This window comes from Acuticoccus kandeliae (assembly GCF_003073115.1).
This window is the reverse complement of the sequence record NZ_QBBV01000003.1, coordinates 115343-343821: the sequence shown is the minus strand read 5'-3', so window position 1 is coordinate 343821 and position 228479 is coordinate 115343. Positions and strand designations below refer to the sequence as shown.

The 228479-nt window shown below is 69.1% G+C and carries 209 protein-coding genes, 1 tRNA gene and 1 pseudogene (2 of these 211 running past the window's edge); 98 read left to right on the top strand and 113 right to left on the bottom strand.

The window, feature by feature from the left end; genetic code table 11:
* Positions 1–1131, top strand: the 3' portion of a protein-coding gene (locus DBV35_RS20805) for a glycerophosphodiester phosphodiesterase family protein (protein ID WP_108662300.1). Its footprint begins 87 nt before the window's first position; the window shows 1131 of its 1218 coding nt (coding positions 88–1218); the start codon falls outside the window, past its left edge; the stop codon is at positions 1129–1131.
* A gap of 113 nt (positions 1132–1244) precedes the next feature.
* Here DBV35_RS20805 and DBV35_RS20800 read toward each other — a convergent pair whose 3' ends face one another.
* The 4 genes from DBV35_RS20800 to DBV35_RS20790 all read right to left on the bottom strand — a co-directional run bounded on the left by DBV35_RS20800 (position 1245) and on the right by DBV35_RS20790 (position 3247).
* Positions 1245–1424, bottom strand: a complete 180-nt coding sequence (locus DBV35_RS20800) for a DUF1328 domain-containing protein (protein ID WP_108662299.1) — start codon at positions 1422–1424, stop codon at positions 1245–1247.
* 100 nt (positions 1425–1524) lie between these two features.
* Complete coding sequence (locus tag DBV35_RS30560) at positions 1525–1689, bottom strand: hypothetical protein (RefSeq protein WP_170135002.1); 165 nt, start codon at positions 1687–1689, stop codon at positions 1525–1527.
* Between the two features lie 19 nt (positions 1690–1708).
* Positions 1709–2332 (bottom strand): lysophospholipid acyltransferase family protein, encoded by a 624-nt coding sequence (locus DBV35_RS20795; RefSeq protein ID WP_108662298.1) that lies wholly within the window; start codon positions 2330–2332, stop codon positions 1709–1711.
* Positions 2333–2335: 3 nt separating this feature from the next.
* Positions 2336–3247 (bottom strand): phosphatidate cytidylyltransferase, encoded by a 912-nt coding sequence (locus tag DBV35_RS20790; protein ID WP_205648782.1) that lies wholly within the window; start codon positions 3245–3247, stop codon positions 2336–2338.
* 138 nt (positions 3248–3385) lie between these two features.
* Between DBV35_RS20790 and DBV35_RS20785 the strand changes: the two genes are divergently transcribed.
* Positions 3386–4057 (top strand): CDP-alcohol phosphatidyltransferase family protein, encoded by a 672-nt coding sequence (locus DBV35_RS20785; RefSeq protein WP_108662296.1) that lies wholly within the window; start codon positions 3386–3388, stop codon positions 4055–4057.
* An 8-nt stretch (positions 4058–4065) separates the two neighbouring features.
* Here DBV35_RS20785 and DBV35_RS20780 read toward each other — a convergent pair whose 3' ends face one another.
* The gene (locus DBV35_RS20780; protein WP_108662295.1) at positions 4066–4554 is read right to left on the bottom strand and encodes a YtoQ family protein; all 489 of its coding nucleotides are present in this window, start codon (positions 4552–4554) and stop codon (positions 4066–4068) included.
* A gap of 298 nt (positions 4555–4852) precedes the next feature.
* On the opposite strand from DBV35_RS20780, the gene DBV35_RS20775 reads away from it, so the two are divergent.
* A complete protein-coding gene (locus DBV35_RS20775) occupies positions 4853–5194 on the top strand; it encodes a hypothetical protein (RefSeq protein ID WP_157961884.1) in 342 nt (113 codons plus the stop codon).
* Between the two features lie 29 nt (positions 5195–5223).
* Here DBV35_RS20775 and DBV35_RS20770 read toward each other — a convergent pair whose 3' ends face one another.
* Together DBV35_RS20770 and ahcY are read right to left on the bottom strand one after the other, a co-directional pair.
* Entirely contained in the window at positions 5224–6348 is a 1125-nt protein-coding gene (locus DBV35_RS20770; RefSeq protein WP_108662293.1) for a pyridoxal phosphate-dependent aminotransferase, read from the bottom strand.
* On the bottom strand, positions 6348–7754 hold the full coding sequence (gene ahcY, locus DBV35_RS20765; protein WP_108662292.1) for an adenosylhomocysteinase: 1407 nt from the start codon (positions 7752–7754) through the stop codon (positions 6348–6350). The genes DBV35_RS20770 and ahcY overlap by 1 nt, the downstream gene beginning before the upstream one ends.
* Positions 7755–7963: 209 nt before the next feature.
* On the opposite strand from ahcY, the gene DBV35_RS20760 reads away from it, so the two are divergent.
* Complete coding sequence (locus DBV35_RS20760; protein WP_108662291.1) at positions 7964–9628, top strand: B12-binding domain-containing radical SAM protein; 1665 nt, start codon at positions 7964–7966, stop codon at positions 9626–9628.
* Between the two features lie 82 nt (positions 9629–9710).
* Here the strand turns inward: DBV35_RS20760 and DBV35_RS20755 are convergent, their stop codons facing one another.
* The 10 genes from DBV35_RS20755 to DBV35_RS20710 all read right to left on the bottom strand — a co-directional run bounded on the left by DBV35_RS20755 (position 9711) and on the right by DBV35_RS20710 (position 19904).
* Positions 9711–10037: a hypothetical protein gene (locus DBV35_RS20755; protein WP_108662290.1), complete on the bottom strand. Its 327-nt coding sequence runs from the start codon at positions 10035–10037 to the stop codon at positions 9711–9713.
* Positions 10038–10316: 279 nt separating this feature from the next.
* Complete coding sequence (atpC, locus tag DBV35_RS20750) at positions 10317–10715, bottom strand: ATP synthase F1 subunit epsilon (RefSeq protein ID WP_108662289.1); 399 nt, start codon at positions 10713–10715, stop codon at positions 10317–10319.
* 112 nt (positions 10716–10827) lie between these two features.
* Positions 10828–12249, bottom strand: coding sequence for a F0F1 ATP synthase subunit beta (gene atpD, locus DBV35_RS20745; RefSeq protein ID WP_108662288.1), 1422 nt, complete (start codon positions 12247–12249; stop codon positions 10828–10830).
* Positions 12250–12452: 203 nt separating this feature from the next.
* Positions 12453–13349: a F0F1 ATP synthase subunit gamma gene (locus DBV35_RS20740; protein WP_108662287.1), complete on the bottom strand. Its 897-nt coding sequence runs from the start codon at positions 13347–13349 to the stop codon at positions 12453–12455.
* Between the two features lie 24 nt (positions 13350–13373).
* The gene (gene atpA, locus DBV35_RS20735; protein WP_108662286.1) at positions 13374–14927 is read right to left on the bottom strand and encodes a F0F1 ATP synthase subunit alpha; all 1554 of its coding nucleotides are present in this window, start codon (positions 14925–14927) and stop codon (positions 13374–13376) included.
* 1 nt (position 14928) lies between these two features.
* Positions 14929–15483, bottom strand: a complete 555-nt coding sequence (locus DBV35_RS20730) for a F0F1 ATP synthase subunit delta (protein ID WP_108662285.1) — start codon at positions 15481–15483, stop codon at positions 14929–14931.
* Between the two features lie 339 nt (positions 15484–15822).
* Positions 15823–17523 carry a methyl-accepting chemotaxis protein gene (locus tag DBV35_RS20725; RefSeq protein ID WP_108662284.1) on the bottom strand — a complete coding sequence of 567 codons (1701 nt, stop codon included), beginning with the start codon at positions 17521–17523 and terminating at the stop codon, positions 15823–15825.
* Positions 17520–18143: a hypothetical protein gene (locus tag DBV35_RS20720; protein WP_245944016.1), complete on the bottom strand. Its 624-nt coding sequence runs from the start codon at positions 18141–18143 to the stop codon at positions 17520–17522. The genes DBV35_RS20725 and DBV35_RS20720 overlap by 4 nt, the downstream gene beginning before the upstream one ends.
* Before the next feature lie 104 nt (positions 18144–18247).
* Complete coding sequence (locus DBV35_RS20715; RefSeq protein WP_108662282.1) at positions 18248–19030, bottom strand: alpha/beta fold hydrolase; 783 nt, start codon at positions 19028–19030, stop codon at positions 18248–18250.
* A gap of 61 nt (positions 19031–19091) precedes the next feature.
* On the bottom strand, positions 19092–19904 hold the full coding sequence (locus DBV35_RS20710) for an ion transporter (protein ID WP_245944015.1): 813 nt from the start codon (positions 19902–19904) through the stop codon (positions 19092–19094).
* Positions 19905–20122: 218 nt separating this feature from the next.
* Between DBV35_RS20710 and DBV35_RS20705 the strand changes: the two genes are divergently transcribed.
* Together DBV35_RS20705 and DBV35_RS20700 are read left to right on the top strand one after the other, a co-directional pair.
* Positions 20123–20197, top strand: a tRNA-Gly gene (locus DBV35_RS20705).
* A 134-nt stretch (positions 20198–20331) separates the two neighbouring features.
* Positions 20332–21468 (top strand): esterase-like activity of phytase family protein, encoded by a 1137-nt coding sequence (locus DBV35_RS20700; protein WP_108662280.1) that lies wholly within the window; start codon positions 20332–20334, stop codon positions 21466–21468.
* Between the two features lie 196 nt (positions 21469–21664).
* Here the strand turns inward: DBV35_RS20700 and DBV35_RS20695 are convergent, their stop codons facing one another.
* The 8 genes from DBV35_RS20695 to DBV35_RS20660 all read right to left on the bottom strand — a co-directional run bounded on the left by DBV35_RS20695 (position 21665) and on the right by DBV35_RS20660 (position 29623).
* Positions 21665–22462 carry an FAD binding domain-containing protein gene (locus DBV35_RS20695; RefSeq protein WP_108662279.1) on the bottom strand — a complete coding sequence of 266 codons (798 nt, stop codon included), beginning with the start codon at positions 22460–22462 and terminating at the stop codon, positions 21665–21667.
* Between the two features lie 24 nt (positions 22463–22486).
* Positions 22487–22972 carry a (2Fe-2S)-binding protein gene (locus DBV35_RS20690; RefSeq protein WP_108662278.1) on the bottom strand — a complete coding sequence of 162 codons (486 nt, stop codon included), beginning with the start codon at positions 22970–22972 and terminating at the stop codon, positions 22487–22489.
* A 292-nt stretch (positions 22973–23264) separates the two neighbouring features.
* On the bottom strand, positions 23265–23414 hold the full coding sequence (locus DBV35_RS20685; protein ID WP_108662277.1) for a DUF3096 domain-containing protein: 150 nt from the start codon (positions 23412–23414) through the stop codon (positions 23265–23267).
* A 111-nt stretch (positions 23415–23525) separates the two neighbouring features.
* Positions 23526–24101, bottom strand: a complete 576-nt coding sequence (locus DBV35_RS20680; RefSeq protein ID WP_108662276.1) for a CarD family transcriptional regulator — start codon at positions 24099–24101, stop codon at positions 23526–23528.
* A gap of 318 nt (positions 24102–24419) precedes the next feature.
* On the bottom strand, positions 24420–24758 hold the full coding sequence (gene fdxA, locus DBV35_RS20675) for a ferredoxin FdxA (protein ID WP_108662275.1): 339 nt from the start codon (positions 24756–24758) through the stop codon (positions 24420–24422).
* A gap of 59 nt (positions 24759–24817) precedes the next feature.
* Positions 24818–25111 carry an RNA-binding S4 domain-containing protein gene (locus tag DBV35_RS20670; RefSeq protein WP_245944014.1) on the bottom strand — a complete coding sequence of 98 codons (294 nt, stop codon included), beginning with the start codon at positions 25109–25111 and terminating at the stop codon, positions 24818–24820.
* Complete coding sequence (locus tag DBV35_RS20665; protein WP_425428495.1) at positions 25095–28613, bottom strand: helicase-related protein; 3519 nt, start codon at positions 28611–28613, stop codon at positions 25095–25097. The genes DBV35_RS20670 and DBV35_RS20665 overlap by 17 nt, the downstream gene beginning before the upstream one ends.
* A gap of 188 nt (positions 28614–28801) precedes the next feature.
* On the bottom strand, positions 28802–29623 hold the full coding sequence (locus tag DBV35_RS20660; protein ID WP_157961883.1) for a DUF3108 domain-containing protein: 822 nt from the start codon (positions 29621–29623) through the stop codon (positions 28802–28804).
* Positions 29624–29863: 240 nt separating this feature from the next.
* On the opposite strand from DBV35_RS20660, the gene rpmB reads away from it, so the two are divergent.
* Together rpmB and DBV35_RS20650 are read left to right on the top strand one after the other, a co-directional pair.
* Complete coding sequence (gene rpmB / locus DBV35_RS20655; protein ID WP_108662273.1) at positions 29864–30160, top strand: 50S ribosomal protein L28; 297 nt, start codon at positions 29864–29866, stop codon at positions 30158–30160.
* 24 nt (positions 30161–30184) lie between these two features.
* Positions 30185–30817, top strand: coding sequence for a queuosine precursor transporter (locus DBV35_RS20650; protein ID WP_211100017.1), 633 nt, complete (start codon positions 30185–30187; stop codon positions 30815–30817).
* A 34-nt stretch (positions 30818–30851) separates the two neighbouring features.
* On the opposite strand, the gene DBV35_RS20645 is transcribed toward DBV35_RS20650, so the two are convergent.
* The 5 genes from DBV35_RS20645 to DBV35_RS20625 all read right to left on the bottom strand — a co-directional run bounded on the left by DBV35_RS20645 (position 30852) and on the right by DBV35_RS20625 (position 36524).
* On the bottom strand, positions 30852–31904 hold the full coding sequence (locus tag DBV35_RS20645; RefSeq protein WP_108662271.1) for an esterase-like activity of phytase family protein: 1053 nt from the start codon (positions 31902–31904) through the stop codon (positions 30852–30854).
* A 19-nt stretch (positions 31905–31923) separates the two neighbouring features.
* The gene (gene cobT, locus DBV35_RS20640) at positions 31924–33831 is read right to left on the bottom strand and encodes a cobaltochelatase subunit CobT (RefSeq protein WP_108662270.1); all 1908 of its coding nucleotides are present in this window, start codon (positions 33829–33831) and stop codon (positions 31924–31926) included.
* A gap of 267 nt (positions 33832–34098) precedes the next feature.
* Positions 34099–35082, bottom strand: a complete 984-nt coding sequence (gene cobS / locus DBV35_RS20635; RefSeq protein WP_108662269.1) for a cobaltochelatase subunit CobS — start codon at positions 35080–35082, stop codon at positions 34099–34101.
* A 71-nt stretch (positions 35083–35153) separates the two neighbouring features.
* Positions 35154–35786, bottom strand: a complete 633-nt coding sequence (locus tag DBV35_RS20630; protein ID WP_108662268.1) for a J domain-containing protein — start codon at positions 35784–35786, stop codon at positions 35154–35156.
* Between the two features lie 126 nt (positions 35787–35912).
* On the bottom strand, positions 35913–36524 hold the full coding sequence (locus DBV35_RS20625; protein WP_108662267.1) for a pyridoxamine 5'-phosphate oxidase family protein: 612 nt from the start codon (positions 36522–36524) through the stop codon (positions 35913–35915).
* Between the two features lie 155 nt (positions 36525–36679).
* Here DBV35_RS20625 and DBV35_RS20620 point away from each other — a divergent pair, with 155 nt between their 5' ends.
* Positions 36680–37582, top strand: coding sequence for a class I SAM-dependent methyltransferase (locus DBV35_RS20620; RefSeq protein ID WP_108662266.1), 903 nt, complete (start codon positions 36680–36682; stop codon positions 37580–37582).
* A 132-nt stretch (positions 37583–37714) separates the two neighbouring features.
* On the opposite strand, the gene mbfA is transcribed toward DBV35_RS20620, so the two are convergent.
* Entirely contained in the window at positions 37715–38692 is a 978-nt protein-coding gene (gene mbfA / locus DBV35_RS20615; RefSeq protein WP_108662265.1) for an iron exporter MbfA, read from the bottom strand.
* Positions 38693–38754: 62 nt separating this feature from the next.
* Positions 38755–39513, bottom strand: coding sequence for an SDR family oxidoreductase (locus DBV35_RS20610; protein WP_108662264.1), 759 nt, complete (start codon positions 39511–39513; stop codon positions 38755–38757).
* A gap of 152 nt (positions 39514–39665) precedes the next feature.
* Between DBV35_RS20610 and DBV35_RS20605 the strand changes: the two genes are divergently transcribed.
* Positions 39666–40880 (top strand): argininosuccinate synthase, encoded by a 1215-nt coding sequence (locus tag DBV35_RS20605; RefSeq protein ID WP_108662263.1) that lies wholly within the window; start codon positions 39666–39668, stop codon positions 40878–40880.
* 37 nt (positions 40881–40917) lie between these two features.
* Here DBV35_RS20605 and DBV35_RS20600 read toward each other — a convergent pair whose 3' ends face one another.
* The 9 genes from DBV35_RS20600 to DBV35_RS20560 all read right to left on the bottom strand — a co-directional run bounded on the left by DBV35_RS20600 (position 40918) and on the right by DBV35_RS20560 (position 48631).
* Positions 40918–41520: a histidine phosphatase family protein gene (locus DBV35_RS20600; protein WP_108662262.1), complete on the bottom strand. Its 603-nt coding sequence runs from the start codon at positions 41518–41520 to the stop codon at positions 40918–40920.
* Entirely contained in the window at positions 41517–43013 is a 1497-nt protein-coding gene (locus DBV35_RS20595; RefSeq protein ID WP_245944012.1) for a M48 family metalloprotease, read from the bottom strand. Before DBV35_RS20595 ends, DBV35_RS20600 begins: the two co-directional genes overlap by 4 nt.
* Positions 42944–43759, bottom strand: coding sequence for a thermonuclease family protein (locus DBV35_RS20590; protein ID WP_108662261.1), 816 nt, complete (start codon positions 43757–43759; stop codon positions 42944–42946). The genes DBV35_RS20595 and DBV35_RS20590 overlap by 70 nt, the downstream gene beginning before the upstream one ends.
* Positions 43760–43771: 12 nt before the next feature.
* Positions 43772–44650 (bottom strand): 3-hydroxybutyryl-CoA dehydrogenase, encoded by an 879-nt coding sequence (locus tag DBV35_RS20585; protein WP_108662772.1) that lies wholly within the window; start codon positions 44648–44650, stop codon positions 43772–43774.
* Positions 44651–44763: 113 nt separating this feature from the next.
* Positions 44764–45708 carry an electron transfer flavoprotein subunit alpha/FixB family protein gene (locus DBV35_RS20580; protein WP_108662260.1) on the bottom strand — a complete coding sequence of 315 codons (945 nt, stop codon included), beginning with the start codon at positions 45706–45708 and terminating at the stop codon, positions 44764–44766.
* 16 nt (positions 45709–45724) lie between these two features.
* Positions 45725–46474 carry an electron transfer flavoprotein subunit beta/FixA family protein gene (locus tag DBV35_RS20575; RefSeq protein ID WP_108662259.1) on the bottom strand — a complete coding sequence of 250 codons (750 nt, stop codon included), beginning with the start codon at positions 46472–46474 and terminating at the stop codon, positions 45725–45727.
* Positions 46475–46554: 80 nt separating this feature from the next.
* Positions 46555–47127, bottom strand: coding sequence for a cob(I)yrinic acid a,c-diamide adenosyltransferase (locus tag DBV35_RS20570; RefSeq protein ID WP_108662258.1), 573 nt, complete (start codon positions 47125–47127; stop codon positions 46555–46557).
* A gap of 15 nt (positions 47128–47142) precedes the next feature.
* Positions 47143–47334, bottom strand: coding sequence for a twin transmembrane helix small protein (locus tag DBV35_RS20565; RefSeq protein WP_108662257.1), 192 nt, complete (start codon positions 47332–47334; stop codon positions 47143–47145).
* A gap of 106 nt (positions 47335–47440) precedes the next feature.
* Complete coding sequence (locus DBV35_RS20560; protein ID WP_108662256.1) at positions 47441–48631, bottom strand: FAD-dependent monooxygenase; 1191 nt, start codon at positions 48629–48631, stop codon at positions 47441–47443.
* A 93-nt stretch (positions 48632–48724) separates the two neighbouring features.
* On the opposite strand from DBV35_RS20560, the gene tesB reads away from it, so the two are divergent.
* Both tesB and DBV35_RS20550 read left to right on the top strand, forming a co-directional pair.
* Positions 48725–49591: an acyl-CoA thioesterase II gene (gene tesB / locus DBV35_RS20555; protein WP_108662255.1), complete on the top strand. Its 867-nt coding sequence runs from the start codon at positions 48725–48727 to the stop codon at positions 49589–49591.
* A gap of 329 nt (positions 49592–49920) precedes the next feature.
* Positions 49921–51171 (top strand): GGDEF domain-containing protein, encoded by a 1251-nt coding sequence (locus DBV35_RS20550; protein WP_108662254.1) that lies wholly within the window; start codon positions 49921–49923, stop codon positions 51169–51171.
* Positions 51172–51196: 25 nt separating this feature from the next.
* Here DBV35_RS20550 and tsaD read toward each other — a convergent pair whose 3' ends face one another.
* Positions 51197–52315 (bottom strand): tRNA (adenosine(37)-N6)-threonylcarbamoyltransferase complex transferase subunit TsaD, encoded by a 1119-nt coding sequence (gene tsaD, locus DBV35_RS20545; protein WP_245944011.1) that lies wholly within the window; start codon positions 52313–52315, stop codon positions 51197–51199.
* A 20-nt stretch (positions 52316–52335) separates the two neighbouring features.
* Here tsaD and hemC point away from each other — a divergent pair, with 20 nt between their 5' ends.
* From hemC to DBV35_RS20530, 3 genes are all read left to right on the top strand, one after another.
* Positions 52336–53253, top strand: a complete 918-nt coding sequence (gene hemC / locus DBV35_RS20540) for a hydroxymethylbilane synthase (RefSeq protein ID WP_108662253.1) — start codon at positions 52336–52338, stop codon at positions 53251–53253.
* Between the two features lie 3 nt (positions 53254–53256).
* A complete protein-coding gene (locus DBV35_RS20535; RefSeq protein ID WP_108662252.1) occupies positions 53257–53937 on the top strand; it encodes a uroporphyrinogen-III synthase in 681 nt (226 codons plus the stop codon).
* A 63-nt stretch (positions 53938–54000) separates the two neighbouring features.
* Positions 54001–55401 carry a heme biosynthesis protein HemY gene (locus DBV35_RS20530; RefSeq protein ID WP_108662251.1) on the top strand — a complete coding sequence of 467 codons (1401 nt, stop codon included), beginning with the start codon at positions 54001–54003 and terminating at the stop codon, positions 55399–55401.
* 15 nt (positions 55402–55416) lie between these two features.
* Here DBV35_RS20530 and DBV35_RS20525 read toward each other — a convergent pair whose 3' ends face one another.
* The 4 genes from DBV35_RS20525 to DBV35_RS20510 all read right to left on the bottom strand — a co-directional run bounded on the left by DBV35_RS20525 (position 55417) and on the right by DBV35_RS20510 (position 59128).
* A complete protein-coding gene (locus tag DBV35_RS20525) occupies positions 55417–56157 on the bottom strand; it encodes an SDR family NAD(P)-dependent oxidoreductase (RefSeq protein ID WP_108662250.1) in 741 nt (246 codons plus the stop codon).
* 101 nt (positions 56158–56258) lie between these two features.
* The gene (locus tag DBV35_RS20520; RefSeq protein WP_108662249.1) at positions 56259–57422 is read right to left on the bottom strand and encodes a hypothetical protein; all 1164 of its coding nucleotides are present in this window, start codon (positions 57420–57422) and stop codon (positions 56259–56261) included.
* Positions 57423–57664: 242 nt separating this feature from the next.
* Positions 57665–58480, bottom strand: coding sequence for a DUF2182 domain-containing protein (locus DBV35_RS20515; RefSeq protein WP_211100016.1), 816 nt, complete (start codon positions 58478–58480; stop codon positions 57665–57667).
* Between the two features lie 33 nt (positions 58481–58513).
* A complete protein-coding gene (locus DBV35_RS20510) occupies positions 58514–59128 on the bottom strand; it encodes a DUF1326 domain-containing protein (protein ID WP_108662248.1) in 615 nt (204 codons plus the stop codon).
* Positions 59129–59490: 362 nt separating this feature from the next.
* Between DBV35_RS20510 and DBV35_RS20505 the strand changes: the two genes are divergently transcribed.
* Positions 59491–61473, top strand: a complete 1983-nt coding sequence (locus DBV35_RS20505) for a mechanosensitive ion channel family protein (RefSeq protein WP_157961882.1) — start codon at positions 59491–59493, stop codon at positions 61471–61473.
* Between the two features lie 15 nt (positions 61474–61488).
* Here the strand turns inward: DBV35_RS20505 and DBV35_RS20500 are convergent, their stop codons facing one another.
* Positions 61489–62457 carry a helix-turn-helix transcriptional regulator gene (locus DBV35_RS20500; protein WP_205648781.1) on the bottom strand — a complete coding sequence of 323 codons (969 nt, stop codon included), beginning with the start codon at positions 62455–62457 and terminating at the stop codon, positions 61489–61491.
* A gap of 246 nt (positions 62458–62703) precedes the next feature.
* On the opposite strand from DBV35_RS20500, the gene DBV35_RS20495 reads away from it, so the two are divergent.
* From DBV35_RS20495 to DBV35_RS20490, 3 genes are all read left to right on the top strand, one after another.
* Positions 62704–64359 carry an arylsulfatase gene (locus tag DBV35_RS20495; protein WP_245944010.1) on the top strand — a complete coding sequence of 552 codons (1656 nt, stop codon included), beginning with the start codon at positions 62704–62706 and terminating at the stop codon, positions 64357–64359.
* Between the two features lie 236 nt (positions 64360–64595).
* Complete coding sequence (locus DBV35_RS30320; protein WP_157961881.1) at positions 64596–64757, top strand: hypothetical protein; 162 nt, start codon at positions 64596–64598, stop codon at positions 64755–64757.
* A 210-nt stretch (positions 64758–64967) separates the two neighbouring features.
* Positions 64968–65948, top strand: a complete 981-nt coding sequence (locus DBV35_RS20490) for a LacI family DNA-binding transcriptional regulator (RefSeq protein ID WP_170135001.1) — start codon at positions 64968–64970, stop codon at positions 65946–65948.
* Between the two features lie 14 nt (positions 65949–65962).
* Here DBV35_RS20490 and DBV35_RS20485 read toward each other — a convergent pair whose 3' ends face one another.
* Positions 65963–67069, bottom strand: a complete 1107-nt coding sequence (locus DBV35_RS20485) for an isocitrate/isopropylmalate dehydrogenase family protein (RefSeq protein ID WP_245944009.1) — start codon at positions 67067–67069, stop codon at positions 65963–65965.
* Between the two features lie 159 nt (positions 67070–67228).
* Here DBV35_RS20485 and DBV35_RS20480 point away from each other — a divergent pair, with 159 nt between their 5' ends.
* The 6 genes from DBV35_RS20480 to DBV35_RS20455 all read left to right on the top strand — a co-directional run bounded on the left by DBV35_RS20480 (position 67229) and on the right by DBV35_RS20455 (position 72158).
* A complete protein-coding gene (locus DBV35_RS20480) occupies positions 67229–68212 on the top strand; it encodes a TRAP transporter substrate-binding protein (protein WP_157961880.1) in 984 nt (327 codons plus the stop codon).
* A 75-nt stretch (positions 68213–68287) separates the two neighbouring features.
* Positions 68288–68752 carry a TRAP transporter small permease gene (locus DBV35_RS20475; protein ID WP_157961879.1) on the top strand — a complete coding sequence of 155 codons (465 nt, stop codon included), beginning with the start codon at positions 68288–68290 and terminating at the stop codon, positions 68750–68752.
* Entirely contained in the window at positions 68752–70029 is a 1278-nt protein-coding gene (locus tag DBV35_RS20470; protein WP_108662240.1) for a TRAP transporter large permease, read from the top strand. The genes DBV35_RS20475 and DBV35_RS20470 overlap by 1 nt, the downstream gene beginning before the upstream one ends.
* Before the next feature lie 13 nt (positions 70030–70042).
* Positions 70043–71155, top strand: a complete 1113-nt coding sequence (locus tag DBV35_RS20465) for an Ldh family oxidoreductase (RefSeq protein ID WP_108662239.1) — start codon at positions 70043–70045, stop codon at positions 71153–71155.
* A complete protein-coding gene (locus tag DBV35_RS20460) occupies positions 71155–71847 on the top strand; it encodes an RraA family protein (RefSeq protein WP_108662238.1) in 693 nt (230 codons plus the stop codon). The genes DBV35_RS20465 and DBV35_RS20460 overlap by 1 nt, the downstream gene beginning before the upstream one ends.
* Positions 71844–72158: a putative quinol monooxygenase gene (locus DBV35_RS20455; protein WP_108662237.1), complete on the top strand. Its 315-nt coding sequence runs from the start codon at positions 71844–71846 to the stop codon at positions 72156–72158. The genes DBV35_RS20460 and DBV35_RS20455 overlap by 4 nt, the downstream gene beginning before the upstream one ends.
* Positions 72159–72205: 47 nt before the next feature.
* Here the strand turns inward: DBV35_RS20455 and DBV35_RS20450 are convergent, their stop codons facing one another.
* Entirely contained in the window at positions 72206–73591 is a 1386-nt protein-coding gene (locus tag DBV35_RS20450; protein ID WP_108662236.1) for a M20 family metallopeptidase, read from the bottom strand.
* Positions 73592–73634: 43 nt separating this feature from the next.
* Complete coding sequence (locus DBV35_RS20445) at positions 73635–74339, bottom strand: helix-turn-helix transcriptional regulator (protein WP_157961878.1); 705 nt, start codon at positions 74337–74339, stop codon at positions 73635–73637.
* Between the two features lie 356 nt (positions 74340–74695).
* Here DBV35_RS20445 and DBV35_RS20440 point away from each other — a divergent pair, with 356 nt between their 5' ends.
* The 10 genes from DBV35_RS20440 (at position 74696) to DBV35_RS20395 (ending at position 88986) form a co-directional block, all read left to right on the top strand.
* Positions 74696–76798 carry a hydantoinase/oxoprolinase family protein gene (locus DBV35_RS20440; RefSeq protein WP_108662234.1) on the top strand — a complete coding sequence of 701 codons (2103 nt, stop codon included), beginning with the start codon at positions 74696–74698 and terminating at the stop codon, positions 76796–76798.
* A 1-nt stretch (position 76799) separates the two neighbouring features.
* Entirely contained in the window at positions 76800–78416 is a 1617-nt protein-coding gene (locus DBV35_RS20435; protein WP_108662233.1) for a hydantoinase B/oxoprolinase family protein, read from the top strand.
* Between the two features lie 49 nt (positions 78417–78465).
* On the top strand, positions 78466–79572 hold the full coding sequence (locus DBV35_RS20430; protein ID WP_211100015.1) for an ABC transporter ATP-binding protein: 1107 nt from the start codon (positions 78466–78468) through the stop codon (positions 79570–79572).
* Positions 79569–80468: an ABC transporter permease gene (locus DBV35_RS20425; protein ID WP_205648780.1), complete on the top strand. Its 900-nt coding sequence runs from the start codon at positions 79569–79571 to the stop codon at positions 80466–80468. The genes DBV35_RS20430 and DBV35_RS20425 overlap by 4 nt, the downstream gene beginning before the upstream one ends.
* 5 nt (positions 80469–80473) lie before the next feature.
* Positions 80474–81277 carry an ABC transporter permease gene (locus DBV35_RS20420; protein WP_108662231.1) on the top strand — a complete coding sequence of 268 codons (804 nt, stop codon included), beginning with the start codon at positions 80474–80476 and terminating at the stop codon, positions 81275–81277.
* Positions 81278–81378: 101 nt separating this feature from the next.
* A complete protein-coding gene (locus DBV35_RS20415) occupies positions 81379–82410 on the top strand; it encodes an extracellular solute-binding protein (RefSeq protein ID WP_205648779.1) in 1032 nt (343 codons plus the stop codon).
* Between the two features lie 93 nt (positions 82411–82503).
* Positions 82504–83616 (top strand): DUF917 domain-containing protein, encoded by a 1113-nt coding sequence (locus DBV35_RS20410; RefSeq protein WP_108662229.1) that lies wholly within the window; start codon positions 82504–82506, stop codon positions 83614–83616.
* Positions 83613–85151, top strand: coding sequence for a hydantoinase/oxoprolinase N-terminal domain-containing protein (locus DBV35_RS20405; protein ID WP_108662228.1), 1539 nt, complete (start codon positions 83613–83615; stop codon positions 85149–85151). The genes DBV35_RS20410 and DBV35_RS20405 overlap by 4 nt, the downstream gene beginning before the upstream one ends.
* 17 nt (positions 85152–85168) lie before the next feature.
* Positions 85169–87250 carry a hydantoinase/oxoprolinase family protein gene (locus tag DBV35_RS20400; protein ID WP_108662227.1) on the top strand — a complete coding sequence of 694 codons (2082 nt, stop codon included), beginning with the start codon at positions 85169–85171 and terminating at the stop codon, positions 87248–87250.
* Complete coding sequence (locus DBV35_RS20395; RefSeq protein ID WP_108662226.1) at positions 87247–88986, top strand: hydantoinase B/oxoprolinase family protein; 1740 nt, start codon at positions 87247–87249, stop codon at positions 88984–88986. The genes DBV35_RS20400 and DBV35_RS20395 overlap by 4 nt, the downstream gene beginning before the upstream one ends.
* 28 nt (positions 88987–89014) lie before the next feature.
* Here DBV35_RS20395 and DBV35_RS20390 read toward each other — a convergent pair whose 3' ends face one another.
* Complete coding sequence (locus DBV35_RS20390) at positions 89015–89896, bottom strand: LysR family transcriptional regulator (protein ID WP_108662225.1); 882 nt, start codon at positions 89894–89896, stop codon at positions 89015–89017.
* A gap of 172 nt (positions 89897–90068) precedes the next feature.
* Between DBV35_RS20390 and bla the strand changes: the two genes are divergently transcribed.
* The gene (gene bla / locus DBV35_RS20385; RefSeq protein ID WP_108662224.1) at positions 90069–90953 is read left to right on the top strand and encodes a class A beta-lactamase; all 885 of its coding nucleotides are present in this window, start codon (positions 90069–90071) and stop codon (positions 90951–90953) included.
* Between the two features lie 19 nt (positions 90954–90972).
* Here the strand turns inward: bla and DBV35_RS20380 are convergent, their stop codons facing one another.
* The 4 genes from DBV35_RS20380 to DBV35_RS20365 all read right to left on the bottom strand — a co-directional run bounded on the left by DBV35_RS20380 (position 90973) and on the right by DBV35_RS20365 (position 93788).
* On the bottom strand, positions 90973–91743 hold the full coding sequence (locus DBV35_RS20380) for a methyltransferase domain-containing protein (RefSeq protein WP_157961877.1): 771 nt from the start codon (positions 91741–91743) through the stop codon (positions 90973–90975).
* A gap of 192 nt (positions 91744–91935) precedes the next feature.
* The gene (locus DBV35_RS20375) at positions 91936–92145 is read right to left on the bottom strand and encodes a tautomerase family protein (RefSeq protein ID WP_108662222.1); all 210 of its coding nucleotides are present in this window, start codon (positions 92143–92145) and stop codon (positions 91936–91938) included.
* A gap of 15 nt (positions 92146–92160) precedes the next feature.
* Positions 92161–93048 carry an SDR family NAD(P)-dependent oxidoreductase gene (locus DBV35_RS20370; protein WP_108662221.1) on the bottom strand — a complete coding sequence of 296 codons (888 nt, stop codon included), beginning with the start codon at positions 93046–93048 and terminating at the stop codon, positions 92161–92163.
* The gene (locus DBV35_RS20365) at positions 93048–93788 is read right to left on the bottom strand and encodes an SDR family oxidoreductase (RefSeq protein ID WP_108662220.1); all 741 of its coding nucleotides are present in this window, start codon (positions 93786–93788) and stop codon (positions 93048–93050) included. Before DBV35_RS20365 ends, DBV35_RS20370 begins: the two co-directional genes overlap by 1 nt.
* Before the next feature lie 99 nt (positions 93789–93887).
* On the opposite strand from DBV35_RS20365, the gene DBV35_RS20360 reads away from it, so the two are divergent.
* Together DBV35_RS20360 and DBV35_RS20355 are read left to right on the top strand one after the other, a co-directional pair.
* The gene (locus tag DBV35_RS20360) at positions 93888–94778 is read left to right on the top strand and encodes a LysR family transcriptional regulator (protein ID WP_108662219.1); all 891 of its coding nucleotides are present in this window, start codon (positions 93888–93890) and stop codon (positions 94776–94778) included.
* Positions 94779–94954: 176 nt separating this feature from the next.
* The gene (locus tag DBV35_RS20355) at positions 94955–96571 is read left to right on the top strand and encodes a GMC family oxidoreductase (RefSeq protein ID WP_108662768.1); all 1617 of its coding nucleotides are present in this window, start codon (positions 94955–94957) and stop codon (positions 96569–96571) included.
* Here the strand turns inward: DBV35_RS20355 and pdxR are convergent.
* Complete coding sequence (gene pdxR, locus DBV35_RS20350; protein WP_157961876.1) at positions 96568–98046, bottom strand: MocR-like pyridoxine biosynthesis transcription factor PdxR; 1479 nt, start codon at positions 98044–98046, stop codon at positions 96568–96570. The genes DBV35_RS20355 and pdxR overlap by 4 nt on opposite strands.
* A gap of 103 nt (positions 98047–98149) precedes the next feature.
* On the opposite strand from pdxR, the gene DBV35_RS20345 reads away from it, so the two are divergent.
* The 8 genes from DBV35_RS20345 to DBV35_RS20310 all read left to right on the top strand — a co-directional run bounded on the left by DBV35_RS20345 (position 98150) and on the right by DBV35_RS20310 (position 106453).
* Positions 98150–99259 carry a mandelate racemase/muconate lactonizing enzyme family protein gene (locus DBV35_RS20345; protein ID WP_108662217.1) on the top strand — a complete coding sequence of 370 codons (1110 nt, stop codon included), beginning with the start codon at positions 98150–98152 and terminating at the stop codon, positions 99257–99259.
* Positions 99256–100743 carry an aldehyde dehydrogenase family protein gene (locus tag DBV35_RS20340; protein WP_108662216.1) on the top strand — a complete coding sequence of 496 codons (1488 nt, stop codon included), beginning with the start codon at positions 99256–99258 and terminating at the stop codon, positions 100741–100743. The genes DBV35_RS20345 and DBV35_RS20340 overlap by 4 nt, the downstream gene beginning before the upstream one ends.
* Positions 100743–102008, top strand: coding sequence for an NAD(P)/FAD-dependent oxidoreductase (locus tag DBV35_RS20335; protein WP_108662215.1), 1266 nt, complete (start codon positions 100743–100745; stop codon positions 102006–102008). Before DBV35_RS20340 ends, DBV35_RS20335 begins: the two co-directional genes overlap by 1 nt.
* A gap of 112 nt (positions 102009–102120) precedes the next feature.
* Complete coding sequence (locus DBV35_RS20330) at positions 102121–103194, top strand: extracellular solute-binding protein (protein WP_108662214.1); 1074 nt, start codon at positions 102121–102123, stop codon at positions 103192–103194.
* Between the two features lie 61 nt (positions 103195–103255).
* The gene (locus DBV35_RS20325; RefSeq protein ID WP_108662213.1) at positions 103256–104326 is read left to right on the top strand and encodes an ABC transporter ATP-binding protein; all 1071 of its coding nucleotides are present in this window, start codon (positions 103256–103258) and stop codon (positions 104324–104326) included.
* Positions 104326–105192: an ABC transporter permease gene (locus DBV35_RS20320; protein WP_108662212.1), complete on the top strand. Its 867-nt coding sequence runs from the start codon at positions 104326–104328 to the stop codon at positions 105190–105192. Before DBV35_RS20325 ends, DBV35_RS20320 begins: the two co-directional genes overlap by 1 nt.
* Before the next feature lie 3 nt (positions 105193–105195).
* Entirely contained in the window at positions 105196–106044 is an 849-nt protein-coding gene (locus DBV35_RS20315; RefSeq protein WP_108662211.1) for an ABC transporter permease, read from the top strand.
* A 43-nt stretch (positions 106045–106087) separates the two neighbouring features.
* Positions 106088–106453 carry a hypothetical protein gene (locus DBV35_RS20310; protein WP_108662210.1) on the top strand — a complete coding sequence of 122 codons (366 nt, stop codon included), beginning with the start codon at positions 106088–106090 and terminating at the stop codon, positions 106451–106453.
* Positions 106454–106729: 276 nt separating this feature from the next.
* Here DBV35_RS20310 and DBV35_RS20305 read toward each other — a convergent pair whose 3' ends face one another.
* The 3 genes from DBV35_RS20305 to DBV35_RS20295 form a co-directional block, all read right to left on the bottom strand.
* The gene (locus DBV35_RS20305) at positions 106730–107929 is read right to left on the bottom strand and encodes a mandelate racemase/muconate lactonizing enzyme family protein (RefSeq protein WP_108662209.1); all 1200 of its coding nucleotides are present in this window, start codon (positions 107927–107929) and stop codon (positions 106730–106732) included.
* 156 nt (positions 107930–108085) lie between these two features.
* On the bottom strand, positions 108086–108619 hold the full coding sequence (uraD, locus tag DBV35_RS20300; RefSeq protein WP_108662208.1) for a 2-oxo-4-hydroxy-4-carboxy-5-ureidoimidazoline decarboxylase: 534 nt from the start codon (positions 108617–108619) through the stop codon (positions 108086–108088).
* Between the two features lie 118 nt (positions 108620–108737).
* Positions 108738–109679, bottom strand: a complete 942-nt coding sequence (locus DBV35_RS20295) for a LysR family transcriptional regulator (RefSeq protein ID WP_108662207.1) — start codon at positions 109677–109679, stop codon at positions 108738–108740.
* Positions 109680–109836: 157 nt separating this feature from the next.
* On the opposite strand from DBV35_RS20295, the gene DBV35_RS20290 reads away from it, so the two are divergent.
* The 4 genes from DBV35_RS20290 to DBV35_RS20275 all read left to right on the top strand — a co-directional run bounded on the left by DBV35_RS20290 (position 109837) and on the right by DBV35_RS20275 (position 113799).
* Complete coding sequence (locus DBV35_RS20290; protein WP_108662206.1) at positions 109837–110820, top strand: TRAP transporter substrate-binding protein; 984 nt, start codon at positions 109837–109839, stop codon at positions 110818–110820.
* A gap of 15 nt (positions 110821–110835) precedes the next feature.
* Positions 110836–111357 carry a TRAP transporter small permease gene (locus DBV35_RS20285; RefSeq protein WP_157961875.1) on the top strand — a complete coding sequence of 174 codons (522 nt, stop codon included), beginning with the start codon at positions 110836–110838 and terminating at the stop codon, positions 111355–111357.
* Positions 111354–112634 carry a TRAP transporter large permease gene (locus tag DBV35_RS20280; RefSeq protein WP_108662204.1) on the top strand — a complete coding sequence of 427 codons (1281 nt, stop codon included), beginning with the start codon at positions 111354–111356 and terminating at the stop codon, positions 112632–112634. Before DBV35_RS20285 ends, DBV35_RS20280 begins: the two co-directional genes overlap by 4 nt.
* Before the next feature lie 88 nt (positions 112635–112722).
* Entirely contained in the window at positions 112723–113799 is a 1077-nt protein-coding gene (locus DBV35_RS20275; RefSeq protein ID WP_108662203.1) for an NAD(P)-dependent alcohol dehydrogenase, read from the top strand.
* A gap of 12 nt (positions 113800–113811) precedes the next feature.
* Here DBV35_RS20275 and DBV35_RS20270 read toward each other — a convergent pair whose 3' ends face one another.
* The gene (locus DBV35_RS20270) at positions 113812–114795 is read right to left on the bottom strand and encodes a zinc-dependent alcohol dehydrogenase family protein (protein ID WP_108662767.1); all 984 of its coding nucleotides are present in this window, start codon (positions 114793–114795) and stop codon (positions 113812–113814) included.
* 202 nt (positions 114796–114997) lie between these two features.
* Between DBV35_RS20270 and ppsA the strand changes: the two genes are divergently transcribed.
* Together ppsA and DBV35_RS20260 are read left to right on the top strand one after the other, a co-directional pair.
* Positions 114998–117385: a phosphoenolpyruvate synthase gene (ppsA, locus tag DBV35_RS20265; protein WP_108662766.1), complete on the top strand. Its 2388-nt coding sequence runs from the start codon at positions 114998–115000 to the stop codon at positions 117383–117385.
* An 88-nt stretch (positions 117386–117473) separates the two neighbouring features.
* Positions 117474–118835 (top strand): peptidoglycan-binding protein, encoded by a 1362-nt coding sequence (locus tag DBV35_RS20260; protein ID WP_108662202.1) that lies wholly within the window; start codon positions 117474–117476, stop codon positions 118833–118835.
* A 3-nt stretch (positions 118836–118838) separates the two neighbouring features.
* On the opposite strand, the gene DBV35_RS20255 is transcribed toward DBV35_RS20260, so the two are convergent.
* The 7 genes from DBV35_RS20255 to phnA all read right to left on the bottom strand — a co-directional run bounded on the left by DBV35_RS20255 (position 118839) and on the right by phnA (position 127410).
* On the bottom strand, positions 118839–119804 hold the full coding sequence (locus DBV35_RS20255; RefSeq protein ID WP_108662201.1) for an aldo/keto reductase: 966 nt from the start codon (positions 119802–119804) through the stop codon (positions 118839–118841).
* Positions 119805–119906: 102 nt separating this feature from the next.
* A complete protein-coding gene (gene nikE / locus DBV35_RS20250; protein WP_108662200.1) occupies positions 119907–121517 on the bottom strand; it encodes a nickel ABC transporter ATP-binding protein NikE in 1611 nt (536 codons plus the stop codon).
* On the bottom strand, positions 121514–122425 hold the full coding sequence (locus DBV35_RS20245) for an ABC transporter permease (RefSeq protein ID WP_108662199.1): 912 nt from the start codon (positions 122423–122425) through the stop codon (positions 121514–121516). The genes nikE and DBV35_RS20245 overlap by 4 nt, the downstream gene beginning before the upstream one ends.
* Positions 122425–123297 (bottom strand): ABC transporter permease, encoded by an 873-nt coding sequence (locus tag DBV35_RS20240; RefSeq protein ID WP_211100014.1) that lies wholly within the window; start codon positions 123295–123297, stop codon positions 122425–122427. The genes DBV35_RS20245 and DBV35_RS20240 overlap by 1 nt, the downstream gene beginning before the upstream one ends.
* 5 nt (positions 123298–123302) lie before the next feature.
* Positions 123303–124853 (bottom strand): ABC transporter substrate-binding protein, encoded by a 1551-nt coding sequence (locus tag DBV35_RS20235; RefSeq protein ID WP_108662198.1) that lies wholly within the window; start codon positions 124851–124853, stop codon positions 123303–123305.
* Positions 124850–126136 carry an alkaline phosphatase family protein gene (locus DBV35_RS20230; protein WP_108662197.1) on the bottom strand — a complete coding sequence of 429 codons (1287 nt, stop codon included), beginning with the start codon at positions 126134–126136 and terminating at the stop codon, positions 124850–124852. Before DBV35_RS20230 ends, DBV35_RS20235 begins: the two co-directional genes overlap by 4 nt.
* Before the next feature lie 2 nt (positions 126137–126138).
* Positions 126139–127410 (bottom strand): phosphonoacetate hydrolase, encoded by a 1272-nt coding sequence (gene phnA, locus DBV35_RS20225; protein WP_108662196.1) that lies wholly within the window; start codon positions 127408–127410, stop codon positions 126139–126141.
* Positions 127411–127574: 164 nt separating this feature from the next.
* On the opposite strand from phnA, the gene DBV35_RS20220 reads away from it, so the two are divergent.
* On the top strand, positions 127575–128480 hold the full coding sequence (locus DBV35_RS20220) for a LysR substrate-binding domain-containing protein (RefSeq protein ID WP_108662195.1): 906 nt from the start codon (positions 127575–127577) through the stop codon (positions 128478–128480).
* Here the strand turns inward: DBV35_RS20220 and DBV35_RS31155 are convergent.
* Complete coding sequence (locus DBV35_RS31155; protein ID WP_108662194.1) at positions 128477–132082, bottom strand: cadherin domain-containing protein; 3606 nt, start codon at positions 132080–132082, stop codon at positions 128477–128479. The two genes, DBV35_RS20220 and DBV35_RS31155, sit on opposite strands and share 4 nt — an antisense overlap.
* Positions 132083–132753: 671 nt before the next feature.
* On the opposite strand from DBV35_RS31155, the gene DBV35_RS20210 reads away from it, so the two are divergent.
* Positions 132754–133224 carry a DUF992 domain-containing protein gene (locus DBV35_RS20210; RefSeq protein WP_108662193.1) on the top strand — a complete coding sequence of 157 codons (471 nt, stop codon included), beginning with the start codon at positions 132754–132756 and terminating at the stop codon, positions 133222–133224.
* Between the two features lie 108 nt (positions 133225–133332).
* On the opposite strand, the gene DBV35_RS20205 is transcribed toward DBV35_RS20210, so the two are convergent.
* The gene (locus DBV35_RS20205) at positions 133333–133920 is read right to left on the bottom strand and encodes a cupin domain-containing protein (RefSeq protein ID WP_170134999.1); all 588 of its coding nucleotides are present in this window, start codon (positions 133918–133920) and stop codon (positions 133333–133335) included.
* A gap of 234 nt (positions 133921–134154) precedes the next feature.
* Here DBV35_RS20205 and DBV35_RS20200 point away from each other — a divergent pair, with 234 nt between their 5' ends.
* The 8 genes from DBV35_RS20200 (at position 134155) to DBV35_RS20165 (ending at position 144413) form a co-directional block, all read left to right on the top strand.
* Positions 134155–135351, top strand: a complete 1197-nt coding sequence (locus DBV35_RS20200; protein ID WP_157961874.1) for an NAD(P)/FAD-dependent oxidoreductase — start codon at positions 134155–134157, stop codon at positions 135349–135351.
* Positions 135352–135366: 15 nt separating this feature from the next.
* Entirely contained in the window at positions 135367–137415 is a 2049-nt protein-coding gene (locus tag DBV35_RS20195; RefSeq protein WP_170134998.1) for a hydantoinase/oxoprolinase family protein, read from the top strand.
* On the top strand, positions 137412–139094 hold the full coding sequence (locus DBV35_RS20190; protein ID WP_108662189.1) for a hydantoinase B/oxoprolinase family protein: 1683 nt from the start codon (positions 137412–137414) through the stop codon (positions 139092–139094). Before DBV35_RS20195 ends, DBV35_RS20190 begins: the two co-directional genes overlap by 4 nt.
* 47 nt (positions 139095–139141) lie before the next feature.
* Positions 139142–140185 carry a TRAP transporter substrate-binding protein DctP gene (gene dctP / locus DBV35_RS20185; RefSeq protein WP_108662188.1) on the top strand — a complete coding sequence of 348 codons (1044 nt, stop codon included), beginning with the start codon at positions 139142–139144 and terminating at the stop codon, positions 140183–140185.
* A 75-nt stretch (positions 140186–140260) separates the two neighbouring features.
* Positions 140261–140773, top strand: a complete 513-nt coding sequence (locus tag DBV35_RS20180) for a TRAP transporter small permease (protein ID WP_108662187.1) — start codon at positions 140261–140263, stop codon at positions 140771–140773.
* Between the two features lie 3 nt (positions 140774–140776).
* Positions 140777–142069, top strand: a complete 1293-nt coding sequence (locus DBV35_RS20175) for a TRAP transporter large permease (RefSeq protein ID WP_108662186.1) — start codon at positions 140777–140779, stop codon at positions 142067–142069.
* Position 142070: 1 nt separating this feature from the next.
* Positions 142071–143315 (top strand): MFS transporter, encoded by a 1245-nt coding sequence (locus DBV35_RS20170; RefSeq protein WP_157961872.1) that lies wholly within the window; start codon positions 142071–142073, stop codon positions 143313–143315.
* A gap of 81 nt (positions 143316–143396) precedes the next feature.
* Positions 143397–144413 (top strand): formylglycine-generating enzyme family protein, encoded by a 1017-nt coding sequence (locus DBV35_RS20165; RefSeq protein ID WP_108662184.1) that lies wholly within the window; start codon positions 143397–143399, stop codon positions 144411–144413.
* Here DBV35_RS20165 and DBV35_RS20160 read toward each other — a convergent pair.
* Positions 144403–145401 carry a hypothetical protein gene (locus DBV35_RS20160; protein ID WP_108662183.1) on the bottom strand — a complete coding sequence of 333 codons (999 nt, stop codon included), beginning with the start codon at positions 145399–145401 and terminating at the stop codon, positions 144403–144405. The genes DBV35_RS20165 and DBV35_RS20160 overlap by 11 nt on opposite strands.
* 141 nt (positions 145402–145542) lie before the next feature.
* Here DBV35_RS20160 and DBV35_RS20155 point away from each other — a divergent pair, with 141 nt between their 5' ends.
* On the top strand, positions 145543–146298 hold the full coding sequence (locus DBV35_RS20155; RefSeq protein WP_108662182.1) for a TetR/AcrR family transcriptional regulator: 756 nt from the start codon (positions 145543–145545) through the stop codon (positions 146296–146298).
* A gap of 399 nt (positions 146299–146697) precedes the next feature.
* Positions 146698–149331, top strand: a complete 2634-nt coding sequence (locus DBV35_RS20150) for a calcium-binding protein (protein ID WP_170134997.1) — start codon at positions 146698–146700, stop codon at positions 149329–149331.
* Between the two features lie 65 nt (positions 149332–149396).
* On the opposite strand, the gene DBV35_RS20145 is transcribed toward DBV35_RS20150, so the two are convergent.
* Positions 149397–149840 (bottom strand): MarR family winged helix-turn-helix transcriptional regulator, encoded by a 444-nt coding sequence (locus DBV35_RS20145; RefSeq protein ID WP_108662180.1) that lies wholly within the window; start codon positions 149838–149840, stop codon positions 149397–149399.
* A 67-nt stretch (positions 149841–149907) separates the two neighbouring features.
* Here DBV35_RS20145 and DBV35_RS20140 point away from each other — a divergent pair, with 67 nt between their 5' ends.
* Both DBV35_RS20140 and DBV35_RS20135 read left to right on the top strand, forming a co-directional pair.
* On the top strand, positions 149908–150558 hold the full coding sequence (locus DBV35_RS20140; protein WP_108662179.1) for a glutathione S-transferase family protein: 651 nt from the start codon (positions 149908–149910) through the stop codon (positions 150556–150558).
* Between the two features lie 120 nt (positions 150559–150678).
* The gene (locus tag DBV35_RS20135) at positions 150679–152286 is read left to right on the top strand and encodes an APC family permease (protein ID WP_211100013.1); all 1608 of its coding nucleotides are present in this window, start codon (positions 150679–150681) and stop codon (positions 152284–152286) included.
* 9 nt (positions 152287–152295) lie between these two features.
* Here the strand turns inward: DBV35_RS20135 and DBV35_RS20130 are convergent, their stop codons facing one another.
* Positions 152296–153003, bottom strand: coding sequence for a GntR family transcriptional regulator (locus DBV35_RS20130; protein ID WP_108662177.1), 708 nt, complete (start codon positions 153001–153003; stop codon positions 152296–152298).
* Positions 153004–153154: 151 nt separating this feature from the next.
* Between DBV35_RS20130 and DBV35_RS20125 the strand changes: the two genes are divergently transcribed.
* The gene (locus tag DBV35_RS20125) at positions 153155–154564 is read left to right on the top strand and encodes an NAD(P)H-dependent oxidoreductase (RefSeq protein WP_108662176.1); all 1410 of its coding nucleotides are present in this window, start codon (positions 153155–153157) and stop codon (positions 154562–154564) included.
* A 7-nt stretch (positions 154565–154571) separates the two neighbouring features.
* On the opposite strand, the gene DBV35_RS20120 is transcribed toward DBV35_RS20125, so the two are convergent.
* The 4 genes from DBV35_RS20120 to DBV35_RS20105 form a co-directional block, all read right to left on the bottom strand.
* Positions 154572–155348 (bottom strand): SDR family NAD(P)-dependent oxidoreductase, encoded by a 777-nt coding sequence (locus DBV35_RS20120; protein ID WP_108662175.1) that lies wholly within the window; start codon positions 155346–155348, stop codon positions 154572–154574.
* 39 nt (positions 155349–155387) lie between these two features.
* Complete coding sequence (locus DBV35_RS20115) at positions 155388–155897, bottom strand: TRAP transporter small permease (RefSeq protein ID WP_108662174.1); 510 nt, start codon at positions 155895–155897, stop codon at positions 155388–155390.
* Complete coding sequence (locus DBV35_RS20110) at positions 155894–157192, bottom strand: TRAP transporter large permease (RefSeq protein WP_108662173.1); 1299 nt, start codon at positions 157190–157192, stop codon at positions 155894–155896. Before DBV35_RS20110 ends, DBV35_RS20115 begins: the two co-directional genes overlap by 4 nt.
* A 93-nt stretch (positions 157193–157285) precedes the next feature.
* Complete coding sequence (locus DBV35_RS20105) at positions 157286–158305, bottom strand: TRAP transporter substrate-binding protein (RefSeq protein WP_157961871.1); 1020 nt, start codon at positions 158303–158305, stop codon at positions 157286–157288.
* Between the two features lie 438 nt (positions 158306–158743).
* On the opposite strand from DBV35_RS20105, the gene aac(3) reads away from it, so the two are divergent.
* The 4 genes and pseudogenes from aac(3) to DBV35_RS20085 form a co-directional block, all read left to right on the top strand.
* Positions 158744–159598: an aminoglycoside 3-N-acetyltransferase gene (gene aac(3) / locus DBV35_RS20100; RefSeq protein WP_108662171.1), complete on the top strand. Its 855-nt coding sequence runs from the start codon at positions 158744–158746 to the stop codon at positions 159596–159598.
* A complete protein-coding gene (locus tag DBV35_RS20095; RefSeq protein ID WP_108662170.1) occupies positions 159595–160194 on the top strand; it encodes a GNAT family N-acetyltransferase in 600 nt (199 codons plus the stop codon). The genes aac(3) and DBV35_RS20095 overlap by 4 nt, the downstream gene beginning before the upstream one ends.
* A gap of 147 nt (positions 160195–160341) precedes the next feature.
* The gene (locus DBV35_RS30315; RefSeq protein ID WP_157961870.1) at positions 160342–160827 is read left to right on the top strand and encodes a hypothetical protein; all 486 of its coding nucleotides are present in this window, start codon (positions 160342–160344) and stop codon (positions 160825–160827) included.
* 82 nt (positions 160828–160909) lie between these two features.
* Positions 160910–161350, top strand: a pseudogene (locus tag DBV35_RS20085) (SAM-dependent methyltransferase); the annotation flags it as partial.
* 71 nt (positions 161351–161421) lie between these two features.
* On the opposite strand, the gene DBV35_RS20080 reads toward DBV35_RS20085, so the two are convergent.
* From DBV35_RS20080 to DBV35_RS20070, 3 genes are read right to left on the bottom strand one after another with little or no spacing between them, the layout of a single operon-like run.
* Positions 161422–162702: an alpha-hydroxy acid oxidase gene (locus DBV35_RS20080; RefSeq protein WP_108662167.1), complete on the bottom strand. Its 1281-nt coding sequence runs from the start codon at positions 162700–162702 to the stop codon at positions 161422–161424.
* Entirely contained in the window at positions 162699–163379 is a 681-nt protein-coding gene (locus DBV35_RS20075; RefSeq protein ID WP_108662166.1) for an RraA family protein, read from the bottom strand. The genes DBV35_RS20080 and DBV35_RS20075 overlap by 4 nt, the downstream gene beginning before the upstream one ends.
* Positions 163376–164332, bottom strand: coding sequence for a hydroxyacid dehydrogenase (locus DBV35_RS20070; protein ID WP_157961869.1), 957 nt, complete (start codon positions 164330–164332; stop codon positions 163376–163378). Before DBV35_RS20070 ends, DBV35_RS20075 begins: the two co-directional genes overlap by 4 nt.
* Before the next feature lie 356 nt (positions 164333–164688).
* Between DBV35_RS20070 and DBV35_RS20065 the strand changes: the two genes are divergently transcribed.
* The 4 genes from DBV35_RS20065 (at position 164689) to DBV35_RS20050 (ending at position 168597) form a co-directional block, all read left to right on the top strand.
* Positions 164689–165651, top strand: a complete 963-nt coding sequence (locus DBV35_RS20065) for a tripartite tricarboxylate transporter substrate binding protein (protein WP_108662164.1) — start codon at positions 164689–164691, stop codon at positions 165649–165651.
* Positions 165652–165721: 70 nt separating this feature from the next.
* Positions 165722–166180 (top strand): tripartite tricarboxylate transporter TctB family protein, encoded by a 459-nt coding sequence (locus tag DBV35_RS20060; protein WP_108662163.1) that lies wholly within the window; start codon positions 165722–165724, stop codon positions 166178–166180.
* 2 nt (positions 166181–166182) lie between these two features.
* The gene (locus tag DBV35_RS20055) at positions 166183–167709 is read left to right on the top strand and encodes a tripartite tricarboxylate transporter permease (protein ID WP_108662162.1); all 1527 of its coding nucleotides are present in this window, start codon (positions 166183–166185) and stop codon (positions 167707–167709) included.
* Positions 167710–167883: 174 nt separating this feature from the next.
* Entirely contained in the window at positions 167884–168597 is a 714-nt protein-coding gene (locus tag DBV35_RS20050) for a GntR family transcriptional regulator (protein WP_108662161.1), read from the top strand.
* Positions 168598–168600: 3 nt separating this feature from the next.
* Here the strand turns inward: DBV35_RS20050 and DBV35_RS20045 are convergent, their stop codons facing one another.
* Positions 168601–170331, bottom strand: coding sequence for an IlvD/Edd family dehydratase (locus DBV35_RS20045; RefSeq protein ID WP_108662160.1), 1731 nt, complete (start codon positions 170329–170331; stop codon positions 168601–168603).
* A 145-nt stretch (positions 170332–170476) separates the two neighbouring features.
* Here DBV35_RS20045 and DBV35_RS20040 point away from each other — a divergent pair, with 145 nt between their 5' ends.
* From DBV35_RS20040 to DBV35_RS20025, 4 genes are all read left to right on the top strand, one after another.
* Positions 170477–171454, top strand: coding sequence for a tripartite tricarboxylate transporter substrate binding protein (locus DBV35_RS20040; protein WP_108662159.1), 978 nt, complete (start codon positions 170477–170479; stop codon positions 171452–171454).
* Between the two features lie 69 nt (positions 171455–171523).
* Positions 171524–171970 carry a tripartite tricarboxylate transporter TctB family protein gene (locus DBV35_RS20035; protein ID WP_108662158.1) on the top strand — a complete coding sequence of 149 codons (447 nt, stop codon included), beginning with the start codon at positions 171524–171526 and terminating at the stop codon, positions 171968–171970.
* 10 nt (positions 171971–171980) lie between these two features.
* Complete coding sequence (locus tag DBV35_RS20030) at positions 171981–173516, top strand: tripartite tricarboxylate transporter permease (RefSeq protein ID WP_108662157.1); 1536 nt, start codon at positions 171981–171983, stop codon at positions 173514–173516.
* A 15-nt stretch (positions 173517–173531) separates the two neighbouring features.
* Complete coding sequence (locus DBV35_RS20025; RefSeq protein ID WP_108662156.1) at positions 173532–174233, top strand: GntR family transcriptional regulator; 702 nt, start codon at positions 173532–173534, stop codon at positions 174231–174233.
* Here the strand turns inward: DBV35_RS20025 and DBV35_RS20020 are convergent.
* Positions 174224–175105: a LysR substrate-binding domain-containing protein gene (locus DBV35_RS20020; protein WP_108662155.1), complete on the bottom strand. Its 882-nt coding sequence runs from the start codon at positions 175103–175105 to the stop codon at positions 174224–174226. The two genes, DBV35_RS20025 and DBV35_RS20020, sit on opposite strands and share 10 nt — an antisense overlap.
* 102 nt (positions 175106–175207) lie before the next feature.
* Here DBV35_RS20020 and DBV35_RS20015 point away from each other — a divergent pair, with 102 nt between their 5' ends.
* Genes DBV35_RS20015 through DBV35_RS20005 form a run of 3 tightly spaced genes read left to right on the top strand, consistent with a single transcriptional unit; the run spans position 175208 to position 177639 of the window.
* On the top strand, positions 175208–175993 hold the full coding sequence (locus DBV35_RS20015) for an SDR family oxidoreductase (protein WP_108662154.1): 786 nt from the start codon (positions 175208–175210) through the stop codon (positions 175991–175993).
* A gap of 15 nt (positions 175994–176008) precedes the next feature.
* Positions 176009–176716 carry a ribonuclease activity regulator RraA gene (locus tag DBV35_RS20010; protein WP_108662153.1) on the top strand — a complete coding sequence of 236 codons (708 nt, stop codon included), beginning with the start codon at positions 176009–176011 and terminating at the stop codon, positions 176714–176716.
* Complete coding sequence (locus DBV35_RS20005) at positions 176716–177639, top strand: dihydrodipicolinate synthase family protein (RefSeq protein WP_108662152.1); 924 nt, start codon at positions 176716–176718, stop codon at positions 177637–177639. Before DBV35_RS20010 ends, DBV35_RS20005 begins: the two co-directional genes overlap by 1 nt.
* A gap of 117 nt (positions 177640–177756) precedes the next feature.
* On the opposite strand, the gene DBV35_RS20000 is transcribed toward DBV35_RS20005, so the two are convergent.
* From DBV35_RS20000 to DBV35_RS19935, 14 genes are all read right to left on the bottom strand, one after another.
* Positions 177757–178257: a hypothetical protein gene (locus tag DBV35_RS20000; RefSeq protein ID WP_108662151.1), complete on the bottom strand. Its 501-nt coding sequence runs from the start codon at positions 178255–178257 to the stop codon at positions 177757–177759.
* Positions 178258–178635: 378 nt separating this feature from the next.
* On the bottom strand, positions 178636–179019 hold the full coding sequence (gene hpxZ / locus DBV35_RS19995; RefSeq protein WP_108662150.1) for an oxalurate catabolism protein HpxZ: 384 nt from the start codon (positions 179017–179019) through the stop codon (positions 178636–178638).
* An 88-nt stretch (positions 179020–179107) separates the two neighbouring features.
* Positions 179108–180007 carry an HpcH/HpaI aldolase/citrate lyase family protein gene (locus DBV35_RS19990; protein WP_108662149.1) on the bottom strand — a complete coding sequence of 300 codons (900 nt, stop codon included), beginning with the start codon at positions 180005–180007 and terminating at the stop codon, positions 179108–179110.
* The gene (locus DBV35_RS19985; RefSeq protein ID WP_205648778.1) at positions 180007–181233 is read right to left on the bottom strand and encodes a CaiB/BaiF CoA transferase family protein; all 1227 of its coding nucleotides are present in this window, start codon (positions 181231–181233) and stop codon (positions 180007–180009) included. The genes DBV35_RS19990 and DBV35_RS19985 overlap by 1 nt, the downstream gene beginning before the upstream one ends.
* A 50-nt stretch (positions 181234–181283) precedes the next feature.
* Positions 181284–182366, bottom strand: coding sequence for an ABC transporter ATP-binding protein (locus DBV35_RS19980; protein ID WP_108662147.1), 1083 nt, complete (start codon positions 182364–182366; stop codon positions 181284–181286).
* Positions 182359–184074: an ABC transporter permease gene (locus DBV35_RS19975; RefSeq protein WP_108662146.1), complete on the bottom strand. Its 1716-nt coding sequence runs from the start codon at positions 184072–184074 to the stop codon at positions 182359–182361. The genes DBV35_RS19980 and DBV35_RS19975 overlap by 8 nt, the downstream gene beginning before the upstream one ends.
* 59 nt (positions 184075–184133) lie before the next feature.
* Positions 184134–185243 (bottom strand): ABC transporter substrate-binding protein, encoded by a 1110-nt coding sequence (locus DBV35_RS19970; protein WP_108662145.1) that lies wholly within the window; start codon positions 185241–185243, stop codon positions 184134–184136.
* 2 nt (positions 185244–185245) lie between these two features.
* Complete coding sequence (locus tag DBV35_RS19965) at positions 185246–186004, bottom strand: IclR family transcriptional regulator (RefSeq protein WP_108662144.1); 759 nt, start codon at positions 186002–186004, stop codon at positions 185246–185248.
* A 271-nt stretch (positions 186005–186275) separates the two neighbouring features.
* Positions 186276–188885, bottom strand: a complete 2610-nt coding sequence (locus DBV35_RS31320) for an SH3 domain-containing protein (protein WP_108662143.1) — start codon at positions 188883–188885, stop codon at positions 186276–186278.
* Positions 188886–189045: 160 nt separating this feature from the next.
* Positions 189046–190080, bottom strand: coding sequence for an urea transporter (locus DBV35_RS19955; protein ID WP_108662142.1), 1035 nt, complete (start codon positions 190078–190080; stop codon positions 189046–189048).
* Positions 190081–190152: 72 nt separating this feature from the next.
* Positions 190153–191859 (bottom strand): urease subunit alpha, encoded by a 1707-nt coding sequence (gene ureC / locus DBV35_RS19950; protein ID WP_281262241.1) that lies wholly within the window; start codon positions 191857–191859, stop codon positions 190153–190155.
* Positions 191856–192161 (bottom strand): urease subunit beta, encoded by a 306-nt coding sequence (locus tag DBV35_RS19945; RefSeq protein WP_108662764.1) that lies wholly within the window; start codon positions 192159–192161, stop codon positions 191856–191858. Before DBV35_RS19945 ends, ureC begins: the two co-directional genes overlap by 4 nt.
* Before the next feature lie 8 nt (positions 192162–192169).
* Entirely contained in the window at positions 192170–192472 is a 303-nt protein-coding gene (gene ureA / locus DBV35_RS19940) for an urease subunit gamma (RefSeq protein WP_108662140.1), read from the bottom strand.
* A gap of 84 nt (positions 192473–192556) precedes the next feature.
* Complete coding sequence (locus tag DBV35_RS19935) at positions 192557–193435, bottom strand: urease accessory protein UreD (RefSeq protein ID WP_205648777.1); 879 nt, start codon at positions 193433–193435, stop codon at positions 192557–192559.
* A gap of 205 nt (positions 193436–193640) precedes the next feature.
* Here DBV35_RS19935 and DBV35_RS30695 point away from each other — a divergent pair, with 205 nt between their 5' ends.
* Genes DBV35_RS30695 through nikR form a run of 3 tightly spaced genes read left to right on the top strand, consistent with a single transcriptional unit; the run spans position 193641 to position 195361 of the window.
* The gene (locus tag DBV35_RS30695) at positions 193641–194192 is read left to right on the top strand and encodes an urease accessory protein UreE (RefSeq protein ID WP_205648776.1); all 552 of its coding nucleotides are present in this window, start codon (positions 193641–193643) and stop codon (positions 194190–194192) included.
* A 49-nt stretch (positions 194193–194241) separates the two neighbouring features.
* Complete coding sequence (gene ureG, locus DBV35_RS19925) at positions 194242–194883, top strand: urease accessory protein UreG (protein WP_108662138.1); 642 nt, start codon at positions 194242–194244, stop codon at positions 194881–194883.
* A gap of 13 nt (positions 194884–194896) precedes the next feature.
* Complete coding sequence (gene nikR / locus DBV35_RS19920) at positions 194897–195361, top strand: nickel-responsive transcriptional regulator NikR (RefSeq protein WP_108662762.1); 465 nt, start codon at positions 194897–194899, stop codon at positions 195359–195361.
* 12 nt (positions 195362–195373) lie between these two features.
* Here nikR and DBV35_RS19915 read toward each other — a convergent pair whose 3' ends face one another.
* The 6 genes from DBV35_RS19915 to DBV35_RS19890 are packed head-to-tail and all read right to left on the bottom strand — an operon-like array spanning position 195374 to position 200211.
* Positions 195374–196666 (bottom strand): DUF1576 domain-containing protein, encoded by a 1293-nt coding sequence (locus DBV35_RS19915; RefSeq protein WP_108662137.1) that lies wholly within the window; start codon positions 196664–196666, stop codon positions 195374–195376.
* Between the two features lie 59 nt (positions 196667–196725).
* Positions 196726–197502, bottom strand: coding sequence for an energy-coupling factor ABC transporter ATP-binding protein (locus tag DBV35_RS19910; RefSeq protein WP_108662136.1), 777 nt, complete (start codon positions 197500–197502; stop codon positions 196726–196728).
* Entirely contained in the window at positions 197499–198266 is a 768-nt protein-coding gene (gene cbiQ, locus DBV35_RS19905; RefSeq protein ID WP_108662135.1) for a cobalt ECF transporter T component CbiQ, read from the bottom strand. Before cbiQ ends, DBV35_RS19910 begins: the two co-directional genes overlap by 4 nt.
* A complete protein-coding gene (locus tag DBV35_RS19900) occupies positions 198263–198805 on the bottom strand; it encodes a hypothetical protein (RefSeq protein WP_157961867.1) in 543 nt (180 codons plus the stop codon). The genes cbiQ and DBV35_RS19900 overlap by 4 nt, the downstream gene beginning before the upstream one ends.
* The gene (cbiM, locus tag DBV35_RS19895; RefSeq protein WP_108662133.1) at positions 198792–199430 is read right to left on the bottom strand and encodes a cobalt transporter CbiM; all 639 of its coding nucleotides are present in this window, start codon (positions 199428–199430) and stop codon (positions 198792–198794) included. The genes DBV35_RS19900 and cbiM overlap by 14 nt, the downstream gene beginning before the upstream one ends.
* Before the next feature lie 10 nt (positions 199431–199440).
* Positions 199441–200211, bottom strand: coding sequence for a DUF4198 domain-containing protein (locus DBV35_RS19890; RefSeq protein ID WP_245944007.1), 771 nt, complete (start codon positions 200209–200211; stop codon positions 199441–199443).
* A 174-nt stretch (positions 200212–200385) separates the two neighbouring features.
* On the opposite strand from DBV35_RS19890, the gene DBV35_RS19885 reads away from it, so the two are divergent.
* Entirely contained in the window at positions 200386–201234 is an 849-nt protein-coding gene (locus tag DBV35_RS19885) for a hypothetical protein (protein WP_157961866.1), read from the top strand.
* A 1530-nt stretch (positions 201235–202764) separates the two neighbouring features.
* Here the strand turns inward: DBV35_RS19885 and DBV35_RS19875 are convergent.
* Both DBV35_RS19875 and DBV35_RS19870 read right to left on the bottom strand, forming a co-directional pair.
* Positions 202765–204312 (bottom strand): oligosaccharide flippase family protein, encoded by a 1548-nt coding sequence (locus DBV35_RS19875; protein WP_108662130.1) that lies wholly within the window; start codon positions 204310–204312, stop codon positions 202765–202767.
* Positions 204313–204315: 3 nt separating this feature from the next.
* A complete protein-coding gene (locus tag DBV35_RS19870) occupies positions 204316–205935 on the bottom strand; it encodes a hypothetical protein (RefSeq protein ID WP_108662129.1) in 1620 nt (539 codons plus the stop codon).
* Positions 205936–206115: 180 nt separating this feature from the next.
* Here DBV35_RS19870 and DBV35_RS19865 point away from each other — a divergent pair, with 180 nt between their 5' ends.
* Genes DBV35_RS19865 through DBV35_RS19855 form a run of 3 tightly spaced genes read left to right on the top strand, consistent with a single transcriptional unit; the run spans position 206116 to position 210085 of the window.
* On the top strand, positions 206116–207471 hold the full coding sequence (locus tag DBV35_RS19865; RefSeq protein ID WP_108662128.1) for a glycosyltransferase family 4 protein: 1356 nt from the start codon (positions 206116–206118) through the stop codon (positions 207469–207471).
* Positions 207468–208853, top strand: coding sequence for a hypothetical protein (locus tag DBV35_RS19860; RefSeq protein WP_108662127.1), 1386 nt, complete (start codon positions 207468–207470; stop codon positions 208851–208853). The genes DBV35_RS19865 and DBV35_RS19860 overlap by 4 nt, the downstream gene beginning before the upstream one ends.
* Positions 208850–210085, top strand: a complete 1236-nt coding sequence (locus DBV35_RS19855) for a glycosyltransferase (protein WP_108662126.1) — start codon at positions 208850–208852, stop codon at positions 210083–210085. Before DBV35_RS19860 ends, DBV35_RS19855 begins: the two co-directional genes overlap by 4 nt.
* Before the next feature lie 19 nt (positions 210086–210104).
* Here DBV35_RS19855 and DBV35_RS19850 read toward each other — a convergent pair whose 3' ends face one another.
* On the bottom strand, positions 210105–212249 hold the full coding sequence (locus tag DBV35_RS19850; protein ID WP_108662125.1) for a malate synthase G: 2145 nt from the start codon (positions 212247–212249) through the stop codon (positions 210105–210107).
* Positions 212250–212400: 151 nt separating this feature from the next.
* Between DBV35_RS19850 and DBV35_RS19845 the strand changes: the two genes are divergently transcribed.
* The 9 genes from DBV35_RS19845 (at position 212401) to DBV35_RS19805 (ending at position 219520) form a co-directional block, all read left to right on the top strand.
* On the top strand, positions 212401–213207 hold the full coding sequence (locus DBV35_RS19845; protein ID WP_108662124.1) for an IclR family transcriptional regulator: 807 nt from the start codon (positions 212401–212403) through the stop codon (positions 213205–213207).
* A gap of 103 nt (positions 213208–213310) precedes the next feature.
* Complete coding sequence (locus DBV35_RS19840) at positions 213311–213871, top strand: Na+/H+ antiporter subunit E (RefSeq protein ID WP_205648775.1); 561 nt, start codon at positions 213311–213313, stop codon at positions 213869–213871.
* Positions 213864–214124, top strand: a complete 261-nt coding sequence (locus tag DBV35_RS19835; RefSeq protein ID WP_108662122.1) for a monovalent cation/H+ antiporter complex subunit F — start codon at positions 213864–213866, stop codon at positions 214122–214124. Before DBV35_RS19840 ends, DBV35_RS19835 begins: the two co-directional genes overlap by 8 nt.
* A gap of 1 nt (position 214125) precedes the next feature.
* Positions 214126–214374, top strand: coding sequence for a hydrogenase subunit MbhD domain-containing protein (locus DBV35_RS19830; RefSeq protein ID WP_108662121.1), 249 nt, complete (start codon positions 214126–214128; stop codon positions 214372–214374).
* On the top strand, positions 214374–214706 hold the full coding sequence (gene mnhG, locus DBV35_RS19825) for a monovalent cation/H(+) antiporter subunit G (RefSeq protein ID WP_245944049.1): 333 nt from the start codon (positions 214374–214376) through the stop codon (positions 214704–214706). The genes DBV35_RS19830 and mnhG overlap by 1 nt, the downstream gene beginning before the upstream one ends.
* Positions 214703–215410 carry a hydrogen gas-evolving membrane-bound hydrogenase subunit E gene (gene mbhE / locus DBV35_RS19820; RefSeq protein WP_108662119.1) on the top strand — a complete coding sequence of 236 codons (708 nt, stop codon included), beginning with the start codon at positions 214703–214705 and terminating at the stop codon, positions 215408–215410. Before mnhG ends, mbhE begins: the two co-directional genes overlap by 4 nt.
* Positions 215407–215778, top strand: coding sequence for a sodium:proton antiporter (locus tag DBV35_RS19815; RefSeq protein WP_108662118.1), 372 nt, complete (start codon positions 215407–215409; stop codon positions 215776–215778). Before mbhE ends, DBV35_RS19815 begins: the two co-directional genes overlap by 4 nt.
* Positions 215772–218855: a complex I subunit 5 family protein gene (locus tag DBV35_RS19810; protein WP_108662117.1), complete on the top strand. Its 3084-nt coding sequence runs from the start codon at positions 215772–215774 to the stop codon at positions 218853–218855. Before DBV35_RS19815 ends, DBV35_RS19810 begins: the two co-directional genes overlap by 7 nt.
* 2 nt (positions 218856–218857) lie before the next feature.
* On the top strand, positions 218858–219520 hold the full coding sequence (locus DBV35_RS19805) for an urease accessory protein UreF (RefSeq protein ID WP_108662116.1): 663 nt from the start codon (positions 218858–218860) through the stop codon (positions 219518–219520).
* Between the two features lie 54 nt (positions 219521–219574).
* On the opposite strand, the gene DBV35_RS19800 is transcribed toward DBV35_RS19805, so the two are convergent.
* From DBV35_RS19800 to DBV35_RS19760, 9 genes are all read right to left on the bottom strand, one after another.
* Positions 219575–219838: a GlsB/YeaQ/YmgE family stress response membrane protein gene (locus DBV35_RS19800; RefSeq protein ID WP_108662115.1), complete on the bottom strand. Its 264-nt coding sequence runs from the start codon at positions 219836–219838 to the stop codon at positions 219575–219577.
* A gap of 212 nt (positions 219839–220050) precedes the next feature.
* Positions 220051–222471, bottom strand: coding sequence for a calcium-binding protein (locus DBV35_RS19795; RefSeq protein ID WP_108662114.1), 2421 nt, complete (start codon positions 222469–222471; stop codon positions 220051–220053).
* A gap of 258 nt (positions 222472–222729) precedes the next feature.
* Positions 222730–223959 carry a hydantoinase/carbamoylase family amidase gene (locus DBV35_RS19790; RefSeq protein ID WP_108662113.1) on the bottom strand — a complete coding sequence of 410 codons (1230 nt, stop codon included), beginning with the start codon at positions 223957–223959 and terminating at the stop codon, positions 222730–222732.
* Between the two features lie 33 nt (positions 223960–223992).
* Positions 223993–224745: a 2-amino-5-chloromuconate deaminase CnbZ gene (cnbZ, locus tag DBV35_RS19785; protein ID WP_108662112.1), complete on the bottom strand. Its 753-nt coding sequence runs from the start codon at positions 224743–224745 to the stop codon at positions 223993–223995.
* Positions 224746–224780: 35 nt separating this feature from the next.
* Positions 224781–225503, bottom strand: a complete 723-nt coding sequence (locus DBV35_RS19780) for an ABC transporter ATP-binding protein (protein WP_108662111.1) — start codon at positions 225501–225503, stop codon at positions 224781–224783.
* Positions 225496–226260 carry an ABC transporter ATP-binding protein gene (locus tag DBV35_RS19775; protein WP_108662110.1) on the bottom strand — a complete coding sequence of 255 codons (765 nt, stop codon included), beginning with the start codon at positions 226258–226260 and terminating at the stop codon, positions 225496–225498. Before DBV35_RS19775 ends, DBV35_RS19780 begins: the two co-directional genes overlap by 8 nt.
* Entirely contained in the window at positions 226257–227210 is a 954-nt protein-coding gene (locus tag DBV35_RS19770) for a branched-chain amino acid ABC transporter permease (protein WP_108662109.1), read from the bottom strand. Before DBV35_RS19770 ends, DBV35_RS19775 begins: the two co-directional genes overlap by 4 nt.
* Positions 227207–228073 carry a branched-chain amino acid ABC transporter permease gene (locus DBV35_RS19765; RefSeq protein ID WP_108662108.1) on the bottom strand — a complete coding sequence of 289 codons (867 nt, stop codon included), beginning with the start codon at positions 228071–228073 and terminating at the stop codon, positions 227207–227209. Before DBV35_RS19765 ends, DBV35_RS19770 begins: the two co-directional genes overlap by 4 nt.
* A gap of 55 nt (positions 228074–228128) precedes the next feature.
* Positions 228129–228479, bottom strand: partial view of an amino acid ABC transporter substrate-binding protein gene (locus tag DBV35_RS19760; protein ID WP_108662107.1) — the 3' portion only. The gene runs 861 nt beyond the window's last position; 351 of the gene's 1212 nt are visible here — the last part of the coding sequence; its start codon lies beyond the right edge, outside the window; the stop codon is at positions 228129–228131.

Genomic DNA, 228479 nt, shown 5'->3' with positions numbered 1-228479 from the left:
TCCTATGGCGAGCGCCCCTTCTACCTGATCGACCGCCTCGAGGACGGCGACCTCAAGGAGAAGCTCCTCTCCTGCGCCGCCCAGACCCCGGCGAAGTCCGAGTTCTCCATCGGCCATCGCGGCGCCCCGCTCCAGTTCCCCGAGCACACCGTCCAGTCGAACCTCGCCGCCGCGCGCCAGGGCGCCGGCATCCTCGAATGCGACGTCGCCTTCACGAAGGACAAGGAACTCGTCTGCCGCCACGCGCAGAACGACCTCCACACCACCACCAACATCGCCGCGACCGATCTCGGCGCGAAGTGCACGACTCCCTTCACCCCGGCCGCCGGCGACACCGCCGCCGCCGCCGAGTGCCGCACTTCCGACCTCACGCTGGCCGAATTCCAGACGCTGACGCCGAAGATGGACGCGTCCGACAAGACCGCGACCACGGCCGAAGCCTATCTCGGCGGCGTCCCCGCCTTCCGCACCACCCTCTTCGCCGAGGGCGCGGAGCTGATGACCCACGCCCAGTCCATCGCCCTCTTCAAGGCGCTCGGCACGAAGTTCACGCCGGAGCTGAAGGACCCGTCCGTCACGATGCCCTTCGACGGCTTCTCGATGGACGACTACGCGACGAAGATGATCGACGAGTACCGCGCCGCGGGCATCCCGGCCGGCGACGTCTTCCCCCAGTCCTTCAATCTCGACGTGATCCGCCACTGGATCGCGACGGAGCCGGAGTTCGGCCAGCAGGCCGTCTTCCTCGTCGAGCCGGCGGACGATTGGGACGCGGCGGACGAGAGCACCTGGACCAACACCCCGGCTGAACTCGCCGGGATGGGCGTCCGCTACCTCGCCCCCTCCATCAACATGCTCGTCGACCTCGACGGGTCGGGCGCCATCGTCCCCTCCGCCTACGCGCTGGCGGCGAAGGAGGCGGGCCTCAACCTCATCACCTGGTCGCTGGAGCGCTCCGGTCCGCTCGCCAATGGCGGCGGCTGGTACTTCAACTCCGTGACGGACGCCATCAAGTCGGACGCGGCCTACTACACCGTCCTCGATGTCCTCGCCCAGGACGTCGGCGTCGTCGGCGTCTTCTCCGACTGGCCGGCCACCGTCACCTACTACGCCAACTGCTTCGGCCTCTAGAAACGACAATCCCCGCGTCCACTCCCCGTGATAGAAACGGGAAGTGGATCGCGGGGCGTGGTCTCGATCTTGGTGGGGTCGCCAGCGGTCTTCCGCGATGGCCCCACCTTTCGTCAGGTGACGGCGGCGCCGCCCACCAGCAACAGGATGACGAAAATCGCGGCAATCACGAGGAAGATAAAGAACAGAATTCGGGCGATCGTCGCAGCACCAGCCGCCACGCCGCTAAAACCGAAGAAACCAGCAATGATCGCGACAACCGCGAAAATGATTGCCCAAGTGAGAAAGTCCATATCGAGCGCTCCGTTCTGCTTCGTTGAACAAAATCGAAAAGCACCCGGTAAGGTTCCATGCCGCGCCGGATTGAAATTGAAATCTTTTGTTTCGTAGCCCTCAACCGCCTTCCGGACGGACGAGCACCACCAGCGCGATCAGCGCGAACGCCCCCACCGCGAGCTTCCAAACATCGCCGCGCTTCGTGAGCCCCGGAAGGCCGAGAGGCCGGATGAGATGGGCCGCCATCGCAAGGATGACGATCGCGGAAACAATCTTGGTCATGCCCCGACCCTAGCGCCCATCACACCCAATGCAACGGCGGCGCCTCGCCCTTCAACCGCGCAAAGCTCCCCTTCAGCGCCTGCATCGTCTCCGCCCGGTCCCGGCCCGCCGGCAGCGCCTCCCCCACGAGCATCGTGCACGAGAACGGCACCGGCAGCCGCGCCCCCCGCGGCAGGATCCGCCCCGCTCCCTGGAGATAGACCGGCACCACCGGCGCCCCCGTCTCCCGCACGAGCTTGGTCAGCCCGGACTTCAGCGCCCCCATCTCCTCCGGCAATCCCCGCGTCCCCTCCGGGAAGATGATCAGGATCCGCCCCGCCCGCAGCGCCTCCCGCGCCCCGTCGAGCGGGTCGGCCGTCCCCCGTCCCACCCGCCTCTCGATCGGCAGCACCCCGATGACCCGGAGCGCGAGGAAGCGCAGCAGCGGCGTCCGCATGAAATAATCCGCGGCTCCGATAGGGCTGACATAATCGATGGCACGACGGTCGAAGGCGGAAAGGAGGAAGATGATGTCCATGTGGCTGTTGTGGTTCGCCGCGACGATCGCCGGCCCCTTGCGCGGCAGATTCTCCCGGCCGCCGACGCTGAGGCCGAAGAGGAGCCACAGCACTGGGCGCAGCGCGACGAAGAGGAGGCTCCGCATCCCTCAGAACCGGGCGCTCGAGAAGAACGCGAAGACGTGGAAGGTGAGCGGCGCGGTGAAGGTCAGGCTGTCGAGCCGGTCGAGCGCGCCGCCATGCCCCGGCAGGAGCTTCGAGGCGTCCTTCACGCCGAGATCGCGCTTCACCGCGCTCATCGTCACGTCCCCGGCAAAGCCCGCGACCGGGAGGAGGATCGCGAGGATGACGAGCGCGCGCCACGGCAGCGGCGTGAAGATCGGGCCGATCAGGAGCACCACCACCGCGCTCGCCACAACGCCGCCGATGAAGCCCGCCCAGGTCTTGTTCGGGCTCACCGTCGGCAGGATCTTCGGCCCGCCGATCATCCGCCCGGCGATGTACTGGAAGACGTCGTTGAGGCCGGTGACGACGAGGAGGAAGAACAGGAGCCCCGCCCCGCCCACCGGCGCCTCGTGCGGCGGCGTGTTCATGAAGAGCGCGGCGTAGCCGATATTGTAGATCGTGATCACGATCCCCCAATGGAGGATGCCCGTCGCCGCGAGATAGCCTGTGGTCCTTCCATTGAGGACGAGGATCGCCGGCATCAGGAGGAACACGTAGACCGGCACGAAGACGAGATAGATCCCGTACCAGTCGAGCGCGACGATGAGGTAGCTCGCCGGCACCAGCGCGTAGGCGACGAGGAGGGCCGGCCGGTCCTCCCGCCGCGTCGGAACGAGCGAGAGATATTCCCGGAGGGCGACGAAGGAGATGAAGGCGAACACCACGATCACCGCCATGCGCCCGAGAAGGAGCGCACCGCCGATCAGGGCGGCGATGATCCACCAGGTTTTGACGCGGGCGCGGATCGCGGTGAGCCAGATGCTCGCGATCGTCCCGGCCGCGAGGATGACGAGGATGGCGGCAAAGCCGATCGTCAGGGGAGACGCTGTGATCATGCTGGGTCCCATGAGGCTGGACGCGACGTCACGAGGGGAATGGATGGACGAGACGACGTTTGATCACACGCTCCGGGTTCCGCCGTCGCGCACCGGGCGTTGCACCCGCGCGCACCGCGACGCTACAGGGGCCGCGCGATGACCGCCAGCACCGACAACCGAAGGCCGATCCCCTCGCGCACCTCGCGCTGGGCGGTCGCCCTCGCGAAGGCCGTCGCGGGGCTCGGGATCAGCGCCAACGCCGTCTCGGTGTCGAGCCTCGTCTTCGCCGCGCTCGCCGCCGCCGCGCTCCTCGCAGCGCCCGAGAGGCCCGCCCTCTACCTCGCCGCGGCGCTCCTGTGCCCGCTCCGCCTCCTCGCCAATCTCATCGACGGGATGGTCGCGGTGGAGCACGGGCGCGCGACGCCCACCGGCCCGCTCTACAACGAGATCCCGGACCGGCTCGCCGATGTCGCGATCCTCGCCGCGGCCGGGGCCTCGGCGGCTGCGGCGGCGGGGACGGGGTTCGTCGCGGACTGGGGGACGCTCGTGGGATGGCTCGCCGCCGTCGCCGCGCTGATGACGGCCTATGTGCGCGAGCTCGGCCGCGCGCTCGGCCGGCCGGCCGATTTCGGCGGCCCCTTCGCCAAGCAGCAGCGGATGGTCGCCGTCACGATCGGCTCGCTCGGCGCGGCCGTCGAGGGGCTGTGGGGCGGCCACGGCGAGATCCTCTTCGCCGCGGTCCTGATCGTCGCGATCGGCACGATGGCGACGGCGTGGCGCCGCCTCGCGCGCCTCGCCGCCTTCCTGCGCGCCGGCGCGCCCGAGTGAGTGTCCGCTCAGCGCACGATCGAGAGGGAGGGGCTCGGCCGCATCAGCTCGCCGCGCGTCACGTAGCGCAGGATCGCGACCACCTGCTCCGGCGTCTCGCACACCGCGAAGGCCTCGGCGTCGACCTCCTTGAGGGCGTGGGCGTGCTCCTTGGAGTGGACGACGATGTAGGGCGTCCCCTGCGCCGCGGCATAGCCGGCATCGAAGGCGGCGTTCCACTGCTTGTACTTGTCGCCGAAGCGGATGACGACGAGGTCCGCCTCGCCGATCAGCGTGCGGGTGCGGATCGCGTTCAGCTTGGCGCCCTTGTGGTCCTTCCAGAAGGCGCTGTCTTCGTGACCGAGGATGGTGACGCCGCAATCGTCCGACGCGTCATGGTCCGTCACGGGCCCGGTGAGCACGACGGGCAGGTCGAGCTCGTCCACCCCGTCGGCGATCTGCTCGCGCCAGTCGGTGTGGATCTCTCCGGAGAGATAGACGGTCAGTTCGACTTCCATGGCGCTGTCCTATGGCCTCCCTCGTTCGCGTCCCTGCCTTTCGCCGACCGGCGGTCCGGATCGGATCCGGCCCTCCCGGCGAAGCGGCAGAACAATTCGGTCACTCGACCGGATCGCGCTCTAGCACAGCAACGCCTCTCGCGAACTAGGGCAGAGGGCGTTTGGGGCGAGGCGTCGGGTGAGGCGGCGCTAAGGGGATGGAAAGCCGCCGCCCCTAGTCTCGGCGAATCAGCCGGCCGCACCGGGCCTCGGGAACAGAGCCGCCGGCCGCCCGTTCGGTCAGTGGGAGATATTCTTGATGACGATCTGTATGCGTACCGCCGCCCTCGCCGCCCTGACGCTCGCCCTCGCGCTCGCACAGAGCGGCACCGCGTCGGCCCAGAGCGGGTATGGCGACACCCAGCTCTCCTACTCGAACGGCGTGGTCTACGACGACGACATGGTCCCCGGCCGCGGCATGAACCAGCCCTTCCTCGTCGGCGAGCAGAACACGGTCACCTATGGCGGCCCGACCGTCTACGGCACGGGTCGTCCGAACTCGGCCAACCTCATCGGGTCGGACGGCCGGGTCGACCAGAGCCTGCGCGACAGCGCGAACCGGACCGAGCAGCGCTACAGCCGCCAGCGCATCCAGCCCTGACACCGGCGCCGGAGACCGTTGACCGCCGCTCAGGCGGCGGTCGCGGGTCCTGCGGCGGCGATCGCCTCCTGGAGGGCGGCGCCGAGCTCGTCCTCGAACACGTCGAGCAGCTCGTCGGGCGCGGCCGTCACGCGGATGCAGCGGTCCTGCGGGGCGACGAACGGCATCCGCACGAACACCCCGCGCTTTGCGAGCGCGGCGACGAGCGCGCGGGCGACCGCCCCGTCATAGCCGACATCGAGCGTGACGAAGTTCGTCGCGCTCGGCAGCGCCACGAGGCCGTGATTGGCGGCGATGCCGGCGATCCGCTCCTTCGCCGCGGCGACCTCCACCTTGATCAGCTTCAGATGCTGATCGTCCGCGAGGGCGGCGATGGCGCCGGACTGGGCGACGCGGTTCACGCCGAAATGGTTGCGCACCTTGTTGAAGGCGGTGGCAAGCTCCGGCGTGGTGATCGCGTAGCCGATGCGCGCCCCGGCGAGCCCGTAGGCCTTCGAGAAGGTGCGCAGGCGGATGAGGCCCGGATGCTCGATTCCGATCGGCGGCGCGGCGCCCTCGGAGAACTCCACATAGGCCTCGTCGAGGCACAGGATGGCGTTCTCGGGCATCGCCTCGATCATCTCGACGACGGTCGCCGCCGGATGCCAGGTGCCCATCGGATTGTCGGGATTGGCGAAATAGGCGAGCGGCGACGCCTCCCGCTTCACCGCGTCGACGATGGCGGCCGGATCCTCGCGGTCGTCCCGGTAGGGGACGGTGACGAGGCGGCCGCCGAAGCCGTGGACGTGATAGTTGAACGTGGGATAGGCGCCGGCCGAGGTCACGACCGGCGTGCCCGCCTCCACGAACATGCGCACGATCAGGCCGAGGAGACCGTCGATCCCCTCGCCGATCGCGACGCGATTCTCCGCGACACCGTGGTGCGCCGCGATGGCGGCCCGGAGATCGAAATTCTCCGGATCGCCGTATTTCCAGCTCTCCGCGGCTGCCTCCGCCATGGCGGCGACGGCTTTGGGAGAGGGGCCGAACGCGTTCTCGTTCGCCCCGAGGCGAGCGCGAAACTGGCTGCCCATCGCGCGCTCCTGCGCCTCAGGGCCAACAAACGGCACGCTCGCGGGGAGCGCCGCCACCAAGGAGGTGAACGGCGCGCTCATCAGTAGCGGTACGCTTCGGTCTTGAAGGGGCCGGCCTCTTCGACGCCGATATAGGCGGCCTGTTCCTTCGAGAGCTTGGTGAGCGTCGCGCCGAGCTTGGCGAGATGCAGTTCGGCGACCTTCTCGTCGAGATGCTTCGGCAGCACGTAGACCTTGTTCTCGTACGTGCCGGCATTCTGCCAGAGCTCGATCTGGGCGAGCGTCTGGTTCGAGAAGGAGGCGGACATGACGAACGAGGGGTGGCCCGTCGCGTTGCCGAGGTTCACGAGGCGGCCTTCGGACAGGAGGATCATCCGCTTGCCGTCGGGGAACTCGATGAGGTCCACCTGCGGCTTCACGTTCTTCCACTTCATGTTGCGAAGGGAGGCGACCTGAATCTCGTTGTCGAAGTGACCGATATTGCAGACGATCGCCATGTCCTTGAGCTTGCGCATATGCTCGAGGGTGACAACGTCCTTGTTCCCGGTCGCGGTGACGACGATGTCGGCGCGCGGCGCGGCCTCCTCGAGGGTGACGACCTCGAACCCGTCCATCGCCGCCTGGAGGGCGCAGATCGGGTCGATCTCGGTGACGAGGACGCGGGCGCCGGCACCGGAGAGCGATGCGGCCGAACCCTTGCCGACGTCGCCATAGCCGCAGACGATCGCGACCTTGCCGGCCATCATCACGTCGGTGCCGCGGCGGATCGCGTCGACGAGCGATTCACGGCAGCCATACTTGTTGTCGAACTTCGACTTCGTGACCGAGTCGTTGACGTTGATCGCCGGGAAGACCAGCTCCCCGCGCTTCTCCATCTGGTAGAGGCGCAGAACGCCCGTGGTCGTCTCCTCGGAGACGCCACGGATGGCCTTCTTGCAGCGCGAGTAGAAGGTCGGGTCGCGGGCGATGCGGCGCTTGATGGTCGCGAAGAGCGCCTCTTCTTCCTCGTTGCCGGGGTTGGTGAGGACGGACGGATCCGTCTCCGCCTTCGAGCCGAGCATGACGAGGAGCGTCGCGTCGCCGCCATCGTCGAGGATCATGTTGCAGGTTTCGCCATTGCCCCAGTCGAGGATCTGGTCGGCATACTCCCAGTATTCCTGGAGGGTCTCGCCCTTCACGGCGAAGACGGGGATGCCGGCCTCGGCGATGGCGGCGGCGGCGTGGTCCTGGGTGGAGAAGACGTTGCAGGACGCCCAGCGCACTTCGGCGCCGAGCGCGACCAGCGTCTCGATGAGGACGGCGGTCTGAATGGTCATGTGCAGCGAGCCGGCGATGCGCGCGCCCTTCAGGGGCTGCGCGGCGGCATTCTCCTCGCGCACGGCCATCAGGCCGGGCATCTCGACCTCGGCGATGCCGATCTCGGTGCGCCCGTAGTCCGCAAGCTCGATGTCTCTGACGACGTATTTCACGTCCGCAAGGGTGGTCATGGAACAGTCCTTCAATTCGTTGGGCGCTGTATAGGGCCCCACGGCCTCTCATGCAACGATATAAAGATATCGTTATGCGAACATTCCCGCCGGGGCTGCGGCCGGGCTGGGAAAGGCGACGACAATCCGCGACACGTCCGAAACACGGTTCCGATGGCCAGCTTGGCGAAAATCGTCTACTGCTGCGGGCGAATAGAAGGGTTGAGCGTATGACATCACCCGCCGTCGAGGCCCTCGCCTCACCGCCCGTCACCGGCGCGCCGCGCCTTGCGCCGCCGCGGGTGCTGATGATCCACCCGCGCTTCATGGCCGGCTCGTTCTGGTCGATGGAGAAGACCTGCCAGATGTACGGCGCGGAATATCCGATGCCGCCGCTCGGCCTCATCACCGTCGCCGCGATGCTCCCGCCGGACTGGGACGTCCGCGTGATGGACCGCAACGTCGAGACGGTGACGGACGAGGACATCCTCGCCGCCGACCTCATCATGACGGGCGGGATGCTGCCCCAGCGCGGCGACTTCCTGCACGTGATCGACTGGGCGCACCGGCTCGGCCGCAAGGTCGCGATCGGCGGGCCGGACGTGATGTCGAGCCCGCACGTCTACGAGCATGCCGACTTCATCGTCACCGGTGAGGCGGAGAGCGTGATCGATCAGCTCATCGAGGCCTGGCGCAGCGGGGCCGAGGGCGGGCGATTTGATCCCGAGAAGTTCAAGGCGGATGTCGAGAAATCGCCGATCCCGCGCTTCGAGCTCCTGAACCGGCCGAAATATCTGCAGATGACCGTGCAATTCTCGCGCGGCTGCCCGTTCACCTGCGAATTCTGCGACATCATCGAACTGTTCGGCCGCCGGCCGCGCACGAAGACGACGGCGCAGATGCTGACCGAGCTCGATGCGATCCACGCGCTCGGCTATCGCGGCCACGTCAACTTCGTCGACGACAATCTGATCGGCAACAAGAAGGCGGTGAAGGCCTTCCTGCCGGAGCTCATCCGCTGGCAGGAAGAGCACAATTATCCGTTCGACTTCTCGACGGAGGCCTCGCTCAACATCGCCGACGACACCGAGCTGATGGGGATGCTGTCGAAGGCGGGCTTCATCGGCGTCTTCATCGGCATCGAGAGCCCGGATCCGGCCGTCCTCACCGCGACGAAGAAGAAGCAGAACACCAAGCGCGACATCGCCGAGAGCGTCCACCGGGTCTATGCGAGCGGGCTTTCGGTGCTCGCGGGCTTCATCGTCGGCTTCGACGAGGAGAAGGGGCCGATCGGCGATGCCGTCGCCGACCTCATCGAGGACGCGGCGATCCCGGTCGCGATGGTCGGCCTCCTCTACGCCCTCCCCGGCACCGAGCTGACCCGGCGCCTCGAGCGCGAGGGGCGGATGCACGACGAGGTGACGGTCGAGTCGATCGCCGAATCGGGCACCGCCGACCAGTGCACGCTCGGCCTCAACTTCGAGACGTTGCGGCCCCGGCGCGAGATCCTCCAGGATTTCCGCACCGTCATCGCGCGCACCTACAGCCTGGAGAGCTACCACAAGCGGGTGCGGCGCCTCGCCGATCTCCTGCGCTTCGACCACGCGAACATCGACGTGCTGCGCTCCGGCTTCTTCAAGAACGCGGCCTTCGTCGTGCGCCTCAGCTGGCACCTCGGCATCATCGCGAAGGACGGCAAGCGCCTCTATTGGGGCACGATCTACCACGCCGCGCGCCGCGACTCGCGCTCGCTGGAATCGGTGTTCCTGTGCCTCGCGGCCTACCTCCACACCGGCGCCTTCTCGAAGAAGGTGCTGGAATCGATCGACAAGAAGATCGCCGAGGTCGACGCCGCGATGGCGTCCGCCCCCGCCCCGGCCTTCGCCGCGGAATAACAGAACGCCGCCGGGCACCCCCGGCGGCGTTTTCTCTCCTCTTCGACCGGCGCCGGCGCGGACCGGCCTCGCGCACCCGGTCCTAGCGGACCGGCAGGCGGTCGACGTTCGATTCCTGCATCGCCTTCAGCGTGCCGCCGGCCTCGTCGCCATCCTCGATCCCGTCGCCGTCTCCGCGCGTCGGACGCGGGCTGTGCGTCGCAAAGGATTTCAGCGTCGGCGTCTTCACGCCCGGCATCGGCTTCGGTGTGGCGGTGTTCTGCGCGGTCGGCAGGCGGTCGACATTCGACTCCTGCATCGCCTCGCGGGTGCTCTGCCCGCCTTCGCCGCCTGCGTCGATGGTGTTTTGCGCCATGGCCGCGAACGGCAGCAGAGAAAGCGTGGCGATCGCGAGAATTCGCTTGTACATTTTGAATACGCCTCCGGATTTATCAATTGATCCGAAGAACGCGGCATTTCTCTTTTCCGTTCCGCCACTCGAATACTTGGAATGAAAGCGCCGGAGCGCGGCCGATTTCGTGCACCCTTCGGGAAGAAATGAAAATCTCGTGGGATGGAAATGGCGCCGTGCGGCGCGGGCGCTCGACGTGTGGGGAGCTGGCACACGCCGGGCACGAAAAAGGCCGGCGCTGGGCCGGCCTCGAGCGGATCACGTGATGAGCCGGCGGTCTGCCGGAGGCGGGTCGCCTCAGAGAGCGGCCTTCACCGTGCGCAGGGTCGCGATGCGGCGCTCGGCCTCGTCGCGGTCGGCCGGGACATTCATCGCGGCGGCCGCGGACTCCGCGTCCTGGATCAGCGCGTCGATCGTCCCGCCGGACATGTCCTCGACGGAGGTCGCCGATTCGGCCAGCACGGTGCAGGTGGTGCCGTTCATGTCGCAGAAGCCGCCGTCGATGAAGACGCGCTTGCTGCCGCCGGAGCCACCGATCACTTCCATGATCCCCGGCCCCAGGAGGGCGAGTAGCGGCGCGTGGCCGGCCATCACCTGGAACTCTCCCTCCGCCCCGGGGAGGCGGACGGCCTCGACGTCGCCGGAGAAGATGAGCTTTTCCGGAGAGACCAGCTCAAAGGGAAAGGTTGCCGCCATGTCGTAGGGTCCTCAGAGGTGTCGTCGCACGCCGCGCAGGCGGCCCGTCGGGTTCAGCCCGCCGCACGGCGGTGAGGGATCCGGCGCGGTTTGCGCGCCGGATCGGATCGGATTACGCCGCTTCGGCGAGTTCCTTGGCCTTGTCGATCGCTTCGTCGATCGTGCCGACCATGTAGAAGGCCGCCTCGGGCAGGTCGTCATACTGGCCGTCGACGAGACCGCGGAAGCCCTTGATCGTGTCGGCGAGCTCGACGAAGACGCCCGGCTTGCCGGTGAAGACTTCGGCGACGTGGAACGGCTGGCTGAAGAAGCGCTCGATCTTGCGGGCGCGGGCGACGGTGAGCTTGTCCTCTTCGGAGAGCTCGTCCATGCCGAGAATGGCGATGATGTCCTGCAGCGACTTGTAGCGCTGGAGGATCGCCTGCACGTCACGGGCGGTCTTGTAGTGCTCCTCGCCGATGATCTGCGCGGAGAGCATGCGCGAGGTGGAGTCGAGCGGATCCACGGCCGGGTAGATGCCCTTTTCGGCGATCGAGCGGTTCAGCGTCGTCGTCGCGTCGAGGTGGGCGAAGGAGGTGGCCGGGGCCGGGTCGGTCAGGTCGTCGGCGGGCACGTAGATGGCCTGCACCGAGGTGATCGAGCCCTTGGTGGTGGTGGTGATGCGCTCCTGCAGCGCGCCCATGTCGGTCGCGAGGGTCGGCTGATAGCCCACCGCCGAAGGAATACGGCCGAGAAGCGCCGACACTTCGGAGCCCGCCTGCGTGAAGCGGAAGATGTTGTCGACGAAGAAGAGCACGTCCTGGCCCTGGTCGCGGAAATATTCGGCGACGGTGAGGCCGGAGAGCGCGACGCGGGCACGGGCGCCCGGCGGCTCGTTCATCTGACCGTAGACGAGGGCGCACTTGGAGCCTTCGCCGCCGCCGGCCTTGTTCACGCCGGACTCGATCATCTCGTGATAGAGGTCGTTGCCCTCGCGGGTGCGCTCGCCGACGCCGGCGAACACCGAGAAGCCACCGTGCGCCTTGGCGACGTTGTTGATGAGTTCCTGGATCAGCACGGTCTTGCCGACGCCCGCGCCGCCGAACAGGCCGATCTTACCACCACGCGCATACGGGGCGAGGAGGTCGACGACCTTGATGCCGGTGACGAGGATTTCCGCCTCGGTCGACTGCTCGATGTAGGACGGGGCCGGGGCGTGGATCGGGCGGGTCGTGTCGTGCTTGATCGGACCAGCTTCGTCGATCGGCTCGCCGATGACGTTCATGATGCGGCCGAGGGTCCCGTCACCGACAGGCATTTCGATCGGGTTGCCGGTGTCCGTGACGGTCTGTCCGCGCACCAGACCCTCGGTGGCGTCCATGGCGATGGTGCGAACGGTGTTCTCACCAAGATGCTGGGCCACTTCCAACACGAGCGGCTGCCCGTTGTTGTCGGTCTCGAGTGCGTTCAGAATGGCGGGGAGGTGATCGGTGAACTTCACGTCCACGACGGCGCCGATCACCTGGGTCACTTCTCCGGTCGTCTTGTCAGCCATGGGGCAGGGTCCTCGGGATCTCAACACGTAATTGTTGCTTTGAACGGCTTGGTGCGCGGGTGCAAGGTCAACTTTGCCCCCTGCGTCCCCACGGCCGTGAATTCGGAGCTCCGGAGCCGCTGTCGCGGTCCGGAGCGGGGCAGTCATGCGCTTTCGCGGTGCCGGTCGCCCGGCGCGGTCTCAGTCCGGGCGCGAGCGCCGCATCAGAGCGCCTCGGCGCCCGAGATGATCTCGATGAGCTCCTTGGTGATCTGCGCCTGACGGGTGCGGTTGTACTGCATCGTCAGACGGTTGATCATCTCGCCCGCGTTGCGCGTGGCGCTGTCCATCGCGCTCATGCGGGCGCCCTGCTCGGACGCCGCATTCTCGAGGAGCGCGCGGAAGATCTGCACGCGGATATTCCGCGGCACGAGCGCGTCGAGGATCTCGGTGGCGTCCGGCTCGTATTCGTAGACGGCGTTGCCGGCCGTGGCGATCTGGCCCGCGTCGCTCGCCTCGCCAGCCGCCGCGGCGGCCGGGATGAGCCGGAGGCCGGTCGGCACCTGGCTGATCACCGAGCGGAACTCGGAATAATACAGCGTCGCGATGTCGAACTCGCCCGCCTCGTACATCGTGACGACGCGGTCACCGACCGTGTGCGCCTCGGTGAAGGAGATGCGGCGAACCGTCTTGAACTCGATGAGGCCGACGATCTGGTCCCGGAACAGGCGGCGCAGGATGTCGTATCCCTTCCGCCCGACGCACAGGAACTTCACGGTCTTGCCGGCGGCCATCAGGTTGCGCGCGTCGCTCACCGCCTTGCGGACGATGGCGGAGTTGAACGCGCCGCACAGGCCACGGTCGGCCGTGCAGACGACCAGCAGGTGAGTGTCGTCCTTGCCGGTCCCGGTCATGAGGACGGGGGCGTCAGGGTCGCCCGCCGTCATCTGCGCGAGGTTCGCGAGAACCGCCGCCATGCGTTCCGCGTACGGTCGTGATGCTTCGGCCGCTTCTTGAGCACGACGCAGCTTCGCCGCGGCGACCATCTGCATCGCCTTGGTGATCTTCTGCGTCGCCTTCACGGAGGCGATGCGATTGCGGAGGTCCTTGAGAGAGGCCATGTGTGCTGATCCCGCTCCGGAGGCTTACGCCGCCTTCGCAGGCGCCTGCGCCACGAAGGTCTTGGTGTAGGATTCCACCGCAGCCTTCAGCTTGGCGCCCAGCTCGTCCGTGATCTGCTTCTCGGCCCAGATCCCGTCCAGAATGTCGCGATATTGGCCGCGCATCAGGGCGAGGAGCCCTTCCTCGTAGCGCTGGATCGCACCGACCGGGATGTTGTCGAGATAGCCGTTCACGCCGGCATAGATCACGGCGACCTGCTCGGGCGTCGTGAGCGGCGAGAATTGCGGCTGCTTCAGGAGCTCGGTGAGGCGGGCGCCGCGCGCCAGGAGGCGCTGCGTCGTCGCGTCGAGGTCCGAACCGAACTGCGCGAACGCGGCCATCTCGCGATACTGGGCGAGCTCGCCCTTAATCTTGCCGGCGACCTGCTTCATCGCCTTGATCTGGGCGGAGGAGCCGACGCGCGACACCGAGAGGCCGACATTCACCGCCGGACGGATGCCCTGATAGAACAGGTCCGTCTCGAGGAAGATCTGGCCGTCGGTGATGGAGATGACGTTCGTCGGAATGAACGCCGACACGTCGTTGCCCTGCGTCTCGATGACCGGGAGCGCGGTCAGCGAACCGGCGCCGTGATCGTCGGACATCTTCGCCGCGCGCTCGAGGAGGCGGGAGTGGAGATAGAACACGTCGCCCGGATAGGCTTCGCGGCCCGGCGGACGGCGCAGGAGCAGCGACATCTGGCGATAGGCGACGGCCTGCTTGGACAGGTCGTCATAGCCGATCACGGCGTGCATGGCGTTGTCGCGGAAGAACTCGCCCATCGCGCAGCCGGTGAACGGGGCGAGGAACTGCATCGGCGCCGGGTCGGAGGCGGTGGCGGCGATGACGATCGAGTAGGGCAGCGCGCCGGACTCTTCGAGCACCTTCACGAACTGCGCGACGGTGGAGCGCTTCTGACCCACGGCGACGTAGATGCAGTAGAGCTTGTTCGCGTCGTCGTTGGCGTCGTGGATCGGCTTCTGGTTCAGGAAGGTGTCCAGAATGATCGCGGTCTTGCCTGTCTGACGGTCGCCGATGATCAGCTCGCGCTGGCCGCGGCCGACCGGGATGAGCGCGTCGATCGCCTTGAGGCCGGTCGACATCGGCTCGTGCACCGACTTGCGCGGAATGATGCCGGGCGCCTTCACGTCGACGCGGCGGCGCTCGGTGTACTCGATCGGGCCCTTGCCATCGATCGGGTTGCCGAGCGCGTCGACCACGCGGCCGAGGAGGCCCATGCCCACCGGGGCGTCCACGATGGCGCCGGTGCGCTTCACGGTGTCGCCTTCACGGATCTGACGGTCGTCGCCGAACACCACGACGCCGACATTGTCGACTTCGAGGTTCAGCGCCATGCCGCGCACGCCGCCCGGGAACTCGACGAGCTCGCCGGCCTGCACCTTGTCGAGGCCGTAGACGCGAGCGATGCCGTCACCGATGGACAGCACCTGGCCCACTTCGGAGACTTCCACCTCCTGGCCGAAATTCCTGATCTGGTCCTTGAGGATGGCCGAAATCTCGGCGGCGCGGACGTCCATCTTATGCGGCTTCCTTCATGGCAGTGCGCAAACCCGCGAGGCGCGTGCGAACGCTGGTGTCGATCATTTGGCTTCCGAGACGCACGATCAGACCGCCGATCAGCGACGGGTCGACATGCGTTTCGAGTTTTACAGTGCCCCCGGCCTTTTCGGCGAGAACATTGCGCAGCGCTTCGGCCTGCGCGTCGGACAGAGGTTCCGCGCTCGTGACGACGGCGATCGTCTCCCCGCGGTGCTTCGCGAGAAGGTGGTTGAACACCTTGAGCATGTCGGGCGTGGCGAAGAGGCGACGGTTCTTCGCGGCGAGCTTCATGAAGTTCGCGACGAGGCCCGTGACCCCGGCCTTCTCCATCACGGCGGAGAGGGCGCGCGCCTGCTCTTCGGCGGAAAAGATCGGGCTTGCGACAAGACGGCGCAGGTCGGCGCTCTCGTCCAACATCGCGAGCAGGGTGTTCACCCCAGCTTCGACGCTGTCGAGCGCGTTCTCTTCGATCGCCAAGTCGAACAGCGCCGAAGCGTAACGGTGCGCAACGCCTGATGTTTGGATATCGGCCAAGACGCGTGCTCTTTCGTCATCAATCGCGGCCCACCCCCTGGACCGCTGTCATTCGCGGGCCGATAGCATAGGGTTTTAAGGGGAGCAACGGCGGCAATGTGCGCGAAAGTCGGTCGATCGTCACATTCCCCCCGAATTGGGGACGAACATCGCTGGACGATCGCGCCGCCGAAGACGAGATGACCTGCCGCTTTTCAAGGCACTACGGCATCGCGGCGGTGTTCCCGCCGCGCCATTCAACGAAATTGTCGCGATTTCCATCCGCGGCCGAACAACGCCCCGCCGGGGCGAAGTCTCGCGCCCACGAGCGACGGCGACGCCCTGCGCCCGTCCCGGCGCCTAGGCGCGCGCCGGCGCGACCGAGCGGGACGAGACCGCGCCGATGAAGGACTCGATGGTGGTCCCGAGGCGGTTGGAGCTCTCCTTCAGGGAGGTGGAAAGCTCGTTCACCTCGCCCGCCACCTTCGAGGTCTCGCCGACCTTCTCCTCAACGCCCTTCACGTTCTCGGCGACGTTGCCGGTCTGGGTCGTCACCACGGTCACGTTGCGCGAGATCTCGTCGAGCGCGGCGCTCTGCTCCTCCACGGCCGCGGCGACGCCCGCCGTGTTGGTGTTCACCTCGCCGATCGCATGGTCGATGATCTGGATCGCCTGGACGACCTCGTTCACCTCCCCGCTCACCTGGCCGATGACGCGGCTGATGTCCTCCGTCGCCTTCGCGGTCTGATCGGCGAGCTGCTTCACCTGCTGGGCGACGACGGCGAAGCCCTTGCCCGCCTCGCCCGCCCGCGCCGACTCGATGGTCGCGTTGAGGGCGAGGAGGTTGATCTGCCCGGCGATGCTCGTGATGAGGTCCACCACCTCGTGGATCTTGTCCGACCGCGCCTTGAGGCCCGTGACCTTCTGCCCCGCCTGGGCGGACGCCTGTGTCGTGCGCTCGGTGAGGTGGGTGACGTTCTGGAGCTGTTGCGAGATGTCGCGGATCGACATCGACATCTCCTCGATCGCCGCCGCGACATTCTGCACGCTCGCCTCGGTCGCCTCCGCCGCGTGCGAGCAGCTCACCGTGTAGTCGTGGCTGTGGCCCGCGACGCTCTGCAGCGAGGTCGCCGCCGAGCCGAGGGTGTGGCCCGCGTGGCCGAGCTGGCCGAGGAGGGTGCCGGAGCTGTCGCGGAACGCGTCGATCGCGCGGCGCACGGCCTCCGCGTTGCGCGCCTTCGTCTCCGCGTCGCGGGCCTGCTCGCGCTCGATCTCCTCGTTGCGCTTGCCATTGTCGCGGAAGACCTCGAGCGCACGGGACATCTCGCCGATCTCGTCGCCACGCTCGGTCCCGCCGATGGTGACCTCCCAATCCTTGTCGCGCAGCCGCTCCGTGACGCCGGCGAGGCGGCGCAGGGGCGCTACGACCGATCCGCGCACGACGAACGACATGAGGAGACAGATCGCCATCAGAAGCGCGCTCGACCCGATCGAGACGGCCTGAAGGAGGCCAAGCTCGTGGTCCTGCGCGTCGCGCGCGGTCGTCTGCTCCGCCTTCAGCGCCTCGATGATGGTGGCCAGCCGGTCATCGATCTCGCGCCACAGCGTCGCGTTCTCGACGGAGGCTTCGCGCAGGCGCGCCATGTCGACCGTATAGGGGTCGCGCATGTCGACGATCTGATACTCGACGATCTCCGTCTGCCAGCGCCGCAGGAGCTGGATCAGCGCGTCGATGGCCTGGGCGCCGCCCCCACCCTCCCCGCCGCGCGTGCGCAGGTCGGTCTCGCGCCGCCCCATATCCTCCAGCGCCTTTTCGATCGCGGCGAGGTGGCTGATGTCGCTCGAATTGACGAGGCGCAGGACCGAGCTGTGCGCCGCCTCGACGACGTCGCGATAATCGAGCAGCGCGTCGAGCGCCTCGGAGTTCTGCGCATTCCGCTCGACATGATGCAGGAGGGCGCTGGTCTGATAGATGATGAAGCCCGCCGCGAGGATCGTGACGAGCATGATCCCGCCGAACGCGATCATCATCTTCCGGGTAATCGAGAGGTTCGCCATCATTGGGCCCGCTCCCGGCGCTGCAATTCGGTGAGGTTGATCTCGAAGGTCGCCGCGCCGATCACGCCCTCGCCAGGCGACTCGATGGTGAGGTTCACCTGGGCGCGCCACGTCTTCGACTCGTCGTTCCACTCCGCGTCGTCGATGAAGACGGTGCCGGGGCCGACGCTGTAGGTGCGCTGCCACTTCGCCTCGTCGCCCTGCCAATAGTCGGACGTGATGTTGCTCTGCGCGACGTTGAGCCCGTACGCGTCCATCACGATGATCTCGCAATAGAGGCCCAGCGAGTGGGCCTGGAGGCGGGTCAGATAGTTGGAGAGCGGGTTCGCGAGCGTCGCCGCGATGAGGGGCTTTGCCGGGCTCTTCAGCTCGGCGCGCCATTGGGTGTCGAGCCGCTCGACCTCGGCGGGGCTGATGCCGGAGCGCGCCCGGTTCTGGTTCGCGACCGAGCGCAGCACGATCTCCGTGTCGAGATGGGCGCGGATGTCGGCGACGATCGCGTCGGTCACGAGGGCGCCGCTGAGGCCTTGCGGCAGGGCCGGCCCGGTGCCGAGCCAGAGCCACGCCATCGCGGCGCAGACCGCGCCTGCGCGCCCTCCCGGCCCCTGACTTCCAATTCGCATGACGCTTCACCCCTCCCGACGCGGCGATCGTCGACACGCCACGGGCGCGCGGACCGCAAAGGAGATAGGCGTCGTTGATTGCGCCGGGCTGGCGCGACCGCCGGTCAGGCGGTGGCGAGGGTCCTGACGGCCGTCGCGCAGCGCTCTGGCATCACCTCGTGGATGAAGTGCCCCTCGTCGGTGACCTGGTCGACCGTGACGTTGGGCTCAGCCGCGATCCGCGCGACGTCCTCCGGGGTGATCGCGCTGCCGAGATCGCGCGATCCGGCGATGTAGATGACGGGGATTGCGACACGGCGCAGGAGCGCGATCGCGTCGTATCCGTCGGCGATGTGGCCGTCCATCAGCGCGTCGAGGACGCGGGGGTCGAAGGCCGCGAGCTGTCCGGCGCGCAGGCGAATGCCGGGCTCCCCGAACGCGTCCGTCATCGTCTGGCCGCGATGGCCGGAGGGCCAGTTGGCGACCTCACGCTCCCAGTCGGCGCGCGTGTAGCCCGCCGCGCGCCCGGTCATCAGCCGCTTCAGCCCCTGGAAGCCGCGATAGAAATTCGTCTCGGCGAGGCGCGGCATCATCGCCTCGAAGAGCGGCGCGTCCTCCAGCACCAGCGCGCGCACGCGCCCCGGAAGGCGCGCGGCGGTCGCCAGCGCGACGAGGCCGCCCAGCGAATGGCCGTAGAGGAGCGGCCGGTCGTCGCCCACGAGGGGCGCGATCTCGTCCGCCATCGCCTCGACCGAATAGTCCGGGATGCGCGGTGCGTCGCCGTGGCCGAGGAGGTCGCGGCAATCGAAGGCGAAGCCCGGCAGCGCGTCGATGAGCCCCGCGAAATCGTGCCGGTCGCGGGTCGCGGCGTGAAGGGCGATGACCCTCGTCGCTGGCGCAGTCGTCATCGCGCGGCCTTTCCTGTCGTGCAATTCGGGTGGCCTGTCGTGCGCATCGGGTGGCGGCCGGTCACGCCGGGCGGCCCTCGGCGAGGCGCTCGATGGCGAGGGTCAGCGTGCGGACATCCTCGCGCAGCGCCTTGATGTCGTTCGCCATGACGGCCTGCTCGTCGTGGAGGGCCTGGCGGCTCGCGTTCGCCTCCTCCTCGACCTCCTGCTGCATCCCCGACACGATGATACCGATGAAGAGGTTCAGGACCGCGAAGGCGGTGACCATGATGAAGGGGACGAAGAAAACCCAGGCGTGCGGGTACACCTCCATCACCGGCCGCACGATGCCCATCGACCACGATTCCAGCGTCATGATCTGGAAGAGCGAATAGGCCGACGCGCCGATGGAGCCGAACCAGTCCGGGAAGCTCGCCCCGAAGAGCGAGGTCGCCATCACCGAGAAGACGTAGAAGATGATGGCCATCAGGAACACGATGGAGCCCATCCCCGGCAGCGCCGCGATGAGGCCGCCGACGACGCGCCGCAGCGAGGGCACCACCGAGACGAGGCGCAGCACCCGCAGGATGCGCAGCGCCCGCAGCACCGAGAAGCCCCGGCTCGCCGGCATCAGCGCGATCGCGACGACGAAGAAGTCGAAGAGGCTCCACCCGTCCTTGAAGAAGCGGAGGCGGTAGACGGCAATCCGCATCGCGATCTCGATGACGAAGACGGCGAGGATCAGCCCGTCGAGGAGGTTGAGGAGCGGGCCGACCGCGCCCATCACCTGCGAGGAGGTCATCAGGCCGAGAATCACGGCGTTGATGAGGATCAGCGCCACGATGAAATATTCCCACTGGCGCGATTCCACCAGTCGGCGAACAGGCTCGAGCACGGACACCTCCAAGGACGCGGAGCGCGCGCCGCCCGGCTTCGGGCGCACGCAAAAAGGGGCGGGACGGATGGCGGGCGCCGCGGCGCGCGTGGTCCCGCGGCCTCGTTTGCGGCGGGCCAGCCTGTCCGTCAAGCGCATTGGGCGGGTTCGCGACGGGCTGTGCGTCGCACGTCCTCTCCCTTGACACCGCGACCGGTTCAGCGTGTTGTGGCGGCGAGGCGGGTGTAGTTCAGTGGTAGAACGCAAGCTTCCCAAGCTTGATGTCGTGGGTTCGATCCCCATCGCCCGCTCCAGCCCCTCCCCCCACACCGCAACGGACCGAACCGCGAAGCGCCGGCGCGTGCGCGCTGCGTGGGGGCGACATCAAACCCCTGTCATGTTGGATCTTTAGGACCGCGGCCAACCTTCACCACAGCGTGGAACGAACATGGCTCGCTTCCTTCTCGCCGCCGCGACGCTCGCGCTCGCGGCCCCGGCGCACGCCGACTCGATCGGCTCGCTGGACCTCCTCGGCACGGCGACGATCCCCTACGCGCAGGATTTCGAGGGCGGTCCCGTCGTCGGCATCTCCGGCCTCACCCATGCCGGCGCGGACAACCTCTTTTACGGCATCTCCGACGTCACCGACGCGGCGCCCTTCTATCTCATCGAGATCGTGGTGGGTGCGGACGGCACCGCGCCGACCATCCGCTGGGTCGAGCGCCGGCAGTTCCAGAACCCCGACGCCGAGGGCGGCGCCTGGGTGGACGGCAGCCTCGACCCCGAGGCGATCGCCTACGATGCGCGCAAGGACGAGCTCCTCTGGGCCTCCGAGAGCCGCGGCGGGACGAACACGCCGGTCTTCATGCACGTCGCGAAGCCGGACGGCAGCTTCCTTCGCAGGGTCGCGATCGACGGCAAGTACGACCACACCCGGAACCAGGCCGCGGACGGGACGCTGACGCAGGGCATCTTCGCCTCGGCCGGCTTCGAATCGCTGACCTTCACGCCGGATTTCTCCGCCCTCTTCGCCGCGCCCGAGGACACGCTCGTCCAGGACGGGCCGTCCGCGAAGTCGGGCAACGGGGCAAGCGGCCTCGCCCGCATCATCCGCTATGAGGAGCGGGACGGCGCCTGGGTGCCGGCCGCGGAATTCGCCTACGAAGTGTCGCCGCGCGAGGACACGCTGTCCGGCGAAGGCGCCAACTCGCTCGTCGACCTCCTTGCGATCGACGGCACGACCCTCCTGGCGCTGGAGCGGGAATGGCCGGACACGCCGGGGTCCAACCCGCCGAGCCGCAACATCAAGATCTTCGAGATCGACCTGTCAGGCGCGAGCGACGTGATGGCGCTCGACACGCTCGCCGGTGCGGATGTCACGCCGGTGGCGAAGCGCCTTGTCCTCGACCTCGACGATCTCCTCGCGGGCGAGACCGGCGTCGCGGGCGTCCTTTCCTACGAGGCGCTGATCTTCGGGCCGGACCTTGCCGACGGGCGCCGCTCGCTGATCATGCTGAACGACAATGACGGCGCGCGCGACAACCAGCTTCTGGTGTTCGCGGTGAACCCTGCCCCGGCCGACTGAGCCCTCGGACCGCCCCGTTCGAAAAAACGCATTTTTTCGCGGAAGGGACGGAACCAACCGGGCGGCGGGGCGTTTACCTGTTGGCTGAGACCGGCCGTCCCCCGTCCGGACACAGCACATCCACCTTCGACAACCTGCCTGGCCACCCATTTTTGGGTGGCCACTTTTTTTGCCTCCAGCCCGCCTTCGCAGGTCTTCAGCCCGCCTTCGCGACGGCGCGGGCGGCGAGGACCGGGATGAGGTGCGCGCGATATTCGGCCGAGCCGTGGATGTCGGCGAGCATCGTCTCGGGGTCGATCTTCACCCCGCGTACCGCGTCCGGCGACCAGTTCGAGGCGAGCGCGGCTTCCATCTCCGGCACGCGGAAGACGCCCTCGTTGCCCGAGCCCGTCACCGCAACGCGCGGCCCGTCCGCGAGCAGCGCCACGAACACCGAGCACAGCGAGTAGCGCGAGGCCGGGTTGCGGAACTTCTCGTAGCCGGCCTTCCGCGGGATCTTGTAGGCGATCCTGGTGATGATCTCGTCATCCTCCAGCGCCGTCTCGAAGATGCCGACGAAATAGTCCGCCGCCGCGTGCTCGCCCTTCGAGGTCATGATGGTCGCGTCGAGCGCCAGCGCCGCCGCCGGATAGTCCGCCGCCGGGTCGTTGTTGGCGAGAACGCCGCCCATCGTGCCCATGTTGCGCACGGCCGGATCGCCGATCGTGCCGGCGAGATAGGCGAGCGCCGGGATCGCGCCCGCGATCTCCTTGGAGGCCGCCACCGCCGCGTGCGTCGTCGCCGCGCCGATCACCACGCGGTCCGCCTCGACGCTGATCCCCTGAAGCTCGGGGATCTTCGTCACGTCGATGACGTCGCTCGGCGCCGCGAGGCGCTGCTTCATCGTCGCGAGCAGCGTCTGACCGCCGCCGAGGAACTTCCCGTCCTCCGCCGCGCCGAGCTTCGCGACCGCATCCTCGAGGCTCGTCGCCTTCGCATAATTCGTTGCGTACATGTCCCCGTCTCTCCTGTCCGGCGCCTACTCGGCCGCCATCGCGGGGGCGCTCATCTCATCGGAGGCCGCTTTGATGGCCTTCACGATGTTGTGGTAGCCGGTGCAGCGGCAGATGTTGCCTTCGAGCTCCTTGCGGATCGTCTCCTCGTCGAGCGCGCCGTGGCGCTCCACGATGTCGACCGCCATCATGATCATCCCCGGCGTGCAGAAGCCGCACTGGAGGCCGTGATGGGTGCGGAAGGCCTCCTGCATCGGGTGCAGCGTGCCGCCCTCTGCAAGCCCCTCGATCGTCGTCACCGACGCGCCGGACACCTGCGCGGCGAGCACCGTGCAGCTCTTCACCGCGTGCCCGTCGACATGCACCGTGCACGCCCCGCACTGCGACGTGTCGCAGCCGACATGCGTGCCGGTGAGCCCCAGATGCTCGCGCAGAAACGTCACGAGCAGCGTGCGGTCTTCCACCTCGCGCGAAACCTCGCGCCCGTTCACGGTGAGCTTGACCTCGCTCATGCCCCACTCTCCCCCTCGCCCGACGCGGCCGGGCCCGGTCGGGGCGGCCGCTGGACTTTTTCCAGTTCTTGCAACGCTACCAGAAGCGGGTGGATGGCGGCAAACGCCAAAATCCCGCCGCGTGCGACAGGATTTTCTCGTTCAGATTGAAATACTTAGGGAAATTGGCCTCGGCCGATCCGGGCCCCGCGCGTTGGCGCGTCGGGCAAGGGGATCTGCAAATAGGCCAGCGCCGGGGCGAGGTCCGGCGCGGTGTGGCGGGGCCGTGCGGGGCGCGGCGCCGCCGGGCGGTTCAGCCGCCGATGGCGAGGTTTGGCCAGAGGCCCGTGACGCCAATGAAGATCAGGTATGCGGCAATCGCATAGTTCAGGATCTTCGGGAAGATGAGGACGATGACGCCGATCACGAGGGCGGCCACCGGTTGGGCGCTTAGGGTTTCCATGGCTCAGCACTGCATCCGTTGACGACGGGCGCGACAAAAACACGGGGCGGCTCAGAGAGCCACCCCGTTTGTTGGTAAAGGCGAAATTTGATCGTGCTGACGAATAAGGCGTCAGGCGGCCTTTTCCTGGAGCTCTTCCTCGTCCGCCTCGTCGACCTTGGCGGTGCGCTTCGGGCTCTTGGCGAGCTGCGTCTCGATCAGCTTCACGGCGGCCGTCTCGTCCGACTTGTTGATGGCCGCGATCTCGCGCGCCATGCGGTCGAGCGCGGCTTCATAGAGCTGCCGCTCGGAGTAGGACTGCTCAGGCTGGCTTTCGGCCCGGTAGAGATCGCGAACGACTTCGGAGATGGCGACGAGATCACCCGAGTTGATCTTCGCCTCATATTCCTGCGCGCGGCGGCTCCACATGGTGCGCTTCACGCGCGCACGGCCTGCAACGGTGTCGAGGGCCTTCTTCATCGTCTCGGCATCGGCGAGCTTACGCATGCCCACCGTCTTCGCCTTGGCGACAGGGACGCGAAGCGTCATCTTGTCTTTGGCGAAGGTGACGACAATCAATTCCAATTCGTGGCCGGCAAACTCGGTCTTCTCGATCGCTTGGACCTGACCCACACCGTGGGCCGGATATACGACGTGCTCGCTCGGTCTGAACGCCGATTTCGTGGCGACCTTTTTCACCGTTGCCATAGGGTCTGAATACTCCTCGCGGGAACACGCGCCCTTGAAGGACGGGTGTGCCATTGTTTTTATGGAAAGCGCCATCGCAGCCAGAGTAACGACGCCGTGCGACTCACGACGCACGCGTGCCGCTTGTGAATGTGCTGCTCGTTGAAGGGAACTCCACAATAGCTCCAGGTTGCCGGTCCGGACGGCACCCCGTGCGCTCACGCTCGCGCGGGCTTTCCAACCGGCATTTGACTAATATAGCACACCGCGGCGCACAATTGAAGGGACCCGGCTGGTCTTCGATCAAACTTAGAGATAGTCGGAACGATCGGGCGCGAATCAGTCGCCCTCGCCAGGCTCCGGCGAGAAGTGGTTCGCGAACTTGTCCGCCATGCCGTCGAACTTCTCCGCCTCGGGCAGCGGATCCTTCTTGACGGTGATGTTCGGCCACTCCGCCGCGTACTTGGCGTTGAGCTCCAGCCACTTCTCGAGACCCGGCTCCGTGTCCGGCTTGATCGCGTCGGCCGGGCATTCCGGCTCGCAGACGCCGCAGTCGATGCACTCGTCCGGGTGGATCACGAGCATGTTCTCACCCTCGTAGAAGCAGTCCACCGGGCAGACTTCGACGCAATCGGTGTACTTGCACTTGATGCACGCTTCGCCGACGATGTAGGTCACGGATAGGGCCTCCTGTTGCCCGCGATGTACGACCTTGGCCGACGGCGCACAAGGCGGGCTCAATTCTCGGATAAATTTTCGTAAAGACGTGCCGTTTCCGGCGGAGACACGCGCCGTTCGGAGAAGCCGATGACGCGGACGACCCGCACGTCGCGCGGGAGGCTGATCGTCAGCACGTCGTCGGTTCGCACGAGACGACTCGACGACGTCACCTTCTCACGATTGATGCGGATCTTGCCACCCTCGACGAGGGCCTGTGCCACGGTCCGCGTCTTGGCGAAGCGGGCGTAGCACAGCCACTTGTCGAGGCGCTGACCGCCGGATTCGCTCTCCGCCTCAGCGATCGCCCGCACCCTTTTCCATCTGCTGCTTCAGGATGGCGAGCGCCGCGAAGGGCGAATCGGGATCGGCCTCGCGCTCGCGGCGCTGCGGCTTCTGCGGCGCCTCGGTGCGTTGCGGCTTCTTCCCCTTCTTGCCGCGCTTGCCCTCGCCGCGATCGCGGTGATGGTCCTCGCGCGGGCCGGAGCGGTGATGCGGCTCCGACGGCCCCTCGGCCGCGGGCGCGCCACCCGGCGCACCGCCCGGTGCCGACGGCGCGGACGCCGCGGCGGCCGGGGCGTGCCCCTCGCCGGGGCGCTGTCCGTCGCGGCGCGGACGGCGATGGTCCTGCCCGCGACGGCCACCGCCGCCTTCGCCCTGCGGCGCACCCGGACGCCCGCCGCCACGGCGACGGCGCTGCTGGTCGCCCCGATGGTGCCGCGGCACGCGCCACACCTCGATGACGACCGGCGCGTCCTCGGCCGCAGCCTCGCCCTCGGCGGGCGCAACTTCAGCACCGGCATCCGCTTCGGCGACGGCCTCCGGTTCCTCGACGGCCACCGGTTCGGCTTCGCCCTCGGCAGTGACTTCGGCTTCGGCTTCGGGCTCCGCTTCGGCTTCGACGCTGGCCTCGGTCTCCGTGGGCTCGGCCGCAACGGCCTCCTCCGCGACAGCCTCTTCCGCGGCCGGGGCCTCGGCGACCGGCTCCTCGACCGGCGCGGCGAAGGTCTCCTCCGGGGCGGCATCGTCCGCGACGGGTTCCGCCGCGTCGGCCGTCTCGACGGCTTCGACGGTGTCGCCTTCCTCGCTCGCCTCGACCGCCTCGCTCACCTCGACAGCCTCGATCGTCTCGTCGCCGTGGATGGCGTCGTGCTCGTCGTGCTCGACGGGCTCGTGGTCGAGATCGGCGAGCGTGTCGTCGGCAGCGACGGCCTCGATGGTCTCATCCCCGTGCGCCGGCGCGGCAACGGCCGGGCGGCCCTCGGCGCGCAGCGCCTTCGGGTCGGGGCGCTTCGGCGCGCGGCTGCGCACTTCGCTCGCGGCGCGGATCGCCTCACGCTCGGCCGCGCTCGCCTCGTGCCGGTCGACGCGGTAGCCGAGCGAGGTCAGCACCGCCGCGAAATCCTCCCCCGAGCAGCCGAGGAGCGAGGTCATCGTCACGGTGACGAGGAAGCCGCCGCCCTGGGGCACGGCACCCGCCGGCGGCTCGCCGGATTCGGGCGCCGGGCGCCACGCGACGAGCGGGCGGATCTGGTCGGCGAGGCGCTCCAGGATGTCGATGCGCACCGCGCGCGGCCCGCACACGCGGAAGCCGACGACGCGATAGAGCTCGGCCGGCACCGTCGGATCGACGGTGATGGAAGTGCGCCCGGAGGCGGAGAGCTGCGGCACCTCGGAGAGGCCCGGCACCTCGAGATCGGCATTCTTCAGCGCCCAGAGGAGCGCGATGAGCTGGCTCGGCGCCGGCTTCAGGAGCGCCGGCACGAAGATGTGGTAGGCCCCGAAGCGCACCCCGAGGGCTCTCAGGCCCGCACGCGCCGGCTGGTCGAGCGCCTTCGCCTCGTCCGCCACCGCGGCGCGCTCCACGCTGCCGAGCCCCTCGCTGATGCGATAGGCGAGGCCGCGCGCGCCACCGTCGAGCGCGTCCGCGTTGCGGAGGTCAAAGAGCGGCTTCAGCATCCCCTCGATGTGGGCGGTGAGCCACTGGTTCAGCCGACCCTGTACCCGCTCGCGCGCGGGGGCCGGCAGGATCTCGTCGGCGAGGAGCACGACATTCGGCTTCAGCACCTCGTCGCTCGCCGTGGCGCGGGCGATCACCGCCCCCTGCCAGCGGATCGCGGCGTCGGATCCCAGCGTGAACGCCGGGTCGGGCGCCTGAGACACCTTCTCCGCCCGCCGCTCCAGCTCCTTCGTGAGTGCCTTGGACGCCGCCGCACGCAGCGCCTTCAGATCGCGAGGGTCGCCGGTGGAGGCGTCGGCCTGGAAACGGAATCCATGCAGGGCGCCCACATGCTGGCCCTCTACAATCACATCCCCAGAGTCGTTCACTTCTGATTCCAGCATCGCATTCTCTCTCAGCCGCTTCATCAGCACGCTGGTGCGCCGGTCCACAAAACGCTGCATCAAACGCTCATGCAGCGCATCGGACAAGCGGTCCTCCACTTGGCGGGTTGTTTCACGCCATTCTTGCGGATCGGCAAGCCAATCATTCCGATTGGCGACGAAAGTCCAGGTCCTGACATGCGCGATGCGGTTGGACAGCGTGTCGATGTCGCCATCCGTCTTGTCCGCGTAACGCACCTGCCGGGCAATCCATTCATCCGGAATGACGCCGTCCTGCGCAAGAAACTGGAACAAGGTCAGGATCAGATCGGCATGGTTGGCCGGCGCGATCTTGCGATAGTCCGGCACCTGGCAGACCTCCCAGAGCCGCGTGACGAGCGCCTTCGTGGACGCGAGGTCCATGATTTCCGGCGATTTCGTCGCGTGCTCGAGAGCCTTCTGGTCGTCGTCGATCGGGGCGCGCACGAGCCCTTCCTCGCGCGCGGGCTCGTCCAGCGAGCGGCGCAGCGCGGCGATCGACGAGAAATCGAGATCGGGATTGCGCCACTGGAAGACCTTCGCCGGGGTGAAGGCGTGGGTCTCCAGCGCCTCGACGAGCGCATCCTCGAAGGGCGCGACGCGGCCGGTGACGCCGAACGTGCCGTCGCGCGTGTGGCGGCCGGCGCGGCCGGCGATCTGGCCGAGCTCGGCGGCGCTGAGCTGGCGGAACTGGTAGCCGTCGAACTTGCGCGCCGAGGCGAAGGCGACGTGGTCGACGTCGAGATTGAGGCCCATCCCGATCGCGTCGGTGGCGATGAGGAAGTCGACATCGCCGGACTGGAAAAGCTCGACCTGCGCGTTGCGCGTGCGCGGCGACAGCGCGCCCATGACGATCGCCGCCCCGCCGCGCTGGCGGCGGATCAGCTCGGCGATGGCGTAGACCTCATTGGCCGAGAAGGCGACCACGGCGGAGCGCGGCGGCAGGCGGGTGAGCTTCTTCTCGCCCGCATAGGTCAGCACCGACATGCGCGGGCGGGTGACGACGTTGATGCCCGGAACGAGCCGCTCCAGCAGCGAACGGGCCGTGAGCGCGCCGAGGAGCAGAGTCTCGTAGGCCCCGCGCACGCGCAGGATGCGGTCGGTGAAGACGCGCCCGCGCTCGAGATCGGCCGCGAGCTGGACCTCGTCGATCGCGACGAACTCCACGTCGAGATCGAGCGGCATCGCCTCGACCGTCGCCACATGATAGCGCGCACCGGCGGGGATGATCTTCTCCTCGCCCGTGATCAGCGCCACCGCCTCCGGCCCGACGCGGGCGACCATGCGGCCATAGACCTCGCGCGCGAGCAGGCGCAGCGGCAGGCCGATGAGGCCCGACCGGCGCGCGAGCATCCGATCGATCGCGAGATGCGTCTTTCCGGTGTTGGTGGGGCCGAGCACGGCGGTGACGTTGCGCGCCCGCTCATGGCGACTGGGGAGGGGACTGGAAATCACAATCCGTACCTCGGAAGCGCCGGCAGGGACCGTCGGCGCGGTTTCGGGAATGCGGGTCACGACGTGATCCCGCGCGAGGCTCGAGGCCGACTCCGGCCCGCCTGGCGTCAACGCATCAGACCATCCTCGCTGCTGGCGGCCGGACGGTGCGTGTCAAAACGCCGCATCCGCCGCCGAAGTCAAGCCGGTCAGACACCGGCCGAGGAGATCCGCATCTGGCTCGGCTCGATCAGGATCTCGCCGTTCGGGGTGCCGATGCTCACCCGGTAGGGGATTGCGACCCCCGCCTCGGGCAGCGGCACGACCGACATCTCAAGCGCGCGGTTCTGCTCCAGATATTGGACTTCCTTCTTGGCCGGGCGATGGCCGGAGACCGGCACCCAGCGCGCGCCGCACACCGTGACCGGGCCGTTATAGCCCGACGTCGCGACATTCTCGGTGCGTTTGAAATAGAGCTTCACGTTGTAGCGCGTCCAACCGTCGAAGATCTCCAGCGTGTTCCGGCACGCGTCGCTCGCGTCCGCCGACTTGATCGGCAGGAGGCCGGAGGAGAGCGGATCGACGATGTTGCGCCGGTGCGCGTTCGTCACCGGCACGCGGCCGGGGAGCGACTTCAGCGGCGGCACCGCGCGCAGCGAGGTCACGCTGCCCTGGCTCATCTTCATATCGACCGCGACGGGCTGGCGGATCTCCTCCGCCCGCACGCGATAATTCGTCGGCAGCACCTTGCCCCGGTTCGTCTCGCCGGCGGCGGACACGGAGGTGCGGACGGCCGTGACGATCTTCGCGACGCCCTTCGGCTGCATGAAGAGCTCGGCGTCGTACGCCCCGCGGGCGGCGTCGCCGGTCATCTTCATCTGCATGTTGGCGCGCGCGATGCCCCAGCCGGCAATGGAAATTTCATAAACGGCGTCGACAGTGGTCTTCGTCGTGCCGCGGGCTTGCGGCTGAACGACGACCGGCGCCACGACGAGCGCGGTGATCAAGAGGACGGACGTCCAGACTCTCAAAGCACTCTCCCCCAACGTGCGCAGCAGGCCGGCCAGCGTCGAGCACTCTTGCTTTATGGGATGGCCGCAGTGAGATCAAACCGCTTCCGGGGCTGAATTCAAGCTGAATGCGAGTCGCCGCCGCACCTGCGACCCGATTTCAGTGGACCGAAACGCTTGACGTGGCGTCCTGCGATCCCTATTCACCGCTCCTCACCGAAATTTCTTGATAGGGCGTCGGCTGGGTCCGACGAATGTGTAATGGCGCGACGCTGCGAACTCACGGGTAAGGGCGTGCTGGTTGGCAACAACGTCAGCCATGCGAACAACAAGACGAAGCGGCGGTTCCTCCCGAACCTCGTCGACGTCACTCTCATCTCCGACAAGCTGGACCGCCGCGTGAAGATGCGCATCAGCGCTGCCGCGCTGCGCACGGTCGAGCACCAGGGCGGTCTCGACGCGTTCCTCGCGAAGGCCGACGATGCGGCGCTGTCCGAGCGGATGCTCCGCCTGAAGCGCGAAGTCGTCGCCGCTGGCGAAAGCGCCCCGGCCGCGTAACACGCCCGGCTTTCGCGCAACGGAATGGCTGCCAACGTCTCCCCGCGCATGGCGCTGATGACGGCTGTCGCCGCGATGGCGGCGGTCGTCGTGGCGTCGAACATCCTCGTTCAGCATCCGGTCATGGGCCAGCTCTTCGGCCTCAACCTGGCCGATATCCTGACCTGGGGCGCGTTCACCTATCCCTTCGCCTTCCTCGTCACCGACGTCGTGAACCGCACGTTCGGCCCGCACCGCGCCCGCCAGGTCGCGCTCGTGGGCTTCGCGGTGGCGATCGTGCTGTCGGCGCTCCTGTCGACGCCGCGGATCGCGTTCGCGTCGGGCACGGCCTTCCTCGTCGCGCAATTCTACGACGTCGCGATGTTCGACCGGCTGCGCCACATGACCTGGTGGCGCGCGCCGCTCCTCTCCTCACTCTCGGCCTCCGTGGTCGACACGGCGCTGTTCTTCACCATCGCCTTCTCCGCGATGATCCCCTTCGCGACCGACGATTTCGCCACGGCCACCGATCACCTTTTCGGGATCGAGGGCCTGCCGGAGACCGCGCGCTGGGTGTCCTGGGCGATCGCCGACTGCACGGTGAAGCTGCTCGTCGCCGGCTTCGCGCTCGGCCCCTATCGCTTCCTCGTCTCGCGGGTCGCGACCGGCCGCGCCTGACGCGGCCATCCTTCCGATCAATCCTGCCGAATGATCAGGCCCGCGTCGCCGGCTTCGCCGAGGCGACGCGCAGCGGGTTCGCGCGCGGCGTCGGGTCGCCGATCGCGAAGCGCAGGAGAAGCGAGCGCTGCAGGAAGGACAGATTGTCGTCCGACATCAGCGTGAGCTCGATCCGGCCGTCGCGGACCTGTGCGGCGATGGCCTCCATGTTGTCGATCTCCTCGGAGAAGTCGGCCTCCAGGAGGATCGGGCCGTCGACGACCGTCCCCTCCCCCGCCTTCGCCACCGCGTCCGCGCCGAGCCGGCGCACACGCATCCGCACGTCGATCCCGCCGCCATAATAGCGTTCCACGATGACGAGATCGCCGCCCGGCAGCGCGTCGGCGCCGGTGATGGACCACTCTCCGCGCCGCGCGATCGAGAAGCGCGCGCCGTCGCGGAAGGCGGGGATCACGTCGCCCGTGCGCGTGTTGCCTTCGAGGATCATGATCACTTCGCCGGTCGGCAGCGTCGCGAGGCTCTCGACCCCGTGCCGCTTGGCGAGCGAGGTGATGGTGGCGTGGACATCGATCCGGCGCGGCCGTGCGTCGCGGTCGATCACGAGGCCGTCGGCCGGGTAGACGAGATGCTGCGCGGCGCCCTCCACGACGGTGCGCACGCCGCCCGGCACAAGCGTCAGCGCCTCGGCGTCTCCGGCGCGCTTGGTCCGGATCTCGTCGCCATTGTGATCGCGCCGGGGCCATAGCTCGGTGTCGGCGACGCCGGTGAGGCGGCCGTCCTCCTCCAGGAAGCGCCCGGAGAACCACTGGCCGACATCGCTGACCGCGAGGAAACGATCCCCGTCGACGAGGAGGCCGGAGAGGCCGCCAAAATGGCGCGGGCCGAAGAGGCTGATCCCACCGAGAAAGCGCAGCCGGTCCGCCGGGTCCTCGCCGATGCGGAAGCGGTCGATCGTGCGCCAGCGCAGATCGATGGGCTCGGCGTGGGTGCTCTCGGCGAGCGTCAGCGCGCCGAGCGTGAGGGCGAGCGCGCCGCAGAGGGCGGCGCGCCGCGATCGTCGTCCCAGGGAGCGGTGGGGCCGGGTCATCCGGGGCACGGCCCTGCCGTCAGGCGGCCTTGCGCTGCGCCCGCCGCCCGCGCCGGCGCGGCTGCTTCTCGCGCTCGTCGTCGAATAGGTCGGCGAGCTGGTTCACCATCGCGCCCGCCAGCTCCTCCGCGTCGACGATGGTCACCGCGCGGCGATAATAGCGCGTCACGTCGTGGCCGATGCCGATGGCGATCAGCTCGACCGGGGAGCGCTCCTCGATCTCCGCGATGACGGCCCTGAGGTGCTTCTCGAGATAGTTGCCGGCGTTGACCGACAGCGTGGAATCGTCGACCGGCGCGCCGTCCGAGATCATCATCAGGATGCGCCGCTGCTCGGAGCGGGCGAGCAGGCGATCGTGCGCCCAGGCCAGCGCCTCGCCGTCGATATTCTCCTTCAGCAGCCCCTCGCGCATCATCAGGCCGAGATTGCGGCGGGCGCGGCGCCACGGCGCATCGGCGGCCTTGTAGATGATGTGGCGCAGATCGTTGAGCCGGCCCGGCGAAGGCTTCTTGCCGTGCTGGAGCCAGTGATCGCGCGACGAGCCGCCCTTCCAGGCGCGCGTCGTGAAGCCGAGGATCTCGACCTTCACGTGGCAGCGCTCCAGCGTGCGGGCGAGAATGTCGGCGCAGGTCGCCGCGACGGTGATCGGCCGCCCGCGCATCGAGCCCGAATTGTCGATGAGGAGGGTGACGACCGTGTCGCGGAACTCAGAGTCGCGCTCCATCTTGAAGGCGAGCGGCTGCATCGGGTCGATCACGATGCGCGAGAGGCGCGCGGTGTCGAGCACACCCTCCTCCTGGTCGAAATCCCACGAGCGGTTCTGCTGCGCCATCAGACGGCGCTGCAGGCGGTTCGCGAGGCGCGCGACGGCGCCCTGGAGGTGGGTGAGCTGACGGTCGAGGAAGCCGCGCAGACGGTCGAGCTCGGCCGTGTCGCAGAGCTCCTCGGCGGTGATCACCTCGTCGAACTGGCGCGTGTAGACGCGATAATCGGTGCCGAAGGCGGTGCGGGCGTCCGGGTCCTCGACGCGCACGCCGTCGGTCGACTCGTCCGCATCGCCCATGTCGTCTTCGCGCACGTCCTCGGCGGTGAAGTCCGAATCCTCGACGTCCTCGGCGGTCTCTTCCTCGCCGCTGCGCTCCGAATCCTGCGGCGCGGCGTTATCTTCGGTGTCGTCGTCACCGGCTTCGCCGCTCGCCTCTTCCGGGTTCTCGACCTCGGACTGGCCGTCCTGGTTCTCGTCGTCCTCGCCGGTCTCCTCGCCGAGTTCCTCGGCCATGTCGAGCTGCGCGAGGATATCGCGCATCGCGGTGGCGAAGCCCTTCTGGTCGCCGATCTGCGTCGCGAGACCGTCGAGATTGCGGCCGCACTTCTCTTCCAGCCACGGGCGCCACAGATCGACGAGCTTCTGCGCGCTCTCCGGCGGCTTCGCCCCGGTCAGCTTCTCGCGCACGAGGAGGGCGAGCGCGTCCTGGAGCGGCGCGTCGGCCTGGTCGGTGATCTCGTGATAGTTGCCGCGATGATAGCGGTCCTCGAGCATCGCGGAGATGTTGTCGGCGACGCCCTGCATCGCCTGCGCGCCGAGCGACTCGCAGCGCGCGGTCTCCACCGCGTCGAACACGGCGCGCGCGTCGGCGCCCTCGGGGGCGTATTTCTGGTGGAGCGCGGCGTCGTGGACGGCGAGCTTCAGCGCCATCGAATCGCCGATGCCGCGCGTGATCGCGATGTCCTTCGGGGAGAGGCGGCGGGGCGGCTCGGGCAGGCGCGCCGTGTCGCCGTTCAGCGAGGGCTTGTCGCTGGAGAAGACGACCTCGAGATCCGGCTTGCCGGCGATCGCGCGCATCGTGCCCGACACGGCGTTGCGAAAGGTTTCGTGCCGCGCATCGGGCAGCTTCGTCTTGCGATTGTTGTCGCCGAGGCCTGCCATCCGGATCGACCCTCCTTGGTCAATGCTAGACGCGGGCGCGTGCCACGCCCCCGCGATAACGCCGCCGACTCGCCATGTCGGAGGATGGCCGGGAGGACGCGGACATGCCGCGCGGGGCCCGGCTTCGCCCCGCCGGCGGACCCTTTCGGGCCGCACCGCGAGGCACCCAGTCCCGGACCGACGGGCGGGGCCGGCGCGACGCGGATGCGCCGCTCACCCCGGTCGGTCCCGAAGGGCGCCGCCATCAATGGCGGCGGCGCGCCTTCATCAGTTCACGATGCGCGATGCCGCCTGCGCGAGGTCCTTGCCGAAGCAGCGCTGGAAGAACTCGGCCACGATCGTCCGCTCGGTCTCATCGCACTTGTTGAGGAACGACACCTCGAAGGCGAAACCTATATCGCCGAAGATCTCGGAATTCTCCGCCCAGGTGATGACCGTACGCGGGCTCATCACCGTCGACAGATCACCGTTGACGAAGGCGTTGCGTGTTAGATCGGCGACGCGGACCATCTTTGCAACGGTCTGCTGTCCCTCGTCCGTCTGGTAGTGGGGCGACTTGGCGAGGACGATCTCGGTCTCGACCTCGTGCGGCAGATAGTTGAGCGTCGTCACGATCGACCAGCGGTCCATCTGGCCCTGGTTGATCTGCTGCGTGCCGTGATAGAGGCCCGACGTGTCGCCGAGGCCGACCGTGTTCGCCGTGGCGAAGAGGCGGAAGGCCGGGTGCGGGCGGATCACGCGGTTCTGGTCGAGCAGCGTCAGCCGGCCCGCGACTTCGAGCACGCGCTGGATCACGAACATCACGTCCGGACGGCCGGCGTCATACTCGTCGAACACGAGGGCGGTGTTGGTCTGCAGCGCCCAGGGTAGGATCCCGTCGCGGAATTCCGTCACCTGCGCGCCGTCGCGCACGACGATGGCGTCCTTGCCGACGAGGTCGATGCGGCTGATGTGGCTGTCGAGGTTGACGCGAACGCACGGCCAGTTGAGGCGCGCGGCGACCTGTTCGATATGCGTCGACTTGCCGGTGCCGTGATACCCCGCGATGAGGACGCGGCGGTTGTACTTGAAGCCGGCAAGAATGGCCTTCGTGGTCGGCGGATCGAACACGTAGGACGGATCGACGTCCGGAACGTGCTCGGTCGGCTCGGCGAAGGCCGGAACTTCCATATCGGAATCGATGCCAAACGTCTGGTGGGCGGACACCGTGATGTCAGGCATTCGCGTTGACGCGGTTTGCGTCTCTGCCATCTCGTCTTCCTCGGCAAGTCAGCACCCGACTGCGGGCGCGCGACTAGGCTGGTTTGGGATTGCCCAAACGATCAACAATACCCGGCGCGACGAAGCACGTTGTAGGCATTGATAACGCTGCGCAATCGCTCCTCGGAGCTGCGGTCTCCCTGGTTTGCGTCAGGATGGTGACGCTTTACAAGGGTTTTGTATCGCGACTTGATCGCTTCCTTCGAGGCGTCGTGCTCCAGACCCATGACCTCGAAGGCGTCGCGCTCCGGTCCTTTCGGGCGGCGGCGCTCCGGTTCCGGGCGCGGCGCGGCCCCGCCCATCTCACCGAACAGCACGAAGGGATCGTCGACGATGCCGGACCAGGCGGCCTTCGCCGCGCGCGCCTTGCCCTCGCCGCGCACGCCGATCGGCGAGGTCGGGCGGTGGCCGGTGATCGAGTCGCGCTGGTAGGCGATGACGTCGTCGTCGGTCATCCCTTCGAAGTAATTGTAAGTCTTGTTGTATTCCCGAACATGGTCGAGGCAGAACCAGTGATACTGGCCTTCCTTGCCGCGCCCTTTCGGCGCCCGGTATTCCGCCTGCTCGCCGCAACCCTCCCAGGCGCACCGGCGCGCCATGACGGGCGCATCCGCCGTGGCCCCGCCGTTGCCACGGCCGGAGCCGCGGCGCCGCGATGCGCGAATGCGGTCATAGTCTTTCGACGAGAAATCCATCGGCCGATTATGGGTGGCGCCGGGGGAGCCGACAAGGACTTGACTTTGCGCTCCTAACAGCCTCCCGCACCGCACCGATCACCGCAAATTGTTGCACCGCGTCATGCGACCAGCGGGTGCACGCCGTCACCACATGGTCTTCGCCGCGCGGCCGGGCCATTCGGCGTCATATTCCTTGCCGTCGATCGCCGCGCTCGAGAGCGTCTCGAGCATGAGCCCGATGGATGGCAGGGTCGCCGGATCGGCATGGCCGCCCTGCCACATGTTCGAGCGGACGACCGCGCGGGCGCATTGGAAATAGACCTCGTCGACCTTCACCACCGTGACCGTGCGCGGCAACTTGCCGTCCATCGCGAAACTCTCGCGCAAGGCCTCGTCGGAGGTGATCCGGGCGCGGCCGTTGACGCGCAGGACCGTGCCGGAGCCGGGGATCAGGAACATCAGCGAGACGCGCGGGTCGCGCACGATGTTGCGCAGCGTGTCGATCCGGTCGTTGCCGCGCCGGTCGGGCATCGCGATCGTCTTCTCGTCGAGGATGCGGACCACCGGCCCAGCGTCGCCGCGCGGACTGCAATCGAGCCCCTCCGGCCCGACGCTCGCGAGGGCGCAGAAGGGCGAGGCTTCGATCCATTCGCGATAATGGGGCGTGACGACCGGAGAGACCTTCACCGTGGACGGCAGCTTCGGCATACCGTAGTGCGCGAGGAGCGCCTCCTCTGAGTCAATGTAGTCGACCATGGGACAGTGCTCCTCTATTCGACCGGCTTGTGATTGACGGACAGTTTCATGTACCCCGCGATGAGATGCCTCGCCACGCAGAATCACGCCGCCGCAAGGCGCGGGGCGATCGCCCATTCGAACCATCTGCCGCCGGCAGAGCCATGGGGTGAACTTTGACGAAGAACCAGAACTTTACGCCGGCGAACATCGACGACGCGCAGAAGATGAGCGCGTCGGAGGCGATCGAGTACCACTACGACAACGACACGGCCTTCTTCTCGCTGTGGCTCGACAAGTCGCTGTCCTACTCGTCCGGCCGCTGGCACGACCCGCTGTCGCGGGCTCCGATCGCTGAGGACCTTGCCCAGTCGCAAGTGGCCAAGCTCGCCTTCCATCTCGACGGCGCGCGCGTCTCCGACGGGCATGCGATCCTCGATATCGGCTGCGGCTGGGGCGCGATCCTGAAGGGCGCGGTGACCGAGCGCGGGGCAACGTCAGCGCTCGGCCTCACCCTCTCGCGCGACCAGAACGACCACATCCTGGCGCAGGGCTGGCCCGGCGTCAGCGTGATGCTCCAGGACTTCTTCGCCTTCGACACCGAGATGCGCTTCGACGGGGCGATCTCGATCGGCGCGTTCGAGCATTTCGCCCGTCCCGAGATGGACCGGATGCAGAAGATCGCCGTCTATCGCAACTTCTTCGACCGGCTGCACACGGTCCTGAAGCCGGGCGCGGCCTTCTCGCTGCAGACCATCGTGTGGGACGCGGTCAATTTCGAGGAATCGAAGGCCTGGCTCCCGCAGACCGTGTTCCCGCAATCGGACATCCCGTTCATCTCCGAAGTCGTGGAGGGCGCCGCACCGACCTTCCGCCTCGCCTATCTGGAGAACGACCCGCAGGACTACGCGCTCACCCTCCAGGCGTGGATCGCGAACCTGCGCGCCCATCGCGAGACGATCGTCGCGCGCTGGGGCGAGGAGAAGTTCACCTGGTTCGAGCACTATCTGCGCAACTCGCGCCTCGCCTTCACGCGGCGCAAGAACTCGCTGGCGCGCTTCATCTTCCTGCGCCGCTGAGGGCCGCGGGCGGGCCGCCTGGCGCGCTTGCCGCTCAGGTTGGATCAACCTGAGCGAAGAGCAATCGCGCCAGACCGACGGAGCGAACACGCTTTTCTCGCTCAATCCGATGCGGAATGAGCGAGACGTGTTCTAGGCCTGCCCGATCAGCACCCCCGCGCCGAGGACGAGCGCGCCGCCCGCCACGATCTGAAGCGCCGCGCGCCAGAACGGCGTCTGCATGTAGCGGTTCTGGATCCAGGTGATCGCCCAGAGCTCCATCAGCACGAAGACGAGCGCGAGCACCGTCGCCGTCCAGAAGTGCGGGATGAGATAGGGGAGCGCGTGGCCGAGGCCGCCGATGGTGGTCATGACGCCCGTCACCACCCCGCGCGTGCCCGGCGAGCCGCGCCCGGAGATCACCCCGTCGTCGGACGCCGCCTCGGTGAAGCCCATCGAGATGCCGGCGCCCACGGACGCCGCGAGGCCGACGAGGAAGGTCTGCCAGGTGTCCTGCGTCGCGAAAGCGGCGGCGAAGATCGGCGCGAGGGTCGAGACCGACCCGTCCATCAGCCCCGCGAGGCCCGGCTGCACATAGGTGAGCACGAAGCGGCGATGCGCGGCCTCGTCCTCCGCCGAGCGCACGTCGGCGGGGAGGTTCCGCTCCTCGATCGTGTCCCACGCGTTGCGGTGCCCGGTCTCGGCGGCGGCGAGGTCGCCGAGGAAGCGGCGCGTGTCGGTGTCGGTGCTCGACTGGGCCGCGCGCACGTAGAAATCGTGCGCCTGGTCCTCCATCCGCGCCGCCTCCGCGCGCATCTTCTCAAGCCCCATCTGCTCGACGAGCCAGACCGGGCGGCGGGCATAGTAGCCCGCGACGTGCTCGCGCCGGATCAGCGGGATGACCGGGCCGAAGCGGCGAGTGTGGAGGTCGATGAGGCGGCGGCGATGCTCGTCCTCCTCCGCCGCCATCTCGTCGAAGGCGGCGGCGCTCGCGGGAAATTCGCCGCGCAGCTTCTCGGCGTACCAGCGATAGATGCGCGCGTCGTCCTCTTCGGACGACACGGCGAGAGCGAGGACTTCCTGCTCCGAGAGATCCCCGAAGCGCCGGCGTCCCGACATGCTCGCAAACATGCGATGCCACCTCTTAATTGGAATAAATCCAATCTAAGCATACGTAGGCGAACGTCAACGCCTCAGGTGCGCACGACAGACACGCCCCCGTCGGCGAGGATCGCGGCGCCGGTGAGGAAACTTGCGTCCTCCGACAGGAGGAAGAGCGCGGCGCGCGCGATCTCCTCCGGCGCGGCCATGCGCTTCAGCGCGTGGATGCCGCGCACCCAGTCGTGGAAGGCGGGATCGTCGCCCGCGGCGGCGGTGTGGGTGCCGCCCGGCAGGAGCGCGTTGACGCGGATCCCCGCCCCGCCGAGCTCGGCCGAGAGGACCTGCGTGAGGCCGACGAGCCCCGCCTTCGCCGCCGCGTAGGCGGCCATGCCGGGAAGACCCAACGTGTGGCCGACGAACGAGCCGGTGAAGACGATCGCGCCGCCGCCGGCTGCCTTCAGCGCCGGGATCTGGTGGCGCGCGGCGAGGAAGCCGCTCGTGAGGTTGGTGGCGATCGTCGCCTCCCAATCCGCGCGTGCGAGCTCCGCGGCGGGGGCGAGCGCCCCGACGGCGCCGGCGTTGTTGAAGGCCCCATCGAGCGCGCCGAAATGCGTGAGCGCCGCGTCGACGAGGGCGGCGGCGTGCGCCTCCTCACGCACGTCCCCCGCAACCGCGACGGCCCGTCCGGGACCCACTTCGTTGATCGCCCCGGCGAGCGCGGCGAGGCGGTCGGCCCTCCGCGCGCCGATCACGAGGCGCGCGCCCTCGGCGGCGAAGAGGCGCGCGGCGGCCTCGCCGATGCCGCTGCTTGCGCCGGTGACGATGATGGTCTTGCCTTGAAGTCTCGGCATGGCTGCCTCCCGTCCTCTGCCGGGGGCCTCCTAGCGGCGCGGCGGGTGCGGGGCGTCCCGCTTCCTGCGGCCAAAGCACGGCGCGCAACGCTTGCGCCGATGGGCCTCGCGTGGCACACACCGCGCCATTCCCGCCCCTTCAAGAGCACGCCATGACCGCGCCCGCGCCCAAGAAAGTCGTTCTCGCCTATTCCGGCGGTCTCGACACGTCGATCATCCTCAAGTGGCTCCAGACCACCTACAACGCCGAGGTGGTGACCTTCACCGCCGATCTCGGCCAGGGCGAGGAGCTCGAGCCCGCACGCCGCAAGGCCGAGATGATGGGCTGCCGCGAGATCTACGTGGAAGACCTGCGCGAGACCTTCGTGAAGGACTACGTCTTCCCGATGATGCGCGCCAACGCGCTCTATGAAGGCGTCTACCTCCTCGGCACCTCCATCGCGCGCCCACTGATCGCCAAGCGCCAGATCGAGATCGCGCACGAGACCGGCGCCGACGCCGTTGCCCACGGCGCGACCGGCAAGGGCAACGACCAGGTCCGCTTCGAGCTTGGCTATGCCGCCCTCGACCCCGCGATCCGCGTCATCGCGCCGTGGCGCGACTGGGAGTTCAAGTCGCGCACCGACCTCATCGAGTTCGCGAAGCTGAACCAGATCCCGGTGACGAAGGACAAGGAGGGCGACGCGCCCTTCTCCGTCGACGCCAACCTCCTCCACTCCTCGTCCGAGGGGAAGGTGCTCGAGGACCCGGCCGTCGCGCCGCCCTCGATCGTCTACCAGCGCACGCTGAGCCCGATGGAGGCGCCCGACAAGGCGACCGAGATCGCGATCGACTTCAAGGAAGGCGACGGCGTCGCGCTGAACGGCGAGGCCATGAGCCCGGCGACGCTGCTGACCGCGCTCAACAAGCTCGGCCACGACAACGGCATCGGCCGCCTCGACCTCGTGGAGAACCGCTTCGTCGGCATGAAGTCGCGCGGCGTGTACGAGACGCCGGGCGGCACGATCTACCACGTCGCGCACCGCGCGATGGAGAGCCTGACGCTCGACCGCGGCGCCGCGCACCTGAAGGACGAGCTGATGCCGCGCTATGCGGAGCTGCTCTATAATGGCTTCTGGTTCTCGCCCGAGCGCACCATGCTCCAGGCCGCGATCGACACCTCACAGGCCGATGTCGAAGGCCGGGTGACGCTGACCCTCTACAAGGGCAACGTCATCGTGACGGGCCGTTCGAGCCCGAAGTCGCTCTACCAGGAGAAGATCGTCACGTTCGAGGACGATGCCGGCGCCTACGACCAGAAGGACGCGGCGGGCTTCATCCGCCTCAACGGCCTGCGCCTGCGCATCCTCGCCCAGCGCGACCGCTGATCGAGCGGGCGCGGGCGGCCTTTCGCCGGTCTGCGCCCTACTCCACCACGACCCCGGCCGCCGCGAAGAGGGCGTCCGCGGTGACGATGCCGACAAGGCGGCGCGCCCCGCCCTCGGTGCGGAAGACCGCCATCGCCCCCTCGGGCAACCGTGCATCCGGGAACGGGTCGCCCGTCACCATTTGCAGCGGAATCCGGTGGCCGACGAGGAGGAGATTTTCGCCCGCGGGCGGGGTCTCCGACAGGAGCCGGTCCGTCGCGCGCAGCATCGCGCCGAGCGCCGCCCCGGCATACTCGTCCGCGACGATCTCCATGCTGATTTCGAACCCACCCTCCCCGAACGCGAGCGCGGCGGTGTCCGTGGCGCGATAGACGGGGCTCGCGAGGATCCGCGTGAAGCGGATGTCGAGCGCGGCGAAGGCCTCGCCCAACGCCCGCGCCTGCCGCCGGCCCGCTTCGCTGAGATTGCGCTGGCCGGGCCGGTCGTAGAGGCGGCCGGTGTCGATCTCGTCCTGGTTCGTGGCGGCGTGGCGCAGGAAGATGACCGCGCCGCCATCGCGCATCGCGTCGATCGCCGGTGCAGGCTCGGCCGACGCGCCGCCCGCCCACAGGGCGAGGCAGAGCGCGAGGGCGCGGATCATTCGGTGATGATCTTCACGAGGTCGCCGGAGACGAGGTCGCGATCGTCGCCGAGGCCGTTCAGCGTCTCGAAGAGCGGGATCTTCATCGGATCCTCCACCCCGTACATGCGCATGGCGAGCGTCTCGGCCGTCTCGTTCGGACGGACCGGGATCACGCGGATGCGGAGCGGCCGCATCGAGGCGCGCTGCGAGGGCGACAGCAGGCGGAAAGAGTTGATGGTGTTGCGGAACGCCTCCTCGTAGGCCGAGGCGGGCTTCGACGAGGCGAAGATGAAGCGGTAGACCCGCTGCGGCCCGCGAATCACCGCGATGCGGAAGGACCACCCCTCGACGAGGGCGGAGGCGACCGCCGCGTCGAGCCCGCCGATCCGCTCGGTGCGGATCGAATCGTCGATGAGCCCCTTCACCCAGCCCGAGCGCAGATAGTCGGAGAGCGAGGTCGCGTCCGGCACGCCGACCGCGTCGAAGCGGATCGCGGTGTGGGCCCCGTCGGTCGCGAGCACGGCGGCGGAGGTGTTCTTGAGGACGTAGTTCTCCGGCACCGTGAAGGCGATGCCGAGCTCGACATGGGCGAACTCGCGGCCGCGCACGAAGCCTTCGCGCGGGTCGTCGCCATAAAGCGTGCCGTCGAGCGTGCGCAGATAGGTGTTGCGCGCCGTGCGGCCGATCCCCGGTGCGCCATAGGCGCGGGCGGCGCGCTTGGCGTGGTCGACGCGCGCGGGGGTCGACGGGTGGGAGGACAGGAAGCCCGGGCCCTCCTGCGTCGCCGCGTTCAGCGACGGCAGGCTCGCGAAACGGGCCATCGAGGTGAGGAAGCGCGAGGCCGCGAACGGGTCGAAGCCGGCCGAGGCGAGCGTCTTCACGCCGATCTCGTCGGCCTCGAATTCCTGCTGCTGGCTGAAGGTGGCGAGGCTGATCTCGGCCGTCTCGCGCGTGTCGGCGCGGATCGACGGGTCGGACACGACGTCGCTCACGCGCTTGGCGAGCGCGGCGGCCTGGGCCTGGCGCTGGCGCAGGCGCGCATGGTCGGCGGTGACGTGGGCGATCTCGTGCGCGATCACGGCCGCGAGCTCGCTCTCGTCGTTCGCGAGCGCGATGAGGCCGCGCGTGACGTAGAGGTCGCCCGAGGGGAGCGCGAAGGCGTTGATCGCCGGCGAGTTGAGGATCGTCACCCGCATCGTCCGCTCCGGCTGGGCGGAGGCCGCGACCAGACGGTTCACGAGGTCGGTCACGGCGACCTCGATCTGCGGGTTGGAGTAGACGCCGCCATAGGCGCCGATGAGCTTCAGATGCTCCTCGGTGCGGGGCGGACGCGGGGCCGTCGTCTGCGCGACCTCCGCCTGCGGCGGCTGGGCCGTGGTCAGAAGCGGCTTCTCGCCGACGGAGCCGCCACAGGCTCCGAGCGCGAGAGTGATCGAGAGAGCTAGAGCCCGGAGCTGTCCCGCCGCTCGATCTGAGCGGGATGCTCGACTCGGATCAAGCCGCCGTTCCACGCTTCCAACACACCCCTAATCCGAACGCTTTCGCCGGCAAGAGCCGCTAGTTCGCTCCCCCACCCGCTGGCGTCAGCCCGGCGGATGATGGCGGTAAAATCGGTCCGGAAGTTTTCACCAAAGTTTAGATATAACGTTCGCTTCGTCTCACCGACGCTCTTGACCGTGCCGCTCACCAGTGCGTACTGGCCGGTATACCGGGTGAGATCGGCCCGTGCTGCGTCGAGCACGGATTCCGGACGTCCCCAGAGACCGAAGCCAGCGGTTTCTGCCGCCCGCTCCGCCGCGAAAAGCGATGTCAGACACCCTTCCGAAATAACAGTCGGGTCGACGAACGCAAGGCCATTGAGCACGATCTGTTCGCGAAGACTTGCCCCTGTGTCTTTGACGACAATATCGGCCTGAAGTCGTCCGTACCGATCCGTCGGCGCGCCCCGAACGGGCCGCAAGAGGAGGGTGCCGGGACCGGCCTCCTCAAGGACAACCCTCGCGCGTGCCGCGAGCTTTTCGGATTCGGCGATGCGGATATCGGCGAGCCGGACGGCCCGTCCGTCGGTGAGTTGAAGCGCCTCGCGGCCGTCGATCGCGGCGATTTCGACCGGCTCATCCGCCTCGAAACAGGGCTCCGCGGCGGCCGGGGCGGCGGCGAGGGCGATGGCTGCGACGATCCGCGCCATCATGCCGGGCTGGCGCCGACGGATCGAATGGGGAACGGGGCGCGCGCGGAGCCGGTTCGAGCGGTCCATCGCGCGGGGCGCTCAGCGCGTCGGAACCGGCTCCTCGCCGCGATAGTCGTAGAAGCCGCGTCCGGCCTTCCGGCCGAGCCATCCGGCCTCGACATACTTCACGAGGAGCGGGCAGGGCCGATATTTCGAATCGGCGAGGCCATCGTGCAGGACCTGCATGATGGAGAGGCAGGTGTCGAGGCCGATGAAATCGGCAAGCTGGAGCGGGCCCATCTTGTGGTTCGCGCCGAGCCGCATCGCGGTGTCGATCGCCGTGACGGAGCCGACGCCCTCATAGAGGGTGTAGATCGCCTCGTTGATCATCGGCAGCAGGATGCGGTTGACGATGAAGGCCGGGAAGTCCTCGGCCACCGCGTAGACCTTGCCGATCCGCTCCACGAAGGTGGCGGCGACGGCGAAGGTCTCGTCCGCGGTCGCGATGCCGCGGACCAGTTCCACGAACTCCATCACCGGGACGGGGTTCATGAAATGGATGCCGATGAAGCGCTCCGGCCGGTCCGTCGCCGCCGCGAGGCGGGTGATGGAGATGGAGGAGGTGTTGGTGGCGAGCACCGCCTCGGGCTTCAGGAGAGGGCAGACCTGGGCGTAGATCTTCCGCTTGGCCTGCTCGTTCTCGGTGACCGCCTCGATGACGAGGTCCACCTCGGACAGTTCGTCGACATTTGGCGCCGCCGTGATGCGCTCGACCGCGGACTTGCGCGTGTCGTCGTCGATCCGGCCGGAGGAGACCTGACGCGCCATGTTGCCGGTGATCGTCGCGAGACCCGACTGGATCCGCGACCGGTCCACGTCGTTCAAGAAGACGTGGTAGCCCGCGAGCGCGGCCACATGGGCGATCCCGTTGCCCATCTGGCCCGCACCGATCACGCCCACGCTTTTGATGTCGCTCATGAAGGCCGCCGTTTTGGACGCGTATTTGTCGTCGATGAAGCCCGCCTTGCCGGGCACGTCAAGCCTAGCAACATGCGTCGCCCGCCGCGACTGGCGATCGCGGCGGGTCTCGGTCAAGACGCGCGCTTTTTGATTTCGCCCTCGAGCTCGGGCACCAGCGTGAAGAGGTCGCCGACGAGGCCGTAATCCGCGACCTGGAAGATCGGGGCCTCTTCGTCCTTGTTGATGGCGACGATGACCTTCGAGTCCTTCATGCCGGCAAGGTGCTGGATCGCACCGGAGATGCCGCAGGCGATGTAGAGCTCGGGCGCCACGACCTTGCCGGTCTGGCCGACTTGCCAGTCGTTCGGCGCGTAGCCCGCGTCGACCGCGGCGCGCGAGGCACCGATGGCCGCGCCGAGCGCGTCGGCGAGCGGCTCGATCACCTCATGGAACTTCTCGGCCGAGCCGAGCGCGCGCCCGCCCGACACGATGACCCGCGCCGCGCCGAGCTCGGGCCGGTCGCTGGTCGCGACCTCCTCGCCGACGAAGCTCGACAGGCCCGGATCCGCGACGGCGTCCACCGGCTTGATGGCGGCCGAGCCGCCCTCGCCCGCCGCCTGGAAGGAGGCGGTGCGGATGGTGAGGACCTTCTTGTCGTCGGTGGAGCGGACGGTCTGGATCGCGTTGCCGGCATAGATCGGGCGCTTGAACGTGTCCGCGCCCTCGACGGCCATCACGTCGGAGACCTGCATCACGTCGAGCAGCGCGGCGACGCGCGGCATGACGTTCTTGCCGGCCGTGCTCGCCGCGGCGACGAGCGCGTCATAGGACGGGGCGAGCGACACGATGAGGTCGGCCAGCGGCTCGGCGAGGCCGTGGGCGTAGGACCCGCTCTCGGCGGTCAGCACCGTCTCGATCCCGGCGAGCTTCGCGGCCGCCTCGGCGACGGGGCCGACATTCTCACCCGCGACAAGCACATGCACCGGCGCGCCGAGCGCCACGGCCGCCGACAGCGCCTTCGCCGTCGCGTCCCCCAAAGCGCCGCCAGCGTGGTCGGCGATCAACAACGTCGTCATGGTATCCTCCGCCGCGTCAGATGACGCCGGCCTCATTCTTCAGCTTGTCGACAAGTTCAGCGACCGACCCGACCTTCACGCCGGCCTGGCGCTTGCCCGGCTCGACGGTCGTCACGATCTCGAGACGGCGGCGGGGCGCGACGCCATAGTCGCCGGGCTCCTTCTGGTCGAGCGGCTTTTTCTTGGCCTTCATGATGTTCGGCAGCGAGGCGTAGCGCGGCTCGTTGAGGCGCAGGTCCGTCGTCACGATCGCCGGGAGCTTGAGGCTCACCGTCTGGAGGCCGCCATCGACCTCGCGCGTGACCTTCGCGCCCCCGTCCTCGATCACGACCTTGGAGGCGAAGGTGCCCTGCGGCCAGCCGAGAAGGGCGGCGAGCATCTGGCCGGTCTGGTTGCAATCGTCGTCGATCGCCTGCTTGCCGAGGATCACGAGGTCCGGCGACTCCTCGCCGACGACGCCTTTCAGGATCTTCGCGACGTCGAGCGGCTCGGGCGACTCCTCGCACAGGACGTGGATCGCGCGGTCGGCTCCCATCGCGAGCGCGGTGCGCAGCGTCTCGGACGCCTGCTTCGGACCGATCGACACCGCCACGACCTCGGTCGCCGTGCCGGCCTCGCGCAGCCTGAGCGCCTCTTCGACGGCGATCTCGTCGAACGGGTTCATGCTCATCTTGACGTTCGCGAGATCGACGCCGGTGCCGTCCGGTTTCACGCGGATCTTGACGTTGTAGTCGACCACCCGCTTGACCGGCACCAGGATCTTCATCGTCGTCCAACCTCTTGATTTCGAGCTCCGCGCGGCGCCGCGCGAAAGCCGGGGGACGCTATCGGCGCCCCTTGACGGTGTCAAACGCCGCGGCTCTGCCCCGGCACCCACAAAATATCGTCCGCGCCGCCCCGATTGGCGACCCGCGCGGCGACGAATAAGAAATCCGACAGCCGATTGATATAGCGAAGTGCGGCCTCGCCGACCGGCTCGTCCTGGGCGAGCTCGACCATGATTCGCTCCGCCCGGCGCGACACGGTGCGCGCGAGATGAAGCTGGGCCGAGAGGGCCGACCCGCCGGGCAGGACGAACGATTTCAGCGGGTTCAGCGCCGCGTTCAGCTCGTCGATCTCACGTTCCAGCCGGTCGACCTGGTTCGCGACGATGCGCAGCGGCTCGTAGGGGAGGTTCGCGTTCTCCGGCGTCGCGAGGTCGGCGCCGAGATCGAAGAGGTCGTTCTGGATGCGGCCGAGCATCGCGTCGAGGCGCGAATCGGGCCCCATCGTGCGGGCGCAGCCGATGACGGCGTTCGTCTCGTCGACGGTGCCGTAGCTCGCGACGCGCGTGTCGAACTTCTTGCGGCGCTCGCCATTGCCGAGCCCCGTCGACCCGTCGTCCCCCGTCCGGGTGTAGATCTTGTTGAGTGTGACCATCGTTATGTGTGTGTGTCAGCCCGAGGTGAAATAAAGAGCCGTCATCGCGATCACGATGACGATGAACTGGAGAAGGACTCGCATACGCATGAGGGCCTGCGAGCGGTTCGGCGAACCGCCGCGCATCAAATTCCAAAGGCCGAGCAGGAGCACCACGACCACGGCGCCCATCCCGACGACGGTAACGAACATCACGATCGGGGACATTTCGGGCCTTTCTCTCTCACTTTCGCCCCCCGCCCCGTGGGGAGGGAGGTGACACACGGCCGGCTCTCGCCCGGCGCCGGCATCACATGGCCGGACGCTGCCGGCCTCAGATCGCCTCTCCGCGCATCAGGCGCGGCACGTCACCCTCTACTCCAGCGGCCTCGCGCATGAACAGGGCCTTCAGACCCGCCCGCCGATCGACCAGACCGAGGCCGACCGACCGCATCGCCCGCGCGAGGCTCGATCGCCTAGAGAAGATAGTGTTGAGGCCGTCCATAGCGAGGGCCATCTGACTGGTATCTCCCCGCCGCATGCGCTCATATCGTGGCAAAGCGAGGGCGAGATCCTCCCCATTGCGCTCGGCCTCGGTGAGGATCTCGGCGAGGGCGGCGACGTCGCGGATGCCGAGATTGAGCCCCTGCCCTGCGAGCGGATGGATGACGTGCGCCGCGTCCCCGGCGAGGGCGACGCGCCCCGCATACCAGGAGCGGGCGAGCATCGCGGTCAGCGGGTGGGACTGGAGCGCGCCCTCCACCTGGAGACGGCCGAGGGAGAGGCCGAAGACGCGCTCGATCTCGATCCCGGCGAGCATCGGGTCCATCGCGACGAGGTCGGCCGCGAAGCTCGGCCGCTCGGTCCACACGATGGAGGAGCGGTTGCCGGTGAGCGGCAGCATCGCGAACGGGCCGTTCGGCAGGAAATGCTGGGTGGCGACGCCATGGTGCGGCTCGTCATGGGCGACGGTGCCGACGATGCCGGCCTGGTCGTAGGCCCGCTCCACGATGCCGATCCCGGCGATCTGGCGGATCTTCGAGCGCCGCCCGTCGGCCGCGACCAGAAGCTCGGCCCGGACCGTGCCGCCGTCGGAGAGGGAGACGGTCACCCCGGTCTCGTCCTCGTCATAGAAGGTGACGCTCGCGGGGGAGGTGTCGATGCCGAGCATCTCGCAGCGCGCGACAAGGGCCTGATGGAGGAGATCGTTCGGCACCATGTGCGCGAACGGGCTTCCCTCCACGTCCCCCTCGAAATGCAGGAGATCGGGGCGGATCACGTCGTCCGTCGCGCTGTCCGTGATCACCATGCGGTGCATCGGCTCCGCGCTCTCGGCGACGTGGGACCAGATGCCAAGGCGGCCGAAGAGGCGCCGGCTCGCGGCGACGAGCGCACTCGCCCGCGCGTCGCCCTGCGGCTCCGGCCCGGTGAAGAGCCGCACCGACAGGTGCGACTGCGAAGCGAGCGCCACGGCCAGCGTGCGCCCGACGATGCCGCCACCTGCGATGGCGATTGTGCGTTTCATCCGTCACCCTCCGACGGGACAACCGAGCGATGCGTTGCGCGTTCCCGGCATTCGTGACAAGTCCACATGAACCCTCACAAGCCCGTCGTTATCATGCGCCCAGCCGTTGCCGAACTCCTCGCTACACTCGACCTCGAACCTCTGGAGCGCAACCTATTCCGAGGCCGCAGCCCGCAAGTCGGCTGGCAGCGTGTCTTCGGGGGGCAGGTGATCGGTCAGGCGATCGTCGCCGCCAACCGCACCGTCGACAATCGGCCTGCCCACTCGCTGCACGGCTACTTCGTGCGGCCCGGCGATCCGGCCGTGCCGATCATCTATCAGGTCGACCGGGTGCGCGACGGGCGCTCCTTCTCCACGCGCGCGGTGCGGGCGATCCAGCACGGCGAGGCGATCTTCACGATGAGCGCCTCGTACCACCTGTCCGAGCCGGACGGCCTCTCCCACATGCACGCCCCTTTCCCGGACGTGCCGCGCCCGGAGGATCTGCCGGACGAGGAGTCGCTGCGCGCGATCATGATCGAGAAGGCCCCCGAGGCGGTGCGGCGCTATTTCGAGCGGGACCGCCCGATCGAGCTGCGCCCGGTCGAGCTCGGCCATTATCTCTCGCAGGAGCCGCTGACGCCGCTCCAATATGTCTGGGTGCGCGCGACGGACCGCCTGCCGGACGACCCGTCCGTCCACCAGGCCGTGCTCGGCTACCTGTCCGACATGACGCTCCTCGACACCGCCCTCTTCCCGCACGGCAAGTCCATTTTCGACCACGCGATGCAGATGGCGAGCCTCGACCACGCAATGTGGTTCCACCGCCCCTTCCGCGCCGACGACTGGCTTCTTTATGCAACCGACAGCCCGTCGAGCGCAGGCGCGCGCGGCTTCACGCGCGGCCAGATCTTCGACCGCGCCGGCACCCTCGTCGCCTCCACCGCGCAGGAAGGCCTGATGCGCGTGCGCTCGCGCTGACCGGCGACGACGCGGCAGAAATTGGTTAAATTGTGTCGGAAGCGGGATGGCGTTTGCCGGCCAAGGCGAATGCGTGAAAAAGAATCCGGGACAGCATACAAATCCAGGCTACCAATTGGACTTGTAATCGGCTTCTAAAGAAGAGTGGCGATGGGGTGCGTGCCGGGACTTTGGCGTTCGATCTGCGCAGCAGTGCGGGCGCGCGATCCGGCGGGCGCAACAATCGTTCATGCTCTTGTTATAGATGAAAATGCTTTCTTGCAACAAGGTGCTTTGGATAGCGATGGGAGATCGCATATAGGCACAGTCGAAGCGCGGGGCTTTTTCTGATGCTCCTGACAGGCGTCGCGTCGTCACTCGCGCAGATCGCAATTTATTACGGCGTCATGCTGACCCTCTTCCGCTACCGGCGGATGCTGGGAATCGGCACGTTCTTCTGCGCGCTGTGCGCCCTCACCTTCGCCGAGACCTACCTCGCCATCACGGTGTTCGTGACGGTCGGCCCGCTGTCGATCAGCCCCGGCTCGGTTCTGCTCTTCTCCGGCAAGCTGCTCCTGCTCCTCCTCGTCTATATTCGCGAGGACGCGGAGACGGTGCGGCAGCCGATCTACGGCCTCCTCCTCGGCAACCTCATCATCACCGCGATCGTGGTCGTCGTCTCGATGCAGCCGCAGACGTCGGGGATCCATCCGCAGGCCGTCACCACGATCTCCGAATCGGCGTGGCTGTCGATCTGGGGGACGTTCCTCCTCTTCGTCGACTGCATCGCGATGATCATCCTCTACGAGAAGCTGTGCCGCTTCAGGCTGCCGCTCGTCGCCTGCATCTGGATCACCGGTGCGACGATCCTGATCTTCGACCACATCGCCTTCTTCTCGGCGCTGAACATCTATTTCGGCGTGCCGCTCGGCGCGGCGCGCGACGGGCTGATCGGCAAGCTCGTCGCCTGCTCGATCTACTCGGCGATCCTGTGGGCCTATCTCCACTTCATGGAGCACCACGAGGTCGGGATCGGGCACGATCTGCGGGACGTGTTCGTCGCCCTCACCTACCGCCAGCGCTTCGAGGCGCTCGACATCGAAGCCAAGCTCGACGTCCTGACCGGCGCGCGCAACAGGCGGGCGCTGAGCCAGGAGGGGCCGCGCCTCGTGCGCGAGGCGATCACAGCCAACCGGCCGATGAGCGTCCTCGTCGTCGACATCGACGCCTTCAAGCAGGTGAACGACGAGTTCGGCCACGCGGCCGGCGACCGGGCGCTGAAATTCCTCGTCGACCTCGTGAAGGCGACCGTGCGCGACACGGACCCCGTCTACCGGCTCGGCGGGGACGAGTTCCTCGTCCTCCTGCCGGATGCCGCGCCGAAGGATGCGGCGCGGGTCGGGGAGGATCTGCGCCAGGCGGCCCGCACCGCCGCGATGCCGGAGAGCCCCTGGTCGCTGCGCATCAGCGTCGGCCAGGCGAGCGCGCCGGACGACGGGCGCGCGCTCGACGATCTCCTGGAGGCGGCCGACCAGCGCCTCTATGCCGGGAAGGCCCGCCGGCGCGGCCATTATCAGGAAATCCCCGCCCCCGCGAACTGAGACGAGCCGGCCAGACGGCGCGGGCTCAGCCCTTCGCGCCGCGCTTGCCCTTGCCGAGGAGCGGCGCGGCGTCGCCGTCGAGCGGCCAGCGCGAGCGCACGCGCTGGGAGGGGTCGGGCGCGACACCGCTCCCGACGCGCTCCAGCGCCGCATAGGCGATCATCGCGCCATTGTCGGTGCAGAGCGGCAGGGGCGGGGCGACGAAGGCCGCCCCCGCCTTCTCGGCCGCCCGCGTCAGCGCCGCGCGCAGCACCCCGTTCGCCGCGACGCCGCCGACGGCGACGAGGTGCCCGGCCGGCGCGCCCACCTTCTCGGCGAAGGCCGCGAGCGCCGCCCCGGCCTTGCGCTCCAGGAGCCGCGCCACCGCGTCCTGGAAGGAGGCGCAGATGTCGGCGATGTCCTGGTCGGTGAGCGGCTGGGCGCGCTCGGCGGCGAGACGCACGGCGGTCTTCAGCCCCGCGAAGGAGAGGTCGCAGCCCGGACGGTTGGCGAGCGGGGTCGGAAAGTCGAACCGCGCCGGGTCGCCGGAGCGGGCGGCCACCTCCACCGCCGGCCCGCCCGGATAGGAGAGGCCGAGGAGCTTCGCCGTCTTGTCGAACGCCTCGCCCGCCGCGTCGTCGATGGTGCCGCCGAGCCGGTGGTAGGCGTCGATCCCCTCCACCGCCACGAACTGGGCGTGTCCGCCCGACAGCAGCGCCACACAATAGGGAAAGGAAATCCCGTCGGTGAGGCGCGGGGTGAGGACGTGTGCCTCGAGGTGGTTGATCGCGGCGAACGGCACGCCCTTCGCCCGCGCGAGCGCCTTGCCGAAGGTCGCGCCGACGAGGAGCCCGCCGAGGAGGCCAGGCCCCGCCGTCGCCGCCACCACGTCCACCGCGTCGAGCGTCACCCCCGCCGCGTCGAGCGCCTCGCCCACCACGCGGTCGATCGTCTCACCGTGCGCGCGCGCCGCGATTTCCGGCACGACACCGCCATAGGCCTCGTGCAGGTCGATCTGGCTGAGGACCACGTTCGAGACGATCCGCGCCCGGCCGGGCACGCCGGTCACGACCGCGGCGGCGCACTCGTCGCAGCTCGTCTCGATCCCGAGGACGAAGGGTTCCGCCGCTGCGGCCGGTCGCCTATGCTCCACCTCTTGGTTCACTTCCTTGCTCTGGTCCGCTCTTGAACACGATACGCATCGGAACCCGCGGCAGCCCGCTCGCCCTCGCCCAAGCCGACATGGTGGCCCAGGCGCTGACCGCCAATGCCGGCATCCCGGCCGATCGGATCGAGATCGTCCCGATCAAGACGACCGGCGACCGCGTCCTCGATAGACCGCTTGCCGAGCTCGGAGGCAAGGGCCTCTTCACGAAGGAGATCGAGGCGGGGCTCCTCGACGGGACGCTCGATTGCGCCGTCCACTCGGGCAAGGACCTCGAGACGCTGCTGCCGGCCCCGCTCACGCTCGGTGCCTTCCTGCCGCGCGCCGACGTGCGCGACGTCTTCATCGGCCGCGGCGGGGTGCGCCTCGCGGACCTTCCGCCGGGCGCGACGGTCGGCACCGCCTCGCTGCGGCGTCAGGCGCTGGTGCGGCGCGAGCGGCCGGACCTCAAGGTCGACATCCTGCGCGGCAACGTGCAGACGCGCCTCGCCAAGCTGGAGGCTGGGGTCTGCGACGGGACGCTGCTGGCGCTCGCCGGTCTCGTGCGCCTCGGCAAGGAGGATGTCGCGACCGAGATCCTCGACACGACCCGCTTCCCGCCCGCCTGCGCGCAGGGCGCGATCGTGGTGGAGATCCGGCGCGACGACGACCGCATGATCGAGGCGCTCGCGAAGGTCACCGACCACGACACCGAGCACGCCGTCGCGGCCGAACGCGGCTTCCTCGCCGCGCTCGACGGGTCGTGCCGCACCCCGATCGCGGGCCACGCGACGATCGCGGACGGGCGCGTCCGCTTTTCCGGCCTCGTCGCGACCCCGGACGGCACGCGCATCGAGGAGATTTCGGGCGAAGGGCCAGTCGCGGAGGCGGCCGAACTCGGCTACGACTTGGGCAAGCGCTTGCGGACGCGCGTCGGCCCCTATTTTTTCGAGAGCTGATCCATGATTTTTCGTGTCGCCGTCACCCGACCGGAACCCCAAGCCAGCCAGACCGCGCAGCGGCTCACCGCCATGGGCTTCGAGCCCTTCATCGCGCCGCTCCTCCAGCCGGTGCCGGGCGACCCGCCGGGCACCGCGGACGGGATCGGCTCCATCGCGCTGACGAGCCGCACCGCGGCGGCGATGCTCGCCCCCCACACCGCCTTCCATCGCCTCCCGGTCTACGCGGTGGGCGCGGCGACGGCGGACGAGGCCCGCTCCAGCGGCTTCATCGACGTGATAAGCGCGGACGGCACGGCGGACGAACTCTTCGAGCATCTCTCCGGTGCGCCGGAGCCGATCGTCCACATGGCCGGCTCCGACCAGCGCGGCGACCTCGTGGAGCGCCTCGTCGCGGGCGGGCGCAAGGCCGAGCGGCGCATCGTCTACCACATGAAGCCGAACAAGACGCTCGAGGTCCCGCCCGGCCCGGTGAACGCGGTGCTTCTGTATTCGCCGCGCACGGCGAAGGTGTTCGCGCGCCGCGCCAAGGCGCCCGAATGGCAGGGCGCGACCTGCGTCGCGATGTCGGCGGCCATCGCCGAGGCCGTGGGCGACGGCTTCAAGACCGTCGTCTCGGCCGCGCCGAACCAGAAGTCGCTGATCGACGCCCTCCTCAAATTGCGCGACTCGGCGCAAGGATAGGATGAGGCGGCGGCGGCGAGAGGCGCGGGCAATCGCAACCGCCACCGATAGGCGGGGGGCGCCATGATCCGCGTCCTCGCGATCCTCGCCATCCTCTTCGTGCTGACGGCCGGCGCCGCCTTCCTCGCCGACCATCCGGGCGTCGTGCGCTATGACTGGTTCGGCGCGACGGGCGAATTGTCGACCTCCGAGGCGCTGGTCGTGGTGCTCGCGGCGTTCGTCGCGGTGATCTTCATCCTGGAATTGCTGCGGGCGGGCTTCCGTGCCCCGCGCCGCATCCTGAAACGCGCCGAGGCGCGGCGGCGGGAGAAGAGCTGGCAGGCGCTGTCCGACGGCCTCGTCGCCATCGCCGCCGGCGACGCGGCGGGCGCGGCGCGCGCCACGGCCATCGCGCGGCGGATCGCGCCCGACGAGAAGCTGACCGCCCTCCTCGCGGCGCAGACCGCGCAGCTCTCCGGCGAGCCGGGCCTCGCGCAGGAGCGCTTCCTCGCGATGACGCACAATCCCGCGACGCTGACGCTCGGCCTGCGCGGCCTCTCCATCGAGGCGGCACGCGCGGGCGACCATGCCGCCGCGCGCGCCCACGCCCGCGCCGCGAACGCCGCCGACCCCTCGCTCCCCTGGGCGGCCGCCGCCGCCTTCGACGCGGCCACCGCCGACCGCGACTGGCCCGGCGCCCTCGCCCTCAATGACGGGGCGCTGCGCCACAAGCTCGTCGACGCCGCGCTCCACCGCCGCCGCAAGGCCGTGCTCCTGATGGCGCGGGCGGAGGACATGCTGGCGACGAACCCGGAGGCCGCCCGCCGCGACGCGGTGGAAGCCCACCAGCTCGCCCGCAACCTCGTGCCCGCCGCGCTCCTCGCCGCTCGCCTCTCGGCCCCGCGCGCCCGGCGGCAGGCGGCCGCGATCCCGGAGGAGACCTACCGGATCGCCCCCCACCCCGACCTCTTCGCCGTGGCGCTGGACCTTGCCGAGAGCCAGAGCGCGGCCGACCGGCTGAAGCGCGCCGAGACGCTTGCCGCGACGCAGCCCCGGCACCTCGAAAGCGCGCTCGGCCTCGCGCGCGCCGCCCTCTCGGCGCGCGAATTCGCCCGCGCCCGCGCCGCCCTCGCTCCCTTCGCCGAGCGCCCGACCCAGCGCGTCGCCGTGCTGATGGCCGAGATCGAGGCGGCCGACACGGCGGACGAGGGGCGCGTGCGCGAATGGCTCGCCCGCGCGGTGCGCGCCGCGCGCGACCCGGCCTGGATCGCCGACGGCATCATCTCCGACCATTGGCAGCCGACATCGCCGGTGACCGGCGCGCTCGACCGGTTCGTCTGGGCCGTGCCAGACGGCGGGGCGGACGTCGCGCCGCCCATCGACCTCGCCGCGCTCGTCCCCGCCCGGCTGAAGCCGCCGGAGGAGGCGCGCCCCCTCCCCGGTCCGTCGGTCCCCGGCGCGCGGCCGTGGGGCGGAGAGAACTGAGGCCGGCCGCGCGGCTCAGACGTGCTGGCCGCCGTTCACGTGGATCTCGGCGCCGTTGACGTAGCTCGATGCGTCCGAGCAGAGGAAGAAGATCGCCTCGGCGACCTCCTTGGGCGACCCGAGCCGCCGCAGCGGGATGTCGTCGATCAGCGCCTCGGTGCCCGGCGACAGGATCGCGGTGTCGATCTCGCCGGGGGCGATCGCGTTGACGCGAATGCCGAGCGGGCCGAAATCGGCCGCCATCTCGCGCGTCAGCGCGGCAAGCGCGGCCTTCGAGGTGGCGTAGGCGGTCCCCGCGAAGGGATGGACGCGCCCGCCCGCGATGGACGAGACGTTCACGACCGAGCCCCGCGCCGCCTTCAGCTCCTTCACGAGCCCGCGCCCCAGCATGATCGGGGCGAAGAAGTTGACCTGGAACACCGCGCGCCAGAGGTGCATCGGCGTCTCGATGGAGTTGAGGCGCGTCCCGCCCTCTCCCTTCGGGCTGATCGCGGCGTTGTTCACGAGCGCGTGGAGGCGGCCGCCATTGGCGGCGAGACGGGCGCGGATGTCGGCGATGGCGGTGCCGAGCCCGTCCGGGTCGGCGAGGTCGAGCTGGATGTGGTCCTCTTCACCGGCCGGCCAGGGGCACTTGTCGGAGAAGGGATGGCGCGAGCAGGTGATGATGCGCCATCCGGCCTCCGAGAAGCGCTTGACGGTCGCATGTCCGATGCCGCGGCTCGCCCCGGTGAGCACAAGCGTCTTCCTGTCGTCCATGCGAGACCTCCGCGGTGAAGGGGGGATTTTAGTGCGCAATCCGGGCGCCGGTATAGCCGCGCGCCGGAACGCGCGGCCTCAGCCGTCGCTGGCGCGCTCTTCTACCCCCAGAGATCCCAGCCGTGCGAGGCGGTGGCGAAGAAGCTGCTCGGCTCGCCGTCCGAGACGTAGATGCCGAAGACCGTGTCGCCGACGACCGTGTTGCCGCTGGTAGCGGTCACGTCCTCGCCCGGATAGTCGATCGCGGTCCACTCCGCCTCGCCGAAGGTGCCGTCCCGATTGCGCGGGATGTGGGCGAAGAAGGCGCCCTCCGTGCCGTCCTCCAGGATGTAGTCGCCGGTGAGGTTGTAGCCGCCCTTCACGCGGGTGATGCCGTCGAAGTGGGAGATCGAGGCGTCGAGCGGCATGTTGTCGAACTGGAAGGTCGTGTAGTTCGAGAAGGTGTCGGTCTTGGCATTGTAATCGACGAGATAGCCCGCATCGAGGCCGCCGGTGTTGAGGTCGCTGAACCCGCCGGCGATCGTGTAGAAGTGGCTGTGGCTGCCGCCATTCTGCCAGATGCCGTAGGCGGTGACGCTGAGCGAGTCGCCCGGATTGAGGTCGATCCACTCGCCCGTCTCGACGTCGTGGATGAAGGCGTTCCCGGTGAGGAGCCCCGTGTCGTAGTTGCCGACGACGATGTCGCCCATCGTGCTGTGGGCGATGGTGTTGAGGAGCGTGTCCCCCTGCGCGACGAGGGCGGTCGCGTCGATCTGGGTCCAGGTGCCGCCCACCCCGTCGATCGGCCCCTCATAGATCATGCCGTGATCGGAGTTCGGGGCGGCCGTGTCCTCGGCATATTTGTAGCTGCCGACGGCGCGCACGTTCCCGACGCCGAGACCGTGGTCGAAGAGGAAGGTGTTCGGGCCGTAGAAGGTCGAGCTCGTGACCGTCTGCCCCTCGAAGACCGGGGTCAGCACGTTCCAGTCGCTGGCGTCGGCCGTCTCGAGACCGTCGATCGTGCCGCGATAGAGCGCGGCGCTCGTGACCCCGTCATCGATGTAGCTCGCGGTCAGGACGACCGTGTCGTGGATGAGGCGCGCGGGGCGGACGCCGGTCACGATGATGCCCGGCGCGCCGAACGTCGTGTATTCGAAATCCAATTCCTTCTCGTGGTGCCAGGCGGGCCAGTCGACGTCGAACTGGTGCGTCAGGATGGATTTGGCCACCAGAACCGCCATCGCGAACGTCGGATCGATGGCGAGGGAACTGTTGGAATCAAGCATTTTAAGGATTCCGCCTTTAGTTAAGCGTGTTTTTACGGGACGTTTTACGCGGAACCCTTAGGACAATACCCTCTCGCCCCCGGGCGGGGCGGTATTTCCGACCTGTTTAACATCAGGTGATATGGCGCCGACTGAACTCCAGCACGACGCTCGGCTGGACTGTCAAGGGCAAAGTCGGGCCGGCAACTGTATTCTTGCCGCATGCCCCCGGCGCGCGAATCCGCGGCCGCCGAGCCCGGTCCTCACGCGGGGAGGACGAGATCCCGCGCGACGACCCAGACCCCGGCGAGGACGAGCGCGACGCCCGACACCTTGGTGAGCCAGGGCCGGCCGGCCGACAATTTCTCGATGCCGACATAGATCGCGATGCCGGCGATCCAGAGGAGGTTCATGATCCCGCCCACGAAGAGGAGCGCCATCAGGAACCAGCAGCAGCCGAGGCAGAAGAGCCCGTGCTCGGCCCCCATGCGGAAGGCGCCGGCGGGGCCGCGCCGCCAGTGATGGATGAGGAAGGTGAGCGGGCTCTGGCAGTGCCTGAGGCAGACTTCCTTGTAGGGCGTGAGCTGGTAGAGCCCGGCGGCGATCAGCACTCCGGCGGCGATCGGCGCGCTGACGATCTCCATCATGCCGGTCACCGTGCCAAGCCGCTCCAGCGCCCATTGGAGGGCGGTCGCGATCGCGCTGAAACCCGCCCAGACCGCGAGGTAACCCGCGAGGAAGATGGAGGCCGAGGCGTAGGGGGCGCTCGTCGCCGCGCGCTTGCGGGCAAGGCTCGCATAGAGGAGGACCGCCGGCGCCGCGCTCGGCACCATCATGGCGACCATCATCACCCACCACATGAGGAAGACGAGGAGCGCGTAGGACGGCGTCCACGTCGCGGTCCGCATCATCATGTGCGGCATCTCGATGGCCATGCGGGTCATCGTGATCGCCGACATGGACATGCCGACACCGAGGATGGTGTAGGCGGCCGCGAGCGCGACGACGGCCGAGAGGCCGCCGAGCACGATGAGGCGGTCCCGCTTGAGGACCGTCTCGAGCGGCGTCGCCTCGGTCACGGGCGCGGCGATACCGGGCAGGACCCGCTCCGCCTAGGCCGCCCAGGAGAACGGCGCGAAGTGGCCGTTCCGCGTGCCGGTCGAATCGTCCCACTCGATGCCGAATGCGTGGAACTTGCTCTTGGTGGCGCGCGCGAGGGCGAGCGTCGAGTTCACCGGGTGCGGCACGTTTTCGAGCATCATCGGCCCGCCGGTCGGGAGCGCGGTGATGGCGGCTTCGATCGCCTGGTCCACGAGCTCCCCGGCTTCCACGGCGTAGGTGTTGCCGTCGGACTTGAAGCTGATCGGACGGCGCTCCATCCCGGCGACCTCGCCGACGAGCGGCGCCAGCGCCTCCATCGGCCCGCCCGCTGCGCCGGTGGCGATCTCCGCGATGGCGGCGGCCTGCGGGTCGGACGCGTTCTCGTCGACGATGAGGCCGACCTTCATGTTGCCGTCACCCATGGCGCCGGGCGAATGGAGGAGGAGGATGAAGGTCACGCCGCCGAGATCGACCCCGTCCTTCTCGCCCTTCTTGATCCGCATCGCGATCGCGGCCTTGCAGTCGCCCTCGGTCGGCGTCGCCGCGAGATTCGATGTGATGCAGGGACACACGAAGCTGCAATTGCAGGTCTCCATGTAGTCGCCTTCGATATGCCAACCGGCCATGCCCCTCGCCCCTTTGTTCCACCCTATTACAGCGGAGGATAGCACAAGTTCGGCGGATCGTCTTTCCAGAGAGAGACTGATCTAGCGGAACGTCTCCACTTTCAATGTATTCGTTTGATATTTCGGCAATAGCGTACCGGATCGATCCAAAGCGATACTCTGCGCGCCAGCATAGGCATCGATGCGAGAATGTTGCGGGACTCGGGACGCTCGGGCCGATGATCCGTCGCGACACGCGCGCGGGACGGTCTCCGGCGGCCAGATCGGGGAATTCGCATTCCTGACGCAAAAAGCACAGGGATCCGGTGGAAATTCGGGTAGTATCCGCCGGTCTTCGTCTTGCAATGGATCGCTCACGGGCTGTGTCGGACATCATCATTACCGTCCCGGCGGGAACGCCGACGGACGAGATCTCACGAATCCATGCGATCTTCCCCGACGCGAGCTTCGTCGCCCCAAAGGCGGCGGCCGCCAGTCCGCCGAGCCTCGACGATGCGTTCGTCGCGGCCGCCACGGCCGCGAAATCCTTCCCCGCCGAGCTTGCCAGCGCGTTCGCGGCGGCGGGCGGGCCCATCGTCATCGTCTACATGGCGATCGCCCTCGTCGCGGGCGCGATCGCGGAATGCGCGGTGCGCCTCCTCGCCATGAAGGGCTTCGGCGGCGGCCTGCCCCGGCGCGACCTCGGCCGGCTGCACGACCGCGTCCCACGGGCGGCGCGCTTCCTTGCGAAGCGGCTCGTCGCGCTCGTCGTGTTCCTCGTCGTCGCGGTGCTCGTCGGGCGGATGCTGCCGCTCGGCGAGGAGGGGCGCCATCTCGCCCGCGCCGTGGTCATGGCGATCTTCTTCGCCCGCATCCTGTGCCTCTTCGTGGAGCTCAACACCGCCCCCAACGCGCCCGAGCGGCGGCTGATGGGGCTCACCGACGACGAGGCGCGCGTCGTCCACCGCGCCGGCCTCTGGCTGGCGGTCGCGGTCGGCATCATCGGCACGCTGCGCGGCGTCATCACGATGGCGGTGGGGCTCGAGCCGTCCGGCGCCCTCGCGCGGCTGGTGCTCGCGGTCGCGCTCGGCATCGTCACGATCGCCTTCTTCGCGGCCGTCCGCGCCCCGCTCGCGAGCCTCATCGGCCGCGCGCTCGCGGGACGCGGCGAGGCGAAGGGGGACTGGGGGACCCGCCTCGCGCGGCGCACGATCACCCTCTACATCCTCTTCGTCGTCCTCGACGTGACGGTGAAGTCGCTCGGCGCGCTCGGGCTCCTCGGCGTCGCGGCGGCGTCGGGTGCGGGCTCCACCGTGTTCCTGCTGGTGCTCGCCCCGCTCGTCGTCGCGGGCCTCAGGATCTGGGTCGAGGAGCTCGACGAGCACGACAAGACCCCGGCCCTCCTCGCCGGCTTCGCGCTCGCGGAAGGTGCGGTCATCGTCGGCGTCGCGGCGCTCCTCTTCGCGGCCTGGGGGATCCAGCCCTTCGGCGAGACCGAAGCGACCGGCTTCGCCGCCGTGGTGCCGCACGTGATGGAGGCGGCGGTCGTGATCGTCGTCGGCTTCGCGGTGTGGCGCGCGGTGCTCGGCATTCTCGGCGAGGCGCGGCCCGCCGGGGCGCACGGCGCGCACGGGGGCGGGACCGCCGAGCACGGCGAGATGGGCGGCGCCGGCGACCGGATGAACACGATCCTGCCGATCCTGCGCGGCTCCGCGCTGACGCTGATCGTGCTCGTCACGCTCTTCACCGCGCTCACCTCGCTCGGCGTCAACGTCGCGCCGCTCATCGCCTCGGCCGGCGTCCTCGGCCTCGCGATCGGCTTCGGCGCGCAGACGCTCGTCACCGACATCATCAGCGGGCTCTTCTATCTCTACGAGGACGCACTGCGGGTCGGGGAGTTCATCGAGACCGATTCGGGCTCCGGCGCGGTGGAGCGGATCTCGTTGCGCTCGGCGACGCTGCGCCATCCGCGCGGCGCGATCGTCACCGTCCCCTTCTCCAAGATGGGCACGATCAAGAACAACAGCCGCGACTGGGCGGTGATGAAATTCTCCTTCCGCGTCCCGGCCGACACCGACGTCGAGATGGTGCGCAAGCTCGTCAAGAAGGTCGGCGAGGAGATGGCGCAGGATCCGGACCTGAAGGACAAGATCATCGCGCCGCTGAAGTCGCAGGGCGCGGTCTCCATCACCGGGCGCAGCTTCGAGATCGGCTGCAAGTTCACCGCCGTTCCGGGCCAGCAATTCACCATCCGCCGCACCGCCTTCGCGATGCTCCAGCGCGCGCTCAAGGAAAAGGGCGTGTCGCTCGCCGGCCAGGATCTCGACGTGTCGCAGTTCGGGCTCGCGCCGCGTCCGCCAGCGTGACCGCCCGCCGGCGGCTCAGCGCATGAGGACGGGCAGCTCCGGGATCGGGGCGCCCCGCGTCTCGGTCCGGTAGACGGACGGGGCGCAGCCGACCCAGCGCCGGAAGGCGCGGCTGAAATTGGCGTGGTCCTCGTAGCCGAGCGAAAGCGCGATATCGAGGACCGGCATCTCGGTCTCGCGCAACAGCGCCTCGGCCCGCTTCCGCCGCGCCATGTTGACGATCTCGCGGTAGGAATAGCCCTTCTGCCGCAGCCGCCGCTGGAGGCCCTGGACGCCGAGATCGACCATCTGGGCGAGGCCCTCGATGTCCGCCCGCCCGTCGAGGAGGCGCAGCGCCACCACCGCCCCGATCGACCGCGCCGGCTCCGGCGCATCGGCGAGGATGGCGTCGGCCACCACCTCGCGCAGAGTCACCGGTCCGGACGGGGCCGGGGGCATGATCCGCTGGTGCTGCGCGAGATCCTCCTTCTTCAGGACGATCCCGACCCCCGGCCTCTCGAACCGGACCGGGGTCTGCAGCCGCTCCTCCACCACCGTGGCGAGAGCGTCCCGCTGATAATTGAGCTCGACCACCTCCGGCTTCCAGTCGAGCCCCAGATAGAGGCGGCACAGGAGCATCATCGGCGGGATGATGTGGTCGGCGTGGGTCTGGACATCGAGGTCGAAGCGCCGGGCGGTGTAGCGCCAGACATAATGCGGCCCGAGCGGCAGCAGCTCGAGGCGCGCTCCCGTCTGATGCACGGATACAGTCGCGCAGAGGCGGCGGATCGCGTTCTCCAGCACCGGCGCGCTCGCGCCATAGCGGCGCCAGAGCCCGAAGGCGTTCGCCCCCATCGCCTCGCCGAGTTCCAGCCCGAAGGCGCGGTCGCCGAGATGATGCGCCGTGCGGTCGAGGAGATCGATCATCGCGCGCAGCGGCATCGGCATGTGCGGCGCGTCGATCACCGCGTAGGGCAGCCCCACCGCGTCGAACGTGCGCAGCACGGCCCGCTCTCCGGCGCGCGCCTCGAACAGTTGCGGCAAGGGGCCAAAGCCGTTGGCCCGAGTGAGATCAATGGCTGATCGCAAGGCGTACCACCGGCTCGGTTGCGTCGAAATGCCATGCACTGATGCAAAATGACAAGAGTTGACACGCGGATTTCGACAATCGTTCCCGACGCCGGAAAGCAACAACACAGAGCGGCGTAGTCGGGTGACCTCACTCTTCCCAACAATACGGAGAGCAATCGCATGATACGCATGCTACTCGCCGCCGCTGTCTGCACGGGCGTGTTCGGCGCCTCGGCTTCGGCGCAGCAAACGTCCACGGCGTCCGATACGCCGGCCACGAAGCCCAACATCCTCCTCATCGTGTCGGACGACACCGGCTGGGGCGATCTCGGCCCCTATCTCGGCGGCGAAGGTCGCGGGATGCCGACGCCGAACTTCGACGCGCTCGCCTCCGAAGGCATGACGTTCACGAACTTCTACGGCCAGCCGAGCTGCACGCCGGGCCGCGCCGCGATCCAGACCGGCCGCATCCCGAACCGCTCGGGCATGACGACGGTGGCCTTCCAGGGCCAGGGCGGCGGCCTTCCGAAGGCGGAATGGACGCTCGGCTCGGTGCTGAAGGAAGCCGGCTACAAGACCTACTTCACCGGCAAGTGGCACCTTGGCGAGGCGGACTATGCGCTGCCGAACGCGCAGGGCTACGACGTGATGAAGTACGCCTTCCTCTATCACCTCAACGCCTACACCTACACCGATCCGGCCTGGCACAAGGCGATGACGCCAGACCTGCGCGAGATGTTCACGAAGGTCACCACGGGCGCCCTCTCCGGCAACGCGGGCGAGACAGCGACCGAGGACTTCAAGGTGATCGGCGACGCCGACGCGCTGGACGAGAAGAAGGTCGGCATCAAGTTCCTGGACCAGTATGTCCAGAACGCCGCCTACGACTTTCTTGAGGACGCGGCGAAGGACACGAGCAAGCCGTTCTTCATCAACGTCAACTTCATGAAGAACCACCAGCCGAACCTTCCGGCGCCGGAGTTCGAGGGCAAGTCGCTCACCAAGTCGCCCTATGCGGATTCGGTGGTGGAGCTCGATGCGCGCGTCGGCAACGTTCTGAAGAAGCTCGACGAGCTCGGCCTCGCCGACAACACGGTCGTCTTCTACACGGTCGACAACGGGGCCTGGCAGGACGTCTACCCCGACGCCGGCTACACCCCCTTCCGCAGCACCAAGGGCACGGTGCGTGAGGGCGGCAACCGCGTTCCGGCGATCGTGCGCTGGCCGGGCAAGGTCAAGGAAGGCGTCATCAGCCACGACGTGGTCGGCGGCCTCGACCTGATGGCGACGTTCGCCGCGATCGCGGGGACCGACCTTCCGAAGAACGACCGCGAAGGCGAGCCGATCATCTTCGACAGCTACGACATGACCCCGGTCTGGACCGGCGAGGGCAAGTCCGAGCGTCCGAACTGGTTCTACTTCACCGAGAACGAGCTGACGCCGGGCGCCATTCGCGTCGGCCCCTTCAAGTACGTCTTCAACATCCGCGGCGATGACGGAGCGGCGACGGGCGGCCTCGCGGTCGACACCAATCTCGGCTGGAAGGGCTCCGAGAAATATGTCGCGACGGTGCCGCAGGTGTTCAACATCCTCGCCGACCCGCAGGAGCGCTACGACATCTTCATGACGACGTTCACCGAGTCGACATGGACGATGATCCCGGCGAACGAGGCGGTCTCGGCCCTCATCAAGAGCTACGTCGACTATCCGCCGCGCAAGCTGCAGAGCGAGAGCTACTCGGGCCCGATCACCCTCACCGGCTATCAGCGCTTCAACTGGGCGCGCGAGCAGCTGAAGGAAGGCGGCATCACCATCGGCCTGCCGACCGGCAACTGAGGCCGCACGGCCACCGCGCCCCGCGCTATGGCCGACACGCAAAGACACGCCGCCGGGGCCCGCCCGGCGGCGTTCCGCGTTGAGCGGCGACGCTCCACCGACGCGCGAGCGGCCGCGTGGGCACGGATCCGATTGCAATGATTGTGCGTTGACGAAAGGCCGGGGCGCGCCAGCTTTCCGGCCATTGCGCAGGCCGCCCGGCCTGCACCGCAACGCTGCAGCCATGGAAGGGTCCTATGAGCGAGAATTATGACGGCCGCCAGATCGAAGTGCCGACGAAGAAGCGCGGCGTGAGCGGGCTCCTCGACTCGATCCAGACCAAGGTCCTCGTGGTCCTCGCGATCCTCGTCGCCATCATCGTGGCGCTGGCGGTCATGCTTAACCAGGGCGTCATCTGACCGTTTCGGGCGCGGCCTCGTCCCGGCGCGCCCGCTCCGTCCCCAATCCTCGCCGACTTCTCCACGACCGCGCCGCCCGGCGGGTTTTGTCCGCGCGCCGAATTCGGTGAAAGTGCGGCGGGAGTGGGCGGAGGCGGACCGGGCGGCGCGATGGCGGACGGAGCACAGCGAGGAAGATCGCGCCAGCGGGCGACGGCGGCCCAGGTCAGCATGGCCGAGGTCGCGCGCCATGTGGGCGTCTCGACCATCACCATCTCGCGCGCCCTCCACCACCCCGACAAGGTGAGCGCGAAGACGCGGGACGCCGTCGACCGGGCCATCAAGGAGCTCGGCTACGTGCCGAACCTCGTCGCCGGCTCCCTCGCCTCCACCCGCACCCGCATCGTCTCGGTGATCGTGCCCTACATCGCCCACGGCGTCTTCGCCGAAGCGATCCAGGGCACGGCCGATGTGCTGGAGGAGGCGCATTTCTGCGTCCTCCTCGGCAACAGCCAGGGGGCGGCGGAGCGTGAGGAGGCGATCGTGCGCACCCTCCTCGGCCACCGCCCGGCGGGCGTGATCCTGCAGGGCGCGAACCACACCCCGGCGACACGCCGCCTCCTCGCGCAGGCGCGGGTCCCGGTGGTGGAGATGGGGACACTCCCGGCCGACCCGATCGACATGGTGGTCGGCTATTCGAACCGCGCCGCCGCGCGGGCGATGACGGCGCGCCTCCTCGCGGCCGGCCACCGGCGCATCGGCTTCATCTGCGTGCCGCCGGAGCGCAACGACCGCGCCGCCGAGCGCCTCGCCGGCTATCGCGAGGCGCTCGCCGAGGCGGGCGTCGCGTTCGACCCGTCCCTGGTGCGCCACGGCCCCTTCTCCATCGAGGAAGGGCGGCGGGCGCTCGGCGACTTCCTCGCCCTCGCCTCGCCGCCCGACGCGATCTTCTGCACGTCCGACCTCTGGGCCTCGGGGATGATCTCGGAGGCGGCGCGGCGTGGCGTGAAGATCCCGGACGACCTCGCCGTCGCGGGCTTCAACGACCAGGACATCGCCGCCGAGAGCGTCCCCGGCATCACGACGATCCGGGTGCCGCGCTACGAGATCGGCCGGCGGGCGGGCGAGCAGATCCTCGCCCGCCTCGCGGGGGAGCCGACCGCGCCGGTGGTCGATCTCGGCTTCGAGCTCGTGGCGCGCGAGAGCGCCTGACGCGCGGGCGCGGCCTAAGCCGCCACCTCTCGCACCAGCGTGAGGAGCTCGGCCGTCATCGCCTTGGTGCCCATGTCGCCGCCGAACTCCATCGGGCGCAGCCGGTTGGCGGCGAAGCCGAGATCGATCGCCTTGTCGAGGAGCGCGGCCCCGTCGGCGAGCGCGGTCGAGCCGGTCTTTTCCGCGAGATAGTCGAGCATCAGCCCGCCCGAGAGGACGGCAGCCATCGGGTTCGCCTTGTCCTGGCCCATGATGTCGGGCGCGGAGCCGTGCGCGGGCTGGAAGAGGCCGTGCGCGTCGCCGATCTCGGCGCAAGACGCCATCCCCATCCCGCCGACGAGCCCGCCCGCGAGGTCGGAGATGATGTCGGCGAACATGTTCTCCATGACGAGGACGTCGAACTCCCAGGGCTTGCGCACCATGTCGAGCGCGAGCGCGTCGATGTAGGAGTGGCCGTAGGCGATGTCCGGACGCCGCGCGGCGCGCTCGTCGCAGACCTTGCGGAAGAAGGCCATCGAGCGGAACACGTTCGCCTTGTCGACGCAGGTGACGCGCCCCTTGCCGCCCCTCTCCTTGCGCCGCGCCGCGAGGGCGAGCGCGAAGTCCGCGAGCTTCTCGGTCGTCGCGCGGGTGATGCGCAGCACGTCCTCCACGACCTCGTCGGTCGCGAGGCCCGGACGGCCGTGGGTCGCGGCCGAGTAGAACAGCCCCTCGGTCGATTCGCGCAGGACCACGAGGTCGATGGTCGCCGCGCGCGGGTCCGCGAGCCGGCAGGGCGTGTTCGGATAGGCCTTCACCGGGCGCACGCCTGCATAAAGGCCAAAGCGCTCCCTCAACCGCAGATGCGGGGTGATCTCGGTCCCGTCCGGGTGGCGCACGTCGGGCATGCCGATCGCGCCGAGGAAGATCGCGTCGAGCTCGTCGACCGCGCGGTCGGCCTCGGGCGAAATGTCGCGCCCGGTCGCGCGATAATAGCCCGCGCCGGCCTCATACTCCTCGAACTCCAGCCGATAGCCGCCGATTCGCTGCTCGACCGCGCCGAGAACGGCGATCGTGGCGTCGGTCACGTCGACGCCGATTCCGTCGCCCTTCAGCGTCGCGATGCGCAATGCATTCAACACGTCAAACCCTCTTTCACTGCGATTTCCTCTGGCAGGAGCGGTCCCGGCCCACCGGCTTTCCATCGGCTGGCGCTTGACACGGCCGCCCCTCGCCCGCCTATGTTAGCGTATAACAATTTGGGCAATGCAAGACCCCATTGTCCGCAAGGAGGAACATTTATGCGCCGATGCCTTCCCGTTTTCGCCGCGCTCGGAGCGCTCTTGCCGGCGCTCGCCGTCGCGCCCGCCGCCGCCCAGGAGATCCGACTCCAGGCCGCCACCATCGCCCCGCCCGATAATCTCTGGTCGAAGGTCGGCGACCGGTATGCCGAGCGCGTCGCCGAACGCACGGACGGCAAGGTCGTGATCGACATGTCCTATTCCGGCTCGCTCGGAAATGCGGGCGAGACGATCGAGGCCCTGCAGTTCGGCACCGTCGACATCGTCATCCAGGAGGTCGGCCAGCTCGACTCCTACGACCCGCTCGCGGGCCTCGGCGTCTACCCCTATCTCGTGCGCGACATCGACCATTTCCGCGCGCTCTTCGCGGACGGCGGCGTCGGCGAGGAGTTCTACGACGAGATCGAGGAGCGGGCGGGCTTCAAGCTCATCGGCGCCGGTTTCCGCGGCCCGCGCGAGATGGCGAGCCGCCGCGAGATCAAGACGCCGGACGATCTCGCCGGCCTCAAGATGCGCGTGCCGAACCAGCAGACCTATCGCGCGACGTGGGATCTCCTCGGCGCGAGCCCCACGCCGATGCCGAGCCTCGAGGTCTACACCGCGCTGCAGCAGGGCATCATCGACGCGGCGGAAAACCCGCTCGAGGCGCACCTGCGCTCCAAGTATCACGAGGCGGTGTCCTACGTGATCATGACCGATCACGTGAACCCCTACTACACGTTCATCTTCGACTCGGCGAACTTCCGCGCGCTTCCCGAAGACGTCCAGGCCATCCTGATCGAAGAGGGCAAGGCCGCGATGGAATGGGGCACCGAGCAGATCCTCGAAGCCCTGCCCGGATACGAAACGACGCTGAAGGAAAACGGCGTCACCATCGTGCAGCCCGACCGTGAAGCCTTCCGCGCCAAGCTCGAGCCGCTGAAGGCCCAGTATCCGGCCGACATGCAGGAGTGGATCGAGCGCTTCCAGGCCGTCGGCCAGTAAATCTGTCGCGAAGTGCGGCCGGCGGCGCGAGGCGTGTCGCCGGCCCTTCCTTCCGCGCCAACCGGAATGCCCACCATGTCCCGCGTTCTCAACACCCTTGAGTGGGTGCTCGACAAGATTCTGCTCATCCTCTTCGCCGTGATGGTCTTCTCCATCGTGTACCAGGTCTTCGCCCGGTACGTGCTGGAGCGCCCGACGGCCTGGTCCGAGGAGCTCGCCCGCTTCCACATGGTGGCGATCACCATGCTCGGGAGCGCCTACGTCGTCGCCCACAAGGGCCACGTCGACGTAACGCTCTTCGTCGACCTCATGCCCCGCACGGTGCAGAAGATCCTCGCGGTCGTGCGCGATCTCCTGATCGTCGGCATGGGCGGCGTTCTCGCCTGGTACGGCGCGGGATTTGCCCAGGTCGGCGCCCGCCGCATGTCGAGCGGCCTGCACGTGCCGATGCTCTACCCGTATCTGTCCATCGGGGTCGGCGGGGCGCTCATCGCGCTCTTCGTGATCCTGCGCCGCTTCCGCGACGAGGATGCACGCTGATGCTCATCATCCTCGCCATCAGCCTCGTCGTCCTCATCATCATCGGGATGCCGCTCGGCTTCGCCATCATCATCTCCTCGATGGCGGCGATCTTCCTCGGCAGCGACATCAACCCGCTGATGATCCCCCAGCGCCTCTTCGCCGGGATGGATTCCTTCTCGCTGCTCGCGATCCCGTTCTTTCTCCTCGCCGGCGCGCTGATGACGGCGGGCGGCCTGTCGGACCGCATCATCGGCTTCGCGAACGCGCTCGTCGGGCGCTTCCGCGGCGGCCTCGCGATCTCCAACGTGACGGCCTCGGTCTTCTTCGGCGGCATCTCCGGCTCGGCCGTCGCCGACACCAGCGCCATCGGCGGCACCTTCATCCCGGCGATGTCGCGCCTCGGCTACAAGCCCGCCTACTCTGTTGCGGTGACGGCCTGCTCGGCGCCGATGTCGCCGATGATCCCGCCCTCGATCGCGTGGATCATCTACGGCTTCCTCACCGACCAGTCGGTGCTGCGCCTCTTCCTCGCCGGCATCATCCCCGGCCTCTTCTGGGCCGGCGCCATCATCGCGGTCATCATCTTCCAGGCGCGGCGGATGGACCTGCCGACCTACAAGGCGATGTCGCTCTGCGAGATCTGGGGCGCCTTCCGCCACGCGCTGACGGCGCTCCTGATGCCGCTCATCATCCTCGCCGGCATCCTCCTCGGCGTCTTCACGGTGACGGAAGCCTCCGCGGTCGCGGTCATCTACGCGCTCGTCGTCGGCACGGTGATCCACCGCGAGCTGACAGCCCGCGCGATCCTGCGGGCGGTGCGCCAGTCCATCGCGACGACGGCGGTGGTGATGATCATCATCGGCAGCGCCAACCTCTTCGCCTGGGTCCTCGCCTACGCGAAGGCGCCCGAGCAGGTGGCCGCCTGGATCACGACGCTGACCGACAACGCGCTCGGCTTCCTGCTCCTCGTGAACCTGATGCTGCTCGTCCTCGGCACCTTCATGGAGACGAACGCGGCCAAGGTGATGGTCGTGCCGATCCTCTTCCCGATCGCCGTCTCTCTCGGCGTGGACCCGATCCATTTCGGGGTGATCATCACCGCCAATCTCTGCCTCGGGCTGATCACGCCGCCGGTCGGCATCGTGCTCGCGCTCGCCTGCCGCATCGGCGACATCCGGCTCGACGAGGGGGTGCGTGCCGCCTGGCCGTTCATCCTCGCGAGCGCGGGCGTCGTCCTCATCCTCACGCTTGTGCCGGGGCTGTCGCTCTGGCTCCCCAACCTGCTCCTCGACTGATCAAGGCCAACCCATGACACACTCCCCCACAACGGTCCCGCTGCGTCTCGGCGCAGACGGCGGGGACAGCTACCGCATCGACGCGGACGCGCTCGAAGCTCTCGTCCAGGTGATGCTCGCCCGCGTCGGCGTGCCGGAGGCGGACGGCGCCATCGTCGCCGGCTCGCTCGTCGGCGCCGATGCGCGCGGGATGAACTCGCACGGGATGCTGCGCCTGCCGGTCTATATCCGCCGCCTCCAGGAGGGCGGGTTCAACCCGATCAGCGAGCCGAAGATCGTGGCCGAAAGCCCCGCGACGCTCGTCATCGACGGGGGCGACGGGCTCGGCTCCGTCCTCACCAAGCACGCGATGGACATGGCCATCGAGCGCGCGCGGGAGACCGGCATCGCCGCCGTCGGCATCCGCAACTCCAACCACAATGGCGAGAACGCCTACTACGTCCAGCAGGCCATCGCCGAGGACATGATCGGCATCGCGACCACCAACGGCTCGCCGATCATGCCGGTCTGGGGCGGCAAGAACCCGCTGACCGGACCTCTGCCGATCGCCATCGGCGTGCCGGCCAGCAAGCATAGGCCGATCGTTCTCGACGCCGCGCTCGGCATGAGCTCGCGCGGCAAGATCCTCTACTATGCCGAGAAGGGGATGGAGCTGCCCGAGGGCTGGCTCGTCGACGCCGACGGCAAGCCGACGCGCGACCCCAACTGGGTGAAGAAGGGCGGCTGGATCCTGCCCATCGGCGGCCACAAGGGGTTCGGGCTGATCCTCGCCTGCGAGATCCTGTCCGGCCTCCTCACCGGCGGCAATTTCGGCAACGAGCTGACCAACCTCTACGACAACGTCCACACCCCGCAGAAGAACGGCCACTTCGTGATCGCGCTCAACATCGCGCGCTTTACGGACGTGGAGCACTTCAAGTCGCGCATGGACGACTTTATCGACGTGATGAAGGCGTCCGAGCTGGTGGCCGGCGCGACGGAGATCCTGATGCCGGGCGAGATCGAGTTCCGCAAGGAAGAGGAGCAGCGGGCGAACGGCATCCTGCTTGCGAAGAACGTGCTCGACGAGGTGCTCGCCTCCGCGCGCGGCCTCGGCATCGACGTGGACACCGGGGGTGAGCTCTGATGACCGACGCACTCCTCTCCCGCCTCGCCGCCCTCGAAACCGGGCAGGTCAGCGACGTGCTCGACGAGGTGGGCCTCTTCCACCACGCGCTCTCCCCGTCGCTGCGCCCGCTGGCGCCCGGCAAGTTCGCCGGCCGTGCGGTGTGCGCGCGCGGCGCCGCCACCGCGGAGGCGCGCCACCCGCGCCCCGCCCTCCCCGGCGACACGCTGGAGCGGCTCGTCGGCCCGAACACGGTGCTCTTCATCGAGTCGGGTGATTTCGTCTCCGGCGCGCTCCTCGGCGGGTTCGTCGCTTACAGCCTCCAGCGCCGCGGGTGCCAGGCGATCGTCACCGACGGCGCCGTTCGGGACGCGGACGAGATCCGCGGCTACGGCCTTCCCGTCATCTCGGGCGCGGTCGTTCCGGTGAACAGCAGCCGCCGCTTCCGCCTCACCGAAACCGACGTGCCGGTCTCGCTGCCCGGCACCGACGGGCGCGTGCATGTGACGCCCGGCGATCTCGTGCTCGGCGACGGAGACGGGGTGATCGTTGTGCCGGCCGCCGATGCCGAGCAGCTCATCGCCGACAGCGAGGAGCTCGCGCGGATCGAGCGGGCCATCGGCGAGGCGATGCGCGCCGGCGGGGAACGGCCGGACGTCTTCAAGGCGAACCCGCGCTTCAACCACATTCGCCCGCTCGGAGGGGGACAATGAACTGTGTCGTGATCGTGCGCTTCGTCGTGAAGCCGGGGCGGATGGCGGACTTCATGCCGCTCATGGAGGAGAACGCCACCCGCTCGGTGGAGGACGAGGCGGGGTGCCGCCAGTTCGACGTCGTCCTCTCGCCGGCGGCCGCCGACACGGTGTGGCTCTACGAGATCTATGACGACGCCGCGGCCTTCGCCGTCCACCAGAAGACGCCGCACTTCCTGTCGTTCGACAAGGCGACGGCCGAGATGGTGGCCGACAAGATGGTGGTGGTCGGCGCGCCGAGCCCGAACTCGCCCGCCCCCTCGCCGCTCTGAGGCGGCCGGGCCGGCGAGCGCCGCAACGCCCGCCGGCCTGACTTGGATCAGACCGCCGGCGCGCGCTCGCCGAGATCCCAATAGAGCCCGGCCATGATCGCGAGCCCCTCGCGGGCGATCGCCACCGGGAGGTGCTCGTCCGGCGCGTGCTGCGAGCAGCCCGGATAGGAATGCGGCACCCAGAGCGTGCGCATGCCGAGAATGTCGGCGAAGACGTCGTTCGGCAGCGACCCGCCGAAATTGGGCAGGATCGCGGGCTTGCCGCCGGTGGTCTCCGTCATCGAGCCGACCGCCCAGTCGACCCACGGATCGTCCGGATCGGTCCGCGTCGCGATGAAGAAATTCTCCCGCGCCTTGGCGACCTCGACCATGTGGAGGCCCTTCTCGTCGAGATGGGCGCGCAGCGCCGGGAGCACCCCCTCCGGATCGACGCCCACCACATAGCGGAGCTGGCACCGCGCCCACGCGCTCGGCGGCACCGCGTTGACCGGGCTCTCGGGCGTGCCGGACTTCATGGCGAGCACGTCGAACGAGCACCAGCCATAGACCTTCTCGGCGAGCGTGAGGCCGGGCTCGCCCCATTCCTCGTCGATCGCCGGACCGTTCGCCCCGCTCACGACCTCGCAGTCGGCGAGCGCGCGGCGGACGGAGTCCGGGATCTCGGTGGGCACCCACTCCTTCAGGAGGATCTGGCCGCGCGCCGAGGCGATGGACGAGATCGCGTGGGCGAGCTGGATCGCGGGATCGGAGAGGAGGCCGCCCCAGTTGCCCGAATGGTGCCCGCCCTCGCGCGCGTTGATCGTGAGGTCGAAGGTGACGCCGCCGCGCGAACCGAGGAAGAGCGTCGGCCGCGTGAGGCCGAGGCGCGGCCCGTCCGAGGCGATCAGCACGTCGGCGGCGAGAAGGTCGCGGTGCTCGGCGCAGAGTTCACGCAGGCCGGGCGAGCCCATCTCCTCGCCCATCTCGATCAGATATTTGGCGTTGAAGCCGAGCGACCCGCGCGCCTCGAAGACCGCGCGCATCGCGGCCATGTTGATGATGTGCTGGCCCTTGTTGTCGACGACGCCGCGCCCGTACCAGCGGTCGCCGATCTCGGTCAGCGTCCAGGGCGACAGGCCTTTGCTCCACTGCGCGTCGAGGCCGCGGATCACGTCGCCATGGCCGTAACCGAGGACGGTCGGCAGGTCCGGGCTCTCGATCCGCTCCGCGTAGAGGAAGGGGGCGAGCGCGGCCGGATGGGTGAGGATGCGCCAGGTGAAGCCCATCTCCTCGAAGCGCGGCGCGATCTCCTTTGTCAGATAGTCGGGCAGCACGTCCGCGCGATCCGGATTCTGGCTCTCGGTCGGCATCGCGACGAGGGTGGAGAGCTCGCTCTTGAACCGGCCGGAGTCGAAATAGTCGGTCGAACGCGAGATGGCTTCCTGGCGGCTCATGGAACCTCGTTTCCTGTGTGGAAGATTGTCAAACGCGAACGTGTCAGTCTCGGGCACGCTCGCTGAGCGTCTTGAGGTAGGAGTAGACGGTCGCCCGAGAGATCCCGAAGTGTTCCGCGATCCGCGGGACGGCGCGCTTCAGTTGAAAGACGCCGTGTTCTTCGAGCGCCCTGAAGATCTCGATGCGATCGTCTCGCGTCGCGAAGTTGAGCGCCTTGCCCGACTTCGCCTCCTCGGTCGTGAGCACGGTCTGGATGACGTAGGAGATGTCGTCGTTCAGCCCGGCCTGCTCGGGCATGGAATCCTTGACGCCGGCCATGTCGGCGATCGCGCGCGCGACCTCCAGCATGTCGGTCACGTCGATATTGACGCAGAACGCGCCGAACGCCCGGCCGTCCTTGCAGCGGAAAAGGGTCGTTGAATTCTTGAAGGTCCGCCCGCGCGGCGTGCGGATGAAGGTGTCCGACTTCTGCTGAACGTCCTGGCCGTGCGAAATCAGCCAGCTGTTGATCTCGTTCACCGGCGCGCCGATCCCGCGATCGGTGAGGTTGCCCGCGATCTCGATGACGGAGGCCGAAGGGTCGCGGAAATCGTGCAGGACGACCTCGCACTTCCCGCCGATGAGCTCGCGAATATCATGCACCAGCGGCCGGAGCGCCTGGAGGACCGTGTCGACCTCGGGCGAGGTGAAATTCTCCGGCATCGATGCGTGAAGGGCCCGCGTCAACGCGTCCTGTAACGGCTTCAATACGTCCTCCTCAGACCGCGCGACCAACTATACACTTCGTCGAACCCGCGGCCCGGTCGCTTGACAATCTGTCCAGATCACACTTACGATCCGTCCAGATCTGGACAAATTGTCTAGATCGACGCTGACAATATGTCTAGCCGTAAGGCCAAAGAAAGATGTCCGGGCAGCGGGCACGCTTTGGGGACGAAACGCTCGCATGGACAAGTGTGAGCAGCGGATGAAAAGACTTCCTGTTGCGGCCCCCCTTCGCTTGGCGATGACGGCGCCGCCTGTTCGCCCCAGCCGTCCGACGCATCGTCGCCGGACGCCAGTCGTGACCTTGTCCGCGCCCGACCGCTGACGTCGGCGCGACGATGGACCGTCTCTCGCTCAGCATCGACATTGGCGGGACGTTCACCGACCTCGTGGCCTGGGCCGAGGGTTCGGGCGCCTACGTCACGCACAAGGAGCTGACGACGCCGGACGACCCGACGCGCGGCGTCGTCTCCGGCCTCAACCGCCTCTTCGCCCGGCACGGCCTCGCCTTCGGCGCCGTCTCGCGCGTCGTCCACGCGACGACGCTGCTGACCAACGCGCTGATCGAGCGCAAGGGCGCCCCGACCGGGCTGATCACCACCGCCGGCTTCCGCGACATCCTCGAGATCGGGCGCGAGCAGAAATACACCCTCTACGACATCTTCCTCTCCCGGCCGGAACCGCTCGTGCCCCGCCCGCTGCGGCTCGAGGTCCGCGAGCGGATCGACGCGGACGGGACGGTCGTCACCCCGCTCGACGAGGACGGGGTGATCGAGGCGGCGACGGCCCTCGTCGCGGCGGGGGCGCAGTCGATCGCGATCGCCTTCCTCCACGCCTACGCCAACCCCGCCCCGGAGCGGCGCGCGCGCGATCTCATCGCCGCCCGCTTCCCCGACATCTACGTGTCGATCTCCTCCGAGATCGCGCCGCAGATCCGCGAGTATGAGCGGACGTCGACGACCGCGGCCAACGCCTATATCCGCCCCCTGACCGACCGCTATCTCGGCCGGATGGAAGCCGCCCTCAAGGGTCTCGGGATCGAGGCGGACCTCTTCCTGATGCTCTCCAATGGCGGCTTCACCAACGTCGCCGAGGCCAAGCGCAACCCGATCCAGATGCTGGAATCAGGTCCCGCCGCGGGGGCGCTCGCCGGCGCCTATTTCGGCGCGCGGAGCGGCTTCTCGCACATCCTCGCCTTCGACATGGGCGGCACGACGGCCAAGCTCGCGGTCATCGACGACGGCAAGCCGCGCGTCGTCCACCAGTTCGAGGCCGGACGGCAGGAGCGCTTCATCGAAGGCTCCGGCCTCCCCCTCAACATCTCGACGGTCGAGCTGATCGAGATCGGCGCCGGCGGCGGCTCGATCGCGAATGTCGACGAGCTCGGCCTCGTCAAGGTCGGCCCGCAGAGCGCGGGCTCGGCGCCGGGCCCGGCCTGCTACCAGCTCGGCGGGTCGGCCCCGACCGTCACCGACATGAACCTCATGCTCGGCTTCCTGGACCCCGCCTCTTTCGGCGACGGCAGCATCCGCCTCTCGAAGGACGCCGCCACGGCGGCCGCCGCGCCGCTGCCGGACGCCACCGGGCTCAGCCTCGTCGACACGGCCTGGGGCGTGCGCAACCTCGTCGACGAGACGATGGCGAGCGCGGCGCGCGTCCACGTCTCCGAGCACGGCCAGGATCCGCGCCGTTATGCGCTGCTGACCACCGGGGGCGGCGGTCCGCTCCACGGCTGTCATGTCGCGCAGAAGCTCGGCATCCGGACCGTCGTCTGCCCGCCCTCCGCCGGTGTGGCCTCCGCGCTCGGCCTCCTGATGGCCCCGACCCGGATCGACCGCGTGCGCACGCTGAACACTCCGCTCGACGCGATCGACCTCGCGGACCTAGAGCACGCGTTCAGCGAGATCGAGGACGACGCGCGGCGGATCGTGGCCGAATCCGGCATTGATCCCGCCACCGCCACGGCCACCCGCTTTGCGGACCTGCGCTATCGCGGCCAGGGTTTCGAGCTCGTCGTGGAGCTGCCGGAAGGCCCCTATGAGGGCGCGGCAAGGGCCGCGATCATCGCCCGTTTCGAGGACGATTATCGCGCCGTCCACGGGCGTCTCCTGAAGGATGGCGCGGTCGAGATCGTCAACATCCGCGCCTGCGTCGAGGCCGGCAGCGCCCGGCAGGACCGCCCCTTCGGCGGCAGCATCGCGCAAAACGGGTCCGCCCCCGCCCCCGTCTCGCGCCCGATCTTCCACGGTGGGCTCGGCGCCTTCGTCGACACGCCGATCTTCGCCCGCGCCGCCCTCCCCGCCGACACCTCGATCGCCGGCCCCGCGGCCATCGAGGAAGCCGGATCGACGCTCCTCATCCCGCCCACCGCCACCGCGCGGGTCGAGCCGGACGGGACGATCGTCGTGACCCTCCACCCGACAGACGGATCGGATCGCTGACATGGACGATGGCCGGACCTTCGACGCGATCACGCTCGAAATACTCTGGCAGCGGCTCATCTCGGCCGTGGACGAGGCGTCCGCGACGCTGATCCGCGCCGCCTTCTCGACGGTGGTGCGCGAGTCCCACGATTTCGCCTGCGTGGTGACGGACACACGCGGCGATCTCGTCGCGCAGGCGCAGAAATCGATCCCCGCCTTCATCGGCACGCTGCCGCGCACCGTGCGCTGGATGCTGACCCACTTCGCCCCGGAGGACCTTTCGCCGGGCGACGTGCTCATCTCCAACAATCCCTGGTACGGGACGGGGCACCTTCCCGACATCAACGTCGTGCGGCCGATCTTCATGGACGGCGCGATCGTCGGCTATGCCGCCGCCACCGCCCATGCTCCGGACATCGGCGGGCGCACCGGCAGCCACGAATTGCGGGACGTTTTCGAGGAAGGCGTCCAGATCCCGCCGCTGAAGCTCGTACGGAGCGGGGTCGTGGACGAGACCTTCGTCGCGATGCTGAGCGCCAACGTGCGCGCCCCCGAGGCCGTCATCGGCGATCTGTGGGCCCAGCTCGGCGCGCTCGACGTGATCGAAAAGCGCGTCGTCTCCGTCATGCGCGAGCATCGCCTCACCGCGCTCGATGGCCTCTCCGACGCGATCCAGTCCCTCACCGAGGCGGCGATGCGCAAGGCGATCGCCGCCGTGCCGCACGGCACCTACCGCCACGCCTTCTCGACGGACGAGGTCCTCGGCCACCGCGTCCATATCGAGATGGCGATCACCTTCGACGGCCACGATTGCGTCGTCGACTTCACCGGATCGTCGCCGCAGATCGACGGGGCGGCGGTGAACTGCGCCCACGTCTACACCTACGCCTACACCTCCTATGGGCTGAAGCTCGTCCTCCTGCCGCACGTGCGCAACAACGAGGGCGTCTGGCGGCCGATCAAGGTGAGCGCGCCGGAAGGGTCGATCCTCAACCACACCTTCCCGACCTCGGGTGCATCGCGCGCAATGCTCGGTCAGTATCTCCCCGCCGGCGTGATGCAGTGCCTCGCGAAGGCGGTGCCGGAAAAGGTCATGGGCTCGCCCGGCTCCCCGGTCTGGAGCTTCTACCAGTCGGGCCTCGACAAGAACGGCAAGATCACCGCCGACCGCTACTTCCTGAATGGCGGGTTCGGCGCCAACGCCCGGATGAACGGCGCGAACGTTCTGAGCTGGCCGTCGAACATCTCCAACGTCCCGGTCGAGGTGGTCGAGCACCTCTCGCCCTATCGCGTGCTCCGGAAGAGCCTGCGCGAGGGGAGCGGCGGCGCGGGCAAGCATCGCGGCGGCCTCGGCCAGCAGTTCGATTTCGAGGTCCTCGGATCGTCCGAGCTGCAGATGCGCTTCAACGCTGAGCGCATCGCCACCCCGCCCGCAGGCGTCGTCGGCGGCGAGCCGGGGGCGGCGGGCGAGATCCGCATCAACGACCGGCCGATCACGAACACCAAGATCGCCCACCCCGTCAGGCCCGGCGATGTCGTCAGCCTGCGCACGCCCGGCGGCGGTGGATACGGCACGCCCCATCGAGACGGTGGCGCGCCCGCCCGGCCCGAACCCGGCGCGGAAGCCGCGGAATGACCGCCCTCTCCCGCTCCAACCCGCATCGACCCATCGGAGGCCTGGCGCTTTGACCCAGCTTGCTATCGAGCAACTGTACAAGACCTATAGGAGCGGCAACGCGACGGCGGTGACCCACGCCGTCCGGGACATCAATCTCTCCGTCAAGAGCGGAGAGCTGATCTCGCTTCTCGGTCCGAGCGGCTGCGGAAAGACCAGCACGCTGCGCTGCATCGCCGGCTTCGAGACGCCCGATTCCGGCGCCATCCGCTTCGACAACGCGGACATCGTCCCCCTCGCGCCGGAAGAGCGCGATATCGGCCTCGTCTTCCAGAACTACGCCCTCTTCCCGCACATGACGGTCGCGCAGAACGTCGCCTTCGGGCTCGAGATGCGGAAAATCTCCTCCGCCGACATCAAGCGGCGCGTCGCCGACGTCCTCGAAACGGTCCAGCTCGCGGGCCTCAAGGACCGCTACCCGGCGCAGCTCAGCGGCGGCCAGCAGCAGCGCGTCGCGCTGGCGCGCGCGCTCGTCATCGAGCCGCGCATCCTCCTCCTCGACGAGCCGCTCGCGAACCTCGACGCCAAGCTGCGCGACGAGATGCGCTTCTTCATCCGCTCGCTCCAGCAGCGCACCGGCATCACCACCCTCTACGTCACCCACGACCAGTCCGAGGCGATGGTGATGTCGGACCGCATCGTCGTGATGTTCGACGGCGAGGTCCGTCAGTTCGACGTCCCGTCCGAGATCTACAACCGCCCCGCGACCCGGCGCATCGCCGAGTTCGTCGGCCTGTCGAGCTTCGTCGCGGGCGAGGTGGTCGAGCGTGACGGGGAGACCGGCCGCGTCGTCGACACGTCGATCGGCCGGCTGCGCGGCTTCTGCAAGACCGGCTGCCCGCCCGGCCAGCGTGTGCTGATCGTGCTGCGGCCGGAGGCGATCCATCTCAGCCTGACCGAGCCCGCACCCGAGACGACCCCGATCCATGCCACCGTGCAGGAGCGGCACTTCCTCGGCCACACTGTCGACTACCGGCTCGTCTGCGCCGACGGGACCGTGCTCCAGGCGCACCAGAACACGCTGATGGACGTGCCGGTCGGCGCGAGCGTGTGGTGCACCTTCCCCCAGGATCGCATGTGGATCTTCCCCGCCCCGGTCGGGGAGGCGAGCGCGTGACGACCGAGGTCCTTGCCGCCCCCATCGCGTCGAAGACGAGCCGGCGCATCAACAGCGCCTTCTGGCTCGCCCTTCCGGCGGTCCTCCTCGTGGTGGTCTTCCTGATCGTCCCCTACCTCAACATCGTCCTGATGAGCTTCCGCACGCCGTCCACGACGGCGCCCTACGGGCCGGGCTTCACGGTCGCGAACTACTACCGCGCGATCACCGATTCCTTCTATTTCGCGGTGCTGCTGCGCACGCTGATCGTGACCTTCACGGTCACGCTCGTCTGCTTCCTGCTCGGCTTCCCGGTCGCCTATCACCTCGCGCGGATGACCTCGAAGTGGCGCACCTTCTTCTATGCGCTCGTCCTCGCGCCGCTCCTCGTCAGCGCCGTCATCCGCTCCTTCGGCTGGATGATCATTCTGTCGAACAGCGGCCTCATCAACAGCATCCTGCGCGATTTCGGCCTGATCACGCGGCCATTGCCGCTGATGTACAATGAGTTCGGCGTCATTGTCGGGCTCGTCCACGTCAACATCCCCTTCATGATCCTGCCGCTGCTCGCGGCGTTGCAGGGGATCGGCCCGTCGCTCGAAGAGGCGGCGCACTCGCTGGGCGCGAAGCGGATGACGGTGCTGCGGCGCATCGTGCTGCCGCTCGCGATGCCCGGCATCCAGTCCGGCGCGATCCTCGTCTTCGTCATGGCGACCGGCTCCTACGTGACGCCGATCCTCCTCGGCGGCAGCCGCGTCCAGCTCATGACGCCGATGGTCGTCCAACAACTTTCCGACGCCTTCCTTTGGCCGTTCGGCTCCGCGCTCGCGATCGTGCTCGCGGCGATCGGCGGGCTCGTGATCTTCGCCTGGGCCAGGCCCACGCAAAAACTCATCAACCGGATGGGCAGGAGGTAGAGGCCATGGCGAGACCTCGTGCCGGCGTCGGCCGCTTCGCGTTCAACCTGACCGTCGGGCTGATCTACCTCTTCCTGATGCTGCCGATCATCATCGTGGTGATCGCCTCGCTGAACTCGGGCGCGTATCTCAAATTCCCGCCCGATGGCCTGTCGCTCCGCTGGTACAAGGAGTTCTTCACCAACGGGCCGTTCCTGAATTCGGCCTGGCTGTCGATCAAGGTCGCGGTGATCTCGACGATCATCTCCACCATCATCGGCACGCTGGCGGCGCTCTACTATGTGAAAGCGTCGGAGCGGATGCAGATCGGGCTGCGGCTCGGCCTCATCTCGCCGATTCTCCTGCCCGAGATCCTGACGGCGATCGCGCTCCTCCTCTTCTACTACATGGTCGGCATCGGCACGACGACGCTGATCGGGCTGCAGATCGGCCACGTGCTGATCACGACGCCCTACGTGTTCCTCAACGTCACGGCGACGCTGGAGGGCATCAATCCGAGCCTGCAGGAAGCCGCCCGCAGCCTCGGCGCACGGCCGCAGATGGCGTTCCGCCGGGTGACGCTGCCGCTGATGAAGCAGGGCGTCGTCAACGGGGCGATGTTCGCCTTCATCATCTCGTTCGACACCTTCTCCATCTCGCTTCTCCTCAAGGGCATCCACTCGATGACCCTGCCGATCCAGCTCTTCGAATATCTGCGCTGGAGCTTCGACCCGACGGCCGCCGCCGTCGCGACGCTGTCGATCCTCGTGACGCTCGCCGCGGTGTTCATCACCGACCGTCTCGTCGGCCTGCGCACCCTTCGCTTCTGATCCGGAGCCCGTCCCAACCGAAAGTCCCCGGAGCCTCGCTCTCGTCCCACCCCTCACAACAGGAGACCCGAATGACCCACAGGCTTTCCCGACGTCGTTTCATGTCCAACACGGTCGCTCTCGGCGCCGTCGCCGGTTCGACTCTCGCAATGCCGCACATCGCCCGTGCCCAGGCGTCGTCGATCACCGTCTCCTGCTATGGCGGCGCGTACGAGAAATTCTTCCGCGAAGTGCTGATCCCGACCTTCACCGAGCAGACGGGCGCGACCGTCAACCTCGCGCTCGGCACGGCAAAGGATTTCGTCCCGCTGATGCGCGCGGCCGGCCAGGACAACCCGCCGCTCGACGTGCTGATGACCAACGAGGTCATCTGCCAGATCCTGCGCAGCGAAGACTTCTTCGAGCCGATCCCGCTCGACAAGGTGCCGAACATGGCCGACGTCGCGGCCATCGCGCGCTACCCCGATGACATGGCCGTCACCGGCATACTCCAGCCGATCGGCATCACCTACCGCACGGACATGCTGCCCAACCCGCCTCAGTCCTGGGACGAGCTGTTCAAGCGTGAGGATCTCCTCGGCCAGACCGGCATCTACGCCATCACCAATTCCTGCGGCTTCATGTTCGTGCTCCTGATGGCGCGCCATTTCGGCGGGTCCGAGGAGAACATCGACGCGGCTTTCGCCGAGATCGAGAAGCTGAAGCCGTTCAACCAGGTCGACTTCTCCGGCACGATGGAAGGCCTCCTCGCGCAGGGCGAAGTCATCGTCGCCCCGCTCGACTTCGCGGCCGTCATGCGCCTCCAGAGCCGCGGCATGCCGATCGACGGCATCGTCCCGCCCGAGGGCCTCATCGCGTTCGACCAGGTCTTCAATGTCAGCAAGGGCGGCCAGAAGAAGGAGCTCGCCTACGCCTGGGTCGACTACATGCTGAGCCCGGCGACCCAGTCGAAGATCGTCAGCGGCTTCTACTCCTCGCCGACGAACACGAAGGCCGAGATCCCCGCCGACCTCGCGAGCAACCCGCTGCTCCTCACCGGCGACAAGCTGAACGCCGTCGTGCGCCACGACTGGGCCGCCGCGAACGCCAATCGCAGCGACATCGTGGACCAGTGGAACCGGACGATGAGCTGAGCCGGACCTGACGACAGGACCGGGGGCGGCGGCGACTCCGCCGCCCCGCACCTTTTGCGTGGAACGCCACCGTTCCCATCCCCGGACAACAGAATGCCCAACCCTTCTTTCGACCTGACGCTCGATGACCTCGAATGCCTCGCGACCGGGGCCTGGATCCTCGGCACCGGCGGCGGGGGCGACCCGTATTTCAGCCTCCTCGAAGCCCGCGAGCACCTCGCCGCTGGAAAGCGCGCGCGGATCATCGACCCGCTCTCCCTCGCCGACGACGCGCTCATCGCCTGCGTCGGCCAGATGGGCGCGCCCCTCGTCAAGCAGGAGCGCCTCGTCGACGGCCCCGTCATCGCGAGCACCGTCACGATGATGGAGGACTATCTCAAGAAGTCGTTCGAGGCGGTGATGCTGTGGGAGATCGGCGGGAATAACGGGTTCCAGGCCGTCCTCACCGGGATGCTGCTCGACCTGCCGATCGTGGATTGCGACGCCATGGGGCGCGCCTTCCCCCAGGCCGACATGACGACCTTCTCGATCTGCGAGCTGCCCGCCTATCCGTGGACGATGGTGGACCTGCGCAAGAACCGCATCTTCTTCGCCGAGGCGGAGAATTGGGAGTGGATGGAGCGGATGACGCGCGCGGCCTGCACCGCGATCGGCTCGTCCGCGGCGACCTGCAAGGCCCCCCGTTCCGGCGCGGAGGTGAAGAGTTCGACCTGCCTCCACACCGTCTCCCAGGCGCTGCGCATCGGCCGCGCGGTGCGCGACGCGCGCCGGCGCCACGACGACCCCGTCGCCGCCGTGATCGAGAGCGAGAACGGGCTCGAACTCTTCCGCGGCAAGATCACCGACGTGAACCGCCGCACCACCGGCGGCTGGCTGCGCGGCACGATCGAGATCGACGGCCTCGACGCCGACACCGGCAGCACCATGAAGATCGAGTTCCAGAACGAGTTCGTGGTCGCCTGGCGCGACGACGCGGTCAGCGCGACGGTGCCGGACCTCATCTGCCTCATGGACACGAGCTCGGGCGAGGCGATCGGCACCGAGACGGTGCGCTACGGCCAGCGCGTGACGGTCATCGCGCTCCCCGCGCCGGACATCCTCACCTCCCCGCGAGGGCTCAAGAAGGTCGGCCCGCGCGCGTTCGGCTACGACCTCGAGTTCAAGTCGGTCTTCTCCAACGCGCCGCAGATGGAGACGGCACAGTGAAACGCATCGGGATTGATGTCGGCGGCACCAACACCGACGCGGTGATCATCGACGACGATGTCGTCGTCCACAGCGTCAAGCGGCCGACCACCGAGGACGTCATGGACGGCATCCTCGCCGCGCTCGAGGCGCTCCTGCGCGAATCCGAGGTGCCCCGCACGGACATCGGCGCGGTCATGATCGGCACCACCCATTTCACCAACGCGGTCGTGCAGCGGCGCGACGTCGCGAAGGTCGCGGCGGTGCGCATCGGCCTGCCGGCGGCCGCCACCCTTCCCCCGTTCGTCGACTGGCCGGCGGACCTGCGCGACCTCGTGCGCGGCCCGATCCACATGGTCCGCGGCGGCTACGAGGTGGACGGGCGTCCGCTCGTCCCCTTCGACCGCGAGGGGATGCGCGCCGCGGCCCGCGCCATCGCCGATTCGGGCGTCGAGGCGGTCGGGCTCTCGTGCGTCTTCTCCCCCCTCAATGCCGACCTCGAGACGGAGGCGGCGGAGATCCTGCGGGAGGAATGCCCCGGCATCGCGGTGACGAAGTCGCACGAGCTCGGCCGCATCGGCCTTCTCGCCCGCGAGAATGTCTCCCTCCTCAACGCCGCCCTCACCACGATGGCGCACAAGACGGTCGCCGCCTTCAGCGCCGCGATCGAGAAGACCGGCCTCTCCGTGCCCCTGTTCGTGACGCAGAATGATGGGACGGTGGTCGCCGCCGAGGAGGCCGCCGCCTTCCCGGTCCGCTCTTTCGCCTGCGGGCCGACCAACTCGCTGCGCGGCGCCGCCTTCCTCTCCGGCCTCGAGGACGCGATCGTCGTCGATGTCGGCGGCACCACGGCGGACATCGGCATCCTGACCCGAGGCTTTCCGCGCGAGGCCAACAACGTGGTCGAGGTTGGGGGCGTGCGCACGCTCTTCCGCATGCCCGACCTCGTCTCGATCGGCCTCGGCGGCGGCTCGCTGTGCGACCCGCAGAACCCCCGCTCGATCGGCCCGCGCAGCGTCGGCTTCCGCATCCTGGAGCGCGCCCGCGTCTTCGGCGGTCCTGACCTCACCACGACCGACATCGCGGTCGCGGCCGGCCTCGCCGATATCGGCGACAAGGACCGTGTCGCCGACCTCGATCCGGCCTACGTCGCCGCCGCGCTCGACCACATGCGCCTCATGCTCGCCGACGCGGTCGACCGGATGAAGACGAGCGCCGCAGCTGTGCCCCTCATCGCCGTCGGCGGCGGGGCCTTCCTCGTGCCGGACGACCTTCCCGGCGTCTCAGAGGTGGTGCGCGTGCCGAACGCGGCGGTCGCGAACGCGGTCGGCGCCGGCATCGCCCAGATCAGCGGCGAGGTGGACCAGATCTTCACCGGCCTCGACCGGACGAAGGCCATCGAGACCGCGCGCGAACGCGCGGAGGCGAACGCCCTTCGCGCCGGCGCGCAGGACGGGAGCATCGAAGTCGTCGAACTCGAAGACATCCCGCTCGCCTACCTGCCCGGCAACTCGCTGCGCGTGCGCGCGCGCGTCGTCGGCAACGTCCGCTTCTAGCCCTGAGAGAGACCAAATTGAGCAACACCACGCGCCTCGCGGTCGATATCGGAGGCACCTTCACGGATCTCGCGCTGGAAACGGGCACGGGGTTCTACACGACCAAGGTCCTGACGACGCCGAGCGCGCCGCAGGACGGCGTGACGGCGGGCGTCGCGCAGATCCTGGAGACGGCCGGGATCGCGGCCGGCGACGTCGACATCCTCATCCACGGCACCACGCTCGCGACGAACGCCGTGATCGAGCGCAAGGGGGCGCGGACCGCGCTTCTCACCACCGAGGGCCACCGCGACGTCCTCGCGCTGCGCAACGAGAGCCGCTACGACCAGTACGACCTCAACATCGTGCTGCCGGAGCCGCTCGTGCCCCGGCATCTGCGCCTCCCGATCCCAGAGCGGGTCGACAATGAGGGCAAGGTGCGCCTCCCGCTCGACGAGCGCGCGGTGACGGACACCATCCCGCTCCTGCGCAAGGAGAAGGTCGAGTCGATCGCCGTCGGCTACATGCACGGCTTCGTCAATCCGGACCACGAGAAGCGCACGCGCGACATCCTCGCCGCCGCGCTGCCGGACGTGCCGATCTCGCTCGCTTCGGAGGTCTCGCCCGAGATGCGCGAGTGGGAGCGTTTCTCCACCGCCGTCGCGAACGCCTACGTCCAGCCCCTCATCCAGCGCTATCTCACCCTCCTCGAAGCGCAGCTTCGCGAGATGGGGCTGACCGCGCCGATCTTCATGATGCTCTCCGGCGGCGGCCTGACGACGGTCGAGACGGCGCGACGCTTCCCGATCCGCATCGTCGAGAGCGGCCCGGCGGGCGGTGCGATCTTCGCGGCGGAGGTGGCGCGCCACTGCGAATTGCCGAACGTCGTCTCGTTCGACATGGGCGGCACCACCGCCAAGATCTGCCTGATCGACGATTTCCGCCCGCAAACCGCGCGCGCCTGCGAGGTCGCCCGCGTCGGCCGCTTCCGCAAGGGCTCCGGCATCCCGCTGCGCATCCCCGTCATCGAGATGGTGGAGATCGGCGCTGGCGGTGGCTCGCTCGCGAAGGTCGACGCGCTGGGGCTCATCACCATCGGCCCGGAAAGCGCGGGCGCGGACCCCGGCCCCAGCTGCTACGGGCGCGGCGGCACGCACCCGACGGTGACCGACGCCAACCTCGCGCTCGGCCGCTACGACCCCGCCGCCTTCGCAGGCGGCACGCTGCCGCTCGACCCGTCCGCCGGTGAGGCCGCGCTCCTTGCGGATGTCGGCACCCCGCTCGGCTTCGATGTCGGCATGGCGGCGCTCGGCGTCGTCGAGATGGTCGACGAGAACATGGCGAACGCCGCGCGCGTCCACACCATCGAGTCGGGCAAGTCCTTCGACGGGCGCACCCTCATCGCGTTCGGCGGCGGCGGCCCCGTCCATGCGACGCGCATCGGCGAGAAGCTCGGCATCGGCCACGTGATCATCCCGTCGGGGGCGGGCGTCGGCAGCGCGATCGGGTTCCTGCGCGCCCCCGTCGCCTACACCGTCGTGCGCAGCCTCTATCAGCGGCTCGGCTCCGTGGAGCTCACCGCGATCAACCGCATGTTCGCCGAGATGACCGGGGAGGCGGACGACATCGTCGCGCGCGGCTCGTTCGGGGCGGCGACGCGCGCCACGCGGACCGCGTTCATGCGCTATGTCGGACAGGGCCACGAGATCGCGGTGGAACTCCCCGTGCGCGACCTCGACGCCGCCGACATCACCGCCATCCGCGCCGACTATGAGTGCGAATATTCGCGCCTCTACAATCGCGTGGTCCCCGGCGCCGACATCGAGGTGCTGAGCTACGAAGTGACCGTCACCACCGCGCCGTCCGCCGCGAGCGCGACCCGAAACGGCGCGGCGAACGGCGTATCCGGCCCGGTCGCGTCCCGGCCCGTCCGCGATCCGACCACCGGCGCGGTGTCCGACTGGGCGATCGTGCCCCGCGCGGGCCTTTCGGCCGGAACGAGCGTGGCGGGGCCCGCCATCATCACCGAGGACGAGACGTCGACCCTCGTCGGCAGCGGCTGGACCGCCGCCATCGACGGCAACGGCTACATTCACATCTCCTGGAGCGCCGCATCATGACCCCGCCAGCCACCAGCCAGGCCAGCGCTCTTGAAACCATTCAACGCCAGATCATGTGGAACCGGCTCATCGCGGTGGTCGAGGAGCAGGCCCAGATCATGATCCGGACCGCGTTCTCGACATCGGTGCGCGAGGCGGGCGATCTCTCGGCCGGCATCTTCGACATGAAGGGCCGGATGATGGTCCAGGCCGTCACCGGCACGCCCGGCCACGTCAACTCGATGGCCGAGAGCGTCGGCCACTTCCTCAAGAAGTTCCCCGCCGAGACCATGCGGGAGGGCGACCACTACATCACGAACGACCCCTGGCTCGGGACGGGGCACCTCCACGACTTCACGATGGTCACCCCGGCCTTCCACCAGGGCAAGATGATCGGCCTCATCGCCAACACCGCGCACGTGATCGACATCGGCGGCCTCGGCATGGGGCCGGAGGGCCGGTCGGTCTACGAGGAGGGGATGTATATCCCGATCGTCAAATGCTTCGACCAGGGCAAGGCGAACGAGACCTTCTTCGACATCATCCGCGCCGGCACCCGCCTGCCGGTGGAGCTCGAAGGCGACATGTATTCGCTCGCCGCCTGCAACGAGGCGGCCTGCCGGCGTCTCTCCGAAATGATGGACGAGTTCGCGCTCACCGAGCTCGGCCCCCTCGCCGAGTTCATCTTCGACAGCAGCCACCGCGCGACGATGGCCGAGATCGCGAAGCTCCCGCGCGGGACCTACGCTGCCGAACTCGGCTCGGACGGGTACGAGTTCCAGCTCACCTTGTGCGCGGCGCTCACCGTCCTCGATGACGGGATCGAGGTCGACTATACCGGCACGTCCGGCCTCTCGCGCTACGGCGTCAACGTCCCGGCGGCGTACACGAAGGCCTATTCGGGCTTCGGCCTCAAGGTCGTCATCGCACCGCACGTGCCGAACAACTGGGCCTCGCTCGCTCCCTTCCGCACGAAGCTGCCGGAGGGGTGCATCCTCAACGCCCCGCACCCCTATCCTGTGTCCGCGCGCAACGCGACCGGCCAGCTCCTGCCCGACCTGATGATGGGCTGCCTCCACCAGATGGTGCCGGACCGGGTGATCGCGGAAAGCTCGTCGACGCTCTGGAACACGCCGATGCGCGGCGGCTCCGCCGTCTCCGGCCAGGGGGCGTCGAACCGCAAGGTGCTCCCCGATTTCGAGATCATCACCTTCCACTCCGGCGGCACCGGCGCGCGCCCGACGCTCGACGGCCTCTCCGGCACCGCCTTCCCTTCGGGCGTGCGCACGGTCCCGGTGGAGGCGATCGAGAATGTCTCGCCGCTGATCATCTGGAAGAAGGAGATCCGCCCGGATTCGGGCGGGGCCGGCCGCTCGCGGGGCGGGCTCGGCCAGGTCATGGAGATCGCCGGCAAGGACGACCTGGAGTTCGCGAGCAACAACATCTTCGACCGCATCACCTTCGCCCCGCGCGGGCGCGATGGCGGGCAGTCGGGCGCGGCGGGCGTCGTGAAGTGGAAGTCCGGCAAGGCGATGCGGCCGAAGGGCTTCCACATCATCCCCGACGGCGACCGGCTGATGCTGCTGATGCCGGGCGGCGGCGGGTTCGGCGACCCGGCGACGCGCGACCCCGCCCTCGTCGCCTCCGACGTGCGGGACGGGCTCGTCTCCGCCGACATCGCCCGCACCGTCTACAAGACCGCCGTCTCGGACGAGGGCGAGGTCGACCTCGAAGAGACGAAGCGCCTGCGCGCCTGACCCCTCGGGCGGGGCACGCCGGCCCCGCCTACCCCTCCGCTTCCGCCGCCATCTCAGCGCGGAGCCACTCTGCAAAGCCTCTCATCGCGGGCGTCACCGCCCGCTCGGCCGGGTGGGTGAGATAGTAGCGGCCGGTCGAGACCATTCGGCCGAAGGGCTGGACGAGCCGCCCCTCCTCGATCTGCCGCCCCATCATCGCGACGGGGAGGAGCGCGACACTCTCGCCCCGCGCCGCCATCTCGGCGAGCGCAAGGGAGGAATCGAACACCGGCCCCGTCAGAGGCGGGCAGACCGCACCCACCTCCTCGAACCATCTCGGCCACTCGTCGGCGCGATAGCTCCGAAGAAGCACGTGCTGGGCGAGGTCGTCCGGATGGCGCAGCGACGCCGCGATCGAGGGCGCCGAGAGCGGCGACATCGGCGCCTCCACCAGCGCCATCGCCTCGATGCCGGGCCAGCGCCCGCCGCCGAAGCGGATCGCCATGTCGAGCCCCTCTCGGCCGATCTCGACGCGGTTGTTGTGGGTCGAGAGGCGGAGCTCGATCTCAGGATGGGCCTCGCGGAAGGCGGCCAGGCGGGGGATGAGCCAGCCGAGGGCGAAGGTCGTCACCACGCCCACCTTCAGCACCTCTACATGATGGCCACCGCCGATCCGGTCGAGCGCGCGCGCCATCGCGTCGAACCCATGCTCCAGCACCGGGAACAGCGCCTGCCCCTCGTCGGTGAGGACGAGCCCGGCCGAGGTGCGCAAGAAGAGCGTCGTGCCGAGGAGATCCTCGAGCCGCGCGATCTGGTGGCTCACGGCCGCCTGCGTCACCCGCAGCTCCACCGCGGCGCGGGTGAAACTGCCCTGCCGCACGGCGACCTCGAACACGCGCAGCGCATTCAGCGGGATGTCGGGTCGATCCATTCACGCATTACCTCAGCTAATGGCGGGTCTTATGATTTCTCGGCTGTGCGCCACAATGGGGGTTTGGTACCGAAATGACGTGAGTTCAACTCATGTCGAGTGCCTTCGAGACCGGGCGTCCCTCGCGCGCTGAGGCGTGGCGAGAACCGGTCCGCAACAAGGATCTTCCAGTATGCGACGTGACCTCTTCACGCTGCCGCGCGCAGCGGGGCTGGCGCTGTGCGTCCTCCTGCCCGCCCCCGCCTTCTCGGCCGACCCCGAGACGCGCCTCGCCGACACCATCGCCCGGATCGAGAGCGGCCTCGACGCGCGGGTCGGCGTCCTCGTCCGCGACAGCGCGACGGATTGGGAATGGGGACACCGTTCCGACGAGCGCTTCCTGATGGCGAGCACCTTCAAGTCCGTCCTGTGCGGCGCGGTCCTCGCCCGTGTCGACGCGGGCGACCTCTCCTTGTCGGAGCCGCTTGCGGTGCGGAAGGCGGCGATGATCGCCCATGCGCCGGTGACCGAGAAGCATGTCGGCGGGACGATGAGCATCGGCGAATTGTGCTTCGCGACGCTCGACATGAGCGACAATCCGGCCGCCAACATCCTCGTCGAGCGGCTCGGCGGGACCGGGGCGGTCACGGCGTTCGCGCGCGCCCTCGGCGATCCGGTGACGCGGCTCGACCGGCTGGAGCCGGAGCTCAACCTCTTCGAGCCCGGTGACCTGCGCGACACGACGAGCCCGGAGGCGATGCTGTTCATCTGGGAGGCGATGCTGCGCGGCGACGCGCTGAGCCCGGCCTCGCGCGCCCAGCTCGACGCGTGGATGAGCGAGGGCGGCGTCACCGGCAAGCTCCTCCGTGCCAGCACGCCCGACGACTGGGCCGTCGCCGACAAGTCCGGCGCGGGGCGTGACCACACGCGCAACCTCGTCGCGATGGTGACGCCGCCGGGCCGCGACCCCTATTTCGTGGCGATCTACCTCTCCGACAGCCCGGCCGACTTCGCCGCCCGCAACGCAGCGGTCGCGCAGATCGGCAAGGCGGTCGTGGACGTGATCGCCGCGCGCTGAGGCATCGTCCCGGACGGGACTAGAGGGGCTTGCGGGCGACGAACCGTCCGCCCCCCATCTCGCCCGTCCGGTAGAGGCTGACGAAGAAGTTGTAGGCGCTGTCCCAGCGGTCGAAATGGGCCTCGCCATAGCGGGCGACCGTCTGTTCCTTGAGCCCTCGATACATGGCGAGGCGGTTCGCGAGAATGTTCGCCCACGGCTCCGCGAGGTCGACGAAGGTGACGGTGCATCCCTCCCCCTCAAGGAGCGCGCGATAGGCCGCCTCGGTGCTCAGCTCCTGGAAGGTGATCTCCGCCTGGAGCCGCTTCAGCGCCGCCTCGCGGGTGTGTTCCGTGGTGAGGACGTCGGTGAAGGCGAGGCGGCCGCCCGGTTTCAGGACGCGCACGCACTCGGACACGAGGCGCGGCTTGTCCGGCACGTGGCAGAAGGCCTCCTGGCTCACGAGAACGTCGAACGTCGCGTCATCGAAGGGCAGGTCGAGCGCGTTCGCGACCTCGTAGTCCACCCGGTCGGAGAGCCCGGCCATCTCCGTCAGCCGACGGGCACCGACGATGCGGCTCTCCGTCAGGTCGATCCCGGTCACGCGGCAGCCGATATTGTGCGCGAGATAGCGCGCCGGGCCGCCCATGCCGCAGCACACGTCGAGCACGCGGGTGCCGGCGTCGATCCCGGCGGCGGCCGCGAGCGCATCGTTGGCGGCGAGACCGCCATAGTGGTCCTGATCGTAGGTCTGCAGCTCGTTCTCGGTGACGTTGTCGGGGTCGAACCCGTCCTGCCGCAGTTTCTCCATTATCTCCCACTCGTTGATCGGGTGGGTGTCATAGAAGCTGACAACGGTTTGGATTCTCTCGGCTTGCGTCATCTGTCCAACTCCGGTGCTTCGGAGTGACAGCATAGCATCGAAACCTATGATTCCGGCCGCAATGTCCTCACGGGCGGCGAGCGGACCGCCCCCGCGCGCGCCGCGCACGGGGGCCGGTCGTCATTTCGCCCGGTACGCCTCGGGCAGGATGAACACCTCGTCGGCGCGGGTGTAGCCGCCGTCCTTGACCTCCTCGATCAGGACCATCGTGTGCGGCCGGGCCGCCTCGGAGAAATACTCGACCAGCATGTCCGTGACGCGGTGGCTGATATCGGCCTTCTGCGCGGCGCTGAGCGCGGCCTCGGGCGTCTTGATGTTCACGAAGGGCATCGTTCGGGTCCTTTCTCAGGCTTGGGGGTGGAGGAGGTCGGCGAGGCCGATGCGCTCCATGAGCTGGGCGCGCACGCGGTCGGCGACACCGTTGACGATCGCCGCACCGTCCTCGGACGGGTCGATGTGGCTGCGGAAGGGGCGCCGTCCCTTGGGCAGCGCCACGATCCGCACGATCTCGCGCGCCACCGACGCCGGGTCCGCGTCCGCCGGCTCCAGCGCGGCGAGCCCCTCGAGCGCGCGCTGGTCGACGCCCTGATAGGGCCCCTCCCACCACGCCGCCGCCCGCGCCGCATCGGCCGGCTGTCCGGCATGGGCGAAATGCTGGGTGCCCTTGGTGAAGGCGCCGGGGACCACGATGCTCGTCTCGATCCCGAAGCGCGCGAGCTCCAGCGCGTAGCTCTGGGCCATCGCGTCCATGGCCGCCTTCGCCGCAAAATAAGGGGCGAGGAAGGGTGGCGTGCCGCCCCGCGTCGAGCTCGACCCGACCCAGAGGACGAGCCCGTCCCCCGCCGCCCGCATGTGCGGGAGGGCAGCCCGGTTGACGCGCTGCGTGCCGAGCACGTTGACGTCGTAGAGGTGGGCGAGCTCCTCGGCGCTGAACGCCTCGGCCGGGCCGAACACCATGTGGCCGGCATTGTGGACGAGGACGTCGATCCCGCCGGTGCGGTCGACCATGGCGGCGACCGCCGCATCGACCGACGCCGCGTCGGTCACGTCGAGCGCCAGCGTCTCTATCGCGAGTCCCTCGGCCGCCAGCGCCTCGATCCGCGCGGCGGGCGCGCCGCCATGGGCCGCGGGATCGCGCATCGTCGCGAAGACGTGGTGCCCGTCGCGGGCGAGGGCTTCGGCCGCCATCGCGCCGAACCCGCTCGACGCGCCGGTGATGAGGATGCGCGCCATCACACCACCCCGCCATTGGCGCGGATGATCTGGCCGTTGATCCAGCCGCTGTCCGGCCCCGCGAGGAAGCGGACGACCCGCGCGATGTCCTCCGGCGTCCCGAGACGGCCGAACGGGTTCATCCCGGCGATCTGCGCGACCAGCGCCTCGCTCTTGCCCGACAGGAACAATTCCGTCCCGACCGGCCCCGGCGCCACCGCGTTGACGCTGATTGCACGCGGCCCGAGCTCCTTGGCGAGGATGCGCGTCATCGCCTCGATGGCCGCCTTCGTCGCGGCATAGGCCGCGTAGGTCGGCTGGTTGAGGCCGACGACGCTCGATGAGAAGTTGACGATCCGCCCGCCGTCCGCGAGCCGCGCCGCCGCCTCCCGCATCATGCGGAACGGGCCTGTGAGGTTCACGTCGAGCTGCCGCGCGAAGGTCGCGTCGTCGGTGTCGGCGACCTTGCTGAGCGTCATGATCCCGGCATTGTTGACGAGGATCGTGACGGCGCCGAACGCCGCCTCGGCCGCGTCGAACAGCGCCTTCGGCGCGCCGGGGTCGGAGAGATCGGCCTTTGCGGCAACAGCCTTGCCGCCGGCCGCCTCGATCCCGGCGACGACGGACGCGGCCTCTTCGGCGCTCCGCGCATAGTTGACCACCACCTTCACCCCGTCCGCCGCGAGCGATCGGGCGATCTCCGCGCCGATCCCGCGCGAGGCGCCGGTGACGATCGCGACCCTCATCCCTTCATTGGTCATGACGACCTCCTCTGCTGTTGCGGGAGATTTGAGGGATCGCGCCGAACAAACAATGCGCCACGAATTGACATCAGAATTCGCCTATGGCGAACAATTCCCATGGACCGCATCGACCGCATGGAACTCTTCGCCCGCATCGTGGAAAGCGGGAGCTTCGCCCACGCAGCGCGCGCCCTCGGCGTCGCGCGCTCCACCGCGAGCGAGGCGGTGAAGCTCCTCGAGGAGGAGACCGGCACGCGCCTCCTCGCGCGCACCACGCGCCACGTCTCGCCGACCGCGGAGGGGGAAGATTTCTACCACCGCGCCCGCGCCATCCTCGCCGAGTTGGAGGAGGCCTATGGGCGCTTCCGCACCGGCGCCCCGCGCGGACATCTGAGGATCGACGCCTCGGGCCAGCTCACGCGGACCTTCCTCGTCCCCCGCGTCGCGGACTTCCTCACCCGCTACCCGGACCTCACCATCGCGTTCGGCCAGTCCGACCGCTTCGTGGATCTGCTGCGCGAGGGGGTCGATTGCGCGCTGCGCGTCGGCGATCCGGAGGACAGCAGCCTCAAGATGCGCCGCCTCGGCCTCCTGCCGGAAATCACCTGCGCGAGCCCCGCCTACCTCGCCGCCCACGGCACGCCGCGCGATATCGACGATCTCGGCGGCCACCAGATGGTCGGCTTCGTCTCCTCGCGCACGGGAGAGGTGATGCCGCTCGAATTCCGGCGCGACGGGCGGGTCGAGATCCGACGCATCCCGGCGCGCGTGACGACCGACAATTCCGACACCGCCGCCGCACTCGCGGCGAACGGGCTCGGCCTCATCCAGGCGCCGCGCTACCGCTTCACGGCGGCGCTTGAAGCCGGCACCCTCGTCGAGGTGCTGCCGGACACGCTCCCCGAGCCGATGCCACTCAACGCGATCTATGCCGGCAACCGCCAGATGTCGCGCCGGCTCGATGTGTTCCTCGACTGGGTGGCCGGCCTCTTCGCCGCCCCCGCCTGACCCGCCAGAATTGGCATCCCCGACATCGGGCAATGGCCCGCGACACCGGGGGCGCTCCGTCCCTAGCTAGCCCCGCCCGGCGATCCATTCCGCCTTTCGGCCGAACGGATTTGGGCGCAGGCTGCGCTGACGCGGGCGCGGTGAGCGAGGGCGGAGGGGCCGTGCGGACGGATGCGATCGACCATTGCGATGTCGTCGTCGTCGGGGCGGGCTCGGCCGGCTGCGTCGTCGCGGCCCGCCTCTCCGAACGGCCGGACCTGTCGGTCACCGTCCTCGAGGCGGGCGGATCGGACCGCAGCGTCTGGGTCCGGATGCCGATCGGCTATGGCGGCGCGTTCTACCATCCGACGCTGAACTGGCGGTACTATACCGAGCCGGACGAGGGCCTCGGCGGGCGCAAGGCCTACTGGCCGCGCGGCAAGGTCGTCGGCGGATCCTCGTCGATCAACGCGATGGTCTATATTCGCGGCCAGGCGGCCGACTATGACGGGTGGGCCGCGGCCGGCAATCCGGGCTGGTCCTATCGCGACCTCCTCCCCTATTTCCGCAAGCTCGAGACGAACCTTCCGGGCGGCGACACCTGGCGCGGCGACAGCGGCCCGATCACCGTGCGGGACGTCGCCGACGACGCGCATCCCCTCTCCCACGCCTTCGTCGCGGCGGCCGAGAAGGCCGGCTTCCTCCGCAATCCGGACTTCAACGGCGCCGACCAGGAGGGCGTCGGTTTCTATCAGATCACCACGCGGGGCGGGCTGCGCTGCTCGGCGGCAACGGGCTATCTCCACCCGGCGCTGAAGCGGCCGAATCTCCGCCTCGTGACGCACGCCACCGTGATGAGGGTCCTCTTCGAGGGACGGCGCGCGGTCGGCGTCGAATATCTGAAGGACGGCACGACGCACCGCCTGATGGCGCGGCGGGAGGTGGTCCTGTCGGCCGGGGCCATCGGCTCGCCGCAGATCCTCCAGCTCTCCGGCGTCGGCGACCCGGAGCGGCTCGGCCCGCTCGGCATCGCGACGACGGTCAACGCCCCGGCGGTCGGCCGCAATCTCATGGACCATGTCGGCTTCGATCTCGTCTACGAATCGAAGGTGCCGACGCTGAACGCGACGCTCGGCCCCCTCCTCGCGCGCGGGCGGGCGGGACTCCACTATCTCCTGACGCGCGGCGGTCCGCTTTCGCTCAGCGTCAACCAGGCCGGCGGCTTCGTGCGCGGCGACGCGGGGCGGGCGCGGCCGAACCTCCAGCTCTATTTCTCGCCGCTGTCCTACACGCGCGCGGTGCCGGGCAAGCGCCGCCTCACCGCGCCCGATTCCTTCCCAGGCTTCATGCTCGGCATCTCGAACTGCCACCCGAAGAGCCGGGGCTGGCTCCACATCCGCTCGGTCGACCCGACCGCCCCGCCGGAGATCCACCCGCATTATTTCTCGGCGCCGGAAGACCTCGAGGAGCTTCTCGACTCGGTTGCCCTGATGCGGGCGATCGCGGCCGAGCCGCCGCTCGCCTCGGCCATCCTGCGCGAGCTCGCGCCGGGGCCGGACGTCACCGACCGTGACGGCCTCATCCACTATATCCGCGAGCGGACGACCTCGGTCTTCCACCCCTCCGGCACCTGCCGCATGGGGCCGGACCCGTCGGACGGCGCGGTGGTGGACCCGACCCTCAAGCTCCACGGCGCGGAGGGCCTGCGCGTCGCCGACGCCTCGATCATGCCCGCGATCACCGCCGGCAATCTCAACGCCCCCTCGCTGATGATCGGCGAGAAGGCGTCCGACCTGATCCGCGCGGACCTTTAGGACGCGGCGCGCAGGATCCGGCCGAGCCGCTCGACGCCGCGCTCGATCTCGTGCGACGCGACTGCGCTGAAGCCGAGCGTCAGCCCCTTCACGCCGATCGGCTGGAGGGCGAAGCGCGAGAGCGGCGCCGTCGCGAGGCCCGCCCCCAGCACCGCGTCCTCGACGCGCCGCTCGTCCGCATCGGGCGGCAGGAGGCCCACCGTGTGGAAGCCGGTGTCGGTCGGCCGGACGTCGAGCCGCCCGTCGAGATGGCGCGCGGCGGCGGCGAGGAGCGCGTCGCGGCGCTCCTTGTAGAGGTCGCGCATCCGCCGCAGGTGGGCCGAGAAGTGCCCCTCGGCGATGAAGTCGGCCACGATCGACTGCATCGCGTGCGAGACACCGTGCGCCGCCGCGCCGAGCGTGCGCTCGAAGATGTCGACGAGCGCGGCCGGGACCACCGCATAGCCGAGCCGGATCGCGGGAAAGAGGGCCTTGGAGAAAGTGCCGATATAGACGACGCGGCCCGACCCATCGAGCGCCTTCAGCGGCGGCAGCGGCGAGCGGCCATAGTGGAACTCGCCGACATAGTCGTCCTCGAGGATCCACGCGCCGATGTCCTCCGCGGCGGCGAGAAGCTCGAACCGGCGGTCCCGGCTCATCGTCGTGCCCATCGGGTGCTGGTGGGCGGGGGTGACGAAGGCCATGCGCATGTCGGGGCAGACGCGCCGCCCGGCGGCGACGTCGATCCCCTCCGCGTCGACCGGCACCGGCACGAGCTCGGCCCCGCGCGACAGGAAGGCGTTGCGCGCCCCGATCGCGCCGGGATTCTCCATCCACACCCGGTCGCCGGGATCGAGCAGGATCTGCGCGATCTGCACGAACGCGTCCTGCGCCCCGGCGAAGACGAAGACCTCCTCCGGCTGGCACACGAGGCCGCGATTGGCGCGCAGATGACGGCAGATCGCCATGCGCAGCGCCGGCAATCCCGTCGCGTCCGGATAGGACATGATGGAGGCCCGCGTGCCGCGCCAATATTTGGCCGAGAGGCGCGACCATTGCGCCATCGGGAACGCGTCGAAGGCGGGCATCCCGGTCACGAACGGACGCGGCGCAGACGGGTGCGCGAGGCGCGGGAAGAATTGCTCCGAGATCTCGCGGCTGAAATGGGCAAGGCGCGGCAGGCGCGCATTCGCCTCGCACGGGCGCGGCCGCGCGGGCTGGGTGCGCACCTCGTCGCTGATATAGGTCCCCGCCCCGACGCGGCTGACGAGGAGCCCCTCCGAGGTGAGCTGCTCGTAGGCCGCGACGGCCGTCGTGCGCGAGACGCCCTGCTCGCACGCGAGCACGCGGCTCGCCGGCAGCCGGGTTCCCGGCGGCAGGTCGCCCGACAGGATCAGCTCGCGCAGATGCGTCGCGAGCTGCATCGATAGGTTGGCCGCGTCGTTCCGCTCAACCCTCAGCGTCGGGATCAACGCACCGCCGGCATACTTGGTCACCGATCACCGTGTCTCAATTGGTCCGCCACGTTCTGCGAAGTGGACCTTATCGGCAGACCGATTGGCAAGCGAAATTAACAGAAAGGCATCAGGTGAGATTGTCATGCGACTGACACGCATCGAAACCTTCACGACCCCGGACATCGGGTTTGTGCGCGTGACGGACGCGACCGGGGCCGTCGGATGGGGCCAGGTCTCGACCTACCATTCCGACATCACGGCAAATGTGCTGCACCGTCAGATCGCGCCCTGGGTGCTCGGCGTCGAGATCGAGGATCAGGACGATCTCTTCGACCGCGCGGCCGAGAAAGAGCACAAATTCCCCGGCTCCTATATCTGCCGCGCCATGGGCGGAGTGGAGACGGCGCTCTGGGACCTGCGCGGCAAGGTAGCGGGCGTGCCCGTCGCGACGCTCCTCGGCGGCTCGCCGGGTCCGCTGCGGGCCTACGCGTCCTCGATGAAGCGCGACATCACCCCCGAGGCCGAGGTCGAGCGGTTCAAGAAACTCATCGGCGAGAAGGGGTTCGACGCGCTGAAATTCCGCATCGGCGCGGAGTGCGGGCGCGGTGTCGACGAGTGGGAGGGCCGCACGGAGGCGATCATCGCCGCGATCGGCGGCGCCTTCCGGAGCGAGGGCATCACCCTCCTCGCCGACGCCAACTCCTGCTACGCTCCCCCCGCCGCGATCCACTATGGGCGGATGCTGGAAGACCACGGCATCACCCACTACGAGGAGCCCTGCCCCTATTGGGAGCTGGAGCAGACGGCCGAGGTCTCCGCCGCGCTCGACATCGACGTGACGGGCGGCGAGCAGGATTGCTGGATCCCGACCTGGAAGCGGATGTTCGAGCTGAAAGCCGTCGACATTGCGCAGCCCGACGTCCTCTATGCCGGCGGCATCGGCCGCACGATGCGCATCGCGAGGATGGCGGCGGAGCACGGCCTGCCGGTCACCCCGCACAGCGCCAACCTCTCGCTGGTGACGCTTTTCACCATGCATCTCCTGCGCGCGATCCCGAATGCCGGCAAATATCTGGAATTCTCGATCGAAGAAGAAGACTACTATCCCTGGCAGTACGGCCTCTACGTGAACGACCCCTACGTGATCGAGGACGGTCACGCGCGGGTGACGGACGCGCCCGGCTGGGGCGTCGAGATCGCCCCGGAGTGGCTCGCGAAGTCCCGATACGCCGTCAGCGAGGTAGAGGCATGAGCACCGACGCCGCGATCCGCGACTATCTCGCCACCGGCGCGCTGCCGGCGCTGCCGGCCGACCATTTCATCGCCGGCGCGTGGGCCGCCCCCACCGCGAACGCGCGGATGGAGACGTTCGACCCCGGCCTCGGCAAGCCCTTCCACGAGTTCGCCGCCGGCAACGAGGAAGACGTCGACCGCGCCGTCATGAGCGCCGACGGCGCGCAGGATGGATGGGGCCGCACCAAGGCCGGCGCGCGCGGCGCGATCCTGATGCGCGCCGCCGCGCTCCTGCGCGAAGAGGCGGCGCGCTTCGCGTTCGTCGAAAGCCTCGACAGCGGCAAGCCGCTGCAGGAGGCGGAGGGCGACGTCGCCGGCGCGGCGCGGGCGTTCGAATATTATGCCGGCGCCGCCGATAAGATCGAGGGCGACACCTTTCCGATCGGCGACGCCTATCTCGGCTACTCCCACCCCGAGCCGGTGGGCGTCACCGCGCACATCATTCCGTGGAACTTCCCGATCTCGACCGCTGCGCGCGGGATCGCGCCCGCGCTCGCCGCGGGCTGCACCGTCGTCGCCAAGCCCGCCGAGACGACGCCGCTCACCATGCTGATGCTCGGCGACCTCCTCCATCGCGCGGGTCTGCCTGAGGGCGTGTGCAACGTCGTCACCGGCACCGGCCCGGCCGCGGGCGCCCCGCTCGTCGCCCATCCGCGCGTGCGCCACATCACCTTCACCGGCTCCGTCCCGACCGGCCAGGGCGTGATGCAGGCCGCCTCCCGCAACGTCGCGAGCGTGATCCTCGAACTCGGCGGCAAGTCGCCGCTCATCGTCCTGAAGGACGCCGACCTCGACGCGGCGGCGGACGGGGTTATCGGCGCGATCTACGAGAATGCCGGGCAGGTGTGCTCGGCGGGCTCGCGCCTCATCGTCGAGCGCGCGGCGCACGACGCGCTCCTCGACAAGGTCATCGCCCGCGTGAAGGCGCTGAAGATCGGGCATGGGCTGCGCCGATCCACGCTCGGCCCGCTGAACTCCGAGCCGCACCTCCAGCGCGTCGCGGCCAAGGTCGCCGCCGCCAAGGCGCGCGGCCTCTCCCCGGTGATCGGCGGCGCGGCGGCGGTCGACCCGGAGACGGGCGCCGGCTGGTTCTTCGAGCCGACGATCTTCGACGACGTCGCCCTCGACGACCTCGTCGTCCAGGACGAGATCTTCGGCCCCGTCCTCGCCGTGCAGATCGCCGAGGATGTCGAGGACGCGGCGCGCCTCGCGAACGGCACCGACTACGCCCTCGTTGCCGGGATCTACACACGCGACTTCGCCGCCGCGCACCGCCTCGCGCGCGACGTCGACGCCGGCCAGGTCTACATCAACGAATATTTCGCCGGCGGCATCGAAGTGCCGTTCGGCGGCAACCGCCAGTCCGGCTTCGGCCGCGAGAAGGGGCTCGCCGCCGTGCACAATTATTTGCGCGTCAAGAGCGTCGCGGCGAAGATCGGTTGATGCCCTTGGAGCCGAAAACCACGCCCTATTGGTGGGACCACACCCCGCCCGCCACCATCGAGCCGCAGCCCCTGCCGCGCCAGGCGGACGCTGTGGTGATCGGCTCCGGCTATACCGGCCTCCACGCCGCCATCCAGATCGCGCGTGGCGGTCGCAGCGTCGTCATCCTCGAAAAGGGCGTCCCCGGCGAGGGCTGCTCGACACGCAATGGCGGCCAGATCTCCACCTCCATCAAGCCGAAGCTCCCGACCCTGACGAAGCGCCACGGGGCGGAGACGGCGCGCGCCATCCTCGCCGAGGGCGTCGCCTCCCGCGCCTTCGTGGAGGATTTCGTGCGCACCGAGGGGATCGCGTGCGACTTCCGCAATTGCGGCCGCTTCCACGCCGCCGCGAGCCCGCGCGCCTATGCCGAGCTCGCCCGTATCGCCGACGGGGAGAATATCACCCTCGTCCCGCGCGAGCGCCAGCGCGAGGAGCTCGGCACCGACGCCTATCATGGCGGCGCCGTCTTCCACCGCCACGCCGCGCTCGACCCCGGCCACTATCATGCCGGCCTCCTCACCAAGGCGCGCGAGGCGGGTGCGGTCGTGTTGCCTGAGACGCCGGCGACCGCCATCGCCGAGAGCAGCGGCGCGGTCACGATCACGACACCGCGCGGCTCGATCGTCACCCGCGACGTCGTCCTCGCCACCAACGCCTATACCGGCCCGGTCGCGCCCTGGCATCGCCGCCGCGTCATCCCGATCGGCAGCTACATCATCGCGACCGAGCCGCTCGACCCCGCGCTCGTGAAGCGACTTTTCCCGACCGGCCGCATCGCCTCCGACAGCCGCCACGTCGTCTACTATTATCGCGTCTCGCCGGACGGCCGCTCGATCCTCTTCGGCGGGCGCACGAGCGCGGGCGAGATGGGCGCGAAGGCCGGCGGAGCGCGCCTGCGCGAGGCGATGTGCGCCCTCTTCCCCGAGCTCAGCGCGGCCCGCATCACCCACGCCTGGATGGGCTTCGTCGCCTACACCTTCGACGAGCTCGCCCACACCGGGCGCGAGGGACGGATCCACTACGCCATGGGCTATTGCGGCTCGGGCGTCGGAATGGCCTCCTATCTCGGCATGAAGGCGGGGCTGCGCGTGCTCGGCGACCCCGCCGGCGAAACGGCGCTGATGCGCCCCGAATTCCCCACGCGTCCCCTCTACCGGGGCGACCCGTGGTTCCTGCCCGCCGCCGTCACGACCTACCGCGTCCTCGACAAGCTTGGTCTGTGATGGATCGGAATGCAAAACCGCGCGAAATGGACCTTTCGCGTGGCACTATCGTGCGGTCCATTTTCAAGGTTGACGGCGATACCAACAAATTCGTCCAACACGGGAGAAGAACATGACGTCGATACTGCGCGCCCTCCTGGGTGGTACGGCAATCGCGCTGATGGCCGGCAGCGCGAACGCTGAGACGCTTCGCCTTTTGACCTGGGGAAGCTACGCCCCAGACGAGCTTGTCCAGAAGTTCGAGAAGGAATACCCCGACATCGACGTCGAGGTGACGTTCTCCAACAACGAGGAAATGGTCGCGAAGCTCCGCGCGACCGGCGGCACCGGGTTCGACCTCGCCCAGCCCAGTCACGACCGCGTGTACGCGGCCCAGGTCGAGTACAACATCTACAAGCCGCTCGACCTCTCGAAGATCGACACGGACAAGATGGCCCCGAACCTCCTCGAGGGCGTGAAGGCCAACACCACGATCGACGGCGAGGTCTATTCTGTCCCGCATCAGTGGGGCACCTCGGGCATCATGGCCAACAAGAAGGAAGCGCCGGACGCCAAGAGCTGGGGCGACCTGTGCGACGAGAAGTATAAGGGCCGCACCTCGATGCGCCTGCGCCGCACGATCCTTCTCGGGACGGGCTTCGCGATGGGCTACAACCCGTTCGAGCTCTATGCCGACAAGGACGCCTACCAGAAGATGCTGGACGAGGTGACCGCCAAGCTCATCGCGTGCAAGGACATCGTGAAGACCTACTGGACCGGCGGTGACGATCTCTCGGCCCTCATGCTGTCGGGTGAAGTCATCCTGTCGGAGACCTGGGACTCCACCGCCTTCAAGATCTACTCCGAGAACCCGGACATCGTGTTCGTGCCGCCGGAGACGGGCGCCCTCGCCTGGATCGACACCTTCACGATCCCGCGCGGCGGCCAGGCCGACGATGCGGCCTACAAGTGGATCAACTTCGTGATCCGTCCTGAGAACGTGAAGATCATGTCCGCCTCGACCGGCTCGCTCGCAGCCGTTCCGGGCGCCATCGACCTCCTGCCGGACGACAAGCGCGCCGCCGTCGCCGCCGCGTTCGACGAGGCCGCCATCAACAACCTGAAATTCTTCGCGAACATTCCTCCGGGTCTCGAAGACATGGAAGGCATTGCGCTGGAGCGCATCAAGGCCGCCACCGGCAACTGACCATGACGATCAGGGCGGCGCGCACCCGCGTGCCGCCCCCAACCGCCACGAAGGGGCCGCGATGTACGATCTGAGTTGTGCCGGCGTCACGAAGAGGTTCGGCCTGTTTCCCGCCGTGACCGATGTCTCCCTCGACATCCCGTCGGGCTCCTTCTTCTCGATCCTCGGCCCATCCGGCTGCGGCAAGACCACCCTCATGCGCATGATCGCCGGCTTCGAGACGCCGACCGAGGGTGACATCAAGATCAAGGGCGAGAGCGTCGTCAGCGTGCCGCCCAACAAGCGCAACGTGAAGATGGTGTTCCAGCACCTCGCCCTCTTCCCGATGATGAGCGTCGGCGAGAACATCGCCTACGGCCTGCGCTGCCGGGGCGACAGCCGCGGCGAGATCGGCGGCAAGGTGGCCGGGATCCTCGAGCGCGTCGGCCTGCCGGGCACCGCCGACAAGCGCATCGACCAGCTCTCCGGCGGCCAGAAGCAGCGCATCGCGATCGCGCGGTGCATGGTGCTCGAGCCCGACGTCCTCCTCCTCGACGAGCCGCTCGGCGCGCTGGACCTCAAGCTGCGCGAGCACATGAAGATCGAGCTGAAGCTCCTCCAGCACCAGTTCGAAACGACCTTCCTCTACATCACCCACGACCAGTCCGAGGCGCTCGTGATGTCGGACAAGGTCGCCGTGATGAACGCCGGCCGGTTCGAGCAGATCGGCAGCCCGAAGGAGCTCTACGACGCGCCGGTCTCCGGCTTCGTCGCCGGCTTCGTCGGCGATGCGAACTGCCTCCCCGGCACCATCGCCGCGATCGACGGGCGCGACGCCCGCGTCACGCTCGACAAGGGCGGCGAGATCGTCGGCCGGCTCTCCGATGCGAGCAAGGTGGGCGACAAGGTGGAGGTGTTCCTCCGCCCCGAGGCGCTCGCCTTCCGCGCCGGCGAGACCGGCACGAGCGTCGCCGGCACCGTCGACAGCCTCCTCTTCAACGGCGCCAACTCGCGCATCCTCGTGCGCATCGAGAACGGCCAGCTGATCGAGGTCGCCGACCCCGCACAGGCCGACGCGCTCACCGAGGGCGACAAGGTCACCGTGTCCTGGCCGGTCGAGCGCGCGCGGGTCTTCGCGCGGAGGGCCGCCTGATGGGGCGCGACGCGGGACGGCTGTCGCTGATCCTCCTCTTCACGCCCTTCTTCCTCTGGATCGGCCTCCTCATCATCCTGCCGCAGCTCGGCATCGGCTACGTCTCGCTGCGCGAGAAGGTGGGGGTCAACCAGTACGAGTTCGGCTTCGGGAACTACGCGAACTTCGTCAACGAGCCGATCTACCGCAACACGCTCATGCGCACGGCCTGGATCTCGATCCTCGTCACCGCGCTCGCCCTCGTCGCGGGCTTCCCGGTCGCCTACTATATCGCGAAGATCGCCAAGGAGCGGGGCCGCATGGCGCTGTTCCTCATGTGCCTCATCCCGCTCTGGGTGTCGGACCTCGTGCGCGCCTATGGCTGGATCGTGCTCCTGCGCGAGACCGGCGTCATCTCCACCGGGCTCCTGCGCCTCGGCATCATCTCCGCCCCGATCGAGATGCTCTATAACGACGTCACCGTCATCATCGGCCTCGTCTACACGGTCATCCTGTTCATGATCGTCCCGCTCGTCTCCACCCTCCAGGGCATGGACGACGCGCTCCTGGAGGCCGGCTACAATCTCGGCGGCTCGCGCCTCACCGTCTTCCGCCGCATCATCGTCCCCTACGCGATGCCGGGCATCGTCGCGGGCTCGATCATCACCTTCATGCTGACCGCCGGCTCCTACCTCACCCCGGTTCTTCTCGGCGGCAAGAATTCGAGCTGGTTCACCGAGCAGATCTACAACCAGTTCATCACGCGCTACAATTGGGAGGCCGGGGCGACCTTCGGCGTCCTCCTCCTCCTCTTCACGTCCTTCGTGGTCTGGATCGGCCTTCTCTTCACCGGCCAGAGCCTCGCGACCACCGTGGCGAAGGATTAGACCATGCCGACTTCGCCCCATCTCCTGTGGATCTACCGCGCGTACGTGGTGATCTTCTTCCTCTATCTCGTCGCGCCGCTGATCGCGGCCGGCGCCTTCGCCTTCAACGATTCGGTGTTCCCCTCGCTCCCCTGGCGCGGCTTCACGCTCGACTGGTTCTTCTCGCCGACCGAGCCGAAGCTCGGCCTCATCCACGACGACCGCCTCCTGCGCGGCATGGGCAACTCGCTCTATATCGGCCTCATCGTCGCCGCCCTCGCGGTCGCGGCGGGGACGTCGAACGCCTTCCTGTTCGAGCGCAAGCACTTCCCCTTCAAGGCGACGCTCTACATCTTCATGATCGTGCCGCTGGTGATCCCCGGCGTGATCCTCGGCATCTCGATCCTCGTCTTCGCCTCGATGATCGCGAACTTCGCCGACCGCCAGTTCGGCCTCTTCCTCACATGGCTGCGCCCCGGCATCCCGCTCATCGTCTTCGGCCAGTTCGCGTTCCTGACGACGATCACCTCGCTCGTCATCTCCGCGCGGCTGAAGAAGTTCGACATCGCGCTCGAGGAGGCGGCGCTCAACCTCGGCGCCTCGCGCCTGCGCGTCTTCCTGACGGTGACGCTCCCCTTCCTCTTCCCCGCGATCTTCTCGGCCTTCATCGTGGCCTTCCTCGTCTCCTTCGAGAACTTCAACACCACGCTGATGCTCGTCGGCTCCGACGCGCCGCTGACGATCACGATGTACGACCGCATGGTGAAGGTCGGCTCCACCCCGGTCCTCAACGCCGTCTCGGTGGTGCTGATGCTCGGCTCCGGCCTCCTCGCCCTCGCCTCGGTCCTCGTCCAGCGCCCCAGCCGCGCCTGACGCGCGCGGGGGGGCGGCCCGGCCTCCCGCAGTCGCGCTTTTCATGGCCGCCGCAATCGGCGGCGCTCCGCACGCGCCGACCGGCCTCTTCCTCACCACGCTGGCCGCCGCGGCCGAGGCGAAGCCGCAGCCCGAGCCGCTCCTCGGCGAATGGACGGTCTATCCCGCGATCGGTCCGACCACGCGCTCCTGCACCATCACCGTCCTGAAGGACCCGTTCGGTCCCAAGAAAGGCCGCGCGCGGACCTTCGCCTGCAACCTCGCGGAGGGGCTCGGCGGCATCAACGGGGTGTCCATCATCAGCGGCTGGAAGCGCGAGGGCGGCCGCATCGTCCTGTCGGCGATCGCGCGCCCGAAAGAGGTCAACGGCACCGTCACCGGCGACCATCGCTCCGTCATGAAGCGTTGACCCCGCGCAGGGGGAGAGAGGCCCGCGGCGGGGTCAAGTGTCCGCCCGGAGCCACGCGCAGCGCAGCGAGCATGGCGAGGACGGGCGCTTGACGCCGTTGCGGGCCGGCCCAGCCTCGAAAGGGTTTGCGAGGCCAGTCGGGCGCAACGCGCCCGTCTGTCCCCGCAAACCTGCCCACCGGCGAGGTGGAGGGAGCGCGAGGGGGGAAACCCCTCGCAACGGCCGCGCCGCGTGCTGAAGCGCCCGCGCCGCCCCCCCGTCCGTCCCGCCCCCGCCTCAGCCGATCTCGGCGAACGCCTCCGGCATCCAGTGCACCTCGCGCCGGCTCGCGGAGAAATAGCAGCGCCCGTACCGCGCGAGCTTGTCCCGGTCGATCTCCACGCCGAGGCCCGGCGTGGACGGCATGTTGAACCAGCCGCGATCGTGGTGGAGCGGCTCGGTGAAGATCGCGTCGCGCCCCTCCGGCACCCACCCCGGCGGGGCGAGCGGATATTCGTAGAGCATCTCGTCGGCAAAGCCGCTCGCCGCGTGGACGTGGGCGTTGACGATGAAGCCGAACCCCGTCGACCAGCAATGGGGCGTGAATTTCAGCCCCTCGGCGCGGCAGAGCTTCGCGACCTCCAGGCACTGCTTCACCCCGCCCGCCCACATCGCGTCGGGCTGGAAGATCGAATAGCATCGCATCCGCGCCATGCGGGCAAGCTCGTGATAGCCGGCGAAATGGAGTTCGCCCCCCGCGATCGGCACGCGCGAATAGGCGGTGAGTTCGGCCATCTCCTCGTGCCACTCGCCGAAGAGCGGCTCTTCCACCCAGGCGAGCCCCACATCGGCGGCCGCGTCCGCGAAACGCTTCGCCCGGTCGAGCGACCAGAGCGGCGCGTCGCCATTCTGCGTCAGGCGGAAGGCCTGGTTGCAGTCGACCGCGATCTTCATGCGGCCCTGCATGTAGGTCGCGACATCGCTGATCTGGGCGATGTCGACCGCCTCGTCGAAATCGTGGACGCGCACCTTCATGGTGTCGAACCCGTCGGCAAGGCGCGCCTCGGCCTCCTCGCGCCGCGCCTCGGGCGCGCGCAGCTCGCCCGCCGAGGCGTAGAGCTTCAGCCGGTCGTGCGTGCCGCCGAGGAGCTTGTAGAGCGGCAGCCCCGCGATCTTCGCCTTGATGTCCCAGAAGGCGGGCTCGATCCACCAATTGAAGTTGCCGCCGACGGCCATGATGTGGATGCGCTCGGCGAGGCGGTCGATGTCCTCGACGTCCTGCCCGAGGAAGAGACCGGCGAGGAGGTCGCCGAGACCCGCCCGCTCGCGCCCGGCCGCCGGGAAGGCGCTCCACCCCTCGACGCCCTCGTCGGTGACGAAGTGAACGAGGCAGAAATTCGTCTTGTGGCGGATGGTGCCGGGGATCCAGGACGGCGCGAACGGCGCCGGCAGCGGCGCGCTCACATGATAGAGCTCGACGCGATCAAAGACCTGCATGGGCCGCTCCGATATCGACTGCGCTGGCGATCCGGCCGGCTTCGGCCGCCGGATCCATGCTGCGAGCCTAAGGGCGGAATGGACGCCTGCTGATATCCAATCCGTCGCATCGAAGAGACCAATCCACCCACCCTCCCGCCGGCGGGCGGCGCGGGGTCAGCGCCCGCCGGCCGCGTGGTCGAGCGCGGCCATGATGCGGGCGCGGCTCACGGCGGCGATCTCGCCCCGCGCCGTCTCCATCTCCTCCTCCGCCGTCGCGTCGAGGCGCGTCGCGAAATTGGCGATGACGGTGTCGAGGTCCTTGTGGCGCACCAGCGCGACGACGAAGGGGAAGCCGAACTTCTCGCGATAGCGCCGGTTGAGGTCGGCGATCCGGGCGCGCGCGTCGCCCGTCGGCACCGCGACGCCGAGGCGGCCCTGCTCCTCCTGCGAATGGGCGGTCATCGCCTCGGGCGCGCCGGGGGCGAGCTCGGGATGGCCGCCGAGGAGGGCGATCAACTCGTCCGGGTCGAGCGCCTCGATCTCCGCCCGCACCGCCTCGGCGAGCGCCTCCGGCCCCGCGAAGGGCCGGCGCCGCGCGACCCGCGCCGCCACCATCGGCGAGCGCTCGATGAAGGGCACGATCAGCCGCGCCGCGGTCGCATCATCCGCCGCGTTGATCGCCCCGAGTGAGGATTCACCGTCCGCCATGGCCGCCCCTTCGCCCCCGTCCGGCCGGGAAGCTAAGGCGGCCACGCATTGTCAACTATGACAAAAAGGGGGACGTGCCGTTCGACAAATTCGAATGGGGTGGCGCCCTCGCCCGCGGTCAGCGCGCCCCTTGGCGGGCCCGGCGCACCTCGTCGAGGAGGTCCACGACGATCCGCTCCACGATCTCGCCGACCATCCGGCTGAGGCGCGGCAGGCTGCGCCGCGTGCTGATGACGAGCGCGATCGACTGGGGCGAGGCCGTGCGGTCCGACACCGGCACGAAGACGAGCCGCCCGTCGAGGATTTCCGGCGCGGCATCGAGCTCGGACGTGATCGCGACGTGGCTCCCGGCCGCCGCGAGATGCTTGACGAGCTGGAGCGAGTTCGTCGCGACCGGCGGCCCGCCCTCGGAGAACATCCAGCCGTGGCGCGCTTCCAGGATGCGCCGGATCGCGAGGGCGTGACTCTGGAGGGCGATCGCGTAGCCCGTCGCGTCCTTCAGCGTCGTGTCCGCCTTGCCGGCCAGCGGATGGCCGGGCGCGACGACGCAACCGAGCGGCAGCGTCTCGTTCCACAGGATGTGGAGGTCGCGATTGGCGCGCACATTGAAGGCGAGGGCGAGGTCCACGACCCCGTCGGTCAGCGCCGCCGCCACCCCGTCCGGCGACATGATCTCCACGTCGAGCTGCATCTTCGGGAAGCGCTCGAAGGCGGCGGTGAGGATGCGCGGAACGACGCCGTTCACCATCGAATCCATCGCGGCGAGGCGCACATGCCCCACCTCCGAGCCCTGCATCTGCTTGACGTCGGTCCAGATCCGCCGCTCGTCCGCGCGCCAGCGGCGGGCGAGGACGAGGAACATCTCGCCGGCCGGGCTGAGCGCCATCCCGCCCGTCTGCCGCTCGAAGAGCTGCACGCCGAGCCGCTCTTCGAGGAGCACGATCTGCCGGTCGATCGCGGAGGCGGAGATACCGATTTCACGCGAGGCGGCCTGGATGGAGCCGGCCGCGGCAACCGCCTCCAGGTACAGGATTCCGCGCGGAACGAGGTGGAGGGCCATCGGCGATGCGTTCTAATTTTCCGTATGAAGCGTCACCGATTTTGACATGGATGGCAATGGCTGGAGCGGGCAACGTGCGGCATCGAACGGACCGTGACCGATCCTTCGGCGCGGCCGGACTTCACTTCTCATTCGCGGATCCAGCCGAGGTACAACCATGAACAAGGTGCTGCTCTCCTTCCTCGCCGGCTCGCTCGTCGCGCTGACCACGGCCGCCGAGGCCGAGACCATCCGCGTCGCCGGCAATTTCGCCACCGAGCATTCCTCGAGCCTCGCCATGCAGGTCTTCAAGGAAGAGCTCGAGAAGGCCACCGGCGGCGACATCAAGGTCGACGTGTTCCCGGCCCAGCAGCTCGGCGGAGCGGCCGAGAACGTGCAGGCCGTCAAGCTCGGCGCGGTCGAGATCATCTGGGTGGGCTCGGCCTATCTCAGCCGCACCGTGCCCGACCTCGCCGCCATCTCGCTGCCCTTCCAGTTCGCCGACCGCGCGGAGGCCTTCGCCGTCGTCGACGGTCCGGTGGGCGAGGCGATCGACACCAAGCTCGCCGACGAGGGGATGCTGTCGCTCGGCTACATGGAGCTCGGCTTCCGCCAGCTCACCAACAATGTCCGCCCGGTCGCATCGATCGGGGACATCGAGGGCCTCAAGATCCGCCTGCAGCCGAACGAGACCCACCTCGCCACCTTCCGCGCGCTCGGCGCCAACCCGATCGCGATGGACGTGAAGGAGCTCTATTCGGCGCTGGAGCAGGGCGTCATCGACGGCCAGGAGAACCCCTTCTCCATCATCGACGTCGCCGGCTATGCCGAGGTGCAGAAGCACGTCTCGAACACCAACCACTTCTTCGACTTCATCTCCGTCGTCGCGAACCGCCGCGGCTTCGAGGCGATGGCGCCCGAGAAGCAGGAGGCCATCCGCGCCGCGATGGCGAAGGCGATCGCCTACCAGCGCGACCTCGCCGCCGAGCAGGATGCCGCCGCCCTCAGCAAGCTCGTCGCCGACGGCATGATCTACACCGAGGTGTCGCCGGAGTTCGCTGCCGCGCTGCGCGAGACCACCGCTCCCGTCGCCGCCGAGGCGAAGGCCAAGCTCTCCGAAGAGGTCGCCGCCCTCCTCGGCACCGGCACCGTCGGCCAGTAATCCATGGGAGTGGCGATGAAGCGGATCGCCTTCGCGACGCTGGCGGGCATCGACACCGGTGTCCGCCTCGTCGTCATCGTGTGCGTCGTCGTGATGGTGAGCGTCGTCTCGGCGCAGGTCGGGATGCGCTATCTCCTCAACAGCTCGATCGACTGGGCCGAGGAGGTCTCGCGCCTCGCGTTCGTGGCGACCGTCTTCCTCGCCATCCCGCTCGGCCTGCGCGACAAGGCCCATGTCGGGATCGACATTCTCGTCAACCGCTTCCCCCCGGCCGCGCGGGCTATTCTCGCCCGCGCGCTCGCCCTCCTCGCCGCCGCGATGCTCCTCGTCGTCTTCGTCACCGCGATCCGCGTCGCGGAGACGACATGGTCGGAGCGGCTCGGCTCGCTCGCCATCACCTCCAGCGTGTTCTTCTTCCCGGTGATCGTCAGCGCCCTCCACACGGCGCTGCACCTCATCGCCCAGGCGATCTGGCCGGCGGCCGACGCCGAGACCTTCCTGCCCGAGACGCCCGGCGTCCTGGAGCTTCCCTCATGAGCCTTGCCGTCATCGCCGTCTTTCTCGGCCTCGCGATCCTCGGAATGCCGCTCGCCTTCTCGCTCGGGGCCGCGGCGCTGGCGGGGCTCCTCATCGCCGATTTCGACCTCGCGATCCTGCCGACGCGGCTGATGAACGCGGTCGATTCCTTCCCGCTGATGTCGATCCCGCTCTTCATGCTGACGGGCGAATTGATGCTGAAGGCCGGCATCATGGACCGCCTCGTCGACCTCGCGAACGCCTTCATCGGGCGGATGCGCGGGGGCCTTGCCCAGGTCGCGATCGTCTCCGGCGCGGGGCTCGCCTCCGTCTCGGGCGCGGCCGTCGCGGACGCTTCGGCCCTCTCCTCCACGCTCGTTCCCTCGCTCAAGAAGGAATACGGGCTCGGCTTCTCGGCCGGCATCGTCGCGGCCGCGGCCAATCTCGGCCCGATCATCCCGCCGTCCGGCGCCATGATCGTCTATGCCTTCATGGCCGGATCCAGCGTCTCGGTGGGCGGGCTCTTCATGGCTGGCGTGGTGCCCGGCCTCATGCTCTTCGTCACGCTGATGGCGCTCTGCTCGCTGATCGCCTGGCGGCGCAACTACCCGGTGACGGGCGCGCCGGTGACGCTCGCCAACATCGTGCGGCAGCTGAAGCGCAACGCCCTCGTGATCCTCCTGCCGATCATCGTCATCGGCGGCATCGTCGGCGGCGCCTTCACACCAACCGAGGGCGCGGCGGTCGGCTGCTGCTACGCCCTCCTCCTCGGCTTCTTCGTCACCCGCGAGCTGCGTGTCGCCGACCTTCCCGACGTGATCCTCACCGCGGCGAAGACCACGGCCGTCGTCGGCGCGATGATCGCCTTCGCCTCCACGATCACCTTCCTCTTCACCATCGACATGCTGCCCTTCAAGCTCGCCGCCTTCGTCGAGGGGATCACCGACAGCCCGTTCGTCTTCCTGTGGCTCATTGCCGCGATGCTGCTCGTCGTCGGCATGTTCCTGGAATCGAACGCGGCCTACATCATGCTAGTGCCTCTCTTCCACCCGATCGCGATCCGGTACGGAATCGACCCGCTGCATTTCGGCTTCGTCTTCGTGCTGAACCTCGTGATCGGCATGCTGACGCCCCCGGTCGGCGTGATCCTCTTCGTGGTCTGCGGGATCACCAAGGTCGAGATGGGCACGCTCGTGCGCGAGAGCTGGCCGTTCATTCTGGCCATGTACGCGCTCCTCGCGCTCTGCATCGTCTTCCCCGGCATCGTCACCGCGCTGCCCCGCGCCATGGGCTATTGACCGCACCCGCGATTGACATCGCTCAATGCCGCGCCCTGCCCCGCGACTAGTCTCCGGCCATCGGACTGTCGGGCCAGGGAGAGCAAAAATGCCTCAGATGATGAGAGCCGCCATCTTCGTCGAACCGGGACGGATCGTGCTCGACGAGAAGAAGGTCCCCGATGTCGGCCCGCTCGACGCGCTCGTGAAGATCACGACGACGACGATCTGCGGCACCGACGTCCACATCCTGAAGGGCGAGTATCCGGTCGAGAAGGGGCTCACCATCGGGCACGAGCCCGTCGGCGTCATCGAGAAGCTCGGCTCCGCGGTATCCGGCTACCATGAGGGGCAGCGCGTCATCGCCGGGGCGATCACCCCGTCCGGCACCTCGGCCGCGTGCCTGTGCGGCTACCACTCGCAGGACGGCGGCGCCTCCAGGCATGGCTTCAAGCCGCTCGGCGGCTGGCGCTTCGGCAACACGATCGACGGGGCGCAGGCCGAATATGTGCTGGTGCCCGACGCGATGGCGAACCTCTCCCCGATCCCGGACGGTCTTGAGGACGAGCAGGTGCTGATGTGCCCGGACATCATGTCGACGGGCTTCTCCGGCGCCGAGTCGGGCGCGGTGAAGATCGGCGACACGGTGGCCGTTTTCGCCCAGGGGCCGATCGGCCTCTGCGCCACCGCAGGCGCCCGCCTCATGGGCGCGACGACCATCATCGCGGTGGAGACCGTGCCCGCACGCATGGCGATTTCCCGCAAGATGGGGGCCGACCACATCGTCGACTTCAAAGCGGTCGACCCGGTGGACGAGATCATGCGCCTCACCGAGGGGCGCGGCGTCGACGTCTCGATCGAGGCGCTCGGCACGCAGCCGACCTTCGAGGCGGCGCTGCGGGTGCTGCGGCCCGGCGGAACGCTCTCCTCGCTCGGCGTCTACTCGGGCGACCTCAAGCTGCCGCTCGGCCCCTTCTGCGCCGGCCTCGGCGACCACACGATCCGCACGACGCTCTGCCCCGGCGGCAAGGAGCGGATGCGCCGCCTGATGTCGGTGATCGCGAGCGGCCGCCTCGACACGCGCCCCCTCGTCACCCACCGCTACGGCCTCGACGATATCGAAGCCGCCTACGACCTCTTCTCCCACCAGCGGGACGGGGTGCTGAAGATCGCGATCCGGCCGTAGCCGGTCAATTCCTCACGGGACGAGGACCGCCGCCCCGTCGAGCCGGCCTTCGCGCAGGTCCGCGAGGGCGGCGTTGGCATCGGCGAGGGGATAGGTCGTCGTGTGGACCTTGACGGGCGTCCTCGCCATCAGCGCCATGAAGGCGTGCCCGTCCTCGCGCGTGAGGTTTGCGACCGAGACAATCTCGCGCTCACCCCAGAGGTCGGCATAGGGGAAGCCCGGAATGTCGCTCATGTGGATGCCCGCGCACACGACGCGCCCGCCCTTGCGCACGCGCCGCAACGCCTCGGGCACGAGCGCGCCCACCGGGGCGAACAGGATGGCGGCGTCGAGCGGCTCGGGCGGCGCCTCCCCCGACGCGCCGGCCCACACCGCGCCGAGTGCGCGGGCGAAATCCTGCGAGCGGGTGTCGCCCGCGCGGGTGAAGGCGTAGACCGACCGCCCCTCCGCCGCCGCGACCTGGGCGATGATGTGCGCCGCCGCGCCGAAGCCGTAGAGGCCGATTCGCGCGGCGTCCCCCGCGAAGCGGTAGGAGCGGTAGCCGATGAGCCCGGCGCACAGGAGCGGCGCGCCGCCGATATCGTCGAAATTGTTGGGCAGCTTGAGGCAGAAAGCGCCGTCCGCGACAACATGGGTCGCGAAGCCGCCATCGCGGCTGCAGCCGGTGAAGGTCGGGCTGTCGCACAGATTCTCGCGGTGCATCGCGCAATAGGGGCAGTGGCCGCAGGCGGACCCGAGCCAGGGGACGCCCACCCGGTCGCCGAGCGCCCATCCCGCGACCCCCGCACCGATCCCGGCGACGCGCCCCACCACCTCGTGGCCGGGCACGACCGGATAGACGGCTTGCGTGAGGTCCCCGTCGGCGACGTGGAGATCCGTCCGGCAGACACCGCAGGCGCTCACCGCGATCAGCAATTCGCCCGATCCGGGCGCAGGGATCGGGCGCTCCTCCATCACGAGCGGCGCGCCCGCCGCGCGAACGACCATGGCGCGCATCATGCGGCAGCTCCGAGCATTTCGGTCCGGTGTCGCGCCATCTTAGGCCGCCTCCCCGCCGCGCGCCAGGACGGGGCGCGGCCCGCAGAGGAGAGCCCGGCCACCCCGCCATTGCCTTGACCATCGTCAAGGCGACGGGGCCGACGCGGCCCATACTCCCCGTCCGGCCGGTTCGCGCCCGCCGATGGGCTGGGAGAGCGTCATGCGCGACGAGACAATCCTGTGGTTCGAGACCGTGCGCCGCGGCGACGTCGGCAAGGTCGGCGGCAAGAACGCCTCGCTCGGCGAGATGATCGCGAACCTCACCGCGGAGGGGATCGAGGTCCCGCCGGGGTTTGCCACCGCGGCGGACGCCTACCGCACTTTTCTGGCCGAGAACGGGCTCGAGCCGCGCATCCGCGCCCACCTCGACGACATCGCAGCCGGCCGCGCGCCCGCCGCCGAGAGCGCCGCCGCGATCCGCAAGATCATCGCCGAGGCCCCGTGGCCGGACGCGCTCGCCGAGGCCATCCGCACCGCCTATGCGGAGCTCTGCCGCCGGGTCGGTGAGGTCGACGCCGCGGTCGCCGTGCGCTCCAGCGCCACGGCCGAGGATCTCGCCGATGCGAGCTTCGCCGGCCAGCAGGAGACCTTCCTCAACGTATCGGGGGCCGGCCCCCTCCTCGACGCGGTCCGCCGCTGCTTCGCCTCCCTCTTCACCGAGCGCGCGATCAGCTACCGCGAGGCGAAGGGCTTCGACCATCTCGCGGTCGCCCTCTCGGTCGGCGTCCAGCTCATGGTGCGCACCGATATCGGCGGTTCGGGCGTGATGTTCACCATCGACCCGGAGTCCGGGTTCGACCGGGTGGTCGTCATCAACGCCGCCTGGGGGCTCGGCGAGACGGTCGTCCAGGGCATGGTCGACCCCGACGAATATGTCGTCTTCAAGCCGTTCCTGTCGGACCCGGCGCGCGTCCCGATCATCGAGAAGACGTGCGGCGCGAAGACGATCAAGATGATCTACGGCACCACCGAAGCCGCGCGCACCCGCACGGTCCCGACCGCGCGCGAGGAGCGCAAGCGCTTCGTCCTTTCCGACGAGGACATCCTCGCCCTCGCGCGATGGGCCGTCGCGATCGAGGCGCACTATGGCTGCGCGATGGACATCGAGTGGGGGCGCGACGGCGCGTCGGGCAAGCTCTATGTCGTGCAGGCGCGGCCCGAGACGGTGCGCTCGCAGGACGACACATCGGTCCTGCGCACCTACCGCATCACCAGCAAGGGGAAGACGCTCCTGTCGGGTCTCGCCATCGGCGACGCGGTGGTCTCCGGCGAGGTCTGCCTCATCGAGGACGTCGCCAACGAGGCGAAGTTCGTCGACGGCGCAATCCTCGTCACCCGCACCACCGACCCGGACTGGGTGCCGGTCATGAAGCGCGCGGCCGCCATCATCACCGACCATGGCGGCCGGACCTCCCACGCGGCCATCGTCTCGCGCGAGCTCGGCGTGCCGGCCCTCGTCGGCGCGGGCGAGGCGACGGAGCGGCTCCATTCGGGGCAGACGATCACCCTCTCCTGCGCCGAGGGCGACACCGGCTTCGTCTATGAGGGCCGCGCCGAATTCTGCGCCGAGACGCTTTCCCTCTCCGACCTCCCCTCGACCCGCACGAAGGTGATGCTGAACCTCGCCAATCCGGGCGCCGCCTTCCGCTGGTGGCGCCTGCCGGCCGACGGGATCGGCCTCGCGCGGATGGAGTTCGTGATCGCGAACGGGATCCGCGTCCACCCGATGGCGCTCACCCGCTTCGATGCCGTCCACGACGCGGCGGCCCGGCGCGAGATCGAGACGCTGACGCAGGGCTTCGCGGACCGCACCCAATATTTCGTCACCACCCTCGCCCGAAGTCTCGCGCGGATCGCGGCGGTGGTGCATCCGAAGCGCTGCCTCGTGCGCTTCAGCGACTTCAAGACCAACGAATATGCCGGCCTCGTCGGCGGGCGCGAATTCGAGCCGGCGGAGGAGAACCCGATGCTCGGCTTCCGCGGCGCCTCGCGCTACGGCTCCGAGGCCTACCGCCCCGCCTTCGCGCTCGAATGCCAGGCGATCGACATGCTTCGCCGCGAGATGGGGTTCACCAACGTCGCCGTCATGGTGCCGTTCTGCCGCTCGGTCGCCGAGGCCGACCGCGTCCTCGCGGTGATGGAGGAGAACGGCCTGAAGCGCGGGGCGGACGGGCTCGAGGTCTTCGTGATGGCGGAGATCCCGTCGAACGTGATTCTCGCGAAGGCGTTCGCGACGCGCTTCGACGGCTTCTCGATCGGCTCGAATGATCTCACCCAGCTCACCCTCGGCGTCGACCGCGACTCCGAAATGCTCGCCGCGCTCTTCGACGAGAATGACGAGGCGGTGCGCTGGATGATCTCGACCGTGATCCGCGAGGCGCACGCGGCCGGCGCGATCATCGGCCTGTGCGGTCAGGCGCCGAGCGACCACCCCGAGTTCGCCCGCTTCCTCGTCGAAGAGGGCATCGACAGCATCTCGGTGACGCCCGACAGCTTCCCCGCGGTCAAGAAAGCGGTGGCCGAGGCCGAGGCGGAGAAGCGCGCCTGAGGCCCACCTCCGCCGCGCCAGATCCGTGTCGCCCGGCCACCCGTCAACTAAGGTTTGTCCTGAGGTCCCAATTGGGCCACAATTCCGGATGGCCATTCAGGGGCTGCTCGTCTGGATGATCGCGGCGACCGCGGTGCTCTCGACCGCCATCCCGGCTCTCTGTGCCAATATCAGCCGCATATCGCCCGACAATCATGGCAACGTCGCGCTGGTACTCATCACCGGCGAGTTCGCGCTCGGCGACGAAAACCAGCTCGCCGAAGCCTTCGCGGACGGCGGGCCGACGATCGTCGTCTTCGACAGTCCCGGCGGCAACGTGTTCGCCGGGATCGAGATCGGCAAGGCGATCCGGCTGCGCGGCTACGGGACGCTGATCCCGGCCGGCCATGTCTGCGCCTCGGCGTGCGCCCTCGCATGGCTCGGCGGCAGCCCCCGCGCGCTCGACGTGCGCGGCCGCGCCGGCTTCCACGCCGCCTACTCGAAGAATGGCGGGGTGAACCGCGAGTCCGGCGCGGCCAACGCACTCGTCGGTGCATACCTCACGAAAATCGGTCTCTCCGAGCCGGCGATCTTCTGGCTCACCATGACGCCCCCCGACGGCCTCCAGTGGCTGACGCCCGACGTCGCGCGGCGATACCAGATCGACTATCTGTCGATCTCCGCCGACGGCACCGTCGTGCCGGGGGAGGATCTCGCGATCCCCGACGGACCGCCGCCACCGGCGCGGAGCGCGCCGCCGCCATCGCCGGCCGGGCCGGACGAGTCGTCCATCGAGGAGCGCGCCGGCGCGTTCGTCCTCGCCTTCCTCGACGAGACGACGAACGTCCCGCCCGAAACCTTCCTCGTCCACGCCGCGAACGCCTACGCCGACCGCGTCCTCTATTTCGACGAGCGCCTTGCGCGCGCGGACGTGCTCGACCGGGTCGACCGCTACATGCAGCGCTGGCCGACGCGACGGACGACGCCCATCGGCGCGCCCGTGGTGAACTGCAGCGAGACCCAATGCGTCGTCACAGGCGAGGTGCGCTTCCTCGCCGAGAGCACGGCCCGCAATTCCCGCTCGGAGGGCGTCGCGACCTATCTCTTCACCCTCGTCCCGCGCGCCGACACCTTCGTCATCGCGGTCGAGACCGGGAAAGTCGTGTCGAGCCGAGCGAGCCCGGTCGTGGAAGGCCTCACCGTCGCGCGCGAGCTTCAGACCGAGCTGCAGCGCGTCGGCTGCGCGCCGGGCGTGATCGACGGGGTGTGGGGACCGGCCTCGCGCGGCGCGCTCCGCCGCTTCAACGCGGCGGCACGCCTCAACGTGCCGGTGGAGTCGGCGAACCGCACCGCCCTCGACGCGGTCCGCGCCCGAAAGGGGACCGTGTGCGTTCCGCGGCCCCAGGCGACCAGCGCCTCCTCATGGGGCGGCCATTGCGTGCGCGACAGCGGGCGCCTGTGCAATCAGTAGCGCTCAGCCTTTGCGGGCGGGCTCGGGAAGGTCGAAGCCGACGCCGGTGAGGTGGCCGAACAGCGTCTCGATCTTCGCGACCACCGCATCGGGCAGCGGCGGGGCGTTGATCGCCTCGATGTTGCTGCGCACATGGTCCGGGTTGCCGGTTCCGAAGAGGACGACATCGACGCCCGGCCGATGGCGCGCGAAGCGGTAGGCAACCTCGGTGAGGCTCCCCGCGCCCGACTCCTCCACCAGGAAGGCGAGCGGATCGTCACGCGTGGCGAACTCCTCCGCGACGAGACCCTGGTCGGCGAGCTCGCGCATCGCCTCGCGCAGGCGCGCGGGGCGGGAGAAGATGCTGCGCACCGCGAACATGATCAGCGTGCCGATCCCGTTCGCCTGCGTCGCCGGAAACATCGTCCGCACGGGGCCGTGGTTCATGAGGTGGAAGGCGAGCATCACCACCTCCCACACGCCGTCGTTCACCGCGCGCGCCATCATCTCCTGCCGGGCGTCGTTCGGCGGGGATTCGGTGATGCCGATATGGCGGATCTTCCCCTTCGCCTTCTGCGCCTCCAGCGCCGTGACGATGTCGGCCATCACGCGGTCATAGTCGGCCGGGCGGACGGCGTGGACGTGGAAGACGTCGACCGTGTCGAGCCCCAGACGGCCGAGCGAGGCCTCGAGGTTCGCTATGATGGTCGCCGCCGGAAAGAGGCCCTCGGCGTCGCGATAGCGCGATTTGGTCGACACCATCACCGCGTCGCGGTCGATGTCCTTGAGCGCGAGGCCGACGACGCCCTCCGTGCCGTAGGCTTCGGCGGTGTCGATGAAGTTGACGCCCGCGTCGATCGACTGGCGCACGATCGCGGCGCACTCTTCTTCGGAACGGCCCTGAGAGAGGCCGAGGCGGCTGCTCCCGCCGCAGCCGAGCCCCGCCACTGAAACCGTCCGCCCCGTGCGCCCCAGCGTCGTCGTCTGCATCTCGCCCTCACTCCTCGTGTCGCCGAAATCCTATTCCCTTCGGCACGGTGAGGGCGACACCGAATTCCGGGTTTGCATCCGTGCGCCCCGCGGCAGGCGGCCTCAGGCGGGAATCGCGAGGGGTTCTGCCGGCGCGGGCGCGGGCGCGGGGCGATGCCCGGCGCGCAGGCGACGCGTTTCGGCGTGCCGGGCCGGATCGTCGATCGCGTCGGGGGTGAAATGGTCGACGACGCGGCCCTCGTGCATGACGACGATCTCGTCCGAGATCCAGCGCACGACCTCGATGTCGTGGCCGATGAAGGCCATTGCGAAGCCCCTCTCCCGCTGAAGGCGCACGAGGAGGGCGAGGATCTCGGCCTGAACGCTCATGTCGAGCGAGGCGACCACCTCGTCGCAGATGAGGATCTTCGGGTCGCACAGGAGCGCGCGGGCGATGCAGACGCGCTGCCGCTGCCCGCCGGAGAGCTGGTGCGGATAGCGCATGGCGAGTGCGCCCGGCAGCCCCACCTCCTCGAGCGCGCGCTCGATCGGGGCGTCGAGCCCGTCGTGTCGGCCCGCGAGGCGGAGGGGCTCGGCAAGCGCGCGGCCCACCGTAAGGCGCGGGTTCAGTGCGCCCTGCGGGTTCTGGAAAACGAACTGCACCGCACGCCGGTCGGCCCCGCGCAGCGCCGGGCCGGACGGGCCGAGCGTCGCCCCGAGGAGGGTGACGGAGCCGCGGCTCGGGCGCTGCATCGCGGCGAGCGCCTGCGCGAAGGTGCTCTTGCCCGACCCCGAGCGGCCGAGAATGCCGAGCGTGCGCCCGGCCCGCAGCGAGGCGGAGACGGCATGAACGGCGCGCACCGGCCGGGCGAAGACGCCGCGCGCCGGATAGTCGACCGCGAGGCCTTCCGCCGCGGCGAGGATCGCGGGCTCGGCGCAGGGCGGGACCGCCCGCGGCGCGTCGAGCATGCGCCGCGCCTCCACCATCTGGCGCGTGTAGGGCTCGCGCGGCGCGGCGAGCACGGCGGCGGACGGACCGGATTCCACCACCCGCCCGCGCCGCAGCACCACGACATTGTCCGCGTCGGCGGCAAGGCCGAGATCGTGGCTGATGAAGAGAAGCGCCATCCCCCGCTCACACCGCAGCCGGGAAAGGAGGGCGACGATTTCGCGCGTCGTCGTCGGGTCGAGCGCGCTCGTCGGCTCGTCCGCGACGAGGAGGTCCGGTCCACCGGCGAGCGCCATCGCGATCATGACGCGCTGCTGCTGCCCGCCCGAGAGTTCGTGCGGGTACCGGCGCGCCAATGCGGGATCGAGCTCGACCTCGGCGAGGAGGGCGGCCGTGCGCGCGCGTCGCTCCTCGACGCGGTGGATGCCGCTGCGGCCGAGCGCCTCGCCGATCTGGCTCGCGACGCGCAGGAACGGGTTCAGCGCCGCGAGCGGATCCTGGAAGATCATCGCGATCCGCCGCCCGCGCAGCGCCCGCATCGCGCGCGGATCGTCGAGCGGCAGGGGCGCGCCGTCGAAGTGGACGATCGCGCCCTCCTCGCAGCGGAGCGCCTCCGGCAGGAGCCCGGTGATGGCGAGCGCGAGGGTCGACTTACCCGACCCCGATTCGCCGATGATCGCGAGGTCGCCCCCCGCCGCGAGGGTGAGCGAGACGTCCTCGACGATGAGCTGGTCGCCCGCCCGGACCGTGAGGCCCGTGACGGAGAGAAGGGGCATGTCGGTCATCGTGAGAGCCTCGGATCGATGGCGCGGTGCAGGATGTCGACGAGGGCGTTGATCACCACGAGGGCGACGGCAACGACGGTGATCGCCGCCTGGACCACCGGGTAGTCCCGCCCGTGGATCGCGTTCAGCATCAGGCTGCCGAGCCCCGGCAGGCTGAAGAGGATCTCCATCGTCAGCGTCCCCGCGACGAGCCCGGCAAGGACGAGGCCGGAGAGGGCGAGCGCGACGGGGAGCGCCGTCGGCAGCAGGTGGAAGAAGGCGATGCGCGGCCGGCCGAGCCCCTTCGCCCAGGCGGTGCGCACGTGGGCCGAGGTCGCCGCCTCGCGCAGCTCCTCATAGAGCGGCTTTCCGATCTGGCCCGCATTGTCGATCGCGATGATGAGGATCGGCATCAGCATCGCCCCCACCACCGGCAGCCAGCCGAGCCAGACCGAGAAGACGAGGATGGCGACGACGCCGACGCAGAAGGTCGGCAGCGCGATCGACCACACATTGACGAGGTTCACGAGCCCGGCGAGGAGGCGGTTCCCCGTCACCGCCGCCGCCACCGCGAGGCCGAGCGCAAGCACGATGCCGACGATGAAGGAGCCGGCGGCGAGGGTGAGCGTCGTCGGCAGCGCGGTCGCGAGCATATTGGCGACCGGACGGCCATAGCGCAGCGAGTCGCCGAAATCGCCGGTGAGCGCGCGGCCGGCCCAGTTGACGAGGTCGACGAGCATCGGCTGGTCGAGCCCCATCTCGTGCCGCAGCGCCGCCTCTTCGGCGGCGGAGAGGCCGCCTTCGAGCGCGAGCCGGTCCACCGCGTCGCCGGGCGCGATCCGGCACAGGAAGAAGACGATCATCACGATCCCCGCCGCCTGGAGGACCATGCGCAGGAGCGTGAAGGCGAGGGACGCCATGCGGTGCATCAGGCGTCTCCCATCATGGCGCGCGTGTCGCGCAGGCGGAGCGGGTCGAGCCGTTCGCGCAGCGCATCCCCGAGGACGAGGAGGCCGACCGTCAGCGTGATCAGCCCGGCGATCGGGACGAGGATCGCGTGCGGCGAGACTTCGAGATAGCGGCTCGCGTCCGAGATCATGCGGCCCCAGGTCGGCGCGTCCGGCGAGGAGCCGAGGCCCAGAAAGGAGAGCACCGACTCGGTCACGATGCAGCGCGGCAGGATGATCGCGGCCTGGGTAAGGAGGCTGCCGAGGAGGTTCGGCACGATGTGGAGCCGCAGGACGTGGACGCGGCTGCCGCCGAAGAGGCCCGCGACGCGGACATAGTCCTGCGCCGCCTCGCGCTTGTAGGTGGCGCGGGCGACGTAGGCGAAGAAGGGCGCGAAGGAGACACCGAGCGCGAGCGTCACCGGCCCCGTCCCCTCCCCCACCGCGACGATGATGAGGAGGGCGAGGAGGATGCCCGGCACCGCGCGCACGAGATCGATAAAGGCGAAGACCGCCGCCTCGCTCCACCGGCCGAACGCCATGCCGAGGAGGCCGAGCGCGCCGCCGAGAAGGAAGGCGACGAGCGTCCCGCCGACGCCGACGAGCAGCGTCTGGCGCGCGCCCATGACGAAGCGGGAGAACACGTCCCGCCCGATATGGTCGGTGCCGAGGAGGTGGTCGGCGGCGGGCGGGGTGTTGAGGTTGAAGAGATCCTGCGCGAACGGATCGTGCGTCGCGATCCACGGTGCGAAGACCGCGACGAGGACGATCGCGAGGACGGCGACCCCCGCGATGCGGACGCTCGTGAGGCCGCCGGATACCCGGCGGCCCTCTGCCTTCATCGCGAGAGTCATGGCTCTCAGTCCTCGGCGAGGAAGGTCTGCGCGATCCCGCCGGTGGCCCAGTTCGGCGACCAGGTGAAGCCCGGCTCGTAGCCCTTCACGGCCTCGCGCATGGCGATGGCGTTCGGCGCATGGCCGAGGACCATGAAATAGTGGTTGTCGAGGACGCGCTGGTAGGCCTCGGTGTAGAGCGCCTTGCGCTCTGCGTCGTCGGGCTCGGCGACGGCGGCCTTGATGAGGCGGTCGAGCTCGGCATCCTGGATGCCGCCCCACAGGACCGGGTTCGGACCGTCGCTCATCAGGCGCACATAGCGCAGGAAGATGTCGGCGCGCGGGCCGGAGGCCATCACCGCCATGTCCCAATCATACTGGCCGAGGCGGTTCTGCGCGCCGAGATCGTCGAGCGCGGAGTGGTTCACGGTGAAGCCGAGCTGGCGCAGCATCTGGACGACGACCTGCGGGTAGTTGTCCTGCCAGGAGACGAGGTCGATCTCGATGGTGGAGGGGTGGACGCCGGCCTCGGCGAGAAGCGCCTTCGCCTTGTCGATGTCGGCTGCCTTGAAGGCGTCCGCCTCGTGGATCGCCTCGTCGAAATAGACGTGGCCGGGCATGACCATCTGGTTCGTCACCACGCCCGTCTGCGGCGCGATGTAGTTCATGAAGGCGTTCTTATCGATCGCGTACTCGATCGCCTCGCGGACCTTCGGATTGTCGAACGGCGCGCGCGGATTGCGGTTGTTGAATGCGGCGAAATACCAGGTCGAGTCCTTCAGCGTCGTCGTGCGGATGGCCGGGTCGCTCGACAGGCGGCGGGCGACGTCACGGTCGACATTGACGATGTCGAGGTCGCCGGCGCGCAGCGCGTTCCCCTTGTCGATGTCCTCGCGCAGGTTCACCTCGACGGCGGCGAGGTAGGGCATGTCGGCGCGCCAGTAGGCCTCGAAGGCCGGGGCGGTCAGGCTGACCTGCGGCCGCCACTCGCCGAACTTGAACGGGCCGGTGCCGATCGGGGTGGTGATCGTCGCGTCCCAGCCGTCGGAGGCCGGCGACAGGATCCACAGCTCCGACATCAGGTTCACGAGCGGGGCGTAGGGCTCGGACATGGTGAGGATGATCGTGCGCGCGTCCGGCGCCTCGACATTCTCGACGAGCTTCATCGCGGAGGCGAGCCAGCCACCCGTGACGTTGTTCTTCACGCGCTCGATGTTGGCGACGACGGCGTCGGCGGTCAGTGGGTCGCCATTGTGGAAGGTGACGCCCTCACGCAGCGTGAAGGTGTAGATCTTGCCGTCTTCCGACACGTCCCAGCCTTCGGCGAGGAAGGGCTCGACGCCGCCGTCCGGGCCGATCGAGGTGAGCGCCTCGACATAGAGCTGCTGGACGGCGATCGAGCCGGTGTGGCGGTGCGGGTCGGCGGTGTCGAGGCCGAGCGTCGCGTAGCGCAGCGTGCCGCCCTTGATGGGCTCGACGGTCTGCGCCACGGCGAGCGGGGTCGCGGCGAAGAGCGCTGCCGCGGCGGTTCCGATCATCAGTTGGCGGCGATCGAGACGGACGAAGGACTTCGTCATGGCCGGTGGTCTCCGTGATGTTCCACTGTGGCGTGAAGATCCCGCCCATCGAGGCCCTCGAAGGGGACGCGCAGATGGGTGAGAATGGTGGGGGCGAGGTCGACGACGGACGTCGCCTCGTGCTGCTCGGCGCCGGCATCGAAGCCGCGCCCGCGGATCATGAGGACGGGTGACTGCTCGTAGGCGCCGAGCCCGCCATGCTGGCCGCAGCCGAGGCGGTCCGCCTTGCCGGCGGCCGGCCGCGCGGCGGCGCTGAGGCCGCGAATGCCGTAGGCGTTGGGTGCGTCGCTGGCCGCCATTGCGACCGCGATGGCGAGGCCGTCGCGCGGAGCGTGGCCGACCTCGGCGAGGCGGTCCCCGGCGAGGACCTTCCCCGTCCAGGGCACGACGGCGAGCGCGCGCTCGATATCGGCGATGCGCTCGGCGCGGCGCGGATCGGGGATCGCCTCGTCCACATAGACGAGCGCGCCCGTCCCGTTGGCGGCGACGACCACCTCGTCGCTCCCGGCCGTCTTCAGCCCCTCGGAGATGAGGAAGGCGTCGATGTCGACGACGACGCTGACCGTCTGGTGGCCGTGGTCGGAGCCGACGATGAAGAGGACGTCCTCGTCGAGCGCGTCGACCGCCGCGATGACCTTGCCGGCGATCTTGTCGGCTTCGGCGAGCACGGCGAGATGGTCGGGGCTGCCGAGGGGGACGGCGTGCTGCGTCGTGTCGGGCTCGGAGAGCCACAGCACGGCGAGCGCCGGGTCGCCCTTCACCGCCTCGGCGATGAAGCGCTTCGCCATCGCGCGGTCGCCCTCGATGCCGATTGCGATGTCGAGCGGCTTGGCGACCGGCAGAAGGCCCGGCCCGCGCGAGCCGGCCCGGTGATAGACCGTGCCGAACCCGTCCGGGTCATGCGCATAGGCCGCGCCCGGCGAAACGTTGTTGAAGACGACGACGCCGCCCCGATCGGCGAGCCGCTCGGCCATCGTCGGGCGGTGGAGCGTCGCGCCGGTGAGGGCGCGCTTCACGTCGAAGAAGTCCGGCTTGCCGACGTCCTGGAGTGTCAGATGGCCGTTCTTCTTCAGCGCCACCGTGTTGCCCGAGAGGCCGTTGCGGCCGGGCTGGCAGCCGGTCGCGAAGGCGGCGGAGACGACGCGCGTCGCCGACGGGAAGACCGAGCGGTGCGCCGTGTAGCGCGTGGCGCGGCCGGCGAAGGCGGCAAGGTTCGGCGTCGTCTTCGCCGAGACGAGGTCCCGGCGCAGCCCGTCGAGGATGAGGACGATCGCGCGCGTCATGGTCAGATCACCCCGTTCAGCGCGAAATCGAAGATGTCGTAGTTGCGCAGCGGGCCGGACGCCTTGGCGCGGTAGGCCTCGTTCAGCGGGTGGGAGAGGATGAACGGCACCGCCTGCTCTGCGAGTCCGCCATGGGAGCGGAGCCGCGTCCCGGCGAGGGCGGAGAGGTCGTGGTCGGCCCGATGGGCGCCGAGCGCGAAGCCGGGCGCGGCGATCGCGACGACATCCCCCTCCCGCTCCGGCGGCAGGTCGAAGCGGGCGGCGGCGTCCGCGCCGGTCATCGCCTCGCCGACGCCCTCGGTGCCGGCGACCGTCCCGAGCACATCGGCGACGGGGAGGGCCGGGTCGGTGACGTGGACGCGCACGAAGCCGCCGAGCGCGCCGTGGTGGCGCACGAACGGATCGGTGATCGGGCAGATCACCCGCACCCGCCCCGCACCGAAGGCCGCGTCGATCGTGTCCGCGAGGTAGGCGACGCGGGCCGCGCCCGCATCGTCGGCCATGTCGTTCATGCCGTGATCGGCGACGATGCCGACCGTCGCGCCCGCCGCGAGGAGCGCGCCGACGCGGTCGTCGACGGCCTTCATGAAAGCGTTGGCCTCCGCGGTGCCGGGGGCGTGGGCGTGCTGGATGAGGTCGGACAGGGAGAGGTAGGCGACATCCACCTTGCCCTCGGTCACGAGCTTCACCCCGGCATCGAGCACGAAGAGGGAGAGATCCGGATGATAGGGGGCGGGGGTCGGGCGGCCGACGAGGCGCGTCGCGTCCTCGATGCCGTTGCCCTCCTGCGTCGCCGCGTCGGCCCGCTCGGCGGAGAAGGCGATGCCGTCGAGATCCTTGGCGAGCGCCTTGAGGAGCTTGTCCTTCGCGGTGACCGCCGCGACGCGCACGCCGATCCCCGAAAGGCCGGCGAGGATCGTGCCGGTGCGCATCCCCTCAGCGTCCAGCATCATGATCTCGCGCCCGGTGGCGGCGTCGAAATAATAGTTGCCCGAGATGCCGTGGACGCTCGGCGGTGCGCCGCAGACGATCGACACATTGTTCGGGTTGGTGAAGGTCGGCATCGCCGCGAGGGCGGTGGCGGCGAACCCCTCGTCCATCATCCGCACGAGATGGGGGACGACACCGGCGGCGCGGGCGGCGGCCACATAGGCCGGGTCGCACCCGTCATAGCAGATGACGGCCGTCGGGCGGCGCGGGGCGGAATAGGTGCGGCCGTTGACGGTGCAGGCGGGAATGGCCTGCGTCCGCGCGCCGTCGAGGGAGAGGTCCATCAGGGCTCCAGCGGGCGAACCCCCACCGTTATCAAACCGCCATGTGTTTGATGTATAAGGGTTCTTATAGAGAACACGTCACGCTTTCGCGATGCGTGCTGAGTAATCCGATCCGGATGGCTGATGCAATTGAATTAAATTCGCGCGTTGTGAGATGAATTCACATGACAAAACGACGACTTCCACCGATCAAATCTTTGATTGCACTTGAAAGCGTCATCCGCACAGGCAGCGTATCCGCCGCAGCGGAGGATTTGTCCGTCACACACGGCGCGGTGAGCAAGCAGCTCGCGCATCTTGAGGACTGGATCGGGCTCCCGATGTTCCGCGAGCGGCGGCGCGGGATGATCGCGAACGCCTCGGGCGAGCGGCTCGCGGCCGCCGTCGGCGCGGCGCTCGACGGGATCGAGCGGGCGCTCGACGAGGTGATGGCGACGGAGAACCAGCCGGTGCTGACCGTGGTCGCCCCCGCGACCTTCGCGATGCGCTGGCTCATCCCGCGCCTGCCGACGCTGGAGCTGCGCGGCCGCGAGGTCGGCATCCGCGTGCGCCCGACGCACACGACCGAGGATTGGGACGCGCTCGACTATGATCTCATCGTGCGCCGGGCCGAGCCGCTGCCCGCGCGCCTCTCACCGCGCCCGCTCTTCCGGGAGGCGCTGGGCCTCCTCGTCCCGCCCGCGCTCGCCGGCGCCGGGGACCCGCGTCAGCTTCCCTTCGTCGACGCGGCGACGCGCACCGGCGAGCTCACCGCCTGGTGCAACAAGGCGTTCGGCGGCCGTCCCGCCCGGCCGCCGAAGATCTATCCGCATTTCTATGTGGCGATGGAGGCCGCGCTCGCCGGGCTCGGGGCGATCGTCGCCCCCGTCGCGCTGCTCGGCCCGCAGCTCTGCCAGGGGGCGCTGGTGGAGCCGTGGCCGCACCTGCGCGTCCCCGGCGCGCTCTACAGCATCGGCGTCGCGCCGGACGGGCCGAACCGCGCGGCGTCCGAGGCGCTCTCCGCCGCGATGGTCCGCCAATGGGCCGAGGCGGCGGCCGCCGCCCCGGAGTTCGCCGCCGCAGCCGTCTAGAGCAGGAAGTCCGCCGCGCCGAGATCGGCAAGCGCGACGCCGCGCAGCGTGACGGTCCCGTCCTCCAGGGTGAGGACGGTGTCGCCGTGCCCATTCTCCGCGAGGTCCAGCGCGGCGAAATCGTCGAGCCCGAGCGCAGTGAGGTCGATCACGTCGACGCCCGCCGCGTAGTCGAGCACGCTGTCATCGCCGCTGCCCGCACCGAAGACGAAGCGGTCCGCGTCCTCGCCGCCGATGAGGATGTCGTCGCCGACCCCGCCATCGAGGACATCGGCCCCCTCGCCGCCGCGCAGCGTGTCGTCCCCGTGCCCGCCGGCGAGCCAGTCATCCCCGGCCTCGCCGCGCAGCATGTCGTTCCCGTTCCCGCCATCGAGCGAGTCGGCGTCGCCGCCGCCAAAGAGAGCGTCGTCGTCCGCCCCGCCGAGAAGGCTGTCCGCGCCCTCGCCGCCGACGAGAATGTCCTCCCCGGCGTGACCGGCGAGCGTGTCGGCCCCCGCGTCACCGCGCAGGAGATCGTCGCCCGCGCCGCCGCCGAGCGCATCGTCCCCGCCACGGCCGAGGATGCGGTCATCGCCCTCGCCGCCATGGATCGTGTCCTCGCCCGCGCCGCCGGAGAGGACATCGTCCCCGGCATGCCCGGCGATGAGGTCGTTCCCGTCGCCGCCATAGATCGCGTCGTCCCCGTCATTGCCGAGGAGGCGGTCGTCGCCCGGCCCGCCGCCGAGCGTGTCCGCGCCGTCCCCGCCGACGAGGAGATCGTCGCCGCCCCGCCCCGCGATGCTGTCGTCACCGGCGAGGCCGTCGATCTTCTCGGCCCCCGCCGACCCGGCGAGGACATCGTCGCCATTGGTCGGCGTTTCGGACCCGCCGGGCGAGGTGTCGTCTCCGCGCACGCGGATCGAGACGTCGAGGGTCGTCGCCGCGCCATCGGGGTCGGTCGCGGAGAGGGTCAGCGCGACCGTGCCCACCCTCTCCAGCGAGGCGGCGACGCGCAATTCGTCGCCGACGATGGTGAAGAGGCCGCCCGGATTGTCGACCAGCGCATAGGTGAGCGCGTCGCCGTCCGCGTCCGTCGCGGCGAGGATGCCGACGACCGTGCCGATCCCGGCTGCCTCCGACACCGTGCGGCGCGAGAGCGTGAGGTCGGTGGGGGCGGCATTCTCCTCCTCCGGCTCCTCGGACGAACCGTCCGCGAAGGCGAGGATCTCGACATTGAGGAGCGTGTCCGTCCCGTCGCGCCCGGCGACGCTGTCGGTGACGACGATGGAGCCGTCGGCGCGACGGTCGATGGTGTACTCGTCCTCCGTGCCGGTGAAGCGGGCCGTGTCGGTCCCCTCCCCGCCATCGATGGTGTCGTTCCCGCCGATGCCGGAGAGGCTGTCATCGCCCGCGCCGCCCTCGATGAGGTCGGCCTGGCCCGACCCCTCGAACACGTCCGTTCCGGCCGAGCCGAGATAGTGCTGCGCCGAGGCGTCGAGATCGTCGAGGAATTGCTGGAGGCGCGCGGCGTCCCCCTCGGCCCCGTACATGTGCGAGACCGCGAAATTGTGGACCGGCCCGTTGGCCTCCACCTCCGCCTCGGGCTCGCGCGCGTTGGCGAGGTCCAGCCCGGTGATCTTGAGGATCACGTCGCCGCCGACGAAGTAGCCGTCTGCGTCGAAGGCGCCGTCACCGCGCGTGCCGTACTCGATCGTGTTGATCTCGCCGTAGACGGTGTGGGTGCCGAAGAAGTAGCCGAGATCGCCGTGCGCGGTGACGTAGGGCGAATCCGCCGCCTCGCCGAAGGCGACCATCATCTCCTCACCCGCGAAATTGCCGCTATTGTCGAACACCGGGAAGCCGCTGGAGTCGCCCGTGCCGGCGAGGAATTCGCCGCCGATGAAGGCCTCGAAGTCCATCGAGCCGGCGTTGCTCGCGTCGATGGTGATCATGCCGCCATCGGCTTCCGGCACATCCGAAACGGAGATCGCAAAATTGCGGGAAGCGACGTTGCCGCCCGCGTCGCGCACCTCGACCGCGATCTGGTGCGTGGCGGCGGTCTCGAAATCGAGCGCGCCGTTGACGACGAGGACGGTCTCGCCGCCCGCGCGGGTCGCGAGGCGGAAGAGCCCGCCCGCATCCTCGGCGAGGCTGTAGGTCAGCGCCCCGCCCTCGGGATCGGTCGCCGACAGCGTGCCGACGACGGTGCCGGGCGCGGCGCTCTCGAGCACGGTGGTCGCGGAGAGGGAAGGCGCGCCGGGCGCCTCGTCCACGTCGCCGACCGCGATGGTGAAGGCCTTGTCCACATTGTGGCCCGCCCCGTCCGAGACGCGCACCGTCACGCTGTGCGTGGCATCGCTCTCATGGTCGAGCGCGCCCGAGACGCGCAGCTCGTTGCCGACGATGCGGAACGGGCCGCCATCGCCGACGAGCGTGTAAGTGAGCGCATCGCCATCGGCATCGGTCGCGGACAGGAGGCCAACAACCGTGCCCGGCGCAGCGTTCTCCGCGACGGTGGATGCGGAGAGGGTGAGGTTCGCGGGCGCGGTGTTGTCCGGGTCCTCCGCGACGTCGGTGACGGCGATGACGAAGGTCTCGCGGCGCGAATTGCCGGCCGTGTCGGTGACGTCGACCGTCACGGAATGGCGCGTCGCGCTCTCATAGTCGATGGGCCCCGCGACGAGCAGCGTGTTGCCGACGATCGCAAACCGGCCGCCCGCATCGCTGACGAGCGAATAGGTGAGCGCATCCCCGTCCGGGTCGGTCGCCGAAAGGGTGCCGACGACGGTGCCTTCGGCCGCGTTCTCCGCGACGGTCGTTCCGGTGAGGACGAGGCTCGTCGGCGCGCCGTTCGCGACCTCCTGCGGCGCATCCACCGTCCCGTCCGAGAAGGCGAGGCGCTCGATATTGGTGAGCCGGTCGGCCCCGTCGCGTCCCGAGACGCTGTCGGTCACCGAGACCGACCCGTCATTGTTGAGGCTGACAGTGTACTGGGCGCGAGTGCCGGAGAAGACGGCCGTGTCGGTCCCGGCCCCGCCATCGATCGTGTCGTTGCCGCCCTCGCCGGTCAGCGTGTCGTTGCCCGCCCCGCCGCCGATGCTGTCGGCGAAACCGGTCGCGGCGAAAACGTCCACGCCGGGGGAGCCGATATAGGTCTGCGGCGCGTTGTCGAGGTCGGTGAGGAAGCCGCTGAGGCGCGCGGGGTCGCCGCTGGAGCCGTACATGTACGCGATCGCGAAATTGTGGACCGGGCCGTTGGCCTCCACCTCCGCCTCGGGCCCCTGCGCGTTGGCGAGGGTCAGCCCGGTGATGCGCAGGTCGACGTCGCCGCCGGTGAAATAGCCGTTCCCGTCGAACGTGCCGCTGCCGCGCGTGCCGAACTCGATCGTGTTGATCTCGCCCCAGACGGTGTGGGTGTCGAAATAATATTCGAGCTGGCCGTGGGCGAGGACGTAGGGCGAGGACGCGCTCGTCCCGTAGGCGATCATCATCTCCTCGCCGGCGAAGGCGGCGCCATTGTCGAAGACCGGGAAGCCGCCGGAGGTGGTCCCCGCGAGGAAGCCGCCGGCGAGGAACGCCTCGAAGTTCATCGAGGAGGCGGTTGAGGCGTCGATCGTGATCATTGTGAGTTCCGCTGCGCTGCCTGACACGAATCCGGCCGCCCTCCGGTGCGGAAGACCAAGGCATCGCGCCGACGCCCAGCGAATTCATGCGTGTTGCAACTCCGTCAGGAGCCATCACAAAGCTGTCGAGTCAATATATTCTTGCAATATTGGCGCAGATGATAAATTTAATACCGACACATCTTTCAATTATATTTTGATTTAAATGAATACAGTGAGAGATTTCATTCGAAACAAATTGAAACCGGCTCCGTAGATTTGAATGAGAACAATATAATGGGCCATCGTCGGTCGCCGAGGAGACGCGCGCCGTCACCTCGCGCACGGCGGAGGCGTCGCCTTCAAGGCGGCGGTGGAGGGTTTGCGAATCCATCTCGCCGGCGCACATTTTTGCGCGGCCGCGGGCCTGTATCTGCCGCCGGTCTTACCCATATTCCAGTCGGCGATCGGGTCGCCACGGGACTTGGTTCCGGCGGTGGCCCGGCCCGGCGCGGCCGCGGACGGGATCGTCGCGGCGGCGCGCCGAACGGGGTCTGATCATGGAGCTATGGTGCGCAGTTCTCCATGGTCAGCACACCCGCGGTGCCGTAAGGATTCACCGCGCCAGGCGAATCGGCGACATGCTCGGCGCAAACATTCATGCCCTCCGGGCTAAGATCAGGACGACGACTATGCTTCGCACACTGATGGCCGCGACCCTCGCGATCGGCACCCTCGCCGCGGCGCCGAGCGCCTTTGCCGAGGGCGGCGTGAAGGCCGGCGAACTGCGCTGCAAGATCAGCGGCGGCCTCGGCCTCATCATCGGGTCCCGCAAGTCGCTGGAGTGCACCTTCAGCAACCTCAATGGGACGACCGAGATCTATGACGGCACGATCACCAAGCTCGGCCTCGATATCGGCGAGACCCAGGAGGGTGAGCTCGTCTGGGGCGTGCTCGCGCCGAGCTCCTCCGTCGCGCCCGGCGCGCTCGCGGGCGGCTACTACGGCGTCGCGGCCGGCGTGACCGCGGGCGTCGGCGTCGGCGCCAACGTCCTCGTCGGCGGGTTCGACCGCTCGATCAGCCTCCAGCCGCTCTCCGTGCAGGGCCAGGTCGGCGCCGACATCGCCGCCGGCGTCGCCGAGATGCGCCTCGAGTCGCGCTGAGCCCAACCCGTCCGGGCGGCGCACCGCCCGACCGGCTCGAACAACGCCCCGCCGTCCCTCCGACGGCGGGGTTTTTTCATGGGTGTGAGCCTGCGGTGGCGACCGCGCTCAGTAGATCGGCGGCGTGTTGATCCAGAGGACGCGCGTCTCCTCTTCCGAGGCGTTGCGGAAACGGTGCTGGCGCTGGCTCTGGAAGGTGAAGCTGTCGCCCGGATGCAGAAGCAGCCGGATATCGTCGACCCAGAGCTCCAGCGCCCCGCTGAGGACGACACCGCCCTCCTCCCCGTCATGCGAGAAGACGTCGTCGCCGGTCGACCCGCCGGGGGCGAGCACGATCATCAAGAGCTCGAGGCTGCCGATCGGCTGGGGCGTCAGCAATTCCTTGACGAGGCGCTTCTCGCCGAAATCGAGCTTGCGGCGGGCGGCCCTGCGCACGACGAGGCCGGCCTCGGCCTCCGCCGCCTCTTCATCCTGCTGCTCGGAGAAGAGCGTGCCGACGGGGATGTTGAACGCGTTGCTCAGCGCATAGAGCGATCGGACGGAGGGAGAGGTCAGCCCCCGCTCGATCTTGCTGATCATGCTGACGGACAATCCGGTCAGTTCGGCGGCCTGCTCCAGGTTCAGCCCCTGACGCTTGCGATAGAAGCGTACGCTCCGCCCCACCGCTTCGTCCGGTCTGCGTCCGTTGGCCGTCATCAATCCCATCCATCGGCAATGGCTCTTTCTCGATGTCGCAACTCGAGGCCGTCCTGACAAGAATTTTTTGATTGAAAGTCAAAAAATCGACGCTTAGGCTTGTACTGTCATTCAAATCGAGACCCTGGTTGCGTGTCCACCTCACCTCATCCCAACTCGGCTTGGCGAGCCACCGCCGCAGCGCACCGGGCGTTTCCGCGCCTCGACGGGGATCGAGACACCGACACTCTGATCGTGGGCGCGGGTTTCACCGGATTGTCCACCGCGCGCGATCTGCTGGCCCGTGGCGCCGACTGCCTCGTCGTTGAGGGGAACGATGTCGGCTGGGGCGCCAGCGGCCGCTCCGGCGGCTTCGCGGTGCCGCGCTACAAGTACAATTTCTCCACCCTCGCGCAGACGTTCGGCGACGAGATGGCCGTGCATCTTCTGCGCCAGGTGGTGGAGGCGACCGACAGCGTCGCCGAGACGGTCGCGGCCTTCGGCATCGAGTGCGGCTACCAACGCAACGGCCACGTCACGCCCGCCCACAGCGCCTCGGCGTTCGAAGGGCTTCAGGCCGACGTCGCGTTCCTCAAGGCAAAGGCCGGAGACGATGGCGCCCGTGCGCTGGATGCCGAGGAGACGCGCGCCCTTCTCGGCACGTCCGTCTATTTCGGCGCCTATGTCGACGGGCGGGGCGGCTGCCTCCATCCCTACAATTATGTGCGCGGCCTCGCCGGCGCGCTCGCCGATCGCGGCGTACCGATCTTCGTGGACACGCCGGTCACCGGGATCGCCCGCGAGGGCGCGCGCTGGGTGGCGACGACGCCGCGCGGCCGCATCCGCGCGCGCACCGTGGTGATCGCGACGAACGCCTATTCCAGCCCGCTCGGCGCGACGGGAACGCTGCACCGGCGCATCATCCCGGTGTCCTCTTCGGTTGTGACCACGCGCCCTCTCAATTTGAATGAGAGGACAAAAACGCTGCCCGGCATGCTGCCGGTCACCGACACGCGCCGCCTCGTGAACTACTACCGGATGCTGCCGACCGGGCAGCTCCTCTTCGGCGGGCGCGGCGACATCACCGGGCGGCGGGACGATCCGTCCGCCTACCGCACCGTCGAAGGCCACCTCGCCACGACCTTCCCGCACCTCGCGGGGATCGAGATCCAGGACCGCTGGTCGGGCTTCGTGGCGGTCTCCCTCGACGGCTTTCCGCACGTCGGGTCCCTCGCGGACAACCTCTTCTACGCCGTCGGCTTCGGCGGGCGCGGCGTCGCCCTCACGAGCCTCATGGGCCGCCGCCTCGCGCGGATGGCCCTCGGCGAGCCGGTTCCGTCGGACCCGATGGGAGGGGAGGGCTTCGCGCCCGTGCCCTTCCACCAGTTCCGCCGCACCGGGATGCGCATCATGGCGAAATACTACCAGTTTCGCGACCGCTTCGAACGATAGGAACACATGCCGAGTATGATCGAGATTGGCGTTGATATCGGCGGCACCTTCACGGATGTCGTGTGCCGGGCGCCGAACGAGCCGCTTCGGGTCATGAAAGTGGCGACCACGCGCGCCGATCCGAGCCGCGCCGTGCTGACGGCGGTGGCGGACCTCAAGGAGAACGCGGGCATCTCGCCCGCCGACATCGCCCGCTTCGTCCACGGCACCACGGTCGCGACGAACGCGGTGTTGGAGCGCAAGGGGCCGAAGACCGGCCTTCTCACCACCGACGGCTTCAAGGACATCCTCGAGATCGGGCGCCAGATGCGGCAAACGATGTACGCGGCGGTGCTGGAGCCGGAGGTTCCGGGCTATCTCGCGCCGGGCGCCCTGCGCCACGAGATCATCGAGCGCATCGGCCATGACGGGACGGTCGTGCGGCCCCTCGACGAGGCGTCGGTGCGCAAGGCGGCGGATGCGCTGGTGGCGGCCGGCGTCGAGGGGATCGCGATCTGCTTCCTCTTCTCCTTCGTGAACCCCGATCACGAGCAGCGCGCGGCGGCGATCATCCGCGAGGCCTATCCGGACATCGCCCTCTCCCTCTCCTGCGAGGTCGACCCGGCCTTCCGCGAGTATGAGCGCACCGTCGTCACGACGTTCGACGCCTACATCAAGCCGGTCATCGACAAGTATCTCGCCAACCTCGAGGCGGGCCTCGAGACCGCGGGCGTCCCCTGCCCGCTCCAGATCATGCAGTCGCGCGGCGGCATCGCCTCCAGCGAGATCGTGCGCCAGCGCCCGGTCCGGCTCTTCCTCTCCGGCCCCGCGGCCGGCGTCGTGGGCGCGCAGATGGTCGGCAGCGCGGCCGGGATCGACGATCTCATCAGCGTCGATATCGGCGGCACCAGCTCCGACATCGCCCTCATCCGCGCCGGCAAGCCGCTGATCCGCCCCGAGGGTTACGTCGCGGGCTACAATATCCGCGTGCCGATGGTCGACGTGAACGCGATCGGCTCGGGCGGCGGCTCCATCGCCTGGATCGACCCGGCCGGGGGCCTGCGTGTCGGACCGCACTCTGCGGGCTCCGAGCCCGGCCCCGCCTGCTACGCGCGCGGCGGCGAAGAGGCGACGGTCACCGACGCCTCCATCGTCCTCGGCTATCTCGACCCGGACTATTTCGCCGGCGGCACGCTGAAGCTCCAGCCCGAGCTCGCCTTCAAGGCGGTCGAAGAGAAGGTGGCGAAGCCGCTCGGCCTCTCGGTCGAGGAGGCCGCGCTCGGCATCCATCGCGTCGTCAACACGCAGATGACCGAGGGCATCCGCCTCGTCTCCATCCGCCAGGGCTACGACCCGCGCGAGTTCGCGCTCCTGCCGCTCGGCGGGGCGGGCGGCATCCACGCCGCCGCGCTCGCGGCCGAACTCGGCATCAGCCGCATCATCGTGGCGCGCCATCCGGGCGTCCTCTCCGCGACCGGCCTCCTCTCGGCCGTGACGGAGCACGAGATGTCGGTCGCCTTCAACCGCGAGGTGAAGGCGCTCGATCTCGGCGAGCTCGGCGAGGCGCTGACCAGCCTCGACGCCCGCTGCGCCGCCCTGATGGACAAGGAGGGCGTTGCGCCCGCCGACGTCGAGATCCAGTATTTCGCCGACGTCTGCTATGTCGGCCAATCGCACTATCTCGAGGTGCCGTTCACCGTCGATGCCAGCGTGAGCGAGCAGCTCCACAACGGCTTCCAGGACGCGCACCGCCGCGTCTTCGGCCACGCCACCGAGGCCCCGACCTCGATCGTGAACGTGCGGTCGATCCACCGCGCCGGCGGCGAGATGGTCGTCGAGAGCACGGGCGCCGCCGTCGCGGGCGACGCCGCGAAGGGCACGCGCGATATCATCGTCGCCGGCCACGAGGGCCGCGTGAAGGCGACCATCTACGACCGCGAGCGCCTCGTGCCGGGGAACGCACTGCCCGGCCCGGCGATCCTGGAACAGGCGGACACGACAACGCTCGTCCCGCCCGGCTGGAACATCGAAGTCCTCGACAGCGGCACCATCCTTCTCGTGCGCGACGGAGCACAGGCGAAATGACCCAGGACATGAAGCTCGACCCCATCACCGTCGAGGTGGTGCGCAACAAGCTCGACGGGATCGCCAACGAGATGGAATCGACGCTCCTGCGCTCGTCCTTCTCCCCGATCGTGCGCGAAGGGCTCGACGCCTCGGCGAGCCTCTTCACCATCGAGGGCGAGTCGCTCGCCCAGGCCGTCGCGATCCCGATCCACCTCGCGACGATGATCCCGGTGGTGCGCCGCATCGCGTCCGAGTTCCCGCTCTCCTCGATGAAGGAGGGCGACATCTACCTGATGAACGACCCCTATCTCGGGGGCACCCACCTTCCGGACATCGCGCTGGTGATGCCGATCTTCGCCGACGGGCGGCCCATCGCCTTCGCCGCGACGATGACCCATCACCAGGACGTCGGCGGCATGTCGCCGGGCTCGATCCCGACCAACGCGACCGAGATCTATCAGGAGGGGCTGCGCCTCCCGCCGCTGAAATTCCGCGACGGGCCGAACGATTTCGACGAGACGCTCGTCAAGATCATGCGCCTCAACAGCCGCATCCCCGACGTGTTCATGGGCGACATCCACGCCCAGGTCTCGGCCTGCACCGTCGGCGCGCAGCGCGTCGCCCAGGTCGCGAAGACCTATGGCGGCAACATGACGAAGGCGATCTTCGCCGACCTCCTCGACCGCTCCGAGCAGATGACCCGCGAGGCGCTCCTCGCGCTGCCCGAGGGCACCTACCGCTATGTCGACTTCAACGACAATGACGGCATCGAGCTCGACAAGCGGATCCGCATCGAGGTCGCCGTGACGATCAAGGACGGCACCTTCGCCTGCGACTTCACCGGCTCGAACGCGCAGGTGCGCGGGCCGTTCAACGTCGTCCCGTCCGGCTCGCAGGCCGCGGCCTACTATGCGCTGCGCACCATCACAGGCGCGCACATCCCGACGAATGGCGGCTGCTTCCGCGTCGTCGATCTTACCCTCCCCGAGGGCAGCATCCTCAACCCGATCGAGCCGGCGCCGGTGAATTCGCGCACCGCCACGATCAAGCGGGCGACCGGGGCGATCCTCGGCGCGCTGCGCGAGGTGCGGCCGGAGGTGATCGGCGCCGACGCCGCTGGCGAGATGCTCGCCCTCATGTTCGGCGGCGCACGGCCCGGCGGCCGGCGCTATGTCGTCGGCGAGCTGATCGCGGGCGGCAGCGGCGCGGGGCCGGAGAGCGATGGCGTCGACGTCATCGAGACCGACGCCACGAACTGCATGAACCTTCCCGTCGAGGCGTTCGAGCGCGACGCGCCGATCCGCATCAACGCGACGCGCCTGCGCCGCGATTCGGGCGGGGCCGGGCGCCAGCGCGGCGGCCTCGGCATCTTCCGCGAATATGAGGTGCTGGAGGGCGAGGTCATCTTCACCCACCGCGGCGAGCGCCATTTCTGCCCCCCGTCCGGCGCCGAGGGCGGCGCGGCCGGCACGATGGCGAAGACCGTCATCCACCGCGCCAGCGGCGAGGACGAGGTGGTCCAGTCCAAGCTCGTCACCCGCCTCTTCCCCGGCGACCGGGTGGTGATCGAGACAGCGGGCGGCGGCGGCTTCGGCGCCCCCTCCGAGCGTACACGCGAGGCCGTCCGCGAGGACGTCGCCAACGGCAAGGTCTCCCCCGAGGCCGCGCGTGAAGAGTACGGGCTGACGGACGGCTGAGCCGGACGTCGCCCCATCCAACGGACCATAACCAGGAAGGAGCGGAGATGAGACGGCACAACAAAGCCCTGACCGGCGCACTGGCGACGGTCGTCGTGGCCGGGACCGCGGCGTTCGCGACGATGGCGGACACCACCCCCGCCGCGGCCGCCGACACGAACTGGAAGATGCACATCGTCTGGGTGCCCGCGCGGCCCGAGGCGCAGGCCTATCAGAGCTTCGTCGACACGGTGAACGCCGAGGCCGGCGACCAGCTCGAGATCACCCTCTTCCCGAGCGGCAGCCTCGGCGTGAAAGACGCCGACATGCTCCGCTTCCTTCCGCGCGGCAACATCATCCAGGCGGCCGGCCTCTATCCGGGCTACCTGACCCGCGACCAACCGGAATACGCCTTCACGCTCCCGCCGGGCGTCATCGCGCAGCCGGAGACGCTCCAGGAGATCCTCCCGGAGCTGCGCACCATCTACGAGAAGACCTATGACGCGGCGGGCATCGAGCTCCTCGGCTTCATCGGTCACGCGGTGCGCGACACCCACATCATGTGCAAGGAGCCGGTGAACACGCTCGAGGAGCTGCGCGGCAAGAAGCTGCGCGTGTGGGAGCAGTTCCACGTCGACGTGTTCAAGAAGCTCGGCGTGTCGGCCCAGATCATCGGCCAGAACGACCTCTATGTCGCGATGCAGACCGGCGTCGTCGACTGCGCGGTCTACCCGATCGGCCTCGCGATCACCGTGTCGCTCCAGGAAGTGGCGCCGTATGCGAGCTACCTCTTCCCCTACGTCCTCCACCCGCTGAACCTGATCGCCTCCAAGACCGCGTTCGACGCGCTGCCGCCCGAGGCGCAGCAGGTCGTGCGCGACGCGGCGGCGAAGGCGGAGGCGGCCTCCTTCGAGTCCTATCTCAGCGGCGTCAACGACGAGAAGGCGCTCGAGGTGTTCAAGGCCGATGGCGGCACGCTGCTCGACCCGTTCCCCGAGGCCGATCAGGCCGCCTTCGTCGAGGCGGCGCGTGAGACCTGGAAGGCGCTGGCCGAAGGCGGCGGCGAGTCGGCCAAGGCGAACTACGAGACCATCAGCGGCGCGATCGAGTAAGGTCGCGATCCGGCGGCGGGCCCCGTCCGCCGCCGGTCCCATTCATCACACCAGCCCGGAGGAAGCGCGGAAGCTATGGACGGAGTCTTGCGGTGGGCCGATCGCGCGGCCGGGATCTTCGCCGGAGTGGCGGCGATCCTCGCGATCCTGATGGCGGCCTTCGTCATGCTCGCCTCGATCATGCGCTACCTCGTCGGTGCCCCCTTCCCCTTCACCGAAGAGCTCGTCGGCCTCCTCTTCACCGCGATGATCTTCATCGGCCTGCCGGTCTGCACGATGCGCCGCACCCACATCTGCGTGACGATCGTGCCCGACCTCCTGAAGGGCCAGGGACGGCGCTGGATCGACCGGATCGCGTACGCCCTCGTGCTCCTCTTCTGCATCTGGTTCGGCCAGCTCACCCTCGAATATCTCCAGACGACCGTGGCGCTCGACGCGCGCAGCGCCGGCAGCCGCCTGATCCTGTGGCCCTGGACGGCGGTTCTGCCGGCCTCGTGCCTCCTCTCCGGCATCGCGGCGGCGCTCCGCATCATCGAACCCGGCCAGGCGCAGGGCGCGGCCGAGCACGCCCACACGGGAGCGGAATAGACCATGGTCTGGTGGATTCTCGGCGCCGGTTTCGTCGTCACCGCGATCACGGGCCTGCCGATCGGGCTCGGTCTCGCCCTCACGGGCCTCGCGATCCTGCACTTCGCCGTCGGCAACGCGGCCGATCTCGGCGTCACCGCGGTGTGGAACGTCTTCACCGACTTCACGCTGAGCGCCGTGCCGCTCTTCATCTTCATGGGCGAGATCATGCTCGTCAGCGGCGTCAGCGGCCGCCTCTACACCGCGATCTCGCCGATCTTCTCGCGCGTGCCGGGCAAGCTCCTCCACACCAACATCGCCGTCAGCGCCCTCTTCGGCGCGGTGTCGGGGGCGAGCACCTCCACCGCCGCCGCCGTCGGCTCCGTCGCCTATCCCGAGCTCGAGAAGCGGGGCTACAAGCCGAGCGCCGTCGTCGGCACGCTCGCGGCGGGCGGCACGCTCGGCCTCCTCATCCCGCCGAGCCTCTCCCTCCTCATCTACGGGGCGACGCAGCAGGTCTCCATCGGCCAGCTCTTCCTCGCCGGCCTCCTGCCGGGGATCATGCTCGCCTTCATGATGATGTGCTTCATCGGCCTCGTCCTCTCCAAGCGCCCCGGCGTGGTGCCGGAGAGCGGCGAGACGCCCTGGAGCGTCGGCCGCGCGCTCCTCCATTTGCTGCCGGTCTGGCCGATCGGCTTCCTGATCTTCGCCGTCCTCGGCACGATCTATCTCGGCCTCGCGACCCCCACGGAGGCGGCCGGCCTCGGCGTCGGCGCGTCGATCATCCTCGGCTTCCTCTGGGGCGAGCTCACGCTGCGCACGCTGTGGAAGGCGTTCGTCGATTCGGTGCAGGTCTTCGTCTCGATCGGCGTCGTGATGATGGGCGCGCTGATCCTCGCCCAGTCGATCTCGATCCTCGGCCTGCCGCTCCAGGTGCTGAGCTGGATCGAATCGATGAACCTGTCGCCGCTCGCGGTGCTCGTCGCGGTCAGCATCTTCTATCTCGTGCTCGGCTGCTTCTTCGACGGCATCTCGCTCATGCTGATGACGCTGCCGATCGTCTTCCCCGTCATGACGGGCGTCGGCTACGACCCGGTCTGGCTCGGCGTGATCATCACCATCCTGATCGAGATCGGGATGCTCACCCCGCCGGTCGGGATGAACCTCTACGTCCTCTCCGGCATCACCGGGAACCGCGTCACGCTGCTTCAGGCGGCCTACGCGTCGCTGCCCTTCTGGCTCCTGCTCCTCCTCGGAGTGGCGATCCTGACCGTCGCGCCGCAGATCGCGCTCTTCCTGCCGAACGCCCTCTATTGACGTGTCCGACCAACCCCACGGGGAGACCCGCTCCAGCCTGACGGGCCGGCACCTCGCCCTGGTGCTCGTCCTCTTCGGCGCGGCCTACTTCCTCTCGCTCTTCTTCCGCTCGGTCAACGCGATCCTCACCCCGGTGCTGGAGCGCGACCTCGGGCTCGGCCCGTCCGATCTCGGGCTCCTGACCGCGAGCTACTTCCTGGGGCTCGGCCTCTTCCAGGTCCCGATCGGGCTCGGCCTCGACGCCTACGGTCCGCGCCGGGTGCAGGCGATCCTCCTCGTCGTCGCGGCGGCGGGCGTCGGCCTCTTCGCGATCGGCGAGGGGACGGCGACGCTGTCGATCGCCCGCGCGCTCATCGGCATCGGGCTCGGCGGCTGCCTGATGTCGGCCTATCACGTCGCCGCCCTGTGGCTCCCGGCCGAGCGCATCCCGCTCGCGAACGGGCTCTATCTCGCCGCCGGTGGGCTCGGCACCCTCGCCGCCACCGCCCCGGTGAACTTCGCCCTCGGCTTCATGGACTGGCGCTCGATGTTCGCCATCATCGGCGGCATGACGCTCGTCCTCGGCATCGCGATCGGCTGGAAGACGCCCGACCCGCCGGTGCGCGGCGCGCTGAACCTGCGCGCGAGCACGGCGGGCCTCGGCACCGTCGTGCGCAACCCGCTCTTCGCGCGCTACCTCCCCCTAACCGCCCTCTCCTTCGCGACGGGGACCGCGATGCAGGGGCTGTGGGCCTCCGCGTGGCTGCGCGATGTCGCGGGCTACAGCCAGTCCATCGTCGCGGTGACGCTGACGGCGATGGCCGTCGCCCTCACACTCGGCTCCGTGCTCGGCGGCGCGGCGGGCTTCCTCGCCGAGCGCTTCGGGCTGCACCTGCGCCACGTCGTGCTCGGGAGCGCGGCGCTCTTCCTCATCGCGCAGGCGGGGCTCCTCTTCGCGCAAGGGGCGTGGTCGGTGCCGCTCTGGCTCCTCTTCGCCCTCACCTACAACGCGATCACCCTCTCCTACGCGCTCGTCGCGCGGAACGTCTCGATCGCCTATGTCGGACGCTCCAACAGCTGCATGAACACGGTGACGATCCTCACCACGTTCGCCGTCCAGTACGGGCTCGGCCTCTATTTCGGCCTCCACCAGGACGGCGCGATGCGCGTCTCCCCCGAGGCCTACCGGATCGGGATGGCGACGCTCCTGGCGCTCCAGGCGATCGCCTTCGCCTGGGCCCTCCTCGGCGGCCGGCGGCGCGCCTGACGCCTTCTCGAAGCCGCCGCGGGCGCGTAGAACGGCCCGGAAGCGGGCCGGAGCGTCCGCGGGAGGAAGAGAGGCACGGCGATGAGCGCTCCGGAGATGGCCGAGAAGAAGGGCTGCTGCGTCCCCGATGCGGGCGACCGTGCCGCGCCGGCCGGATCGCCGGCGACACAAGCCGCGCCCGCCGTCCCGGCCGACGCCACATCCACCGAGGCCGCGATCGCGGCGATGCGGGCGCGCGCGGTCACGATCCCCGGCGGCAGCGTCACGGTCGGCACGACACAGCCGCTCATCAAGGCGGATGGCGAGGGGCCGCCGCGCACCGTCACCATCGCCCCCTTCGCGATCGACCCCTTCGCCGTCAGCAACGCCGACTTCGCCCACTTCCAGCGCGCCACCGGATACGTCACCGAGGCGGAGACCTATGGCTGGTCGTTCGTCTTCTCCGGCTCGCTGAAGCCGGGGGGCGTGCGCGGCAAGCGCAACCCGGACGCCCCGTGGTGGATCGCGATCCAGGGCGCGCGCTGGTCGAACCCGGAAGGGCCGGACTCGTCCATCGAGGGGCGGGAGGACCATCCGGTCGTCCACATCTCGTGGAACGACGCTCAGGCCTTCGTGCGATGGGCGGGCGCGCGGCTGCCGAACGAGGCCGAATGGGAGCACGCCGCGCGCGGCGGCCTCGCCAATCCGCGCTATCCCTGGGGCGACCAGGACCCCGACGACGAGAGCTTCTTCCCCTGCAACATCTGGCAGGGCCGCTTCCCGGAAACCAATCTCGCGAAGGACGGCCACCGCGAGACCGCGCCCGTCGGCAGCTTCGCGCCGAACGGGTACGGCCTCCACCACATGGCGGGGAATGTGTGGGAGTGGTCGCGCGACCCGTTCCGCGTGCGCTCGCTGAAGAAGGCGGCGCGCCAGCGCGGCAAGGCGCTGGCGGCGAGCGACGCGAAGCTCCTGAAGGGCGGCTCCTTCCTCTGCCACGCTTCCTATTGCTGGCGCTATCGGATCGCCGCGCGGACCGGCAACGCCCCCGACAACGCCTCGACCCACATGGGCTTCCGCCTCGCCTACGACCTGCCGCAGGGCTCGGTCAGCGCTTGATCAGCCAGGTGATCGCGGTCCGATAGCCCGCGCCCTCCAGCACGCGCACCTTCGCGCCCCACCCGGCCGGGCAGACGACGATCGCCGCCGCTGTCCCGCGCGCCGCGAACGCGCCCTCGGCCGCCCGCAGGAGTGCCGTTGCGCCGCGTGCGTCGGCGTCCAGGCGGTCGAGATCCGCGAAGTCGCGGTGGAAGAAATCATCAATGACGCCGATGCCGGCGAGCGCATGGGCGGGCGGAAAATGGAGGCGCGAGGCGGGCTGCGCGATCGCGTACCCGTCGAGCGCCCCGGCCGGGCCCGCGACGAGCATGTCCCGGTCCGCGAGGGTGCGGCTCTTCTCCATCCAGGACGCGAAGCGGGCGTCCGCCTCGGGGTGCGGGGTCCAGAAGGCGTCGATCGCCGCGAGCCGCGCCCGGTGGATCGCGCTGAGGCGGACGATCCCGGCAATGTCTCGCGCCTCCGCCGCACGCACCGGCGCGGGTGTCGCCATCGCGAAGTCGTCCTTCGCGAGATAGAGCGTCAGCGGCGCATAGTGGCGGGCGGCGAGGCACGGCCCCGTCCGGTTGCCGTCGATGCGCGTCGCGAGGAGGAGGCGCGCGCCCGCCTCACGCAGATCCGCCTCCGCTGCCGCGACCAGCGCGTCGAGCGTCCCCTCCGGCGCGTCGGCCGTCGCGAGGCATTCGGGCATGATGAGGCCCGGATCGCCCCACGCCCCGGCATAGATCGGCGGCACCGGCAGGCGCAGCGTGTGGACCGTGCCGGCGAGCCGGCCGCCCGCCTCCGCGACGAGCCACGCCTCGCGCACGCCCGGCCGCGCGCCGGCGAGCGCATCGGCGATGGCCGCCTCGACCGTCCGGCGCGCGTCGACCGCCATCGGCCACAGGGCGGAATTCGCCCGCTCGCGGCGTGCGGCATCGGCGAGGACGAGGGCGGCAATCGCTGGAATGTCATGGGGTTGCGCGGCGCGCACGGCGGCTGGCTTGGGCATTTACTCGGTCGAACCTTGCAGCGAACATCGGTGCCGGACACGTAACGAGAGATTGCGCCCCTTGCAGGATTTTCATTTGATCCGAAATGCGTCGTGCGAAAAGAACGAGCTGGCCCGTTTCCGGCGACCGAGGGAGACGTGATGGAGACCCGCGAGAACGAGACGCCGCGCGCGCCCGGCGGACGGGGCAAGCGACGCGCGTCCCAGACCAAAGGGGAACCGAAACCGAAGCGGCTGATCCTCGAGGCGGCCGAGACGATCTTCGCCGGGCGCGGCTTCGAGCAGGCGACGCTCCGCGAGATCACCGAGGAGGCCGGCGTCAACATCGCCGCCGTGAACTATTATTTCGACTCCAAGACCGAGCTGATCCAGGAGCTTCTCGACCGGCGGATCACCCCCTTCGTGCAGGCAAGGCACGAGCGCCTCGTCTCGCTGCGTCAGGCGACGCCCGAGGGGGAATTGCGGCTCGAAGACGTGGTCGAGGCGCTGATCCGCCCCATGGTCGAGCTCAGCCGCGACAAGCGGGGCGGCCGCTCGCTGATCCGCCTCCTCCTCCACGTGCGCGCCCTCCCGACGGAGGAGACGACGCGGGTGTTCGTGGAGCGCGTCGATCCGGTCGCGCACGAGTTCGTGGACGCCATCATGCAATGCGGGCTCGATATCAGCCGAGCCGAGGCCTACTGGCGCTACAATTTCGCGATCGGCGCGGCGATCCACGTCCTCACCGACGCCGACCAGTCGACCCAGCGCCTGAAGCGGCTCTCCGGCGGCCTCTGCGACACGGACGACGACGAGGCGACCATCTGCGAGCTCGTCGCCTTCGTCTCCGCCGGCTTCCGCAGCACGATCCCCTGCCCGCAGAAGGAAGCCGCCCGGCGCAACGGCCGATTGTCCTGAACGGCGACCGAGGGGCACGTCAAATCAAGCGACGTCACGAGATTGTGTTAGATTAATACAACATTGTGATTGGCGCTCGGCGGAACTTAATCCCTGAACGGTCGCCTTCATCGGGAAAAGAGTCATTCGCTGTGCCGACCCGCCGACGCGTGGCATCGGTCGCGCGGCGGTCGAGGTACGGCCCTCGACGCCGAGGTCCAAGGAATCCTGACAAAATGCACGCGAATTGGGCAGTTCGCCCGATCGGTGATACAGTCTAGGGGCGCGTCGAACGGAGCTATAGGGATCTTCTCCGTTTCGCAAGCGATCCCATAGCATTCAATGTATTTCGATGCGTTGTTATTTGTGCTACGGATTTTGAAATCCCTGCACATTTTATCGACACATTGGATGGCGAAGATGGACGAGATTGACGCGCTCGGTACAACCGTGTGGTTGTATATTCCTGGCGCCACGCCGGCCGAAGATCAGTTTATCGACCTGACTGCCGAGACCGGTCGCGGTTTCGGTGACCCCCACAACAAGTACACATGGGGATCGGCCCTATTCGACCATGACGGTGACGAAACCACCCCGCCCCGTCTCTATGTCGGCACGCTGAACGCCCAGGGCGACTTCACCGGCGGCATCGCGGCCACCGTCCGTTTCGCGGGCCTCGGCGAGACCGGCAGCGGCGATATCTTCCAGCTCCTCTTCAACGACCCGACGAGCCTTCGCGAACTTCTCGCCCAGGATTATCCGAACGTCCTTCAGGGCGATGGGCCGGAGATCTGGGAGTACGATTCCGCGGACGGTGGAAGCTGGCAGCAGGTCTTCAATATCAGCGAGTCCGGCGGCGTCGACGATGACGATCTCGGCTTCCGCGACGCGGTCGTCTATGACGGGAAGCTCTTCATCCCGACATCCACCCAGCTCATCTACAACATCGTCGCCGCCGGCGATAATCCGGCGAAGATCATCTACACAACCGACGGGACGAACTACGCGGCGCTGTCGGGCGGCCCGCTCGGCGACCCGGAGACCGGCTCGATCCGCTCGCTCGAGACCGCGGTGATCGACGGCAAGGAAGTCCTGGTCGTCGGCACCGAAAACTCGACCAATGGCGCCGAGCTCTGGGTCTGGGACGGCGAGACCGACAGCTGGTGGCCGGATCCGCTGATCTCGTTCGACGGCGACACGATGGATTCGGACGGCGCGGACATCCCCTTCGCGACCGCCATCTCCGAGACCTACCAGGCCGCGGACGGTCGCCTCCTCGTCGGCACCTGGTTCCCCTACAAGCTCTACGAGATCACGCCGGAGGGCGAGATCAACGACGTGACGCCGCTCGACCCGTCCGAGTCGCCCACGACGGCGTCGGACGATCAGGGGGTGATGCAGATCATCACCTATGACGGCTATCTCTATGTCGGCAGCGTGAACTACACGGGCGGGGCGAGCCTCTACCGTGCGGAGCTCCCGTCCGGCGCCGACTGGACGCCGCAATGGGAGGTCGTGACCACCGCCGGCTTCAGCGACAATCCCGGCCCGCCGGAATATGCGGACGGTGCGGCGCCCTATGTCTGGCAGCTCACGGTCATCGACGACGTTCTCTATATCGGCGATTCCAGCGCGACGACCGCCCATCTCCTGCGCCTCACGCACGATACCGACCTTGATAACACCCCGATCCTCGAGGTCGTGCAGGATCCGGTGAATGGCGGGCCGATGATGTTCGGGCCGCTGGCCGGCGGCCTGCGCAAGTTCGTGCCGGTCGCGATCGACCCGGTGACGCACGAATTCCTCACCGATCAGAGCGATCCGAACGCGTTTATCATCGGCACCGCGACACCGTTCGCGAGTCCGGCCGAAGGGCTCCTGGAGTTCTTCTTCGGCTATAATGGCGAGACGGTCCTCGGTCGCGCCAATCGCACCAACCAGCTCGAAGGCGGTGCGCTCGAGGACCTGATCCTCGGCGGCGCCGAGATCGACATCATCCATGCCGGCGCCGAAGACGACACGATCCTGTCCGACTTCTGGGGCCTCGGCGTACGCGGCGGCCGCGACGAGGTTCATGGCGGGGCGGGTGACGATCTCGTCCTCGGCGGCCGTGGCAATGACAGCCTCTATGGCGACGAAAACGAAGACTTCCTGATCGGCGGCAAAGGGCGCGACAGCATCCATGGCGGCGAGGGGACGGACTTCATCGTCGGCGACGGCCTGCTCGACGGTCCCGTCGGCGACCTCTTCGGATCGCTGTCCGAGACCTTCAGCGACCCGCAGCTCATGCAGAATCTCGAGCTTCCGGAGGGCGATGGCCCGACGCTGCAGGAGCTGCTCGCGAACCTCACCGAGGCGTCGGCGGCGGTGCGCGGTCTCCTCGGCATGATGAACGACACGCTTCATGGCGACGAGGGCAGCGACATCATCATCGCCGGGGCCGGTCGCGACCGCGTCTATGGCGGCGAAGACGGCGACCTCGTCTACGGCCTCCAGGGCAACGACAAGATCTTCGGCGAGGCGGGCGACGATATCCTCGATGGCGGCGCCGGACGCGACTTCGTCTCCGGCGGCGACGGCAACGACGTCATCGTCACGGGCCTCGGCAACGACACGATGCTCGGCGGCGAGGGCAGCGACCGGTTCCTCGTCCTCGGCGGCGACGTCACGCTGGCGGGCTTCGACACTTCCTCCGGTCCGATCGTCGGCGACGGTGTGATCGAGACGGGACGCGACCGGATCATCGGCTTCGAGAAGGGCGTCGACGTCATCGACCTGTCGGCCTTCATGAACAACAATCCGCTCATCCCCGATCCGAACATCCCGGTCTATTCGTTCGCCGATCACATCCAGCCCGCCCTCAGCGCCTCGGCGCTCGGGTGGCTCGTGATCGACCTGTCGCTGATCAAGGGGAACGCGGACAACGACCTCGACGATGTCGATGGGGCGGGCACGATCATCGTCGTCGGGCTCCGCTACGCGGACGTCGAGGAGAGCGACTTCAAGGTCGACACGCAATTCACCGCCGGTTTCGACTTCTTCTCCTTTATCTGATGCCGGCGACGGGCGACACGATCTGACGCCGCAAAAGCGACGGCCCACCCGTGCGCGGGTGGGCCTCAGGCGAGCGCACGCAGATCCGCGCGCAGCCGCTCCGGCTCGGGCCCCGCGATCTCGGCGTCGAGTTCGTCATGCGTCGCCCGCCAGATCGGCACCGCCTCCACCAACAGATCCCGCCCCGCATCGGTGAGCGCCAGGCGCTTTGCGCGCCGGTCCTTCGCGTCCGCCATCACCATGAGCAGCCCGCGCCGCTCCAGCGGCTTCAGCGCGGCCGTCAGCGTCGTCCTGTCCATCGCGAGGAAGGGGGCGAGGTCGGCGATCCTCGGCGGCTCGGGCCGGTTCAGCGCCGTCAGCAGCGAGAATTGACCGTTCGTCAGACCGAGCGGGCGGAGCGCTTCGTCGAACCGCCGTGCGAGCGCGCGGGCGGCGCGCTGCGTCAGGAGGCAGAGGCACCGATCACGCACCTCGTGCGTCACGGAAAGCGGCAGGTCCGGACGAATCATGCCGATAAGGTTGATATCAACTTATATCGATGTCAATGTGTCCCCAACAAGGATCGGGAGGACAAGGATGACCATCGAGATCAGCGCCTTCGCCTGGGTGCCGCCCTTCGCGCAGGGCTATGTGAAGGACATGCGCGTCCGCTGGGCGCTCGCCGAGGCCGGGCTCCCCTACAATGTGCGCGCCCTCGCGGACGGGGACGGCAACAGCGCGGACTATCGCGCCTGGCAGCCCTTCGGCCAGGTCCCCGCTTTCCGGGACGACGACGTGATCCTGTTCGAGAGCGGGGCGATCCTCCTCCACATCGCCCGCAAAGCCGAGGCGCTCGCCCCGCGCGACGCGCAGGAGGCGGCGCAGACGGAGGCCTGGGTCTTCGCCGCGCTCAACTCGATCGAGCCGAAGATCGACAATCTCATCCTGCCGCCGATCTTCTACGCGGGCGAAGCCTGGGTCGACGGATGGCGCCCGCACGCGGAGCGGCTCGTGCGGCTCCGCCTCACCTCGCTCTCAAACGCGCTCGGCACGCGCGAATGGCTCACCGGCCGGTTCGGCGTCGCCGACATCGTGATGGCGACGGTGCTGCGCGGCCTCGAGGAGGATCCGATCCTCGCCGAGTTCCCGAACCTTGCCGCCTATCTGAAGCGCTGCCTCGCGCGGCCCTCCTTCGCGACGGCGCTCGCCGCGCAGATGGAGACATTCCGGCAGCACGAGCCCGCCTGAACGCGGCCAGCGTCACAACCCTGGGGGCAATCCGCCGACGCCCTCACTCGCGCGTTGTTGGATTGCGGTTCCCTTTCTAGTCTTTGTCAAAGACTCGGCAAAAAAGGAATCGCTATGGCGATGCGGCGTGAAATCGGCCTCGTCGGGCTCACCTTCGTCGCCGTGGGCGGTGTCCTCGGATCGGGCTGGCTCTTCGCCCCACTCCTCGCCAGCCAGCTCGCCGGCCCCGCCGCCATCGTCGCCTGGGGCATCGGCGCCGTCGCGATGCTCCTCCTCGCCCTGGCCTTCGCCGAGATCACCGCGATGTTCCCCGTCGCGGGCGGCATCGCGCGCATCCCGCAATTCAGCCACGGCCGGCTTCTCGCGATGATCCTCGGCTGGAGCGCGTGGGCGGGCTACTGCACCACCGCGCCGATCGAGGTGGAGGCAGCGCTGCGCTACGCCTCGGCCTACGTGCCGTTTCTGCACACCGGGGCGGCGGGGGAGCTGACGCTCGCGGGCAACATCTTCGCCTGCATCCTTCTCTTCCTCTTCACGCTCATCAATGCCTTCGGCGTTGCCTGGTTCACCAAGGTCAACACGACGCTGACCTGGTTCAAGCTGATCATCCCGCTGGTGTTCGTGGTGGTCGTGATCCTCTCCCGCTTCGAGCCGGCCAACTACACCGCGCACGGCGGATTCGCCCCCTACGGCATCACCGGCATCTTCGCGGCGGTCGCCTCGGGCGGCGTCGCCTTCGCCTTCATCGGCTTCCGCCACGCGATCGACATGGCGGGGGAGACGCGCGACCCGCAGCGCACGATTCCGCTCGCCCTCGTCCTCGCCGTCATCATCTGCCTCGTCGTCTATGGCGGCATCCAGGTCGCCTATATTGGCGGGCTGAGCGCGGAGGAACTCGCCAACGGCTGGGCCGGCATCGGCTCGACGCACGATGTCGGGCCGCTCGGTGCGCTGGCGGCGGCGCTCGGCATCCTGTGGCTCGTCAGCATGATGAACGTCGCGGCGGTGATCTCGCCGGTGGGCGGCGCGCTGGTCGCGGTCGGCTCCAATGGCCGCCTCGCGATGGCGATCGCCAACAACGGCGTCTTCCCGGCGATCTTCGCGCGGCTGAACGCGTTCGGCGTGCCGATGGAGGCGCTCCTCCTCAATTATGTCGTCGCCGTCGTGCTCTTCCTCACGATGCCGTTCGGCGAGATCGTCGCCCTCAACGGCGCGGCGATCGTGCTCTCCTTCATCGCCGCCCCGGTGGTCGTCGTCTCGCTGCGCGCGCTCGCGCCGGACGTGCCCCGCTCCTTCCGCATCCCGATGGTGCGGGTGATCGCCGGGATCGGCTTCGTCGTCGCGACCCTGATGATCTACTGGTCGGGATGGGACACGCTCTGGCGCCTTCTCGTCCTCATCGCGCTCGGCCTCGCCCTCTTCGCGGCGCGGCTCGCCGTCGTCGGCAAGGAGGATCTCTCGCCGAAGAGCGCGCTCTGGTTCTTCCCCTATATCGTGGGTCTCTCGATCCTGTCGGTCCTCGGCGGCTATGGCGGCGGGATGGAGCTGATCCCCCATCCGCTCGACTCGATCCTCGCGGCGGTGCTCGCGCTCGCGGTGTTCGTCGTCGCGGTCCGCCAGCGCATCTCACGCGCAGAGTTCGACCGCTTCATGGAGGAGCAGCGTGAGATCGAGATCGAGGAATATGGCGGGGTCGACCTCGCCGACTCGGCCGTCAACCGCGCCTGAGGGGCCGCGTCAGGGCAGCGAGGGCTCCAGCACCTTCCGCGTCGCCTTCCACCCGCTCCAATGGTGCGCCCGCAGGAGCTCGCGCAGGATCGCCCCCTCGCGCCGCTTCAACGCGTCGAGGATCATCTCGTGCTCCAGCACCGCGCGCGCCCACCGGCTCGGCTCGCGGTTGCTCGCGAACCGGTAGCGCCGGATGCGCGCGCTCTCGGCCCGGTAGACGCGGACCAGCGCGTCGTTGTGCGCGCACAAGAAGATCTGCAGGTGGATGAGCTGGTTGACGTTGAAATAGCCGAGGAGGTCCCGCCGCTCGAACGCGGCGACCATCTCGTGGTGGAGCCGCTCGGCCTCGGCGATCTCCTCGTCCGTGCCGCGCTGGCAGGCGAGCTCGGCCGCGTGCAGCTCCATCCCGATCAGCATCTCGATCACCGCCTCGACGTCGGACAGCGAGAGCTGCACCACCATCGCGCCGCGGTTGGGTGAGATCCGGACGAGCCCCTCGGCCTCCAGGATCTTCAGCGCCTCGCGCAGCGGGGTGCGCGAGATGTCGAGCCGTTCGGTGATGACGCGCTCGGGGATGCGGTCGCCCGCGGGGAGCTCGCCCGAGACGATCATGTCGCGGATGCACTGCGCCGCGTAGAGCGAGCGGCGGCCGCGGCGGCGGTCGAACCCGCCATTCTCCGCACCGTCATCGTCCAATGTGCTCGCAAGATGTTGCATGCAAATCCTATACTAAAGGCCGAAACCACCGGCAAGCGAGTTGACAAATACGGCATTTTGCATGCAACTCTCGCCCCACAGCCCCCAAAAACACGTTAGGGTGGCGCGATCCTGCGGATTGCAGGTCCGATTGCATGGAGTTGCAGCAGCCATGAATTTCCACGCCTTCTATGCCGACGCGGCGCCCGTGGTGACGTGCATCGTCGGGGCTGGCGATTTCGGGCGGAGCTTCATCGCCCAGAGCGAGCGGATGGCACTGCTCGAGACGCGCATCGCGGTGGACCTCAAGGCCGAGGCGGCGGCCGCCTCGCTCGTCGCCGTCGGCATTCCGGCGAACCGGGTGAAGATCTGCACCACCGCCGCCGAGGCGCGCGCCGCCTGGAACGCGGGCGACTATCTCGCCGTCTCCGACCTTGCCGTGGTGCTGGACCTGCCGATCGACGTGGTCGTGGAGGCGACCGGCCACCCGGAGGCGGGCGCCCGCCACGCACGCCTCGCGATCGAGGCCGGCTGCCATGTCGCGATGGTCTCGAAGGAGGTCGACAGCGTCATCGGGCCGGGCCTCTCGGCGATGGCGGCGGCACGCGGCATCGTCTCGACCCCGGTCGACGGCGACCAGCCGAGCCTCGCGATCGGCCTCATCACCTGGGCCGAGACGCTGGGCTTCGACATCATCGCCGCCGGCAAGTCGAGCGAGTATGATTTCGTCCTCGACAGCGCGCGCGAGACGATCACCAGCAACGGGCGCGAGATCCCGGTTCCGGGCTTCGGCGCCCTCGCCTATCTCGGCGACCGCGACTGCGCCGAGATCGTCGCGGCCCGCTCCGCCGGCGCCGCCGCGCTCCAGCAGCGCCTCGTGCCGGACCTGTGCGAGATGACCGTCGTCGCCAACGCGACCGGCTTCCTCCCCGACCGCTCCGACTTCCACGCCCCCATCGCGCGGATCGACGAGCTCGCGACGATCTTCGCGCTGGAGAGCGAGGATGGCGGGCTCATGGGCAAGCCGCGCAGCCTCGACGTGTTCCATTGCCTGCGCGCCCCGACCGAGGTGAGCTTCGCCGGCGGCGTCTTCGTGGTCGTGCGCTGCACCGATGAGGGCACGTGGCGTCTCCTGCGCGACAAGGGCCACATCGTCAGCCGCTCCGGGTCGACGGCCGCGCTCTATCTGCCGCGCCATCTCCTCGGCCTCGAAGCCGCGACCAGCATCCTCGACGCGAAGATCCACGGCATGTCGAGCGGCGCGCGCCACCCGTCCCACCACGCCGACCTCGTGATGATGGCCGATATCGACCTCCCCGCCGGACATGTGCTCGACATGGGCGGGCATCATCATGTGGTGGAAGGCGCATCGGCGCGCATGATCCCGGCGGCAGCCCTCACCGACGAGACGCCGGCCCCGTTCTATCTCGCCTCGAACCGGCGGCTGAAGCGCGCGGTGAAGAAGGGCGAGCCGGTCCGCATCGGCGACATCGAGATCGACGAGACGTCGGAGCTCTTCTCGCTGCGCCAGCGGCAGGACCGCCACTTCTTCGGAGAGGCGCGGATCACCGCGCCCGCCTGAGCGGCGCTCACATGAAGGGGCGACCACCGTCGACCATGAGGATCGTCCCGGTGATGTAGGACCCCTCGTCCGAGGCGAGCCAGAGGATCGGGTAGGCGACCTCGCGCGGGTCGGCCCAGCGCCGCATCAGGCACATGTCGTTGTCCTCGTTGCGCAGGTCCGTCTCGGTCCGGCCGGCCGCCTCGGCGCGGCGGACGTGGAAGGGCGTCAGGATCGGGCCGGGGCAGATCGAGTTCACCCGGACGCCGTGCGCGATCTCCTCGAAGGCGAGCGTGCGCGTCATCGCGTTGATGCCGGCCTTGGTCGCATCATACTGGCCCATGCCCGCGCGGCCGGACACGCCGAACGTCGAGGAGACGTTGACGATCGAGCCCTTCCCGGACTTGCGCAGATCCGGCAGCGCCGCCTTCACCATGTAGGCATAGCTGAGGAGGTTCACCTCCAGGATGCGCTGCCACGTCTCCGCCTTCGCCTCGGCGAGCGGCTCGTAGGAGCGGATCCCGGCGCAGTTCACGAGCACGTCGAGCGAGCCGAACGCCGCCTTCGCGGCCGCCACGGTCCGCGCGCACTCGGCCTCCTGCGACACGTCGGCGACGAGCGTCTCGACCGCCGCGTCCGGCACGCTTTCGCGCACGATCGCGACGGCGCGTTCGAGGCCCGCCGCGTCGGGGTCGACGAGGAGCACCTTGCCCCCCTCCTCGCAGAAGACCGCGCCCGTCGCGCCGCCGATGCCGCCGCCGCCACCCGTGATGATCGCGGCCTTGCCGGCCAATCGCTTGCCCATGAACTTGTCCCAGACTGTCGGTTGTGTGGAAGGCGGCCGTCAGCCGAGGAGGCCGCCCGAAGGCTCGGCCGGGTCGAACCGGCCCATCGCCGCGAGCACGAGGCCGGCGATGCTGTAGACCACCATCAGCGCACCGGCGACGGGGATGCTCGCGTACCAGTAGGCCTTGTCGAAGCGCAGGAAGGGGGTCGTCTCCCCGGACCCGGCGGCGAACTCGTAGCCCTTCACGAGGAGCACCAGCGCGAAGGCGAGCATCAGGATGCGGATGAGGATCTCGAGCGCGATGCGCACCGGGCGCGACACCGCCACGAGGATGAGCGTCACGTTGTAGAGCGCGCCCTCGCGCCAGAGCGCGACCGCGCCCATGAAGGTGAGCCAGGCGACCAGAAGCTCGACGATCTCGTCATAGCCGGTGATCGAGACGAACGGCAGCGCGCGGGTGATGACGCCGGCGAGGAGCAGGACGAAGAGCAGCACCAGGGCGGTGATGACGCCCCACTTGCAGATCCGCGCGACGAGCCAGTCGGCCCCCTTCAGGACGGACATCATCGGCCGGCTCCATATCCGAAGAGTTCAGGCAGGAAGAGCACCGTCTGCGGCACGAAGGTGACGAGCATCAGGACCGCGAGGAGGGCGAGCACGTAGGGCCACATCTCGCGCACGATCTCGCCGACCGGCACACGGCTCACCTCCGACACGGCGAAGAGGCACAGGCCCACCGGCGGGGTGACGAGACCGATCATCAAATTCAGCACCATGATGATGCCGAAATGGACCGGGTCGACGCCGATCTGCAGCATCACCGGCAGGAGGATCGGGAAGGCGATGATGATGATCGCGACGCCCTCGATGAACATGCCGAGCACCAGGAGGACGATGTTCACGAGGAGCAGGATGCCCCAGGGTTCGCTCGTGATCTGGAAGAGCGACTCGATGACGGCGTTCGGGATCTGCTGCTGGATCAGCACCCAGCCGAACGGCGCGGCGGCGGCGATGATGAACATCACCTGCACCGTCTGCCGGGCCGAGAGCCACAGGATGTCGGGAATGTCGCGCAGGCGAAGCTCGCGATAGACGAGCGTGCCGAGGATCAGCGCGTAGGCGGTCGCGAGCACGGCCGCCTCGGTCGGCGTCGCGAAGCCGCCGAGGATGCCGCCGATGATGAGCACCGGCGTCAGCATCGCGGGGGCGGCGTTGAAGAAGACGCGCCGCGCCTCCGGTCCCGCCGGCCGCTCCTCCATGATCGGCAGCTTGCGGCGGTGGGCGACGATCGCGATCACGATCATCAGCGCGATCGCCATCATCGCGCCGGGCAGGATGCCGGCGAGGAAGAGCGCCCCGATCGAGACGTTGGCGAGGCTGCCATAGATCACGAGCGGGATGCTCGGCGGCATGATCGGGCCGATGGTGGAGGAGACGACGGTGACCGTGGCGGCGAGGCGGCCCGTATAGCCCGCCTGCCGCATCGCCTTCACCTCGATGATGCCGAGGCCCGCCGCGTCCGCCACCGCCGAGCCGGACATGCCGGCGAAGAGCACGCTCGCGACGACGTTCACATGGGCGAGGCCGCCGCGGATGCGGCCGACGAAGAGCTGCGCGGCGGCGAAGATGCGCACGGTGATGCCGCCGGTGTTCATCAGGTTGCCGGCGACGATGAAGAAGGGGATCGCCAGCAGCGGGAACGAGGTCGTCCCCGCATAGAGGCGCTGGATGAAGATGAAGAGGAGGTCCGGCCCGCTCACGTACCACATGGTCCCGACGGCGATGATGCCGAGCGCGATCGCGATCGGCGTGCCGATGAGGATCAGGGCGCACAACGCCACGAGGAGGATGACCATGAACATGGCGTCGGGAGCACTCCGAGGAGGAACAGGGCGACCGGTCTCGCAGGGTCGCCGGGCGCCGGTCGCGGGCGCCCGGACCCTTTCAGTGCGCGATCAGCTCGTCTTCGCGGCCTCGACGAAGCCCTGCCAGGTGTTCCAGGCCTCTTCGCCGATCGTGCTCTTCAGCTGCTCGTAGGCGGGGGTCATCTGCTCGCGGAAGGGCGCGACGTCCGGCCGGGTGACGGCGACGCCCGACTCTTCCATCTTCGCGAGATAGTCCTCTTCCCGCTGGACCACCTGCGCGCGCGCCGCGTTGCCGGCCGCCATCGACTCCTCGGAGATCACCGCGCGCTGGTCGTCGGTGAGGCGCTCCCAGGCGCGCGGGTTCGAGGCGAGCATGACCGTCGAGTAGATGTGCTTGGTGAGGGCGATGTTGCTCTGCACCTCGTAGAATTTCGCGGCGAAGGTGGTGCCGACCGGATTGTCCTGCCCGTCCACCGTCTTGTTGGCGAGGGCGAGATAGACCTCCTGGAAGGCGATCGTCTGCGTGATCGCGCCGAGCGCCTCGAAGGCGAGCTTGATCGCGAGTTCGGGCGGCACGCGCAGCTTCAGGCCCTCGATGTCGGCGGGCGTGTTCACCGGACGGCGGCTGTTGGAGAGGCTGCGGAAGCCCCACTCATAGTTCGCGACCCAGGTGAAGCCGGCCGTCGCGAGCTGCGCGGCCATCCAGTCGCGCCCGGTGTCGTCGAGCGTCTTGTGGGCGTGCTCGTAGCTGTCGAACTGGTAGGGGATGTTGACGACGCCGACCGTGCGCGACAGCGCCTCGATGTTGGCCGGGTTGAGGATGATCATGTCGACCGCACCGGCGCGCGTCTGCTGCGCAGTCTCGGTCGGAGAGCCGAGCGCGTTGTTCGGGAAGATCGTGATCGCGACCTCGCCGTCGGTCCGGTCGGCGATGCGCTCGACCATCTTCACCGTCTCGGTGTGGACCGGGTGGCTGGTGTCCGCCGGGTGGGTCAGCTTCAGCGTGACGGCGGCGCGGCCGAGGCGCGGCCGGGCGACGACGGCGGCCGACGTGGCGCCCGCGAGCGCGACGAAGTGGCGGCGCGACAGATTCGTGATGTGCTTCGGCACGATGTTCGTCCTCCCAGACGGTCGGCCCGCTCGTTGCTGGCGGGCGCTTGTTGCGGTCGTTTGGTCACGTCCGTCGGCCTCGAATCGCGACGACACGGTCGTGCGCACCCGAGACACTGTTCTTGCCATTTTTTGCATGCAAATCGGCGCGAGCGTCAAGAGGCGGCCGCGGTCAGGCTCAAAATTTGGGCAAGATTGCATGCAAGTCGCGAGGCTGACCGTCCACGCGGCACGCGCACGGATCCGCGCACGCACCCCACCCTAGCGGGGATCGCCCCGCCGCCATGACCGCCGCGCGGGGCGTGCGGCGAGCAGTCGCATCCATGCATCCCGCCGCGAGACCGCGCATCCGGGCAACCCGCCGCTCGGCGCGGCCGCGGCGATGGGCAAGCGCGCCCCCGATCGCCATCTTCGGGCGAGTGAGCGGGAGGACGGGCCATCACCACCGACGCGCCATGGGCGACGCGATCCACACTGCGCGCCGACCTCGCACGGATCGGCCTCGCGGCGGGCGACATCGTGATGATCCACGCGGCGCTGCGGCGCGTCGGCCCGATCCTCGGCGGCCCCGACAGCCTGATCGACGCGCTCCGCGACGCCGTCGGCCCCGCGGGGACGATCCTCGCCTACACCGACTGGGAGGCGGACTATGAGCGGCTCGCCGACGCCGGCGGCCGCGTCCCCGCCCGCTGGCGCGACGAGATCCCGCCCTTCGACCCCGCGCGCTCCCGCGCCGCGCGCGACAACGGCGCCTTCGCCGAGCTTGTCCGCACGACGCCCGGCGCGCGGCGAAGCGGCAATCCGGGCGCATCGGTCACCGCGCTCGGCGCCGAGGCCGACCGCCTCACCCGCGACCACCCGCTCGACTATGGCTATGGGCCGGGCACGCCCTTCGCCCGCCTCGTCGCGTCCGGCGCGAAGGTGCTGATGCTCGGCGCCCCCACCGACACGATGACCCTCCTCCACCACGCCGAGCACCTCGCCGCCCTGCCGGACAAGCGCGTGAAGCGGATCGAGGTGCCACTCCTCTCCGGCGCGACCCGCATCTGGCGGATGATCGAGGAATTCGACACGTCCGACCCCGTCACCCCCGCCTTGCCGCAGGACGCGTTCGCCCGGATCGTGGCAGACTATGTCGCCGGCGGCGGCGCTGCGCGCGAGGCCCACATCGGCCGCGCCCCGTCCCTCCTCGTCCCGGCCGCCGCCATTGTGCCGTTCGCCGTCGCCTGGATGGAGGCGCATGTTCGGGCGGAGGCGGGGCGAGAAGAAGAGCGTCAGGGAGGCGCCGCATGACATCCACCGACACCATCGAGATCCGCCCCTTCACCCCCGCCGACATGGAAGCGCTCGGGGGTCTCCTCGATTCGCTGCGCGCGGCGGAGGGGTGCTGGTGCGTCTGGTATATCGGGTCCATCCGCGCCTACCGGGAAGGCAAGCGGAACGGGGACAACCGGGAGACCTTCTCCGCAATCGCCGCCGCGTCGCGAGACCCGATGGGGCTCGTCGCGATGGTGGACGGAGCGGCGGTCGGCTGGTGCGCGACCGGCCCGCGCGCACGCTACGCCCGCGCGCTCAACACCCCGACCTACGGCCGCCGCGACCCCGCCGAGGACGACACGGTGTGGCTGATTCCGTGCCTCGTCGTCGGGCGCGACCACCGCAAGCGCGGCCTCGCCCAGCGCCTCGTGGCGGCCGCGACAGCGCTCGCCGAAGCGCACGGCGCCCGCGCGGTCGAGGCCTTCCCTTTCGCCGACGGCAAGCGGCAGAGCGCCGAGAACCAGGTCGGCTTCGAGCGCATGTTCACCCGCGCCGGCTTCCACGTGACCAACCGCCCCTCCCCCGCCCGCGCCTTCATGCGCCGCGACTTCGCGACGGCCCCCGGCGCATGACAGCGCCGGGCGCGCGGATCGCCGGGAGGACACGGTTGTGCGCCCGTCTGCATTTGCAGCGACGGAGCCGATCAAATATTTTGCGGCAACGGGCGTCACGGTGGTCGGCTCGCCCTCCCATCGCGCCCGATTGGGTGAACCGCGATCATGACGAACGACGCAATAACAGGTTGCTTTGTTTCCGGCCTCTGGGCCCTACCCGAGATAACACGTTATGAAAGCGCCTCTGAGGCACTGAACTTTGCCAAGCGCCTACTTTGCGAAGAAAATATTTCGGGCGAAATTCATTATTTCTCCGTTCGATTTCAGTCCAACTCACTGATTTTACAGAGAATGCACGACGAGTGCTTTTTGCAGTTCCATACCGACGAGACTCCGTCTGGCTGGAAAACGCTCGTACGCGACCCGGGCGAGCTGGACGCGAACATGGAATTCGTAGTGGCTCACTTCGGTGAAGCGAACGGCGCGGTCGCCGACTACTTTCGTCTGATCGGGGTGGAAGGAGCGTGGATCCTTCGTCGCCTCCTTGTGAGCACGTCGATGGCGCTCAGCGTCCTCCCCGACATCGAGGCGTACATCGCCGCCGGAACGCCATTCGACCCAGCGAAATGGTTCAACATCGAAGTGATGTAGAGGCTGGCATCGGCATGATGAATTCAGTCTCCCGCCTCGGCCAGCAGCGCCCCACAACCATGCCCCCGCGCCGTGCTCCTGCGGCCCCCGCCGCATGACCGCCGCCTACCAGCGGATCGCCGCGTTCATCGAAGCCCTCCCCCTCGCGCCCGGAATGCGCGTGCTCGAGATTGGGTGCGGGCCGGGGGTGGCGGCGCGGATGGTCGCGGGGCGGATCGGGGACGGGCATGTCGTCGCGATCGACCGGTCGGCGAAGGCGGTCGCCCTCGCGCGGGGCGGGTCGCGCGCCGAGATCGAGGCCGGGCTTGTGTCGTTCCGAGACGTGGCGGCGGAGGATTTCGTGTTGGAGGCGGGCGAGGCGCCGTTCGATCTCGCCTTCGCCATGCGCGTCGGCGCGTTCGACGGGCGCCATCCCGAGGCGGGGCGACGCGCGCTCGCGCGGCTTGCCGTCGCGCTGCGGCCCGAGGGGCGGCTTTATATCGATGGGGGCGATCCGGCGAGGATCATCGACCCCAGCGCCTGACGGGTTCGCCGGCGGGACAGTCGTGGAGAGGGGCGCCCCGCCCTGCCGGTCCCGGCAGGGCGAGAGCCGCCTTAGAGCGCCGGGGGCGCGAGGCGCGACGGGCGCCAGGGCTCGGCGAGCACCGCTTCGGTGAGCTCGTCCAGCGAGCCGAGGCCGAGCATCGCCATGTCGCGGTCGATCTCGGCGGCAAGAAGGTCCGCCGCGTATTCGACGCCCGGAACGCCGGAGACGGCCGCCGCGAACAGGAACGGCCGGCCGACGAACACGAAGTCCGCGCCGAGGGCGAGCGCCTTCAACACGTCCGACCCGCGCCGGACGCCGCTGTCCAGCATCACCGCCATGTCCCCCGACGCCGCCTTCACCGCCGGCAGCGCGGCGATGGAGGAGATCGAGGAATCGAGCTGGCGGCCGCCATGGTTCGACACGACGATCCCGTCCGCGCCGATCTCGCGGGCGCGCGCCGCATCCTCGGGCGCGATCACGCCCTTGATGACGAGCTTGCCCTTGAAGCGCTCGCGCACGATCTCGGCATGACGCCAGGAGAGGCTCGCCCGGCCCGCGAAGGAGCGCACGACGTCCTTCGCGATGATCGGCGGGCCGCGCATCACGTCGTTGTTCTCGAAGTGCGGCATGCCGTGGACGCGCAGCGTGCGCACCATGGTCTCCCACAGCCACGCCGGACGGACGAGGCCCTGGAGGGCAACGTCGAGGCTCGGCTTCAGCGGCGCGCCGAACTTGTCGCGCTTGCTGTCCTCGCGGTTGCCGGCGACCGGCACGTCCGCGGTCATCACCAGCACGTCGTAGCCGGCCGCGGCGACGCGATCGACCATGGCGGCGATGCGCTCGTCGTCGCCCGGCAGGTAGCCCTGGTACCAGCGGCTCGGCCCCTCCTTCGCCACCCGCTCCAGGCTGGTGAGGGAGGTGGCGCTCATCACCGCCGGGATGCCGAGCGCGGCGGCGCCCTTGGCGAGCGTGACGTCGCCGTCATAGGCGGCGAGGGCGCTGAGCCCCATCGGCGCGATGCCGAACGGGTGCCTGTAGCGCACGCCGAACAGCGTCTTCGACTGGTCGCGCGTCGCGTGCCCGCCGAGGACGCGGGGGATCATCTTGATCGCGCCGAAGTCGGAGCGGTTGTCGGCGAACGCGGTCCAGGAATCGGCCGCCCCGGCCACGTAGCCGAACACGCCGCGCGGCAGATGACGCCGCGCGACGGCCTCGAACTCCTCGAGGTTGAAGCAGTTCCGCAGCCGGCGCGGGGCCCGGCTCGCGGCACGCTTCTCGACGCCCGGATCCGACGCCGCGGCGCGGCCGCCGGTCGCCGGATCGGCCGGAACCGGGGCCGCCTCGCTCATTCCTCGATCTCGCAATTCTTGGCGGCGAGCGTCTTGTCCACCCAGGCGCGGTCCATGGTGCCGGCCTCGATGTGCGCGAACTCGCGCTTCTCGGCGGCGAGCTTGGCCTCACCCGCGGCGAGCACCGTCTCCAGATGGTCGTACGGCACGCACAGGATACCGTCCCCGTCGCCGATGATGAGGTCGCCCGGCTCGATGACCATGCCGTCGATCGCGACCGTCACGTTGATCTCGCCCGGACCGTCCTTGTAGGGGCCGCGGTGGGAGACGCCGGCGGCGAACATCGGCAGGCCGCTCTCGTAGATCTCGTAGGCGTCGCGAATGGCGCCGTTCACGACGAAGCCGGCGATGCCCTTCTTGATCGACATCGTCGTCATGATGTCGCCGAGGATCGAGTTGGTGAGGTCACCGCCGGCATCGACGACGATGACGTCGCCCGGCTGGGCGATGTCGATCGCCTTGTGGACCATCAGATTGTCGCCGGGGCGCGTCTTCACCGTCAGCGCGGGGCCCGCGAGGCGCACGCCCGGCTTGTGGTACGGGGTGAGCCGGGCGCCGCCCGCGGTCATGCGCCACATCGAGTCGCTCACATTCGCGACGGGCAGCGCCGCGAAGCGCTTCACGATCTCGCTGGAAACGGCGCGCTTGCGCTTCAGAACCCGGAATCCGATCGTCATTGTGGTCCTCCCTTGGCGACCTCGGCGACGGCGCCGGCGGGGGCCGGCTCCGTCAGGCAGTTCAACACTTTGTCCGCGATGGCGATGCCGACGCGGCGCAGGCTGGCTTCGGTCTGCGCGCCGGCATGGGGCGTCGCGATGAAGCCGTCGATCTCGAGGAGCGGGCTCTCGAACTTGGGCTCGCTCACGAACACGTCCGACGCGGAGCCGCGGATATGGCCGGAGCGCAGCGCGTCCGCGAGCGCCGCCTCGTCGACGATACCGCCGCGCGCGCAATTGACGAGATACGATCCCGGCTTCATCCGCGCGAGCGCCGCCGCGTCGAACATATTCCGCGTCTCGTCATTCAAGGGGACGTGCAGGAAGATGATGTCGGCCGCCTCGATCAGCGCGTCGAGCGTCGGGACGGGCGTCACCCCGGCCGGCCAGTTTTCGAGATAGGGGTCGTAGCCGACCACCTTGGCGTCGAAGCCGCCGACGAGGCGCTTCGCGACGAGGCTGCCGATCGCGCCGACGCCGACGATGCCGGCGGTCAGCTCGCCGAGCTCGTAGCCCGTCTTCTCGGGGCCGGAGAGGCGCGTCCCCTGCCGCAGCGCGTCGGTGTGACGCGCGAGATTGCGCAGGAGGGCTAGCGCCATGCCGACGGCGAGGTCGGCGACCGAGGGCGCGTTGACGCCGGGGGTGTGGCGTACGGCCACACCGCATTCCGCCGCCGCCGTCGAATCGATGTTGTCGATGCCGGCCCCGTGCTTGCCGACGACCTTCAGCCGCTTGGCGGCACGGATATCGTCGCCCGTCACACGGGTCGAGCGGACGATGAGACCCTCCGCCTCCTCGCGCCAGTTCGCGCTGTCGGCGGGCCGGCGCAGGTCCGCGTTCGCGGCGAGGTGCTCGAGAGCGGCCGGGTGAATGTCGTCCAGCACGAAGACGACGGGACGGCGGGGTTCAGTCATCGCGACACTCCGGAGCGTACCCCGTGCCGTGCGACCGGCGCCCCTGCGCCGAGGCCGTGCGGACCGGCCCGGCGAACCGGGCCGTGGTCTCGCAGACGCTGCCGGGTCCGCAACCGCAAACGAGGTACATAAAAAATACAAAGATGCCAGGATCACAAAACGCGACCGATGGCAAGCGCGGGATCCCCAAACGTCCAACGCCAAAAAAATCGGCCTTATTTCAGCCCGATACTGATCCGAGCCTTCGAATAGAGTCACACCCCCTTTACCCAGTCGGGACGCATCCTGTACAGCGTTCGTGTCCAAAGCGGTCGGGTATGGACCCGATGTGGACGCCATTCCGAACGGGAGGATCCATGAAAAAGACTCTGGCCCTCGCCAGCCTTCTGCTGGCGACTTCGGTCGGTATCGCCCCGGCTTTCGCGCAGTATCCGGAGCGTCCGATCACGATGATCGTCGCCTACACGGCCGGCGGCGGCACCGACATCGCCGCCCGCACGCTCGTTCCGTACATCGAGAAAGAGCTCGGCGGCGCGACGATCACGGTTCTGAACCGTCCCGGCGCCGGCGGTGAAATCGGTTTCACCGCGCTCGCCCAGGCAAAGCCGGACGGCTACACGATCGGGTTCATCAACACGCCGAACCTTCTGTCGATCCCGATCTCGCGCCAGGCGCGCTACACGCTCGACAGCTTCGCCCCCATCGCCGACATCGTCTACGATCCGGGCGCGTTCAGCGTGCGGCCCGATGCCGGGATCAGCAACCTCGAAGAACTCGTCGCCTACGCGAAGGAGCATCCGGGTGAGGTCACCTACGGCACGACCGGTATCGGCTCGGACGACCACCTCGCCGCCCTGCGCTTCGAGCGCCTGACCGGCGTCCAGCTCGAGCACATCCCCTTCTCCGGCAATGTCGACGTGCGCGCCGCGGTCCTCGGCGGTCACATCATGATGGCCTCGATGAACATCAGCGAGACCATCGCCGACTCCAACGAGGGCACGCTCGTCATCCTCGGCCAGATGGCCGAAGAGCGCTGGGAAGGCGCCTCCGAGGTCCCGACCTTCAAGGAGCAGGGCTTCGACGTGATCATGGGCTCGGATCGTGGCATCGCCGCGCCGGCCGGCACCCCGGACGACGTGCAGAAGGCCCTGTCCGACGCGGTCGGCCGCGCGATCCAGAACCCCGAGTTCCAGGAAGCGGCCAAGAAGCAGGACCTCGCCCTCTCCTTCCTGGACAGCCAGGCGTTCCGCACGCACCTCGAGGCGCTCGACGGCACGCTGAAGACGCTCTGGGAAGAAGAGCCCTGGATCAAGGAATAGTCCCTTTTTCGGGGCCGGATCCGTCCGGCCCCGAAGTCTTCTCCAACGTCGTCTCTGTCGGGAGGAACCGATGCCGAAGGGCGTCATCGAACTCTTCGCCGGGCTGATCGCGACGGCCGTCGCCATCGCCGGCATCTTCGAAGCGTCGAGCTATCGCGGCGCCTCGTCCTACATGCCCATCGCCGTCACCGCGATCGCCGCGGCCCTCGGCCTCGCCTGGATGGCCCAGTCCGCGATCGCCCTCTCCCGCGGCACCAGCGGCACGCTCACCGTGTCCCCGGTCAAGGTCGCCCGCTTCTTCGTCATCGTGGCCGTGGCCGCCGCCTATGTCTTCGGCGTCTCCCATTTCGGCTACTTCACCTCGACCATCGTCATGGTGCCGGTGCTCTCGCTCGCCATCGGCTATCACAACATCGTCGCCATCGTGCTGACGACCATCGGCTTCTGCGTCGTCCTCTACGCGGTCTTCCGGCTCCTTCTGTCCGTGCCGCTGCCCCAAGAGACGATTCTGAGCCTTATCGGAGCCTGACGATGGATCTTTTCGGCCCCATTCTCTCCGCCGCGCCGCAGCTTCTCGATCCGAGCGTCATCCTCGCCATGATCGTGGGCACGGCCGTCGGCATCGCGGTCGGCGCGCTGCCCGGCCTTTCGGCCACGATGGGCATCGCCGTGCTCATCCCGCTCACCTTCTCCATGTCCCCGCTGGTCGCGCTCGGCATGATCGCCGGCATCTATAATGGCGCGATGTATGGCGGCTCGATCCCCGCGATTCTCCTGCGCATCCCCGGCACGCCCGCCGGCATCGCCACCGTGTTCGATGGACACGAGATGGCCAAGCAAGGCAGGGCCCGCCTCGCGCTCGACATCTCGCTGGTGTCGTCCTCGCTCGGCAGCGCCGTCAGCGCCCTCGCGCTCCTCTTCCTCGCCCCGCCCCTCGCGGCGGTCGCGCTGAAGTTCAGCCCGGCGGACTATTTCTGGCTCGCCCTCTTCGGCCTCACCACCATCTCGGTGCTCCTTGCCGACAACCCGGCCAAGGGCTTCCTCAGCGCCTGTCTCGGCCTCGTCCTCGGCATGGTCGGCATCGACGGCCTCACCGGCACGGAGCGCTTCGCCTTCGGCCAGCTCGACCTCCTCAGCGGCATCGACATCGTCGTCCTCCTCACCGGCCTCTACGCCATCCCGCCGGCGATCGACCTGATGCTCGGCGGCAACCCGGTCGCCAAGGGCGAGCTGGAGCTCGGCTCAAAGCGCGAGAAGTTCCGCTGGTCCTCGCTGATCCCGACCTGGATCCGCTCGTCGATCATCGGCCTCGTCGTCGGCCTCATCCCGGCGCTCGGCGGCAACATCGCCGCGATCCTCGCCTGGAACGAGCAGCGCCGCGCGACGCCCGAGAAGGACAAGCCGAACTACGGCAAGGGCATGCCCGAGGGCCTCGCCGCCCCCGAGTGCGCGAACAACGCCGACACCGGCGCGACGCTCATCCCCGCGCTGACGCTCGGCGTTCCGGGCAACGCGGTCGCGGCCGTCATCCTCGGCGCGCTCCTCGTCCACGGGCTGCGTCCGGGGCCGGAGCTTTTCCGCGACAACGCCGACACCGTCTACGGCTTCATGCTGACGATGCTCGTCACCGCGGGCCTCATGTACATCATCGGCAAGGTCGGGGCGCGGGCCTTCATCAACGTGCTGCGCCTGCCGCCGCGCCTCCTCGGCCCGATGATCCTCGCCCTCACCACCGTCGGCGTCTACGCGGTCCACAACTCGATCTTCGAGGTGTGGCTCATGCTCGGCTTCGGTCTCCTCGGCTTCCTGATGGAGCGCCTGTCGATCCCGACCGCGCCGGCCGTCCTCGCCGTGATCCTCGGCCCGATGGCCGAAGAATCGCTGCGCCGGGCGCTGCTGATCTCGCGCGGCGACGCGACCTATCTCGTCGCGAGCCCGATCTCCTGGATCCTCGTCGCGCTGATCCTGATCACGCTGATGACGCCGCTTTGGCGCCGGATGCGCGCCCGGAAGAAGGCCGCCGGCGGCCCAGAGGTTCCGGCGACCGACGAGGCCTGAGGCCAACGGGAGGCCGCGCCCCGATGGGTGCGGCCGCCCCGCTCCGCGCGGCATCGCGACAGGCCGCGCACGCGACATGCGACGCATCTCTGAGTTGCGGCTACAATCGACGCCGCACGGCCCGCACCGCACGTGTGCCGGTCTCCTGTTCACCGATGAGAGCCGAGCCGATCCATGAACGTGAGCGACAAGGTCCACATCGTTCTGCGCCGCCGCTTGATGTCGGGCTATTACGATCCGGGCCAGCAGCTGAAGGAAGAGAGCGTCGCCGCCGATCTCGGCGTGAGCCGCACGCCCGTCCGCTCGGCCATCCAGCGCCTCATCGCGGAGGGGCTGCTCGAGCCCGCGGCCAAGCGCGGCGCGGTCGTCACCCCGTGGCGGATCGAGGACGCGGAGGACATCTTCAACCTGCGCATCCTGCTCGAGGGCTATGGCGCGGCGCTGTCGACCCGCAACGCGGACGATTCGACCTTCGATCACATGGAGATGCTGAACGAGCGGATGGCCGAGGCGATCCGCACACCGGACCCGAGCCGGCTCGAGATCGTCCACAAGGCGAACTACGAGTTCCACCTCGCCCTCTACCAGGAGTGCGGCAGCGCGCATTTGCGCACGTTCGGGACGAGCCTGCTCGACTACCCGCTCGTGATCGGCGGCTTCTACATCTACACCGACGCCGACATGGAAGAGAGCATCCGCCAGCACGGCGAGATCATCGCGGCGCTGCGCGCGCGCAACGCGGAGTGGGCGACGGCGGCGGTGAAGTGCCACCTGACCGCCGCCATCGTGCGCTTCCGGCGGGCCGGAACGACGAAGGACGGGTCGCTGCTGCGCCCGCCCCCGCACATGCTCCTCGCCGATCGGGTGAACGACGAGGCGGCCGAGTAGGCCTTACTTCGCCTCGGGCACGGAGCCGGTCTTCGGCGGCATCAGGAAGGTGAAGTCGCAGCCGTGATCGGCCTGCGTCACCGTCTCCATATAGAGCCGCTTGTAGCCGCGGTCCGACCCCTCGTGGACGGGCGGGGTGAAGTCCGCGCGCCGCGCGGCGAGCTCCTCGTCCGAGACCTCGAGCGTCAGCGTCCGGTTCGGCACGTCGAGGGTGATGAAGTCGCCCGTGCGAACCAGCGCGAGCGGGCCACCCTCGGCCGATTCGGGCGTCACGTGCAGCACGATCGTGCCGGATGCCGTGCCGCTCATGCGCGCGTCGGAGATGCGGACCATGTCCTTCACGCCCTTGGCGGCGATCTTCTTGGGGATCGGCATGTAGCCGGCCTCCGGCATGCCGGGCGCCCCCTTCGGACCGGCATTCTGGAGCACCAGGATGTCGTCCTCGGTCACGTCGAGGTCCGGGTCGTCCACCCGCGCGCCGAGATCGGCGATCGAGGAGAACACGATCGCGCGGCCGCGATGGGACATGAGCTTCGGGCTCGCCGCCGACTGCTTCACGATCGCGCCGCCGGGGGCGAGATTGCCGCGCAGAACCGCCATGCCGCCCTCGGGGAAGAGGGGCTTGGCGATCGGGGAGACGATGGTCTGCGTCCACCCGCCCGGCATCGCCTCCAGATTCTCACCGAGCGTGCGGCCGGTGACGGTCATGCAGTCGAGGTGGAGGTGGTCCTTCAACTCGCGCAGGATCGTCGGCAGGCCGCCGGCGCGATGGAGGTCTTCCATGTAGTTCTGGCCGGACGGCTTGAGGTCGACCAGCACCGGGACCTTCCGCCCCATCGCGTCGAACGCGTCGAGGTCGAGCTCCAGGCCCATGCGGCCCGCGATCGCGGCGAGGTGGACGATGCCGTTCGTCGACCCGCCGGTCGCGAGGAGCACCGTGAGGGCGTTCTCGAACGCCTTGACGGTCATGATCTTGTCCGGCGTGAGACCGTTCGCCGCAAGCGCGACGGCGAGCTTGCCGCTCTCCTCGGCGCTGCGCCGGCGGTCGGCCGAGACGGCGGGCGGCGTCGCCCCGCCCGGCGCCATCATGCCGAGCGCCTCGGTGACGAGGGCCATCGTGGACGCCGTACCCATCACGCCGCAGGTGCCGGCGCCGGGGACGAGCTGGTTGTTGACCTCAGCGATCTCCTGATCGTCGATCTCACCGGCGCGATAGCGGCCCCAGAAACGGCGGCAATCGGTGCAGGCGCCGACGCGCTCGCCGCGATGGCTGCCGGTCATCATCGGCCCGGTCACGAGCTGGATCGCCGGGATGTTCGCGCTCGCCGCGCCCATGAGCTGGGCCGGGACCGTCTTGTCGCAGCCGCCGATCATCACGACCGCGTCCATCGGCTGCGCGCGAATCATCTCCTCGGTGTCGATGGCCATGAGGTTGCGCATGAACATCGAAGTCGGGAAGGCGAAGCTCTCGTGGATCGAGATCGTCGGGAACGGCACGGGGAGCGCGCCGGCGAGCATCACGCCGCGCTTCACCGCCTCGACGAGATCCGGAACGTTCGCGTGGCAGGCATTGTAGGCCGAGAACGTGTCGACGATGCCGACGATCGGCCGGTCGAGCGCGTCGTCCGAGTAGCCCATGCCCTTGATGAAGGCCTTGCGAAGGAACAGCGAAAACGCCGAATCGCCGTAGCTCGTCAGCCCTTTCTTCAGTCCACGCGCGTTGTCGCCAGCCATAGTTCTCCACCCTTCCTTTTGGCGCGCATCAACGAACACGCACTCCGGATTGTCAACAATATGTTTGACAGATTCAAATCGACCGTGTTTTCTCCCCGGCAAGCGAGAACGAATACCGCACCAGCAAGATATTGGGAGGTTTCCAATGAAAGCATCGATGATGGCGCTCGCCCTGGCCGCAGCGCTCGGCAGCACCGCCTTCACCCCGGCGTGGGCCCAGGATTATCCGTCCAGCGACGTGAAGGTCATGCAGGGCTTCAAGGCCGGCGGCGGTTCCGACGCCCTCGCGCAGCTCGTGCAGCCCTTCCTCGCCGAAGAGCTCGGCGTGAACTTCGTCAACGAGTACATTCCGGGCGCGACCGGCGCGATCGCCTGGACCCGCCTCGCCAAGCAGACCAAGGCCGACGGCGCGACCATCAGCATCACGAACACCCCGATGCTGACCACGAACTACATCATGAACCCGGCGATCACCTACACGATCGACGAGATCACCCCGATCGCGAACATCGTCACCGATCCGGGCATCGCCGTCGTCGCGAAGGACAGCCCGTTCAACACGTTCGAGGACTTCGTGAACGCGGCGAAGGCCAACCCCGCCACCGTGACCGTCGGCAATTCCGGCGTCGGCGGCGACGACTATTTCACCTCGCTCCAGTTCGAGCGCGAGGCGGGCGTGCAGCTCCAGAAGGTCCCCTTCCAGGGTGACGGCCCGTCCTGGACGGCGGCCATGGGCGGCAAGATCGACGCGAGCTTCACCAATGTCGGCGTGTCCTTCCCGCAGATCAAAGAGGGCAACCTGAAGGCGCTCGCCGTCTTCTCCGAGGAGCGCCTTCCGGACCTGCCGGACGTGCCGACCGCCAAGGAGCTCGGCTACAACCTCGTCGCGGGTTCCTCGCGCGGCTATAGCGGCCCGGCCGGCTTCCCGCCCGAGGCGCGCCAGATGATGATCGAGGCGATGCAGCGCGTCGTCGACAATCCTGAGTTCCAGAAGGCCGCCGCCGAGCGCGCGATGAACATCGACTTCATCTCGGGCGACGACTACGTGGCGATGCTGAAGGACCAGGAAGCGGCCTACAAGGAAATCTGGGCCGAGATCAAAGACGAAGTGAAAAGCCAGTAAGACGGCCATTCCACATCGTATGCGGACGGGGCTCGTGCTCCGTCCGTTTTGTCTAACAGGGGACTTGCGATGGGTCGCATCGTCGTCGCACTGGCCGGAATCGGGCTGGTTTTCTTCATGTGGGCCGAGGCCGCGGAATATCCGCCGACCGCCCAGAAGCTGCCCAATCTCCTCGGCTGGGTCGTCCTCATCTTCGCCCTCCTCGCCATCGCCCAGCAGGCGCTGACCTGGAAGCGGGCGAACGCCGACGGCACGCTGAGCGTCATCGGCCCCATCGACTGGCGCGCCATCGGCATCGGCGCCGCCTTCATCGCCCTCGTCATTCTCTACACCTGGTCGATCGGGACCGTCGGCTACATGATCGCCACCCCGATCTTCCTCGCGCTCCCGCTGATCGCGTTGCGCCCTGTCGGCCTCGTGCCCGGGATCATCACCATCGTGGCCGTCACCGCCGTCATCTACGGCGTGTTCGTCTGGTTCCTGAAGCTCAACATCCCGCTCTATCCGGCGTTCTGAGGTGCTTTGAATGGAGTCCTTCCTCTGGGTCGGTCTGGCCAACGTCGTCGACCCGATCAACATCCTCGCCATTTTCGTCGGCGCGCTGATCGGCATGTTCGTCGGCGCGATGCCGGGCCTCTCGGCCACGATGGCCATCGCGCTCCTCTTGCCGCTGACCTATTCCTTCCGGCCCGAGACGGGCCTCGCGATGCTCGCCTCGCTCTATCTCGCGGCGATGTATGGCGGCTCGATCGCGGCGATCCTGCTGCGCACGCCGGGCACGCCCGCCGCCGCCGCGACGGTGATGGACGGGCACCCGATGGCCCGCAAGGGACAGGCCGGCAAGGCGCTCGGCCTGTCGCTGACGGCCTCGCTCATCGGCGGCATCCTGTCCTCGATCGCCCTCCTCACGGTCGCGCCGCTGCTCGGCCGCGTCGTGCTCAATTTCGGCCCTGTCGAGATCTTCGCCGTCGCCGTCCTCGGCATCACCATCATCGGCACCCTCTCCCAGGGCTCGACGATCCTCGGCCTCTTCTCCGGCGCGCTCGGCCTGCTGCTCGCGACCGTCGGCATGGACCCGACGACCGGCACGCCGCGCTTCACCTTCGGCATCCTCGACCTCTTCTCCGGCATCAACTTCACCGTCGCGCTGATCGGCCTCTTCTCGATCCCGCAGGCCGTGCGCCTCATCGTGGAGGGCAACCCTCCCGGCGCCGACCGCGTATCGAGCATCCGCGACCGGATGCTCCCGACCGGCCGTGAGTTCGTGGCGCTCCTGCCGAACAGCATCCGCTCGGGCTTCATCGGCATCGTGACCGGCCTCATCCCCGGCACCGGCGGCGACACGGCCTCCTGGTTCGCCTACAACGAGGCCAAGCGCTTCGCGAAGAACAAGGCCGATTTCGGCACCGGCACGCCCGCGGGCGTCGTCGCGCCGGAAGCGGCGAACAACGCCGTCGTCGGCGGGGCGCTGATCCCGACGATCGCGCTCGGCATCCCCGGCTCGTCCTCGACCGCGGTCCTCCTCGGCGGCCTGATGGTCCACGGCATCCTGCCCGGCCCGTCGCTGATGACCGACTATGGCGACGTCACCTACACGCTCCTGTGGGCGGTGCTCTTCGCCAACGTCGCGCTCTTCTTCGTCGGCATCTTCTTCACCCGCGCCTGCGTCGCGGTCACCAAGATCCCGAACCGCGTCGTCGGCCCGGTGATCGTCGTCCTGTCCGTGATCGGCGCCTACGCCATCAACAACTCGATGTTCGATATCGGGCTGATGATCGCCTTCGGCATGCTCGGCCTCGCCTTCGACACCTTCCGCATCCCGACCCCGCCGCTCGTGATCGGCCTTATCCTGGGCCCGATCCTCGACACGACGCTGCAACAGTCGATGCTGATCGGTCAGGGCAACTGGATGATCTTCCTCCAGAATCCCATCTCTGCGACACTGCTTGCCATCGCCCTGCTGTCGGCGCTGCAGGTGACGCCGATCTTCGGCGTCCTCGGCCGGCTCGTGCGGCGATCCGTGGGCGGCCGGCAGGCCCCCATGGGCGGCGGCACGGAGTAGACGACGGAGGATGCGATGGTGGTGGCGGCCCGGCTGGGCGAGGACGGAGTGCAGGAGGGGGCCCGCCGCCACGGCGAGGACCTCGCCCTCGACATCGCGCGCCTCCTCGAGGAAGACATCGTCTTCGGCCGTCTCCACCCGCGCGAAAGGCTGATCGAGGAGACGATCGCCGCCCGGTTCGACGCCAAGCGGCACATCGTGCGCCAGGCGATCGTCGAGCTCGAACGGCTCGGCCTCGTCGACCGGGTCCGCAATCGCGGCGCCATCGTGCGCGTCTATACCGAGAAGGAGGTCGAGGACATCAACGCCGTCCGCGAGCTCCTCGAAAGCGAAGCCGCCTCCTACATCTCGCTGCCGCTCTCGGACGAGGCGATCACCGAGCTCGAGACGATCCAGCGCGGGCACTCGGCCGCGGTGGAGGCGGAGGACCGGCGCGGCGTCTTCCGCAGCAACATCGCCTTCCACCGCGCCCTCTTCGCCCATTGCGGCAACGAGGCGCTGTCCGAGGCGATCAACATCTTCGCCCAGAAATCCCACGCCTACCGTTCGATCGCGGTGAGCGACCGCAAATACCAGGCCTGGGCCGCCGGCGCGCACTGGGACATGATCGACGCTATCCGCCACTGCGACCGCGCCCGCCTCGTGGCGCTGTGCAAGGCGCACCTCGCCCCCTCGAAGGACCACTATATCGAGACGCTGCGCTCCCGTTACCGGTGAGGCGGCGACGCGCCGTCGAGCGCGGTCTCGACGAGCTTGCGGATGAGGTGCGTCTGCGCCGTGCCGCGCGGCGACAGGAGCCCCAATTCGCGCACCGGCACCGGCGGCGGCAGCGCGATCCGGTTGAGCCGCAGCCCCTCCGGCCACGGCCCCGCCCATTCGGGCACGATCGAGACGCCGAGGCCGCCATCCACCATCACCGCGATCGCCTCCAGCGCGTCGAGCTCGAAGCGCTGGGGCGGGACGATGCCGAGCCGGTCGAGATAGTCGGCGGCGAGGCGGCCGCCCCACTGGCGCCGGTCGTAGCGGATGAAGGGGCGCGCGGTGAGGAGATGCAGCGCGTCCCGGCTCGCCTCGTCGTGCGGGGCGAGGAGGACGAGCGGCTCGGAGCGCCAGAGGTGGAACTCCACCGTCTTCGGCAGCGCGAAGCCCGGCTTCACGATCGCCGCGACGTCGAGCTCCCCGCCCAGCGTGCGCGCATAGAGCTCGCTCGACGTGCCGGGCTCCAGGCTCACCTCGAGCCCCGGATGCTCCCGCGCGAGCCGTCCGAGGACGCGCGGAAAGAGGCCGGTCTGGGCGGTGGAGATCGCGCCGACGCGCAATTTGCCCATGATCTCGCCGCCGTGGGCGGCCGCGCGCATGTCGCGCAACCCGTTGAGAAGGCTCGCCGAACGGTCGACCACCGCATAGCCCGCCTCGGTCGGCCGGACCGACCGGCCCGCCCGCTCGATCAGCTTCACCCCGAGGTCGGCCTCAAGGGTGCGGATGCGCTGCGCGACGGCCGTCGCGGTCACATCGAGCTCCACCGCGGCGTCCGCCAGCGAGCCGCGCCGCACGACGATCAGGAAGGTCTCAAGGAAGCGGGTGTCCATGGCGAACCGTACCAAACTTTTGGTTCGTTCTGAATCAACTCCAGCTCACTTTTTCTGCTGCTGTTTTCCCGGTACGCCGGGCTCGAATTGTTGGAGGAACTCATGGATCTCGGCTTGAACAGCAAGGTCGCCCTCGTGCTCGGCGCGGGCGGCGGGCTCGGCAGCGCGATCGCGAAGTCGCTCGGCGCGGAAGGCGCGAAGGTCGCCGTCGCGGACATCGACGAGAAGGCGGCGGCCGCGACGGCCGACGCGGTGCGCGCGGCGGGCGGCACCGCGATGTCCCTCGTCTGGGACCTCGCGGACGTCGGCAGCGTCGACGCCAAGGTGTCCGCGGTGGAGGCCGAGCTCGGCCCGGTGGACGTGTTCGTCGCCATCACGGGCGGCCCGCCGCCGGGCGGCGTCGCCGGCCAGTCGGCGGACACGTGGCGCAAATTCTTCGATTCGATGGTCGTCTCTGTCTTCGCCATCACCGACCGCGTCCTGCCCGGCATGCGCCAGCGCAAGTGGGGCCGCATCATCACCTCGACCTCGTCGGGCGTGGTCGCGCCGATCCCCAATCTCGGCCTCTCGAATGCGCTGCGCTCCACGCTCGTCGGCTGGTCGAAGACGCTCGCCGCCGAAGTCGGCCGCGACGGCGTGACCGCCAACATCGTCCTTCCGGGCCGCGTCGCGACCCAGCGCATCTCCTTCCTCGACGAGAAGAAGGCGGAGCGTGAAGGCCGTCCGGTCGCCGACGTGATCGCCGAGAGCACGGGCTCGATCCCGCTCGGCCGCTATGGCGATCCCCAGGAATATGGCGACACGGTCGCCTTCCTCGCTTCGGAGCGCGCGTCCTACATCACGGGTAGCGTCATCCGCGTCGACGGCGGTTATATCCCCAGCATCTAACCCGGAGAGGCGACCATGACGCTCGATCCCAAGATCGTCGAAACGCTGAAGACGATCACGACCGCGACCCTCACGACGATCCTTCTCAAGAAGGGCCTGCGCAATGTCTGGCTTCGTGGCGCGATGCCGCTGAAGCCCGACCAGCCGCGCATCGTCGGCCCGGCCTTCACGCTGCGCTTCGTCCCGGCGCGCGAGGACCTCGCGACCCCCGCCTCCTGGGGTTCGCCCATCTCCACCCGCGCCGCGATCGAGGCGATGCCGGAAGGCTGCATCGCCGTGGTCGATTCCATGGGCGTCACCGACGCCGGCATCTTCGGCGACATCCTGTGCGCGCGCATGCAGAAGCGCGGCGTCGCGGCGCTCGTCACCGACGGCGTGGTGCGTGACCTCGCCGGCGTGCTCGCCAGCGGCCTGCCGGTCTGGTGCTCGGGCGCGGCCGCGCCGCCGTCCGTCGCCGGCCTCACCTTCGTCGGCTGGCAGGAGACGATCGGCTGCGGCGGCGTTTGCGTCGTCCCCGACGACGTGCTCGTCATCGACAGCGACGGCGCCGTCCTCATCCCGCAGGCCCTCCTCGACGAGGTCGTCGCCGAGGCGGTCGAGCAGGAGAAGATGGAAGCCTGGATCGTCACCGAGGTGGAGCGCGGCGTCCCGCTGCCGGGCCTCTACCCGATGAACGACGAGACCAAGGCGCGCTACGCCGCCTTCAAGGAAGGGAAGAGCTGATGTTCGGCATCGACACGAAGGGCGTCTACGCGATCGCCCCGACGCCGTTCCTGCCGGACGGCGCGGTCGATTGGGAATCGATCGATTCCATGTGCGACTTCTACCTGGAGTCGGGCGTCGACGGCCTCACCATCCTCGGCATCCTCGGCGAGGCGCCGAAGCTGCAGCCGGAGGAGTCGGTCGGCATCGTGAAGCGGGTGCTCGCCCGCTTCGACAAGCCGGTCGTGGTCGGCGTCTCGGCGCCGGGCTTCGCCGCCATGCGCGCCCTCGCGGGCGAATCGATGGCCGCCGGCGCCGCGGGCGTGATGATCACCCCGCCCGCCGCGATGCGCACCGACGACCAGATCATCGGCTACTACGCGCAGTCGGTCGCGCAGATCGGCTCGGACGTGCCGTTCGTCCTGCAGGACCACCCCCTCGTCACCACCGTGCAGATGTCGCCGGGCGTCATCCGCCGCATCGTGACCGAGAACCCGTCCTGCGTGATGCTGAAGCACGAGGACTGGCCGGGCCTCGAGAAGATGAGCACGCTGCGTGCGTGGGAAGCCAAGGGCGAGATGCGCCACATCTCGATCCTGTGCGGCAATGGCGGCCTCTTCCTCGACTTCGAGATGGAGCGTGGCGCCGACGGCGCGATGACCGGCTACGCCTTCCCCGACATGCTCGTCGACCTCGTGAAGAAGCACTTCGCGGGCGACAATGAAGGGATGCACGCTCTCTTCGACGCGCACCTGCCGTTCCTGCGCTACGAGCACCAGTCCGGCATCGGGCTCGCCGTGCGCAAGTACGTCCTCTCCCGCCGCGGCGCGATCAAGCACGCGGACCTGCGCGTGCCGGGGCCGAAGATGTCGGCGACCACGAAGGCCGAGGTCGACGGGCTCCTCGCCCGCCTCGCCAAGATCGACCCGCGCGCGGCGTTCTAGAACACGTCTCGTTCAATCCGGATCGGGTTGAACGAGAGTAGCGTGTTCGCTCCATAGGTCTGGCGCGATTGCTCTTCGCTCAGGTTGAATCAACCTGAGCGGCAAGCGCGCCAGGCACTACTTGGGGGGCGGACCGGCGGGGCCCTTGCGGCCTCCGTCAGCTTCGCTCCCCACCTCGGGCTCATTCGGGATGAGCTCGGTCTCGGGCGGGGTCTCCTCGACGGGCGGCGCGACATAGCGGACGCAGCCCTGCACGATCTGCGCGCACGCCGCATCCGGCGCGCCCATCACCGCCGTCGCGCCGGCATATGCGACCTCGATCGCCTTGTTTTCCTTGAAGCGCACCTGGGCGTGGCAATAGGCGCTGTTCGCCTGCGAGAAGCTCGGCCCCGGAATCGGCACCACCGACGGCACGGTCGGCAGCGTGATCGACGATCCGCCGGCCACCACGCGCTCATAGCTCCAGATCTCGGCGCCGTCGGCCGTCACCGTCTTCGTCGGCAGGCCCGCGCACATGCGCACCTGTGTCTTCGTGAGGCCGACGATCGCGTCCTTCCCGACCGCCGCTTGCTGCGAGTCACGGGCCGCGCAGCTCCCGAGCACGGTCGCGAGAGCCACGAACCACAGGCCCCTCGTCCACCGCCGCCCGACGCCGAAATCCCGCGCCGCTCGTTGAGTGAGGCACACAGACGCCATGCCATTCCTCAAACCGAAGTCCGGGAGAGGGGCACACACTCGCCCCTACCGGTGCGCGCGGCCGAGCCGCACGCGCCGTCCCCGGAAATTGCACCTGGGCAACCAATCCCGTTTCGCCGGTCAAGGTTCACGCCGCGTCGCGGGGCGAACCATCGCAGGCCCCGACAGGGGCAACATCACCGGCCGCTCGATTGATGTCCTAGTTCAACGCCAAGGCACTTCAAGGGCGACAGGTGGCGCAAATCGTGGCGGTGGCGCACATATGTGCAGGTCGCCGGGTGCGGACGGAATCGACGGCAATCAGTGCGTGTCGGCCATCAGCGAGACGTGCGCGGCGACGATCCGCCAGCCGTCCGCCGTGCGCATCCAGGTCTGGCTCTGGCGGCCGATCTTGGTGCCGCCGATGCGCTGGAATTCGAGGTCGCACACGCCCATGTCGCCGAACGTGGTGATCTGCCGGCGCAGCACGTTGCGCGGCGGAGAACCGCCCGGCCGCGACCGCCGAAACTCCCGAATTGCCTCGATGCCGTAGAGATTTTCGCCGACGCCATAGCGCAGCGTGTGGGGCGAATCCCAGAAAAGGGAATCCAGCGTGTCGAGGTCGTTGGCGCCGAGGGCCGCCTCGTAGGTGTCGCAGGCGGCCGTCAGGCTCTCGAGAGCGTCGGGGGCGTTGATGTCGGTCATGGGGCTCCGGTCCGATTTCGCCAACCGTAAGCCAAGTCCGGCGCGGTGCGGAAGCGCGTTCGCGCGCCACACCGCCCCATCCCGCCGGTCAGGCGGGCTCGCCCCGCTGGCGCCGCTCCGCGCGCTCCCACTTGGCGAGCGTCGCCTTCGAGCGGGTGATCATCGGCATGTCGATCATCCGCCCGTCGAGCCGCGCGGCGCCCTTGCCTTCGGCCCACGCCGCCTCCATCGCGGCGAGGGTGCGGCGGGCAAGGTCGACCTCCTCCTCACCCGGCGCGAAGGCCGCGTTGAGGATCGGGATCATGCCCGGATGGACGCAGGTCGCCCCGTCGAACCCGAACCGGGCCGAGCGGCGCGCGACCTCCACCGAGCGGTCGAGCTCGGAGATGGCGGCGACCGTGTCGAGAAGGCCGAGCGCGAGGAGGCCCGCCGCCTTCGCCGCATAGGCGAGCTGGAGCTTCGGCTGCATCAGCGTCTCGCCCGAGGGGGTGAAGCCGCACTCCGTCGCCATGTCCTCGCTGCCGAGGAGGAGGGCGACATTGCGCGGGCTCGCCTTGGCGATGGCGCGCGCCTCGAAGAGGGCGTCGGGCGTCTCGATCACCGGGACGAACACCACGGAGCCGAGCATCATCCCCGCCTCCTCCTCGATCTCGGAGACGACCGCGTCGAGCGCGGCGAGCGACCCGGCGGTCGCCGTCTTCGGCAGGAGGAGGCCGGTGAGGCCCGGCCGCACCACGGCCTCGAGGTCGCGCACGGCGAGGCGGAGCGGCGAGTTGATCCGCACGAGCACGTCGCACGGCGCGCCGGCCAGCGCGTCGATCGCGCCGATCGCCCCTTCGCGCGCGTCGGCCTTCTGGGCCGGCGGCACGCTGTCCTCGAGGTCGAGGATCACGGCGTCTGCGCCGCGCTCGCCCGCCTTCGCGGTGAAGCGCTCGTTGTTCGCCGGCACGTAGAGGAGCGAACGCCAATAGGGGAGAGTCTTGTTCATCACGATGCCTCAGCCACCAGGCCGGACGCGAGCGCGCCGGCGATCTCCTCGTCGCTCGCGCCGACCTCGGCGAGGACGTCGCGCGTGTGCTCGCCGAGCTTCGGGGCGGCGAAGCGCAGCGGGGCGGGCGTCGCCGACAGGCGCGGGATCGGCGCGTGGATCGGGATCCGCCCCATCTCCTCGTCCGGCACCGACACGATGACGCCGCGCTCGTGGAAGTGCGGATCGGCGGCGATGTCCTTCGCGTCGAAGATCGGCGCGGCGGTGATCGAGGCCTTCTCGAACATGGCGAGCACCTCGGCCCGGTCGTGCTCGGCGATCCAGCCGCCCACCACCCGGTCCACCTCCTCGCGGTGCTTCACGCGCGCGGGGTTGGTCGCGAAGCGCGGGTCGCTGAGCATGTCCTCACGCCCGATGATCTTGAACACGCGCTCGGCCATGCGCTGCATGGAGGCCGAGAGCGCCACGAATTCATTGTCCCGCGTGCGGTAGACGTTGCGCGGCGAGGAGGTGTGCGAACCGTTGCCGACGCGCGGCTTCACCGTTTGCGTCAGCGCGAAATCCGCCGCCTCGGGGCCGAGGACGGAGACGATCGGCTCCAGCAGCGACAAGTCGATGATCTGCCCCTTGCCCGTCGCCGCACGATGGTGGAGCGCTGTCATGATGCCGAACGCGCCATAGAGGCCGGAGATCATGTCGGCGAGGGCGAGCGGCGGCAGGAGCGGGTCGCCCCCCTCCTCGCCATTGCGCGCGGCGAAGCCCGACATCGCCTCCACCAGCGTGCCGAAGCCCGGCCGCTGACCGTACGGCCCGGTCTGCCCGAAGCCCGAGACGCGCAGGACGACGAGGCCCGGCGACGCGGCGAGGAGATCCTTCGGGTCGAGCCCCATCTCCTCCATCGTGCCCGGCCGGAAATTCTCGATCAGCACGTCGGCGGTCATGATGAGCCGGCGCAGGAGATCGACCGAGCCCTCGGCGCGGAAGTCGAGCGCGATCGAGCGCTTGTTGCGGCAGTATGTCTTCCAGAAGGTCGTGATGTCGGCCCGGCGCCAGGCGCGCAGCGGGTCGCCGTCCGGCAGCGGCTCCACCTTGATGACGTCCGCGCCATGATCGCCGAGCTGAAGCGAGGTCATGTTGCCGGCGACGAGGCGCGACAGGTCGACGACGCGGATGCCGGCGAGCGGCCCCTGTGCCGTCGGTGCGAAGTCCTGTTCGGTCCACGCCAACTTGGCCTCCTCCGCCGTTCCCGAAACGGCGCTCTTGTCCACGGGCGCGCTCATGTCTCGGCCGTCATCGCCGCTTCGCGCGGGAAGAGGGTCGTCGCTTCGGCGGGGATCCGCACGAAGGCGTTGCCCGCCGCGACCGGTCCGTCCGTCTGGATGCGGAAGGCGAAGTCGGACTGGCGCACCTCATACTGGTAGGCCGCGCCGAGATAGGAGCCGGCGCCGACTGTGACGGGGAGCGTGTTCTCGCCCCCTTCGCTGACGAGGCTGATCCGCTCCGGCCGGACCGCGATCACCACGTCGGAGGTGGTCGTGGGCGCCGTCGTCGTCTGGATCACGGCCCCGCCCGGCAGACGGACGGAGGCGCCGGTCTCGTTGCGGTCCACCACCGTGCCCTCCAGGAAGTTCGAGGAGCCGATGAAGTCGGCCACGAACGCGTCCTTCGGGCTCTCATAGATCTCGCGCGGGGTGCCGACCTGGCGCACGTGCCCCATGCTCATCACGACGATCCGGTCGGAGACGGCGAGCGCCTCGGACTGGTCGTGCGTCACGTAGATGGTCGTGACGTTGAGCCGCTCCTGCAATTCGCGCAGCCACACCCGCGCCCGCTCACGCAGCTTGGCGTCGAGGTTGGAGAGCGGCTCGTCGAGGAGGAGGAGGCTCGGCCGGTAGACGAGCGCGCGGGCGAGCGCGACGCGCTGCTGCTGCCCGCCCGAAAGCTCGAACGGATAGCGCTCCGCGTAGGGGCCCATCTCCACGAGTTCGAGCGCCTCGCGGATCGCCTTGTCCCGGTCGGCCCGGTTGACGCGGCGAAGCTGCAGCGGGAAGGCGAGATTCTCCGCCACCGTCTTGTGCGGCCACAGCGCGTAGCTCTGGAAGACGAGGCCGATATTGCGCCGCTCGGTCGGCACCGAGACCTTGGTGCGGCTGTCGTAGAAGACGGTGTCGCCGAGCGCGATGCGGCCAGAAGTCGGGTGGTTGAGCCCAGCGATCGCGAACAGCGTCGTCGACTTGCCGCAGCCCGAGGGGCCGAGCAGCGTGAGGAACTCGCCCTTCGGGATGGTGAGCGAGACGTCTTCGACCGCCGTGACGTCGCCGTAGACGATCGAGAGGTTCTGAAGGACGAGATCAGCCATAGATCTTGGCTCCGAGAGCGCGGCGCGCGATGAAGACGAAGATGGCCGTGATCACGACCTGCACGGTCGCGAGCGCGGACACCGGCCCGTTGTCACCCTGGGCCCAGAGCTGGAGCATCGTGGTGCCGATGATCTCCGAGCCCGGCTGGTAGAGGAACACCGCCGTCACGTACTCTTTGAAGAAGTGGATGAAGAGAAGGGCGAAGCTGGAGAAGAGGGCCGGCTTCAGGAGCGGCAGCACGATCCGCGTCACCGTGGACCACCAGTCCGCCCCCGAGACGCGGGCGCCGCGGTCGAGCTCGTCGCCGATCTGGGCGAGCGCCGGGGCGATGGCGCCGAACCCGACCGGGATGTAGCGCACCACGAAGGCGAGGATGAGGACGAAGATCGTACCGCGGATCGCGTCCATGCCCGGCACCCAGATCACGGCATAGAAGAAGCCGAGGCCGGCGATGATACCCGGCAGCGAGCGCGGGAAGAGCGCGATATATTCGAGCGCACGGCCGAAGATGAACTCCGAGCGGCGCGCGATCAGCGTGATGATGGCGACGAGCGCGGTGCCGACGATGCCGCCGACGAGCGCGACGACAACCGAGTTCACGATCGAGCGCACATAGGTGGAGTTGCTGAAGATCAGCTCGAAATGCTGCGTGGTCAGCACCTTGGTGATCGGGATCAGCGGGGTGAGGAAGGTGACGCTCGCCCGCAGGAAGATGCCGAAAAAGACCGAGATGATCGTGAAGAAGACGTAGGCGAAGAGCACCCCGAACGCGACCCAGCGCCAGGCGCCAAGGTCGATCGTGGAGGGCCGGCTCGCCTTGCCGCGCACGGTGATGAACCGGCCCGAGCCCTTCATGAGGTAGCCCTGGAGCCAGACGAGAGCGGCGACGATGATGAGCAGGATGAGCGCCGCCGCGCCGACGATGCCGTAGTCCGGCTTCACCGCGGCCTGGATGCCCTTCTCGTAGAGGAAGCTCGTGATGGTGTTGATCCCGTTCGGCGCGCCGAAGAGGAGGGGGATCGACAGCATCTCGATGCCGACGACGAAGTTCAGCACCGCCGAGTAGATGATCGCGGGCCGCATCATCGGGACGGTGATGCTCCACAGCGCCCGGAGCGGCCCGGCCCCGGTGACGCGCGCCGCGTCTTCCAGCTGGGCGTCGGCCTTCGTCACCGCGCCGAGGCACATGAGGTAGGCGAGCGGGGCCTGGGAGAGGCCGGCGACGATGCCCATGCCGGTGATGGAATAGAGGTCCCACGGGGTGATGCCCGTGTGGCTGCGCACGAGGAGCGTGTAGTAGCCGGACGGGCCGTACATCGTGAACCAGCCGAACGCGATGACGAGGTGGCTGACGAAGAGCGGCCAGACGAGCAGCTCGCCCATCCATTTGCGGCCGGGCACGTTGGTTCGGCCGATCACGATGGCGGCGACCGCGCCGAAGACCTGCGCCACCAGCGTGGTGATGACGGCGAAGACGATCGTGTTGAACGCCACGCGGCCGATGCCGGCCTCGGTGAAGAGGCGGCCGAAATTGGCGAGCGTCATCACGGAGCCGGTCTCGTAGAGAGGCCGGTCCAGGAAGGCCTGCGCCACGATCGGCGCGATCGGCCCGATGACGAGCACCGTCGTCAGGATCGCGATGCCCCACATGATGATGCGGGAGCGATCGACGACGGGCTCGCGTGGAGCGTCGAGTGAAAGGGACATGGGTCGCCTTGCCGTGAGATGACGGGAGACGGGCGGGCTCCCGGCCCGCCCGCGTGGTGTCAGTTCCCTGCGAGCGCTTCGGTGAACTTCTTCGCGAAGGGCTCGGCGTCGTCGATCAGCGCCTTGTCGAAGCCGACGCGGATCACATTGTCCTCGCCGACCGTGTCGACGATCTCCTGGTAGGTGTAGCGGACCGCGTCCTCCGCGACGTCCTCGCGATAGGGCACGACACCGCCTTCGCCGAGAAGGGTCTGGCCCGCTTCGCTCAGCACATAGTCGAAGAAGAGCTTGGCCGAATTCGGGTTCGCCGCATTCTGCGGGATGCCCATGCCGCGCATCATCAGCGGGGTGCCGTCATCGGGGAAGGCGAAGCCCAGGATCTCGCCGCCCGGCTGCTCGAGGCGGGGGAAGATCGTGATGCCGGAGATATTGTAGCCGGCGACATATTCGCCGGTGGTGATCTTCTCGTTCATCGCGCCGCCCGAGGTCTCGCCGCGGATCATCGGACCGATGGAGGAGAGCTGCGCCCAGCCCTCATCGCCCTTCGCCTTCAGCACATAATACCAGGCGGCGAGGCCGAACGAGTTGCGCGCCGCGTCATAGGTGGTGAGGCGGCCTTTGAACGTGCCGGGGTCGGCGGTCGCGAGGTCGACGAGCGAGGTGAAGCCAGTCGGACGCTGGTCGTCGGAGAGGAGCGCGGCGTTGTAGACGATCACCAGCGGATCGGTGGAGAGCACCGTCACGCCCGGATAGGGCTTGGCGAAGTCCGGGAGGTGGTCGAACTCGGGGCTCTGATAGTCCATCATGCGCCCGTTGATGCCGTAGCTCGCCCAGCGGTCGTTCGCGCCGGAGACGAGAAGATCGGCCGAGCGGGAGCCGCTCCCCTCCTCAGCTTCCCAGCGGGAATGGACGGTGCCAGAACCGAGATCGAGCGTCTCGACGCTGATCCAGGGATACTTCTCCTCGAACCCGCCGATGACGGGGCCCCAGTTGTTCTCGGCCATGTTCGAGTAGATGACGATCCCGCTCTCGGAGCGGGAGCCCTCGATCAGATCGCCATAATTGTCGGGGTAATAGTCGGGCACCTCCGGTGACTGAGCCGATGCGGCCCCGGCGGCGAGGGTAATCGTCGCGATCGCGGTCGCAGCGATGAAGTGACGGACTCTCATTCTCATCCTCCCAATCCCTGTTTGCGGGTGGTTTGGCGGCGGGCAAGCGCTTCGCTTGCGCGGCGCGCGGCCTCGACGACGGCGCTGACGCTGCGGTCGAGATTCGCGGTAAAGCGGTCGCGGGGACCGGATATGTTCATGGCGGCGACGACGCGGTCATCGCGGCCGCGGATCGGCGCGGCGCAGCCGGCCGCGCCCTCGACGCGTCCGACGAGGTTGACGGCGTAGCCGTCTTCGCGCGCCTTCAGGATGCGGTCGCGGACGGCAGCCGGATCGTCCCCCTCGCCGGGGAGGGCCGCGAGATAGCCCTCCAGCGCGTCGTCCGGGAGACCGCCGAGGAGGACGATGCCGCTCGCGACCTGATGGGCGATGCGGTCGCCGCTGATGTCGCGGTCGTAGCGGATCTCGCGCTGGGGCAGCAGCTTGATCAGGTAGTGAACACGTTCCTCGGGTGTCAGCACGGCGACGAAGCCGCTCTCGTGCGCGGCGCGGACCGCGTCGGCGAGGATCGGCTCGGCGATGCGCAGGATCGTCGCCCAGGCGATGCCGTGGGGCGGGCTCTCCCCGACCGTGCGCACGAGGCGATAGCGCCCGTCCTCCCGCACGACGTAGCCGCGTTCGACGAGGACGCGGATCAGGAGGAGCGCGCTGCTCTTCGGAATCGCGAGGCTGTGCGCGGCATCGTTCAGGCCGACAGGCTGCGTTTGCTCCGCCAGCCACTCGACGAGATCGAGGATCCGCTCCGCCCCGCGCCCGCTCATGCGCCCCTACCCATCGTTCAGTATTTTGAACAGGTTCTTTATTTTGCATGACCCTAGTCGTGCGGATGAGGCGTGTCAAATGGTGAACGCGTTCGAGGGCGAGGTTCGCCATCGATGTTAAGCATCGCGGCAATCATCGCTTAACATCGCATCTAATTGATCAGAGCGGCTGCCGGGCCGCGTCCGGGGCGTGGGCAACAAAAAAGCCGGCCCCGAAGGGCCGGCTTCGATTGGCTTTGTGCCGGGGCGTCGCTTGCCCCGGCGGCGTCGGTCAGCGGCGGAAGCCGCCGCCGCCACCGCGGAACCCGCCGCCGCCGCCACGGAAGCCACCGCCCCCGCCACCAAAGCCGCCGCCGCCGAACTCTCGGCCACCACCGAATTCACGCCCCCCGCCGAACTCACGGCCGCCGCCGCCGCCGAGGTCGAAATTCTGGATCCGGCGCTGGTTGCCGAGATCGCGGGAGAAGGCGTCTTGCTGGAGGTTCTGCGGCAGGCGCGCCGGACCCTCGGCCCGCGGCACGCCGCCACCGCCGCCGCCGCCGAGATTGGCGCCGGCCCCGGCCCCATTCCCGCGCGCCCCGCCCTGTGCGCCGCTGAGGACGCCATTGTCGCGCGGACCGTCGCCGCCGCCGCGCGGGCCGTTTCCGCCGAGCGGACCGTCGCTGCCCGCGGCGGGGCGGAGGTCGCCCGGAGACGGCGCGTCGACATCGTGCCAGCCGCCGCGGTCGAACGACTGCCAGCCATCGCCGGTGTTGCGGTAGACGTTTCCGTCACGACCGGCATAGACGTTGCCGCCGCGCCCCTCGGCCGCGAAGCCCTGGTTGCCGCTGGAGCGCGACCAGGTCATCCCGCGCCCGCCCGCGTCGTTGGCGCCGCCGCTGACGCGCGCCCAGTCGGAGCCGCGGCGCACGCCCGCCGTCCCCCACGAGCCGTAGACGTCGTGACCGCCACGGGCGATCGCGCCGGTGTTCGTGCGCGGATTGTAGGCGGCGACGAAGCCGCGCTCCCCGGCCGGCCCGTAGACCGCGCCGCCGCGGACATAGGTGCCGGTCCGCGGGTTGTAGGCCGCGCCCGCCGCAATGCCGCGATAGGGGCCGTAGGCATAGCCGTAGCGCCCGTAGACGCCGCGCACCGGGTTATAATAGGCGCCGATGCCGTAGGTGACGGGGCGCGGATAGTAGCCCGGCCAGCGATAGGGGCCGTAGGGCGCGCCCCAATAAGGCGGATAGAGCCAGCCCGTGCCGTACACGTAAGTGCCCCAGGCGAGATAGCCGGAGAGGTAGCCCATCGTGTAGCCGAACCAGACCGCGCCGGGCTCGGTGTCGTACACGCGCACATAGGTGACGTTGTAGACCGGCGAGGAGGGCGGGATCGTGTAGATCACCTCCGGCACCTGGGTCACGACCGTGAACGGCCCCGTCGGCGTGTCGCCCACGAACCAGACGCCGTTCTGCAGGACATAGTAGCGGCCCTCGACGAGGATCACCTGATCGTTGGTGTTCGTCGCGTAGGACATCTCCGTCCCGTCGATCTTCGTGAATTGCGGGTCGCCGCCATAGGACACCTCGGCCGAGACCTTGTCGGTCTCCACGCGTGCGGTGTGCGGGATGCTCGCTTTCAGCCGCGCCTCGGCGCTCTCGGAGGTGCCGGGGATCGAGTAGCGCACCGTGTAGTAGGGCGTGCCGGACGGGATGCGCTTGAAGTCGTCGGGTAGGTTCGGCGTCGCGAAGGTCCACGGCCCGTCGAGCGAGGCGGCGCTGAACCAGCGGCCCGAGAGGAGCAGATACCAGGTGTTGTTGGCGGTATCGAAGAAGACGTCGCTCTCGGTGTTGGAGATCCATTCGAGGTTGGTGTTCGGCACCGCCTCCTTCTTCGGCGCACCGTCGAAGATGATGAGCTCGCCCGGCTTCGTCGTGTAGAACACCTTCGGCGCCGCGCCGTCGAACGGCTGCGGCGGGATCGCGGCCGCAGCATCCTTCCAATTGTCGCCGCTGAGCTTGGAGAAGGCGTCGGGGAGCGAGGTCACCGCTGACCAGGTGCCGTCGAGCGCGGTGCTCGTCAGCCAGGACTTCTCGTCACGCAGGTAGAACGTCTTGTCGGAGTTCGTCTGCAGGATGTCCCAGTTGGTGTTGATGACGAAGCTCACGCCGTCGACATTCTCCACCGGCGCCATCGTCGCGTCGCCATCGGTCTGGACGAGGATCGCGGGCGATTCGGAATAGAAGATCGGCGGGGCGTCGGCGTTGAGGCCGGAGACGTCGGTCACGCGCTTCGATTCGGCGAGGCTCGCCACGACGCGATCCTCCGAGACGGTGATCGGCCCGGTCGGGAGGAGCTTGCCCACCTCGACCGAGAGCTGGCCGAGCGCGGTCCTGTCGAGCGCGGAGAAGTTGATCTCGGTGACCGTGATGTTCGAGATCACGACCTCCTTGGTGCTGTCGTCGGCCGTCGTGTCGCCCTTGATGCCGATGACGCCGAACACCGGATCGTCACCCGCCTTCGGCGAATATTCGACGGCGACCAGCGCCTCGATCGTCTTGAAATTGTCCCACGCGGTGAACTGCGGCTGGTAGACGACCATCTTGCCGCCGCCGGAGGTGTCGAACGCGCGCGGCCAGGCGTCGGTGTCGTTCGAGGCCTGCAGATATTGGCCGCTGACGAAGCCGGACTGGCCGTTGAAGCTGATCGCGCACCAGGTGCCGGACGAATCGCAATTTTGCAGATCGACGCCGCTTCCCTGCGGGATCGTCACGAGCACGGAGTTGCTCGTCCCCGGTCCGCTGCGCAGGTTGACGTTCGCGGTCGTCGTCGCGGGCGAAGCCAGCGCGGGCGTGACCGCCATGGTGACGGCGAGAAATATCGCCGTGGCTCTTCTCAACATTCTGCTCTCCACTCTCGCGCCTGCGCAGCGGGACCGCTTGCACAAAGGCTGAGACTCCCCGCGGGGACCATAGCGACGGTGTCGTGAGTCGAAAACTTGAAAGCCGGTAATATTCTTGCGCCGCGCGGAGGATTTCCGACGCGGCGCTTTCAATTCGGCGTCAGGACGCCTTCAGCGAATAGCGCCGGCGGTTGTCTTCCGCCGTCGTCGCCTCGGCCGGCGGGACGGGCACCAGCGCCGCGAAGCTGTACTGGCCGAGGAGCAGCGCCCAGGTGACGATCACGAAGGTGGAGGTCAGCACCGGCATCCCGATCGGGGTGAGGAAGATCGCGATCGCGGCCCACAGCCATGTCGCGAGGACCACGCCGAAGAGGGTGTAGAGGAAGCTGCGCCACGTCAGCACCAGGAAGAAGCCGCCGAGCGCGATCGCCGTCAGCGCCGCGTTGTAACCGAAGAGCCCGTCGCGGATCGCCCCTTCCGGGGCGCCGAAGATGACGGCCGTCGCCGCCGCGACGATCGCGCCGAGGAGCGCCATGCCCGCCGAGATCGGCGAGTTCACCGCGATGCCGATGAGGATGAGGTAGCCCGCGATCCAGTTGTCCTGGAAGAAGATCTGCCCGATCGCGTTGCCGAAGCCCATGTACCAGGTCGGCAGCATGTACTCGACGGTGTAGCTGTACTGGTCGGGCGAAACGGGCTTCGCGAGCGGGCCGGCGTCGATGCTCGTGAATTTCAGCACCGCGAACAGGAAGAGCCAGCCGACGAGGACGAACGGCATCGTCAGCGGCGCGACCTTGTAGGGCGCGAGCAATGTCCCGAGCGTCGCGAACATCGCGCTCGTCATCGCCGCGGCGAAGACGATGTAGACGGTGAGATAGGGCGACGGGATCGCTCCGGAGCGGAAATCCTCGCTCGTGAACGCGACGAGGGCGAGTGCGACGAGCGCGCCATTGAAGCCGTAGAGCCCGTCGCGGATGAGGCCCTTGTCGGCCTTCAGCGCGATCGCCGTCGCCGTGCTCACCACAACGCCGACCACCGCGATCGAGGCGTAGATCAGCGAGTTGAAGGCGAGCGCGCCGAGGATGACGAGCCCCGACAGCGGGTTGTTCTGAAAGACGACCTGCCCGAGCCCGCGCAGGCACCAGTCAACGATTCCGAACGTGCGATGGTCCCGGTAGCGCCCCACATCCAGCATTGTGCCCCCCATAGGAAAAGGGCCCCTCCGAACGTGTCGGAAGAGCCCGTCTTTTCTCGATTGTTGCCTGTCTCAGAACAGGAAGTAGCGCTGCGCCATCGGCAGCACGTCGGCAGGCTCGCAGGTGATGATCTCACCGTTGACGCGGACCTGATAGTTCTGCGGATCCACCTCCAGCTTCGGCGTGAAGGAGTTGTGGACCATGTCCTTCTTGCCGATCGTGCGCGTGTTCTTCACCGCGACGAGGCGCTTGGTCAGCTTCAGCTTGTCGCCGATCCCGTCATCGAGCGCCGCCTTCGACACGAAGGTGATGCCGGTGGACGAGCGCGCGCGGCCATAGGTGCCGAACATCGGCCGGTAGTGGACCGGCTGCGGCGTCGAGATGGAGGCGTTCGGATCGCCCATCGGCGCCGTCGCGATCATGCCGCCGAGGAGGACGAGGAACGGCTTCACGCCGAACATCGCCGGCTTCCACAGGACGAAGTCCGCCCGCTTGCCGACCGCGATCGAGCCGATCTCATGCGCGAAGCCGTGCGCGATCGCAGGGTTGATCGTGTATTTCGCCACGTAGCGCTTGGCGCGGAAATTGTCGTTCCGGCTCGAATCCTCGGGCAGCGGGCCGCGCTGCACCTTCATCTTGTGCGCGGTCTGCCAGCAGCGCAGCGTCGTCTCGCCGATGCGCCCCATCGCCTGCGAGTCCGACGACATCATCGAGAACACGCCGAGATCGTGGAGGATGTCCTCCGCCGCGATCGTCTCCTTGCGGATGCGCGATTCGGCGAAGGCGACATCCTCGGGGATGCGCGGGTTGAGGTGATGGCAGACCATGAGCATGTCGAGATGCTCATCCACCGTGTTCACCGTGTAAGGGCGCGTCGGGTTCGTCGAGGAGGGCAGGATGTTCTCCTGGCCCGCCGCCGTCAGAATGTCCGGCGCGTGGCCGCCGCCCGCCCCTTCCGTGTGGAAGGAGTGGATGGTGCGCCCCTTCATCGCCGCGAACGTGTCGGCGACGAAGCCCGCCTCGTTCAGCGTGTCGGTGTGGATCGCGACCTGGATGTCCATCTCGTCGGCGACGGTGAGGCAGTTGTCGATCGCCGCCGGCGTCGTGCCCCAGTCCTCGTGCAGCTTCAGGCCGGAGGCGCCGGCGATGATCTGCTCGCGCAGCGGGCCCGGAAGGCTCGCATTGCCCTTGCCGAGGAGGCCGACATTGATCGGCAGCGAGTCGACCGCCTCCAGCATCCGGTGGATGTACCAGGGGCCGGGGGTGACGGTGGTCGCGAGCGTGCCGACCGAGGGGCCGGTGCCGCCGCCCACCAGCGTCGTCGTCCCGCTCGTGAGCGCGTCGTCGACCTGCTGCGGGCAGATGAAGTGGATGTGGCTGTCGATGCCGCCGGGGGTGAGGATCTTCCCCTCGCCGCCGATGACGTCGGTGCCGGGGCCGATGATGATGGTGACGCCCGGCTGGATGTCCGGGTTGCCGGCCTTGCCGATGCCGGAGATCCGCCCGTCCTTCACGCCAACGTCGGCCTTGATGATGCCCTGGTGGTCGAGAATGACGACGTTGGTGATGACGAGGTCGGCGACCTCGGCGGCAGGGTGCTGGCTCTGCCCCATGCCGTCGCGGATGACCTTGCCGCCGCCGAAGGAGACCTCGTCGCCATAGACGGTGTGGTCTTCCTCGACCTCGATGATGAGGTCGGTGTCGGCGAGGCGGACGCGGTCCCCCTTCGTGGGGCCATAGTGCGAGGCGTAATATTCGCGCGAGATCTCAACCATCAGAGCTTGCCCATCACTTTGCCGTTGAAACCGTAGACGACGCGCGACCCGGCGAGGGCCACGAGCTCGACCTCACGGTCCTGCCCCGGCTCGAACCGCACCGAGGTGCCGGCCGGGATGTTGAGGCGGAAGCCGCGCGCCTTGTCGCGATCGAAGACGAGCGCGGCGTTGGTCTCGTAGAAATGGAAGTGGGAGCCGACCTGGATCGGACGATCGCCGGAATTGGCGACCTCGATCTTCACCGTCTCGCGCCCTTCGTTGATCGTGATCGTGCCGTCTTCGACGAACATTTCACCGGGGATCATGGCGCGCCTCACGGAATGGGGTTGTGGACGGTGACGAGCTTCGTCCCGTCCGGGAAGGTCGCCTCGACCTGGATGTCCGGGATCATTTCGGGGATGCCGTCCATCACGTCGTCGCGGGTGAGGAGGGTCGCGCCGTAAGACATCAGCTCGGCGACGGACTTGCCGTCGCGCGCCCCTTCGAGAACCGCCGCCGAGATGTAGGCGATCGTCTCCGGGTAGTTCAGCTTGACGCCACGGGCTTTGCGCCGCTCTGCAAGGAGGGCCGCCGTGAACAGGAGCAGCTTATCTTTTTCTCGCGGCAGTAGTTCCATTGCACACCCCTCGTTGTCTGGCCTTCGGCGAGGTGATCTGGCGCGATGCCACCAGTTCCCCGCACTCCGCTTACACGCTGACCTTCAAGTTGCCCAGATGCGCGGGACGCTCGCGGGCTTGCCCATCGATCCCGTCCGCAGCGCATCCCAGGCGCGGGCGAAGAGCGCCTTCGCCCGGTACATCTTCGTGCCGAGAAAGCGGCAGACGAGCACGTCGTCGAGCTGGCTGACCGAGAAGAGGCCCGCCCCGTCGGCGCCGACCGCGTCGCGCACGCGCGCGTCCGTGTCCTCCATCATCGGCCCGGCATAAACCATCGTCGCCATGATCGGCGCGCCGGCGAGCGCGTAGGGCGCGGCGCCGAGCGCGGAGCGGCCGGGGAGCGACAGGCGCTCGAACCAGATGGGACGGCCCGCGCGGCGGATCTCGGTGCGCTGGCGCAGATGCCCCTCGGCGAACGCCTCGCCCGAGGCCGGCCGGCCGAGCGAGACGAAATCCCAGCCGACATAGACCGCGTCCGGCGCGAGCTCGACGCGCGTCGCTATCGCGGCGTCGGCCCCGTCGAACACGATCGTCTCCTGCGGGAGATATTCGCAGACCGCGCCCGCGCCGACGCGGATCAGGGTCTCCTGCCCGCTCGCCGCATGGGCGCTGCGGTAGAATTTGGTGGCGCTCGGCGTGGTGAGGAGCGCGCGCGCCCCGTCCGCCAGATGGAAGCGCTGGGAGAGCGTGTCACCGCCCGCGACCCCGCCCGGCGGGTGGAGGACGTAGACGTGGCACGTCCCGTCCGCCTCCGGATAAAAAGGCTGCTGGACGACGAGGGGGCCGCGATGCTGGCGGCGCAGGCGCGTGCGCCCACCCTCGGGCGCGAACCACAGATCGAGCTCGGCGGGCCAGCGGCTCGACACGAGGCCGCTGCCGGATCGGACCGCCGGTGCCTCCCGCAACGTGTCCGTCGCCGCCATCGCTGTTCCCGTTTCTGTCATCGGCCGCGCCGCTTTCGCGGTGCGCCCAACATTCCTGTTTCGCCCAGCAAATCGCAACCCACATTATACCAGATTACGCCGCAAACGGTCGCGCGCCGTGCGTCCCCCGTGCCCGCTCGACTCTGGACGAGATGGCGTCGCCTGGGCCATCGTGGCGCCGGGCCGCTTGAGGGAGAATGCGTCGGTGTTGAAGGTCATTGGGTTGCAGCGGGCCGGCACGGGCGACACGACCGGCGCCATCGTCGGCACCGCCGCCCTCCTCCACGACGAGCGGCACCTGCGCCGCCGGGCGATCACGCTGACTGATGGGCGCAAGGCCCTCGTCGACTTCGCCGAGCCGACCGTTCTCGACGCGGGGGACCGCCTCCTCGTCGATGGCGGCGGCGCGATCCTCGTCGCCGCGACGGCGGAGCCGCTCTACGAGATCCACGCCCGGAACCCCGTGCATCTCGTCGAGCTCGCCTGGCATATCGGCAACCGCCATCTCGCGGCGGCGATCGAGGCGGACCGGATCCTTATCCTGGAGGACCACGTCATCAAGGCGATGCTCGAAGGGCTCGGCGCGACCGTCGTGCCGGTCGTGGCGCCGTTCAACCCGACGCGCGGCGCCTATTCCGGGCACGGCGAGAGCGGCCATCACGGCCACGATCACCACCACGATCATGGCCACGCCCACGGGGACCACGGGCACGGGCACAGCCACGACCACGGTCACGGCCACCACCATCACGACTGAGCGAAGGGCGCTACGCGCCGCCGCACGAGACAACCGTCGAGGACGAATTATGGCATCGAAGAATGGACCGCTCCGCGTCGGGATCGGCGGTCCGGTCGGCTCCGGCAAGACGACGCTGACCGAGCAGCTCTGCAAGGCGCTGCGCGACACCTACTCCATCGGCGTCATCACCAACGACATCTACACCAAGGAGGACGCGCTGATCCTCGCGCGCCGCCAGGCGCTGTCGGAGGACCGGATCGTCGGCGTGGAGACGGGCGGCTGCCCGCACACCGCGATCCGCGAGGACGCGTCGATCAATCTCCAGGCCATCGCCGAGCTGAACCGCAAGATCCCCGATCTCGACATCGTCTTCATCGAGTCGGGCGGCGACAATCTCGCGGCGACCTTCTCGCCGGACCTTGCCGACCTCACCCTCTACGTCATCTCGGTCTGTCAGGGGGAGGAGATCCCCCGCAAGGGCGGCCCCGGCATCACCCGGTCCGACTTCCTCATCATCAACAAGGCGGACCTTGCCCCCTACGTGAACGTCAATCTCGACGTGATGGAGGAGGACGCGCGGCGGATGCGCGCCGGCCGCCCCTTCGCCTTCACCGACCTGTCGCGCGGCACGGGGGTCGACACGATCGTGGACTATCTCGTCGAGAATGGCGGGCTCGAGCCTGCGCTCGAGACGCACGGCGCGGCCTGAGCCGCCGATGGCGATGCAACGCGTCACCGTGACGATCGACGAGGCGCTGCTCGCCGAGGTCGACCGGCTGTGCGGGCAGCGCGGCTACCAGAGCCGGTCCGAGGCGCTGCGCGACATCATCCGCGCCGCCTTCACCGGCGGCCTCGGCGTTGCGGGGGCGGAATTCGTGGACCGCGACGAGGTCTGCCACGCGACCCTCTCCTACGCCTACAATCACGAGACGCGCGCGCTCGCGAGCCGGCTGACCTCGAACCACCACGCCCACACCGACCTCTCGGTCGCGACGACCCACGTCCACATGGATCACGACAACTGCCTCGAGGTGTCGATCCTGCGCGGGCCGCTCTCGGCGATCGAGGCCTTCGCGGACAGCGTGATCAGCCAGCGCGGGGTGCGGCACGGGGCGCTCCACATCATCCCCGCCGACAAGGGGACGCGCGAGGCCGCGCACGATCACGGGCACGGCCACGCGCACTGAGGCCGCCGGCGATCAGAGCGCTTCGGGCGGGTGGTCCTTGCGGTCGCGGATCGCGATGATCACCGGCACCAGGATCGAGGCGACGATGCCGGCCGCGAAGCCGTTATTGTAGAGGTTCAGCCCGCCATGGAGCGCGCCGACGGTCTGCGCGGCGGAGACGTGGACGAACCCCGCGACGATCCCCCAATGCCAGCCGAAGCGGCCCGCGATCGGGGCGAGCGTCGTCCCGAAGAGGGCGGCGAGGATGATCGAGGGGTCGGCCGCGCCGAACGGCTTCGCGATGGTGCCGAGGAAGACGCCGGCCATCACCGGGATGAAGTTCGCCGGGTGCTTGCCGTAGGCCGCGAAGCCCACGATCGACAGGATCGCGCCGAGCACCGGCCCGTTGAGGTCCGCCCCGACGAGGAGGACATAGGCGATCCCGACGAGCCCGCTGATCCCCATGTTGACGAGCACCGGCCCCGACCCGGCGATGGCCACGAAATCGCTCGGCGACTGGCCGGGGCTCCGCAGGATCGTGAGGAGACCGCGCAAGGCATCGCGGTCGAACCAGTAGCCCGCGCCGATGAGGGCGAGGAAGGCGACCCCCATCGCGATGCCGAGGAGGAGATTGTTGCCGCTCGTCCAGATGAAGACCGGCTCCGGCACGAAGCCATATGAGATGTAAAGCGCCACGATGAGCGTGCCGACGATGCCGGCGGTGAAGCCCATATTGTAGAGGCTGTAGCCCATGTGGGCCTTGAAGAGCTGCGCGGCCGCGGGCGCGAGCACGAAGCCCATCAGGAGGCCCGTCACGATGCCGAGCGGCACCGTCGCCACCGCCGGCAGGGAGGTCGAGAACAGGATCTCCGAGAAGACCGGCGCGAGCGCGCAGCCGAAGAAGGCGGTGTTGATGTGCTGGGAGAAGGGCTCGCGCTTGTAGCGGGCATAGAGCGCGACGCCCGCGACGATCGGCCAGACATTCAGGAGATTCTTGCCGAAGAGCGCGAAGCCGAGGACGAGGAAGAGGCAGGCGATCGCCGGCCCGCCGATGGCCGTGCCCGACTGGCGGTAGATCGCGGCGACGACGAGCGTCAGGAGCCCCGCATTGACGAAGGCCGCCCCCATCCCGCCGAGGCCGATATAGTCGGTGATCAGCGTGTTGCGCGCGAAGAGGATCTCGCCGAGCCCGCTGAAGACGGCCCCCGGCCCCGACACCGCCAGCCCGAACAGGATGAACGCGACCGCGAAGGCGGCGACGACGGCGAGATGGCCGTCATTGCTGAGCTTTGCGGGGGGCGGGGCGGACGTCGGGGTGTCGGTCATCACGCATTCTCTCGTGGCCTTTGCCCGACGAGAGCACGGCGGGGCCGCGATTTCGACGATTAATTGCCCGCCGGCCAGTGCCGGTGTGGATGAAAGCCGACGGTGATCTCCCCCGAGCCTTCATGCTCGAAATGAAGATGGGCGTGGCTGTGGCTGTGTGCGTGGTGGTGGATCGTGCCGCGATGGCTCTTTCCGTCGGAGAGGAGGATCGCGCCCGTCGCGAGCTGGGCCATGAAGTGCGCATCGTGGGCGACGATCACCATCGCCTGCGGCAGGGTGAGGAGGATCTCGCCGAGGCGGGCATAGGCGTCGGGGTCGAGGCCGACGGTCGGCTCGTCGAGGAGGAGCACGTCAGGCTTCATGGCGAGCACGGCGGCGATCGAGACGAGGCGCTTCTCTCCGCCCGAGAGGCGATAGGTGATCCGGTCGGCAAGGTGGAGGAGGTCGAGGCTCGCGAGCGTCTCGCGCGCGCTATCGCGGGCCTCCTCGCGGCTCTGGCCGAGATTGCGCGGCCCGAAGGCGACGTCCTCGATGACGGTCGGGCAGAAGAGCTGGTCGTCCGCGTCCTGGAAGATGAGCCCGGCCCGCCGTCGCACCTCGCGGAAATCGGCCTCCGCCCGGCGCACGCCGCCGAAGGCCTCTATCGTCCCGGCCGTCGCGCGGACGAAGCCGGTGATGACATAGAGGAGCGTCGACTTCCCCGCCCCGTTGGCGCCGACGAGCACGATCCGCTCGCCCGCCCGCAGGTTGAGATCCACGCCCTGCAGCACGGTCCGCCCGCCATAGCCGGCGACGATCCCGTCGAGCCGCAGGAGGGGCGCATCCGCCGCGCTCATGCGCCGAACTCCAGCGCGAGGAGGAGCGCGCAGAGCGCCGCCATCGCGCCGAGGAAGAGCGCGTCCGCCCGGCCAAGCGGGGCGCGTGGGCCGGCCGCGACCGTGCCGGAGAAGCCGCGCGCGCGCATCGCCCAGGCGACCCGCTCGGCCCGCTCCGCGCTCCGCAGGATGAGGAGGCCGATGAGGTTGCCGAGGCTCTCCCAGGTGAGACGGTCGCTCCGGGGCCGGAAGCCGCGCGCCAGCATCGCCCGCCGCAGCCGCCTGTACTCGTCCTGGAAGACGGCGAGATAACGGACCGTGAGCTGGCAGAGCACCGCGATGCGGGCGGGAATGCCGATCCCGACCATCGCCTCGCTGAGCCGCGTCGCGCCCATCCGGGAGAGGAGCGCCGCGATCATCAGGATCGCCGCGTTGACGCGCACCGCGATCACGGCCGCGCGCGCGAAGCCGTCCCACGAGAGGGGCAGGCCGAACACGTGCGCGGCCGCCGATCCCGGCACCGTCAGCGGCAGGCTGATGAGGAGGACGACGAGAAAGCCCTCCACCGCCGCGAGACGGCGGAATGTCGGCCCCGGTTCGAGGCGCGCGAGAAGCGCTGCCGCGACCCCCGCAGCGAGCGCGAGGCCGAGGGTGGGCGGGACGTCGAGCGTCGCGAGGACGAGGAGGAAGGCGAGCGCGCCGAGAAGCCTGGCACGCGGGTCGATCCGCGCGAGGGGCCCTTCCTCGCGCGCCTCGGAGAAGACGGCCGACGCCGCCCCGCTCATCGCCGCCGCGCCTTCAGGAAGGCGACGAGGCCGAAGAGGCCGACGATGTAGCCGAGCCCGCCGATGATGTCGCGCAGGCGCAGCGTCGATTCCAGCGCGTCGATCTCGGCCGCGAGCGGCGCGATCTGGCGCGCGATCGCCGTCTCCAGCGCCTCCGCGTCGAGCCCTGGCGCGGGCGTTGCGGACACGGCCGGCTCCGCGGGCACCGACGACGAAGGCGCGCCCGCCGCCGCGATGGCGAAGCGGGCGACGTGTCCGTCCTGCGCGTCGGCGACCACTGTCACCGCGCCGTCCGGGGCCGGGAGGGCGAACCGCCCGTCAGCCCCGGAGATGCCCGTTCCGACCACCGCGCCCTCGACCTCGAGCGCGATGGCGACGCCCTCGGCCGGCCCGCTGCCGGCGAAATAGGCCTCGCCCTCGATGGACGGCCCAATGCGGGAGGCGAAGACCTTGAGCCGGTGCGCCGCCGCCGGCGAAGTTGCGAAAGCGGCGAGCGCCACCAGCGCCAGCGCGAGGCCGACGCGCCTAGGAGAGGGCAAGCGAGTCGCTCCGTCCCGTCCATCCGGCGGCGAGGAGCTCCGGCGCGACGCGGGCGAGGAAGCCGACCGCCACCCCGCCGATGAGCCCCTCCCCCACCATCAGAGGCAGGTAGGAGAGGAGGACGACGCGCGAGGCGATCACGTAGGACGGGTCGCTGAGGGTGAGCACGAGCGCGACCATCCCCGCCGTCGCCGCCACCGAGAGGACCGCGACGAGCGCCCCCGCGAGCGCCGCCTTCCGCGGCGCGGCCCCCCGGACGAGCGGGGCGAACAGCGCGCCGAAGAGGACGCCCGGCAGGGCGATGTTCATCGTGTTGACGCCGAGGGCGGTGATCCCGCCCATCCCGAAGAAGACCGCCTGGAGGAGGAGGGCGACGAACACCGCCGGCACCGCCGCCCAGCCGATGACGAGCCCCATCAGCCCCGACAGGAGGAGGTGCACGCTCGTCGGCCCGACGGGGATCGCGATGAGGCTCGCGACGAAGAAGACCGAGGCCACCACCGCGGTGCGCGGCAGCGCGTCCTCGTCGAGACGGCGCACCGCGTATCCGAGGGCCGCCGCGGTCACGGCGCCGCCCGCGACGAGCACCGGTACGGAGAGGACGCCGTCGGGGATGTGGGCCAAGTCGATCGCCTCAGGGGTTGGACGTCATGTCAACGGCCCTCACCCAGATCAGGCCGCCGAGCTCGACGGGCCGGTTGGCGCCGTCTGGGTCGGGGAGTTGATAGTCCGCATCGACGAGCGCGGCAAAGCCCCACCAGCCGGCACGCGGCATCGCATAGTGGAAGACGCCGTTGCCGTCCGCCTTGATCACCTGGGTGACGAAGGCGTCGGAGGGCGGGGTCACCGACCCGTCATTCACCCATTCCACCTCCACCTCGGCGAAGGGCACCGGCGCCCCGTCGCGCCGCACGATCCCGCTGAAGAGGTTGCCGGTCCACAGCCCCGACGGCCGCGCGAGCGGCTCGATCTCGACGGGGAGGCCGACGAGCCGATCCCAGTCCGCACCCCACCCGTAGGCGTCCACCAGCACCTTGGCATAGTGGATGATCGACTTCCCCTCGCCCGGCTCCCAGTAGGGCGCGGGCTCCACGAAGAAGGTGTAGGCGCCCGGCCGGGGCGGGGCGAAGGTCGCGCGCCAGGCCGACTTCCCGTCCTGCGGCGCGGCCTCCAGCGTCGCGAGAAGGTCGATCTCGCCGTCCGCGGTGAGGACGCCGAAGCGCGTCGGTCGCGCCATCTCCATCACCGGCCCCCGGTCCATCGGGTGGGTGAAGACGAGGTCGAGCGTCACCTCCCGCGCCGCCTCGTCGACGGTGTCTGTCGAGGGCAGGATCTCCTGGAAATGCGCCGTCGCGGCGGCGGGGATCAGGAGGGCGAGGACGAGGGTCGGAACGAGAGCGCGCAAGGGAAGCCTGTCGGGTCGGAGCGTGTCGGTATGATGTTTATGGAGATACATCATACCTGTCAAACCGGCTGCTGCGGCGTCGCCCGTCCGCCTCGGACTTGATCACCTCGCCATTTTCAACTTATAGATGAACACCGAGATACAATCTTAAATTACTCACATCAGGAGACGCCCGTGATCCGACCGGCCGGCCTGTCTCGAACGATCCGTACCAGCACGCCCTACCGCGCGGTGCGCCGACGGCTCTCGGTGTCGCCGCTCTGCTATCGCGCGCTCGCCGCGGCGCTCGGCAATCCGTGTCTCGCGCGGGCCGACACCGGGCTCGTGGTGGAGGGCTTCCCCCGCAGCGGCAATTCCTTCGCGGAGGCGGCGTTCGACCTCGTCGCCGACGGAGGCCTCGCGATCGCGAGCCACACCCACGCCGCGGCCCAGATCATCGCCGCCGTGCGCCGGGGGATCCCCGCGATCGTCGTCTATCGCGCGCCGGTGGATGCCGTCGCCTCGCTGACCGACTATTACGCCCCGCACGCCGACGCGGACGACCTCTTCCGCGACTATGCCGCCTTCCACCGCGCGGTGCTCGGCGTCGCGGATGGCGTGGTCTTCGCCCCCTTCGCCCGCGTCCTCGCCGACTTCCCGTCGATCGTCGCCGAGGCGAACCGCCATTTCGGTCTCGCCCTCCCCGTCCCGGTCGCCGACGCCGCCTTCCTCGCCGCGGTGGAGGTGCGCCGCGACCGTCTGAGTGAGGCCCGCGTCGGCCGCCCGCCCTCCTATAGCGAGGCGCTCGCCCCGTCCGCCCGCACCGCGCGCGCGGCCCGCGTCGCGGCCCTCCGCGCAAGCCTCTACGCGGACGACAGCCCGCCGAAGCGCGAGGCGGTCGCCCTCCACACCCGCCTCGACGCCATCGTCGCCGCACGGCGGGCCGGGGACGCCCTCACCCCACGCGCCCCGTCCCCAACCCGACCCGCGCGAAGCGGAGCGCCCCCGCAAGGCGGCGCCGCGTGGGCGCGTGCGCCGCGCTGAGGCCGCCGAAGAGCACACTGATCGCTCCGGTCGTCAGCGCGAGCCGGCGATCACCCCTGGCGCGAAGACGGTCCGCACACCCGTCACCGCGCGCGAGAGCCGCGAACCCACCGCCGGCGAGGCGGGCTGAGGACGCCCTCACCCCACGTGCCGCGGCCGCAGTCCGGCTCACGCAAAGCGCAGCGTCGCCGACAGGCGCCGCCGCGCAGGCCGGTGCCGCGCCGAGGCCGCCGAAGACCATCCTGATCGTCCCGACCGTCAACGCGAGTGAGGCGAGCGCGTCTGGCAGGAGGAGGACTCGCGTCCGGACACCCCCGCAAGTGCCAAGGCCGCAAACCCCTCCGCCGGAGCGGCGGGTCGGGGACACCCTCACCCCACGTGCCCCGCCGCCCGCACTGCAGCGCCCGCGAGGACCGCGAACCGCACCAACGGCGCAGCGGCCGGGGGACGCCCTCATCGCGCGCCTCGCAGCCGCAACCCGGCCCGCGAAAAGCAGAGTGTCCCCGACAGGCGCCTCCGCGGGAGTGCGTGCGCCACGATGAGGCCGCCGAAGCCCAGCCAACTCGTCATGACCGTCAGCGCGGGACCCACAAGCAGATCCGCCACGTGCACGGCGCACGCCGCGCGCGGCGATCGCCCCATACCCGATCCTACCGCCGGGGGTGGTGAGCCGGGACGCCCTCTCCCCGCGCGCCACATCCGTCCCCCCGCCCGCGCGAAGCAGAGCATCCTTGAAAGGCGCCCGCGCGCCGCGCTGAGACCGCCGAAAACCAACCCGACCGTCGCGACCGTCAGCGCGAGGCCGTCGAGGGCGTCCGGCGCAAGGACGGCGCTCATGCGTGCCACCGCCGCGAGCGCCACGGCCCCGAACCCCGCGGGCGAGACTAGCCAGCAGACGCCCTCAACGGCGACCCGCCCACGTGAAGCGAAGCGTCCCCGCAAGGCGCCACCGCTTGGGCCCCGTGCGCCACGCTGAAGGCACCGACGGCCAGCCCACCGTCGCGACCGTTGGCGCGAGGTCAGCGAGCGCGTCCGGCGCGACGAGGGCGCACGCCCGCCGCCGCCAAGGGCGGCAGCCGCGAACCCCACCGCCGAGGTGGCGAGCCTTGGACGCCCTCACCCCGCGTTCGCGGCCGCAGCCCCGCCCGTGCGAAGCGGTGCGTCCCCGACAGGCGCGTCGCGTGGGCCGTGCGCCGCGCCAAGGCCACCGAAGACCAGCCCGACAGCCGGCGGGAGGAGGGCACGCAAGCCCGCCGCCGCCGCTCACCACAGCCTCGAACCCCACCGCCGAGGTGGCGAGCCTTGGATGATCTCCTGCGCCCAACGCCCCCTCGCGCGAAGCGGTGCGTCTCCTACGGGCGCCGCCGCGTGGGCCGTGCGCCGCGCCAACGCCGCCCAAGGCCACCCCGATCACTCCGACCGTCAGCGCGAGGCCGGCGAGCCCGACCGGCGCGAGGAGGGCGCGCACACCCGCCGCCGCGCGCGCAAGGGCCGCGCCCCCACCCTCTGCGCTGCGATCCGGGAACAACCTCACCCAGCATCCCGCGGCCGCAACCCCGCCCGCGCGAAGCGGACCGCCCCCGCAAGCCTCCGCCGCGTCGGCGCGTGCGCCGCGCTGAGGCCGCCGCAGACCACGCCGATCGTCGAGTGGGTCAGCGCGAGACCCGTGAGCGGGTCCGGCGCGAGGAGGGCGCGCGCGCCTGCCGACGCCGCCAACGCCGCGGCCGCGAACGCCACCGCCGGGGCGATGGCTCGCGCGACATCGCCGGGGGTCAGCGGTAGCGCGCGTGTCGCGGCGAGGACGACGATCGGGAAGCGCAGGAGGCAGCCGAAGATCGCCGCGGCGAGCACGATGCCGGTCGCGCCGCCCATGAGACCGAGCGCCACGGCGGTGGCCATCCCGGCGAGCTGGGCCGTGCGGCAGGCGAGGATAGCACGTCCCGCCCCCGCCGCCGTCAGCGCCACGACGAGGAGCGCCGCCGGCGGCTCGAAGGCGAGGGCGAGGCCGAGGAGGCGCACGTACGGCACCGCCTCCCCCCAGCCCGCGCCGAGGAGGAGCGCCACCATCCCGTCCGCCGCCGCGACGAGCGCGACCGTCACCGCCGCCGTCGCGATAGAGACGGTGCCGAGGAGGGTGAGGAGGCCGGCGCGGAAGGCCGCCGGGTCCGCCGCGAGGCGGGCGAAGGCGGGCTGCGCCACCGCCGTCAGCGGCGGCATCACCTGTCGCGAGGGGATCGAGGCGAGCGCCCAGCCGCGATTGAAGAGGCCGAGCGCGACAGGCCCGAAGGCGAGGCCGATCGTGAAGGGCATCAGGTTCGTCACCGCGAACTGAACCGCCCCCGCCCCGGTCAGCAGCGCCCCGAAGCGGAGCGCGCCGGAGAGGGCGACGCCACGATCATAGCGCCCCGGCCGCCACGGCGCGGCGAGGCCGAGGAGGACGAGCCGCGCCATGGCGGTCGCGATCTGCGCGGCGGCGAGCGCCCAATAGCCCGTCCCGCCGAGCGCCGCGCCAACCGCGACGACGGTGCCGGCGGCGAGCGCCGCGATGTCGACCCGCGCGAGCGTGCGGAAATCGAGCCGGCGCTTCAGGAGCGCCTCGCTCTGGACGGCGAGCCCGCCGAGGAGCGGCAGCACCGCGAGCGCGGCGACGATCGCGGCAAGGCGTGGCTCGCCGAAGAGCGCGGCCACCGCCGGCGCCGCCGCGAGGGCGAGGAGCGAGAGGGCAAGCCCCAGCGCCGCGTTGATCCAGAAGAGGTTCGAGACGAGCCCCTGCGAGAGGTCCGGCGCGTGGATCGTCGCCGCCGAGAGGCCGCCATCGCGCACGATCGCGAGGAGGTTCACGCACACCACCGCCATCGCGAAGAGCCCGTAATCGGCGGGCGCGAGGAGGCGGCCGAGGATCGCGATGGAGATAAGCTGGAGCCCGGCCTTCGCGACCTGCGCGGCGATGGTGAAGGCCGCCCCGCGCGCGGCGGCGACGCGCAGGCGCGCGGGGTCCGGATCGAACGCCCGCACGCCCTCGTGCGCCGGTCGCGACGGGGCGGGCGCGAGCGCGGCCTCTCCCCCGTCGCGCGCCACGGGTCAGGCCCGCAGCCGCAATTCGGCCGCGGCGAGCGAGGCCGGCACCGTCGTGTAGAGGATCGCGGGCCGGGCGAGACCGCATGTCGCGGGAAGGCCCGCCGCCTCCAGCGAGAAGTCGCCATTCTCGGGGTCGGCGATCTCGGGATCGGCCTGGACCGAGTTCGCCTCCTGCGCTGGGCGCGCGGCGGCGAACCAGGTGGCGGCGTCGCCATAGAGGACGCCGCCGACCTCGATCGCGCAATGCTGCCAGGTGGCGGGGTGGTAGACATTGTCGTCCGCCGCGAGGAAGCCGCCCTCCGCCTCCACCGCGCGGAATTGGGAGACGCCCGAAGCGTTCTCGAACACGCACCCGGTGACGCTGGTGTCGCCGCCCGTGTGGTAGAGGCAGCGGCGGAAGGCCGTCCCGCCCGCATCGACGAAGACCGAGCCTGTCACCACCAGCGGGTTCGCGTCGTTCTGGTAGACGATCTGGTTCGTCCAAGCGCCCGAGACATGGGCGCGCATCCCGTCGATGGCGACCGCGCCGTTCACCTCGACGAAGCGCCCGGCGGCGGCCGCCTCGTGGATGAGCTGGAGGTCGGTCAGCGTCTGCGCCTTGCCGGTCCCCTCGACCTTCAGCGCATAGGCCGCGTCGACGAGGCTGAGCCGCGTCGCCACCGCCTCCACCACGTCGTTGCCGCCGATCTTGCCGCCCTCGATGGCGCAATCGACCATTTCCCAGAGGTCGTAGAAGTCCGTGCCGTTGGTGTGGCCGCCGAGCGCCGTCACGTCCTGCACCCCGCTCGCCAGCACCGGCGCCTTCACCACGCAGCCGCGCCAGAGGCCGGAGAGGCCCGTGCCGTCGGCGGCGTAGAACTCCAGGGCGATCGCGTCGTTGCGCGGGTCGCTGAAGTCGCGCCACGCGATGGTGCCGCGATATTCGCCGGAGGCGAGCAGCGCGTCGTGGACGATGTTGCCGTCGAGGAGGCACCGGTCGACGAGGCAGCCGGTGCCACCATTGATCGCCCCGTCATCGTGGCCGACGCGGCGGCACCAGAGCTGGCGCACCGTCGCCCCGTCCCCGACCGTTACGACCCGGTTGCGCCGCGTCGCCTCGTAGGTCTTCCCGTCCGCGCGCGGGTCGGTCGACCCCGCCGGGTGGACATAGAGCGTGACCGGACTGTCGGCCGAATCCGCCCCGTCGTGCGTGAAGGAGCCGGGGTTCGCCTCGACGTCGGCCACGGTGTCGCGCCAGGTGAGGAGCGCGCCGTCCTCCCAGACCGAGGGACCGCCGACCGCCTGGCCCGTCGCGATGTCGTGCGTCCATTCCACCGAATAGACGCTCGCGTGCGCGTCGGACCGGTCGGCGCTCGTCTCCCAGCCGCCGGTGATCGGATCGTCGCCCCGGATCATCGGCAGCCCTTCGGCCGCGATGTCGCCATAGGCGGCGATGGTGACGCCGGCGAGGGAGGCGAGCTCCAAGCTCTCCCGCCACTCTGACCCCGCCGCGAGGCCGATGCGGACCGCGCCGCCGAGCGCGAGCGCGGCCGTCTCTGCCGCCGCCAGCGTCTGCAGCGGCGCGCCGACCGCCCCCGAGGCCGCATCGCTCCCCACCACGGAGTCGACGTGGAGATCGAACATCGGCCCCACACGCGCCGAGACGACGCCTCCGATCGCAAGACCACAATCTAAAGTAAACATAACCCCTCCACAACAGGACCAGAGGCGTGTATAACCTTAAATTGCACAATCGGGGATTGCAATGGCGTGACGGGTACCCCGCACCGCGGGCTCATCCGGCGCCGGCCAAAGGAAACAGCCATGAACGAGCGTGTCGGCCCCGCCGGACCCTCGGCCGCGTCCGTCCTCTCACGCGCCCGCCTCGCCGCGCTGACAGACGGTGAGGTCCCCGCCCTCCTGCGCACGGCGGGGGACGCGCACCCCGGCCTCGCACTGCCCCGGGCGCTGGTGATCCAGACCGGGGCGCGGCGGGGATATGTCGTCCCGCGCATGCTCGAGGAGGCGGGGATGCTGGAATCCTTCCACACCACCGCCGCCCGGCACGAGGCGCGCGGCGATGCCGTCTTCGCCCTCGCACGCCGCATCCTGCCGCACAAGGCGGACGCGTTCGACCGGCGCACGGTGCGCGGCATCCAGGCCCGGCGCCTTTTCGCGCACCCGTCCGCCGACCTCGCCCGCTTCCTCGTCCGACGCAACACCGGGGACCGCGTCGCCGCCCGCCGCGCGATGTCGACCGTGCTCGGCTGGGCAATGGCCCCCGCCGTGCGGGAGACGCACGCCAACATCGTCCTCTCGGTCGACGGGAGCGGCGGTCCCGCGCTGCTTCGCGCGCTCAAGGCAAAGGGTTTACCGATCGTCGTCGACATCGCGACCACCCCGCGCGCGCTGGAGATCACAGACGCGGCGCGCACGGCGTGGCCGGACTGGGCGGACGAGGCGCCGAGCCCCGCCGAACGCGCCGGCTTTCTCGCCTGGTACGAGACGATCGTCGGCCTTGCCGACCTCGTCCTCTACCCGAGCGCACCCGTGCTCGACGGGCTGCAGACCCTCGCCGCCTTCGATATCGCCCGCGCGCGCCACGTCCCCTACACGTGGGGCCGCCCGGTCGTGGCGGCACCGGACCCGATCCCGGGCCGCATCCTCTTCGCCGGGTCGGGGGCGCTGCGCAAAGGCCTCCCCGTGCTCGCCGAGGCGACGCACATCCTGCGCGCGGCGGGCCACGCCGTGGACGTCGTCGTCGCCGGGGCGCTGTCCCCGCCGATCCGGGCGCGGGCGGCCGCGTCAGGGCTGACCCCGCTCGGCCATCTCGGACCCGACGCGATGGCGGCGGAGATGGCGAAGGCGGACCTCTTCACCCTCCCCTCCCTCGCCGAGGGCACGGCGGCGGTCGTGCTGGAGGCGCTCGCGACGGGCGTGCCCGCGATCGTGACGCGCGCCGCCGGCGCGCCGGTCGTCCACGGCGAGTCCGGCCTCATCGTGCCCGAGCGCAACCCCGCCGCGCTCGCCGGCGCCATCGCCGCCCTCCTCACCGACCGGCCAAGGCGGGACCGGATGGCCGCCGCCGCGCGCGAGAGCCGGGCCGGTTTCGCGCCCGCCGCCGTCAAGGACCGGCTCGTCGCGGCGCTCGCGACCGCCCTTCGGGAGCAACGGCGGTGAGCGCCCTCGCGCTCAACCTCCTCGCGCTCGCTGCGGCGGTCGCGGTGCTGCGCTCGGTCGTCGCGAGCCCGGTCGGGTACATCAAGGTGCCCTTCCTCGCGGGGGCGATCCTCCTCGCCTGGTTCGTGCCGCAGGCGGTGGCGACGGCCCGCGCGCAGTCGGCCGTCCCGGCGGAGGGGATGGTGACGCTCAACCTCGTCGCCCTCTTCAGCTTCCTCGGCATGGTCGCCGGGTGGACAATCGAGCGGCCGCGCCGCGCCGGGCGCGGGCCGGGAGAGGCCGCGCTCCGCGCCGCGCTCGCGCGGGCCGACGAGGGGCGGCTCTTCCTGACGGTCGCGGTCTTCGTCCTCTTCGCGCTCGGGATCCAGATCCTCATCCAGCTCCAGCCGGCCGCGGCGCTGACGGCGCGTCAGCCGAGCGGGCCGATCACGATCCTGCGCCTCTTCGCGAGCCTCAATCCGGTCGCCTTCGTGCTCGCCTTCGCCTACCTCCTCCTGCGCGTCCATGTCGTGAGCGTCACGCTCTTCCTCCTCTCGCTCCTCACCTTCGCGGCGCCGATCCTCCTCGCCTTCAAGCGCAGCGAGATCGTGGAGCTGGGCCTCGCGGGAGCCTACTGCCTCTGGGCGATGCGGCGCCTGGCGCTCCCCCGGCTCGCGCTGCCCGTGCTGGTGATCGGCGGCCTCGTCGTCCTCTTCGGCGTCAGCGAGATGCGCACGCGCGGGGGCTATGTCGCCGCGGCGAGCGGCGGCCTCTCCCGCCAGCTTCCGAGCATGACCGAGCTCGCCGCGGTCGACTGGCCGTCCGTCGTCACCGCGAAACTCGGCACCGTCACGGACGAATATCGCAACGGCGCCTACTTCCTCGCCTCGATCCAGGAGGAGGACACGCTCGGCCTCGGCCGGATGCTGTGGAACAAGGCGGTGCGGAGCTGGGTGCCCGCGCAGATCGTCGGCGACGAGGCGAAGCGCGCCCTTATCACCGACCTCCCCTCCTTCGAGGACGCGCTCGATGCCGAGGGCGCGGTCTGGAAGACCGGCACGACCGTCACCGGCTTCCCCGACGCCTATCTCGACTGGGACGTCCTCTCCCTCTTCGTCTTCGCGCTGAGCGGCTGGATCGCGGCGCGCGCCTATCATCGCGGCCTCGCGGGCGACCTCTCAGAGGCGGCGATCTATCCCTCCCTCGCCGCGCTCTGCGTCAGCGCCTTCACCCACTCGGCCTACGCGCTGGTGATGGCGATGCCGCTCCTCCTCGCGGCAAGGGCGGGCATCCGGATCGGGCTCGGCACGCAGCGGGCGGGACCACCGCCGCGCCGGCGCCGCCCGCTGCCGAACGCGATCCTGTCGGCCGAGCGGCCCATCACCCTCGGGACACGGCCATGAGCACGGCCGACCTCCCCCGCACCGCGACCGCACGGGCGGCGCCGCGCCAGCGGGCGCGGACGGCGGAACCGTCGATCGGGATGGTCACGCAGTCCGTCTCGCGGCGCGGCGGCGGGCTCTTCCACTCCGTGCGCCGCACCGCCCAGACCCTCTTCGAGGAGGGGGCGGCGGTCTCGGTCTACGGGCCGCTCGACGAGAAGACGGCGAAGGACATGCGCGCCTGGCTCCCCGTCCGCCCGGAGATCTTCGCGAGCCGCGGCCCGCGCGTCTTCCGCTATTCGCCGGGCCTCGTCGACGCCCTTTCGCGACACGACATCGTCCACCAGCACGGGCTGTGGACCTACGCCTCCATCGCGACGAGCGTCTTCCGCCGCCGCACCGGGCGGCCCGTCATCATCTCGCCGCGCGGGATGCTCGACGGGTGGGCGCTCAACCATTCGCGCCGCAAGAAGGCGCTCGCCGCCGCGCTGTTCGAACGGGCCAATCTCAACGCGGCGACCTGCCTCCACGCGCTCTGCACGGCCGAGATGGACGCCTTCCGCGCCTACGGGCTCGACAATCCGGTCGCGCTGATCCCGAACGGGGTCGACCTGCCGCCGCTCGCGCAGGGCGCCGAGCCCGGCCCGCCGCCCTTCGGGCCCGACCCGCGCCGCACCCTCCTCTTCATCGGCCGCATCCACCCGAAGAAGGGCCTTGCCGAGCTGATCGACGCCTTCGCGCACATCCGGCGCGACAGCCCGGCGGTCGGCGCGGGGTGGCGGCTCGTCATCGGCGGATGGGACGATGGGGGGCATCTCGCGGGGCTGCGCCAGCGCGTCGGCGCGCACGGGCTGGAGGCGAGCGTCCTCTTCTGCGGCCCGCTCTTCGGCCTCGCGAAGGACGCGGCGCTGCGCAGCGCCGACGCCTTCATCCTCCCCTCACACTCGGAGGGGATGCCGATGGGGGTCCTGGAGGCGTCCGCCTACGGCCTGCCGGTGATCATGACCCGCGCCTGCAACATCCCGGAGCTTTTCGCGGGGGGCGCGGCCTACGAGATCACCGCCGCGCCGGAGACGATGGCGCCCCTCCTCGCCACGGCGCTCGCGGCCGAGGATCTCGCCGTGCGCGGCCGCGCCGGACGGCGGATCGTGGAGCGGCAGTTCACGTGGACGCGCGTCGCGCGCGCCCACGCCGAGATCTATCGCTGGATGGCCGATGGCGGGTCGCCGCCGGCCTGTCTCAGGTTCGCCTGAGCCTCGCCCGGCTTCGGCCTCAGGCGGCCTTCTTCGCCTCGCGGCGGGCGCGGTGGAGGATGGGCTCGGTGTAGCCTGAGGGCTGCGTCGCGCCCTCGAAGATCAGCGCCCGCGCCGCCTTGAAGGCGACGCCGTCATAGGCCGGGGCCATCGGGCGGTAGGCGGCGTCGCCCGCATTCTGCGCGTCCACCTTCTCCGCCATGCGGCGGAGCGACTCGTCCACCTCCGCCTCGGTGATCAGCCCGTGCATCAGCCAGTTGGCGAGGAGCTGGGACGAGATGCGCAGCGTCGCGCGATCCTCCATCAGGCCGACATCGTTGATGTCCGGCACCTTGGAGCAGCCGATGCCCTGGTCGACCCAGCGCACCACGTAGCCGAGCATCGACTGGCAGCTGTCGTCGAGCGCACGCGCGACGGTCGCCGGGTCGAGGTTGCGGCCCGCGAGCAGCGGCGGGGTCAGGAGCGTGTCCTTCGAGGCCGGGGCGCGGCTCGCGATCTCGGCCTGGCGCGCGGCGACGTCGACCTGGTGATAGTGCGTCGCGTGGAGCGTCGCCGCGGTCGGGGACGGCACCCAGGCGGTGTTGGCGCCCGCCTTCGGGTGGCCGACCTTCGCCTCCAGCATCTCCGCCATCTTGTCGGGCTTTGCCCACATGCCCTTGCCGATCTGGCCGTGACCCGGCAGGCCGACGGCGAGGCCCGCATCGACATTGCCGTCCTCGTAGACGGCGAGCCAGGGGGCCGACTTCATCTCGTCCTTCGGGATCACGGGGCCGGCCTGCATCGCGGTGTGGATCTCGTCGCCCGTGCGGTCGAGGAAGCCGGTGTTGATGAAGACGAGCCGGTCCTTCACCGCCGCCATCGCGGCGAGGAGGTTCGCCGAGGTGCGCCGCTCCTCGTCCATCACGCCGAGCTTCACCGTGTTGCGCTTCAGGCCGAGAATGTCCTCCACCCGCGCATAGAGGGCGTCGGCGAAGGCGACCTCCTCCGGCCCGTGCATCTTCGGCTTCACGACATAGACCGACCCGGCGCGCGAGTTGCGCGGCCCTTCGGTCTTGGCGAGGTCGTGCATGGCGGCGGCGACCGTCACCGCGGCGTCGAGCATCCCCTCCGGCGTCTCGTCGCCATTGAAGAGCACTGCGTCGGTCGTCATCAGGTGGCCGACATTGCGAACGAGGAGGAGGGCGCGGCCCTGCAGCGTCTTCGTGCCGCCGCCCGGCACCGTCAGCACCACGTCCGGGTTGAGGCGGCGCGTCATCATGCGCCCGCCCTTCTCGAACGTGTCCGCGAGGTCGCCCTTCATGAGGCCGAGCCAGTTGCGATAGACGAGGACCTTGTCCTCCGCGTCGACGGCCGCGACGCTGTCCTCGCAATCCTGGATCGCGGTCATCGCCGATTCGAGCACGACATCGGAGAGCCCGGCCGGGTGGGACGCGCCCACCGGGGTCGTCGGGTCGATCTCGAGGATGACGTGGATCCCGTTGTGAATCAGCGCGTAGCGGGCGCGATCGCCGTCCTCGACATAGCCGACGAAGGCGTCCGGATCCTTGAACGGCACGGTGCCGCGCTCGGTCTCGGCCATCAGGGTTGAGCCGTCATGGGTGTAGCGCGTGACCTCGGTGTGGGACGCGCCGTCGAGCGGGACGGCCCGGTCGAGGAAGGCCGCGGCCCAGGCGACGACTTCGGCGCCGCGCTCCGGGTCGTAGCCCTTGCCCTTCGGCGCGCCGGGGATCGCGTCGGTGCCGTAGAGGGCGTCATAGAGGCTGCCCCAGCGCGCGTTCGCGGCGTTCAGCGCGAAGCGGGCGTTGGAGACGGGAACGACGAGCTGCGGGCCGGCGATCGAGGCGATCTCGGGGTCGACATTCTGCGTGCCCACCTTGAACGGGGCCGGCTCGGGCTGGACATAGCCGATGTCCTTCAGGAAGGCCCGGTAGGCGGTCACGTCGAACGGCTTGCCGCGATTCTCGCGGTGCCAGGTGTCGATCTCCTCCTGAAGCCGGACTCGCTCCTCGAGGAGGGCCTGGTTCTTCGGCATCAGATCGTGGAGCAGCCGCGCATAGCCCTCCCAGAAGGCCTGCGGCGTCACGCCCGTCAGAACCTCCGTCTCGATGAGCTCCGCGAGCGGCGCGGCGACGGACAGGCCATAGCGCTCAACATATTCGGTCATCTCAGGTCCCCCCTCGTTCGAACGCAGCCGTTCTCAGGGGGACGTGCGTCTCCCACCGGCTCGCCCCTGCTTAGCGCCAAGAGCCTGCACGACGCACCGTTCCCTGGAAAGATTTTCCATCATATGGAAAGGGTGCGAGGGGAGAGCGGCGATGGCGGCGACGGAGAGCGGAACGGGGCGCACGCCCGCGCGGGCGGCGGAGGGGTCGTCCGTGCAGTCGGTCTCGCGCGCGCTGACGCTGCTCACGATGCTCGGCCGCGCCGATGGCGGCATCCGCGTCACGACCCTCGCGCGCGAGGCGGGGCTGCCGATCTCCACGACCCACCGCCTCCTCACCACGCTCGAGCTCCACGGCTACGCCCAGTTCGCGCCCGACACCGCGCTCTGGAGCGTCGGGCGCGAGGCGTTCGCGGCGGGGGCCGGGTTCGGGCGGCGGCGCACCTTCGTCGCCCCGGCCCTCCCCTTCCTGCGGCGCCTGCGCGACGAGACGCGCGAGACCGCCAATCTCGGCGTCCTCGAGGACGAGGCCATCGTGACCGTCAGCCAGGTGGAAAGCCGCGAGATCATGCGGGCGATCTCTCCGCCCGGCGGCGCGGTGCCGCCCTTCTCCTCCGGCATGGGCAAGGCGATCATCTCGACATGGCCGGACGCGGAGATCCGCGACCTCGTCGCCCGGCTCGGCCTCCCGGCGATGACTGCGAACTCGCTCCGCTCCGAGGCGGCGGTGCTCGCCGACATCGCCGCGACGCGCGCCCGCGGCTACGCGGTGGATGAGGAGGAATATCTCGTGGGCCTGCGCTGCATCGCGGCTCCCGTCTTCGCCCCCAACGGCGAGGCGGTGTGCGCCATCTCCGTCTCGGGGCTTGCCCTCCGCCTCACCCCGGCGCGCATCCCGGTCATCGGCGAGCGCGTCTCGGCCGCCGCCCGCGCGCTGACCGTCGCGCTCGGCGGTGGATAGGGCGGATCTTCACCCCGCGCACCGCCGGACGCGGCCCGGTTTGAATTGATTCGACGCCGCTTCCAAACTAGCCTCGCGGCACCCTCTCCAGGGAATGAGCGACGTGCCAGAGACCACGCCAACGGGCCATCCCCACACCGCGTCCGAGCCTGCGGCCCCCGTCCGCCGCAGCCTTGCGCGGGGGATGAAGAGCCTTTGGGTCGTCCTCTTCGTGGTCTGGATGATCGCGAACGCGACGCTCGAGCCGGTGGTGATCGGGCTCGGCATCGTCCTTACCGGGATCGTCGCCGCCGTCTTCACCGCGCACAGCGACGCCTGGAGCCGCCTTGCGTGGACACCGGCCGGGCTCGGCCACTTCCTCGCCTATCTCGGCGCGTTCCTCGTGGAGATGGTGAAGGCGAACATCGCGATGATGCGGATCGTCTATTCACCGCGCATCCGCATCAAGCCCGGCATCGTGACGGTCCGCACCCGCCTCAAATCGCCGATCGGCCGGCTCGCCCTCGCGAACACCATCGCCCTCACGCCGGGCTCCCTCGTCATCGACATGAAGGACGACGCGCTGACCGTGCACTGGCTCGACGTGACGACGACCGACGAGGCCGAGGCGACCGCGCTCATCGCCGGTCCGTTCGAGCCGCACCTGGAGAAGGTCTTTGGCTGAGCTCATCCTCCAGGCAGCCGCCGTCCTCATCTTCTTCGGCATCCTCTTCACCGTCATCCGCCTCGTGAAGGGGCCGACCCTCATCGACCGGATCGTCGCGATCGACGTGCTCACCGTCATCTCGATCGGCATGATCGCGCTCTACGCCCACGTCGCGGACCGCTTCATCTATCTCGACGTCGCGCTCGTCTACGGGCTTCTCAGCTTCCTCGCGGTGCTCGCCATCGCGCGCTTTCTCGAAAAGGGGCTCTAGCGTGCTCGAGCTCCTCATCATCCTCGTCTGCGCCTCGATCCTGGTATCGGGCATCCTCGCGATCGCGCTGCCCAACCTGCTGGCGGCGATGGTGAGCGGCGGCCTCGCGAGCCTCTTCGCGGCGGTCTCCTTCCTCCTCCTCGCCGCGCCCGACGTCGCGATGGCGGAGGCGGCGATCGGCTCGGGCCTCGCGACCTTCATCTTCCTCTACGCGATCCGGAAGACCGGCAGCGGCAAGGAAGGCCCGTGATGGAGATCGCCGGCAGCCTCCTCGTCCTCCTCGGGGCGGTGTTCCTCTTCTCGGCCGGGCTCGGCCTCCTCAGGATGCCCGACGCGCTGACCCGCCTCCAGGCCGGCACCAAGGCGACGACGCTCGGCAACGCGCTCGTCCTCCTCGGCCTCGCCCTCTACCACCCGGACTGGACGCTGAAGCTCGTCCTCGTGATCGCCTTCGTGGTGATGACGAACCCGATCTCGAGCCACGCCCTGTCGCGCGCCGCGGTCCTCATCCACCCCGCCCTCGCCAACCTCGCCGGACGGGGCGCGCCGCAGCGCAAGGGAAGAAAGAAGAAGAAACCATGAGATCCTTTCTCGGTGCGGGCATCGCCGTCCTCTTCGTGCTGATCTTCCTCAAGGTCGTCAGCGGCTACGTGGAGATGGACACGCTGCGCCCCCTCGCGGCGGCCTATGTCAGCCAGTCGATCGGCGATCTCGGCCTGCCGAACATCCTCACCGGGATCCTCATCACCTATCGCGGCTTCGACACGCTCGGCGAGGTGGCGGTGCTCTTCATGGTGGCGGCGAGCGTCGGCCTCCTCCTCAAGCAGGACGTGAAGGCGCCGCCGGCCAAGGAGGTCGAAGCGGCGGAGAGGAAGGCCCCCGCGCCGGGCGAGATCATCGCCACCGGGATGCAGGTCCTGATGCCGATGATCGTTGTCTTCGGCGCCTATGTGATCGTGAACGGCCACCTGTCGGCGGGCGGCGGCTTCCAGGGTGGCGCGATCGTCGCCTCGGCGGTGATGCTGCTCGTCCTCGCCAAGCCCGGATCGGACCTCAACGTCGCCCTCCTCAGCGTCGTGGAATCGATGGCGGGCGTCTTCTATGTCGGGATCGGCATTCTCGGCATCATCCTCGCGGCGGGCTTCCTCGACCCGCGCTTCCTGCCGAAGGGCGAGTTCGGCACCTTCATCAGCGCCGGGGCGATCCCGCTCATCTCCGCCCTCCTCGGCGTGAAGGTCGGGGCCGAGCTCAGCGTCGTGATCGACCGCTTCAGAGGCGGCTCATGAGCACCGGCATCCCCGTCTCGACGATCCTCCTCTTCACCGGCTTCGCGCTCGCGGTGATCGGGATTATCGGCATCCTCACCCACCGCAACATCATGCGGATGATCATCGGCTTCGCCCTCCTCGACACCGGCATCCACATCGTCATGGTCGCGAGCGGCTACGTGACGGGCGCGACCGCGCCCATCGTCGAGGCGCTGCCGGCGGACGGGACGACGCCCTTCGTCGTCGACCCCGTCCCGTCTGCCCTCGCGGTGACGGCGATCGTCATCGGCTTCTCGGTGACGGCGGTGATGCTCGCCTTCGCCGTGCGCCTCCATGCCTCGAAGAAGTCGCTCGACATCGGCGCGTTCACGGAATCGCGATGGTAAGCGCCCTCGCTCAACCGCTCGCGATCTTCCTCTTCGGGCTCGGCGGCGGCTTCGCGATCCCCCTCTTCTACCGCCTCGGCAAGGGCTGGCTCCACGCTGCCTTCGCCGTCGCGCTCGGCGGCATCCTCGCGGTCAGCGTGATCTCGCTCGCCGCGCTGTGGTGGGGCGCCGACACGATCGAGGTGCTGACCGCAGGCGCGACGCCGCCGCTCGCGATCAGCCTGCGCTTCGGCCTCGCAGAGGGCGCGTTCTCGGTCTCGGTCAACCTCTTCGCGGTGTTCTGCGCGATGCACCTGTGGGAGCGGCTGCGCGGCAATTACGTCGCGCTGCTCCTCTTCCTGATCCTCGTCATGGGCATCAACGGGATGATCATGACGCGCGATCTCTTCAACCTGTTCGTGTTCCTGGAGATCGTCTCGATCGGGACCTACGGCCTCTTCGGCCTCGACCGCCGGGCGGAGGCGGTGGCGGCCGCGTTCAAGTACATCATGGCGACCGTGCTCGCCTCGGCCTTCTTCCTGCTCGGCGCAACGCTCGTCTACAACGCGACCGGCACGCTCAGCATCGACGCCCTCATAGACATGCGCGGCGAGATCGGCGGCCCGGTCGCGACGGCGGGGCTCCTCTTCATCCTCGCCTGCCTTCTCGTGGAGCTGAAGCCCTTCCCAGCGAACGGGTGGGGTCTCGACGTCTACGAGACCGCTCCGACGGGCGTCGCCTCGATGGTCTCGGTCGGCGTCTCCACCGGCGTCTTCTTCGCGCTCCTGAAGCTCCTGCCGCTCTTCGCGGGCGAGCTCGGCCTCATCGCCATCCTCGCCGCCATCACCTTCCTCGCCGCGAACCTCATGGGTCTCGCGCAGACGAAGGTGCGCCGCCTTCTCGGCTACTCCTCGATCGGCCAGATGGCGCTCCTCACGATGGCGCTCGCCCTCCTCACCGATATCGGCGCCTATGACGCGTTGCCCCTGGTGCTCGGCGGGCTCTTCGTGAACCACCTCCTCGCGAAGGCCGGGCTCTTCTGGCTCACCGGGCTCCTCAAGGCGCGGGAGGTGTCGACGCCGCTGAAGCTCGCGCGCAAGCCCTTCATCCTCATCCTCCTCGGCGTCCTCGTCGTTGCGATCACCGGGATGCCGCCCTTTCCGGGCTTCTTCGGCAAATGGGCGCTGATCATGGAGCTCGCCGCGGCGGACCGCTTCCTCTGGATCGCACTGATCCTCGTCGGCTCCCTCCTCGAGGCGGTCTACATCTACCGCTGGTTCTTCAACGCTCTCGCCAGCGCGGACGCGCGCCCCGAGGCGCCGCTTCCCATCGGCCGCCTCGTCCCCGTGATCGCGATGGCGGTGCTCCTGATCCTCACCGGGCTCGGCGCGGCGAATGCGTCGGGCGTCGGCCACGCCTGGCTGTTCGCCCCGCTCATCGCCGGCTTCGCCTTCACCCTTCTCGACGGCCTGCCCGGCCCGCTGAAGACGATCCTCCTCCTCGCGAGCGTCGTCGCCGTCGGCACCTCGCTCGCTTTCGACACGCACGGTATCGCGGGCCTCTTCTCCACGCTCCTCCTCGCCGGCAGCATCGTGATCGGGATCGCGGGCCTCGCCGTGACCGGCAAGCGCACGGGCCACGCCCCGCTCGCGGTGGTGCTCCTCCTGTCGATCCCCGCTCTGCTGCGCGCCGAGACGAGCCTCGAATTCTTCTTCGCGTGGGAGCTGATCACCCTCGCGTCGACCTTCCTCATCGCGCGCGGCGCGCACGCACGGCCCCACGTGCTGCCCTATCTCCTCTTCTCGATCGCCGCCGCCTTCCTTCTCGTCGCCGGATTCGCGGGCCTGTCGGCGGTGGCGGGGACCGACGCGCTCTCGGCCCTCTTCACGGTGGGGCCGGCGGCGAACCTTCCCTTCGCGCTCCTCGCGGCGGGCTGCCTCGTGAAGGCGGGCGCGATCGGCGTCCATGTCTGGCTGCCCGGCGCCTATGCCGAGGCGGACGACGATGTCACCGCGCTGCTCTCGGCCGTGATCAGCAAGGTCGCGATTTTCGGGCTCCTGATGGCGAGCTATCTCGCGATCCGCTCCGACGCGAGCCTCGACCTCTCCGAGATCATCGCCTGGATCGGCGTGTTCACGACGGTCGGCGGCGCGATCCTCGCGCTGCGCGAGGACGACGTGAAGCGCCTCCTCGCCTATTCGAGCATGAGCCAGCTCGGCTACATCATCACCGCCATCGCGCTGATGAGCCATCTCGGCTGGGTGACGGCGGTCTATCTCGTCGCGAACCACATGCTGGTGAAGGGGATCCTCTTCCTCGCCCTCGCCGGCATCCTCATTCGCACCGGCACGCGGCGCCTCTCCGAGAGCGGCGGCCTCCTCGGCGCGATGCCCTTCACCTTCGCGACCGTCGCCGTCGCGCTCCTCGCGATGTCGGGCCTCCCGCCGCTGATGGGGTTCGGCGGCAAGTGGCTGCTCCTCTCGGCGATGACGGACAAGGGCTGGTACGTCCTCGCCGTCGCGACACTCCTCGCGACCTTCCTCGGCCTCGTCTACATGACGCGCATCCTCGTCGGCCTCTTCCTCGGCCCCCGCCGGCGCGAGGCGAGCGAGGCGCCGGTCGAGCTCGTCCTGCCGCAGATCCTCCTCGCCGGCGGGATCCTCGTCCTCTCCTTCGCCCCGAAATTGCTGATGGACCCGGTGTCGAAGGTGATCGACCCGACCTTCGCCTCCACCCTCGTCTGGGAGGGCGCGTCGCTGGAGACGATCTACGGCACGTGGGACCCGACGGGCGCGATGCTGATCGCGCTCGGCGTCTCGCTCGTCCTCTTCGGGCTGTGGTGGACGCTGCTGCGCCGGCACGACCGGCCGAGCCTGCGCGCCTTCGTGCTCGCCGACCCGCTGATCCCGGTGCGCCTCCTCCCGCCCGTCGCGACCTTCGCCTGGGCGCGCGTCGGGGAGGCGGCGACGCGCACGGCCGATTCGGCCCGCCGGATCTATAGCGGCGACGGCCAGACCTACGCGCTCTACGTGCTCGTCTACGTGCTCGCGGTCTATCTCGCCCGCACCGGGCTCGACGGGCTGATCGCCTGGAGCTGACGATGGACCTTCCCCTGCACCTTCTGCGCCTCGTCAGCCCGAGCCTGCCGGTCGGCGCCTTCTCCTATTCGCGCGGGCTCGAATGGGCCGTCCATGCCGGATGGGTGAGCGACGCCGCGACCGCGCGCGAGTGGATCGGCGGCACGCTGGAGCACACCTATGCCGCGCTCGACGGGGCGATCTTCCTGCGCCTCGCCGCCGCGCTGGAGGAAGGCGACGCCGCTGCGTTTGCCGAGTGGGACGCGCTCCTCGCCGCGGGCCGGGAAAGCCGGGAGATGCAGCAGGAGGACCGCCGCATGGGCGAGGCGCTCCTCGCCCTGCTGACCGATCTCGACGTGCCGGCGGCGCGCGCGCACGCGCCGGGCGGGCTCACCTACCCGGCCGCCTTCGCGATCGCCGCGCAGCACTGGGGCGTGCCGGCCGAGACGGCGCTGAAAGGGCTGATGTGGTCGGTCGTTGAGGGGCAGGTCGCGGCCGCGATCCGCCTCGTGCCGCTCGGCCACACGGACGGGCAGCGGATCCTGATCGACGCGGTCCCGCTGATCGAGCGGAGCGTCGCCGCCGCCGCCGCGCTCGGCGACGACGCGATCGGCAATGTCTCGATCCGCATGGCCATGGGCAGCGCCTGGCACGAGACCCAATATAGCCGCCTCTTCCGATCCTGAGGCGGCGTCAGCAACAGCGGAGGCCCGGCGCTTTCGGGCCGGGCCTCGTCGCGGTCAGGCCCGTGAGCCTCTGACCATTCGGGCGACGAAGATCAGCAGGCACGCGCCGAGAACGCCGGTGATGAGATAGGCGATCCAGCCCACGCCGAGCGTCACGTCGAGCGCGGCGAGAATCGCGTTCAGCACCACGGCCCCGACGATGCCGAGGATGATGTTGGCGAAGAGGCCCATCTGGCTCTTCATCGCCTTCTCGGCGATCCAGCCCGCCAAGCCGCCAACAATGATCGCCGTCAGCCAACCGACACCGTTCACGTCCATTGGTCTCTCTCCTTCGCAATGTGTGCGTTGCTTCGGCAAATTGGGCAGGCTTCGGATCGGACAAGATGTTCCGTGCGAATTTGCTTTTCTTGCGTGCCGGAGCGTCGCACGGGGACGGCCGTGCTGCGGCCAAAGCAAAAGCGCCACCCGGAGGGGCGGCGCTTTCCGAAGTCGCGTGCGGGGGGCGGCGCATCGGGCCGCCCGTCCCGGTCTTAGAAGAGGCCGCCGAGGCCGCCTTCGATGAACAGCGAGTCGACCTTGAAGTCGGTCATCTCGACGTCCGCATAGCGCAGGCCCTGCACCACGATCGTGCCGTCGCCTTCCGGACCGGGATCCGGCAGGTTCGACGTCCCCGTGATGAGGGAGAGGTCGATCACGAGCCAGCCGGTAAGCGGCTGAGCGCGCAGCGCCGGAGCAAGGTGCGTCTCGAAGTCGAACGGGTAGCCGTAGCCGAAGAACTCCGACAGATCGATGACGTCGCTGCCCTGCTGGAAGCCCAGGATCAGGTCGCGACCCGTCTCGATCACGTCGCCTTCGCCACCACGGATGATGAAGGTGTCGTCGCCGGCACCGCCCACCATCGTGTCGTTGCCGAGGCCGCTGATGAGGGTGTCGTTGCCGGCACCGCCATGCATGAAGTCGTCCTGTTCGCCGCCTTCGAGGATGTCGTTCCCGGCGTTGCCGAAGATCCGGTCCTTGCCCTCGTTGCCGTAGATCAGGTCCGCGCCTTCGTTGCCGAACATCCGGTCACGGCCGCCGCCACCGATCATGATGTCGTTGCCGTCATTGCCGTACATCACGTCGTTGAGGCCGCCGAACACCTCGAGCGTGCTGATCGCACCGGTGATCGCCGTCATCAGGATGTCGAGCGAGGGGGCGCCCTCGAGATCGAGCGAGCCGCCGATGAGCTGCTGCAGGAGTGGGGTGATGATGTCGTCGAGCGGACCGTCATTGATGAAGTCGCCGACCATCAGGTCGATGCCGTCACCGCCGTACATCCGGTCGCGGCCCGCGCCGCCGACCATGAAGTCTTCGCCTTCGTCACCGCGCAGGACGTCATTGCCGGCGAGGCCGAACATGATGTCTTCGCCGCTGCCGCCATTGACGGTGTCGCCACCGCCGATGATGCCGCCGCTCCAGAAGTTGCCGATGAAGACGTCGTCCTCGTCGCCGCCATTCATGACGTCGCCACGGACACCGCCGAGGATCAGGTCCTCGTTCTCCGAACCCCAGAGGGTCGAGGCGGTGAAGGGACGGCCGACGACCTGCTCGCCATTGACGGTGAAGAGCGACTCGAGGATGCCGAGCGGCTTCGTGTCATAGGGATCGGCCGAGCCGATGAGGAGGTCGGTCGGGGCGACGCTCTGGTCCGGAAGCGGCAGGCCCTCTCCATCGAGCGCGACCGGCAACATCTTGCGGATGCCGTAGGCCTGCGAGCCGAACGTGAACGGCTCGTCGCCGTTGTCCTCGGCGACGACGACGGTGTAGTTGTCGTCGATGTCGACGTGGGTCAGCTTCAGGAGGTGCGCCTCGTCGGAGAGGTCGCCCATGTAGAGGACGCCGTCGACCACCGCCATCTGCCACACATAGGTGGCCGGGTTCTCGGCATAGGTGTCCGGCAGCTCGGTCGCGAAACCGTCGGTGGTGACGACTTCCCAGCTTGTAGGATCATCAGGATCCGTAGTGCGGTAGAGGCTCGCGCCCGGCGTGCCCGCAAGGCCGTAGTTCACGCTGCTGATGTAGAACCAGCCATCATATTCGATGAGCTGCATCACACCCTGGTCGTCGATCACGTCGCCGTCCGGCTGGGGCGTGACGTCGACGAGGCCGGTGTCGGTCAGCTTGTAGAGCGTGTACGGGAACCAGGTGCCGACATAGATGTCGTTCCCGAACTGGATCACCTCGGAGATGGCGGACGCATAGTGGTCGCCGTCGGCGTTGCCGTCCTCGAGCTGCGCGACCTTCTCCCAGGAACCGTCCTCGCGGTAGAACCAGAGTTCGGCGCCATTCTCGACATTCTCGGTGCCGACGAGAAGGGCCTTCTCATCCACACCGCCGCCCGGATAGTCGACGACGGTCAGCGAGCGGATGGAGCGGGTACCGTCGCTGTCGAGCGGACCGCCTTCGAGCAGATCCCAATTCTCACCGTCGGACGAGTAGACGATCTTCGCCTGATTGTCGCCCGCGTTGAGCAGGTTGTAGATGAGCGACGTGGAGGACGAGAAGAAGACTTCGCCGTTGAAGCTCACGGCGTCGCGAAGGCCGAGATCCTCATCGTCGAGGATGCCACCGGAGGTTTCGGCGTTGAGAACCTGCGTCCAGGTCTCGGTCTCGAAATCATATTTCCAGATTTCGGGGCCTTCGCCGCGGATCGTGTTCGACAGATCCGCAGACAAGAATTCGCGCAGCGCCGGAGAAGAGTCTGAAGAAAAAAGATCGATCGGGTTGATGATGCCGTTGCCGGTCACCGCAGCAAGGCGAAGGGCAAGGCCGATCCCGCCGACAACGTCCTGCTCGCCGTTCAGAGTACCGACATAGAGTTCGGGGATATCACCATCGTCGCTGCCGTCGAACAACGTCATCGACCAGGAATATTTGTTCATCGGGTTGCCGAAGCCAGGCTCGTCGGTCAACTCCGTCAGAGTATTTCCGGTCGGCGCATAGAGAAATACTTGTGTTCCAAGATCTTCAGGCACTATCCCATACGGGCGTTGCCGCCCGCTCCCAACTCGTTCTGTCTAGTTGGGCTACCCATAAAATCAGATTTTTTCAACACACAAAGATCGTGAAAACCGCTATCACAGTCATTTGTAATGTTATGGCAATGTGTCAATAGCTTGGCAAGGAAGAGCCGGGAGCGCTACCACACATTGTGAAACATCGTTTCGCAATCAGCCCCGTCCCGCGACCCAGCCGCTCGCGAAGAGATCGTTCGTTGCGTTGGCTAAGTATTCGCAGCCGCGGATCAGGTCGGAATCAGCGGTGTTTTCTGTCACATCATGACTGCGCCCGCCGATGCTCGGCACGAACATCATCATGGCCGGAACGCATTTGCCGACGATCATCGCGTCGTGCCCGGCCCCGCTCGGCATCGTCATGAAGCGATAGTCGAGCCGCTCGGCCGTCGCGGCGAAGGCGGCCTGCAGGCCGGGGTCCATGGCGAGCGGATCCACCTTGCCCATCGGGGCGATCGCGTAGGTCACCGGGTCGGCCGCCTCGCGCGCGGCAACAGCCTCGCGCATCTTCGCCTCGACCCGTGCGATCACCGCGTCCGACAGATCGCGATACTCGAACACCAGCGAGGCTTCGGCCGGCACCACATTCGGCGCGCCGGGGCGGAACTCGATCGCACCGATATTCCAGACCGACTCGGCCGTCCCCCATTCCGGCATCTTCTCCAGCAGCTCCGCCGCAAGACGAATGAGGGAGGCGCCGGCATCCTTGCGCATCGACATCGGCGTCGTCCCGGCATGGTTCGCCTCGCCGCTCGCGCTGATGCGGAAGCGGCGGATGCCGACGATGCCGGTGACGAGGCCGAGCCCGATATCGGTGGTGATGAGGCGCGGCCCCTGCTCGATGTGCGCCTCCAGAAAGGCGACGTGGCGCGCGGGGTCGAGCGTCACCAGCCTGTCCGGCATCCCTTCGAGCGGCAGGACCGAGGCAAGCGGAAGGCCGTCGGCCCGCGCGCCCGCCGCCAGCTCAGCCTCTTCGAGGAAGCCGCAGAAGGATTTGCTGCCGAGGCAGGGGAGGAACGTCCCCTCCTCGTCCTGGAAGGAGATGACGTCGATCGCGGCGTCGGACCCGGCCTCGGCGAGGGCGCGGGCGACTTCGAGGCCGTAGATCACGCCGAGCGCGCCGTCGAGCCAGCCGCCGCGCGGCACCGTGTCGGTGTGCGAGCCGAGGAGGACGGCCTTGCCGCCCTTCCCGCTCCGGCCGAGCACCGTGCCGTACCGGTCGAATTGCGGCGTGAGCCCCGCCTCTTCCATCCGCCCGGCGAGCCATTGGCGCGCCGCGATGTCCTCCGCGGAGAAGGCCGTGCGGTCGACGCCGGTCTCGTACTTGCCGAACTCGGAGAGGCGGCGCAGGTCGCCGAGAAGCCGGTCCGCATCGATCTTGATCATCTCGGCTCCTCCACGCGTTCTTGCCGTCGGCCCTTATCCGACGAGGAGCACCCTCTCCGTCAAGATGCGACGGCAATCCATCTCATATTCGAGATCCTTCACCGGCGGACGGTTGTAGTGCCAGGTGAGGCCATGGCGGGCCGCGCCGCGCCGCACGATCTCGCTTTCGAGGAAGGCGTGGATCGGGTGCACGGTGTAGAGCTGCGCGGCGGTCGTGTCCGCCCAGCCCGCGCCGAAGAAGGACATGCGGCGCTCCATCTCGCCGAGCACATAGTCCGCCTTCTCGGCGATCGCGTCGGGCGTCGTCTCGCCGAAGCGGACGGTGTTGTCGCGATAGGTGCCCTGCCCTTCGCGCGCCTCGCCGGAGCCCGCGACCACGAAGGTCGGGCCGACGCCCGCCGCCGGGACGGTGTAGCAGAAGGCGTGGAAGGACGGCTCGGACGGCGGGGCGACCTCCGGGCAGACATTGGAGCGGGCGACGGGATTGTCCTCGCCCTCCATGATCCCCCAGTCGACGAGGACAGAGCTGTAGGCCTCGTTGAAGGTGCGGAAGCCCGCCTCGGTGAAGGGCGCGGGCGAGCGCAGCTCACAGGCGCAGAACGCGTCGAGCGGCCGGCCGATGCTCTCGAGATGGGCCTTGATGCGGGCGAACCCCTCGTCGAGCTTCACCGGCTCCTCGAACCGCGCGCGCTCGATCGCGAAGCCGTCGGCGGCGGCGACGCCGGCCGAATATTGCATCACGCCGGGAATGTAGGCGTAGGAGGATTTCGTCTTCAGGGCGCTCATGCCGGTCGGTCCAATGATGTTGATAAAGGCGGGCGTCAGGCGACGCCCATGTAGGCTTCCCGCACCTCGGGTGCGGCGGCGAGCTCGGCGGACGTGCCGGACATCGTGATCCGGCCGCGGTCGAGCACATAGCCGCGCGATGCGAGATCGAGGGCGCTCATCACGTCCTGCTCCACGAGCAGGATCGAGATGCCCGTCGCGTTGATCTCCTTGAGGCTGTCGCTCAACATGTCGACGGCCGTCGGGGCGAGGCCGAGCGACAGCTCGTCGATCATCAGAAGCTTCGGCCGGCTCATGATGCCCCGGCCGATGGCACACATCTGCTGCTCCCCGCCCGAGAGGGTCGCCGCGTCCTGGTTGCGGCGCTCGGCGAGGCGCGGGAACATCGTCATGACCCGGTCGAGATCCGCAGCGACGGCCTTGTCCTCGCCGACGCGCAGATAGGCGCCCATCAGGAGATTGTCCTTCACGCTCATCGTGCGGAAGAGGCGGCGCCCTTCCGGGACGTGCGCGATGCCCGAGGAGAGCGCGACCTCCGGCCCGCCCCCCGCGATCTCGCCCCCGTCGATGACGATCGAGCCCTTGTCGGCCTTCACGAGGCCGGAGATCGCGCGCAGCAGCGTCGTCTTGCCCGCGCCGTTGGAGCCGACGAGGCAGACGATCTCGCCCTTGCCCACGGTGAGATCGACGCCCCACAGGACGCGGATCTCGCCATAGCCCGCCTCGAGCCCGGAAATAGAGAGGAGCGGATCAGCCATTCGTCTCCTCCTGGCGCCGGAGCGCCGCGAGCTCGGCATAGCGCCGGCCGAGATAGGCCTTGATAACCTCCTCGTCGCGGCTCACCGCCTCGGGCGCGCCGTCGGCGATCTTCGCGCCGTGATGGAGCACCACGATCCGGGTGCAGAGATTCATCACCACCTTCATCAGGTGCTCGATGATGAGGATCGTGACGCCCCGGTCCGCGATCGTGCGGATGAGGTGGAGCGCGGTGTCGATCTCGGTGTGGTTGAGACCGGCATTCACCTCGTCGAGGAGGAGCACCTTGGGGTTCATCGCGAGGCTCTTCGCGAGCTCCAGGCGTTTGCGGCCGGCGAGCGTCAGCTCGGCGGCCGGCGTATCGATCTGCGCGCCGAGACCGAGGAACTCGATCGCCTCGCGCGCCTTCTCCCGCGCCTCGGCGAGGCTGTGCGTCTCGGCCGCGAACGCCGCCGGCGCCGTGACGTTCTCGAGGACGCTCATCTCCGGGAAGGGCTGCACGACCTGGTAGGTCCGCGCGAGGCCGAGCCGGCTGATCTGGTACGGCTTCATGCCGTCGATCCGCTGCCCGTCGAACGTGACCGTGCCCGTGGTCGGCTTGAACACGCCGGAGACGACGTTGACGAGCGTCGTCTTGCCCGCCCCGTTCGGGCCGATGAGGCCAACGATCTCGCCCGGCTCGATGTCGAGCGTGACGTCGGAGAGGGCGTTGAGGCCGCCGAAGCGGCGCGACACGCCCTGAAGGCTCAAGAGGCTCATGCCCGCCCCCCCTTCTTGCCGCGCGCGATCAGCCGCCTTGCCGGGCCCTTCCGCCCGAACAGGCCGAAGATGCCGTGCGGGAGGAAGAAGATCAGCGCGACGATGATGAGGCCGAGCACCATCGCATGGACCGACAGGAAGTTCCGCCACACCGTCTCTTCCATGACGAGGAAGAGCGCGGCGCCGACGGCCGGGCCGAGGATCGTGCCCGCTCCGCCGAGCATCGTCATGACGATCGGCTTCACCGAGGTCAGCACCGAGAACACGTCCGGCGGCTCGATATAGAAGACCCACGAGGCGTAGATCGCGCCCGCCCCGCCGACGAGGACCGCCGACAGCGTGAAGGCGATGATCTTCTCGCGCGTCGTGTTGATGCCGACCATCTGCGAGGCGTCCTCGTTCTGGCGGATGCAGTTGAGCGCGAAGCCGAGCCGGCTCTTGGCGACGATCCAGTTCATCACCAGCGCGATCACCGCGAGCGCGAGCATCGCATAGAAGAAGAGGCGCGCCTGCGCGTCGATCGAGATGCGGATGATGGGCAGGTTCAGCCCCATCCCGCCGCCCGTCAGCGAGGTCCAGGACGTGGTGATCTCGAGGAGCACGTCCGCGACCACAAGGCTCGCGATCGCGAAATAGTGGCCCTTCAGGTGGAGGATCGCCGCACCGAGGAGCGCCGCGAACACCGCCGCGACGATGCAGGCCGCGATCCAGGCGAGCGGCATCGGCAGCCCGACCGACTGGAGGATGGCGCCGGCATAGGCGCCGAGGCCGAAGAAGGCGGCCGTCGCGAAGGACGGGTAGCCCGCATAGCCGCCGATGATGTTCCACGACTGGGCGAGCACGGCGTACATGCCGAACATCGTCCCGAGGCGCAGGAGATAGTTGTCGCCGAGCGCCGGGAGCGCGGCGATGGCCGCGATGACGAGCGCGACGAGGATCACGCGGATCATTCGTAGCCCCTCCGTCCCATGATGCCCGAGGGCTTGAAGATCAGGAGGAGGATGAGGAGCGCGAAGGCGATCGTGAGGCCGTGCTGCGGGCCGAAGAAGAGGGCGCCGAAGCTCTGGATGGCGCCGAGGGCGAGGCCGCCCACCACCGCGCCCGCGACCGAGCCGAGCCCGCCGAGCACGCACACGACGAAGGCGATGCCGAGGAATTCGGGGCCGTTGAGGGGCGAGATCGGGAAGACGAGCGAGAGGAGGCTGCCCGCCGCGCCCGCCATCAGCGCGCCGATGCCGAAGGTGATCGCGTAGATGCGCTTCACCTTCACGCCCATCAGCGCCGCCGCTTCCGCGTCCATGCGGACCGCGATGATCGCGCGGCCGATGCGCGAGTGGACGAGCACGAAATAGAGGAGCCCGGTGAGGAGGATCGCGAGGATCATCGCCACCAGACGGTCGAGCGGGACGACGAGGCCGCCGATGATCGCGCTGCCGAGCGGATTCGCGAGCGTCACCGACCGGTAGTCGGCCGAGAAGGCGAGGATCATGCCGTTGTTGGCGATGAGGTCGAGGCCGAAGGTGAGGACGAGCGTGGTCAGCACGGGGGCGCCGACGACGCGGTTGATGAGTCCGGCCTGCACGCAATAGCCGAGCACGAACAGCACCGCGCCCGCCGTCACGATCGAGAGATACGGATGAATCCCGAGGTGAACGTAGCTGAAATACGCGATGTACGAGCCGAGCACCACGAAGGACCCGTGCAGGATGTTGATGACGTTGAGCACGCCCCACACCAGCGAGAAGCCCACCGCGATGGTCGCGTAGAGCCCGCCGAGGACGAGGCCGTTGAGGAGGATCTGGGCGTAAAGCACTGGCCGGACTCCCGGCCGGGCCGCGCGTGGCGGACCGGCCGGGGTGCTCCCTAACTTATTGGATGCCGCCGAACTTCAGGTCGGTCTGCTTGATCGCCTCGGGGAAGATCGCCTTCGCCTCGCCGTCCTGGATCTGGAAGACCGGGGGCTCGAGGGAGGTGATCTGGCCGGTCTCGCCGAACTTCACCTGGCCATAGAAGGTGGTGACGTCGAGCGAGGCGAGCGCGTCGCGCACCGCGGCCGGGTCGACCGTGCCCGCCTTCTCGATGGCGAGCTCGAGGATGGCGCCGGCGGCGCTCGCGGAGGCCTCGGCATAGTCGGGCAGCGCGCCGTACTTCGCCTCGAAGGCGGCGACATAGTCGGCGGTGGTGCCGAAGACGTCCTCGCCCTCATAGGTCACGGACGG

Coding starts and splice junctions, on each gene's coding strand:
- DBV35_RS20800 (WP_108662299.1), bottom strand. CDS start 1,424: ATGGACTTTCTCACTTGGGCAATCATTTTCGCGGTTGTCGCGATCATT.
- DBV35_RS30560 (WP_170135002.1), bottom strand. CDS start 1,689: ATGACCAAGATTGTTTCCGCGATCGTCATCCTTGCGATGGCGGCCCAT.
- DBV35_RS20795 (WP_108662298.1), bottom strand. CDS start 2,332: ATGCGGAGCCTCCTCTTCGTCGCGCTGCGCCCAGTGCTGTGGCTCCTC.
- DBV35_RS20790 (WP_205648782.1), bottom strand. CDS start 3,247: ATGATCACAGCGTCTCCCCTGACGATCGGCTTTGCCGCCATCCTCGTC.
- DBV35_RS20785 (WP_108662296.1), top strand. CDS start 3,386: ATGACCGCCAGCACCGACAACCGAAGGCCGATCCCCTCGCGCACCTCG.
- DBV35_RS20780 (WP_108662295.1), bottom strand. CDS start 4,554: ATGGAAGTCGAACTGACCGTCTATCTCTCCGGAGAGATCCACACCGAC.
- DBV35_RS20775 (WP_157961884.1), top strand. CDS start 4,853: ATGACGATCTGTATGCGTACCGCCGCCCTCGCCGCCCTGACGCTCGCC.
- DBV35_RS20770 (WP_108662293.1), bottom strand. CDS start 6,348: ATGAGCGCGCCGTTCACCTCCTTGGTGGCGGCGCTCCCCGCGAGCGTG.
- ahcY (WP_108662292.1), bottom strand. CDS start 7,754: ATGACCACCCTTGCGGACGTGAAATACGTCGTCAGAGACATCGAGCTT.
- DBV35_RS20760 (WP_108662291.1), top strand. CDS start 7,964: ATGACATCACCCGCCGTCGAGGCCCTCGCCTCACCGCCCGTCACCGGC.
- DBV35_RS20755 (WP_108662290.1), bottom strand. CDS start 10,037: ATGTACAAGCGAATTCTCGCGATCGCCACGCTTTCTCTGCTGCCGTTC.
- atpC (WP_108662289.1), bottom strand. CDS start 10,715: ATGGCGGCAACCTTTCCCTTTGAGCTGGTCTCTCCGGAAAAGCTCATC.
- atpD (WP_108662288.1), bottom strand. CDS start 12,249: ATGGCTGACAAGACGACCGGAGAAGTGACCCAGGTGATCGGCGCCGTC.
- DBV35_RS20740 (WP_108662287.1), bottom strand. CDS start 13,349: ATGGCCTCTCTCAAGGACCTCCGCAATCGCATCGCCTCCGTGAAGGCG.
- atpA (WP_108662286.1), bottom strand. CDS start 14,927: ATGGACGTCCGCGCCGCCGAGATTTCGGCCATCCTCAAGGACCAGATC.
- DBV35_RS20725 (WP_108662284.1), bottom strand. CDS start 17,523: ATGATGGCGAACCTCTCGATTACCCGGAAGATGATGATCGCGTTCGGC.
- DBV35_RS20720 (WP_245944016.1), bottom strand. CDS start 18,143: ATGCGAATTGGAAGTCAGGGGCCGGGAGGGCGCGCAGGCGCGGTCTGC.
- DBV35_RS20715 (WP_108662282.1), bottom strand. CDS start 19,030: ATGACGACTGCGCCAGCGACGAGGGTCATCGCCCTTCACGCCGCGACC.
- DBV35_RS20700 (WP_108662280.1), top strand. CDS start 20,332: ATGGCTCGCTTCCTTCTCGCCGCCGCGACGCTCGCGCTCGCGGCCCCG.
- DBV35_RS20695 (WP_108662279.1), bottom strand. CDS start 22,462: ATGTACGCAACGAATTATGCGAAGGCGACGAGCCTCGAGGATGCGGTC.
- DBV35_RS20690 (WP_108662278.1), bottom strand. CDS start 22,972: ATGAGCGAGGTCAAGCTCACCGTGAACGGGCGCGAGGTTTCGCGCGAG.
- DBV35_RS20685 (WP_108662277.1), bottom strand. CDS start 23,414: ATGGAAACCCTAAGCGCCCAACCGGTGGCCGCCCTCGTGATCGGCGTC.
- DBV35_RS20680 (WP_108662276.1), bottom strand. CDS start 24,101: ATGGCAACGGTGAAAAAGGTCGCCACGAAATCGGCGTTCAGACCGAGC.
- rpmB (WP_108662273.1), top strand. CDS start 29,864: ATGGCGCGACGCTGCGAACTCACGGGTAAGGGCGTGCTGGTTGGCAAC.
- DBV35_RS20650 (WP_211100017.1), top strand. CDS start 30,185: ATGGCTGCCAACGTCTCCCCGCGCATGGCGCTGATGACGGCTGTCGCC.
- DBV35_RS20645 (WP_108662271.1), bottom strand. CDS start 31,904: ATGACCCGGCCCCACCGCTCCCTGGGACGACGATCGCGGCGCGCCGCC.
- cobT (WP_108662270.1), bottom strand. CDS start 33,831: ATGGCAGGCCTCGGCGACAACAATCGCAAGACGAAGCTGCCCGATGCG.
- cobS (WP_108662269.1), bottom strand. CDS start 35,082: ATGGCAGAGACGCAAACCGCGTCAACGCGAATGCCTGACATCACGGTG.
- DBV35_RS20630 (WP_108662268.1), bottom strand. CDS start 35,786: ATGGATTTCTCGTCGAAAGACTATGACCGCATTCGCGCATCGCGGCGC.
- DBV35_RS20625 (WP_108662267.1), bottom strand. CDS start 36,524: ATGGTCGACTACATTGACTCAGAGGAGGCGCTCCTCGCGCACTACGGT.
- mbfA (WP_108662265.1), bottom strand. CDS start 38,692: ATGTTTGCGAGCATGTCGGGACGCCGGCGCTTCGGGGATCTCTCGGAG.
- DBV35_RS20610 (WP_108662264.1), bottom strand. CDS start 39,513: ATGCCGAGACTTCAAGGCAAGACCATCATCGTCACCGGCGCAAGCAGC.
- DBV35_RS20605 (WP_108662263.1), top strand. CDS start 39,666: ATGACCGCGCCCGCGCCCAAGAAAGTCGTTCTCGCCTATTCCGGCGGT.
- DBV35_RS20600 (WP_108662262.1), bottom strand. CDS start 41,520: ATGATCCGCGCCCTCGCGCTCTGCCTCGCCCTGTGGGCGGGCGGCGCG.
- DBV35_RS20590 (WP_108662261.1), bottom strand. CDS start 43,759: ATGGACCGCTCGAACCGGCTCCGCGCGCGCCCCGTTCCCCATTCGATC.
- DBV35_RS20585 (WP_108662772.1), bottom strand. CDS start 44,650: ATGAGCGACATCAAAAGCGTGGGCGTGATCGGTGCGGGCCAGATGGGC.
- DBV35_RS20580 (WP_108662260.1), bottom strand. CDS start 45,708: ATGACGACGTTGTTGATCGCCGACCACGCTGGCGGCGCTTTGGGGGAC.
- DBV35_RS20575 (WP_108662259.1), bottom strand. CDS start 46,474: ATGAAGATCCTGGTGCCGGTCAAGCGGGTGGTCGACTACAACGTCAAG.
- DBV35_RS20570 (WP_108662258.1), bottom strand. CDS start 47,127: ATGGTCACACTCAACAAGATCTACACCCGGACGGGGGACGACGGGTCG.
- DBV35_RS20565 (WP_108662257.1), bottom strand. CDS start 47,334: ATGTCCCCGATCGTGATGTTCGTTACCGTCGTCGGGATGGGCGCCGTG.
- DBV35_RS20560 (WP_108662256.1), bottom strand. CDS start 48,631: ATGAAACGCACAATCGCCATCGCAGGTGGCGGCATCGTCGGGCGCACG.
- tesB (WP_108662255.1), top strand. CDS start 48,725: ATGCGCCCAGCCGTTGCCGAACTCCTCGCTACACTCGACCTCGAACCT.
- DBV35_RS20550 (WP_108662254.1), top strand. CDS start 49,921: ATGCTCCTGACAGGCGTCGCGTCGTCACTCGCGCAGATCGCAATTTAT.
- DBV35_RS20535 (WP_108662252.1), top strand. CDS start 53,257: ATGATTTTTCGTGTCGCCGTCACCCGACCGGAACCCCAAGCCAGCCAG.
- DBV35_RS20530 (WP_108662251.1), top strand. CDS start 54,001: ATGATCCGCGTCCTCGCGATCCTCGCCATCCTCTTCGTGCTGACGGCC.
- DBV35_RS20525 (WP_108662250.1), bottom strand. CDS start 56,157: ATGGACGACAGGAAGACGCTTGTGCTCACCGGGGCGAGCCGCGGCATC.
- DBV35_RS20520 (WP_108662249.1), bottom strand. CDS start 57,422: ATGCTTGATTCCAACAGTTCCCTCGCCATCGATCCGACGTTCGCGATG.
- DBV35_RS20510 (WP_108662248.1), bottom strand. CDS start 59,128: ATGGCCGGTTGGCATATCGAAGGCGACTACATGGAGACCTGCAATTGC.
- DBV35_RS20495 (WP_245944010.1), top strand. CDS start 62,704: ATGATACGCATGCTACTCGCCGCCGCTGTCTGCACGGGCGTGTTCGGC.
- DBV35_RS30320 (WP_157961881.1), top strand. CDS start 64,596: ATGAGCGAGAATTATGACGGCCGCCAGATCGAAGTGCCGACGAAGAAG.
- DBV35_RS20490 (WP_170135001.1), top strand. CDS start 64,968: ATGGCCGAGGTCGCGCGCCATGTGGGCGTCTCGACCATCACCATCTCG.
- DBV35_RS20480 (WP_157961880.1), top strand. CDS start 67,229: ATGCGCCGATGCCTTCCCGTTTTCGCCGCGCTCGGAGCGCTCTTGCCG.
- DBV35_RS20475 (WP_157961879.1), top strand. CDS start 68,288: ATGTCCCGCGTTCTCAACACCCTTGAGTGGGTGCTCGACAAGATTCTG.
- DBV35_RS20470 (WP_108662240.1), top strand. CDS start 68,752: ATGCTCATCATCCTCGCCATCAGCCTCGTCGTCCTCATCATCATCGGG.
- DBV35_RS20465 (WP_108662239.1), top strand. CDS start 70,043: ATGACACACTCCCCCACAACGGTCCCGCTGCGTCTCGGCGCAGACGGC.
- DBV35_RS20460 (WP_108662238.1), top strand. CDS start 71,155: ATGACCGACGCACTCCTCTCCCGCCTCGCCGCCCTCGAAACCGGGCAG.
- DBV35_RS20455 (WP_108662237.1), top strand. CDS start 71,844: ATGAACTGTGTCGTGATCGTGCGCTTCGTCGTGAAGCCGGGGCGGATG.
- DBV35_RS20450 (WP_108662236.1), bottom strand. CDS start 73,591: ATGAGCCGCCAGGAAGCCATCTCGCGTTCGACCGACTATTTCGACTCC.
- DBV35_RS20440 (WP_108662234.1), top strand. CDS start 74,696: ATGGACCGTCTCTCGCTCAGCATCGACATTGGCGGGACGTTCACCGAC.
- DBV35_RS20435 (WP_108662233.1), top strand. CDS start 76,800: ATGGACGATGGCCGGACCTTCGACGCGATCACGCTCGAAATACTCTGG.
- DBV35_RS20420 (WP_108662231.1), top strand. CDS start 80,474: ATGGCGAGACCTCGTGCCGGCGTCGGCCGCTTCGCGTTCAACCTGACC.
- DBV35_RS20415 (WP_205648779.1), top strand. CDS start 81,379: ATGTCCAACACGGTCGCTCTCGGCGCCGTCGCCGGTTCGACTCTCGCA.
- DBV35_RS20410 (WP_108662229.1), top strand. CDS start 82,504: ATGCCCAACCCTTCTTTCGACCTGACGCTCGATGACCTCGAATGCCTC.
- DBV35_RS20395 (WP_108662226.1), top strand. CDS start 87,247: ATGACCCCGCCAGCCACCAGCCAGGCCAGCGCTCTTGAAACCATTCAA.
- DBV35_RS20390 (WP_108662225.1), bottom strand. CDS start 89,896: ATGGATCGACCCGACATCCCGCTGAATGCGCTGCGCGTGTTCGAGGTC.
- bla (WP_108662224.1), top strand. CDS start 90,069: ATGCGACGTGACCTCTTCACGCTGCCGCGCGCAGCGGGGCTGGCGCTG.
- DBV35_RS20380 (WP_157961877.1), bottom strand. CDS start 91,743: ATGGAGAAACTGCGGCAGGACGGGTTCGACCCCGACAACGTCACCGAG.
- DBV35_RS20375 (WP_108662222.1), bottom strand. CDS start 92,145: ATGCCCTTCGTGAACATCAAGACGCCCGAGGCCGCGCTCAGCGCCGCG.
- DBV35_RS20370 (WP_108662221.1), bottom strand. CDS start 93,048: ATGGCGCGCATCCTCATCACCGGCGCGTCGAGCGGGTTCGGCGCGATG.
- DBV35_RS20365 (WP_108662220.1), bottom strand. CDS start 93,788: ATGACCAATGAAGGGATGAGGGTCGCGATCGTCACCGGCGCCTCGCGC.
- DBV35_RS20360 (WP_108662219.1), top strand. CDS start 93,888: ATGGACCGCATCGACCGCATGGAACTCTTCGCCCGCATCGTGGAAAGC.
- DBV35_RS20345 (WP_108662217.1), top strand. CDS start 98,150: ATGCGACTGACACGCATCGAAACCTTCACGACCCCGGACATCGGGTTT.
- DBV35_RS20340 (WP_108662216.1), top strand. CDS start 99,256: ATGAGCACCGACGCCGCGATCCGCGACTATCTCGCCACCGGCGCGCTG.
- DBV35_RS20335 (WP_108662215.1), top strand. CDS start 100,743: ATGCCCTTGGAGCCGAAAACCACGCCCTATTGGTGGGACCACACCCCG.
- DBV35_RS20330 (WP_108662214.1), top strand. CDS start 102,121: ATGACGTCGATACTGCGCGCCCTCCTGGGTGGTACGGCAATCGCGCTG.
- DBV35_RS20325 (WP_108662213.1), top strand. CDS start 103,256: ATGTACGATCTGAGTTGTGCCGGCGTCACGAAGAGGTTCGGCCTGTTT.
- DBV35_RS20320 (WP_108662212.1), top strand. CDS start 104,326: ATGGGGCGCGACGCGGGACGGCTGTCGCTGATCCTCCTCTTCACGCCC.
- DBV35_RS20315 (WP_108662211.1), top strand. CDS start 105,196: ATGCCGACTTCGCCCCATCTCCTGTGGATCTACCGCGCGTACGTGGTG.
- DBV35_RS20310 (WP_108662210.1), top strand. CDS start 106,088: ATGGCCGCCGCAATCGGCGGCGCTCCGCACGCGCCGACCGGCCTCTTC.
- DBV35_RS20305 (WP_108662209.1), bottom strand. CDS start 107,929: ATGCAGGTCTTTGATCGCGTCGAGCTCTATCATGTGAGCGCGCCGCTG.
- uraD (WP_108662208.1), bottom strand. CDS start 108,619: ATGGCGGACGGTGAATCCTCACTCGGGGCGATCAACGCGGCGGATGAT.
- DBV35_RS20295 (WP_108662207.1), bottom strand. CDS start 109,679: ATGGCCCTCCACCTCGTTCCGCGCGGAATCCTGTACCTGGAGGCGGTT.
- DBV35_RS20290 (WP_108662206.1), top strand. CDS start 109,837: ATGAACAAGGTGCTGCTCTCCTTCCTCGCCGGCTCGCTCGTCGCGCTG.
- DBV35_RS20285 (WP_157961875.1), top strand. CDS start 110,836: ATGAAGCGGATCGCCTTCGCGACGCTGGCGGGCATCGACACCGGTGTC.
- DBV35_RS20280 (WP_108662204.1), top strand. CDS start 111,354: ATGAGCCTTGCCGTCATCGCCGTCTTTCTCGGCCTCGCGATCCTCGGA.
- DBV35_RS20275 (WP_108662203.1), top strand. CDS start 112,723: ATGCCTCAGATGATGAGAGCCGCCATCTTCGTCGAACCGGGACGGATC.
- DBV35_RS20270 (WP_108662767.1), bottom strand. CDS start 114,795: ATGCGCGCCATGGTCGTTCGCGCGGCGGGCGCGCCGCTCGTGATGGAG.
- ppsA (WP_108662766.1), top strand. CDS start 114,998: ATGCGCGACGAGACAATCCTGTGGTTCGAGACCGTGCGCCGCGGCGAC.
- DBV35_RS20260 (WP_108662202.1), top strand. CDS start 117,474: ATGGCCATTCAGGGGCTGCTCGTCTGGATGATCGCGGCGACCGCGGTG.
- DBV35_RS20255 (WP_108662201.1), bottom strand. CDS start 119,804: ATGCAGACGACGACGCTGGGGCGCACGGGGCGGACGGTTTCAGTGGCG.
- nikE (WP_108662200.1), bottom strand. CDS start 121,517: ATGACCGACATGCCCCTTCTCTCCGTCACGGGCCTCACGGTCCGGGCG.
- DBV35_RS20245 (WP_108662199.1), bottom strand. CDS start 122,425: ATGCACCGCATGGCGTCCCTCGCCTTCACGCTCCTGCGCATGGTCCTC.
- DBV35_RS20240 (WP_211100014.1), bottom strand. CDS start 123,297: ATGACTCTCGCGATGAAGGCAGAGGGCCGCCGGGTATCCGGCGGCCTC.
- DBV35_RS20235 (WP_108662198.1), bottom strand. CDS start 124,853: ATGACGAAGTCCTTCGTCCGTCTCGATCGCCGCCAACTGATGATCGGA.
- DBV35_RS20230 (WP_108662197.1), bottom strand. CDS start 126,136: ATGACGCGCGCGATCGTCCTCATCCTCGACGGGCTGCGCCGGGACCTC.
- phnA (WP_108662196.1), bottom strand. CDS start 127,410: ATGGACCTCTCCCTCGACGGCGCGCGGACGCAGGCCATTCCCGCCTGC.
- DBV35_RS20220 (WP_108662195.1), top strand. CDS start 127,575: ATGACAAAACGACGACTTCCACCGATCAAATCTTTGATTGCACTTGAA.
- DBV35_RS31155 (WP_108662194.1), bottom strand. CDS start 132,082: ATGATCACGATCGACGCCTCAACCGCCTCCTCGATGAACTTCGAGGCG.
- DBV35_RS20210 (WP_108662193.1), top strand. CDS start 132,754: ATGCTTCGCACACTGATGGCCGCGACCCTCGCGATCGGCACCCTCGCC.
- DBV35_RS20205 (WP_170134999.1), bottom strand. CDS start 133,920: ATGACGGCCAACGGACGCAGACCGGACGAAGCGGTGGGGCGGAGCGTA.
- DBV35_RS20195 (WP_170134998.1), top strand. CDS start 135,367: ATGATCGAGATTGGCGTTGATATCGGCGGCACCTTCACGGATGTCGTG.
- DBV35_RS20190 (WP_108662189.1), top strand. CDS start 137,412: ATGACCCAGGACATGAAGCTCGACCCCATCACCGTCGAGGTGGTGCGC.
- dctP (WP_108662188.1), top strand. CDS start 139,142: ATGAGACGGCACAACAAAGCCCTGACCGGCGCACTGGCGACGGTCGTC.
- DBV35_RS20180 (WP_108662187.1), top strand. CDS start 140,261: ATGGACGGAGTCTTGCGGTGGGCCGATCGCGCGGCCGGGATCTTCGCC.
- DBV35_RS20175 (WP_108662186.1), top strand. CDS start 140,777: ATGGTCTGGTGGATTCTCGGCGCCGGTTTCGTCGTCACCGCGATCACG.
- DBV35_RS20165 (WP_108662184.1), top strand. CDS start 143,397: ATGAGCGCTCCGGAGATGGCCGAGAAGAAGGGCTGCTGCGTCCCCGAT.
- DBV35_RS20160 (WP_108662183.1), bottom strand. CDS start 145,401: ATGCCCAAGCCAGCCGCCGTGCGCGCCGCGCAACCCCATGACATTCCA.
- DBV35_RS20155 (WP_108662182.1), top strand. CDS start 145,543: ATGGAGACCCGCGAGAACGAGACGCCGCGCGCGCCCGGCGGACGGGGC.
- DBV35_RS20150 (WP_170134997.1), top strand. CDS start 146,698: ATGGACGAGATTGACGCGCTCGGTACAACCGTGTGGTTGTATATTCCT.
- DBV35_RS20145 (WP_108662180.1), bottom strand. CDS start 149,840: ATGATTCGTCCGGACCTGCCGCTTTCCGTGACGCACGAGGTGCGTGAT.
- DBV35_RS20140 (WP_108662179.1), top strand. CDS start 149,908: ATGACCATCGAGATCAGCGCCTTCGCCTGGGTGCCGCCCTTCGCGCAG.
- DBV35_RS20135 (WP_211100013.1), top strand. CDS start 150,679: ATGCGGCGTGAAATCGGCCTCGTCGGGCTCACCTTCGTCGCCGTGGGC.
- DBV35_RS20130 (WP_108662177.1), bottom strand. CDS start 153,003: ATGCAACATCTTGCGAGCACATTGGACGATGACGGTGCGGAGAATGGC.
- DBV35_RS20125 (WP_108662176.1), top strand. CDS start 153,155: ATGAATTTCCACGCCTTCTATGCCGACGCGGCGCCCGTGGTGACGTGC.
- DBV35_RS20120 (WP_108662175.1), bottom strand. CDS start 155,348: ATGGGCAAGCGATTGGCCGGCAAGGCCGCGATCATCACGGGTGGCGGC.
- DBV35_RS20115 (WP_108662174.1), bottom strand. CDS start 155,897: ATGATGTCCGTCCTGAAGGGGGCCGACTGGCTCGTCGCGCGGATCTGC.
- DBV35_RS20110 (WP_108662173.1), bottom strand. CDS start 157,192: ATGTTCATGGTCATCCTCCTCGTGGCGTTGTGCGCCCTGATCCTCATC.
- DBV35_RS20095 (WP_108662170.1), top strand. CDS start 159,595: ATGACATCCACCGACACCATCGAGATCCGCCCCTTCACCCCCGCCGAC.
- DBV35_RS30315 (WP_157961870.1), top strand. CDS start 160,342: ATGACGAACGACGCAATAACAGGTTGCTTTGTTTCCGGCCTCTGGGCC.
- DBV35_RS20080 (WP_108662167.1), bottom strand. CDS start 162,702: ATGAGCGAGGCGGCCCCGGTTCCGGCCGATCCGGCGACCGGCGGCCGC.
- DBV35_RS20075 (WP_108662166.1), bottom strand. CDS start 163,379: ATGACGATCGGATTCCGGGTTCTGAAGCGCAAGCGCGCCGTTTCCAGC.
- DBV35_RS20070 (WP_157961869.1), bottom strand. CDS start 164,332: ATGACTGAACCCCGCCGTCCCGTCGTCTTCGTGCTGGACGACATTCAC.
- DBV35_RS20065 (WP_108662164.1), top strand. CDS start 164,689: ATGAAAAAGACTCTGGCCCTCGCCAGCCTTCTGCTGGCGACTTCGGTC.
- DBV35_RS20060 (WP_108662163.1), top strand. CDS start 165,722: ATGCCGAAGGGCGTCATCGAACTCTTCGCCGGGCTGATCGCGACGGCC.
- DBV35_RS20055 (WP_108662162.1), top strand. CDS start 166,183: ATGGATCTTTTCGGCCCCATTCTCTCCGCCGCGCCGCAGCTTCTCGAT.
- DBV35_RS20050 (WP_108662161.1), top strand. CDS start 167,884: ATGAACGTGAGCGACAAGGTCCACATCGTTCTGCGCCGCCGCTTGATG.
- DBV35_RS20045 (WP_108662160.1), bottom strand. CDS start 170,331: ATGGCTGGCGACAACGCGCGTGGACTGAAGAAAGGGCTGACGAGCTAC.
- DBV35_RS20040 (WP_108662159.1), top strand. CDS start 170,477: ATGAAAGCATCGATGATGGCGCTCGCCCTGGCCGCAGCGCTCGGCAGC.
- DBV35_RS20035 (WP_108662158.1), top strand. CDS start 171,524: ATGGGTCGCATCGTCGTCGCACTGGCCGGAATCGGGCTGGTTTTCTTC.
- DBV35_RS20030 (WP_108662157.1), top strand. CDS start 171,981: ATGGAGTCCTTCCTCTGGGTCGGTCTGGCCAACGTCGTCGACCCGATC.
- DBV35_RS20025 (WP_108662156.1), top strand. CDS start 173,532: ATGGTGGTGGCGGCCCGGCTGGGCGAGGACGGAGTGCAGGAGGGGGCC.
- DBV35_RS20020 (WP_108662155.1), bottom strand. CDS start 175,105: ATGGACACCCGCTTCCTTGAGACCTTCCTGATCGTCGTGCGGCGCGGC.
- DBV35_RS20015 (WP_108662154.1), top strand. CDS start 175,208: ATGGATCTCGGCTTGAACAGCAAGGTCGCCCTCGTGCTCGGCGCGGGC.
- DBV35_RS20010 (WP_108662153.1), top strand. CDS start 176,009: ATGACGCTCGATCCCAAGATCGTCGAAACGCTGAAGACGATCACGACC.
- DBV35_RS20005 (WP_108662152.1), top strand. CDS start 176,716: ATGTTCGGCATCGACACGAAGGGCGTCTACGCGATCGCCCCGACGCCG.
- hpxZ (WP_108662150.1), bottom strand. CDS start 179,019: ATGACCGACATCAACGCCCCCGACGCTCTCGAGAGCCTGACGGCCGCC.
- DBV35_RS19990 (WP_108662149.1), bottom strand. CDS start 180,007: ATGAACAAGACTCTCCCCTATTGGCGTTCGCTCCTCTACGTGCCGGCG.
- DBV35_RS19980 (WP_108662147.1), bottom strand. CDS start 182,366: ATGGCTGATCTCGTCCTTCAGAACCTCTCGATCGTCTACGGCGACGTC.
- DBV35_RS19975 (WP_108662146.1), bottom strand. CDS start 184,074: ATGTCCCTTTCACTCGACGCTCCACGCGAGCCCGTCGTCGATCGCTCC.
- DBV35_RS19970 (WP_108662145.1), bottom strand. CDS start 185,243: ATGAGAGTCCGTCACTTCATCGCTGCGACCGCGATCGCGACGATTACC.
- DBV35_RS19965 (WP_108662144.1), bottom strand. CDS start 186,004: ATGAGCGGGCGCGGGGCGGAGCGGATCCTCGATCTCGTCGAGTGGCTG.
- DBV35_RS31320 (WP_108662143.1), bottom strand. CDS start 188,885: ATGTTGAGAAGAGCCACGGCGATATTTCTCGCCGTCACCATGGCGGTC.
- DBV35_RS19955 (WP_108662142.1), bottom strand. CDS start 190,080: ATGCTGGATGTGGGGCGCTACCGGGACCATCGCACGTTCGGAATCGTT.
- DBV35_RS19945 (WP_108662764.1), bottom strand. CDS start 192,161: ATGATCCCCGGTGAAATGTTCGTCGAAGACGGCACGATCACGATCAAC.
- ureA (WP_108662140.1), bottom strand. CDS start 192,472: ATGGAACTACTGCCGCGAGAAAAAGATAAGCTGCTCCTGTTCACGGCG.
- DBV35_RS19935 (WP_205648777.1), bottom strand. CDS start 193,435: ATGGCGGCGACGGACACGTTGCGGGAGGCACCGGCGGTCCGATCCGGC.
- ureG (WP_108662138.1), top strand. CDS start 194,242: ATGGCATCGAAGAATGGACCGCTCCGCGTCGGGATCGGCGGTCCGGTC.
- nikR (WP_108662762.1), top strand. CDS start 194,897: ATGCAACGCGTCACCGTGACGATCGACGAGGCGCTGCTCGCCGAGGTC.
- DBV35_RS19915 (WP_108662137.1), bottom strand. CDS start 196,666: ATGACCGACACCCCGACGTCCGCCCCGCCCCCCGCAAAGCTCAGCAAT.
- DBV35_RS19910 (WP_108662136.1), bottom strand. CDS start 197,502: ATGAGCGCGGCGGATGCGCCCCTCCTGCGGCTCGACGGGATCGTCGCC.
- cbiQ (WP_108662135.1), bottom strand. CDS start 198,266: ATGAGCGGGGCGGCGTCGGCCGTCTTCTCCGAGGCGCGCGAGGAAGGG.
- DBV35_RS19870 (WP_108662129.1), bottom strand. CDS start 205,935: ATGTTCGATCTCCACGTCGACTCCGTGGTGGGGAGCGATGCGGCCTCG.
- DBV35_RS19865 (WP_108662128.1), top strand. CDS start 206,116: ATGAACGAGCGTGTCGGCCCCGCCGGACCCTCGGCCGCGTCCGTCCTC.
- DBV35_RS19855 (WP_108662126.1), top strand. CDS start 208,850: ATGAGCACGGCCGACCTCCCCCGCACCGCGACCGCACGGGCGGCGCCG.
- DBV35_RS19850 (WP_108662125.1), bottom strand. CDS start 212,249: ATGACCGAATATGTTGAGCGCTATGGCCTGTCCGTCGCCGCGCCGCTC.
- DBV35_RS19845 (WP_108662124.1), top strand. CDS start 212,401: ATGGCGGCGACGGAGAGCGGAACGGGGCGCACGCCCGCGCGGGCGGCG.
- mnhG (WP_245944049.1), top strand. CDS start 214,374: ATGGAGATCGCCGGCAGCCTCCTCGTCCTCCTCGGGGCGGTGTTCCTC.
- mbhE (WP_108662119.1), top strand. CDS start 214,703: ATGAGATCCTTTCTCGGTGCGGGCATCGCCGTCCTCTTCGTGCTGATC.
- DBV35_RS19815 (WP_108662118.1), top strand. CDS start 215,407: ATGAGCACCGGCATCCCCGTCTCGACGATCCTCCTCTTCACCGGCTTC.
- DBV35_RS19810 (WP_108662117.1), top strand. CDS start 215,772: ATGGTAAGCGCCCTCGCTCAACCGCTCGCGATCTTCCTCTTCGGGCTC.
- DBV35_RS19805 (WP_108662116.1), top strand. CDS start 218,858: ATGGACCTTCCCCTGCACCTTCTGCGCCTCGTCAGCCCGAGCCTGCCG.
- DBV35_RS19800 (WP_108662115.1), bottom strand. CDS start 219,838: ATGGACGTGAACGGTGTCGGTTGGCTGACGGCGATCATTGTTGGCGGC.
- DBV35_RS19790 (WP_108662113.1), bottom strand. CDS start 223,959: ATGATCAAGATCGATGCGGACCGGCTTCTCGGCGACCTGCGCCGCCTC.
- cnbZ (WP_108662112.1), bottom strand. CDS start 224,745: ATGAGCGCCCTGAAGACGAAATCCTCCTACGCCTACATTCCCGGCGTG.
- DBV35_RS19780 (WP_108662111.1), bottom strand. CDS start 225,503: ATGGCTGATCCGCTCCTCTCTATTTCCGGGCTCGAGGCGGGCTATGGC.
- DBV35_RS19775 (WP_108662110.1), bottom strand. CDS start 226,260: ATGAGCCTCTTGAGCCTTCAGGGCGTGTCGCGCCGCTTCGGCGGCCTC.
- DBV35_RS19770 (WP_108662109.1), bottom strand. CDS start 227,210: ATGATCCGCGTGATCCTCGTCGCGCTCGTCATCGCGGCCATCGCCGCG.